The following is a 230686-nucleotide window of genomic DNA, read 5'->3' on the forward strand; positions in this document are numbered from 1 at the left end:
TCCCTTTATACGAAGAAAGGCTGTCTAAAAGATAGTTGATTAACGTTATAGTACGTACGGCGCAAATTCTTGCACCGATGGATGTTAATCGCTTTTAGACAGCCTATTTCTTTGTCATGCATGCTGCTTTCGGATTATCGCTTTAAGTGCAAATCGAAATATTGGGCGATCTTTTCATACATATGTATCCGATCTTTTCCCATGACATTGTGCTCATGTGTTGGGTAAAGAAAATAGTCTACCTGTTTGCCGGCTTTGATACACGCTTCGATGAATTCCATGCTATGTTGCTGCACAACCACAGGGTCTTGGGCACCATGGATAATCAATAGATTTCCTTTTAATTGGCTTGCTTTGTCCAGTAGTGATACGTTTTTGTACCCATCGGGATTTTCCTGCGGAGTGTCCATATAACGTTCGCCATACATCACCTCATAAAACTTCCAATCGATAACTGGTCCACCGGCCACGGCCGTATGGAATATTCCTGGGTGGTGCACCATAAGCGAGGTGGTCATGAAGCCGCCGAAGCTCCAGCCAAATAGGCCAATTCGCGTCTGGTCCACAAAAGGTTGGGATTTAAGAAATTCAATTCCTTTCATTTGGTCCGCCATTTCCGCTTGTCCGAGTTGCCGGTGTGTCACGCGTGTAAAATCGCGTCCGCGTGCATCCGAACCGCGGTTGTCCATGGTGAAAACAACATAGCCCTGTTGCGCCATGTAGAGATCAAAATAGCCAGCACCAAAGAGCCATCTGTTTTGGACGAGCTGTGCGTGGGATCCTCCGTAGAGATAGACCATAACCGGATATTTCTGAGTTGCATCGAAATCTGCCGGGTAAATAATCCGTCCGTTTAGCGGTGTTTTTCCGTCGGCAGACAGCAAAGATAGCTGCTCGATTTTCGGAAGCTTTATTTTACCTTCAAAAGGATTGGCAGCCGCTAAGATTAAGTTTGTCTTATCGTTTCTTGTGTTTCGAATCGTGATGCGGTTTGGTACGGTTTGGCTACTGTATTGATCGAGGATATATGTGCCGTCGGTACTGATGCTAGCTTGGTGCATGCCGGGTTCATGCGTGAGCTGCACCGTTTTTCCATTGCCGAGGTCTACTTGGAAAAGCTGGCGATCAAGACCGTTGTTTGTTATGCCGATGTAGCTTATCTTTTTTCCATCGGCCGTAAAGTCGCCTAACGATTCCACAATGACATCTGCATGCCCTAACGACCGGATCAGTTTTCCCTCGGTGTTGTAAAGGTAGAGTTGGTTGAATCCATCTTTATCTGTTTGATAGAGAAACTGATCGTTCTTGTTTGGCAGGAAGTGCAGCGCATGTAGCGGCTCTACCCAAGAGCTGGATCGTTCTTCCAAGAGTGTTTTAACCAGCTCGCCGCTGGATGCATCATACTTGTTGAGTTTGAGATGGTTCTGCTCCCTGTTGAGCAGCCCTACGTAGACATATTTGCCCGATGGATCCCAAGTGCAGAGCGTAAGGTATTGTTCTTTTGGTTCGCCAGTCTTTAAGGTAGTACGGCTTTTGGTGCTGCAGTCGTAAACCAAAAGTGTTACTTCTTCACTTTTCATGCCTGCCATGGGATAGCGAATGTCTTTTGCATTCGCTACGCGTGCTGACCACTGTATTAATGGGTATTGGCTAACCATGGTCTCATCCTTCCTGTAGTACAGCAGCTTTTCACTATCCGGGCTCCACCACATTCCCTTGTTTATACCAAATTCCTGCCGATGTGTGTAATCGCTGCCGTTAACAATTCCGTCGACGCTATCCTGCGTTACAGCGATCGTGCTGCTGCCGTCATGGATCATGATATTGTTTTCGATCAGGAAGGCTACCCTGCTGCGGTTGGCGCTGAGCTCGGGGTTGGTTGCGGAAAGGGGTGTTTTAGCCTGTAGAGTTGCTTTTCTGCTACTTACATCGTATTGTAAGTAATAGTTCTGCCCTGCGTTGCTGTAGGTAAAGTTGAAGCTGTTTTCGTTTGCCCATTGATAGTCTGTCGGAAAATAGCTGAGTTTGACGGAAGTTGTGTCGTGCAGACTAGTTTTTATAGCTTCTGCAAGCTCGTTGCACGTCAAAAGGTCCTTGGGTTGCCAATTGTTCGCTGCATCCCGTATTTGTAGCTTCTGATAGCTGGCGTCAAGTTGTGTGAAAGCCTGCTCTTTGGGTATCCACTGGGTAAGCGTCAAGTTTTGCGGAGCAAATTGTCTAGCGCCAAATACGGTTTCCTGAATCGTGAAATTCCGCTGTCCGTAGCATAGGGGAGATCCGAGAAGGAACAATAGCAATAATTTTTTCATGTTGTCGTTGCATTTAACGGGAGCTAAATTAGGAAAATGCATGTTAAACTGAAATGTGTTCCTTCTGCGGAAAGATAATGTTACAAAGGTCTGATCCAAATATTGCGGAAGCTGACTAGGTCACCATGATCTTGCAGTATGATAGGGCCAGCACCATGGGCTTCCATCTTCGGCAAGCCAATATACGCTGTGGTGCCTTCTATTTGCGTATTGTTCTGCACCAGTACACCATTGTGCAACACCGTTACTAGGGCCTTACTGATAAGCATGCCATCCTTGTTGAAGCGGGGAGCCTTATAGATCACATCGTATTGATGCCATTGGTCGGCACCAGCACGAACTTCAACAAGTGGGGGACGCTGCTTGTAGATGCTTCCTGCTTGCCCGTTTACATAGGTTGGATTGTTGTTGTTATCCAATACCTGCAATTCGTATCGTCCCTGCAGAAATATGCCGCTGTTGCCACGACCCTGCCCTTCGCCCTTGATTTTTTCGGGGCTTTTCCATTCGATGTGGAGTTGGAAGTCTTCAAATTTCTCTTTTGTTTGTATGTCGCCGGTAGACGGCTTTACGGTTAGCGTGCCCTGCTCGACCGTCCAAGCGGCTGCTTGTCCTGTTGTTTTGTTGCTTTCCCATTGATCTAGGTTTTTGCCATCAAAAAGGATGATGGCGTCATCGGGAACACCTTCCTTTACGGTGACGACCCGTGGTTTGGGCGTGTAAAACTCGGTGTCTTGTGGTTGGAATTTCGTCTGTGCGCCGCAAATAGAAGATAGCGCGACTAATAAAGTGGTATTCAAAAGGTTGATTTTCATTGTTTAATTTTTGTTTAGCTGAGCAATTATACATATTTATCTTTAGAAAAGTACAGGAAACCTTTTTTAAACATCGCGTTTGGCTGCTCATGTGCGGGAGTGCCGGTGTCGATGGCTTTAATTTTTACTATGTTTGCAGTATGGGGTCAATTATGCAAGAAGTGGCATTAAACGAAGTTCGGTTTTTTTCGCCGATAGGATATTATCCTGAAGAACGCCTTTTAGGTAATGAGTTTTTTGTGGACTTTTCGGTGTCCTTTCCATTTAAAAACGACCGTGCGGACGAGTTGAGCAACACACTTAATTATGAAGAGCTGTACAACTTGTTGTGTAGAGTCATGAAAAGGGATAGAAAGCTACTCGAGTCGGCAGCTGTGGAAATATTGGAAGAAGCAAAGGATAGCTATCCGTTTGCCGTGAAAATAGTTGTGGCTATTCGGAAAACCACGCCTCCTTTTGGTGCCGATCATATTCACACGTGCGTGACATTAACCTATCATCGACCATAGCTCGTCGCAGCACGCAATTATGCTAGCATTTGAAAGCTACCTAAATCGCTTTTTTGTGTCAGTATGACATGATTTATTTTTTTCAGAAGACAAAATGTCTTGTTTTTAGCTAAAAAGTGTTTAGGTACGCGCTTTGATGAAGTATTACCAGCATTAAAAACAAAAAATTATAGGAGGATATAAATCATGGCATTAATTAAATTCCCAACAAAAACTGTTAATTCTGATGCGGTAAATCCGTATGTCAACAACATCTTTGACAATTTTTTCAACGATTCCTTCATCACGGATCGTTTGGTAACACGCGTACCAGCGGTGAATATTTTTGAAACCCAAGACGCTTTTCATGTCGAGCTCGCGGCGCCAGGCTTACAGAAATCGGATTTCAAAATCAACGTCGATAAAAATTTGATCACCATATCCGTGGAGAAAAAAGAAGAGCATGTATCCGAGGAGAAGCTGTATAGCAAAAGAGAATTCAGCTATCTATCGTTTACTCGATCATTCTCCTTGCCCGACACGGTAAATTACAATAGCATTGATGCAACCTATACCGATGGCGTATTGAATGTTTCTGTAGGGAAGAAAGAAGAGGCGATTGTGGCGAAGAGACTAATCGAAGTAAAGTAACTGAAGCGTATTCGTGTTTAGGTTTTAAGGTTGGGGAAGGCCTCTGCGAAAGCGGAGGCTTTCCTTTTGTGTATTAATATTTGGAAAGGTTAACACTGTTCACTACTTTTGCTGCTACGGATTTGTAGTATGGGTATCAAAGAACGGAAAAGTAGGCATAAAGAGGATTTGCGCAAGCGCATTTTGGAGGCAGCTAAAAAATTATTTGTCACCGCTGGGTACGAGGCGACGTCTATCCGTAAAATTGCGCAGGAAATCGAGTTTAGTCCGACCACAATTTATTTGTATTACAAGGATAAAAGCGATATTATCTATGCGTTGCACCAAGAGGGATTCCTGATGTTGCGCCAAGATTTTCAGCCCTTAATGCAGGTCGAGTCACCTTTTGAACGACTGAAGGCTATTGGTAAATGTTATCTACGATTCGCACTAGCACACCCCGATTTTTATGAGGTGATGTTCATAATGAAAGATCCCATGAAATATTTGGAAGTGAATTGCGTCGAAGGGGAATGGGAGGAAGGCGAACGCGTGTTTGATTTTTTGTTGCAGACCATCCGCGATTGCCAAAACGCAGGCTATTTTAGCGAAATGGATACTGTAGAGGTCGCTGTACAGGCGTGGTCATCAGTGCACGGTCTATGTTCATTGCACGTATCGGGGCATTTAAAAAGCATGATGGAAGTCGTGTTGAAGGATAATGATCAAGAACGGATGATCGAGCGGGCTTTCAGGGTTTTTGTGAGTTACCTGGAATTAACAAAGTAAAAAAATTTGACGATAAACTTAACACTGTTAATAATGAGAACGCTATTTATTTTTGTAGTGGTAATGAGTCTTAGCTTTGGCAATGTACATGGACAATCAAAGACATTGGATGCTTACCTAAAAGAAGGATTGGCAAACAATCTATTGCTGCAAGAGAAAAATCTCACTCTGCAGCGGGCATTAAACGCCATGGAGGTTGCCAAGTCCATGTATCTGCCCGCAATCGATTTAGACGTCGCCTACTCGCACGCCAAAGGCGGCCGTTCCATTGAACTTCCTGTGGGCGATCTGTTAAATCCTGTATACAATACGCTCAATGCGCTTACCCAATCGCAGGCATTTCCGCAAATCGGCAATGAAACCATCAATTTTCTTCCACAAAACTATTATGATGCTAAAATCCGAACGGTCATGCCATTGCTAAACACGGATCTTGGCTATAACAAACGCATAAAAGCCGCAACAGTAAAGCTTCAGGAGAACGAGGTGGAGGTCTATAAACGTGAATTGATCAAGGAGATCAAGAGCGCTTACTATCAATATCTCACAGCCGTTCAGGTTCAGGAAATCTATCGCTCCTCTTGGGTACTTGCGCAAGAGGGACTGCGTGTTAACCAAAAACTGTTAGATGCAGGTAAGGGACTGCCGGCCTATGTGATCAGGGCACAATCAGAGATAGCAGCGATCGAAGCACAGTTAGCTGGGGCTGAGAAGAACATCAAGAATGCAAAGCTATATTTCAACATGTTGCTGAATCGGGAGGCCGATGCCGAGGTCTTGGACGACGATCTGTTAGGGAAAGATGAGCTTTGGTCATTGGAGGACTGGGGAGAGGTGGATGCCTCCGCTCGTGAGGAGCTAAAATCCTTGGAAACGGGTATTGCCATACAGGAATCGGTGCTGAAGATGAATAAGCAATATGTAGTGCCTAAAATAAGCGGCTTTTTTGATTTGGGTTCGCAGGCCGAAGGACTTAAATTCAATAACGATTCGCGCTACTTTATGGTCGGCCTAAGCATGAAAATGCCTATCTTCCAAGGTAACCGGAATCGATTAAAAGTGCAGGAGGCGAAAGTGGATCTGGCTAACTCCCGCAATAAAAAAGCACAGGTTGAACAACAGTTGGCAATGGCCATCGGCATAGCGCGGAATGAGGTGCTCGCTGCATTCAAGAACCTCGGAAAAGCCAAGACGCAATTAGATGCCGCCAGCACCTACCAGCGATTGATTCAAAAAGGATTTGCCGCTGGCGTAAATACCTATATGGAAACCATCGATGCCCGTAACGAATATACACAAGCGAAATTGTCAGAGACCATCAGTAAACTACAGATCCTCGCCGCTCTAGCGAATTTGGAACGAGAATCTGCCACCTACCAAATACCATAACAATGAAAACATTAAATCTTTTCACACTAGTTGTTGTCACATTAACGGCGAGCGTAAGTTTGCAGGCTTGTCGACATAGCGACCGGACGAATGCCATACCGGCAGCGGATACGATCCCGGTAGCGTTGATGGCACTGCAGCATAGCTCGTCTACGGCTGCATTCGAAGCAACGGGAACGTTCACCACGAACGACGAAACCCTTTTGAGTTTCAAGAGCGGTGGTGTCATCGAGAGGATGTACGTGCGCGAGGGCGACCTGGTGCGTCCGGGGCAGCTACTGGCCCGGGTACACATGGACGAAGTAGATGCCCGGGCATCGCAGGCGCGTTTGGCCGTAGAGAAGGCTCAGCGCGACTACGACCGAGCCCATCAGCTTTATCGCGATAGTGTATCCACTTTGGAGCAGCTGCAAAATGCGCAGACGGCGCTACGGATGGCGCAGCAGGATGTAAAAAGTATACAGTTCAATCGACAATACTCGGAGATACGTTCCACAAGCAGTGGTTACGTTTTGGCCCGTTTGGCGCAAGAGGGGCAGGTAGTGGGGCCAGGGACACCTGTTTTTCAGATTAACGGGGCCAACGAGGGCAATTGGGAATTAAAAGTGGGCATGTCCGATCGCCAATGGGCTGCCACGCAGGTGGGCGACACCGCTTCTGTGCAAGCAGATGCCTTGGGGGACGGAAAACTTAAAGCTGTGGTGCGCCGGAAAGCAGAAGGTTTAGATCCCAGCACGGGAACCTTCAGTGTTTTCTTGGGCCTGCTGGAGAAGCCAAAACATAAGTTGGCTGCGGGGATGTTCGCCACAGCAAAGCTGCAATCACGGGCGCGAAACAATTCTAGCTGGCATATTCCCTATGCAGCGCTGTTAGACGGCGACGGAAAAGAGGGCTACGTCTTCGTCACGAATGATAACCGCATTGCAAAACGTGTGAAAGTAACGCTTGGCCCGATAAACGCTGACCAAGTTACGGTATTGTCCGGTTTGGAAGATGCGAAAGGACTGATTGTTTCGGGAAGTCCCTATTTGGTGGATGGAGCTTCGATCCGTGTGGTAAAACAGAATTAATCGTTGCTATGAGCCTTATCAAATACCCCATCAAAAACTACCAGTTTACCTTAATCATGGTGCTGATGGTTATCGTTGTCGCGCTGAGCACAGTGTTGACTATGCCTCGCGCAGAAGATCCGGAAATGAAACCTGTGAACTTCCCGGTGACGGTCATTTACCCGGGTACGAGTCCGAAAGATATGGAGCAATTGGTGGTTAAACCGCTAGAAAGTCGGTTTTACGCTTTGGATGGAATCAAGCGCATTAAAACAACCATCAGTAATGGCGTTGCATTTCTTTTTGTGGAGTATGTGTATGGGGAAGACTATGATGCGAAATACCAAGAGCTGGTGCGCGAACTCAGTGCCGCACGTCCAGAGCTGCCAGAGAATATATACAGCGCTGAAGTGCGTAAAATTGATCCCACAGGCGTCAGTGTCATTCAATCGGCACTGGTTTCGGAGAATGCCTCGCTGTCGACCATGAAAAGGTTGGCGGAGGATCTAAAATCTCGCTTGGAAAAGGTTCGTTCGCTGAAGGACGTCGAAATTAGCGGTCTTCCCGATCAATTGATACGGGTGGATCTGGATTTGCCCAGAATGGCCAACTTGAAAATCCCGATGGATCGCGTTATACAGGCGATACAGAGTGAGAACCAAAACGTGCCCGGAGGCAGCGTCAACGCTGGAGGACGTACGTTTAGCGTAAAGACCAGTGGGGATTATCGGAGTATGCAGGAGATTGAACATACGGTTGTTGCAAGTGCGCAAGGTCGTAATATCCTGTTGAAAGATATCGCGGCGGTATACCCCACTTTTGGAGAGCAAAACCATATCACACGATTGAACGGATACCACGCCATTTTGGTCAATGCCGCCCAAAAGTCCGGTATGAACATCAGCGAAACGCAGAAGCAATATGGCGTTGTGCTGGAAGAGTTCCGAAAAACGCTACCTGAAAACGTGGATTTCATCGTTAATTTTGATCAGGCAGATCAGGTGAACGCCCGGTTAAGCGGATTGGGGATTGATTTTGTGATCGCCATAACCTTGGTGCTTTTCACCTTACTGCCCTTAGGCACGCGCGCCTCGTTGGTGGTGATGATAGCAATACCTCTTTCCTTGGGTTTGGGTTTGGTTACCCTCAACATCATCGGCTACTCGCTTAACCAGCTTAGTATTGTGGGATTTGTGGTCGCTTTGGGCTTGGTGGTGGATGACAGTATTGTTGTGGTCGAAAATATAGAACGTTGGATGCGCGATGGCTATTCGCGGGTGGAAGCGGCGATCAAAGGAACCAGCCAGATTGCATTGGCGGTCGTCGGTTGTACCGTGACCTTGGTCATCGCCTTTTTACCGCTGATGTTTATGCCGGAGATGGCTGGTGATTTTATCCGAAGTATGCCGACTGCGGTTATTGCATCTGTGGTCGGTTCTATGTTTGTAGCGCTGTTGGTTGTTCCGTTTTTGGCAAGCAAGCTGCTGAAGCCACATGAATCCGGAGAGGGCAATATCATTTTGCGTGGCCTGCAGAAGATTATCCACGGTACTTACGCTGTTTGGTTGGACAAGGCTTTAAAACACCCAAAGCGCACAGCGATGATCGCCTTATTTATTTTTGCTGGTGCAGCGGCATTGATTCCATTTGTTGGATTTTCACTGTTTCCCCCTTCGGAAAAGCCCCAGTTTATGATACAGATAGCCTCGCCTTTGCAAGGAAGCATACATACTACCGATAGCATTGCCCGAAGAATAGAGAATGAGTTGCATGATATTCCTTCCGTCAAATACTTCACGAGCAATGTGGGTAAGGGAAATCCGCGCATATACTACAACATGAACCAAGGAAACGAAAATGTGGCCTATGCTGATATTTTCGTACAGCTGCATCCCGATGTGAAAGCTAAAGAAAAGGAAAAGCTAATCGACGAGCTTCGTGCACGTTGGACATCCTATTTGGGAGCTAAGATCGAGGTCAAGAATTTTGAACAAGGTGTGCCCGTGATATCTCCAGTCGAGGTGCGCTTGTTTGGTGACAACTTGGATACCTTGCAACGGTTAGCTGCAGCTGTAGAGCACGTTTTAAAGGCAACTGAAGGAAACGTTTATGTGAACAATCCCTTGAAAAATAAAAAAACCGATTTGAGGGTTCAAATAAACCGTGAAAAGGCAATGGCTTTGGGAGTTCCGACAGCGCGTATTGACCAAAGTATCCGCGTAGCATTGGCGGGCTATGTCGCCGGTACCTATACCGATCCTGATTTAGATGATAATGATTACCGCATAACGGTCACTGTGCCCCGATCCAATACCCCGGATATGCACGTCTTTGATGCTATCTTCGTCAATAACGTCGAGGGTACGGCTATTCCGTTAAGTCAGTTAGCGACACTAGCTTTCGAATCATCGCCTTCCAATGTCTATCATCAGAACAAGCAACGTATGGTGTCGGTGAACTCTTCTGTAGCAAAAGGCTATACAAATGACGAAATCATCACGGCCGTGATCAAAAAAATGGATGCATTCCCTTTTCCTGCCGGTTATTCCTATGAGATGGGAGGTGAGGTGGAAAGCCGGGAAACGGCCTTCGGCGGTTTTGGGACGATCATTATGGTCACGATCTTCTTATTTATTGCGGTGCTGGTACTCGAGTTTAAGACGTTTAAAAGTACATTAATCGTCCTTTCTGTTATTCCGTTAGGTATAGTGGGGGCCGTCCTGGCCTTGTTGGCAACGGGTAATACCTTGTCATTTGTCGCTACAATTGGTTTGGTTGCATTAGCGGGTATCGAGGTGAAAAATACCATTTTACTTGTAGATTTTACCAACCAACTACGAAGGGAGGGCATGGAGCTAAATGAAGCAATCGAGCAAGCGGGTGAAATTCGTTTTCTCCCTATTATCCTAACGTCGCTAACGGCCATTGGTGGGCTGTTGCCCATTGCTTGGTCTAGCAATCCGTTAATATCACCCTTGGCTATCGTCATGATTGGCGGTTTGATCAGTTCCACCTTGCTGTCGCGTATCGTCACACCGGTGGTGTATAAATTAATTCCGCCTCAGATTGAGAAACAGAAAGATGCACAAGCAATGGCGGATGATTAGGTTTGCCTTATTGCTTAATCGGCGTTGCAGGCAGACTACTGCAATGCATCAAACTGCAGTTTTGTATAGGAGAAAAAGCCAAAAATGGTAGCTTTAGCTGCAAAGAGCTAATCGAACTACTATTGGAAAAAGAAAAAAGACATTTTGTATTCCCAAAATTAATGTACATTTGTATGTTATGAAGATCACATCATTATACAGCGTTTTAACCTTGCGCATCAGAATAGCGTAGGGACGGGGTTCCAAACCTCGTTGTCCGGTGTTTGGATAGGCAGTTCCTTGCTTATTCCTTCTTTGTATTAATTTTATTTTGTCGGCTTTGTAGAAGAAGCCATTACTATTCATGTATATGAAAACGCATTGGAAGAAGAAATTCGTATTGATATGGATAGGACAGTTTATGTCCTTGATCAGCAGTTCTGCTGTAAATTTTGCCATTATAATTTGGTTAAGTATTGAACACGCATCAGCCGAAGTTCTGGCGTATAGCGCTATCGCAGGGATGCTTCCTGCTGCGGTGATTGGTCCTTTTGCAGGGGTGTATATCGATCGTTGGGATCGCAAGAAGACAATGATGTTGGCCGATTCTTTTGTGGCGCTTTGCACCATGGTAATGTCCATTAGTTTTTACATGGGCCATGAAAGCCTGTTTCTTATTTACTTGATGCTAGGGTTGCGCTCGGTCGGCTCTGCTTTTCATATGCCCGCCATGCAGGCTGCCATACCGATGATTGCTCCAGAGTCTGAGTTGCTTCGCATCGCGGGCGTCAATCAAACGATACAGTCAATATCATCCATTGCGGGCCCCGCCTTCGGCGCTTTGGCGATATCGCTGATGCCCATCGGCAATGTATTGTTACTGGACATCGGCGGAGCAGTTATTGCCGTAGGCTCGCTGCTTTTTGTGCACATCCCAAACCCTAAAATCGCCGAAAAGGCCAAAGCTAGTTTTGCACAGGTTTGGAACGATCTACAAGGCGGTTTTCGGGAGATTATGCACAATAAGGGGCTGATGTGGCTGTTTTTGTTTTCCACGGTCGTGACTTTTTGTGTTATGCCTATTGCGGTGCTTTTTCCGTTGCTCACCCTGAACCATTTCCACGGTGGAAAGTGGGAGATGAGCATCATTGAGATGATGTGGGGCGTAGGTATGCTTGTAGGAGGCGGCCTCATCGGTCTATTCAAACCTTCACTCGGTAAAGTGTTGTTGATAAACTGTACCTACATCGTCTTAGGCAGCTCGCTTGCTGTATCCGGCTATTTACCGTCAGGTACGTTTTTGATTTTCGCGGGCTTAACGGTTGTTGGCGGTGTTGCAGCAGCCGTATACAATGCTTGTTTTATGACGGTTTTACAGGAAGAGGTGCGGCCCGAGCTGATGGGAAGGGTATTCTCGCTGTATTTTAGCATCGCGATTATACCGACTGTATTGGGGCTTTTAGGTACCGGATGGGCGGCAGACGCCATTGGTGTAAACTATTTGTTTATCATATTGGGAAGCTTAATTGCATGGATTGGTGTGTTATCATTCTTCAGTAAGCCCTTACGTACGTTGAGCAACGGTCAAAACACAAGAGGTGACGTTACGTCCAAACGAGGTGTAGGTGTCTAGCGCGATAATCTGATAGCTTGATCGGCCCTGCGATGGTCGCCAAAAAAGAGACTGCAACGGCGTAGTCCAAACAGTCTCTTTTTTGATCATGCTGGGTCGCTTATGCTACATCCCGTAAATCCACAGCAACCACACGTGATACGCCTTGTTCCACCATGGTCACGCCGTAAATAACATCTGTACTCGCAATGGTACGTTTGTTATGCGATACGATGATAAACTGTGAATTTGCGGAAAAATCCCGAATGATGTTATTGAATTTGTCGATGTTGGTATCATCCAACGGAGCGTCAACCTCGTCGAATATACAAAACGGAGCAGGTTTGAGCAGATAAAGGGAGAACAACAGTGCTGTCGCCGTCAAGGTCTTTTCGCCACCGGATAGTTGGTTGATCGATAGGGGACGCTTTCCTTTTGGACGTGCGATGATATCAATATCGGACTCCAAAGGATTGGATGGATCCGTTAATACCATATCGCAGGAGTCCTCCTGATTAAATAAGGAACGGAAAACCTCAATAAAGTTAGCCCGTGCTGTATTAAAGGCATGCATAAATTTATCGTTTGCCGTTTGGTCGATTTCACTGATCGTGGCCATCAGCGAGGCCTTTGCTTCCAAAAGATCATCTTTTTCCTTGGTAATAAAAGTATGGCGCTCACTCATTTCATCGTAAGCCTCTTTAGCCATAGGGTTGATTGAGCCAAAGGAATCCAGTTGCTTTTTGAGCTTGTCGCAAGCTTCAGTCAATGCTGTCTGCGAACGCTCGATCTTTGGTGGCTCATTTTCCAGCAATGCCTGTAGTTCAATATTAAACTCTACACTTAGTCGCTCCTTCAAACTGTTGAGCTCCAGTTGCAACGCAGTTTTTTTATCTTTAAGCTCCAATAAAAGAAAGTCGTTTTGGTCTTTATTGCGGCGCGCTTGCGCAATGTGTTCTTCCAAATCAATGAGGACTTTGCGCGCGCTAAAAAAATCGTCTTCGATTTCCTGCAATCCTTTTTCCAACGCTTCTTTCTGAACATACATCGCTGTAAGATCTTCATCATCGTTATCTGTATGGCTATGCGCAAGCTGCATGTCGGCCTTTACCTGTTCATACTCCACGTTGTTCTTTTCCACGCGAGCCTCCAAGGTGTCACGTTGGCTTTCGCGATACTCGACATCTTTTTGCAGGCTAGAAACCTTGTTTTGCTGTTGATGAAAGCGGATATTTTGCTGATTGAAAACCGTAGACTTTTCGTTGAAAATATCCGATATTTCCGTATAGGTGTCCTGCAGTTCTAGCAACTCTTGCTGATGCGCTTGATTTTCTGCCTTGAGCTGCACAAGTTGGGGCTCGGCCTGCTGTAACTGCTCATTAATCAAGCTTACCTTGTTTGCTATATCCTGTTTTCGGTTCTGACTGTTTGTAAGGAACGCTTGGTAGTGTTCTTGTTTTGTTTTTACTGAGATCAACTCGTTGTTCAAACGATTTAAAACGTTGCGCAGCTCATCGATCATGTCTTTTTGCGATGAGATGCGTAACGTAGCCAATCGATCTACACCTTCCATCTCCTTCGCCTGTAAAGCTTCAATCTGTTGGTTGAGTTCCTTGATCTCCCGGTTCAGGTTTTCTAGGTTTTTGGCTCTGCCGATACGCTTTCCTTCGAACAATCCTACCGATCCACCACTTAGTCCGAGCATGGTTTTGGAAAACTTTCCTTCCGGATGCAGCACGACGATGTCATCGCTTGGAAGTTGTTCGCCAAGGCTGTCAGCAGCCGCTGGCTTCAACAGAAATACGTGCTGCAAAAGCTGCTCGCACAAACTCATGTATTTTTTGTCGACCGTGACGACCGATAGCGCAGGGGTTAACTGATCCGATAGATGCGCATCGGGACGACCGCTTCTTGTTTGCATGGCATCCAGCACAAAAAAGTTAGCACGGCCGCGGGAAGCATCACTCAACAACTGAATCGCCTGTACAGCCTCCTGTTGGTTATCCACCACATAGTGATTCATGATCGGCTCTAGGTAGTTTTCAATAGCGACACGATATTCTTCTTGGCAGAAGAGGATATCGGAAAATAAGGGAAATGATTTTTTCCAACCTGCATTTTTGCGCAAAAACTTGATCGACTCTGGAAACCCTTCCAAATTGTCTACAAGCGACTTCGTCAAGTTATATTCATTCTGCTTCGCATCAACGAGACGAGACTGGAGGTTCATTTGGTTGCGAACTTCATCCAATTCTTCTTCCACGGTTTTTATCTCGCGCTGTAAGGTTTCTTCCGTGAAAAGAGCAGCATCATATTGTTCCTGCTGTTGTTCCACACGCTCCTGAAGATCGGTGACAGAAAGATTAAACCCAGAAAGTTCTTCTTCTTTGCTCGTTGCGTCGGTCTCGGTCCTCTGTGACTCTTGCTGTAATGCATCTTTTTGGATATGAAGCACCGCGATCTCTTTTTCCAGCTTGTACATGCTGTTCTGTAGGTCCGAAGATTTTTGATGCAGGGCATCCGACTTGGCACGTGCCGAGGCTTGTTGGGCACGCAAATCATCGACCTCTGTTTTGTTATTTGCCATATCCGTCACATAAAGGTCCAAGCTGGATTGTTCTTGGAACAGCTCTTCATGTATACGCTTCAATGTTTGCACGACATGCTCGAGTTGCGTCTTGTCACTGTTCAATTCCGTGATTAAACGAGTCTCTTTATCTTGGAGGTGACGCAACTGTTCATTCTTGATTTTTTTATCCGATTCGTAAGCACGAATCATGTTGATATATTCGTTTGTACTTTTCTGTTGCGTAGCAAGGTTTTTCTCCTTGGAAAGGATGTCGTCTCGTAAGACCTTTAACTGTTGTTCGCTGCGCTCGATGATCTTGGAATTTTCTTGGATAAGGTTTTGCTGGCCTTCCTCTTGCGTTGTGATACGTTGTAAATCGGTACCGAAAGCTTCTAGTTTGTAATAAGCAAGATCGACGCTTGCCTCGCGGTATTCTTTTTTCAGCTGGAAATATTTGTCTGCTTTTTTCGCTTGCGATTCCAGTTGCTTTAAATTCTTGGTGATTTCGTAAAGTAGATCATCCACACGTGAAAGATCGCCTTCCGTATCCCTTAATTTTGCAAGTGTCTGTTTTTTACGAACTTTATATTTAGATATGCCCGATGCCTCTTCAAATAGATTGCGCCGCGAATTTTCTTTATTATTGATGATCTCGTCGATCATTTTCAATTCAATAATTGCGTAGGAATCTGCCCCCAATCCAGTGTCCAGAAAAAGATCGGTAATATCCTTCAATCGGCATTTCACATCGTTCAGTCTATACTCACTATCTCCATTTCGATATAGCTTTCTGGTAATGGTAACGGTTGAAAACTCTGTAGGCAGCAAGTTTGCATTATTGTCAAAAGTAAGGGAGACCTCGGCTAGGTTGGCTGGTTTTCGGTTGACGGTTCCATTGAAAATAATATTCTCCATTTTTTCCGAACGCAACATACGTGTGCTCTGTTCACCAAGCACCCAGCGAATAGCATCCACGACATTGGATTTGCCGCAACCATTGGGCCCCACAATAGCCGTAACGCCCTCGTTAAAGTTAATAGTGATCTTATCACCAAAACTCTTGAAACCCTTTATTTCTAATTTTGTTAACTGCATAGTGCCTAAAAACGCAAAAAAATTGAAGGACGAAAATACGGATTTTTAAACAGAACTGAAATTATCCGCTGTTATTCTATCGGAAACGCCTGTCCAGAGCAAGATGAAGATTATGCAATAGCGTAGTCAACATATGTGATGGCTAAGCTTTCCTTGAAGAAACAGCTCGTATTGATCAGTAGCTGATTTTAGATTTGGCCTTGTGATACATCTTAGCCATTTCGGGGTCGCTCGGGTAACGTTTTATTCCAACCTCAAATAACTTCGTGGCGGAACGATAATCACGATCCAAGAAATGTTTTAGTCCAAGGTTGAAAATCAAAGCGTGTAGATTGTTCAGCGCTAAAAGATCTTTTTTTTCAGTGCTCTGCGTTATTTCTTCTTCAATGATGTTGTAAAATTGTTCTGCGAGCATATAATTTCTCGCATCGAATGCCGCCATGCCCAAACGCAGCGACTCAATGACTTTGATCTTTCGCAGCTTCTCATCCTTCTTGATAAACGGATATTTATTTGCCCAAGTAATCAGCTGCTTAAAATTAGTGTCGCCACTTTTTTGTATGCTTAACTTCTTTATAAAAATGTCTGCGAGTATATTTTTCGTGATCGAATCGTTTGAATCATGTCGATAATAGGTCTCCAAATAAACGAGGGCTTTGTCGAATTCGCGTGCATGGTATCGATTTATCCCTTCACTGCGTTGCTCTTCTAGCTTTAAGCTGTCATGTGCCGCAGCTTGTGTCAGCTCGCTCAACGAGTCTGTTTGCGCAAAAGTGGTGCATATGCTTTTAAGCACTAGGATGCAGACTGTAATGATTTTTTTAATAGGCATGTTGTTCACATTAGCAAGCTAAAATACCTATTTCCTTGATATAATTTGCTATCACCCTTGTCAATCGAACGGCAAAAAAAAAGCTTCGCCGATATGTGGCGAAGCTTCTTCAGCGGTTATGAGTTTAGTGCGCCACAATACCAAGATAAAGTGGTGTCGCCGTATTATCCTTTGTGCCAATCAAAATAACCGTGTAGTAATACCCTTTCCTAAACGTGTAGTCGGTTCGTGTTGCAATGGTATTACCGTCGGCATCCGTTATTTTTAGCGGCATATTGCCGCTCGCTTTGGCCACAAACGTCTGGTTGCTCACAGCGGTAGCGCCAGTTTCTATTGGTCTATTTGCGAAAGATGCGGTCGTTTCGGAACCCAAGAACAAGTTTACAGTCCCTACGCCGTTTGCCAAGTTCAAAAACCGACAGCCGCTCTGTTCGCCTAGGTTACTTATGCTTTTGTCTTCGACAAAGGCAAATTTCGGACTTTCACGGTTGCCATAGATGACAGAGGAATATGCTGTACTGTCTTTGATCACCAAGTTGGTGTCGATCAATGAGGCATTCCCGTTGTTGGAGAAGATAGAAAGGTTCCTGTCGCCAACCAGCATGGATGCTACAGAAAAGCCTTTGTACGGAATTGGAAGTGTTCCAACGGAAGTACGGAAATAAACATGTCCCGGATCTGAAAATCCATTGATAAAGGTCATGTATCCCTGTGGCGGACGTACATAATCGTCATTGTCTTTTAAGCAACTGCTTAACGTTAAGATGCCCAGTACTAGGCAAATAAATGATGGTATAGATAACTTTTTCATGCGTCGTTAATTTTTAGAAATAATACGCGCAAGAGAAAGCAAGTGCTACAGCAATTAGAAAAAATAATTGGAAATAGCGTAGACAACATGCACAGTTACATGATCTATCGCTTCTTTTTTTCGTGTTTGCTGTTAAAATTAGCGACTTCGAAAATCCTTGGAATACTACTTTTAGGAGCCATTCCTCTAAGTTTTTTTATGCGTTTGGCTCTTTTATACACTTTGAATTTTTTATTGTCCCGATACAGGTTCCAGTTCATGAGCAGCACGCTGACGAGCACCACGACCAACCCTGAGATTTGGAGCGCGCTAACATGATGGCTGGTAAAATAATGTGCTAATATAACCGCAACAATAGGATTGATGTAAGCATAAGTACTTACTTCGGTAGCCGGTCTATGTTGCAACAGCCAAATATAGCTGCCAAATGCCAAAATGGATCCCATGGTAGCCAAGTAGGCCATTGCCCCCCAATCGACCAATAAAACGGCCGAAAAATCGAAACGTGCATATTCGCCGCTAAGCAAAGCAACCACCGTGAAGGCGATGCCTGCCGATACCATTTGCCAAGCCGTTTTGACCATAACTTGCAGATCCTCTGCGTCAGCCTCATCATTAAGATCCCGTTTCTCCTTGCTGTATTTCGAAATCAATGAGCCGACCGTCCAGCCGATCGTGCCGAGCATAAGGACGATCATGGCGATCAATTTCATGTCTTTGTGCTGTTCGGTATTCCCGTCCGCTAACAGTTGCTCGGCGAATAACATGAATACCCCGATAAAGCCAAAAATTAAACCGATGAAAATAGGCGGACTCGAAAAATTTTGCTTCCATTTCGGTCTGTCAAATAGAATAAACCAAATGGCGGCAGCAGCTGATAAAATAGTAACAATGGCACTGGAGATATACTGTTCGGACCAAATAATAGCGGCCATATCCACAAACAAGAGTAGGAAGCCAATGAACATAGCATCTTTGACAGCGGATTTGATATACAACTTATAGCCGCGTGCCCAGCAGTAGCCCATAAGCAGGGTTCCTGCAATAATAAAACGGATCGACCCCAGTACAAAAGGGCTGAAGCTCCGCAAGGCTTTTTCAATAAAGAAAAAGGTTGATCCCCATACAATGTAAACCACCAAGTAAGCGAAGATAATACTTGCTGCTGCTGGGGCGTCCTGCTGCTGTCTGCTCATCTTATTTTTTTGTGGGGACAACCAACTTTTGCTCTTCTTTGACAGTCTCTAAAACAATGGTGGTGCGCGTTGATATGATGCCTTCGATCTTACCTAGCGAATTACGCATTAAATCGACAAGACCTGCCGCATCAGTCGTGCGTACCTTAATCAAGTAGCCGTCATCGCCGGCGATATCGTGCACTTCCTGCACTTCCGGTATTTCTGCAAGCATAAAACCGACCTTCTGTACACCGATAATGTCTTGCGCTTTGATAAAAATAAAGGAAAGCATTTTTTGATCGAGTGCACCTGGGTTTATTTTCGCATTATATTGCAAAATTACCTCCTTCTGTTCCAATTTCTTCACCCGCTCTAAAATTGCGGAGGGCGCCATGCCCAATTCGCGCGCAATATCAGCATTATTTGTACGCGCATTATCCTGCATGATACGCAAGATCTGATAGTCGATTTGATCAAGATTGAATTCTAATTTTGCCATGATGGTGCGAAATTACGAAATAAAGAATATTATTCAAAACATAGTCATTGCTATTGAATAATATTCTTATAAAGGGTTATTTAATTGAACAATGTTTTATGTCAAACAGTCGATCTGTGGATCATTTCTGCTTGTTTGTGCGTTTTTGTTATAGGATTGATACGAAATAACGCATTCAAATTGTATATTGAGAAAGCATTTAAGTAGATTTGCTAGGTTAAAAATACTAAAAACGTGCAAAAAATAGAAAAGCTACGCGAACTTTCTGAACGGATAACAGGGGAGCTATATTATGATCCGAGCATTCCAAAGCACCAAACCATGCGATTGGCTTACGCTACGGATGCTTCGGTTTACCAAGAGCTTCCGATGGCTGTAGCCATTCCAAAAAGTAAGGATGATATCAAATCGCTCATTCTTTTCGCGCGGGATATAGGCAGTACGCTTATCCCTAGAACGGCTGGCACTTCATTGGCGGGGCAGGTTGTCGGTTCCGGGATTGTAGTAGACATTTCGCGTTTTTTTAATAAAATACTGGACCTGAACGTGGAAGAACAATGGGTGCGCGTTGAACCTGGTGTCATTCGCGATGATTTGAACCACTACTTGAAATCGTTTGGTTTGATGTTTGGACCAGAAACCAGTACGGCCAACCGGGCGATGGTGGGGGGGATGATCGGGAATAATTCGTCCGGTTTACATTCTATCGTTTGGGGAGACACACGGCAGAATTTACTGCAGGCAAACGTCTTGCTGGACGATGCTTCTGAGATGCGAGTGGAGCAACTGAGTGAAGTGCAGCTTTTCCAAAAGTTGATGTCCACCTCGAGAGAGGGCCAAATATACCGAGAGCTGAACGATTTGCTAAGCAACGCCGCCCATGTAGCATCGATTAGGGCAGGATATCCGAAAAGAAGTCTAAGTCGGCGAAACACAGGCTATGCGTTGGATTTCCTCATCGACAAAGATACACCTTTCAATCTTTGTCAACTCTTGGCAGGATCAGAAGGAACGTTGGGGATCATTACAGAAGCTAAATTGAAGTTGATGGCTTTGCCACCTCAAGAGATCGGTTTGGTTTGTGTGCATTTCTCCGATATGGTGGAATGCATGCGGGGCAATGTAGTAGCCTTACAACATGGCCCGGAGGCATCTGAACTAGTGGATAAATATATTTTGGACTTCACTATAGGGCATCCCACGTATCAGTACAATCGGTTTTTTCTAGTCGATGATCCGCAGGCTTTGTTGATTGTGGAATTCCGTGCGGCAGACCACACTGCGCTGCAGGCCAAAGCCGCCGCCTTAATCGAAGATCTAAAAAACCAGGACTTGGGCTATGCTTATCCCTTCGTAACAGGGCATGTCGATACAAATCGGGTTTGGGATGTTCGAAAGGCTGGGTTAGGATTGATTCGAAATTTGCCCGGTGATGAACAACCCGTCAACTTGATTGAAGACTGCGCGGTTGCGCCCGAGGATTTACCTGCCTATGTGGCTGACATGCAATTGCTATTAGCCGAAGAGGGCGTCCACGCTTCCTACTATGCGCATGCAGGTGCAGGGGAATTGCATATTGAGCCCTTTGTTAACTTAAAGACAGGAGAAGGGCGGCGTAAGTTCAGGACAATTTTGGAACGCACTACTGATCTTGTGCTTAAATACAACGGATCCCTGAGCGGCGAACATGGAGATGGGCGCTTACGCGGTGAATTCATTGCCAAGGTATTGGGAGAGCCCGTTTATGCGCTCCTGAAAAAGACAAAAGGAATTTTCGATCCAAATGGAGTTTTCAATGCCAATAAGATTGTCGATACGCCGCCTATGGACAACGCATTGCGTTACAACGTAGACCATCAGACGGCAACTATTCCTACTTACTTTGACTTCACGAAAGATGAAGGTATCCTACGGTTGGCCGAGAAATGTTCCGGATCCGGCGACTGTAGGAAAACGGAAGTTACGGGCGGTACCATGTGCCCTTCGTTTATGGCTACACGGGACGAGAAGGATACCACCCGTGCGCGTGCCAATATGCTACGGCAATTTTTAACAAACTCTACGCAAGAGAATCGCTTCGATCATGAAGAGATCAAGGAGGTGATGGATCTCTGCCTGAGCTGCAAAGCGTGCAAGAGTGAATGCCCATCGCGTGTGGATGTCGCTAAAATGAAGGCTGAATTCTTGCAACATTATTATGATCAACATGGCGCCTCGTTTCGTTCGTATGTTATTGCAAACTTTACCCGCAGCCAACGGATAGGATCTTATGTGGCGCCGTTGTATAATTTGATCGTGAATACCCCGCTGCTGTCGGGGATGGTGAAACGTATTGCTGGTTTTGCAGCAGCTAGATCTTTGCCCAAGGTAAATTTCACAACATTGTCGCGTTGGATCGCGAAGCAACAAAATACGTCTTTCAAAAATCGACAAGTTTATTTGTTTTGCGATGAATTTACAGAATATAACGATACAGCGATAGGTATTACGGCCTATAAATTGCTGACGGCATTGGGGTATGACGTTATCGTGCCAAAACATTTGGAAAGTGGTAGAACCTACCTTTCCAAAGGTTTTGTCAAAAAAGCCAAAGAAATAGCCGAAAGAAATGTAGCATTGTTGCAACCATTGGTTTCTGCAGACACGCCGCTGCTGGGCATCGAGCCTTCCGCTATTGTCACCTTTCGCGATGAGTATCTAGACTTGGTGGACGCGGATAAGAAGGTTGCCGCGCATGAGCTAGCGCGCCATGCACTCATGATCGATGAGTTTCTGGTGCGCGAGATGGAAGCAGGGCATATCCGAACAGAACAATTCAGCGACGATATTAGAAAGATCAAGCTGCATGGCCATTGTTATCAAAAAGCTTTCCAGTTGGTTGACTACACCCAAAAAATGCTGTCCTTTCCCATCGGCTACAAGGTTGAGCTGATACCGTCCGGCTGCTGTGGGATGGCGGGATCCTTCGGGTATGAAAAAGAACATTTTGACGTGTCGATGCAGGTGGCCGAATTGGTCTTGTTGCCAGCTATCCGTCAAACGCCGACTGATACCGTTATCGCTGCATCAGGAACATCATGCAGGCACCAAATCAAAGATGGTGCGCAGCGGAAATCATATCATCCCATAGAAATATTGTTTGATGCTTTACTTCGTTAATGAAACAATTTTAGGGCAATGTTGTTATCCTTAAATAAATAGCTAACGTATGAAAACTATATCTGTCTATACATCGTTTTTGGTCTTGCTGTCGATTTTACAGAGCAGCTGTAATAACGCTTCAAATAAAGCTAGCAAAACTGCGGGAGCGGAAAAGACCTTAGGTCAGTTTGTTGGGAATGACAGCGACAACCCCTCCTTGTACCTCTATTTGGCAGATACGCATGAAACGGATTCGTCGGTCATATATTTGGCCAAGTCGCTGCATGAGACGGATACGGTAGGACTTCAGATCGAGGTGTCCAAGAATATTCCCGCCGGAGTCGGTGCGGATGGAAATCCGGATGAAAAAGATGGTTTCAAGAACGGTGTTATCAAGTTTTCAACAATAGGACGGCCGTCTGATGCGTTTGTACAAGCTCTGAGCAAAGCATATAAATCTCCAGTTGAGGGGGGCATGACAACTTCTCCTATCTTACCGTTGGTATTCTCTTCCAATAAACAGCCGGTTGATCTTTCCAAGAATAGCACGTATTCGTTCAAATTGTTCCTCAGCAATCGTGCCGGAGCAGAGGCCGAAGCTTTTGCTATCCTGGACCTTTATCGACGCCTATTTGAATTAAAAGCCAGAGATACAAGCCAGTTTGATCGGTTGGTATCTGCCTTTCAAGAGCCGCAATAGGGTACTGGCATGGCGCAAGTAAAGTTGGCTTACGGGTGGGCAGCTTTACTTGGTGTCACTTCAAAAGTAGCTTTGGGTGTGTCGGTTGCTTTCATACTATACGTCGAAAGGGAAACAGCCAAACCCGCAAGAAAAGAAATAAGAAGTTTTTGCATAATAAAATGGCTTTCTAGGTGATTTCTATAGTCGAAATTAATCTATAAGGTCTTGCACAACGATTTCAATTAGGCCAATCTGTACACTAATTCGGTGAGTGTTGGTTTTTTGTCGGTGAAACTAGGGACAGTTATCTGCGTGCTTTCCAATGGGTCGTTTCTAATACGCTTTTTTTTAACACACGCTACATAAATTCAGGTCGAACAAATCGTTAACTAAGTAGGTATATTTCGTAAATTTTGTTATTTTCACTGGATGGTTAGTCGTTTGCTGAGCAGCATCTTGTTTTTGACGCTAGTTTGTATTGGCGTAGCACAGGATCTTGGTGCCAATAGGGAATCTCTGGGCAAGATAACAGATAGTCGATTGAATGAATTATCTGGATTAGTAAATTCGCGAAAGAATTCTTCTTTATTTTGGACGCACAACGATAGTGGGGATAGCGCCCGCATATTTCTCATTGATAGAAAGGCAAAGCTGAAGTGTATCGTAGCTTTAGAAGGTGTCCATACCGTTGATGCGGAGGATATAGCCTGGTTTGAACGTGATGGCCGTCCATATCTTGTTCTTGCCGATATCGGTGATAACTACGGCCAACGGCCAACAATTCAATTGTATATTTTCGAAGAACCTGTATGGCAAGAGGGACGGTCGCACATGGTTATCCCGCGGTCCGCAATCGTGCAGGTAAGCCTGCGTTACGATGATAAACCGCGCGATGCTGAAGCATTTTTCGTGGATCCACTTGATAAAAAGGGTTACTTGATCTCCAAACGTGACCTCCAGGTAGGCGTATATCCCATTGACTTTCAGCAGGCGGAAGATGGAGAAACCCTCTCGATAAGCCGTGCCCTGAGCCTGCCAATGACCTTTATTACAGCGGCGGACATTGCTGCCGATGGTAGCGAAATTCTGCTAAAAAATATCGGACAGGTTTTCCTGTGGCATAGATTGGGGAGTGCTTCTGTTATCGATGTGTTTCGGCAGCGCCCCAATACCGTGGAATATCAAGCAGAGCCGCAAGGTGAAGCAATATGTTTTGGATATCAAAATCATGTTTTTTATACCGTGAGTGAGCGCCCGCTGGGTTTAGATGCGTATCTTTACAGCTATACACTTGGGAATACGAAGTAATGAACGCCGCGTTTTGATAATTTTATCCATGTACACTACAATGAAACATATATTTTTAGTATTTGTCGGTTTATTCATCATGTTCACGGCTCACGCAGCCAAGGTAGATACGGTCTCTGTGTTCAGTGCGCGCATGCAGAAAGCGGTCAAAACGGTTGTGGTATTGCCCGAACAGCAGCAGATTCAATCTGTCCTGTACCTGTTGCACGGCTACTCAGGCAATTATTCCAATTGGGTCAACAATGTGTCGTCCCTTAAAGATTTAGTAGACCAATACGGTTATGTCGTGGTTTGTCCCGATGGCGGATTTGATAGTTGGTATTGGGACACGACGGATGACAACTACAAATATGAAACGTTCATCACGAAGGAATTAATACCTTTCATCGAAGATCGATACACCGTGGGAAACCAACGGGTGAATCGAGGAATCACCGGGTTGAGTATGGGTGGGCACGGTGCGCTTTATCTCGCTTTTCGTCATCAAGATCTATTTGCTTTTGCAGGTAGTACGTCCGGTGGAGTGGATATTCGTCCCTTTCCGGAGAATTGGAATATGAAACAACGGCTGGGAACCTATCATGAAAACAAAAAGGTTTGGGATGATCATACAGTGATCGAGCTCACACATTTAGTACAAGCCGGAAATTTGCAGCTGTTTATCGATTGCGGTACGGACGACTTTTTCTTTGCCGTCAACAATAAATTGCATGAAAAATTGGATTATTTACGTATCCCCCACGTTTATCTAACGATGCCCGGAAAGCATGACTGGAATTATTGGTCACAATCCATTGCTTATCAAATGGCTTTTTTTGAGCAGTGTTTTCTATCAGCATCCAAAATAAATTAGTATACCATTATGGTTAGATTCTTTTTATTAACCGTTTGTTTTCTGTACGGTATGCAGGGCTTTGCACAGCAAGTGGTTTTAAGCGGTATCTTGCGCGACGCGAGCACAGGAGAAACACTGATCGGGGCGGTTGTATCGACCGACAATAATGTGTATGCAACCAGCACAAATGCATATGGCTTCTTTTCCTTAACACTACCTGCCGGCAGATACAAGATCCAGTTGAGTTATGTAGGCTATGAAACGAAGGTCGAGGATTTGGAATTAAGTAGCAACAGACGCTTAAATTCCGAACTCAAACCGCTGGATAATGTATTGGATGAAGTTGTTGTTTCAGCCAAAAAAAAAGATGGTAATGTGCGTGACGCTCAAATGGGCGCTTTCAATATGACCATGGAAGAGATCAAGAATGTTCCAATATTGTTTGGCGAAAAGGATCTGTTGAAGACCATACAGCTCTTGCCTGGCGTACAGAGTGGGGGTGAAGGGTCAGCAAATTTCTATGTACGTGGTGGAGGTTCAGACCAAAATCTAATTCTGTTGGACGAAGCGACCGTGTATAACGCTTCGCATTTGTTGGGCTTTTTCTCAACCTTCAACTCGGACGCCATCAAGGATGTGCAATTGTATAAGGGTGGTATCCCCGCGCAATTCGGTGGACGGATCTCGTCGGTTCTGGATATCGCGATGCTGGATGGTAACCAAAAACGGTTCGCCGCTGAAGGAGGAATTGGATTGATCGCATCGCGACTAAAAATCGAGGCTCCTATCGTTAAAGACAAAAGTTCTTTCATGCTGAGTGGAAGAAGAACCTATGCCGATATGTTTTTGAAATTATCAAATGATGAGGATATCAACAAAAGCAAGCTTTACTTTTACGATCTAAATGCTAAGCTAAACTTCAAATTGAATGACAGAAACACCTTGTATCTGTCAGGTTACTTTGGAAAGGATGATCTAGGGTACTCAGACTTGTTTAGTTTTGATTGGGGAAACGCGACGGCAACGGTACGTTGGAACCATATTTTTAATGACAAACTATTCAGCAATACATCGCTAATATATAGCGATTTTACCTATAATGTGCAGGTTTCGAGTGATGATACCGACTTTACCATCGCTTCCAAAATTCTGAACTACGACCTAAAACAGGATTTTTCCTATTACGCTAGCAACAACAGTACGATACGTTTCGGCCTGAATGCCTTGCGGCAATCTATCCAGCCAGCAAGTTTAAGTGCTTCGCAAAGTACCAATGTAAATTCCATTTCCGTTGATACGCGTCAAGGCATAGATCTAGCGGCCTATATTTCGCACGAATGGAAACCTTTTGATCGCCTATCCCTGATTTACGGATTGCGTATAAACGATTTTATGGTGATGGGGCCAGGAACGTTCTACGATTTTGATGCCGAAGGCGAGGCGCTGGGCGAGACTTACTATGGCACGCGGGTTGCCAAGCATTATTTTAACCTAGAACCCCGTTTCTCCGCTAGCTATCTGCTGAGCGAAAAAAGTAGTGTAAAAGCCTCTTATAATCGTATCGCGCAAAATCTGCATCAGTTGACCAACACCACCTCGAGTTTACCCACCGACCAATATGTTGTAAGTAGTCTGAACATCAAGCCGCAGATAGCTAACCAAGCTGCTGTGGGCTACTTCCGTAACTTTATGGACGATGGCTACGAATTTTCCATGGAAGCCTATTACAAGTATATGCAAAATCAAATCGATTTTAGGAATGGTGCCGATTTGCAGGCCAACCGCTTTCTGGAAGGTGAACTACTGTTTGGGATAGGACGAGCCTACGGTTTGGAATGGTACGTTAGGAAGAACGTAGGTAAACTGACAGGCTGGATCAGTTATACTCTAGCAAAGAGCGAACGTCAATTTGATGGAATAGACGGGGGGGACTGGTTTCGGGCGCGACAAGATCGTACACACGATTTATCTGTGGTGGGTATGTATGCCCTGTCAAAGAGTTGGACACTGGGCACGACGTTTGTTTTTAATACTGGAAATGCAGTGACTTTTCCAAGTGGAAAGTACGAAGTAGATGGCAAGTCGATGTTCTATTACACGGAGCGTAACGGTTACCGCATGCCAAATTACTACCGTTTAGACCTTTCCGCAACTTACGAACCGCAAAAGCCAAACAAGCGCTTCCACTCCAGTTGGACTTTTGGTGTTTATAATGCCTACAACAGACGAAACGCTTACATCATTGATTTCCGTGACAGCGAAACAACGCCCAATGCAACGGAAGCCTATCAAGTGGCCCTGTTTGGCATCATACCCTCCGTAACGTGGAACTTTAAATTTTAAAGATGATGAAAGCGAGATTTTATTTATATATCCTTTTTTTCTTTGCGTTTTGGACTTCCTGCGAAGAAGTGATTGATATCAACCTCAATGACGCAGATCCGCGTGTGGTAATCGAGGCCCAGCTGTCGGACTTAAGCACGGAACAACGTATTCGCGTGTCGCAGACTGTTGCCTTTACCGAATCAATCAGTGCTTCGCCTATATCCGACGCGCAAGTGTCGGTTACGGATAGTCGCGGTAGGGTATACACCTTCAACCACACGGAAGACGGATATTATATACATAGCGCCTTTAGGCCTGTTGCCGACAGACGCTATGATCTGCTGGTAGAGGTCGCAGGCGAACGTTTTGAATCCAGTTGTACCATGCCGCCTTTTGTCGAAGTGGATTCGGTAGGCATCTTACAAGAAACATTGTTTGGCGATCCATATTATTTTGCAACTTTTAAATTCCAGGATCCGGCCGGTACGCCCAATTATTACAAGTATGATGTTTCCATCAATAGCGCTAGATTTCGGTTTGCCAGTGCGTTGAGCGATAAGTTCAATGACGGTCTATATGTAACGCATCAAATTTCTGACAGAGATACAGAATTGGTCGTTGGAGACAGCATCGTCGTAAGGCGATATTGTGTCGACAGACGTGTGTTCGATTACTGGAACGAGTATCAATCCACTAATCCCGGTACGGCTGCTCCAGGCAACCCTACCTCAAATATATCCAATAATGCCTTGGGGTATTTTTCTGTAGCCTCCGTGAAAGAATTCGGGATGCGTATTCCCGAAGAAATGCCTACAGAAGGAGAGACGAATTAAATGTCCATGGCGGGTCTTAGCACATCAAAAGTAAACCCGCGACTTTGAAAATATTCGATCGCCTTTGGCAGGGTGTAGCGGATTCGTGGAATGGCTTTGATATTGTCATGGAAGACAATGATAGAGCCATTCTTGCTATGTTTAACGACATTTCTGAAACACTCTTCTGGACTTAGCTTCGTGTCGAAATCTCCAGATAGTACATCCCAAAAAACCACTTCAAAACTGGGATAGATGCGCCGGAGCTGTGATTTCTTCGCTCGGCCGTAAGGAGGTCTAAACAATGATGTTTTTGTAAGTTCTTCGCACTCTGCAATGTTTGCAAGATAGGCATCATCCCGCGTGTTCCAGCCTTTCAAATGATTGTACGTGTGGTTCGCTACCTGATGGCCTTCACGTTGTGTACGGTGGAATAAATCGGGATATTTGTTGATGTTATCCCCCACGCAAAAGAACGTACCTTTGATTTGGTAGCTGGCAAGTGTATCGAGTATAAAGGGGGTGATTTCCGGGATGGGCCCATCATCAAAGGTAAGGTATAAAACTTTGTCTTTTCTAGATCTGTTGAACGTCACTTTGGGGTACAGCCAACGTAAAAAAAAAGGTGCATTAACAAAATACATGTTGCTAATCTCGGATTTTTGTCTCAAATTTAGGAATCATTTATTATTAAATCACGAAATGATCCGAAAATTATCATCCTGTCTATTTGTTTGGCTGGTTTTTGTCTGTTGTCGATGTTCCGTAGCCTATGCACAGGTTAGTTTGGAGCAGGCGATACAACAAACGCTAGATCGGAATTTACAGATACGTCAGGCAGAATTTGGCTATCAGATCAGCGAACAAAATTTGTATCAATCCAAATCAGAACTCTATCCGAATCTTTCCTTCGGATTGAGTGGTGGCTACAATTATGGTTTACTATTCGATCAGACGACAGGCCAGTTGATTCGTGGAAGCTCCAATACCAGCGCAGGCGCAAATGTGGGGTCGAGCGTCGCAATTTTCCAGGGTTTTCAGAAGATTAACCAAATAAAAGCCAATAAAATTCAGCTATCGATCGATGCTTCTGAAGTGGATAAAATTAAAAATGATTTGATTCTATCGGTGGTTACAAATTATCTAGAAGCTATCACGAACAGTGAGTTGTATGAAGCGGCGAAGCAGCAGGCAAGGCTCTCGCGCGAGCAGCTGCGGCAAGATAGCATTCAGTTTGCCGTAGGCAATAAGACGATCGCCGATATTGCCCAATCTGAAAACCAAGTGGCCACGGACGAACTCAGTATTATGACATCGGAGAATGCCTATGAACTTTCGCTGCTCAACTTAAGGCAGTTGATGGAGTTGTCTCCCGATACGATGTTTACATTGGAAAAGCCCGATATTGCAGCAATTATGGCCGAATATGCGATACTCTCTTTTGATGAGGTCTTCGAAAAAGCGCTCACCACCCAGCCCATTGTCGAGCAGGCGGGGTACAACATCGCCTTGGCGAAGAAAAATATTGATATCGCGAAAGGAGCTTACTATCCCGCTATCACCTTGTCCACTGGTTACGGTACCAATTATTCATCACAATTTTTAAACTTGCAAACGCTAAATCCATTGCCTTTCTTCACGCAATTTAACCGTAACAAGACTTTTCAGAGTCAAGTAGGCATCAACGTGCCAATATTTAACAACAACCGAACAAAGGTCGCGGTAAATAAGGCGAGGTTGGGTTATCTACAAGCTCAAACGGAAGACGCCATTACGCGCCGCAACCTACAGAAGACCATAGGTCAAGCCATTTTAGATCTCAAGTTTGCTAACAAACAATATTTCACTTCCCAAGTAGCATTCAATTCTTCCCAAGTGGCTTTCGAAGCTATCAAGGAACGGTATGATGTGGGGATGGCAAATTCCATAGAAATGTTTACGGCCCAAACCAATATGAACAGGGCTGAGTTTGAGATGATCCGTAGAAGATATGAAATGGTCTTTCGGGGAAAAGTAATCGATTATTATATTGGCAATCCAATAACTCTAAATTAACATATACATGGCAAAGAAGAAAAGTAAACTTCCTCTTATATTGGTCATATCCGCCGTCGTAATTTTAGTCCTGGTAGTGCTGGGAAACAAGTTCGGCTGGTTTGGTGATGGGGCTGTTCAAAAGGTGTCGGTAGATATGGTGCAGGAGAAGACCATCTCGGAGCTGGTATCAGCGAGCGGAAAGGTGCAGCCGGAGTTTGAAGTGAAGCTTAGCTCCGAGGTATCGGGTGAAATCATTGAACTGAATGTGCGGGAGGGCGATCGCGTACAAAAAGGCCAAGTATTGTGCCGTGTCAAACCCGACTTATTGCAGTCAAGCTATGATCAAGTAGCTGCGATGGTCAGTCAGCAACAAGCTAATCTTGCCGTGTCGCAGCAGATGTTGAAACAGCAGGAAGCAAATTTTGTAAATATTGAAGCAACCTATAACCGCAGTTTGGAATTGTTTAATAAACGGGTGATATCTGCTTCGGAGATGGATAAGGCGCGAGCGGATTATGAAGGTGCGCGCGCTAGTTTGGAGTCGCAACGCCAACAGGTAGTTGCCTCGAGATTTGGCGTTAATCAATCACAGGCACAGCTTCAGGAAGCAGGAAATAGCCTGTCGCGCACAACAATTTACGCTCCCGCAGATGGGATCATATCTTTGCTGTCCATCGAGCTGGGCGAACGTGTCGTGGGAACAGCCCAAATGGCTGGAACTGAAATCATGCGTATTGCCAATATGTCGACCATGGAAGTAAATGTGGAAGTAAATGAGAACGATATCAACCGGGTAAAAGTGGATGACACGGCTACGATCGAAGTAGACGCTTTTCAGGGTAGAAAGTTTAAAGGGGTCGTAACCGAGATTTCCAGTTCTTCCACGTCTACCGGATCGGGTACGACGATGACGACAACAGCTGAACAAGTAACAAATTTTAATGTGAAAGTACGCATAGAACCTACGTCCTATGCCGACCTGATCGCAGATAAAGAGGCTAGTGTCTCACCATTCAAGCCGGGCCTATCCGCTACGGTTCAAATACATACTAAGTCGGACAAAGGACTTATTGTGCCGATACAGGCCGTCACCGTACGTTCCGATCCCAGCAAGGCTGATTCATCCAGTTCGGATATAGATATTAAAGAATATGTTTTTGTGTTGGAAGGAGATGCCGTGCAGCAGGTCGTAGTCACCACCGGTATTCAAGACGATAGTAATATCATCATCAAGTCCGGCTTGAAAAAAGGACAGGAAGTTGTTTCAAGGCCTTTCAATGCCATTTCGAAAACTTTACAGGATGGGACGAAAGTAAAAAAAGTAGCAGCAAATGAATTGAAGTAATTGCCATATCGGCAAGGGAGGGTACGATATGAAGAAATTCGCTTTGTTTTTCAAGTTGACGGCGCATGAACAGCGTGGTTTCCTTGTCGTGCTCTTTGTGATCGTTCTTCTACAAATGGGCCCTCTTTTCCACCGCGCTTTTTTTCAATCAAATGGTAGCGCATTGGAAGACCTGGTATCATTCGACGAAGCCAAACCGCAAGGGTCATCCGATCGATATGCCGAAAATCTTGCCGATTATCATCCTGAGCTTCGTCATCCGAAGTCACATGTGTTAAAGCCTTTTGACCCGAATGGGCTGCCCGAAGAACAATGGCGGTTGATGGGCTTTTCCGATAAGCAAATTCGCGTAATTAAAAATTATGAAAAAAAAGGTGGACGTTTCTACCGTGCTTCAGATGTTAAGAAAATTTATGCAATATCCGAATCTGACTTTCAGCGGATATCGCCTTTTCTACGGTTTGCCGACGAATCTCCTCGGAATGATCCGCGTTCTTCGACTAAACAGTGGGTCGATGCTGCACGCTCTGCATCCGAGACCCCGGTGGATATGAATGAAGCAGATACGATAGCTTGGAAGCGCTTGCCCGGAATCGGTTCCGTACTTTCCAAACGTATCGTAAAGTTTCGTGATCGCTTAGGAGGATTTCATAAGATCGATCAGTTGCGTGAAGTCTATGGGATATCGGAAGAAACGATGGCTCGTATCCGTAGTTTGCTGCTGGTAACGAACGATGGCGTGCAGAAGCTATCTGTAAACCGGTTGTCCGAGGCAGAACTGTCGGCTCATCCGTACATTTCCGCACGTGATGCTCGTCATATCGTTCGGTACCGCGAACAGCACGGCTCTTTTCAAGATATGGCAGATCTCAAAAAAAATTATGCGTTAGATCCTGATTTTTTGCTTAAAATTGAACCATATTTACAATTCAATTGACCATCTATGTTAGAAGACCGTCTGAAAGCTGTGATTCGGGATATTCCTGATTTTCCCCAGCCAGGTATCGTTTTTAAAGATATTACACCGGTGTTGAAAGATCAGCAACTGAGCGCTGCCATCGTAGACGAACTGGCAACACGTTTGCAAGGGATGGTTATAGATGCTATCGCCGGTGTTGAAAGCCGTGGTTTTCTGTTCGGAATGATGCTGGCTAACAAATTGGGAATACCGTTTATTCCCATCCGCAAACAAGGGAAGCTGCCGGCCAAAACAATTTCGGAATCGTATAAGCTCGAGTATGGACAGGCAACGATCGAAGTTCATCAAGATGCGTTCGCCCCAGGTAGCCGTATTCTGATTCATGATGATCTTTTGGCGACAGGAGGAACGGTAGTGGCAGCCTCCAAGCTCATTGAAAAATTGGAAGGCGTGGTGGTTGGCTATGCCTTTATCATCAGTTTAGATTTTTTGCATAGCTCGGGCAGATTAACGAGGTTTAGCGATAATATTATAGCGCTGGCGCGCTATGCGTAGCGGTGCCAAGTCTTCGACTGCAAAAATTGCGATATGTAAAACAGTTGGTGCCTATGGGTAGCGAGGCTATGCAGCCATAAACACCAACTGTTTTGCTATATGCATCTTTTAATGATGGAATGAAGCCCGTATGGTGTAATGTCTGTCGCCCAACAATAAGACAGACTGTTCTTTTTCAAGGCTATATGCACTATCACGTTGGTAATTGAGCGTTTCGGTCGTTTGGTATAGGGAGTTTTTAACAGTACGCCTGATTACAAATCCGTTGGGTACATTATCCTTATCGTAACGTATCTCTACCGATGAAAGTTCTACCTTCGGATCGTTGGCTGTAAAAACAACTTTGCCTGCCGTACTATCTTTTTTTAGGACACCTGCATAGACTGGCTTGTTGAGATCTATGCTGGAAAAACTAGCTAACTCGTTGTTCCAATCGCTGATCTTTAACGCTTTCGTTTCTGAAAGACTATCTTTTTCGACCGTTTTTGTTATTAAAGGATCTTCTTTATCCAGTCTGGCGATCTCTTCTTTGAAAAAATGCGGAATATCAAATTGCTTTTCTTTAGCAGCCCCTGCTGGAGGAGGCGTCGAACTGCAAGAAAAAAGCAGAGCAGCAATGGCGCTGGCCGCTGCTGCTCTACAAATGAGTTTATATGTTCTATACCAAGACATCGCCAGTCATTTCTGCAGGAATGTCTGCACCAAGTAAACGTAAAACAGTTGGTGCTACGTCGCCCAGTTTTCCGTCCTTAATGTGATTAAAATCCTTATCTATTAAAATACAAGGAACCAAATTAGTCGTGTGCGCTGTATTTGGCGATCCATCTTCATTGACCATAAATTCAGAATTTCCATGATCAGCAAGAATGATAAACGAGTAACCGTTTTCCAGCCCCGTTTCTACCACACGTTGTGTGCACATATCAACCGTCTCAACAGCCTTAATTACAGCTTCGAACACACCGGTATGGCCGACCATATCAGGATTTGCAAAATTTAAACAGATAAAATGCGGTTTATTTTCCTGCATGTCTTTACAGATCGATTCGGTGATTCCTAGGGCGCTCATCTCCGGTTGCAGGTCGTAAGTCGCCACTTTTGGGGATGGGATCAACAACCGTCTTTCGCCTGGAAATTCATCTTCACGGCCCCCCGAGAAAAAGAAGGTGACGTGCGGGTATTTTTCCGTTTCCGCGATACGGACTTGTGTTTTATGTTGAGCGCTTAACACCTCGCCCAAGGTGTTGGTTAAGTTGTCTTTCTGGAAAACCACGTGCATACCCTTAAAAGTATCGTCATAGGAAGTCATCGTTACATAATGTAAGGCAAGCGGCTTCATATCGTAGGCAGGAAACGATTCTTGCGTCAGCGCGATGGTTATCTCCCGGCCACGGTCTGTACGGAAATTATAGCAAAACACGACATCACCCTCCTGGATCGTCGTTAATGGCGTACCATCGGCATTGGTGACGACTATTGGTTTAATAAATTCATCGGTTACGCCATTTTTATAGGAATCTTCGATGGCCTGTTGTAGGTCGTTCGTTGGTGTGCCCACACCTTTTGTCAAGAGATCATAGGCTTCTTTCACACGCTCCCATCTATTATCGCGATCCATCGCATAGTAGCGGCCAATTGCACTTGCAATTCGTCCCGTTGATGAAGCAAGATGTTGCTGCAAGTCTTTAACGTATCCCAATCCGCCATTTGGGTCGGTATCACGGCCATCTGTAAATGCATGAATAAAAACCTGATCGGCATGCAGCGCTGCATCTTTCGCTGCGTCACAAAGGGCTTTCAAATGGCTTATGTGCGCATGCACCCCGCCATCTGACAATAGGCCTATAAAATGCACATTCTTGCGGTTGGATTTGGCATAGCTAAACGCTTCTTGGATAACCTTGTTTTCCTTGAATTCGCCGCCTGTTGCGGCCTTGTTTATGCGTCCCAACTCTTGGTATACCACACGTCCTGCGCCTAAGTTCATATGACCGACTTCGGAATTCCCCATTTGGCCTACAGGAAGCCCTACGGATTCGCCGGAGGCTTCAAGACGCGCGTTAGGGTAAGTGGTTAATAAATGATCCAAAAACGGGGTTTTTGCTGCGCGAACAGCATTTGAACTATCGTCTTTGCCATATCCTAAACCATCTAGGATCAATAGCGCTACTCTTTTATTTTCTAAATTACTCACACACAAATATATCTATTTGTAAAAAAATAAACTAAATTTTGGGGTCATATTTACACAAAAATCAGCGGTTGCGTATTCCGCTTGTTGGCATAGTTTTGGTACAGATTAACTACAAGGTAAATTATTCATGCTTTGATGGTTATGCAGGAGCGTTTTTTTATAAGGAGTATTAGTGTTTTATTGGTTTGTTTCACATTTTTTATGTGTATGGCAAAGTATGCACCGATGTGCGCTGCAGATTCCTTCGATGATTTGGTTGAACAGCTATCATCGGCTCTGCGTGCGGGAAATGCGAAGAAGGTAGGCAGCAATTTCGCGAGCAATCTAACCCTCTCTGTCAAGCGCGAAGATGGAAGCTATACAAAATTTCAAGCAGAGCTGTTATTGGATGAGTTTTTTAGATCCAATAAAGTTGAACAATTGAAAGAGCTGCAACGTGTGAACAATTCCTCGAATTCCTATGTTGTTTTTTCATTGAAGTCTAATCAATCCACCTATCGTATATTCGTGAAAGTGGTATCCGCCAATACGAAATTTCAAATTGTTGAAATGCGCATTGAATAGCTGCGCGAGCGATGTAAAAAATAGCTTTATATTTTATAATCATATATATTTTTGTCATCTTCGCTAATAAATTAGATAGGATACATGGGTGTTGAGTTAGATAAACTGAAGAAGTTCGTAGCATTAGCGCTAGAAGAAGATGTGCAGGGAGGGGATCATACGTCATTATCGACCATCGCTCAAGATGCGCAGGGAGAAGCACAGTTGCTTGTAAAAGACAGCGGGATTCTTGCAGGTGTTGCTGTTGCAGAGGCTATTTTTCAGTTGATCGATGCCGAACTTACGGTGGAAGTATATGGGCAGGATGGTGCGAAGGTCCAGCCGGGAGATGTTGCCTTTCGTGTGCAGGGCAGTGTCCATAGCATATTAAAAGCAGAGCGTTTAGTATTGAATGTGATGCAACGGATGTCTGGCATTGCAACACGTACAGCCGAATATACGGCCAAATTATCAGGCACAAAAGCCAAGGTTCTGGATACGAGAAAAACGACACCGCTGCTTCGGTTTTTGGAAAAAGAAGCGGTCGTAATAGGTGGAGGGGCAAACCATCGCTTCGGGCTTTATGATATGATCTTGATAAAGGACAACCATGTCGACTATGCCGGAGGCATCAGCAAAGCAATAGAAAAAGCGCAGGGCTATAGAGCGGAGAAAAAGTTGGATGTCGCTATAGAAGTAGAGGTCCGGAATATGGCTGAGTTAGAAGAGGTACTGGCTAATGAAAAGGTCGATCGCGTGATGTTTGATAACTTTACCCCTGATGAGGTACAAACTGCTGTCGCATTGGTAGCCGGCCGCTTGATTACAGAAGCCTCCGGCGGCATTACCTTAGCAACCATAGCTGACTATGCTGCAGCTGGCGTCGATTACATATCCGTCGGCGCATTGACACATTCGGTAAAAAGTTTGGATTTGAGCTTAAAAGCGAAAGTTATATAATATAGTCAGAAAGTATAAACCATATATGATTTCATTTTATTTAGTAGGGATAGTCATATTAGCTTATCTTTTTGGATCCATTCCCTCGGCAGTGTGGTTTGGAGGGGCATTTTATGGGGTTGATGTGAGGGAGTACGGTAGTGGCAATGCGGGCGCTACCAATACATTTCGCGTCTTAGGTAAAAAGGCAGGGTCGATCGTCATGTTTGTGGACATCTTGAAGGGATGGACGTCAACGAATCTTCCGCATTTGCTCGATTCTACCTTAGTTGGGGTGCCGAACTCGGTACAGTTTGTTAATTTCCAGCTAGCTTTGGGAGTGATTGCTGTATTAGGGCATCTCTTTCCGATCTTTGCTGGATTTAGAGGCGGAAAGGGGGTAGCTACGCTTTTTGGTATGGTGATCGCCATTCATCCACCTGCCGCATTGTGTTGCGTCAGTGTGTTTTTGATCACTTTACTGCTTACACATTACGTATCGTTAGGATCTATTCTTGCCGGTTTTACATTTCCTTTCAGTGTGGCGTTTATTTTTCATACGTCGGTGCCGGCAGTTTTACTTTATGGAATTGCTATCTGTGCCTTGATTCTCGTTACGCATCAAAAAAATATCGAACGGCTGTTGAAAGGGCACGAGTCAAAAATATATTTGTTCAAGAAAAAGAAAGCATAGCTGTTTAGGCATAAGATTTGCATGGCTTTCAACAAAAAGCCCATACAAACATGAAAAAGATATTTAGATACACTTCCTTAGTCTTGTTAGCAGCTGTTTTGGCATCCTGTTCTACCGTTCCGGTATCGGGAAGAAGGCAATTGTCGTTAGTTAGTGATGATCAAATCCAAGAACAGGCTGCAGTAGCTTATAAAGAATTTTTGAGCGACTCTAAGACCAAAGTCGTAACTGGTACGTCTAATGCCGCCTTAGTTAAAAATGTTGGAAATAAAATCGCCGCAGCGGTTAATAGGTATTTGTCGTCGGAAGGCATTGCACAACAGTTTAACTTCAATTGGGAATTTAATTTGATTGAAAGTGGAGACGTCAACGCGTGGTGTATGCCTGGTGGAAAAGTTGCTGTTTATACGGGTATCCTGCCTTTCACGGCTAATGAAGCGGGGCTTGCGACAGTAATGGGACATGAAATTGCACACGCTATAGCGCGTCACTCCATGGAACAAATGTCTAATCAATATGCGGTCCAAGTGGGTGCACAAGTACTAGGCGTAGCAACCTCCGGAAAAAGCAGCTTGCTGCAAGGGTTGGTGAATAATGCTTATGGAATCGGTGGACAGCTTGCGTTATTGCGGTATTCTAGAAGCAATGAATCGGAGGCTGATCAATTGGGTCTGGTTTTTATGGCAATGGCAGGATATAATCCAGAAAGCGCTGTTTCCTTTTGGGAGCGCATGGCTTCTGCAAAAGCAGCGAATTCTACACCCGAATTTTTGAGCACGCACCCCAGTGATGCGCGTCGTATAAATGATATTCAGAAATTGATTCCAAAAGCCATGACATATTATAAAAAATAAGATAAGGCGCAGATGATGGCGGGAAACGCCGTCTATAAAATAGAAAAGTCGGATACCATGAGTTTCCGACTTTTTTGCGATATATATCTAAAAAATAAGTGATTTCTACTTTTGTAAATTGAGGGCAATTAAGGTAATTGCTTCAATTTCAACTTGCGTTTTTGGAAAAATAAGGCAATATTCTCTGCTGAAAATGCATTTAGACAGCATTCGGCTGAAAGTCCTCCTTTTCGAGCAACATGTATGCCATATTGCATGTCCATCAACCCTTCTGTCCGATGCGCATCCGGGTTAATCGACAATAGCACACCTTTTTCCAAAGCGTACTGCTGCCAACGCCAGTCAAGATCCAATCGAAGGGGATTAGCATTGATTTCAATGACCACGCTATTCGCGGCGCAAGCGTCGATCACCCGCTTGAAGTCTACCGGATAACCGGCTCGACTTAGTAAGAGTCTACCAGTGGGGTGTCCGAGGATCGTTGTGTAGGGATTTTCGATGGCGCGGATGAGGCGTTGTGTCGCCTTTTCCTGATCCATCCTTAAATTGCTGTGTATGGAGGCGACAACGAAATCAAATTGCGCTAAAATTTCATCTGGATAGTCCAAAGATCCGTCGGCCAAGATGTCGGATTCAATGCCTTTAAAGATTTTAAAGGGTGCCAACTGTTGGTTCAATGCATCAATTTCTGCCCATTGCTCTTTCAAGCGTTCTGCTGACAATCCATTTGCGTAAACCGCCGTTTTGGAGTGGTCACAAATACCTAGATACTCCAACCGCAATTCATCTTTGCAATAGGCAGCCATTTGCGCTAACGTATGGACACCGTCGCTATAGGTTGTATGGTTGTGCAATGTTCCTTTTAAATCCGTAAACTTGATAAGCACCGGAAGGCGATTTTCCTTTGCCCAGCTGATTTCCTGTAGCCCCTCGCGCAATTCTGGTGCGATGTATGGCAGACCAAGCTTGTGGTATATGGCCTCTTCTGTTTCTGCTCCTGGTATCGGTTGCTGCAACGCCTGAAGTTGCTGTATATGAGCATCGCTTCCGGTATGAACCAATAGATCGTATGCAAAATTAGCGTGATTGCTGCATAGTAGTTGATATTTCAACGAAAAAGAATCCGAAAATTGCAGGGAGGTATCGTATGTTTCCAGCAGGGTGTAATGTTCGTTTGCTTCGATAAATTTTATCAGTGCAGCCTGAGGTGCAGTGGTCAGGATATCGATGGCAGAAATGATTTCACACTTCCGCCGGAATTCGCCCGTGAATGAATGCTTGTCATCTTTGAAATTCTCTTCCAAAGCAACTAAAAGTGGTGCAGCAATTTTTTCTGCTTTGGCGTATAGAAATAATCCTTGCGCAGCATTCGCAAATTCAATTGCTTTTCGTATTTCTTCCTGCGTTTTCAGGCCAAATCCTTTCGCTTCCACCAAGCGGTTCTCATTGCAGGCATACAAAAGCTCACCAACGGTTTCAATTCCAAGATCGTTCCATACAATCTGCACCTTTTTTGGTCCTAGTCCTTTGATGGATAGCATTTCCAAAACACCAATTGGCGTTTTGGCGACCAACTCGTCCAATTCTTTAAAAGAGCCTGTAGATATTAAGGAATGTATTTTCTCAGCTGTACTTTTGCCTATTCCCGGTCGTTCGGCAAGCTGTTCCAGCGAGGCATCGACCGCTGGAAACGGAAGTTTATCGATTTTGAAAGAGGCGGATGCCATAGCCTTCGTGCGGAATGGATTTTGATTGTACAATTCCATTAATTGGCTACATAATTTAAATGCTTTTGCTATGGCTTTATTCTCCATGTCCTATCGGTTTTCGTATGCTAAATCTTCCTTTTTTGTTTCGGGTCTGTCAACACGGTTTATAATAAGTCGTATGCCGCTATTCTTGGTGAAGAATTTGACCGTCCAGTTCACAAAGGTCACCAATTTATTGCGGAAACCAAAAATTGATACCAAATGCACAAACATCCAAGTCATCCAAGCCAAGAAACCTTTCAAGTGGATGTTACCCATGTCCACTACGGCGCGGTTTCGGCCAACTGTAGCCATGGATCCTTTGTCGAAATAGTTAAAGTTTGGCGTACTGCTTCCATTCATGCTGTCCAATATATGTCTAGCGACGTACTTACCCTGTTGTTGCGCTGCAGGAGCCACCCCTGGAAGGCCCCGGGGCGTTTTATCCGTAATCATCGCGGCTACATCACCGATGGCATATACACCATCCATACCTTCTATACGGCATTGTCCATCGGTTTTAATGCGATTCCCCCGTTGAATAATTTCTGGATGTATACCTTTTGGAAATTGGCCCATCACCCCCGCTCCCCAAATCACGGTTCTTGTGGGTATGCTTTCCCCATTCGACAACGTTATGGTGTTTCCGTCATAGCCTGTCACTTGAGTGTTCAAGATGACCTTCACTCCCAGCTCGCGTAGATATCGTTCTGCGTCGCTGGATGATTTTTCCGAAAGCGCGCCCAAAATTTTGCCCATGCCTTCCACGAGGTATACCTTCATCTCATGTTTGGATAGTTCGGGGTAATCTTTCTTCAGCATGTGGAGCTGTATTTCTGCAATCGCTCCGGAAAGTTCTACGCCGGTGGGGCCACCGCCCACAACGACAAAATTCAAATAACGTTCTCGATCGAGCAGGTTTTTGCGAAGGACGGCCTCTTCCAAATTTTGAAGCACGTAGCTTCGGATATTCAATGCCTCGTGTATGCTCTTCATAGGAAGCGCATACTTCTCCACCTGTTTGTTTCCGAAAAAATTAGAAGTTGCTCCAGTTGCAATAATAAGATGGTCGTAGTCGTAATTTCCGACAGATGTTTTAACAATTTTCTCTTGCGAATCGATTTCAAGCACCTCCGCCATTCTAAACCTGAAATTTTCTTGCGATTTGAACATCTTTCGGATCGGGAAGGAGATGGCATCCGCAGCCAACGTACCTGTGGCCACCTGGTACATTAAAGGTTGGAACGTATGGAAGTTGTTTCTATCAATCAATAGCACCTCGACTTCTTTATCTTTAAATTGTTTGGCCGCTTCTACGCCTCCGAAACCACCGCCAATGATGATAACTCTCGGAAAGCTTCTTTCAGAACGATCTAATAACATAATAAACTAATTTTGTTCTATAGTGTGAGATAGGGGAAAAAGTCCTCATCATTTTTATGCATATTGACCCAAGCGCCTAATTGTACAAAGCCTCCGGTTAAGGACAGTACCTTTTCTCTTTGGCAAAAATACGAAAACTTAGTGTGATTTGTACACTAATAATTGGGTCATTGCAGGCCCCCCTTTATTTTTAATCGTAAACCGTCATTTTCATTTGTCAATCGCAGCTGGCAGGCCAGCCTGCTGGCGCCATCCGCGTCAGGTAGGGTATCCAACATGTCCAATTCTTGGTCGGATGCTGCGGGCAGGTCATCAGCACCATGCAAAATTTCCACATGGCAGGTTGCACAGAGCGCCATTCCGCCACAGGTGGCGAGTATGTGATATTCGGAAGCCTTTAGCATTTCCATCAGACTCAGATTGATGTCTGTCGGAACTTCCACCGGCCTAACTTGGCCATCTCGGTCTTCGACTTGTATCGTGATGATGTTTTCCATAGCTAAAAGGAGTTGACGCCGTTGACAGTTGTATATTTGAAACTGAGCTTTTGCTCGGGATACACGTATTTAAACGCGCTTTGGCACATCAGTGCGGCTTCATGGTACCCACAGAGAATCAGTTTCAATTTTCCGGGGTAAGTATTGATATCACCAATGGCGAAAATCCCGGGAACGTTGGTGGCGTAGTCGAAGGTGTTTACTTCAATTGCATTTCTATCAATTTGAAGTCCCCAGTTTGCTATTGGCCCAAGTTTTGGGCTAAGGCCGTACAAGGGAATGAAGTCGTCTGCCGGTAATACATAAGAAACTTTTTCTTTATCGGCGACCTGTACGCCCGTCAGCGTCGTTTTGCCCGCTAAGGCGACAAGCGAATGCGAAAGCAGTAAGTTTATTTTTCCCTGTTCGGCAAGTTGATAAACTTTTTCTGCCGAATCGGGCGCGCCGCGGAAAGAGTCGCTTCGATGTACAAGTGTTACTTTTTTCGCCAGACCAGTAAGATAGATCGTCCAGTCAAGCGCCGAGTCGCCACCACCAGCTATAACGATGTTTTTGTCGCGAAACCTTTCCGGATCTTTGACCATATAATGTACATTCGTTTTCTCAAATCGCTCTAAATGCAACAGCTCTGGCTTACGCGGTTCGAAACAACCCAGTCCTCCTGCAATGACAACTACCTTGCACTGAACCACCGTACCTTCGGACCCTATGACCAAAAACGAACCATCGTCTTGCCGATTTACTTCCTCTACGCGCTCTGCCAAGCTAAATGTGGGTTCAAAGGGTGCAATTTGAGCCATTTGTTTATCGATGAGCTCTTGGGCAAGGATGCTCGGATAGCCGGGGATGTCATAAATGGGTTTGTGCGGGTAAATTTCGGAAAGCTGGCCTCCTACTTGGGGCAGCGCATCCATCAAATGGCAACGCATCTTGAGTAACCCAGCTTCAAAAACTGCGAAAAGGCCTACCGGTCCTGCTCCTATAATACATATGTCTGTGACGACCATGGTTATTGATCTAAATTATTATAAATGGTATTTAATATTCGGGTGAAGTGCCCAAAATCTTCTTCAGAAAGATTTTCCCAAGCCTTCATGCGGATGTTCTTAACTGCGGGTGATAACTGTGCTACTTTTTTTTCACCCGAAGCAGTCAGCCTGATTTGTAGGGAACGGCGATCTTGTGGATGCTCGATCCGTTCGGCAAGTTGTTTTTTGATAATGATATCCACAATACGCGTCAAGGTCGGCTGATCTTTTCCAGACTTTTCAGCGAGTTCTTTATGCGTCATCGGATCGGCATGGAATAAAATCTTTAGAATGCTCCATTGGTCGATAGTGATGTCAAAAGCATTTTGTAGGAAGGAAGTTTGGGCATACTGCTTGACGCGTCTGGCAGTGCGGTCGAGAATAAAAGAATATTGACTGTATTTTTCTTTTAGCATAGCAATTATTAGTGTGACAACTAATTTAAGAAAAGCATTGATGGAAACAAAAAAAAACTTGCGTTTTTACGCAAGCCTTATCCGTGTATCCATTTAAATTTATATTGCATTTCGGGCACTTTGATTCGATCTGCGAGTCTAGTCAAACGATCGGGAAGTTTCATCAGATAGTCTCGTGCCTTTTCGCCTTTTTCATTCAAGCCACCAATTTTGTCGATTTTCCAGTCATCATTCAACGTTTTAAGGATATCGACATAATCGAGGGCGGTATATACTTCTAGTCTTTGCGCGGCATCGGAGAAATGGGCAAAAGCTTCGCCTTGGGGTTCTCCAGCTTCGCGCATAAAGTGGGCGGGCATAACAATTTTTTTCCGCATCATGTCTTCGAAGGCAATCATGACCTCACTCGCATCAACTGCGAACGCATGGGAAATAAAGGACATGTAAGCTTTCGCATGTCTGGCCTCATCAGAAGCGATCACGCCGCACATCTTTGCCAAGAGCTTGTCACCAGATTTTTTTGAAAGCCCCGCTACGCGTCTGTGCGATACGTTGGTCGCGAGCTCCTGAAAAGACGTATATATAAAGTTTCGATAAGGGTCTGCACCTGTGCCGATATCAAAACCATCTTGTATGAGATATTGCGTGGACATCTCAAATTGTCGCATATCGATACGTCCCGATAGATATAGATATTTGTGAAGCAGGTCACCGTGGCGGTTTTCCTCTGCTGTCCATGCGCGCACCCATTTCATCCATCCGCCCTGCTCATTCTTCTCCACATCTTCCACCATGGTTAACCAAGACTCATAGGTCGGAAGAGCTTCTTCCGTTAAGGTGTCTCCAATAAGAACAGCAACCAAGTCGTATGGCAACTCGCGCGCACCTTCTTGCAGCTCGCGTATCTCTTCAAAAAAGGTGTCACGTGAGGAATCGGGTAAAAAATCGGCCGGTTGCCACATGTCCTCTACTGGCTTCAAATAGTCGCTCATTTCGTTCAACATGAACGGCTCTAAATAAGCCATCACCTCTTTTCTTGACCCTTCCGGAATATTTAATGGTAACTCTTGCATATCTCGTACAAAGATAACCAATTACCCATAAATTGTTGTTCAATATTTTGATAAAATATGAAACAAAGACGAAAAGCAGTGCTGGCGCACCCGATGGTCAACCTGAAAAGAATACATCATGCTGACTTGTTTTATGACGTATTATAGTAACTTTGTAAGACATTTTAAGGAGTAAAGAATTTGGGAACTTTTGATATACATAAAGTCAGGGAAGATTTTCCGATCTTAAATAGAACGGTTAATGGTAAACCATTGATCTATTTCGACAATGGTGCTACGACGCATAAGCCAAAGCAGGTAATCGATGCCATCGTAAACTATTATGCCGATATGAATAGCAATGTGCATCGCGGGGTGCACTACCTCAGTCAGATTTCTACCGATGCATTCGAGTTAACCAGACGGAAAGTGCAGGCTTTTATCCATGCAAAAAATGAACACGAGATAATCATCACAAAGGGGACTACCGAGGCGATGAACATTATAGCTACTTGTTACGGGCGACCTTTCATTGGGGCAGACGATGAAATTATTATTTCTGCGATGGAACACCATTCGAATATCGTTCCTTGGCAGATGCTTTGTGACGAAAAGGGCTGTAAATTACGTGTGATTCCGATGGATGAAAAAGGGGAACTCGATATAGAGGCGTACCGTCTGCTTTTTTCCGATCGTACGAAGTTGGTTTCTTTCACTTATGTTTCCAATGCGCTAGGCACCATAAACCCGGTGAGGGAAATGATTCAAATTGCGCACGAAAGACAAGTTCCCGTGGTGCTCGATGCAGCACAAGCCATACAGCACCTCAAAATAGATGTGCAGGAGTTGGATGTTGATTTTCTCGCGTTTTCCGGACATAAGATGTATGGTCCTACCGGTGTTGGTGTGCTGTACGGAAAGGAAGAGTTGCTTAATAAAATGCCGCCCTACCAAGGAGGCGGCGATATGATTAAGGACGTTACTTTTGAGAAGACAACCTACAATGAGCTGCCTTTTAAGTTTGAAGCGGGAACACCCAATATTGAGGCTGGTATTTGTTTGGCGCATGCGATCGATTACATAGATAACCTTGGCATAGAAGCCATAAAAACTTATGAAGATGGGCTTCTAGCCTATGCAACCGACCGATTGTCGCATATAGAAGGGATCCGCTTTATCGGTACCGCTGCGCATAAGTCGTCGGTAATTTCTTTTGTTGTCGACGGCATTCACCCTTATGATATTGGTGTGCTTTTGGATAAATTAGGTATTGCAGTAAGAACGGGGCACCATTGTGCGCAACCTGTTATGAACCAGTTTGGTATTCCAGGAACAGTTCGGCTATCGTTAGCGATGTACAATACGAAGGAAGAAGTGGATATTTTTATAGCAGCTTTGGAACGCGCAGTTCGCATGCTCAAATAAATGCAAGAAAAATGACTATCAACGAGATACAGGACGAGCTAATCGAAGACTTTGCCTTTTACCAAGATTGGATGGAGAAGTACGAATATATCATTCAATTGGGAAAAGAGGTGCCGCTGATAAGCGACGCACACAAAACCGATGAATACATTATCAAGGGATGCCAATCAAAAGTATGGCTTTTTGCGGAATTGGAAGGTGATAAAATTAAGTTTACCGCGGACAGCGATGCGATCATTACCAAAGGATTGGTGAGTTTGATGGTGAAGGTCTTATCGGGACATACCCCAGAGGAAATAACCAATGCAGACCTTTATTTTATCGATCAGATCGGGTTGAAGGAACACCTTTCACCGACCCGCGCAAATGGTTTGCTGTCGATGGTCAAGCAGATGAAGCTGTATGCCATTGCGTTGAAAGCCAAGGGCTAGAACACAGGATTGGTAAAGACGGTGATCGTTACACGCTACGATTACGGTCTTCTACGTTTAAGGATCGTTTGGGGTCAGGACACGCGCATATGTTTCGCGCGAATCTCTTCACCGAAAAATACCTTTGCCTTTTGTTCAAAATCCGTAGGGTCATCTGTCGTGTAAAAGGTTGTCTGCTGATTTTTTGCGCAATATTTTGAAACTTCTTGATGTCGCTGGAGATAGTCCGTTAAGCTTGCGGCAATAAGTTTCCCTTGCGCTAGGATCTGAATATGCGGCGGAACATGTTTCCTGATGACTGGCAATAGTAAGGGATAGTGGGTACAGGCGAGAATTAGGGTATCAATCTGTGGACTTTGGCCCAACAGTTGGGCGATGTCCTTTTGCACAAGATAATCTGTTGCAGGTGTGTCGATCTCGTTATTTTCTACCAAGGGCACCCAAAGCGGACACGCATGTTGATAAACCGCTATGTCAGGATGAAATTTATTGATTTCTATCTTATAGGATTCGGACAGTACGGTGCCGGTTGTGGCCAGTACGCCCACTTCATTACTACGTGTAAAACGGTCAATGGATTCGGTCGTTGGCCGGATCACTCCCAATACCTTTTTGCCAGCTGGAAGGTCGTTTTGCTGTATACTTCGCAAAGCTTTTGCCGATGCAGTATTACAAGCTAAAATCACAAGATTACAGCCCAAATCAAATAGCTTGAAGACACACTCTTTGGTAAATTCATAAACGGTTTCGAAGGAACGTGTGCCATATGGAACCCGGGCATTGTCTCCTAAGTAGATATAATCGTATTTAGGCAAACTGTTTTTAATTTCTCGAAAGATGGTTAATCCACCAAAACCGGAGTCGAAGATACCTATGGGCCCTTTTTGCATCGCATATATGTCATAAAAAAAAGCGTCAGAAGGAACTTCCTTGCTGACGCTTTTGCATTCACCATGGAAACTCTTCTTTAACTTAACAAAGATGGCTTTTCTTTATAAGTCTTCCAAAGCAATTCACCAAATAATGTGTTTGTCCATGCAAACCAGTGGCGTGTAAACTTTTTAGGGTCGTCTTTATGGAATGATTCATGCATGAAGCCTGTGTCGCCGTGTGTTTTGCGCAATGTTTCGATACAGGTCTTGATCTCATTGTCATCTGTCGACGTAAAGGCACGCATAATTATGGCCATCGGCCAAATCATATCCCGACCGATATGTGGTCCTCCAATGCCTTCTGCCGCTGTTCCTTTAAAGAAAAATGGATTTTTTTCAGATAGGATAAACTTCCGTGTGCGCTGGTATACCTCATCATTTACATCCACGGCACCTAGGTAGGGGAGTGCAAGTAACGAGGGTACATTGGCATCATCCATCATTAGGTAGCTGCCATAGCCATCTACCTCAAAAGCGTAAACGCGACCGTGTTCTGGATGATCCACAATACCATAACGGTTGACTGCCGTTTCAACTTCTTCGGCAAGGGCCTCCATTTTCTGCGCGAGATCCGTATTGTTTTTTACTTTGCGTAAAATTTCTGCTGACTGACGCAGGCTTGTTATAGCAAACAGGTTTGAAGGAATCAAAAACATGAAAATCGAGCTGTCATCAGATGGGCGGAATGCCGAACAAATCAACCCGACAGGGTTTACAGGATAACCCAAACCATCTACCTGCAGGGTGTCCGATCCACGGGCTGTCGTTCTTTCGAATTTATAAGGTCCCGTGCTTTCTTTGCGCTGTTGCTCAACAAAAGTTTTGTAAATGTTTTCTTGCGCTTTTACCCACTCCCCGTCAAAAGGACTCTGGTCATTGGTTTCTTTCCAGTAGTGATAGGCTAGCCGGATCGGGTAGCAAAGAGAATCGATCTCCCATTTTCGCTCATGGATGCCCGGTTTCATGTCCGTATGATCGGAAAACCATTCACCTTTTTTTGTAGGGTCATTGTAAAAAGCGTTCGCATAAGGATCAATATTTATGCATTGCGCCTGCTTGTTGATCAGACCAAGGATCAATTCCTGCAATTTGCGGTCTTTCTTCATAAAATGGAGGTAAGGCCATACTTGGGCGCTGCTATCGCGTAGCCACATTGCATCGATATCACCAGTGATAACATAGGTTAATTTTTTAGCAGGCGTGGACTCATCGTAGACCGTGGTGTCCAACGTATTTGGAAAACAGTTGTTAAACAACCAACCTAGCTCTTTGTTTTTTACGTTCTTTTGAAATTCTGATATGGTTGCTTCAATTACTTTGCTGGAGAAATGCCGCTTTGCCACCGGAACGCGCACAGTGGGGAAGGAGTTATCAGGTGCTGCAAACGAAAAGTTGCTAGCCATCACGCCGGCACCTAGAGCGCCCGCAGTTTTCAGAAAAGTTCTACGTTTCATGTTCTACCGATTCTTGTTTTTGGTTATCGTGCCCCAATATAGCAAAATATATTTGAAATCTGGAATAGATAAACGTTTTAGCACGGATACCAGACATGCTACAACAGCCCTTCGGGAAGGCTTTTAAAGGTAGTTTTGCCGGAGGGAAATTTTAGGAATAATAATTGTTGTAATCATTCGCAATTTACGCAAGACTTATATGAATCAAATTTACGTACTAATCCTTTCCATCGGTTTCAGTTTTATTTTTCTTGCACCGCTGAAAGGACAGGTCAAAAACCAGACCTACTCGTATCAACATTACCAAAAATACAACGGGTTGTTATATACGCCCGAGACACGGATGCATACTGCCGCAAAGCCCTTCCTATTTAAAGGTGAACTATTGTCGACATTTGATTCCTTACAGTCTTTACATCCCATCGCGTCGGATAACCCATTTTTACGTAAAATATTTAATGAACATCTGGTGGATGTCTCGAGCGACGAAAGCCAATTTTTTATCGATTTTCTACCCGATTTTACGATAGGTAAAGATTTGATTGCCAATGATAAACGTACTACTTGGTTAAGTAGTGGCGGCCTGCAAGTAGGTTGGCAGCACAAAAATAAGTTGACATTTTTTGCCAATGTGTTTGCAAATCGTGGTGTGTTTCAAAATTACCTGTCGGAATACATGGATATCAACGAAGTAGTGCCTGGGCAGGGAAACGTAAACAACCGAAGCGGCAACCAAAAGGATTGGATGTATGCAACAGCAAATTTGACCTACGATTTCAGTGACTATTTTCAGGCGAATCTTGCCTTTGATAAAAACCATATTGGCGATGGTTACCGCTCCCTGCTCTTGTCTGATTTTTCCTCTAATTATGCCAACCTGCGACTGACAGGGACCATAGGTAATGTGCAATACACATCAATTTGGGCATATATGAATGATCCCAGCAACCCTCGCCGGGATGCGTTGAACGCCGGCAGCCAGTTTGGTGATGGGACCAAATGGGGCGCTTTTCAATATTTGGATTACAATGCGACCAATAGGCTGTCCGTAGGCTTTTTCCAAGCAGTGACTTGGTCCAACAGCAACGAGGCTGGATACCGCGGTTTCGACTTTAACTATATCAATCCCGTCATGTTTATTCGTCCTATTGAATCTAACAACAGCACATCACCCGACAAGATGTTTTTGGGACTGAATGCGAAGTATAAGTTGTTCCGCAATTTAACAGCTTATGGACAGTTTCTACTCGGAGAATTTACGGCTAAGGAGTTCTTTGGCGGTAGGGGATATGCCCACAACAAGTGGGGAACGCAGCTTGGGGTGCGTGGTTTCGACGCCTTTAACGTCAAAAATTTAAATTATTTGCTTGAGTACAATATCGTGCGACCTTACACCTATCAGCATTTTGCATCCATCTCGAATTATTCCAACTATGGAGAGCCTTTGGCACACCCGCGAGGTGCCAATTTTAGAGAGATTGTTGCGATTGCAAATTATACTTGGAGTCGTTTTGACTTTTCCTTGCAGGGCATGTATAGTTTATATGGTACCGATCCGGAAAGTGGGTTGAATATGGGAGGAGACATCTTTCAGTCGTACCGTACAATTCCTAATATGTATGGCAACGCAATTGGTCAAGGAGTTCGCAATGATTTATACTATGTGGATGCAAAAGCTGCATACATATTAAATCCAAAATATAACCTCCGCTTTGAGGTGGGTTACACGCAACGTTATAATTATCGGGAAGATGCGACAACACAAAAATCGGGTGTCGTCAGTATAGGCTTACGCTCTTCCTTCCGGAATTTTTATGGGGATATTTAAGATATTGCTATCTTTAGCACTTTAGTCCTATAACATGAAAAAAATCATCATTATCAATGGTCCCAATCTTAATCTGCTTGGGGTTCGCGAAACAAGTATTTACGGTAATCAGGATTTCCTTTCATACTTCGAAGATCTCAAGACGACTTTCCCGACATGCGAACTGCATTACTACCAAAGCAACCATGAAGGAGATATCGTTGATAAGCTGCATGAAATAGGTTTTTCTTATGACGCGGTCGTGCTTAACGCGGGCGCCTACACGCACACTTCTGTCGCGATCGGCGATGCTATCGCTGGTATCGAGACACCCGTTGTTGAGGTGCATATCTCGAATGTGCATAAACGCGAAACCTTCAGACACCACTCTTACCTCGCAAAAAATTGTGTAGGTGTTATCTGCGGATTCGGACTGAAAAGCTATGCGTTGGCTTTACAAAGTTTTCTTTAAGCGAATTGGAAGCTCTCAATTACTCAATATCCTTCTCCTTTTATCGACCGGCCTGATACAAAATGGATCAGCAAAGACGATATAGCGGTGAAACTCATGACGATTACCATCGGGTAAGGAGTTCCGTCATGTAGCACGCTTACCATCCCGGATGTTATTGCCCCGATCCCCATTTGCACGCAACCCAAGAGGGCCGAAGCACTTCCTGCTAAAGCTTTGAAGGGTGATAATGCCATAGCGGAGGTATTGGGGAATATAAAACCATGTCCCAACAGGTAACAAAATATCAGCGTCAAAAGTATAGGGAAGTGGAGGGTGTCAGTCAATAGGCATACGATCATGGTGATCGCGACAGCGGATTGCCAAATATTGGCTATTCGGCTTATCTGTATACTAGTCCATCGCTTCAATATGGCTCGGTTTATCTGTGTGGCCACAATCATGGCCGATGCTACAAAAGCAAATGCCAGGCCATACTGGGATTGGGTCAGCCCAAAATGCTGTTGCATCACAAAGGAGGAACCGGCCAAGTATGCATAAAGACCGGAAGAAGCGATAGACCCCACCAAGCAATAAACCAGGAAGGTTTTGTTTCGAAACACTTCCCAAAAATTACTAATGATTGCCTTTGGCCGAAGGGAGAAATCTGCTCGCCCAAGGTAAGATTCTGGAAGGAAAAAGTAAGTGGCTGCAAGAATGATAAGACCAATAATCAACAAGGAGACAAAGATGTAGTGCCAATCGAGGTGGTTCAATAGGAAAGCCCCGGCGCTGGGCGCCAGAATCGGTGATATGGCGATGACCAACATCAGCAAGCTAAAAACACGAGCGGCTTCACGGGGCTCGTAGTAATCTTGAATCATAGCACGAGAGGCGACCATCCCCGCACAGCTTCCCAATGCCTGCAGAAACCGGAAGGCAATCAGGTGTTCAACGTCACGCGTTAGGATACAGAGCACCGTGGCTAATACATAGATAAGCAAGCCCACAAGTAAAGGCTTTTTTCGGCCGTATTTATCCAAGAGTGGTCCGTAGATCAATTGGCCCAATGCGATGCCAATAAAGAAGCTGCTGAGCGAGAGCTGTACCTGGTCGACGCTGGTATGGAAGTCCTTTGCTATGGTTTGGAAAGCCGGAAGGTACATGTCAATAGAGAAAGGACCCACTGCGGACAACAAGCCCAAGATCAGAAGAATGACCGTCCTGTTTGATGTAATCTTTTGTTGCATATATATTAAAAAAAGAGCCCATCTGGTGGAGATGGGCCTGAAAGCTGTTATTTCCTGCGGTTCGTCGGTTTTCGGAAAATAAGGTACAGTCCTATTAACATGAAGGGGATACTCAACAGTTGGCCCATGTTAAACTTCATGGTATTTTCAAAGGCTTCTTGATTTTCCTTGAAAAACTCCAAAAAAAAGCGTGCTCCAAAGAGCAAAACAAGGAATATCCCAAAGAAATATCCCGGTTTTGGTTTTGCATTTTTTCGATACATAGACCAAAGTATGAAGAAGATGATCGTGTAAGCAATGGCTTCATATAATTGGCCGGGGTGCCGTGGAACCATATCATGCCGCTCAAATACAACCGCCCACGGAAGTGTGCTAGGGAGCCCTATAATTTCGGAGTTAAAGAAATTACCTAGTCGTACAAACGCTCCTGCCAGCGGTACAACGAGCACCAACCGATCTGCAATCCAAATGAAATCTGTCTTGGTTTTTCTGGAGAATAAAAATAGCCCGGTTAATATTCCGATGGCACCACCATGGCTTGCCAATCCTTGAAAACCCGTTAGCTCGAAATTTCCATTATTTATTCGAAAGGGAAGAATCATTTCTAACGGATGCTGCATGTAATAATCAAATTCGTAGAAAAGACAGTGACCTAGACGAGCACCGATCAATGTGCCTAAAAAGATGTAAATACTGAGTTGGTCGAGTAGCTCCTGTGTCTTCCCTTCTTTCTTAAAAATCTGCAGCATCAATACGTACGATACCACAAAAGCAGCGAGAAAACATAATGCGTAATACCGTAAACCAAACGAGCCTATTTCAAAGATCACTGGATTGATATTCCAGTGGATAGCATTTAATATTGCGTGCATAGTTGTGAATTGTGGCGTAAATATAAGGTTATCCACGAGAAAATCCATAGTGCATCAAATTTCTTACCAAATGGCGAAGGAAATTTCTAAATTTGAAAACAGTAATAGATTTCATATTTTGCTGGTATTAAAAAGGAATTATGACAGAAAAAAAAGAAAAAGAGCAAGGCAAGCATAGAGCGGTGGTGACGAAGGAATCGTTGGATTTCTTCGAGAGGTATATTAATAATCCCTCACCAACAGGATTCGAATGGGAAGGACAGCGTTTGTGGCTCGATTATCTAAAGCCTTTTGTTGATGATGTGTATATTGATAATTATGGAACGGCAATGGGCATCATTAATCCAAAAGCGCCTTATAAAGTCGTCATCGAGGCGCATGCTGATGAGATATCTTGGTTTGTAAATTATATCACCAAGGACGGATTAATCTATGTTATCCGAAACGGGGGGGCGGATCACCAAATAGCACCATCAAAACGGGTTAACATTCATACCGATAACGGCTTGGTAAAAGCGGTCTTCGGATGGCCTGCTATCCATACACGTTCAGGTGAGAAAGAAGAAACACCAAACCTAAAAAACATTTTTTTGGATTGTGGCGCTACGTCAAAAGAAGAAGTTGAAGAGCTTGGCATACACGTGGGTTGTGTCGTGACCTATGAAGATGAGTTTATGGTTCTTAACGACCGTTATTATGTTGGGCGTGCCTTGGATAATAGAGCAGGAGGTTTTATGATTGCCGAAGTTGCCCGTTTGCTGAAAGAGCAGGGCAAAAAGCTGCCTTTCGGTCTTTACATTGTTAACTCTGTTCAAGAGGAAATAGGATTGCGCGGTGCGGAGATGATTGCAGATCATATCAAGCCAAATTTGGCAATCGTGACCGATGTGACTCATGACACGCAAACCCCAATGATTAATAAGATTACCCAAGGCGATTTGGCCTGTGGAAAGGGCCCCGTATTGTCCTACGCCCCTGCCGTCCAAATAAATCTCAATCGCCTACTTATGGCGGTGGCCACAGCAAACGATATTCCTTTTCAACGACAAGCATCCTCGCGCTGGACGGGAACTGATACCGATGCTTTCGCATACTCAAACGGAGGCGTGCCGTCTGCATTGATATCCCTTCCTTTACGTTATATGCACACCACCGTGGAAATGATTCACAAAGAAGATGTCGATAATGTCATCCGATTGATTTATGAAGCAGTGCTCAAGATTCAAGATGGACAAGATTTTCGAAGTTTTACGATCTAGTCGTCGTCAAGACTTTTAATTTTGGTATATTTAGGGAATATAATAACTTATTGCAATGGATGTTAATTTTATGGATTTAAAAAACAATAATAACGAAGAGGCGGAGAACAACGAACTGAGTATAGAACTTAGCGAAGAAATTGCGGAGGGTATATATAGTAATCTGGCCATCATCACGCATTCCAATTCGGAATTCGTACTGGATTTTATTCGCATCATGCCGGGTATCCCAAAAGCAAAAGTGAAATCACGGATTGTACTGACGCCCGAGCATGCCAAGAGACTTTTGGGCGCACTACAGGATAATGTGAACCGTTTTGAAGCCAGTAATGGTGCCATTAAAACCAACGATCCAGCGCTGCCACTAAACTTTGGCGGCCCAAAAGGTGAAGCATAATATGTGCGGCTGATAGCGTATGCTGCCGTCAAAACGTGCAAAGAATTTTATAAAATTCTTTATTAAAAACAATATCCGGAGGAGAACTTAATCGTTCTCCTTTTTCTATGATACCACCTTCAAAATGGGCTTTACATCATACTAACTGACGACTGTCGGGGCAATATATCATTATAGAAGTTTTATTGTATTTCAATATTATCTAAAACCAAATGTTCCGATTCTTTGTTGTAGAGTCAAAGCAGAATTTATGGATATACAAGTGCGAAACCTTACAGAGAAGGACTATAAAGATTTAAAACGGTCAATGACAAAGGCATATGGGGGAGATTCGGGAGAAGTGTGGACCCGGGAAAACATCGAAGATCTTATCGGACTCTTTCCTGAAGGCCAATTGTGTGTGGAGATGAATGGCAGGGTTGTCGCTTGCGCGCTGTCGCTGATCATTGATTCCAAGAAAACCAATATCTATAAGAAATATTACGAAATCATCGACGACGGAAAGTTTTCTACGCATGATTATAAGGGCGATACGCTCTATGGTATCGAAGTGTTCGTTCATCCCGACCATCGTTCTTTGCGGTTGGGAAGAAGGCTTTATGATGCACGAAAGGAACTATGCGAGCAAATGAACCTGAAAAGTATCGTGGCGGGCGGGCGAATTCCTAACTACCATAATTATTCGGACAAGATGACGCCAAGGACATACATCGAGAAGGTCAAACGAAAAGAGATTTATGATCCTACGTTGACTTTCCAACTGTCTAACGATTTTCATGTGAGCAAGATACTTAAAAATTATTTGCCAGAGGATAAAGAATCCCATGAATTTGCTACCCTGTTAATGTGGGACAATATTTATTATGAACCGGATGCCAAATCCAATTCGGCAACGAAACAAACCATTCGGTTGGGATTGGTGCAATGGCAGATGCGGCTGTTCAAGGATATCGAAGAATTTTACGATCAGGTCGAATTTTTTGTCGATACGGTCAGCGATTACGGTACGGACTTTATTATGTTTCCGGAATTCTTTAATACGCCGTTGATGAGCCCATATAACGACCTCCCTGAGCGGGCGGCCATGGAGAAACTTGCCGAATTGACCGAAGAGATTATCGACAAGATGCAGCAACTGGCCGTATCCTATAACGTGAATATCATTGCAGGCTCTATGCCTGTAATGGAATATAAGAAGCTATATAACGCATCGTATCTATGCCACCGTAGCGGAAAATTGGATGTGCATAAAAAGATCCATATTACGCCCAATGAGATGAAATACTACGGTATGGTGGGTGGCAATGATATCCAGGTTTTTGATACCGATAGCGGCAAAGTAGGTTTGCTGATATGTTACGACGTTGAGTTTCCGGAGGTAAGCCGAATTATGGCTGATCAGGGGATGCAGTTATTGTTTGTGCCGTTCATGACTGATACGCAAAATGGCTACATGCGCGTGCGCAGCTGCGCACAAGCACGAGCAATAGAAAATGAATGCTATGTAGCGATTGCAGGTTGTGTGGGCAATCTTCCACGCGTTAACAACATGGATATACAGTATTCTCAGTCAGCGGTATTTACGCCTTCTGATTTTGCGTTCCCCAATAACGGTATAAAGGCCGAAGCGACGCCCAATACAGAAATGGTGCTAATTGCCGATGTCGACCTCTATGCGCTGCGTGATTTGCATGAGTATGGCACCGTCAAGATTCTGAAAGATCGACGCAAGGATCTCTATCAAGTAAATATGTTGAAGTAGAACGTTAGTAATATGCTTGGCATCCTCGATATTGTGTTTCGGTCTTTAGCTGTTTATCTATTTATGATCATCGCTATTCGATTGACAGGAAAAAAAGAGCTTTCCCAGTTAAATACGACCGATGTGGTCTTGATCCTGCTGATCAGCAACGCCGTCCAGAATGCGATGGTGGGCCCAGATACCTCCTTGATTGGCGGTCTCGTTGCTGCGTCCGTCCTTTTTTTGTTCAATGTCTTACTGAAGACTTTTCTATTTAAGAATGCTAAATGGCGTGGTATTTTAAATCAAAAGCCGGAAATATTGATTCACCATGGCAAGTTGGATTTCGATATGCTGAGTCGGCTCAAAATAACGAACGAAGAACTGCAGGAAGCCATGCGCGAACATGGGATAGAGCGCTACAGGGATGTACGTCTAGCTATGCTCGAAATCGATGGAAACATCAGCATCATATCCAATCAAGATGGGATGAAGCAGTCTGTCTACAAGCGAAAACATCCGCACAAGCGCTTGGATATTTCCTGACGCGTGCTGTTGTGAACAGGCTGCTATCGACTAAGCATTGACCTCTTCATAATCTTCCGATCTGGGGATATGTGCAATAATTGGTTCCCATTCTTTCGGTATAGTAGTGAGCTTTCGTTCGACGAGGTTTAGCCAAGCCCCATCTACATGCACGGTAGCAGCCTTCACACCGTCGAATTTATAGATTTCATGTCGAAAGGAGAACCGGTAATTTTTTAGATTCAACCTGTTCATTTCTACTTTGACAAAGATCTGTTCGTCCAGACCAATCTCGCGGTGATAGATGAGCTCTTCCCGGAATAGGATTGGCCCGATATGATTCTTCGCAAACTCCTCTAGTGATAGACCAGCTTTGTTTAACATGTTGCTGCGCGCTTGCGCGCAGAAGTCGGCATAAGCCGAATGCCGAAGGTGTCTGTTCGGATCGAGCTGTGCCCACAACACTTGACCTTCGAAATAAATGTGATCTTGCTCCATAGGTTAAAGATAGGAAAAGTACGGCTCATTAAAAATGGAAAAAAATTGGCATTTGGTTTTTCGGCTTTTGCGAATAAGACAACAATCACAAAACAAAAATGCCGGTTTTAAGGTGATATAGATAAACAAGCAACTTTACCTATGGCAATAATTGGAGAAATAATCAAACGTGCTATCAATGTCAATGGATTCATAGCAAAAGATCCGGTCGCGGCAGATGCACAACGAGCGGTATTGATGATGATGTTGGAGAAGGCCAGCCAAACAGCGTTCGGTCGAGCCTATAATTTTGCGTCTATTTTACAAAGCGCGGATCCGGTGGCATCTTTTCAACAAGCAGTGCCCGCTCACGATTATGACAAGCTCTACACCGAATGGTGGCATTTTTTGGAGGAGGGACATGAAAATGTGACATGGCCGGGTGGTCAGCGTTATTTCGCATTAAGCAGTGGCACCACGAGCAACAGTAAGGCTATCCCTGTTACCGACGACATGTTGGAGGCCATCAGAAAGTCGGGTATACAACAGATCATGAGTTTGAAAAACTTCGACCTTCCTGCAGACTTCTTCGAAAAAGATATTATGATGTTGGGAAGCAGCACAGCGCTCCAGGATCGGAACGGTTTTTTGGCAGGCGAAATCAGTGGCATTTCCGCAGCGAATTTGCCGTTGTGGTTTAGGAAATTCTATAAACCGGGCAAAAAGATTGCTGCGAGTACCGATTGGGATCATCGTGTGTCACGTATAGTTCGTGCCGCAAAAAAATGGGATATCGGCAGTATGTCGGGAATCCCTTCTTGGTCTGAGTTGATGATCCGCGAAATTATCCAGTATAATAAAGTGGATACCATTCATGACATTTGGCCAAATTTACAGGTTTATACAACAGGAGGAGTAGCCTTTGGTCCCTATCGCAAAAGCTTTGAATCCCTGTTCGCGAAGCCTGTAACGATTATCGACACATATTTAGCATCGGAGGGCTACCTTGCTACACAAAAACGCCCCGATGCAAAGGGTATGGCACTCATTGTGGACAACGGTATTTTTTTTGAGTTTGTTCCGTTTACCGATACCAATATGGATGAGAACGGTTGCGTTAAGCCAGAAGCGCAGGCCCTGACGTTGGCGGACGTGGAAGAAGGCGTAGAGTACGTTTTGCTTATCAGTACGGTCGCGGGAGCGTGGCGTTACATGATCGGTGATACCGTAATATTCACCGATAAAGAACGCGCAGAAATCATGATTAGCGGTCGTACAAAACATTTCTTAAATGTGGTGGGTGAGCAACTTTCCGTCCATCAAATGAATGATGCCATTCAAAAGGTTCAAGGGAAATTTGATTTGGACGTGAAGGAGTTCGTCGTTTCTACGGTGCTAGAGGATCAGCGGCGGATCAATAAATGGTATCTGGGAGCAGATGTCGAGGGGCTACAGATAGAAGCCGGCTCTGTTGCTGCATACTTGGATGAGCAGTTACAGGAAACAAACAAGAACTATAAAGTGGCAAGAAACCAAGCATTGGATGGCGTCGATGTGAAAGTGATACCCGTGGATTATTTCCATAAATGGAGTGAAGAGCATAAGAAGTTGGGCGGGCAAACGAAGATTCCAAGAGTGATGAAGGAAGAGGAATTCGAAGCGTTTGAAGATTATCTTTCGAGCTTGTAGAGCCAAAAAGGGAGCGTGCTTAGTTGTCGCTCCCTAGTGTTATTTTGCTTTGTTCACTGACTTCTTCATACATAATTGCTTCGCGTTGAGTTGTTGGCTTTTGCTCCAGCTCTTTGACAAGCTTAACAATGTCGTCGGGCGACAGATAGAGTGCCGCTATTTTATCCTTGTAGCGTGGCGACAGGCCGCTATGGCCTAAAATAAATCGTTTTGTGGCTAAGATGAATCGGCCCATTCCGCGATTTACCGCGAAGGTGTCTGCTACCCGTTCCGCTTTTCGTATATATCTTTTTGATAGCCAGTAAAGCATTCCAAATTTTGCGACGCTCCACGTATTTCTACTTTCGTAATCCAAAATGTGCCCTAATTCATGCCCTATCCAACCCACTAATACATCATCGTCAACCTGGTGGATAGGCTCTATGGAATGCTGCAGCTTAAAGACGGGGCTTATCAGAATTTCGTATATCCTTTTATTGCGAGGACCGAGTAGTGAAGCTACCACTGGCCGCGCCGCCATCACAGAGCCTTTCAGTTTTTGTGTAAATACGAATTTGATACGGGTGTCTTGCAATTCTGGGTAGTGTGATAACGCCATCAGAATCTGCAGCTCTATGATTTTGGGGATTTGCTTGTTTTTAGAAAATTTCGCCATTTGTGCAGCAGCATCTGTTTGTCGATTTGCCGTTTGCTTCATGTTCGTTTCGGTGTTTGTTCTATAAGGAAACGAGTCGCAAGCGAAAAAGTTGGCCGGGATTTAAAATGCTTAGCCAACTAGATCTAGGTCCATATGCATAAGCTTATAAAGAACCATTTCACGACTTAAGCCGTTCTTTACACAATAAATAATGATACACATGATAACAGACGAAAACAAAAAACCGAAAACGGACAGCGAAAAGGGTGTAAAAGAGCACGAGAAAGCAAACTACACGCCACTGACCTCAACGAATGAGAACGATGGGCAAAGCAAAGACCATCCCTCAATAAAAGAAACGGATAACACAGAAAAGAAGGACGATACAGGTGGCGATCTAGCAGGTAACGCTGCGGGGAACACAGAGGAAGACTGAACCCGCCAGAAGTTTTGCAGTTGGTGGCCCTATATAGGCGCCACCAACTGCATCAATAGTGCCGTAAACCATCCGGCATACGTGCCAACGGCATAGCTAAATACAGCAAGTATGACACCAACCGAAATCAAAGAAGGATGAAATGCTGCAGCGGTTACCGTAGCGGATGCTACGCCTCCTACATTGGCCATACTGCCTACCGCCAAATAAAAAAAAGGTGCTTTTATCAACTTTCCCACGATGATTAATACCATAGCATGGAAGCTGATCCAGATGATCCCCACCAGAAATAAACCGGGGTTGTCCAAAATCGCCGTGATGTCCATTTGCATCCCAATCGTAACGATGAGCATGTACAAAAGTGCGGTGCCAATCTTCGATGCGCCGGCATGTTCTAATTTGCGAGCGGGGGTAAACGAAAGACAGATGCCGATAATCGTGGCAAAAAGTATCAGCCAAAAGAATCCGTTGGTGAGCGAAAATTTCTCCAGTTGTGGATAGTTGTTAGCCATGTATACTGCTATAGGTGCCGATAAAAACGATGATAATCCTGTACCACCCAAAGCGAGTGCTAGCATCAGTATATAGTCTTTTGTCTCGGCAGGGCGACTGTGTGCTTTTGATTGGGCATCCATGCGGACCGTCAACGCATCGACGTCGGATGAATCAGCCTTGAAGAAACTGTCCAATAGCTTGACCTTACTTGCGCCATACAGCAGGATCGCCATCCAGATGTAAGCCACAAAAACATCTACCGCGATAATCGACGAAAATAGTTTAGGCGACGGCTGCAGTATCTCGCGCAACGCAACCTGATTGGCGCTTCCTCCGATCCAAGACCCTGCCAGTGCACCCAAGCCTCGCCAAACCTCGTCGGGACCAGTGCCAGCAACAACACCAGGGGCAACAAGCGATACAATCCATACGGCAATTGGTCCCCCCAATATAATGCCGATTAACCCTGCAAAAAACATCAAACCTGCGCGTTTCCGCAGGTTCCACATCTCTTTCAGATCCAAATTCAACGTGAAAAGAATCAAACATGCAGGTAAAAAGTAACGACTGCCAATGCTGGCCAATGGGGAGTTCTCGCCATCGATGATATGAAAGGAATTTAAGAGGCCGGGAATAAAATAACACATCAGTAGGGGTGGAATGACCCCGTAAAACTTCTGCACATAGTTGTTTTTGAGGCTTGAAGTGAAGAAAACCAAACCGAGTACAGACATAAGCAATCCAAAGACCGCGGCTTGATCGGTAATAATTGGTGTAACTTCTCTGATAGCATTTTGCATAATATTTTCGTAATTGTTATTTTGGAGTGAAATTATAGAATAAATTCGGAAAGGCAACCGATTTGTTGCTATTGTTGCATAAAGTTGCATTTTTTAACGATCGTTATCAAAAATTATGTTTAATCGTAGGGATTTTATAATAAATGGAGGGTTAATGGCAGGTGCCTTCGCTTTTTCCCAACAAGTCTCAGCACATACCACAGAAGGGAAAGCAAGTCCTATACGTGTAGGACTCGTGGGATGTGGCGGGCGCGGCACGGGAGCGGTTTTTCAGGCACTGGATGCGGATCCGCATGTACAGGTCACAGCTTTAGCGGATATTTTCGAGGATAATCTCGCAGATACATTGACGGCTTTGAAAGATAAATATGGAGCCCGTGTTACGGTAGATGAGCAGACGTCTTTTTTAGGATTCGATGCTTACGAACGCCTTATTAAATCAAATGTGGACGTGGTTTTGTTGTGCACACCTCCGAATTTTAGGCCGGCACATCTCTTGTTGGCAATCAAAGAAGGCAAGCACGTGTTTTGCGAGAAGCCTGTTGCGGTAGATATTCCGGGCTTGCATCAAGTGGAATCCGCCGTAAAGCTAGCCAAGGAGAAGAAACTGTGTTTGGTTAGCGGATTTTGTTTTCGCTATTCCTTTCCCAATAGGCAAGTTATTGCAAGAGTTCATGGAGGTGCCATAGGTGATATTAAATCTGTTTCTACTTTTCGCCATGGCGGAGAGTTAAGTTATAAAGATCGGAAGCCCGAGTGGAGCGATCTCGCTTACCAATTGCGAAATTGGTATTACTATCAGCGTTACTCCGGGGATATCATTGTCGAGCAGACGATCCATAGCTTAGATTATATGTCTTGGATTTTAAATGATGCACTGCCTCAAAAAGTGACAGCCACCGGCGGGAGGCAAAGTCGACCTTGGAACAAATTCGGAAACGTTTACGATCATTTCACGGCGGAGTACGCATATGACGATGGCTTTCGAGCATTTCACTTCGGACGTCAACAGAACGGAACGACCCCACGGAACACGGTGGAGGCTATGGGAACGCAGGGGCATGTTAACGTCGCGCTGAATAGTAATTATGAAATTTTTGGCGCACAACCGTGGAAAAACAGCGACCGGCCCAACAATATGTACCAGACACAGCACGACGAACTATTTAAGGCGGTTCGCTCGGGTGTCGCCGTCAATGACGGCGACTTCATGGTTAAATCGACGTTGTTAGCAATTTGGAGTAGGCTGTCGGCTTACTCTGGCAAGTCCATAGGGTATGAGGAGGTCATAAACTTGCAAGAACGTTTGGGGCCGCCAACAGAAGATTATCACTGGGATATGGAGATCGATGCATTGGCTATTGCTCGCCCTGGTTCCTACACATTACACTAACAATGGAAAAGATTAAGGTTTTGGTTGTTGGTTGTGGAAATATGGGAGCTTCTCATGCCACGGCCTACCACAATATGGAGCAGTTTCAAATTGTGGGATTGGTATCCAGAGGCGATAGCAAGCATCGTCTTAATGCTTCGCTCCAAGCAAACTATCCCGTTTTCGACGATTATGAGGAGGCATTACGTACCAGTATGCCGGATGCGGTCTGTATATCGACTTATCCCGATACCCATGAAGCATACTGCTTGCAGGCATTTGCCGCGGGGGCGGATGTATTTGTCGAAAAGCCAGTAGCTGATAGTGTTGAAGGGGCTGAACGCGTGGTGGCTGCAGCAAAGCATCACAAACGGAAACTGTTGGTTGGATACATCTTGCGTTACCATCCCTCTTGGATGACGTTTATCGAAAAAGGAAGAGCACTTGGCTCGCCTTTGGTATTTCGGATGAATCTCAATCAGCAAAGCCATGGATACATGTGGGATGTACACCGGAATTTGATGAAAAGCCTAAGCCCTATTGTCGATTGCGGTGTCCATTACATCGATGTCATGTGCCAAATGACCGACGCGCGCCCCGTGCAGGTGTCTGCAATAGGCGCACGCCTAACGGATGATATACCGGCAGACAATTACAACTACGGGCAATTGCAGATCCGCTTCGATGATGGATCGGTAGGTTGGTATGAAGCTGGTTGGGGGCCCATGATTAGCGAAACAGCATTTTTTGTCAAAGATGTCATTGGTCCAAAAGGTTCTGTTTCTATCGTGGCCAAAAATGCTGCTGCAACCGGCCATTCGGATTCGGTAGCAGCGCATACACAGACGGAGTCGCTGCGTGTCCACCATGCGGAAATCGACGCACATAATCGCTTTGTGCAACAGGATGAATGGATCAGCCTGAGCGACGAGCCGGATCATCAAGAATTGTGCAACCGCGAACAACGCTTCTTTTACCGCGCCATTACGGAAGATCTGGATTTGTCAAAATCCATGGAAGATGCTTTGAATAGTCTACGCATTGCATTCGCGTGTGACGAGTCCGTCCGTAGGGGATGCGTTATCGCTCTGTCCCAGCTGCTATAGCTCTTCGCAGGTGGGTTATAATCCAGTAATGCTAAAGGTCGTTCGTCGATTAAGACGTTTGCCCGCTTCGGTGTTATTGCTTGCTATCGGCATGTTGGCGCCGTAGCCCTTTGTCGTTATTCGGTCCGGGGAGATTCCTTTTTCAAGGAGGTAGGTCTTTACAGCCGCTGCTCTTCGTTCGGACAGTAGTTGGTTGCTCTGCGAATCACCGCTGCTATCCGTGTGTCCTGCAATTTCTATCTGAACAGTGGCGTTTCTTCGAAGAAAGTGGAACAGCAACTGTAGATCTGCTGTTGATTCGGAAAGAAGTTCATATCGATTGACTGCAAAATAGATATTGTTCAAGGTGCCGACGGAGCCTTTCTCTATAGCCGAAAGGCGTATCTCAATCTCAAACTTGTCGTTGGTGAATTGTGGATTGTCCAACGCAAACTGCCTGCTCGTAGAGAGATATCCGGCGCGCTGTATCTGGAAGGCATAATTGGCGCCTATGGGTAAGACCGCGAGAAATGTGCCATCCCCAGGATCGCTATGGTCGCGAAATACATGGTTACCCGTAGTGGTATTGATTACCTCAATTGTGGCATCCAACGGACGATCGCTGTTTGCATCGCGTACACTGCCGGCAATGTAGGCTACCGGATCGGGCTGTAATCCAGTCGGCATTCGAAAGCTGTAAATGTCCAGGTTGCCACTGCTGCTTTGTGCCGACACGTGTCCGACTTCGCCGTTCATGCTGACGTGGATCGACGTTTGATCGCGAAAGTCATTTACCCCATTCCCCATATTTATGGGAGTAGACCATTGTTGGATACTATCTAGCTGACTAAAAAATAGGTCTTTCCGACCAAAGCCTGGCCATCCATCCGAAACAAAATAGAGTGTGCGTCCATCAGCATGGATATAGGGCGAAGATTCATCAAATGCGCTATTAATCTTCGGGCCTAAATTTTTGGGAATAGACCAGCTACCATCATCTTGCAACCTACAGCTGTAAATATCATAGCCGCCTAGGCCACCCTCTCGGTTACTGACAAAGTAAAGTGTTCTGCCATCTGCAGAGATCGCAGGTTGTGCTTCCCATCCTTTACTGTTGATTGGCGCACCAAGATTGTGGGGCTGGCTCCACGATCCACTTTCCAGTTTTGAGACGTAGATATCGCAGCTTCCCATGCCGTTTGGCCAATTGCAGCCAGTAAAAAAAAGATATTTCCCATCCGGCGAAATACAGTGTGCACCTTCATTAAACGCCTCTGAGTTGATGTTGCCGGCTAGCTTCTCCGCTTCGCTCCAGCCTGTTTCCGTTAGGTTGCTGGCATAAAAATTTTCCTGATTGTTGGTTTTTCTGGTAAAGATGATGGTGCGATTATCGGCAGTCAGTTTAGGGAAGTATTCGTCGTCCGGCGTGTTGATCGTCCCTTCTAATCGCTGCAATATCCCGCGTTGCGATTCGTTATGCAGCAAAGCATAGCGGCAGTCGGCGAGGTATTTTTCAATCAATTTGAGGCTGCTAGCTGTCGGGGCGGTTCGTTGCAGGTAGCGCTGCAACGCTTGTTGCGCTTCGGCATATTTTCCACTAAAGAGGAGCGATTCGCCCAGTGCGAAATAAGTCAAAGCTGTAAGATCCGGATCGACCTGCAGTACTTTTTGGTAATGTATGGATGCCTCAATAAAACGATCTTGTTTTCGTAAGATATCACCCAGTTGTTGGTGCGCTGTCGCGAAATTAGGATCATAAGAGATAGCGGTAGATAGCTTCTGTGCAGCTTCATCCAGTTTGTTTATACGGAGTAATTTTCCGGCCTCGATGTAAGCTGCTTGCGCCCGCTTATTGGGTGAGGGCTTTTGGCCGTAGGCAAAACCTATCCAGTATATAAAAAAAATGCATAAGCAATGTCTTACATCCGCCATAAGGAGAAGCTTTTGGTGTAGACAAAAATAGTAAAAGATGAGCTTTTAAGGAATGTTCAAGTACTTATGGGTCTGCAGCGATATCTCCCATTGTGGATTTTCCTTCACATACTCGATGATGAGCGGCGTCATTTCAGCTGCTTTTGACCATTCGGGTTGTAGATATAGCTTGCAGCTTTTGCCCACAAATTTGGCATGCTCTTCCGCCCATTGAAAATCACTTTTATTGAAGACGATCACTTTTAACTCTCCAGCGGCATTCAATACGTCAGGACGTGGCCCTTTGAATTTTTTAGGGGACAGGCATATCCAATCCCAAAATCCCGAAAGAGGATAGGCGCCCGACGTTTCTATGAACGTTTGGATGCCTGCGGCTTTCAATTGTCTCGTCAAATAATCCAAATTATAGATTAGGGGTTCACCGCCCGTAATCACCACGGTTTTGGCGGGGTGCTGTTTGGCGTGTTCCACAATGGTGTCTGCCGGTGTCAGCGGGTGAAGGTTCGCGTCCCAGCTCTCTTTCACATCGCACCAATGGCAACCCACATCACAGCCACCCAAACGGATAAAATATGCTGCTTTTCCGGTGTGATACCCTTCGCCTTGTATCGTGTAAAAATCTTCCATCAAAGGAAGCAACGTGCCGTCTTCTGGGACTTGATTTGACATGTGTTATTTTTTGAGAATACAAAGGTACAAAAAATGCATGCACTATTTAAACGGCTTCATCATGACAGTGTTAGGTTTTGTTAGAATGGTGTGTTTATAGCGTTGGTATGCGTAGCCCTTAATGTATTGGTCATTTCGCTTTCTTGAAGATATTGAATACCTTTGTGCGATCAAAGGAAGACAGGCTATGATGCAGCGTAATTGTTAACGCTGTCGGTTTGTTTCACCTATTTATTCAATAATTTAAAATCATATTCGTACATGATTAACATCACATTACCTGACGGATCTGTTCGTCAGTATGAAAAAGGAACAACTGCGATGCAGGTAGCCCTATCGATTTCTGAAGGTTTGGCCAGAAATGTCTTGGCGGCGGAAGTGAATGGCGAAGTATGGGATGCTTCTCGCGCTATCGAAGAGGATGCACATGTCAAGCTGCTAACGTGGAACGACGACAAGGGTAAATCTACCTTTTGGCATTCTTCGGCCCATTTACTTGCCGAAGCACTGGAGGCGCTTTATCCAGGCGTAAAGTTCGGTATTGGTCCATCTATTGAAACGGGCTTTTATTACGATGTCGATTTTGGCGATCGCGAATTTTCCTCCGATGAATTCAAGCAAATTGAAGACAAGATGTTGGAGTTGGCCAAACAAAAAGAAGTTTTTGAGCGCAAAGCGGTCTCGAAAGCTGATGCTTTGGCTTACTTCACCGAAAAAGGAGATGAATATAAATTAGATCTGATCAAGGATTTGGAGGATGGAAAGATCACATTCTACACGCAGGGCAATTTTACCGATTTGTGCCGGGGGCCCCACATTCCAAATACAGGTGTGATCAAGGCGATAAAGCTTACCAACGTTGCCGGTGCTTATTGGCGGGGTGACGAAAGTCGCAAGCAGTTGACACGGATATATGGTGTTACCTTTCCGAAGGCTTCTGAACTTGCGGATTATGTGCGGTTTATAGAGGAAGCAAAAAAGAGAGATCATCGCAAGTTGGGAAAAGAGCTGGAACTATTTGCTTTTTCCGAGAAAGTGGGCGCCGGTTTACCATTATGGTTGCCGAAAGGGGCTGCTCTCCGTCAAAAATTGCAGGACTTTCTACAACGTGCCCAAGTCAAAGCGGGATACGAACCTGTCGTTACACCACATATTGGACATAAGCAACTGTATGTGACGTCGGGTCATTACGAGAAGTATGGCGCTGATGCTTTCCAACCGATACACACCCCTGTAGAAGGGGAGGAGTTCTTCTTAAAACCAATGAACTGTCCGCACCACTGCGAAATCTATAAGACAAAGCCACGTTCCTATAAAGATCTGCCAGTGCGTTTTGCAGAATTTGGAACAGTTTACCGCTACGAGCAATCGGGAGAACTGCATGGGTTGACGCGCGTTCGTGGCTTTACACAAGATGATGCCCATCTTTTCTGTCGTCCGGACCAAGTGAAGGAGGAATTTAAGAAGGTCATTGACTTGGTACTTTATGTATTCGGTGCATTAGGTTTTGACAACTTTACAGCACAAGTTTCGCTTCGCGATCCAGAAAATAAAACCAAGTATATCGGTTCCGACGAAAATTGGGCGCTGGCGGAAGCAGCGATCGTGGAGGCGGCATCGGAAAAAGGTCTACCTACTGTTGTGGAATACGGCGAGGCCGCCTTTTATGGGCCCAAGCTGGATTTTATGGTGAAAGATGCTTTGGGGCGAAAGTGGCAGCTCGGCACTATTCAGGTAGACTATAATTTGCCAGAGCGTTTTGAATTGGAATACACAGGCAGCGATAACCAAAAACATCGCCCGGTAATGATCCATCGCGCGCCCTTTGGTTCGTTGGAGCGTTTCGTGGCTGTTTTGATCGAGCATTGCGCAGGGCAGTTTCCGTTATGGCTTGCACCAGAGCAGTTTATCGTCCTACCCGTGTCGGAAAAATATGAAGATTCTGCAAAAAATCTTTTAGAATCGCTAAATAATTCCGATATTCGCGGTCTGATTGACCTTCGCGATGAGAAGGTGGGTCGGAAAATCCGAGACGCTGAAGTCAAAAAAATCCCATATATGTTGATTGTAGGGGAAAAGGAGATGGAAAGTGGCACAGTTTCTGTTCGTAAACATGGGTCTGTGGATTTAGGTTCAATGGATCCAGAGGCATTCAAGGAATTATTAATTAAAGAAATAACCGTTTAATTTTAAACATTTGGCATTAACTAGAGGTGGTGGTCCTAGACCACCAATGAGAAAGAAAGAACCAGAACACCGCATTAACGAATTTATCAGGGTGCCAGAGGTACGTCTGGTCGGCGATAATGTAGAACAGGGGATTATTCCCACACGTAAAGCATTGGAACTTGCTGACGAACTGGAACTTGATTTAGTAGAAATTTCGCCAAATGCTGTTCCGCCTGTTTGTCGGATAATCGACTATAGCAAGTTTATTTACGAACAGAAGAAGAAACAAAAGGAGATCAAGGCAAACGCTAAGCAAACTGTTATCAAGGAAATTCGTTTTGGTCCTAATACAAGCGATCACGATTTTGATTTCAAGTTGAAGCATGCCATGAAGTTTTTGGAAAGTGGAGAAAAGGTACGAGCATACGTGCATTTTAAGGGTCGTGCTATCGTCTTCAAAGAACAAGGTGAGATCCTTTTGTTGCGCTTTGCACAAGCCTTGGAGGATTACGGTAAAGTGGAGCTGTTTCCAAAATTGGAAGGCAAGCGGATGTTTTTGACATTAGCTCCGAAGGCCGCAAAAAAATAAATATTATAACAGGTTGATACAAAATTTATAAGATTATGCCAAAAGTAAAAACCAATTCCAGCGCGAAAAAACGCTTTAAATTGACTGGAACAGGTAAAATTGCAAGAAAAAGCGCTTACAAAAGCCACATCTTGACAAAGAAAACCACAAAGCAAAAACGTAACTTGACAAAAACGGGTTATGTTCATGAAGCTGACATGGGTAATGTAAAACGTATGCTTGCTATCGGTAAGTAAGGTTTACCTTTTTTAATAAATAATTTTTTGACCGGGTATCAGGTCGTAAGCTTGCTGTAAAACGCAACACCTCATACCAAACTAAATTTAATTCATATGCCACGTTCGGTTAACGCAGTAGCTTCGAGAAGAAGAAGAAAAAGAATCTTGAAATTAGCTAAGGGCTATTTCGGATCAAGAAGCAAAGTTTATACAATTGCTAAAAACACAGTAGAAAAAGGTTTACAGTACGCTTATCGCGACCGTAAAACCAAAAAACGCGAGTTCAGAGCTTTATGGATTCAGCGTATCAACGCAGGTGCCCGTCAACATGGAATTTCTTATTCACAGTTGATCGGTAAATTAAACGCTAAAAATATCGGCTTAAACCGTAAGGTTTTGGCTGACCTAGCTTTAAATAATCCTGATGCTTTCAAAGCAGTAGTTGACGCCGTAAAATAGAGTTTTAAACCGCTATCAACTTGTTAGATATTAGAGAGGAGTCGTTATCGACTCCTTTTTTTATGCCACCAAACTTGATTCATCATCTTTGATTCAAACAGTCTCTTCGTTACCGCGAACCCATTTTTCTTGTTAAATTCTGTTAATTACCCGTTTCACGTTGCTGAAATGCGTCGAATGCCGTATATTTGATACACTAATCACAGGCATAAATGCTACATTATGAGGATTTTCGTAATTTTACTACTTCATTTTATTTCCATTGGACCCACTCTAGTCCACGCATCATCTAAACAGTCAAATGACTTAAATCCGCCTAAAAATGATCTTATCATCATCTACAGCCACGGTAAAATTGTAAAGGTACAGGGTACAAAGATAGAAAAAACTATAGCAACGTTTGGGGATGAAACGCTCCAGATTGCAGGATCAAACAACATCGTCTATGCTAAAGGAGGATTGCGGAATGTGGTTATCAATGGAATGAACAATGAAGTTTACGTGGATAAAATAAATTCCGTAACGATTGATGGAGGGAACAATGTTGTCCAGTATAAGCTGTCGTCCACAAAATCCGGTAAACCCGCTATCCATACAAAAGGCGGAAATAACGACATTCTAAAAACTAACTAGTATTTTTTATATACATCGAATTTCGTAACTTGTAGCATATCATCTTCATGCATACCTATGGCTACGGAATCTATATCTATCGTTTTTCAACCCTGTGAAAAGGGCATTCGCTTTGTGGCTGCCATAAAGGAGCGTGTCAGGCGTTTGTTGAACAAGTGGTATCCGAGCTGCCATTCCACGGCGCATGTTACAATTTGCATCCTGAAGGTCACTCCCGAGCAATTACAACGTGTAATTGACCTTTTGGCTGACAAAATGCGTTTTGAGCATGCACAGCATATCTATTTCGATACGTTTTCCACGTATCCGACTTCTGGCACTTTTTTTATTGATCCTACTGCGCAATCAAGAGCTTTTCTTGTGGAAAAGATGCGGAAGGTTATCGCCGTGGCTGAAAAGGTCACGCGCGTGGATAAAAAAAGTAATGTTCCGCATTTGACGATCAGCCGAGGGCTGGATTTGGATAATCTGCGCGAAGTCAAGGCGCTGGATGAATTCAAAAACTTGGATTTCGATTTTTTTTGCAAGGGAATTGTATTACGCCGATTTGACGAACAAAAAAGGCAATACGTTTCTTTTTTGGAGATACCCTTCGGCAACGAACGAAGACCAGGGTTGGAAGGAGGGCAGCTAAGCTTCGGCTTCTAATCCAAGTTATCTAAGCAACTTTTCAATAGAGCCAAACTTTGCGATAGCTCTTTACTATCAAGATTTCCAAAACCTAGCCTGATACCCGTTACGTCCTTATTTTGATATAACATTGTTTTCGGGAGGAACAGACCCTTTTGTGCACAGGATTTACTAAGCCTTAACAAATTCGTTGGACGCTTGAATTGTAACCAAAATGCCAATCCTCCAGTAGGAGCTTTGGTATATAGATGAGAAGAAAACTCTGCTTGCAGGATACCGCCCATGTGGTCCCTTCTTTCCTTGTAGATCTTCAATGACTTCTTCAAGTGTCTATGGATTACCCCTTCTTCAATCATTTCGCCCAATGCTTGTTCCATCAATACATCGCCTTGCCGGTCTATAATACCCAAATGTTTACGCATCTCGAACATTAAATTTTCCGGAGCAACAATAAATCCTGTTCTGAAACCAGGTACTAGCGACTTGCCGAAGGAGCTGACATAGATAACCATCCCTTTTCTATCAGCAGTCGCAATTGGCAACATTGGTTGCTTGTTGTAGTGAAAGTCGTAGTCTTGATCATCTTCGACAATGGCAAACCCATGCTTTTCTGCCAGTGCCAGCAACGCTATTCGCCTTTTCTCGCTTAGCGTCGCTGTTGTGGGATAATGGTGTTGTGGGCTAACGTAAACCATACGAATGGGTATTTGCTCACAAAGCAATGCCAATGCGTCGGTATCGATGCCTTCCGAGTCGATAGGTATGGTTCGAATTCGCGCCGCGTTCTTTTGGAAAATCATATTCGCCGAGAAATAGCTTAACGCGCCGACCACCACCGTGTCATTCGGCTTAAGCAATATTTCCGAAATAATAAACAAGCTCATCTCCGTGCTACGGGTAATCAATACATTCGTGCCGGAAACATAAAGACCGCGTGACAGATGTAAGTATACCAGCAACTGCTCTTTGAAATATTCGCTCCCTTCTTGGTTGTAATAATCCATTTTACGTCTGTTGCCTCTTCGTTTTATGGTCGAACTGTAGATGCGCGATAGATCATCAATCTGTGTTAATCTGATATCTGGTGTGCCGTCATTCAGTATGTATTGATAATTTCCATGTTCGTAAGGATTGTCGAGCAGAGACGATTGTTGGAAATAAAAACCGGTGTGCGTAGGATAGCTGTGTCGGTCTACCGTATTCCTGCCAGTTGTGGGTAATGAGGCCGAAACAAAGGCTCCTCTGTTAGGCTGTATGACGACCCATCCCTGTGCAGCCAACTCATCATAAGCTGCAACAACCGTGTTACGGTGCGTGCACAAAAGCTGGCCCAATACACGTGTACCCGGTAGCTTGCTGTTAACAAGAAGAATATTCCGTTGTATGGCCTTAATAAATTCATTGGCTATTTGGAGATATATCGGGATGTTTGACGTTCTGTCAATTTTTATAAAGCTACGATATGGAACATCAACCGGACTAGGCATATTCTGAAAACTGGCACCTTTGTACCTTGCTGCAAGATACTACTTTTGTTGGAAAACTTGAAACATCAGCCCGATGACAACTGGCCGTTTCATGGTGATGACTCATGCCTTGTATGTTTAACATAAAAATAGCCCAAACAATGGTTGAAGAAAAGATGAAAATACGTCATGATTGGACGAAGGAAGAATTGCTGAATATTTATAAACGACCATTGCTTGATTTGGTCTATACAGCGGCAACTGTGCATCGTTCGTGGCACAGGGCGGACGAGGTCCAATTATCTACATTGCTTTCCGTAAAAACGGGAGGCTGTCCAGAAGATTGCGCTTATTGCGGACAAGCAGCACGTTACCATACCGATAGCCCCGTCCATGCATTGCTTCCTACAGAAACCGTACTCGCCCATGCGAAGCGAGCACAAGAAAAGGGTTCAACAAGGTTCTGTATGGCAGCCGCTTGGCGAGCGGTCCGCGACAATCGTGATTTTGACCGCGTCGTGGATATGGTTAAAGCCGTAAACGGTCTAGGCATGGAAGTTTGTTGCACGCTGGGCATGTTGAGCGCGCAACAGGCAAAACGGTTACAGGAAGCCGGCCTATATGCCTACAACCATAATCTAGATAGTTCCGCAGATTACTACGGACATATTATATCGACGCGCACCTTTGCTGATCGACTACAGACCATTGGCCACGTGCGACAAGCTGGACTCACGGTTTGTTCCGGTGGCATCATTGGTCTGGGCGAATCTTCAGCAGATCGGGTGGCGATGCTTTGCACACTCGCAACGATGGAGGAGCACCCGGAGTCGGTGCCCATCAATGCGCTATCCAGGGTTGCCGGAACGCCGCTGGCAGATCAACCCAAAGTAGATATCTGGGATATGGTGCGGACGATCGCTACCGCACGCATTGCGATGCCAAAATCCTTGGTTCGGCTAAGTGCAGGACGTATGGAGATGTCTGAACATGAACAAGCGTGGTGCTTTATGGCCGGAGCTAATTCCATCTTCACTGGGGAAGGTGCGAAACTACTGGTAACGCCAAACCCCGATATGGACGACGACCTAACCATGTTGGCCAAACTAGGATTAAAACCCATGCGATCCGATCGGAGTTGAAAAGTAATTATACTTGTTTTCAGGTATAGGACGGTAAGGATACAGGCTTTAATTTTGAATTTCTCGAGGGGCTATGCTTGGTTGCTGAGTCGGTTGAGATGATTTCGTGCCATCCCTAAGCTTTTCCCTGAAGTTTAGGGATTTTTAATTCGCTTTGGGTCGCAAAGCCATATTTTTTCTTACCGTATAGCAAAATAGGCGCTTTTATTTTTGATAGATCGATCTCTTGAACACGATTTTATTTTTGCAGTAGCAAATATAAATTAGCGTTTGGGCAAAACATATATGGAGCCTGCGACGTTCTACTAGTGTGGCGCATAAAATGCAGCTTTTTACCTCTAATAAGTGAAGGTATAATAGAGCAGGTACCAATTGAATCATTTATGAAAATGAATAAACCAGTTAAAATAGTCTTTGCTGACGACTCGGATATCCATCATTTTCTTTTGGAAAATCTGGTGACGAAATTTGTACGCCTTCAACTGCTAATCAAAGCAAAGGATGGGGAGCAGCTATTAGATCAGCTTTCCAATATAAATGTGGTGCCAGACGTCGCTATACTGGATTTGCATATGCCTAGTGTTGATGGTTTAACAGCAGCACAATATTTGTTAAGTCGCTTCCCATTCATTAAAATATATGGATTTACCTCGTCTAGTGATGAACGCGAAAAGTCAGACATGCTTGCTTCGGGATTTTTGAAGATTTTTCCGAAGAATAAGCTCCGGGAGTTGCTGATCGAGCTATCGCAGTTAGCGTAGGGAACGTGGCGCGAGGCGTTTCTTCCTGCGATTATTTTTCTTCCTCGCGTCATTTTTTCTAAGATCGGCTCAAATTTAGTCTTTTCATACCGGATAAATTGCTCAGTTTGCCACTTGGATTTGTATTTTTGAATATGAAAGAAATTCAGGCTGTCAACGACTTTATTGCTGCAGAACGGAATGTATTACTGCAGCATCCGCTTTATAAGAAAATAACAACAGTAAAAGATCTGCAAAGGTTTACGGAGGGACACATCTATGCTGTATGGGATTTTATGTCTTTGCTCAAGGCCTTACAAATAAAAATGACCTGTGTGGAGGTACCTTGGTTCGCAAGCGAGTCACCCGCTGTACGACACTTGATCAACGAGATCGTCCTAGCAGAAGAATCTGATGAATATATCGACGGTCGCAGGCTGAGTCATTTTGAGATGTATCTCGATGCAATGCACGATATGGGGGCAGATACAGCTCCTGTATTACAGTTGTTGGAAGGGATTCGTTCCGGACAATCTTTGGCGGAAGCCGTCGCCAATTTATCGGTAGATCATCGAATCAAAGATTTTCTGCGGTTTACGTTCTTAACCATCGAAGAAGGCGAAACACATAAGATCGCATCGGCATTTACTTTCGGGCGAGAAGATCTAATTCCTGATATGTTCACCTCTATTTTAGCGGGAATTCAAGAAGGAGCGCCCGATACGGATTTAAGTAAATTCATTTACTATTTTCAACGACATATTGAGCTGGATGGCGATGAACATGGTCCGTTGGCCATGCAAATGATACAGGAGCTAGCGGGCGATGATCCTGTTAAATGGCAAGATATAAGGGATGTTGCGAAGGAAGCTTTGGCAAAGCGCATTGCCTTATGGGACGCTATTGAAGAAAGCTTAATGCTCGTGTGATCTATTAAAACTATGGACATGGAAACTTTTGAAGTCAAACTTAATGACAATGGCCGTGGAGAACTGCTATTGCTTTCCGATTCATTGCAGGCAGGCAAAATGGACATCTTTATACGCAATTCCGTTCTGACTGTTTACCACACGGAAGTCGATCCGATATATGCAGGGAAAGGGTTTGCCAAGCTTTTGTTAGATGAACTCGTTAGAAAGGCGAGGGAAGAAGCATTGATGATAAAGCCGTTATGCCCTTACGTCCATGGGCAGTTTAAGAAAAATCCAGACTTATTTGCCGACGTTTGGTGGAAACAGGCAGAAGAAAATTAGTCATGAAAAAAAAGAGATTGCATCGCAATCTCTTTTTTTAATACGTAAGCTGCTATTATCTCGCAGGCGGAACCGCTGGTGCCGCAGGCGTGGCATTTGCTGCAATACCTAATCTCGTTTTCACATCAGCGGAAATGTCTTCGCCTCCTTGAAAGTAAAGTACATTACCATTGGAAGTATCCAAAACGTAAGCGTAACCTTTTTCCTTCGCTACTGCATTGATGGCATTCATTACTTTTGTTTGGATAGGTGTCAACAATTCTTGTTGCTTTTTTCCTAAATCTTCTTGTGCGACGCGCTGAACTTCTTGGATGCGTTGTTCCATACTCTGTAGATCCTGTCCCAAAGTTTGTAACTCTGCGTCTACCGTCGTTTTATTCGCCTCGCTCCGGTTTCTTAGTTTCTCGTTCGCATCGTTCTGCTTCTTTTGAAACTCTTCATACATCCCCTGTAGCTCTTTCGTTTTTGTATCGTTCAACGTCCGCAATTGTTCATTTGCTGTTTTAAATTCAGCTGTCATCTGAAAGATCTCATCAGCATTGACATGACCAATTTTTTGCTGCGCACTTACGTACTGCGAGCCTAAGAAAACCACCGCCACTAAAGCTAAACTTCTAACTAAATTTCTCATTCTTTTCATTTTAATCTGTTGTGCCGTTATTGATATACGACACGGCATTTTTTTTTACAACGTTAATAATTAATTTCAAATTTCACTCAAGTATAAACAAAAAAATATTAATTCACCAAGCTAGGGTCTGCTTTGAAACCTAATTTTGTAATGATGTCATTACTTTTATCAAGCTTTGGGTTTGCATATAGGAAAGTCACTTCGCTTCCTTTATCCAAAATCAGATCAAGCCCCTGTGCGTTAGCCACATCTTGTATTGCTTTAGCCACACGGTCCTGAACGGGTTTAACTAGTCGGAGACGCTCTTTGTATAGGTCTCCCTCAAAACCAAATTTCTGACGTTGAAATTCTTTGACTTGCCTTTCTTTATTCACTATCTCGTCTTCTCGGCGTTTACGCATATCATCATTTAACAAAACTTGGTCGTTTTGGTAAGCTTTATACAGTTTTTCAATCTCGCCATATTGTTTATCCACTTCTTCTTGCCAATTGGTGGAAAGGTCGTCCAATTGTTTCTGTGCGGAAACATACTCCGGAATATGTCTCAAGATATATTCAGAATCTACATAAGCCACGCGTTGCGCGACCGCTGCACTGACGGATAAGGCAACGAAGGCCATGATAAAAACTATTCTTTTCATATACATTTTATTTTTTGTTGAGTTGTTGCTTCCACTGTTTCAAATAAACCATGTTTAAAAGGTTTTGCTGTAAGCAGATACCGTGAATTAAACGATCAATCACTCGGTAGCGCTACGAGCAGGCTGCTAAATCATCAGACAATTATGATTCCAAAAAGTTTAAAAAGCAAAAATAGTTTGCTAACAGATTGAAGCTCTTTCTCTTGACAAAAATAGCAAAAAAGGCGCAAATAACAGCTGTATTTGTAGCTTTAACAAAATTTAACTACTGCATATTTACCCTGCCCGGCGTGGAAGATATTTGTGATGAAGATGAGGATACCAACGCTGACGTTCAGCAAACAGTGATGTATCGCTTGTTGTAAAAAAAGCGTCTCTTGATTGATTTGCAAGAGACGCTTGTATGGATATATCGTGGATAGGTGCTGATTAAAACCCGCCCATGTTTTGCAGGATGCTAAAGGTAAAGTTTTGTCTCCAGCGGTTCGATTGGATACCTGGAATCGGATCGAAAGCATGGCCGTAGTCAATGCCCAGCATACCGAAGATCGGTAAAAAGATACGTGCACCTACACCCGCCGAACGACGCAGTTTAAATGGATTCACCTCGCTAAATTTATTCCAGGTGTTACCGCCTTCCGCAAAGGCGAGTACGAAGACTGTAGCCTGCTCATTTAGCATAACCGGATGCCTCAACTCTAATTGATATTTCGTGTAAATAGGACTTCCAGACTGTATCGCTATATTCTGGTTGAGGTTACCGGTAGATTCAGGAATGATCGTACCATTGGCGTAACCGCGCATCGCGATGATTTCGGAGCCCTGAAGGAAGTCAAATCCTTGCATACCATCACCACCCAATTTGAACCGCTCAAAAGTAGATGTAGGCGTTCTATCTGTATAGTTGCCCAAATAACCAAATTGTGCCTGCATTTTCAATACCAACTTGCCTGCGATCTTTGTATACCATTGGCTGTCGAATTTCCATTTGTGGTATTCTGTCCATTTGTAGCGTTCATTGTCTGGCGCTGTTTCGTAATTGATATTGTTCCAGGCAGAGTAAGGTGGTGTTAGCTGTACCGAAAAACGGAAATGGGATCCCGAGGTAGGGTAAATCGGTGCATCGACCGAATTTCGACTAATCTCTTGCGTAATGTTCATGTTATAGGCAGTACCGTCGGAGAACAAGAAATAATTCCCGTAATTCTGCAATTTATAACGTTGGAAAGAAAGCGACGTATTCACCTGGAAATAGTTGTCTGGCCATTGCAAACGCTTACCCAACGTGGCGGTGACCCCTGTCATCCAGATACGGTTAAGTTCGGAATCGCTAACCATCTGCCGGCCGGTAAGGTAGTTGAAGCCACCGAAAGACGAGCTGGATGTATAGGCGTTCAAACCAAAATATATAGGCTTTTTGCCACCAAGCCAAGGCTCTGAGAAGGAAAAGTTGTACGATTGGTACCGTTTCCCAGAGGTCTGCCCGCGGATGCTGAATTTTTGACCGTCACCACGCGGCAATGGTTTCCACGCATCCTTCTTAAAAAAGTTGCTGGTAGAAAAGTTGTTGAATGTCAAACCTAATGTACCGATAACCTGTCCAGCTCCATATCCACCAGATAGCTCCACCTGATCAGAAGGCTTTTCCGCAACGGTATACTCCAAGTCTGTTGTCCCTTCTTCGTAATTCAAATTTGTTGGAACTGGGTTTATTTTCTGTTCATCGAACATACCGAGTTGGGATATTTCACGGACACTACGCATCAACATCTCTCGGGAGAATTTTTGTCCTGGTTTGGTATAGATGGACCGTAAGACAACTTTGTCATTGGTAACATCGTTCCCTTTCACAATCACGTTATTGATCGTGAACTGCTTGCCTTCACTGAGGACAACCTCTACGTCGACCGTATCGTTGTAAATACGCTTGATGATCGGTTGCACACTGAACGTTAGGTAGCCATCGTTTTGATAAAGAGCACTGACATCATCGCTGTTCCTTGTCGGCCCCATCAACTTTGTCGTTAATTTCTCTTCACTGTATACATCACCTTTTTGAATGCCTAATATGAGGTTCAATACCGAATCTTTGTATTTCGAATTACCAGACCATTCTATATTACCTACGTAGTAACGCGGGCCCTCATGCAGATTTATGTAGATGTCTACTTCGTTTGCATCGTAGCGGACGACGCTGTCGCTTAATATTTGCGCATCGCGGTATCCCTTATCCTGCATCTTAGCAACGAGATTTTCTTTGGCTTCTTTATATTTATCGTCTTTAAATTTGCCGGGGCCAAATATGCGGAACCAGCGGCGTGGTTTCACCCCTTTGAGGTATTTACGCAATTGACCATCCGAGAAGGCTTCGGACCCTTCGAAGTGCACACGGTGAACTTTGATTTTTTTATTCTTTTCCACATCCACGATTACAATTTCGTTATTGGACTGTGCCGTGTCTTTCTCCGCACGTATCTTTATCTCTGGATAGAGGTAAGACTTTTCACGTAAGAATTTCTGTATGGTAGCTCTCGTTGTTTTGATCAGGTTTTCATTGACTATTTTCCCGGAATTGGTATTCAGTCTTTTGCGAACTTCGTCTGTCTCTCCTTTTTTTAGCCCATGAATATCTATCCTTGTTAGCCTTGGACGTTCCCGTACGCGAATTTCTAAGAAAATATTCTCGCCCTCAATACGCTCAGCATATAACTGTACATCGTCAAAAAGGTTTTGCCCCATTAGTGTTTTCACAACGTTGGCCGTGGCTTCGCTCGGCACTTCGATGTATTGACCGACGACAAGCTTGGAAATCGTGACCAGTACGTCGCCATCCAGGTACTGCGTACCCGTTACGCGGACACCGCCAATCACGTAATTTTTGGGATCCAGATAGGTTATCTCGTCGGGATCATTCAGATTAATAGGGTTGTTGCCACGAATCTGAGCGAATAATTGTTGGCCTCCAATAAGTAAGGTGAATGTTATTAAGTATAATATGCGCTTCATTTATTCAATTTTCTCGGTGCTAAAGTACACCAATCTGTTGTTAATTTTTGTTAAAAGAAAATAATTAATAACCAAGCTATTAATTAGGTATTTAATTAACGCTGCAAAGGTAAGCTAATTATTACAATTGTTCGCTCGTTTTCCCAAATCTTCTTTCCCGATGCTGATAATGATAGATTACTGCAAACAGATCTTCTCGCGTAAATTCAGGCCACATTTTTTCGAGAAAAACAAATTCTGTATACGCCATCTGATACAAAAGATAATTACTGATTCGCTGTTCACCACTGGTACGGATCATAAGATCCGGATCGGGCATGTCTGCCGTAAAAAGATGCTCACTGATTGTTTTTTCAGAGATGTCATCGATGTTCAGATTGCCTGCTTGTACAGATTTGACGATAGATTTCGTCGCTTCCACCAGTTCTGCCCGCGCTCCATAGCTCAAAGCAAGCGTGAGTACACAAGCGGTATTGTTTTTTGTGGTCTCTATGGTTTCGGTGAGCCTAGCTTGGCAATTCTTTGGCAAATCCTGTATGCTACCTATTGCGTTTAGTCTGATACCATTATCCATAAAGGTCTTGGTTTCCTTAGCTAGTGTATTTACCAAAAGCTCCATCAACGCTTTAACTTCAAGCTTGGGTCGATTCCAGTTCTCCGACGAAAAAGCATACAACGTCAGGTATTTTATTCCCATCTCGACACATCCTTCCATTGCTTCACGGACAGCGGAGACACCATTCTGATGGCCGAAGATACGAAGCTTACCAATACCTTTTGCCCACCGTCCGTTTCCATCCATGATGATTGCGATATGTGCGGGAAGCTTCTCTTTATTTATTTTATCTTTAAAATTCATTTTCACTTCTTAATAATACCTAGTTCCACCAGTAGCAGCGCTTACTGATAAGTGTGTAGGTGACTGTAAAACCAGCCGTCATGTATCCGTCGGTAGATCGGTTGTTCCCCTTCGCTTTGCCTTGGTAGGCCGCGATATTGCTAGGATCTGGATACGCAACAGACTCCCACCATATGCGGTCCATTTCGGGAAATGATGAAGCATATGCAGCGGGATATTGTCCGGGTGTGGGGTAATTATTGGAAATATTGTCTAAGTCATCATTGAAAACCACGCGATAAGCTAGCTCGGCCCCAAGGGACCAAGGGCCTTTTAGGTTGTACTTCATACCTAACCCGAAGGGAGCAGCTAGGGCAAACTTGCGAATGGTAGCATATTGCTGTAGCTGTAAATCTTCCATCCGGTGTCTTGTGCCATTCGTGCTGTACAGGTAAGGCTCATGCAGCAAGCCACCAATTCCGGCGAATAGATAGGGTGTGTACCGATTAACAGCACGCCCGGCTATAAATCGAAAAAAATTGAAATTGGCGCGTAAAGAAGCTTCATGCACGATATTATTAAACTTTTGCCCACGATTGTAACGGTACGGATCTTTGCTGTCGCGATCCGAAGCCTGTAAATGTAGCATTTGGTACCCGGCCTGAACGCCCCAGGTAGGGTTGATGTTATAAGTCAGTTGCAAGCCCGCGCCGCCGCTTTTAAAATACCAAGGATTTGACGGGTTAATGTCTCCCATGAATCCCGTCGCCGCTATATGGCCACCGATCTCCCATTGTTGGCAAAACAATGGCGACCAAGCGTGTGCGGCTACGACAAAAAGGATATGGGTAATGCGTTTCAAATTAGGTGTTTTCTGCTGTAAAGATAAGCGTTTTAAATAATAAGCTATTCGAAATTATGTTAAAAAGACTGCCTTCAATAGTTTCGAACGTCCAATCCCCAAAGTAATTTTTCGCGAAGTGTGCTGAAAAAGCTGTCTGAGGTCAGCCGAATAAGATGTATGCGAAAAGGCGCTCTTCGGATACATAACTTGGTGGTCGTCTCCAACGTTTCACTTTTGGAATCACAGCTTAGGATATATTTGTCCGTTCGGCTTTCGATCTCTAGTTCAAGCTCGCTATCCGCAGAGATGATAATGGGGCGTACATTGAGGTTGTGCGGCGAAATTGGCGTGATTACAAAATTGCCGCTGCCCGGCATGATGATTGGCCCTCCGCAACTCAACGAATAGGCCGTAGAGCCAGTGGGTGTAGCGATAATAATACCATCAGCCCAGTATGCGTTTAGGAGTTCGCCGTTCAACGTCGCGTGGACGGTGATCATGGACGAGGTATCATGTCGGAAAACCGTGATGTCATTCAGTGCGAAATTTTCGTGCCCAAAGATTTTGCTATCGTTGCCGGTTACTTCTAGCAGATCTCGGGCCTGCAACGTGTAATTGCCGGAAAAGATGTTATCTAACGCGTGGATCATCTCACTCTTGTGAATGGAGGCCAAGAAGCCCAATCTGCCAAAATTTATGCCGGCAATAGGGATTCCCGAATCCCGTACCTGCGATACGGCAGAAAGCATGGTGCCGTCGCCCCCTAAGCTCAGTAAAAAAAGAATGCCACTGGGTAAGTCGTGATGGCTGTAATAGAGCAGGAAGTTATCCGGACATTCAAATTGTTGCTTTAGAAAGTCATAAAAGTCTGAATGGATATAGATGAGGATATCCTTTTCGTTTAGGTAGGAAAAGAGCTGTTCGACATACGGCACGACGGACGAATTGAAAGCCCTTCCATATATCGCGATGGATTTTCTTTGCATGCGCGGTGGTTTTGACAAAACTTATGCAAAGATGCTAAAAAATAGGCTATTCTTATAAATTTAAATAATTCATCAGGATGTCGTAACGCTCTTGGATATCGGAATCTTGGCTACCATCATTGAAGGTTGCCTTCACCGTGTAATCGAATCGCCACAGCGATGCAACAAGACTAGCAATATTCTTTTTGTCAACTTTTATGGTCATCTCAACTTTCGTCGTTTCCGGTATTTCACGGATAGCCGTGTTGAGGATCCGAACATTCTCTGATTCAAAAAGATGGGCTATGTGCGAAAACGAGACATCATGCTTGCCGAATTCCAAAACAATGATGGCTCCTGCAGCTTGATTGCCAAGCGTCTGATTGAGCGCATTTAGCAATTCGGGAAGCGTAAGAACTCCTATAAACGCGTTGTCTTTGTCCAAAACGGGCAAGACCGATAGCTGGTGTGCTGACATGTATTGCAATGCATCGTAACTATGTTGGTAGGCATAGAGGTATACAAAACGGAAAGATACCGATAGACTGCGTATAGGTAGGTCTTCATCATGCGCAGCTAGCAGATCATCCTCGGATAGCAACCCTAAAAAATCCTGATTGTCCACCACGGCAAGTTGAGTACAATGAAATTCGTTCATCTTGTCCAGCGCAAACCCGATGCTATCATTCGGTTTGATATCAACGTGGCTTTCGGATAAAATTTCGCCTATATACATGGTGCATCTATTTATAGTATTAAACCATATAAACGAGAAAACGTTTAATGGCCCATTACGGAATTGGGGCTAATTTATAAATTATCCATCAATAGTTGCGCGCGGCTTTTCCTGTAAACAACTTTTTACAGCATTAAAATATATTTTCCTTAATTTTACGGCATTAATGAACGAGGTCATATATTCAGGTTAATAAGATGGTTGAAGAAGCGGAGAACGTAAAATTTATTCAAGTACGTGAAGTGATCCATAAGAAAAGCCCTACGTTAGCGAAGTGGATTCCAAAGCCTTTAATCAGTTATTTGGAGAACGTCATTCATGAAGACGAAATTAACCACATCATGACAAAATTCAAGAATCAGTTTGGGCTGGATTTTGTGGACGATTTGATTCGCGAGCTCGGCGTCCAAGTAGTGTTGGAAGGAACCGAGCACATACCGGAAAATGATCCGGTTATTTTTGCGTCGAATCATCCGTTGGGAGGCTTGGACGGTATCGCGATAATGCATGCTATCGGGCAGTATCGACGCGATGTTAAGTTTTTGGTGAATGATATCTTGATGAACATTCGGAATTTGGAACCGCTGTTCATTCCGGTCAACAAAGTCGGAAATCAAGCCAAAAGTGGCATTTTGGCGATAGACCAAGCCTATGCTGCGGAAAATGCCTTACTTATTTTCCCCGCCGGTTTGGTTTCTAGAAAGATCGGAGGTAAGATTGCGGATTTGGAATGGAAAAAAAGCTTTATCACCAAAGCAAAAAAATATAAAAGAGACATCGTTCCTGTGTATATCGATGGGAAAAATTCCAATTTTTTCTATAATTTAGCTAGACTAAGAGAAAAAATAGGTGTCAAAGCAAATTTGGAAATGCTGTATTTGCCGGACGAGATGTTTTCACAGAGGAACCAAACGGTGACTATCCGCTTTGGCGAACGTATCTCGTATAATCATTTTGACATATCCAAGAGTGAACGAGAGTGGGCTCGCGAAGTGCGGGAAATAGTCTATAGAATGGGGGATAAAAAATAATATATGCAAGAAATTATCGCGCCAGTAGAGCGAGCATTAATCAAAAGTGAGCTGACGAGAGAAGCCTTTGTACGGTATACCAATAATGGAAACAATGAAGTGTACTTAGTTAATTATCACTCGGCACCAAATATTATGCAAGAAATTGGCCGTTTGCGTGAGCTTACATTTCGAGGAGCAGGAGGTGGAACAGGGCTATCTATAGATATTGATGAGAATGATACCTGCGAACATAATTATGACCAGTTGATTGCCTGGAATCCGGAGGAAGAGGAGATTATTGCCGGCTACAGGGTGATGAAGTGTTCAGACGCGTTGGATAAAGATGGAAATCTACACCTTTCCACTGCACATTACTTCGCATTTTCTGATACGTTTGTCCGGGATTATCTTCCTTATACATTAGAGCTTGGGCGATCATGGGTTCAGCCGCGCTATCAACCGGCTATCGATAATCGAAAAGGACTGTTTTCTTTGGACAATTTGTGGGACGGCTTAGGAGCATTGGTCATGATCAATCCCGAGATCAAATATCTCTTCGGGAAGGTAACGATGTACCCCCAATACCATGCAGTTGCACGGGACTTGTTGATTTATTTTATGGAGCATTATTTCCCCGATAACGAGAAGCTTGTAGTGCCGTTTGCCAAACTGAATCTTTCCTACAAAACGGATATCTCGGCATATCACGGCATTTTCGATGGCCTGGACTATAAGGAAGGCTATAAGGTTCTAAATACAAAAGTTCGCGAATTGGGCGAAAATATTCCGCCGCTGATCAATACGTATATGAATCTTTCCCCCAGCATGCGTACGTTTGGTACGGCGCTAAACGATGAATTCGGGGAAGTGGAAGAAACGGGCATCATGATCACCTTGGAAGATATCTATCCAGCAAAAAAAGAACGTCATATGGTTACGTTCGAACGTGACCGTCATTACGGCGAAAAACCGCAAAAGTAGTTAGCGCGAAAGAAAAATATAATGCCGGTGCACGATCAATCTTTGATAGATGGGCAGATTTATATAAGAACAGCCTTTGTGAAATCAATTCACAAAGGCTGTTGCTTATTTTTTTAACATTTCGATATGAGGTATGTTATCTTCTAGATAGACTTCACTGACTTTTTCAAACCCGAGATCTTCATAGAACTTTTGTAAGTAAAGCTGCCCGCTGATGCGAATTGGTGTCGATGGTTCTACGGATTTCCAGTATGCGATCGCATGGTTCATGAGTTCTTTGCCAATGCGGTATTTTCGGTAATCAGCACGTACAACCACTCGACCGATAGATAGGTCCGAGTAGGAAATTCCAGCTGGTAGCAAACGTGCGTATGCCACAATCTGTTGGTTGTGCGTGCCAAATAGATGTAGGGAAGCGAGATCTTTGTCATCACATTCCCGATAAAGACAATCTTGCTCAAGCATAAAAACGTCAATACGCAACTGCAGAATTTGGTACAGCTGTAACCCACTGAGTTCGGCAAAGGGTTTGACCACCCATTGAATTTCCATCTCAGTTATTCAGATAGTAAGGATTTAACAACCTCCGATATCGTACGACCATCCGCTTGTCCAGCCAGTTGTTGGTTGGCCAGCCCCATTACTTTCCCCATATCCTTCACAGAAGAAGCACCGACGGTTTTAATGATGTCTTTGACGATTGTTGCCACGGCCTCTCGATCCAGTTGTTTCGGAAGATACTCCTCAATAACTTGCTGTTCTTCTAACTCGATGGTATATAAGTCATCGCGGTTTTGTTGCTTATAGATCTCGCCAGACTCCTTACGTTGCTTAACCAGTTTTTGCAGTACTTTGATTTCCGCTTCTGTCGAGAGCTCCTCTGTATGTCCTTTCTCCGTTTTAGCCAATAGAATAGCTGCTTTAACGGCGCGTAATCCCCGAAGACGGGCATTGTCTTTGGCAATCATCGCTGCCTTTATATCTTGATTGATCTTTTGTTCTAGTGTCATGATTTAAAAATTAAAAAGTTTAAACTAAAAAGTTGAGCGGATAAAATGTTCATTCTTGTTCGGTGTATATGCCCTTGAAACGATGCTTAATCGTCACGTTTTATGATCGTAGCTGATGCCTGTGCGGTCGGCATCACCAGCAGATCGTTGATGTTGACGTGGGGAGGACGCGATAGCACAAAAGCAATAATTTCGGCAATGTCGGTGCCCGAAAGGGGTGTTAGGCCTTGGTACACATTCTTAGCTCGTTCCTTATCGCCTTTAAAGCGCACTTCCGAAAACTCCGTTTCAACCATTCCTGGATCGATAGAAGACACCCGAATGCCCTTCGCTAAAAGATCCATACGCATCGCTTTTGTCAGCGCGTCTACAGCGTGCTTTGTAGCGCAATATACATTGCCGTTTGGATAGACCTCCTTGCCCGCAATAGATCCGATGTTGATGATGTGTGGATTTTCGCTGTTTGCCAGTAGTGGGACGGTGTGTTTCGTGACATACAACAAGCCCTTCACATTCGTGTCGATCATCCGATCCCAATCGCCCGTATCACCATGGTCAATCCCATCTAGCCCTTGGCTTAACCCAGCGTTGTTTATCAATACATCGATCTTGCGCCAACTTTCTGGCAGATTAGCCAAGGCAGTCTCCACGGCAGCGCGATCCCGCACATCGAGCTCGAAGCACAATATCTCGCAGGATCGATAAGTGGATTGGATACGTCGTTTCAGTTCTTCCAAACGGTTTAATCTCCGTGCACAAAGCAATAGCCTGTAATTCGATTCTTTGGCAAGTACGGCGGCACATGCTTGGCCAATTCCCGAACTTGCTCCCGTTATAAGTACTGTTCTCATGGTTATTGAAAAATTAAACTGAATTGTATGTTTCGCAGGTACGTTTTGTCTAGCGGAGCCATGAAGGCATTGTTACGAGCAAAAGCATGGCTTCTGTCGAGTACGTCTCCGAAGCTTTGAATAAATTTGACTTCGGGCGATACCCGAAAAAATGGAAAGAAAATCTCCACGCCAACACCAGCTTCCCATGCCAAGTAACCAGATTTTAAGACGATGGGCTGTGGACGATTTTCCAGCGGACTCGCCATCCACTCTTCGTATTCGCCCACTAAATTAATCCACCGGGTGTAACGTATTCCTCCTGTGACATAACCCCGGTAGCGATTGAATTTGTTTTTTAATATTTTCTCGTCGGATCGAAAACGTATATTGAAAGGGAACTCAAACGCATTGAAATTAGAGCCCTCGCGTTGTGCGCTCACATGTCGCATGTTTCGTATCACGGGTTCGCTTTGAGCGATCGTGTCCTGATATTGGATGCCCGAATTATTGATGAATCGGAAGCTTGGGGAAAAAGTAGAGGAGAGGTTATCTGAAAACCTAACCTCAATAGGTAACCCTACAGACATTCCATGGCCAGTCTTACTGGCAATAGCAGAGAAATTACCAATGTACAGATCGTTGTTTTCCGGGACAGTTGTGTTTCCTAACGATGTCCAATTGTCTTTTAGTCCTATTAGGTAGCTGCTGTTAACATAATTGTACTGTAACCCCATCGAAAGCCAAGCTTCCTCATCGTAGAAAGCCGAGAAAGGCAGCGAGAGGCTTTTTTGCGCCTGAGCATTACCTGTTAACGCGAAAAAGCTCCATATTAAGACAGCAAGCCGTCTCATTTGGTGCATTCATAAATGGTGCAAAAACCAAACGTCTGCGGTCTTACTTTTGTTTCGCTAAATCCTACAGCTTGCGTGATAGCGGCAAACCTACTGCCATCAGGAAAATTGGCAACGGATTCGGGGAGGTAAGCGTATGCGTTGGCATCTTTGGATATCATCTTTCCTACAGCGGGTGTGAGCTTGTGGAAATAGAAATGATAAAGCTGCTTAATCGGAAACGCAGTTGGATTGGATAATTCCAATATCACCGCGCGACCTCCAGGTTTCAAGACCCGCCGGATATCGGCTAACCCTTGGGGCAAATTTTCAAAATTGCGCACACCGAAAGCTACGGTCACAGCATCGAACGTATTATCTTCGAATTGTAGTTTTTCCGAATCGCCAAGCTGAACTTCCAGACGATCCGCCAGACCTTTTTTAACTATTTTTTCCTGTGCCACGGCCAACATGCCCGAGGAGATGTCTACACCGATAATTTTTCGTGGATTCAATATGCGAAGGGATTCGATGGCGAAGTCTCCCGTGCCCGTTGCTACATCCAAAATAAGCTGTGGTGCCAAATTTTGCAAGGACCGAATAGCCTTTTTACGCCATATCGTATCAATGCCCATAGTCATCATCCTATTCAGCATATCGTAGGTTTTTGATATGTTGTTGAACATGTCTGCCACCTGTTCTTTCTTTCCTCCGTCCTTCGTCTTGTAAGGCTTTATCGTCGATGTGTCATTTGCCATTCAACAAATATACGATATTGGAAAAGACTAAAAAAGAACGGCTACGTTAATAATTGAGCTAATTGTTTTATAACTCTTTGGCTGTTAACAGATAGCTGTATATATTGGATATTTATGCTTTAATAGGCCGTTTTATTATCGTTATCAACATCGCGGCTAGTTATTAACATATTGTTAAGTTGTTAGTTTTGAGCAGACTTTTATTATTGTTCACACGTTCTTAACATAGGTTGTGGAGAAAGCACCCTTCCCTAAGGGTATTTCTGAACGGCTTATTACGTACTTGTTTAAACAACGGAAAACGAGTGTTTAGAAATAGTTGGAAGGTTCCTCTTTATTTTTTATATTTTTGTTTCCCCGTTACGAGCACGGTCAGAAGACATACATTTTTTACACAGAACAACCTTTTTTGGAATGGCGACAGATAGTGAATTTTCGAATAATGCGGCCGGTAAATCAAATTTTGCTAAAAAGAGAGCGAATCTCAATAATTTGATCGGTGGCTTGGGGAAACTTCCTCCACAAGCGCTAGACCTTGAGGAGGCTGTTCTCGGTGCACTTATGTTGGAAAAAAATGCACTCAGCGAGATTATCGATATCCTGAAGCCGGATTCTTTTTATAAGGAATCGCACCAAAAGATTTATGAGGCAATTTTCAGCCTGTTCCAGCAAACATCGCCCATAGACCTCCTGACGGTGACGACCGAATTGCGTAAAATGGGTGCCTTGGAGATGGTTGGTGGAGCCTATTACATCACGCAATTGACAGATAGGGTCGTATCTGCTGCGAATATTGAATACCACGCGCGAATTATTTCCCAAAAATACATTCAGCGGGAGCTGATCAAAGTGTCAACGGAAATTATCAACAGTTCATACGATGAAACGGCCGATATTTTTGATCTTTTGGATCATGCCGAAAAGTCTTTGTTTGACATCGCGCAGAACAACTTGCGCCGTGACTCGCGGAAAATGGACGACATCATGCGGGAAGCGATTTCCAATTTGGAATTGCTGCGTGACCGTACCGATGGCCTAACGGGGATACCGTCGGGTCTAACCGCTTTAGATCGGATGACTTCTGGCTGGCAACCTTCGGATTTGGTAATCATTGCGGCACGTCCTGCTATGGGTAAGACAGCCTTCGTATTGTCCGTGGCACGCAATGCCGCTGTCGATCATCAACGAGCTGTGGCCGTATTCTCCTTGGAGATGTCTTCCGTACAGCTTGTCAATCGTTTAATTGCTGGAGAAACGGAGATCGAGCAGGAGAAGTTGAAAAAAGGAAATTTGGCCGATCACGAGTGGCAGCAGCTACACTCGCGTATCGGTAGGCTAACAGAAGCTCCCCTTATTATTGATGATACACCGGCTTTGAACGTATTTGAGTTTCGCGCCAAATGCCGCCGTTTAAAGGCGCAGCACGATATCCAGATGGTTATTGTGGATTACCTGCAGTTGATGCACGGTAAATCCGAGGGTAAGGGCGGCGGTAACCGCGAGCAGGAGATCGGTTCGATCTCGCGCGCTTTGAAATCGGTTGCCAAGGAGCTTAATATCCCGGTTCTTGCGCTTTCTCAGCTAAGCCGTGCGGTAGAATCTAGGCCAGGGAATAGCAAACGGCCCATGCTATCCGATTTGCGGGAGTCAGGATCTATTGAGCAGGATGCTGATATGGTACTGTTCCTTTACCGTCCCGAATATTACGGGCTTACGGAAGATGAAGAAGGAAGGCCAACAGCAGGTGTTGGCGAAGTCATTATTGCCAAACACCGTAACGGTGAAACGGGTATCGTACCACTGAAATTTGTGGGTAAGTTTGTCAAATTCGTGGATCTTGAAGAAGATTTTGCCGGTGCCGCTGGAGACTCATTTGCCGCAGGAAAAGATAGCTTTAGCTCGGCCATTAATCCTTCCGACGCTTTCGGAAACTTTGGCGGAGGCTTTGATGGTGGAGGGATAACGATGCCATCCCGTATGAACGATATGCCTGATGACGCGCCTTTCTAATTGCGGGCGGTCGCGGAATAAATAAATACGAAGCAAGCTGTTCGACAAGGCTTGCTTTTTATCTTCCATAGGGTATCGATTATTTTTACTAATTTTACCCATACTTTTTTGTTGAAACTTTCATAAAATTTAGGAGAAAGATTTGGATTATTTAGCAGGACTAAACCAGGCACAGCGCGCTGCCGTGGAACAGACTGAAGGGCCGGTGATGATTGTTGCAGGAGCAGGGTCGGGAAAAACGCGCGTTATTACCTATCGCGTAGCCCATCTGATTAGAAAGGGTGTGGATCCTTTTAATATTCTTGTATTGACGTTCACCAATAAGGCAGCCAAGGAGATGCGGGAACGTATTACGAGTGTGGTTGGAGCGGAAGCAAGAAATATTTGGATGGGAACGTTTCACTCGGTTTTTTCGCGTATTCTCCGGGTGGAGGCCGAATTAATCGGCTATCCCAAAAACTTTACCATATACGATAGCGATGATACGAAAAGCCTGATACGCGCTATTATCAAGGAAATGAACCTAGATGACAAGCTGTACAATGCCAATCATGTTTATGGACGTATATCTTCGGCAAAAAACAATTTGATCTCTCCGCAAGAGTACAATAAGAATGAGGCCATCATGGCAGAAGATATCGCCAATGGGCGGGGACAACTGGGGCAAATTTACATGACCTACGCGCAGCGTTGCTATCGGGCCGGGGCAATGGATTTCGATGACCTATTGTTCAAGACTAACGTCTTGCTGAATAAGCACCCCGATGTGCTGCACAAATACCAGCATCAATTTAAATACTTGATGGTGGATGAATACCAGGATACCAACTTTTCGCAATACCTGATTGTAAAGAGGTTGGCGGCGGTGAATGAGAATATTTGCGTGGTGGGGGACGATGCACAAAGTATCTATGCGTTTCGGGGCGCTAACATCCAAAATATCCTTAATTTTCAGAAAGACTACCCTGATGTGCAGGTGTTTAAGCTGGAACAGAATTATCGTTCGACTAAGATGATTGTCAATGCGGCTAACAGCGTGATCGAAAAAAACCAAAACCAGTTGGAGAAAAATGTGTTCTCTGAAAATGAGGACGGCGACAAGATCAAAGTAACACGCGCATTCTCAGACAACGAGGAAGGGAAGATTGTGGCCGAAGCAATTTCGCAGGAGCGTTCTTTAAAAGGCTTGAAGTATAAAGATTTCGCGATACTTTATCGCACAAATGCGCAATCACGTGCGATGGAGGAAGCCTTGCGTAAATTAAATGTGCCCTACAAACTTTACGGCGGAACTTCATTCTATCAACGGAAGGAAATTAAAGACCTGATCGCTTATTTTCGCCTTACTTTCAATCCCAACGATGAAGAAGCGCTAAAGCGGGTGATCAACTACCCGCGCCGCGGGATCGGTGATACCTCGGTCGAAAAGATAATGGTGGCTGCGGATAAGCAACAGTATCGTTTGTGGGACGTGGTCGTGAATGCCCAAATGTTTCTGGACGGACGTAGTGCTACGGCGGTCGGCAATTTCGGGTTGATGATTCAAAGTTTCCAAGCTACAGCAAAGTCGAATTCAGCGTTTGATACGGCAATGCATATCGCACAGCATTCTGGGATCTTAAAAGACTTGTATGAAGACAAATCTGTGGAAGGCCTTAACCGCTACGAGAATATCCAGGAGCTTTTGAACGGTATCAAAGAATTTTCTGAGCGGGAAGATATTGAAGATAAGGGTCTTGATGTGTTTATGCAAGACATCGCGCTTTTAACGAACGATGACAATGACAAGGATCCTAACGCGGATACGGTATCGTTAATGACGATCCACTCTTCGAAGGGGTTGGAGTTTCCGGTCGTTTTTATTGTAGGGCTGGAAGAAAACCTTTTTCCTTCCCAATTGTCTTTAAACTCGCGTTCCGAACTGGAAGAAGAACGACGTTTGTTTTATGTAGCGGTGACACGTGCGGAGAAGAAGTTACATTTGTCGTACGCGACGTCTAGGTATCGTTGGGGGACATTAAACAACTGCGAACCCAGTCGTTTTTTGGACGAATTGAATCCCGCCTGTTTAGAATTGGATTTTCAACCTCGAAGCGTATCGACGGGAATGGATGCTGGTTTTCAGTCCGAACGAATCGCTTGGAAGCAGAAAGAAGGTGATACGTTTTCCAAACCGAAGCCAAAAGGAGTTAAGACGACGTCCATATTGCCAAAAGCCCACATTCCTACCGAAGGGTTTGCCCCTTCGGATACTTCGGGTCTTCAGGTGGGTATGGAAGTGGAACATGAACGGTTCGGATTTGGTAAAGTGGTAAGCTTAGAGGGAAATAAACCTGATATAAAAGCGACAATTTTCTTCAAAGAGTTGGGACAGAAACAATTGTTGCTTAAATTTGCAAAACTTCGAGTAATTTAGATAAGATAAAATAATAACAGCCGCTGGTTAGATATTGAATTAGCGTGAAACTTAACAATATGGATTTCGATTACAATAGCACCCGGCCAAAGCTCATTTTGGCAGAATATGGAAGGAACGTACAGAATATGGTGGATTATATCTGTTCACTTCCTACAAAAGAAGAAAGAAACCGCTATGCACAGGTGGTGATTGATATGATGGGGGTGCTCAACCCGCATCTGCGCGATGTATCGGATTTCAAACATAAATTATGGGATCATCTTCATATCATCTCTGATTTTAAAATCGATGTCGAGTCGCCTTACCCAGTGCCCGATCGCGATGCGATACATAAAAGACCAGAGCTATTAAACTATCCGCAACATGCAATCCGCTTCAAGCACTACGGCTATACCGTGGAACGTATGATTGAAAAAGCACTAGCCATGCCAACGCCAGAATACCGTGACCGGATGGCTATCTCGGTTGCAAACTTTATGAAGATGGCTTATACGACTTGGAACAAGGACTCGGTGCAAGATGAACATATCATCCAAGATCTATTCGAATTATCGAAAGGGCAACTTCGTTTGCCAGCTGATACGGTATTGACCAAGCTGGACTTCAAAACTCCCCCTCCGGGAAATCGGACAAAAAGTGCTGCAACATCTAATTCCAACAATAATAATAACCATGGCAGCCATCAAAAGAGCGGAGGTTCAGGGCATAGCCATGGCCACCGTGACAATAATAGGAAATTTAGCGGCGGTAGCGGCGGCGGGAAAAAGAATTTTGTTCCAAAAAAAGGCGGTTTTAAAAGATAAGGCTATTTGCTAGCTAAAGCACAGGAGAGCAATTGCGTGGCGAACATCGTTATCCAATTGCTCTTTTTTTAATTACAATTAACGTGTATCCCAACATATGAATGCATTTGAAATAAAAGGAGGAAAGAAATTAAAGGGAGAAATTGTTCCGCAAGGTGCCAAGAATGAAGCGTTGCAGATCTTATCGGCAGTCCTCTTGACGGAAGATAAAATGACCATCAGCAATATCCCAGATATCAAGGATGTGAACAAACTGATCGATCTGCTCGCTGCGTTGGGCGTTTCTGTTCAGCGGCTGAGTAAAGATACCTACGAATTTGAAGCAAAAAATATCCATATCGACTATTTCCAGTCCGAGGAATTTAAGCATAAAGGTGGTGGACTTCGCGGTTCCATTATGATTGTAGGTCCTTTGTTGGCTCGTTTTGGAAAAGCAGCAATCCCGAAGCCAGGAGGAGATAAGATTGGTCGCCGACGTTTAGATACGCATTTTTTGGGCTTTGAAAAACTCGGGGCTAAATTTGTTTACGATGCGGAAAACAACTTTTTCAACGTGGATGCAACAGCCTTACGAGGCACCTACATCCTGTTGGACGAGGCCTCGGTAACCGGTACGGCGAATGTGGTCATGGCAGCCGTGTTGGCCAAAGGGACGACCACGATTTACAATGCCGCTTGTGAGCCTTATCTGCAGCAGCTTTGTAAGATGCTAAACCGGATGGGGGCTCAGATTTCTGGTATTGGTTCCAACTTATTGACTATCGAAGGTGTAGACCGTCTGCACGGAACCGAGCACCGAATGCTGCCGGATATGATCGAAATAGGTTCCTTTATTGGCCTCGCCGCCATGACCGGTTCGGAGATAACAATTAAAGATGTTTGTTTTAAAGAACTCGGGATTATTCCGACAATCTTTTCTAAATTGGGTATTCAGTTCGAATTACGTGGCGACGATATCTACATTCCCTCGCAGGAGTCGTATGCTATCGATACGTTTATCGATGGATCAATTCTTACGGTTTCCGATGCGCCTTGGCCCGGTTTCACGCCAGATTTGCTCAGCATCGTTTTGGTGACTGCAATCCAGGCCAAAGGAAATGTACTCATCCACCAAAAGATGTTCGAGAGTCGGTTGTTCTTTGTTGATAAGCTCATCGATATGGGAGCGCAGATTATCTTGTGTGATCCGCATCGTGCCACTGTTATAGGTTTGAATAAACAAAATAAACTTCGCGGTATCGAAATGACGTCACCTGATATTCGTGCAGGTGTTTCTCTGCTGATTGCAGCCTTATCTGCACAGGGGAAATCCGTTATCTATAACATCGAACAAATTGAACGGGGGTATCAAGACATTGAAGAACGACTAAAAGCTTTAGGAGCCGATATCCGCAGGGTAGAGGCGCAACCATCCCATTAAAGCGGAACGATTGATCGCTAATTTCCGTCGTTCTGTATAACGTTGACCAAGTGAAAGGCCTTGCTCCTTCAAACTTGGTCAACGTCCTGTTTTCCGTCGGTTTTTCGTTTTCGCAGTACGCTCTTCGACCACATGGAGCGGTAATTTATCTCTTATTGTACACGTCTTCGTTGATCACCTGCGGCATTTTTTGTCCATTTTTTACAGCAATCAGGTTCTTTGCGGCAAGGAGTGCCATTTTTGTTCGCGTTTCCAAGGTTGCCGATCCAATATGCGGAAAAATACACGCGTTGGCCATGTTCAAAAGCGGATTGTCGGGAAGCATAGGCTCGGGGTCAGTGACGTCGAGTCCGGCGCCCCAAATTTCCTTTTTTTGCAATGCTTCGATAAGGTCTGGCTCATGGTGTATCCGTCCGCGTGCGGTGTTGATGAAGATGGCGGAGTTTTTCATCCTGCGGAAGCTATCTTTGTTGAAACGATGTGCTGTTTCGGCTGTCAAGTTGGTGTGTACCGAGAGCACGTCGCTGTGGCGAAGCAAATCGTCAAAATTAACGTAAGTGGCCTCCACAGCCTCTTCGGCCTGTGGGTTCCGATGCCTGTTGTGATAGATGATTTTCATGCCGTACGCGGCTTTTGCTTTCCTTGCGAGTGATAGCCCTATCCGGCCCAGCCCAAAAATACCCAAGGTCTTCCCCTGCAGTTCTACGCCCAAATGCTTCGTAAATTCAAAATCGGTCCAAGCACCGTCACGCACCTGCATAGCTCTAAAAAATGCTTTCCTTGATACGGCCAACATCAGCAGAAAGGCAATGTCTGCTGTAGCATCGCTTAAAACATCTGGGGTGTTGCTGATCGGAATGCTAGCTGCAGTAGCAGCGTTCAGGTCTACATGGTCGTAGCCAACACTAGTCAAGGCAATTCCTTTTAGATGCGCGCAGGCTTCAAAAAAGTCGGCGTCTAACTGTCCTTGACCAACATTTAAAAGGTAGTCGGCATGTTTGCAAGCCATAATAAGCTGTTGTGGAGATAGTCTCGATCCCGATTCGTTTATGGAAATATCAAAACCGGATTCCGTTAGGAGATCTATTGCCGGAAGTGGGATATCTTTCGAAATAAATAACTTCATGTCTTTTTTTTAACAATATACGGTTTTGTGTTATCTATCGGATGTTTATATATCATTATGCTTGTTTTTATTTTGGATTCATTGCCTTATTTCTCTTAGTTTTTTTATTTAATACAATGAAAACCCATAAAAAATCCTATTTTTTTAAAAAAAGTATTGTTTTGTTGTGTTTTTTATATATAATTGCAATGTAAAATCAATAAACTTATGTCTACAGCACAGAAAAAATCGTTATTTCCATTTCTTATTATGGTCGCTTTGGTGATTATTGCTTTTTTTAATCCGTCGCTACCTACGAATGCGAGTGAATATGAGTACAACGCCGCAGATGTGGCGTGGATGCTTACGTCTACTGCGTTAGTTTTGATCATGACCCCCGGATTAGCCTATTTTTATGGAGGTATGGTTAAAAAGAAGAATGTCATTTCGACGATGTTGCAAAGCTTTATTTGCATGGCGGTTGTGGCAGTGCTGTGGATAGCATTTGGTTTTAGTTTGGTTTTCGGCGATTCATTAGGCGGTGTTATAGGCAACCCAATGAGTTTCTTTATGTTTAGCGGTGTACTTGATCATGAGCCTTGGGCTGGCGCACCGACCATACCTTTTACGCTGTTTGCCATGTATCAGCTAAAATTTGCAATTATTACGCCTGCGCTTATTACCGGTGCATTTGCAGAGCGCATTCGCTTCACTTCATATATCTTGTTTATCTGCCTTTTCTTTATTTTTATTTATGCGCCATTGGCACACGCAACTTGGCATCCTGATGGGGTTTTGTTTAAAATGGGCGTTTTGGATTTTGCCGGCGGAACGGTTGTGCATATGTCCGCTGGCTTGACGGCTCTTGCTTCGGCCATTTATCTAAAACAAGGAAACGAGTGCAAGGAACATACACCGGCGCGTATTACCTACGTCCTTCTGGGTACCGGACTCCTTTGGTTTGGATGGTTCGGATTCAATGCTGGATCGGCATTTGGCGCTTCAGCATTGGCAGCGACAGCGATGGCGACAACCACAGCGGCTTCGGGTGCGGCAGCTGTTATGTACATTTTGTTCGATGCAGCTCGTGGTACAAAGCCATCTGCAATGGGTACTTGTATTGGTGTGGTGGTTGGTTTGGTTGCCATTACGCCAGCGGCAGGTTTTGTAACCGTTCCTCACTCCATTGTAATTGGCGCGGTCGCTGCTATCATCAGCCGCCTGCTTATTGAATGGCGTACGAAATCTAATATAGACGATACATTGGATGTTTTTCCCAGCCACGGTGTCGGCGGGATGGTTGGGATGCTGCTGACAGGTGTGTTTGCCCATTCTGCTATAAATGCAGCCGTTGAAACAAATGGTTTGTATTATGGTGAAACCGGACTATTTACCGCGCATGTCATTGGGCTGCTGGGTGCAACGGTATTCATTTTGGTATTGGCATTTGTGCTGCTGAAAGTTACCGATATCATTACCCCTCTCCGTGTAAATGAACAAGAAGAACTGGAAGGACTGGATCTATCCCAACATGGCGAAAAACTATAAGAGGTATTACTACTAACTAAATCCAATTGTGAATTGACCGTGCTCCAGTAGGAGCACGGTTTTTATTTGCCAAATTTAAACCGCATTATCTCCCTTAAAAAAATTATATTTGCCATTTAGAATTATTGGATAAAAACCTGTATGAAGCATATACGTAATTTTTGTATTATCGCACATATCGATCATGGTAAAAGTACTTTGGCGGATCGCTTGTTGGAATTTACAAACACCATTTCGCAACGCGAAGCCCAAGCCCAATTATTAGATAATATGGACTTGGAACGCGAGCGTGGTATCACGATTAAATCGCATGCGATCCAAATGGAATATACCCAAGATGGTCAGCAATATATACTTAACTTAATTGATACCCCTGGGCACGTGGATTTTTCCTACGAGGTTTCGCGGTCTATTGCTGCATGTGAGGGGGCGCTGTTGATCGTTGATGCTTCGCAAGGGATTCAAGCGCAAACCATATCAAATTTGTATTTAGCGTTGGAACATGACCTAGAGATTATCCCGATCTTGAACAAGATGGATCTCCCGGGAGCGATGCCAGAGGAAGTGAAGGACCAAATTATTGATTTGATTGGTGGAAAGCGTGAGGAAATTATCCCCGCCTCCGGTAAAACAGGTATGGGTATTGCCGAGATACTTCGGGCTATTGTAGAGCGTGTTCCTGCTCCAGTGGGCGATCCACAAGCACCTTTGCAAGCGTTGATCTTCGACTCTGTTTTTAATTCTTTTCGGGGCATTATGGCCTACTTTAAAGTGGAGAACGGTGAAATAAGAAAAGGAGATAAAGTAAAGTTTGTCGCAACGGGAAAGGAGTACTTTGCGGACGAAATCGGTACGCTAAAATTAAATCAAGTTGCTAAGGATGTCGTCCGGACAGGAGACGTCGGTTACATTATTTCTGGTATTAAGGAAGCTAGAGAGGTGAAGGTCGGCGATACCATAACGCATCGTGAGCGTCCCTGTGCTGCTGCGATACAAGGCTTTGAGGAAGTAAAGCCGATGGTATTTGCAGGTATTTATCCGGTGGATACCGAAGATTATGAGGAATTGCGTGAATCTATGCATCGGCTACAGCTGAATGATGCCTCTTTGGTATTCGAACCGGAGTCATCAGCAGCTTTGGGTTTCGGTTTTCGCTGTGGTTTTCTGGGTATGCTCCACATGGAAATTATTCAGGAGCGTTTGGAGCGTGAGTTTGACATGACTGTCATCACTACAGTGCCCAACGTGTCTTACAAGGCCTTCATGACAAAAGAACAGGAAGAGATCAGCGTGCATAATCCATCTGATCTTCCGGATCCAAGTAAGTTGGATTTTATCGAGGAGCCTTATATCAAAGCCAATATTATCACCAAGTCTGATTTTGTAGGCCCCGTGATGTCTCTTTGTATTCAAAAACGGGGTACCATCATCAACCAGTCCTATCTGACCTCAGATCGTGTGGAACTGGTTTTTGAAATGCCCATGGGCGAGATTGTTTTCGATTTCTATGATAAATTAAAAACCATATCCAAGGGTTATGCATCGTTCGACTATCATCAAATTGGCTATCGTAAATCGGATCTGGTGAAACTGGATATTCGGTTAAATGACGAACCTGTTGATGCATTATCGTCCTTAATACACCGCAGTAACGCATATGACTTTGGGAAGAAAATATGTGAGAAGCTGAAGGAGCTGCTGCCACGTCAGCAATTTGAAATACGAATCCAGGCCTCCATTGGCGCGAAGATTATCGCACGGGAAACCATCTCTGCACTTCGTAAAGATGTGACAGCGAAATGTTACGGAGGCGATATTTCCCGTAAGCGTAAACTATTGGAAAAGCAGAAGAAAGGGAAGAAACGCATGCGCCAGGTCGGAAACGTGGAGATTCCGCAGTCGGCCTTCATGGCTGTGTTAAAGTTGGATTAAAGGTTTATAGTGGACAATTAAGCTATCAGGACTATATTTTATGAATTTATTGGACGGCAAGCTGGTATCAGCAAAGATAAAAGAAGACATCAAAAGGGATGCAGCCGCGTTTACAGCGCAGACAGGTCGCAAGCCCCATTTAGTTGCTATTTTGGTAGGTAACGACGGCGGTAGCGAAACGTATGTAGCTAGTAAGATGCGAAACTGTGAGCTAGTAGGTTTTGAGTCGACAAATATTCGGTATGATGTGGACATAACGCAAGAGCAGCTCATCAAGAAGATCGAAGAAATCAACCATGATCCCACGATTGATGGATTAATCGTACAGCTCCCGTTGCCTAAGCATATTGATCCGGATAGCATCACGGAGGCTATTGACTACCGCAAGGATGTGGATGGTTTTCATCCGGTCAACCTTGGACGTATGCAGCGGAACCTTCCTTGCTTTATTCCAGCCACTCCATATGGTATCCTGCTTATGTTGGATCACTACAGAATTGAAACGGCCGGAAAGAAAGCGGTGGTAGTAGGACGGAGCAATATTGTGGGATCGCCTATGAGTATCTTATTAGCGCGCAACAGTAATCCAGGAAACTGCACCGTAACGATCACGCATAGCCGCACCGAACACATTAAAGAAGAGATCCTCGCGGCGGATATTGTCGTGGCAGCGATCGGCCGCAAAAATTTTATCACCGCTGAAATGGTTAAAGAAGGCGCCGTTGTCATTGATGTCGGGATTAACCGCGAAAACTCCACGGAAACAAAATCTGGTTTTAAACTTTATGGCGACGTAGATTTTGAAGAGGTTTCCAAAAAAGCGTCTTGGATAACGCCCGTTCCCGGTGGCGTGGGTTTGATGACCATCGTTGGCTTACTAAAGAATACATTGGAAGCTGCTAGAGGAACAATTTATTCCAAATAGCGAAAACACTTTGGTATAAAAATTGTTTCCAAAGTTAGTTGACCAACAATAATGTAAACAAAAGTAGGAAACATGAAAAAATTAGCTTTGTTAGCCGTTGTTGCAGGAGCATTGAGCTTTGCATCTTGCAACAATAACCCATCAAAAGACCGGAATGCAGATGGCGAGGTTTCTGCAGGAGAGCAATTAGATCACACCTTAGAAGAGGTTGATGCGCATGCAGACCATGCTCATGCAGAAATGGATAAAGAAATCGCTGAGGCAAAAGCTCGTGTTGCGCAAGCCGAGGCGGACTTGGAAGCGGCGGTAAAAAAAGGAGATAAGGAAGCGGAAAGAGCTGCAAAAGAATCGCTTGATGACGCAAATACAGCTTGGGATAAAGTCAAAGCGGCGGCAAGAAAAGCGGGACACGCCGTGGAAGAAGGAACAGAGAAGGCGGTTGACGCAACGGGACGTGCGGCAAGAGCTACGGGAAATGCGATCGATAGAGCGATTGACAAGACAGCAGACAAAGCCAATCAAGTAGCGGAAGATGCGGAGCGTAAAGCCGAAAATGTAAAAGAATCGCTTAAAAATTAGTAGAGCGATTTTGAAAAAGGACGCCAAAACATATGTTTGGCGTTTTTTTGTTACTAATTTTTAAAAAAAAAGACAATTTGTAGGGACGATTATGCTTGAAGCATCGACAAAGGTGGCGTTATTGGCACTTTGCCAAGAGAAAAACGATATGCGGTTGCAGGAAATTACTCAGGCTATCGCTCAGGCCCAAGAGGCGATTGAGAGTGACACAAAGAGTAGTGCAGGGGATAAATACGAAACATCTCGTGAGATGATGCAACAGGATCTAAATCGGTATCATCAACAGCTCTTGCAAGCCAAAAAAGATGCGTTGATTCTGCAGCGAATAGAGCTACAGCCTAAACCTCGGGTGGCGCTTGGATCGCTGGTCATCACCAACTCGGCAACCTATTTTATCGCTTCCAGCTTGGGTAAGCAAAAAGTAGGGGATACCGAATATATGGTTATATCCGCTTTTTCACCTATTGGTACCTTGTTGATCGATCATGCTCCGGGAGACACCGTCAATTTCAATGGTCGGGAACAACAGATCGTAGCTATCTTCTAGCCCTTATTGTTGCCACACCCGTAAACAAAAATCTTTTCCTGTTGTTCTTTCAATACGGGTTGATTTTTGATATAAAGCAAACAATTATGGCAAATCAAATAAAGAGTCTAGTGCGAAATTTAGTATTTTTTTTCGGGTTATTAGTTGCTTTTGAAAGCTGTAAGCCACATGTCGCCGACGCAGATGTAAAGGCCAAGGTTGAAAGCGTGGTGGCTGCACACCCTAACGTTGTTGTTAGTGTAAAAAGAGGGAAGGTGACACTTTCAGGTATTGTAGAAACAGAAGAAGATCGCCGGAATTTGGCTGTGGCTGCAAAAGATGCTGATCCACAAAATGTTAAAGAAGTAGTCGACGACCTCACCGTCGCTACCCTGCCTGTAGATAGCGTACATACAGATGCCCAACTGAAAGAGGAAGTGCAAGCGCTGACGAAGAAATTTCCAGAAGTGAAAGCGCATGTTTCAGCTGGCGTGATACGTGTATCAGGCGCTGTTGAACCCAATGATGTGGAAAAAGTTAAGTTCGGTTTCGAGCAAATGAATGCAAAAGAGCTGGATATGTCCTCCTTAAAAATAAAAGAGAAAAAACCTTAATATGGCTTTAGTCGACAAATATAAGCTGCTGCTGGATACGGCGAAATCTGCTCATATCGAAGATTTACATTATCAGGAAACTGATGGAGTATTGCACATCAACGGTACGGCTCCCGATGCAGATGTAAAAAATAAACTTTGGAACGTCTATAACCAGATAGATCCGAACTACATTTCAAATGAGGTGGCGATAAATGTGGATCTGGCCGTCTCGACCCATGGGATATTAGCGCGGATAATTACGCAGGATGAAACGCTGAACATCCGAAAAGGGCCAAGTATTGAACAGCCCATCTTGGTTGCCGTGAATAAGAATGACAACCTATTCCTCATTAGTCTTGCAAATGATCAATGGTGGCTTGTTCGTACCGAACAGGGGCAGGAAGGATATTGTTACGCGCAGTACGTCGAGCCGATCGCCTGAAAGGACGGTCGATGTAAGCTCAGCCGGTACAAGCAGCCCAGATAACAGGGTGATTAAATGTCATCCAAGGAGAAGCTGTCCAACAAACGTATGCCTCTATCTGTACGCTGCAGTCTGCAGCAGGCGTGTACCGGATCATGCTCCAAAAATAATATATAGTCGTTATCTACAATTTCTTCCCAATAGGACTTGCGTTCTTCCATGGTGGTTAATGGGCGCACATCATAGCTCATCACGTACGGAAGTGGGATATGGCCCACCGACGGCAACAGGTCAGCCATATATAAAATTGTTTTGCCTTTGTATGTTATCTGTGGAAGCATCATGGCTTCCGTATGGCCATACGCATACCGCATCGTTATGTCTGGCGCATAAATTTCGGTTTCTGTAAAAAACCGTAACTGCCCGCTCTCTTGAATCGGCACCATGTTTTCCTTTAAAAAGGATGCTTTTTCCCGCGGATTAGGATTCATGGCCCAATTCCAGTGTTTTTCGTTACTCCAAAATTGCGCGTTCTTAAATGCAGGACGTAACTGATCTCCTTCGCGAACCACTGCTCCTCCGCAATGGTCAAAGTGCAAGTGCGTAAGAATGACGTCCGTAATGTCGTCGCGATGAAATCCATGTTGTGCTAAAGATTGATCTAATGTGGCATCTCCGTGGCGGAAATAATAGCTGAAGAATTTATCATCCTGTTTATCCCCTAGTGCGGTGTCGATCAAGGTTAATCGCTTTCCGTCTTCAATCAATAGTAACCTCGTGGCCCATGTACACAGGTTGCGCTCGTCCGCCGGATTGGTCTTTTGCCAAATTGACTTAGGGACGACGCCAAACATAGCACCGCCATCCAACTTAAAAAAACCTGTATCAATTGTGTATAGTTTCATAAGTGATCGTTTATCTTTGAAAAATATACAGCTTGCAATATTTCCTTAGCAAGCCGGTCGGCAAACACTTGTGTTCCTCTTGGACTATGCGAGCATCTAACGTAGTCCAATGAACGAGAGAAACGATAGCACCGACAATAGTCTGTGCAACGGACTGAACCGCAGACAAAGGCACTTGCATTTCTCGTGCTACCTTTCAATAAATATAGTATTTTTAATGTATCGTAAACAGTTTTAGAACAATAATTAAATGATAAAATCGACGCTCGAAGAAATCGAATCCCGTTTTGATCAGGATGTGGAACGATTCTCGAATTTGGAAACGGGACAGCAGACCACCTTAGATGCTCTTTTCAATATGGAGCTTATTACTTCTGGAATAGCTGCGCGATACCCTATGCCAAAATCTGTATTGGATATTGGTTGTGGTGCTGGCAATTATCCGGTAAAATTGCTGGAAAAATTGAACGACGTAGATGTCACCTTGGTGGATCTTAGCCAACCCATGCTTGATCGGGCTCGCGAACGTGTCGAGGCTGCAACCTGTGGAAAAGTTTGTACGATAAAGGGCGATTTCCGTACGGTAGCGCTGGAAGACGAAGCATATGATGCCATTGTTGCAACAGCAGTATTGCATCATCTTCGGGATGACCAAGACTGGGAAAGCAGCTTCCGCAAACTATATGGATTGTTGACAAAAGGGGGGAGTTTATGGATATTTGATTTAGTTCGCCAACAAGACCAAAAATTGCAGGAACTTATCTATAATAGATACTATGGGGATTACTTAAAAGGACTGAAAGACGAAGCTTATCGAGATCATGTCTTCGCTTATATTGAAAAAGAAGATACGCCAAAAGACCTGATGTACCAGTTGGATTTGCTTAAACGGGTAGGATTTAAGCAGGTGGATATCTTACACAAGAATCTTTGTTTTGCATCTTTCATGGCGATCAAGTAAGCATTGACGCGATCTTGGGCTCTTCTTGGCTTCGGTAAATAAGTAAAGGGCGTCCAGTTTGACAGGACGCCCTTTATGGTTCTTTCAGCCAACCTCAAATTAATGGGCACTTAAGTTTTTCGCTTTTTCTTCGTCAAAAGATGCTTCCAATTCGGCTAGCTTTTTCTTCCCATATGCCATCTTCGTGATGACATAAAATAGGACGGGTACGATAAATATAGCTAATAGCGTCGCCGCCATCATCCCCCCAAATACGGTCCAACCGATAGTTTGACGGGAGAATGCTCCTGCACCGGTGGATAGCATCAAAGGAATGATGCCAAGGATGAAGGCGAAAGAAGTCATGATAATTGGGCGAAGGCGGAGCTTCACTGCATCCAGTATTGCATCCATCAAAGGCATACCAATATCCACACGTTCTTTCGCAAATTCAACGATCAGAATCGCATTTTTCGCGGCTAGACCGATAATCGTAACGAGACCGATCTGCGCGTATATGTTGTTATCCAATGAAGGGATAAAGGTCAACGTCAGGATCGCGCCGAAAATACCGATAGGGACCGAAAGAAGAATGGAAAATGGCACAGACCAACTTTCGTACAACGAGGCCAAAAGTAAGAATACGAAGATAATACACAACGCAAAAATCATCACAGTCGTGTTTCCTGATTGGCTTTCCTGTAAGGAGAGGCCTGAGAAATCATAACTGTAACCGTTAGGTAGCGTTTCAGCCGCGACTTCTTCCAAGGCGCGAAGGGCATCCCCAGAACTGAAACCGGGAGCGGCCGAACCGCTCACCTCAATGCTGCGGAAAATATTATAGTGATTGATGATGGACGGATTCTGAACCATTTGCCAAGTTACCAAACTACTTAACGGAACCGAGGATCCCTCCATATTATTTACATATAGCTTGTTGATGTCTTCGATGTTCATGCGGTAGCTGTTGTCCGCCTGCGTCACTACCCGAAAATTACGTCCGTAACGCGTAAAATCATTAATATACGCCGAACCAAGATAGGCTGATATCGTACTATATATAGACGATATGGGTACTAACATCTTTTTCGCTTGCTCGCGGTTTACTGAAATTTTAAAGTTGGGCGAGTTCGAATTGAACAGGGTATATGCCATGCCAATTTCAGGACGTTGGTTTGCCGCACCCAAGAATTTGCCAACAACCGCTTCAAATTGCTTGATATCTACCGTTTGCTGATCTTGGATCATCAACGAGAAACCGCCTGACGTTCCTAGACCGGGAATAGCTGGCGGCGTGACCGCCAATACGCGAGCCTTTCCGTAAGTCGCATATTTCCCCATGATAGCGCCAGTGATCTCGGCAGCAGTACGTTTCCGTTCCGCCCACGGTTTCAATGATACGAAAAGGGTCGCCGCGTTGGATTTGAATGACCTGTTCAAAATATTGATCCCTGCAATCAGCGTCACGTGCTGAATTTCCGGGAAATCTTTACGAAATTGTTCGTTCAGCTCTGTCAATACCGCTGATGTCCTGCTGGCAGAAGAACCCTCCGGAAGATTGACGCCTGCAAAAAAGGATCCATTATCTTCTGTGGGGATAAAGCCAGTAGGTTTTGTCTTGAACATGTAACCCGTACCGATAAAGATACAGAGCAGGATGATCAAAGCCAGTGGTGCACGTCGAATACAGACGCGAACACCACGGGCGTATTTATGCGTCACACGTTCAAACCATAGATTAAATTTATAGAAGAATTTATTCAGTCCCTTCGCATGCTTGTTCACCGATGTAGGTTTTAGCAATAAGGCACACAATGCTGGCGTCAGCGACAGGGCAATAAATGCCGATAGCATAACCGACACGGCAATCGTGATGGCAAATTGTTGATACAGTTTGCCTACCATGCCCGGGATGAAGCCTACAGGTACAAAGACCGCTGCCAAAATCAATGCGATGGCAATCACGGGCGCAGTAATATCCTTCATGGCATGTATGGTAGCCTCGCGGGAGCTCATTTTGTAGTGGTCGATATAATGCTGTACTGCCTCCACGACGACGATTGCGTCATCCACGACAATACCAATGGCTAAGACGAAGGCCAATAGCGTCAAGTTATTGATGGAGAATCCGAATAGGGTAAAGAAAATAAAGGTACCCACTACAGAAACGGGGATTGCCAGCACAGGAATCAATGTAGCACGCCACGATTGCAGGAAAAAGAAGACCACGAGTGTCACCAAGATGAGGGCTTCCACCAACGTATGGATCACTGAGTCGATGGATGCGTGTACCACCGAAACGGTTTCATATCCAACGACATAGTCAACGTCGTTCGGGAAAGATTGCTTCATTTGATCCAATGCTGCATAGATTCCTTCGGCAGTCTCCACCGCATTTCCACCAGGGGTTTGGGCGACCATCATCCCTGTCGAGATCATGCCATCTGTGCGTGTCGTTGTCGCGTAGCTAAATTGACCTAATTCCACCCGGGCAACATCTTTCAACAGGACGATGGATCCGTCGCGGTTTGCTTTGATGATGATTTCCTCAAAATCCTCCACAGATGATAGGTCGGAGTCGGTAATTACCGGGTATTCAAAAACCTGCGAGTTTTGTAGGGGAGGAGCACCTACCGATCCTCCTGGAATACGGAGATTTTGCTCGGAAATGGCAGTGGAAACATCGGCAGGTGTTAGCTTCAGTGCGGTCAATTTGTTTGCATCGAGCCACACGCGCATGGAAAATGGCTGTCCGAAAGCCGTTACATCTCCCACACCTTTGACACGAAGAATAGCGTCTTTCACGTATAAGTTGGCATAATTCGCTAAAAACTTATCGTCCCGAGTACCTTTGGGAGAAACCAAAGATACCAACATTAAAATGTCCGTGTTAGCCTTACGGGTTATCACGCCCAAACGGCGCACAGCCTCCGGCAAGGCGGGTTCGGCGATCCCAACACGGTTCTGGACGTCCAGGGTAGCCACGTCGATGTCTGTCCCCACCTCAAAGGTTACAGTGATGGTCGATTGACCGTTTGATGTACTGTTGGAAGACATGTAGATCATTCCGGGGGTACCGTTAATTTGGCTTTCGATAGGCGTAGTTACTGTTTGCTCTACCGTTTGCGCATCCGCCCCAGTATAATTGGCCGTTACGGTAACCGTGGGCGGCGCTATCGACGGATATTGGCTGATAGGCAATGTCATGATCGAAATTGTACCAATGATCATGATCAAGATCGAGATGACGATTGCCGTGACAGGCCGTTTAATAAATACTTCTGAGATCATTTCTACTCTTTTAGTTTAGAACTTCCAATTACTTTTTTGACGCATTATCTGCTGCCTGCGTGTTTTCCACGACTCGAGCCCCAGATTTTACATTCATCAAGCCGTCGACTATAATCTTTTCACCAGCTTCAACACCCGATTCCACGACAACCTGCTCACCTACCTTCAAACCTAATTTTACCGGACGTATTTCAGCTTGACTGCTATCATTTACAACAAAGACGTTATAGACGCCTAATTGGTCCTGCACCGCTTTGAATGGTATAATATTTTGCTCGCTCTTGGAGGTGCTTTTCACATTGACTGTTAGGTTCATCCCCGCGCGCAATGTGTTTTGCGCGTTGCTAAAGGTTGCGCGAACTTTGATCGTTCCTGTCTGTGGATCAACTGCTCTATCAATGGTGCTTATCCTACCCGGATTTGCGTACGTAGTTCCATCCGGTAAGACAGCACTGATTTCCGTAGCCGATTTTCCAGTTTGGTAGGCCGAAAATTCGGCAATTTCGCGTTCGCTAACCTGAAACTCGACCGTAATCGGATCAACAGTGCTAATGGTGTTTATTTCCGTCATGCCGGCAGATACCAGCGCGCCCATCCGAACTAGTGAAATTCCGACCACGCCACTGAATGGTGCGCGAATGACAGCACGCTGCAAATTCGTTTGTGCTGTCGTTAGTGCCGCCTGTGCCGATTGTACCTGAGCCTTTTGATTGCTGACATCCGTTAAAGCATTATCCAATGTTTGTTTTGCGATGGCATCTTTTTCAGCTAATGTTTCATAGCGCGTTAAATCTTTCTCACCACGTTGAAGCGTCGATTTTGCTATCTCCAAAGCGGCCTTGGCTTGATCAACAGCTGCTTGGTAACGGATCTTATCAATTTCATATAACACTTGACCTTTGGACACAGAAGCGCCATCTGCCACATTTATTTTTGTAACGTAGCCACTTACTTCCGCAAAAATTTTCGTTTCCTGCAGGGGTATGACGCTGCCAGGGTAACTTTTCGTGCCAGCAACGATTTGTTTCTCGACAACAGTTGTCGATACGGGCACGGCCGACTGCCCCTGTTGGGCACCAGGTTGTTGCTTAGAAGACTCATCTTGAGATCCGCAAGATTGCCAAAACAATCCTGAACCTATGATCAAAGCGGAAAATAAAAAGTTCTTATTCATGGTTTCGTGTATTTCTTTATTAGATAGGGTTTGTTATTTAGTAATATCAACTGTTCCCAGCGCTTTTTGAATATCTAACTTGCTAGACAGCACTGCATAAAGCGCATTCAGGTAATTCAATTGACTTGTTTTAAGATCCGCCTCGGCCGTCATCAGCTCTAAATAGGTTTTCACACCAGCGTCATATTGCAGCTTGATCGTATTGTATACATCTTCCGAAAGCTCCATGTTGGCTTTCGAATTACGCCACTCGTTCATATTGGAACGGTAGCCAGCCATCGCCGCAGAGTATTCTGTGCTAATTTGGTTTTCTAAGTTTTGAAGATCCCATTCGATGCGCTCCTCCTGCAACTCTGATTTACGGATCTCTTGCAAACGTTTCGTTCCTGTAAATATGGGTACCGTCAGCGACAGGCCGATGGAGGAACTTGGGAAATTTGTTGCATAAAGATCTTGGAATTGGTTGTTGAAAAAGTTTGCATTATACATGCCATACGCACCTAGCTGAGGCAAGAACTGCCACTTTTCGTATTGCGTATTCAACTGTTGTATACTTTTTAAAGTTTCCGTTTGCCTATACTCCACACGGTTTGCAAAATTCAATATTTCCGTCGTGTCCAATAATATATTGCTTTCAAGCGATTGGTTTTCGAAAGACAGCGTAAGCGTTTCTTTTGTATTCATACCCAGAAGCATCTTCAGGTAGTCGTATTTGTAGTCACGCATTTCGTTGGCTGTTTTTAACTCGGCCTTGGCATTGTTCAGCGATATTAACGCTCGTTTGAAGTCCGTCTTGTCTACCAGTCCTGTTTCATAGCGAATGTTGGCTTCTGTATATTGTCGCTGCAGACGACCAATGTTTTCGTTTATGATGTTAATCGATTCTTCGGACGTCAGAATGTCGTAATACGCTTTGCTCACATCCACCACCGTATTTATGCGTGTGCTCTCGATGTTTTGATCGTTTTGTTGACGGATGAACTTTGCCGCTTTCGAGGCTTGAAAAAGAGCAGGACTTAAGAGTGCTTGATCCGCTCGCACACCGAACGAACTGGTGTTCTTTTGCCCCATTTGAATGACTCGGCCATCAATCACGTTTGTAGGTATCTGTATCGCGTGCGCCAAAGATCCAGTAGCATTGATTTGCGGAAACCATCCAGAAAGAGCAGAGGCTATCTCGCGCTCTCCAATTTCCTTATCGATATCGGCTTGTTTAAGTTCGATCTTGTTTCGTAATGCAAAGTTGATTAACTCATCCAACGTTGCGTTGCCGCGGAGCTTGTCATTGTCCGCAGAATATTGTGCAGAAGCGGTTCCTACCATGCATGCTGCTATCAAAAGAGATAAGGCAACTTTTTTGAATCTCATATTATTGATTTTTGACACCATTCCAAATAATTTCTATTAGATCTTCGCGTCCCTGCTTTTGCGCCTTGCAAAAGCCATAGGTCACCATTTTCACATGTGACGTCGCTGCGCCGATATAGAGGGAAATCAAAGTCGGAAAACTTACATCGCGTATAATTCCGGCTTGGATCCCCTCCTCAAAAAACATACGCATCCGATCCGCGCCATAGTAGCTTGGGTTTTTCGTTTGTTGTATGAGTTCGTAATACGGAGAAGAATAAAACTGCTCTATAAACCAAAAGACTTTTTTATTTGCGAGGTAATAGTCAACTAGCCGATTCCAGATGTAAAAAAATTTCTCTTTGTAAGAGAGGCTGGCTTCTACATTGAAGATATGCTCGTTGGTCTTTACCCGACAGTGAGCAAAAAGCTCCGTGATCAATTCGTCTTTTGACGAAAAATAGTGGTAGATCGTACCAGTCGCCACATTGGCGTGCGAAGCAATTTGACTCATCGGAGTCCCATGAAAGCCATTCTCATTGATGAGGGTTAAGGTGCTTTCAAAAATTGCCTCTTTTTTGTTTAGCAATTGAACGTTCATTCGGTTGCAAATGTAGCCAAAAACAAGCTTGATTTGTGTCAAATAATTGTTATAAACAAGCCTTCGGCGTGTATTTGCCTTTAGATGAACACACTGTTAAATATCTGTTAAATCTTTTGTTTGGTATTGCAATATGTTTAACGACACCTTATCTTCGTGTCATCATAATTTAGGTTTATAATTGGTTAGTAGAGGTTTCCATTCTCCCCGTTTGGAAACCTCATTTTTTATTGACAGTTTACTAAACTACTGCGAACTTCTTGTTGCGTATATTGATCAGTGTCTTTTCCAAATCGAGTTGTTACATAAGTTAATATGTAGGCAATCTCAACATCACTGAGCTGTGGGACGCCCGGCATCTGTTCTTCGTATAATTGCCCATGCACTTTCACCGGTTCATGCAATCCGTTCTTGACGATACACGCGAGTTGATCTCTGTTTTTTCGTAAATAGGCCGTGTCCGTAAGAGGAGGGTACAATTTACCAAGCCCTTCTCCCTTCGCTCCATGACAGCTTTGACAATGTGTTACATATAGCTTCTGTCCATTGACTGCATATTGGGCAGTCTGGATGCTTACATTAGGCTGACAGCCTTTAATAAACACCCCAAAAAGGAGTGCCATGCTTGCACTTGCAATCAACCGTGGGCCTTGTGCCATTTATGATTCGTTTAATAATATCTCTAGATCGATGAAAAGCTGGGCGACTTGTTCGTCGTTGGTGCCATCATAAGCGCCACGTATACGTCTTTGTTGATCGAGCAAAACCAGATAGCCTTGGTGATCGTATCCGCCCGGTACAGACGCATCTTCCTTGGTGTAAACTAAATACTTTTCTGCTATCCCATAAATGTCCTTTTTCGTGCCGGTAACAAATTGCCATTGTTCACTATCCACACCTAATTTTGTGGCGTATGATTTTAATACACTTGGTGAATCATATTTAAAATCAATACTATGGGATAAAAACGAGATACGTTCATCACCTTTGTACTTCTGGTAAACCTTTAATAAGTTGCGTTGCATCGTCGGACATATGCTTGGACAATGTGTAAAAAAGAAGTTGGCAACGTAGATTTGATGTTCAAAATTCTTTTCGCTGATCATCGTGCTATCCTGATTCAGGAAGGCAAATGCTGGAATGTGATGGTAGAGGGTATCGATAACTGTTTCGCCATCCACAACCCGTTGTTTTGTTTCCCGTTCGCCAATGATTGGCAGTTTCCTATCCGTTTTACTGGTACAGGAAAAGAGAGCGCCTCCTATTAATAAGGGCACATACAGATAATGACTACACTTCATAACACTATTTGTTAAAGGGCGCCAAAACTTTGTCGGCTGTCTTTTGCACCGTTTCAAACTCTGCTTTCAGATTATTGATACGGTCCACCTCCATTTTCTGATAGCTGGCGTCTGCACTATCGGGCTCGTATTCTTTCATCCAAACCATCATTTTGTCTGTAGCAGTCTCCAGATCTGATTTCAACTGTGTTAGATCGTGGCGCGCGGCGGCAGTATCTAACGTCTTGTGATGGTTTTGTATTGATGCCATGTCATGCAACAGCGAATCGATCAGTATACTGTGTTTATCAAATGATGAGATTTGCGGCATAATTTCATCATGTACTGCTATAGCTTCTTGTGAAATTACTTTGGGATCATTTTTTTCTTCTTTGATGTTTTGGCAGCCGGCCATAGTCAGCAGACTGCTAGCAGCGATACTTAGAATGATAGTTTTCATAGCTTAATTTTATATTTGCAATTTGTTGTCAGAGGTTGGTAATGGCTCCTTTACGGACAAGTCACGGATATAAATTTCATTGGCCGATCGTGCACAAAGCGTATCATTGGCATCATAAATCAAGACCTCAAATGTCTGAACCAATTTACCCGATTCTGTTATTGCTTGTAATGCCCTGTTTAACTCTTCGTCGCTGATACGCACCGAAAAATACAAGCTCTTCCTTCCAGGTTTAAGATATTCTATGCGCGCTGATTTTAACCAAGTTACCGTTCTTTTTATACCCTTTCGACGAAAAATCTGATCGAATAGCAAGGTGTGTATAGGATCTATAGCTGCGAATATCGTTCCCCCGAATATAGTACCGTTACTGTTCCGGTTCAACAAGCTCTTATGGATTTTCATATCCAACTGTCGAAAGTCCGGATATACTCTCTTCACCCATATTCTTTGAAAAAAGAAAGGTGGATAAAAACGCAGAACCCATTTCAATGCTTTTGGAGAGAGTTGCATAGTACAAATATAAAACTCCAATTACTTTTCCGCGAGTTTATACCTATATAATTCTTGTAATAAATGTAAAAGCGTTGTAAATTCATCTCGCAAAATATAAACTTATGGAAGAATCTGCTACGCCTCGGAAAGTATGGCTACTGGTCTTGGTCGCTTCGTTAGGATATTTCGTGGATATTTATGACCTGATTATCTTCTCTATTGTACGGGTAGACTCTTTCCGCGATATTGGTCTGGCGGATGACCGCATGCGATCCGAAGGCGAGTTTGTACTCAATATGCAGATGGCTGGTTTGTTGGTAGGCGGACTTATATGGGGAATAATGGCAGATAAATATGGTCGTTTGCGCGTGCTGTTCGGTTCTATATTGCTTTACTCGGTTGCAAATTTTTATAACGGATTTGTACAAGATGTGTCTACCTATGCTTGGGTAAGGTTTATCGCCGGGATTGGTTTGGCGGGTGAATTGGGCGCAGGCATCACCCTAGTGAGCGAATCCATGTCTAAGGGAAAACGAGGCTACGGAACGATGATTGTCGCAGGCGTCGGTGTACTGGGCGCGATATTGGCCTACTTTATTTCCGAGTGGTTCAGTTGGCGAACGGCCTATATCGTTGGTGGCGGGATGGGCATTTGCCTCTTGTTCTTACGCGTGGGCATTTTTGAATCTAGCGTGTACAGGGAGCAGGAAAATAAGGATATTCCAAAGGGTGATATAAGATTATTATTTGGTAGCAGAGAGCGGCTCCTTCGGTATATTTATTGTCTGTGCATTGGGCTGCCCATCTGGTTCGTGGTAGGGGTGTTGGTTACACAGGCGCCTGAGATTGGAAAGGCGTTATCAGCTGAAACAACCCTTAGCGCTGGCAAGGGCGTGATGTTCACATATTTAGGGATTTCCTTGGGCGATGTGCTGGCGGGGGTGTTGGCACAATGGTTAAAATCTCGAAAAAAGGTGGTTTTCCTTTGCCAGATTCTGATTATTCTTTTTTCGGTGGCATACCTCTCTAGCGCAGGGATTACTGAACAGCAGTTTCTTTTTCTAGCTTTTTTAATGGGGGTAGGTGTCGGCTATTGGGCAACCTTTGTTACGATAGCAGCAGAGCAGTTTGGTACAAATCTGCGGGCAACGGTGGCCACCACTGCCCCTAATTTTGTACGAGGCGCGCTCATTCCATCAACAATGCTATATGGCTGGTTAGTGCCCCATTTTGGGATCTTGCACGCGGCAATGGGCGTTACTCTACTTTTATCGGCCGTCGCTATCTTCGCGTTGACAAGACTAAAAGAAAGCTTTAATAAAGATCTCAATTATCTTGAACAGTAGGCGAGCATGCCTTTGTGAAACGTCGGGCTAGCGATCAGGACATTTCTTACAGCGCTTACCTCGTTTGTATTTCTTGCAACACTTTTTAAACACGCAACAGCCCGCATCTGGATCGCACCTGAATCCCTTTTTCATATCATCAAAAAAAGGATTGTCTATTCCTTCGTTCCCTAATGGGCTTGTTATCAGTTCTATCACCTTGCAAATATAGTTATTTAGATTTTATTTAAATAATGGTGATGTCTGATTTTTTTTCACGAAGATCCATAGAGATTTTGTTGGCTGCGTCGTCGATGATTTTCGGATCGTCGGTGTTATTGATAATTACCAAGTCACAAATGGGTTTATAGGGGGCTAAGAACTCCTTGTAGGATGGTACGACGTGATTGATCCATTTGTACATCACGTCATCGTGATCATACCCTCTTTCTATCAAATCGCGGCGCAATCTCCTTTCTAAAGCTACGGACTCTTCGGCATCTAAAAATATCCGAAAATCCAGCAATTCGTTTACTTCTTCGTAATGAAAGATAAACAGGCCTTCTACAATGAGAATAGGGGCGGGTTTAATCGCCAACATTTTTGGTTTTATTTCGGGATTGTTGAACGTATACTCTTCCCGATAAACCATTTGACCGTTGAACAATTGTTTTATATCCTGATAGAAAGCCTCTCGGTTGATGGATGTGGGCACATCAAAGTTGTAGAGCCTATTTTCCTCTCTAGTTTTGGTATTAGCCGGTATGTAATAATCATCCTGCGATATCAGCGTCACATCTTCTGGTAAGAAATGATGGAGAAAACTCCTTAAAAAAAAAGTCTTTCCAGACCCACTGCTCCCCGCTATCCCGATTACGTAAGGTTTGTTCATCTATGTGCTGTTAATTGAAGTTACTGCAAAGGTACACCATACGCTATTTCAATCAAAAATCTTCTGTCCAATGCACCAATATAGCTTGCTGCAGACTTCGATAAAATAACAATTGCACCCTGCGTATCGGCATTATCGGTGAATTTACCCACGACTTTGGCGTAGGTTACATTCTTCGTCATTGGATTGGTAATTTTAAGGATAGTGCCGATAGGAGCTGTTTTATGTAACGCCAGGTTGCTCTTCCCATCGGTTTCTAGGTTTTCCATCCAAACACCGATACCTTTTTCCTGTTTTTCACGTATACCGTAACGATTGGCTTCAAATCCAAGATCTGTTGTATGTTGCTCGGCCAAGGTCGGTGTATCAATGATCGGTTCCGGAATGATCACCGGTGCTGGCTCGTGGTAATCCGAGTTCGGAATCTTTAACACTTGACCCTCTTTCACGGCATTGGATGTCAAATTATTCATCTTTTTAATTTCATCCACTGTCGTGTTGAATCGACGTGAGATAGCAAATAACGTTTCGCTTTTCCCGACTTTATAGGCCGTCAACACCTCTTCTTCTACAGTTGTCGTAGGAGTACCTTGCGGTTGTTGCTGCGCAATAGGCTGATTAACCGGTGGCGTAGATGCACGCTGATTCGTTGGTATTTTTACTGTATCTCCAGGTTTTAAAGACTTTTTATTATTGGCCGACATAATGCTATTTACTTGGGCACCATAACGGCGGCCAAGTCCATAGTACGTATCTTTTACTTCCACACGATGAATAATATAAATTTGTCCATTTATAATTTCTGTGCCGATAGAATCCGGAACATGGTGATGGACATGCTGGTTGGATGAAGGAGAGGGTATAGCCTTGGCTAACAATAAAAAAGGCGAACATAGCGCACCTAAAAAAACCGCTTTTATGAAAGCGGGGAAAGCTTTTGTTTCTATCATACGGTTGCAATTATACTAAATACGAAACAATTTCCTGTTTATTATATGACATTAAGAATATTTGATGCCCCAATTGGAAATAAGGTTGTGGGATCATTTTTGGCATATGCTGTAACAAAGTTTGTTCGTGTAGGACTTTAGATTGACAGGAGATACAAAGGTTTAATTGATAGCTATCCCCATCTTTGCGGTGATAGCTTATCAACAATTTGTCACCAACACGGCTAATCCATGGCCTATCAACGTAATCAAGATGCGCGAGATGGGGCGGTAAGGTTTGCGTAAAGGGGGCGGGCATTTTCAGGTCCATATTATAGCGGTCGCGAGCGCTATCGTGATCGATGGCCTTCGTTGCACTTTTTATATCGAGGTACTCTTCAAAGCCATTTTGTATACTGCGAGGTCTCATCTTCACAAAATCAATACAGGTGTCGACCCACATGTAATCGTAGGAAAGGTAACGTGTGTTTCCCTGCAGATCAAGCAACTGTATGCCCGCATTGATTGGAGCGGTGTCGCCCAAACGCTTTAAAATAACGTGTCCATGCTGCAGGGCCTCTAATGTCCACTCTTTTTCGTGGATGAGCTTATTGTTCAGTAAGGTTTCTCCTTCAAAATCAAGTACATAAAGCGTTGGTCTCGTTGTTTCATGATCGCGCGTTTCGATTCCTACCTGCTTGGTTTGGCCATCAACCACTATTTTCCATATCGGAGACGGAAATTTTTTTTCAAATGCTTTATATATCGTATATTTAGTCATTGCAGAAAAATGATGACGGTTATTAAAATCAATATATGAACAAAATTACAAAATCCTTTTTGGCTTTCCTCTTTCCAATTTTGGTGTTACTGGATTCTTCCGTTGCGCAAACGGTATATAAAGTGGATATCAAGGATGAGATCGGTCCAAATGCGTGGCGTACCATCGATGTCGCCTATAAAGAAGCCCTCGCAGTTGGGGCATCCACTTTTCTTATCGAGCTCAATACCTTTGGGGGGGCGGTAAATTTTGCAGACTCTATCCGTTCCAAATTGTTGAGCGCTGAAATGAAAAGTATTGTGTATATAAATAATAATGCCGCATCTGCAGGCGCATTGATTTCATTGGCTGCCGATGAAATCTACATGCATCGTGGCGGTAGCCTAGGCGCCGCTAGCGTGGTGAATCAAGATGGTGAAATCATGCCCGAGAAATATCAATCCTACATGCGTGGATTGATGCGCGCTACTGCGGAGGCAAAGGGACGTAACCCAAAGATCGCGGAAGCATTCGTGGATCCTGAAGTGTCCTTAACCGAATTAAAGCCAGATGGTAAGTTGCTCACATTGACCGCTTCCGAGGCGGTGAAAGCGGGTTTGGTAAAGGCGGAAGTCAAAAATATAAATGAACTATATGAACAGGCACATATTAAGCCTGCAGAAGTGGTTCAGCATGAGGTTACATTCGTTGATGCAATGGTAGGTTTTTTGATCAATCCGATGGTTAGTGGATTACTTATTTTAGGCATTATCGGCGGGATTTACTTTGAGTTGCAAACGCCGGGAATCGGCTTTGCTTTAGTCGTAGCGCTCGTTTCCGCATCGCTCTTCTTTGCACCACTTTATATTCAAGGACTAGCCGACAACTGGGAAATCGCTATTTTTATAATAGGTGTTATTCTATTGGCGCTGGAAGTTTTTGTCATTCCCGGATTTGGTGTCGCTGGGATTCTAGGAATAATATGTGTACTTTGTGGCTTGGCCTTTTCGATGGTCGACAACAATTTCCTTGATTTTAAACTTACAAAGCCGGGGCTATTGATGAATTCATTTTTAATTGTAACGGGAGCGATGGTGTTGACCATTGTTCTGATGGTCATTTTCGGTAGGAATATTTTGCGCTCCTCTGCATTTCGCGTGTTGGTTTTGTCTGATGAGCAGCAAGCCGGCCGTGGCTATGTATCATCTCCGCAGAAAACAAATCTTATTCATAAAAATGCTATCGCACGCACAGTTTTACGCCCTGGAGGTAAGATCGAAATCGATGGAGTGTGGTACGATGCGGTAGCACTCGATGGTTTTATCGACGCAGGCGAAGAAGTGTATGTGGAAAAACATGAAAACTACAACCTATTTGTTCGGAAAAGGAATTTAAAACCGGAAGATGGGTTGCAATCCTAGTTTCCCTTTTCTTTTGCGCATGCAATCTGCCCTAGAGAAGTTAAGGGCTCTCGTGCCCTGTCTTTCTAGAAAACTGGTTGCGCACGAACTTTCCGTAAAATGTTAAAAAAAACAGCTATCTAAGTAGATAGCTGTTTTATGAGGTGCAAATATTTGTATCCTATAGCTCTCGCGAGGAAGGCTGTTCCTGCCGTCGCTAAAACTTGGCGCCGAATGTCAATACGCCTGTTGTGCGCTGGTGTTTGATATCGGCGGTGGGATTTGGCGTATTCCAAAACCCTTCGTCAATGGTATAAGGTCTTACTTTATAATCGTTCACGAAATGTACAATCGCAAGATCCATGTAAAGAGTATTTGAAAGTTTTGCTCCTATACCTAAGCTGCCACTATACTGCGTATTATCTGCACCTTGGTAAGGATTCCCAAAATAATTAAAACCCGCGCGTCCACTGATTGCATTGGTAAATAAATACTCGCCACCCAAGCGGAAGTTTACGACAGATTGATACGATTGCTTAACCGCATCATCCCAAGCATTTTCCTGATTGGTGTTGCGGCCTTGGACTGTTCTGCGCTTCGTCGTACTGTAGTCGATATATTCCGCATCAGCGGTTATGAGCCCGCGGCTGAAGAACTTGGAAACGCCCAGTGCAAACCTCCAAGGCGTAATTTGCCGATAGGTGTAAGTAGGGTTCGTATATTCCACGTCGCGTGAATCAAAAGAGCTCGTTGCAGCTTCGTTGTCGAAGTAATCCACACCTATGTAGTTGTCATTGTAGTCGTCAATCGTATACCATGTCGGCGAAGTAATGGTGGCTCCGAGGTTCCAGTCTACAGATGGCTTATAAATGGCGCCAATTTTAAAATCGAAACCTGCTCCCTCCGTCACTTGGTAGTAGTCGTCTAGCAATTCATAGTTGGCGTTCAAATATTGATTGTTCCCACTGGAAGGATCTAGGAAGTCAGAGTCTGGATTGTCCGGAGATATTACCGCGGCGGTTTTCGTCCAACCATATTCTGAAAATTGCGAGGAACTTTCATAGCGGAATCGTGCTACGCCGATAGTACCACCTATATAAAATTTGTTATTGTAGTTGCCACCGAAAGCAATTGCACTGCGCGAGCTAAAGCCACTGGTTAGCACGTCATTTATCTGTGTTTTATCGCCTGTTTCATTTGTTATCGGGAAGTAGCCGGCGGTATTGTCAGAAAAACGTTCTATCAATTTCAGATCACGCAAGTCGTTTGCAAACCCGGTACTTCCGTTTGCCGCAATATCATCCGTGTAGGCACTAACAATCGTGTTGTTCGGGTTAACACCTTCAAATCGGACATTATTATTGAATTGGTTGGTGTTTTCGTAACTGAATCCCACATTGAAATTTTGCCATCCATGGTAACCTTCGTTCTTTGGGAAGTGAAATACTGCACCCGCATGGTCTATATTGAAACGACCTTTGTTGCGGGTTGCGTTTGTTCCGAAATAGCTGCCTTGGTTACGAGCATTGTTATATCCTGCAGTGATCGATATATCAGACTGTCCAAAAAAACCCAAGCCTGCCGGGTTTCCGGTAATAGAGCTCAAATCACCACCTAGCGCAGTTTTAGCATTTCCTAGTCCTTTGAAACGAGCTGTTCCACCGTTATGCTCTTGCGAAAAAATAAGCGCGTCATCCACCGTTTGGGCTTGTATATCCATGCCGAGGCATGATACAAATAAAGAAGTAAAAAGTATATTTTTTAATTTCATATGTTATGAGTGATATAAAGAAAATAGCCAATATAAACGATTTTCATATTGGCTATTCGTAATGCTATTATCTTGTTCTTCCGCCACCAGAACGAGCACCGCCGCCACCGCCACCGGAGCTTCTGGAAGCACCGCCTCCGCTGGACATCGAGCTACCTGAACTGCGTGATGAGCCTCTAGACATCGAACTTCCTGAAGAACTTCTCGAAGGTGTGTATGTGGATCCCGACGAACTACGTGACCGCGAGCTGTTGCCCGAAGTGGTTGGGCGGGTCGTCGATCTAGAGGTGCCCATTGATGTTCCCCGAGAACGTGGCGAAGTTCCCACTGATGATCTCGTTGTAGAGCGAGACGTTCCTGTGCGGCCCACTGCAGACTCACCACGATTGGTTCGTGCTGTACCTACCCGGCTACCGTTTACTGTGCTTCCACCGCGTACAACCGTACCATCCCTGCTTGTGCGCACGCCAGACCTACTGCTAACGCGTGTTCCCGCTCCATCGCGTGCGCTGCCTGTCGCCCTTACCGCTGATCGCCCAGTTAGAATGCGTCCGCTGTTATCACGAACGATCCCCGATGAACCACGAACGCCGGAGCGTGTACCCACACGGCTATTATAACCTGATCTTGAAGCTGTGCGCACGCTAGATCCCATAGGCCTTACACGATAGCGATTGCCGCCGTATATGTTGTTGCCATAGTAGAAATTATTGAACCCATAGAACGGATGGCCCCAGGCGTTATAGCCCCAGCCGCCACCCCAGCCCCAAGGTGAGCCCCAGCCCATACCGTAATAAGGTGAGCCCCAGCCCCAGCCGCCACCCCAACCGAATCCCATCGACCAGCCACCGCCCCAACCCCAGTTGGAGAAGCCTAAGCCCATTCCGCCATATCCGAACCACGGATCAAACCAAGGGTCATAGTAGCCCATGCCTGGACCAGCATAGTAAAACCGATTGATACGATTGGCGTATTCTAAGCCTTCGTCATATTCATACCCCTCAATGTATTCCTCATCTGAGTAATCGTCGGTGTAATGTTCATTCTGTGCATAATCATCTTGAACCTGTTGTCCATCGGTATAATAATAATCCGGACTTTGGTAATCGCGCTGCGATCTAGTTTGATTGTTGTACACGTCGTCTTTGTAAGCAACTTGCCTACTGGTCGAGCACGAGCCGAGCGCCACAACAGAGGCTAGTGCCAAACTTCCGATTAATAATTTATTTTTTTTCATGATATCCGCTACTGTTAAAACTTTCGATAAATACAGTCTTTATTACTATCTTAGACGCGTATTTTTGGGTAGGGTTTAATCCCGTTTTCAAAAATATAAATAAAACTTTAGCGCTCGCAGAGGTTTTGGTGTCAAAACGAAAAAAATAGACAAATTGTTATAGAAATATTTAAATACATAGATGGGAAAAGGAATAACAAGCCGGAGTGAAGACTATTCGCAGTGGTACAATGATTTAGTGATCAAGGCCGATTTGGCCGAAAACTCGGCAGTACGCGGATGCATGGTTATCAAGCCCTATGGCTACGGTATATGGGAACGCATGCAGGCGATCTTGGATAAGCGTTTCAAAGAAACTGGACATACAAACGCCTATTTCCCATTGTTTATTCCAAAGTCATTTTTTTCCAAAGAAGCAGCTCATGTGGAGGGATTCGCTACCGAATGTGCCGTCGTGACGCACTATCGTTTGAAAAATGACGGTGAGGGAAATATTGTTGTAGACGAGGAAGCCAAACTTGAAGAAGAGCTTATCGTTCGCCCAACCTCTGAAACGATCATTTGGAATACCTACAAAGGATGGGTAGAGTCTTACCGAGATCTACCAATACTTGTTAATCAGTGGGCAAATGTGGTTCGTTGGGAGATGCGCACGCGTTTGTTCTTGCGAACGGCGGAGTTTCTGTGGCAGGAAGGCCACACCGCACATGCGACGCGTGATGAGGCGGTGGAAGAAGCGGAGCGCATGTTGGAGGTCTATGCAGAGTTTGCCGAAAAGATTCTTGCGGTGCCCGTCATCCGGGGTCGGAAGACGGAGAATGAGCGGTTTGCAGGGGCATTGGATACCTATTGCATCGAGGCATTGATGCAGGATGGAAAAGCGCTACAAGCCGGTACTTCCCATTTTCTTGGACAGAATTTTGCAAAAGCTTTTGACGTTAAATTTACCTCGAAGGAAGGAAAACAGGAACACGTATGGGCGACATCGTGGGGTGTTTCTACCCGATTGATGGGCGCACTTATCATGGCACATTCCGACGACCAAGGTCTTGTGCTGCCACCGAAATTAGCTCCGATTCAGGTCGTGATTGTTCCTATCTATAAGACAGATGAGGAAAAGTCACGGATCGATAATTTTGTCGATGCCTTGATTGCAGAGTTTAAGCAAATGGATATTTCTTTTAAATATGATGATCGGGACACGCAACGTCCGGGATTTAAGTTCGCCGAATGGGAACTTAAGGGGGTACCTCTGCGGATAGCTGTGGGAGCCCGTGATTTGCAGAATGGAACAGTAGAGTTGGCTCGTCGCGATACCCAAAGCAAAGAGACCGTAGCGCAGGAGGGGTTAGCTGTAACTATCCAAAACACGTTAGCTCTTATCCAAGAAAACATCTATCAAAAAGCGCTGCAATTTCGTGATGCGCATATCACCGCGGTTGATTCTTATGAAGCCTTTAAAGAGGTGCTGGAAAATAAGGGAGGGTTTATCGCTTGCCATTGGGACGGCACCGCTGAAACGGAGAAACGCGTGAAGGAGGAAACCAAAGCAACGATCCGCTGTATTCCATTGGATGCAAAACAGGAAAAAGGTGTTTGTATTTTTACCGGTAAACCTTCTTCGCAAAAAGTGCTCTTTGCGAAAGCTTACTAATATGGGAAAGACTTTTTTCAAGAAACTACTATAACTAAATAGATCTAAGCTTGAGGATTTTAATTTTGGGTTGTGGATGGATTGGAGAAGCCTTTGCAGCCAAGCTATTGCGAGAAGGGCATGAAATCTATGCGACCACAACCGATTCCGAAAAATACCAGCGGTTGCAAGCCGCTGGTATTTTTGCAATAAAGGCCAATTTCGAAGAAGAAATCCATTTGAAAAACTTTCCCCCAGAAGTAGATTTTGTGTTGAATAGCATTCCGGCGGTAAAGCGGCTGGATTGGGCACGATTGGACGCTCGTTTTACTGCCGTTAAACAGTTGTTGATCCAACTAAGATATCGCAAACATATTTATCTCAGTTCTATTGGCGTTTATCCCGATCAGGACGGCATATATTCGGAGGAAAGTAGCATAGCATCTGAAGGGAATAAGTTGCTTTTCGCAGAGGAGCTTATGCTGGAGCTGCACGATACCGTGGTATATCGCTTAGGTGGACTATTTGGAGAACAGCGAATTTTTGCAAAATATTTCCAAAGCAAGGTCTGTACAACAGGGGCACAAATTGCAAATTTTATCCACCAGACAGATGTTGTCAATTTGTTGGACGCTGGTTTTAAACAGCGTTTGTCAGCTCTTCGCTATAATTTGGTCGCACCCGATCACCCCACAAAAAAAGATGTGATCCGAGCATCTGCCGCAAAATACGATTTCGAATTGCCCTCGGCATTTCTTGATGAAAATAGCTTTCAAAAGCTTGTTATAGGAGACAAAATCTCGAACGAATTAGCCTATACCTTCGCATATCCATCACCCTTAGATTTTTGAGAGGAAGGTGTGCAGTCTCAAAGCCGCTTGGTTTGTAAAAGAGACTTTCTTTGGCTAAATTTGGATGTGGAGGAGCGAGCCTGACTACGAAGTTTATTTGGCTTAGCCACTCCTATTCATAAAGTAAAAACATATACACATCAATAGGGCAATATACAAGGTCGGACTTCCGATTGCCCCTTTGGGTGGTAACTTTTAATTTTCAGTATGAAATTTGCAACGAAAGCGATACACGCAGGGCAAGAAGCCGATCCTACAACCGGCGCTGTTATGACCCCAATTTACCAAACGTCCACCTACAAGCAGGCGTCTCCTGGCGAGCATAAAGGTTTTGAATATTCACGTGGTACAAATCCAACGCGCAAAGCATTGGAAGATTGCTTGGCTGCACTGGAGAATGGCAAGTTCGGTATGGCATTTTCAAGTGGAATGGCCGCTACAGATACCGTATTAAGGTTGCTGAAGCCAGGAGATGAAGTAGTGACGGGCGATGATCTTTATGGCGGTTCGTATCGGATTTTTACAAAGGTTTATGCGGAATACGGGATTAAGTTTGTATTTGTAAATACTTCCGATGCTAGTGAGGTTGAAAAAGCATTGACGGAAAAAACGAAACTGATATGGATAGAGACACCTACCAATCCGACACTTAAAATCGCTGATATAGCATCTATCGGTAGGGTGGCGAAGAAATATGATGTGTTGTTCGTGGTCGATAATACGTTTGCCTCACCTTATTTGCAAAACCCTTTGGATTTGGGAGCTGATATCGTGATGCATTCGGCAACAAAATATCTAAATGGGCACTCCGATGTGGTTATGGGCGCTTTGGTGATGCGTAGTGAAGCACTTTATCAAAAATTGTGGTTTTACTACAATGCTGTAGGGGGTACGCCGGGGCCTCAGGACGCCTTTTTAGCACTTCGCGGTCTTAAGACTTTGCATGTACGTATGAAGGCACATTGTGAAAATGCACGTTTGGTAGCAGCATTCTTGAAAGATCATCCCAAGGTAGAAAAGATCTATTGGCCAGGCCTTGTCGACCATCCCGGACACGATCTGGCGAAAAAGCAAATGCGCGATTTTGGGGGGATGATATCCATCGTACTCCGCGATGCTGATCTGCAAGAAACATTCCGTGTAGCCTCGCGTTTTCAAGTGTTTACCTTAGCCGAGTCTCTAGGGGGAGTGGAGTCTTTAGTCAACCATCCAGCCAGTATGACGCATGGATCAATACCCAAAGATGCACGGGAGAAAGTCGGAGTTGTGGACAACCTACTGCGTTTGTCCGTCGGTATTGAAGACCCAGAAGATCTTATTGCTGATCTAGGGAGGGTGCTCCGCTAAAAATTAGGGTTTTTATATTCGAACTTATCTATAAATGAATACTTATTTTATATATTCGAATGTTGATCAACTTCCGCTATTGGATTTATCCTTGAAGGATGGGCAAGTCGGTATTTGCTGTCTAGCTGTGTCTTGAAGTAGGGGAGGAGTTGTCGTATTGCGGGCCTGTAATTTTATATGCTGCCAAACTAAAACAAAATCGATGGGAAAAACAGGGCTGAAACAGTATCATGAAGAGTTCGATGCGTTGCCATTGGAATGGAAGATTTCGCATATTTTGTCAAAATTGAGATTTCCTTTTCTACGGCATAACTACTTATTTTGTTATCGTGCCAATCAAAAAGGACGGGTAGAAGTGGAGATAGAAAAGGCGGTGGTTGCCAGTGGGAAGTCCTACTTATTTGTTTCAGAGAAACTTACGGCGAAGACACTTTTTGAGTTGCTACAGCGCAATAATGATAAAATTCTTTTTCTGAAACATCCGGATTTATGGTGGATGGCTGGCGTGGCAGACGTCCTTTGTGGCGCGCTCAATAGCAGGCCGGACGGCAAGCCATGGGAGGTGGCGTATCCCGGCGAACAATCCTTCGTATTTAACGGCGTGTTGATCCTTCTCAGCAGTGAACAAAAGAAGGTACTGAAAAATACGCAAAGGCTGAAATACATGCTGCGTGATGTCAGTATCTTGGAGCTGTAAGATTGTTCCTACCCGGTAACCTGGTATGTAGCTTCAAGACCGTATAATCTTGCGCGTGAAGGTGTTCGATTATTGGTATTCCCGCATATGTCTATCGTCCTGCGCGGATCACCGCGTCAAGAAAGTTCCGGCTATTATTCGTGTTAATATCCTGTGATGGTTAGCTAAAATAAATGTAGCGGGCGAAGGATTATCTCGCTAGTTTTATTCTTTATTAACGAGTAATCTATTTATGAAGACATTTAAGGATATAGCATACCATGTTGTCACAGTGATTCTTTTAGCAACTAGCGTTCCGTTCGCATATGCGCAGAGCGGAGACCAAATATTAGACGGTATTGGCGAAACGGGAATGATCGCGCGATATGTGTTCGATGGAGACCTTAAAGACTGGTCGCGTAATAATTTACACGGTAAATTTGTCGGTGGAAAGCCCGATTTTATACAAGACGATCAATTCGGTAAAGTACTGTCGCTTGACGCTGCCAATTCGCATTATATCATACTTCCAGCAGAAGCAATGAGCGATTTGGAATCATTGAGTATAACGGGATGGGTTCATATGCGTTCCGCAAAAAAAGGACAATATCTTTTTGATTTTGGTCAATCTGCATCAACGCACTTTTTTGTATCGCCTGTTGGCGCAGATACACAATCGGGATGCCAAGTTGGTCTTTCTGTAAATGAGCGACAGCGCAATAACATCGTTTCGCCCATCTTTGATATGAATAAATGGGTACACCTAGCAGTCGTTATCGATCTTCCTTCAAAATCTATGCAAACGTATGTGAACGGGAAGTCTGTGGGAGAAGTCAAAAATATCTCGCTCGAACTTTCAGACATATTCGGACAAGCTGGTGTAAACCGGCAGCTATTCATTGGCAAGGCTATAGGTGAGGGCGCTGCGACATTGGACGCTTTGCTGCATGATTTCCGTATTTATCGCGTACCGCTAACGCGCACGCAGATTGCTGGCATTTATTATAATTCCCTTAAAGATTTGCATGAAGAGACCGGGCATACGGGAAAGGCCGAGGATGATTTGCCGCAATTTGCCATGACGAAGGCACAGTTGTATAATGCGTATCTACAGCACGTATCTGATGTGTCCGTTCAAACGACCGTGGGCGAACTTCCCCGGCTGCCGAGCTACGTGCAGGGCATCTATCGCGATGGTTTAGTCGGGCCGAAGGTACGGGTCATATGGCCTGCGCCGACCGACAACAGCGAGGTGTCGACCGCCGGTCGCTACACCGTTGTAGGACGTGTTCCCGGTACAGACTTAAAACCGAAAGCTATCATTACAGTCAGGGGTAGCAGCAAATCGGCAACGCCGATGTCCAAGCTGGTGAGCTTTCATCTTGATCAAGTATCATTGAACAATGATAAAAAAAATCAGGATACTAAATTTATGGAGAACCGTGATAAGTTTGTACGAACCTTGGCCGATACCGATCCGAATTCGTTTCTCTATATGTTTCGCCATGCGTTTGGACAAACGCAGCCGAAAGGAGCTGAGCCTTTGGGGGTTTGGGATAGCCAAGATACAAAACTTCGCGGACACGCCACGGGTCATTACCTCACCGCCATTGCACAGGCATATGCCGGAACAGGATATGATAAGGCTTTACAGAACAATTTCGCAGAGAAAATGACCTATATGGTCAATACATTATTTGAGTTGGCGCAAATGTCTGGTAGACCGCAACATCCCGGGGGGGCTTATGTCGCTGATCCTACCGCCGTGCCCATTGGACCGGGGAAGACAGCATATGACTCGGATTTAAGCCAAGATGGGATCCGCAACGATTATTGGAACTGGGGAGAAGGATTTATCAGCGCGTACCCGCCAGATCAATTTATCATGTTAGAGCAAGGCGCGAAGTATGGCGGACAAACCAATCAAGTTTGGGCGCCTTATTATACCCTACATAAAATCTTGGCCGGATTGATCGATATTTATGAAGTGAGCGGAAACCAAAAAGCATTGGACTTGGCGAAAGGAATGAGTAACTGGGTTTATGCGCGTTTGAGCAAAGTGCCCACGGATACCTTGATCCAAATGTGGAATACCTATATTGCTGGAGAATTTGGTGGCATGAACGAATCGCTGGCTCGTCTTTATGCGATTACGAACGACCAACACTATCTGGAGACCGCGAGATTGTTTGATAACATCAAGATGTTTTATGGCGACGCAGAACACTCGCATGGACTAGCCAAAAATGTGGATACCTTCCGCGGATTGCATGCAAACCAGCATATCCCTCAAATCGTAGGCAGCATGGAGATGTACCGGGTGTCCAATAAGCCGGAGTACTATAAAATAGCGGATAACTTTTGGTACAAAACGGTTAACGATTATATGTATAGTATCGGCGGTGTTGCTGGCGCTCGCAATCCAGCCAATGCAGAATGTTTCATCAGCCAGCCTGCAACCCTATACGAACATGGCTTTTCGGCAGGTGGCCAAAATGAAACCTGCGCGACCTACAACATGTTGAAACTGACCAGTAATCTTTTTCTGTTCAATCAACGAGCAGAACTGATGGATTATTATGAGCGTAGTTTGTATAACCATATTTTGGCTTCTGTCGCAGAGGATAGCCCAGCGAATACTTACCACGTGTCCCTTCGTCCCGGTTCGATGAAACAGTTTAGCAATGCGCATATGACGGGATTTACCTGCTGCAATGGCACCGCCATAGAGAGCAGTACCAAGTTGCAAAACGCTATCTACTTTAAAAGCAGGGACAACCACGCTTTGTTTGTGAATCTTTTTATCCCATCTACATTGGATTGGGCCGAGCGCGGTATGAAGATAGAACAAACCACGGATTTTCCTAAGGCAGACGAAACGCGTCTTACGATCAAAGGCGGGGGCAGATTTGATCTTCACGTACGGGTACCAGCTTGGGCGACCAAAGGTTTCTTTGTATCCATTAATGGTAAAGTCGAAAAGTCTTCCGCGGTTCCCGGCACTTATTTAAAAATAAGCCGTAAATGGAAAGATGGAGATGTAATCGATTTAAAGATGCCCTTCCAGTTTCATTTGGATCCCGTCATGGACCAACCGAATATTGCGAGCTTATTTTATGGTCCGATATTACTTGCTGCACAAGAGCCGGGACCACGTAAAGATTGGCGAAAGATAACCTTCGATGCAGAAGATATTGGTAAAGATATAAAGGGCGATCCTACGAAACTAGAGTTTAACGTCGACGATGTTGTATTTAAACCTTTCTACGATACGTACGGACGCCACTCGGTGTATCTGGACGTAACATTGAAGTAGATTGCCCTCATTCCGCGAGCTATAAATTCTTGCTCGTGCTAAGTTACAACACGTGAAAGGCCCGCTTTTTCGGCGGGCTTTTCACGTGCTGCTTATTTTATGTTTTTTTACAGCTTTTCTGCAACACCAGCAGTCCGGAACCTGTTGTGCCGTCAAGGAAGTGCCGCTCGCTGTGACGCAATAGCAAATTCAATAAGATTTGTTCCCGTGTATCATTGTGACATGATATAGAAAAATGGACTATACCGTACATCCCTTTTACTGACCCGTGTAAAAAGGCTTTCCCCAGCCATCAAAAGGTGATTTGATACAATAGCACAATTTATTGAGACGGTATCGTTCAGCTATTTCGAAGACATTTCAGAAATTGCAGGAGCAATTCGATAACCAAATAAACATTTAATACGCGACGTCTATTGAGGACGTTTATTCGATAATCCTATAACCAACAAGTTCATTATGATGAAAAATTCCCTAATTCTATTGCTATTTTTACTGTTCACGCAACTGCTAAATGCGCAGTCTCCTTTACTCAAAAACTGGCCTGATGGTCAACATCCAAAGGATGTCGGCAAAGCGCTGGCCTACCATTTTGTGGATGGTCGACATGAGCTATATGCAGGCCGATGGATACATTATGCTGAGGTATGTACTTGGAACGGCGCGCTCGAATTTGCGCGCAAAACAAATGATGAGCAGCTTGTTAAACTATTGATAGCCAAATTTGAGCCATTCTTTTCACTAGAGAAAGCGCTCCTGCCGCCCAAGAATCATGTCGACTACAACATGTTCGGAAGCCTAGCGTTGAAACTGTATAGCGTAACGAAAGATAAGCGATACTTAGACATGGGCCTATCTTATGCCGATACGCAATGGGAGTTGCCTGCGCAGCATAAGGCGGAGGAAAAAGCTTGGGCCGATAAGGGATATTCTTGGCAAACTCGTCTTTGGATCGACGATATGTACATGATTACGGTCGTGCAAACTGAAGCATTTAAAGTTACGGGAGATCAAAAATATATTGATCGCGCCGCTAAAGAAATGGTTCTTTATTTGGATGAGCTGCAGAAGCCCAATGGTCTGTTTTACCATGCGCCAGATGTTCCCTTTTATTGGGCACGCGGAGATGGTTGGATGGCCGTGGGTATGGCGGATTTATTAACGCACCTGCCGCAAACGCATCCCGACCGGCCACGCATCCTGAAGGGCTACCGTACCATGATGAAAAATCTTAAAGCTCACCAAGCTTCCTCCGGTATGTGGAATCAATTGATCGACGACCCAAACTGCTGGGCCGAAACATCGGGATCTGCCATGTTCACCTACGGATTTATTGTAGGCGTACAGCAGGGGTGGCTTGATGCACAAGAATATGGCGGAGCAGCCCGGAAAGCTTGGTCGGCGCTTGTGCCCTTCATTGATGAACGAAATAACGTAACAGAGGTATGTATCGGTACGGGGAAGAAAAATGACAAGCAATATTATTACGATCGTCCCCGCAATGCAGGCGACCTGCATGGGCAAGCTCCCTACCTTTGGTGTGCAGTTGCCTTGCTATAGCCCTAACATAAGCTGATCATCCAATAGCTGCCATGTTTTACACCAATACATGCGTAAAGCACGACATAAAAAATCCTGAAGCGGGGAGCTTCAGGATTTTTACTAACTAACCAATTATTAACCTAAATTATGAATACTAATCGTGTCGCAAAATCTGTGCCATTTTCTTGGCAAATTCACATGAAGGAAGTATACCATCATCTTATGCGACATCGTGGCGTTTTGCAGATATTGATCCGTAAATACTGGGCGGTGCTCCAAAATGCTTGTGAAAATCTCGTGAAAAATTCGACTGTCCACTATAGCCGACCATATGGGCTACTTGCGTGATATTGTATTGCTGTTGCGCTAGCAGCTCGGCCGCCTTATTCAGTTTAATGATGTGGATCAATTCATTGGGTGTTATAGCGGAACACTTCTTTAGTTTGCGATATAGTGTGGGACGGCTCATGTTCATGCGTTTGGCAAGTTCATCCACCGTAAGGTCGACTTCTGGTATATGACGGTATATAACAAGCTCCAGACGCTTCATAAAATCGTGCTTTCCCATTTGCTTAGGCGAGGTCGCCAACTTTGCTTGTAGTCTATTGGAAATATAGTTTTGTAGCAAACGCCTGTTCTCGAGAATATTCTCAACCTGCGCGATCAGCATGATCGAAGAAGCAGTGTTTTCCATGTAAGCGTCCGCTCCGCTGTGCAGGCTCTGTATTTTATTCGCCATTTCGTGCTGCCCCCCTAAAAGTATTACCGGAATATGCGTAAAAAATGCGTTTGCCTTGATGTGTTTGCAAAGCGCTATGCCATCCATGACAGGCATTGCCATGGCAGAAATAAGGAGTGCTATGTCATGTTTTGCCAATAAAGCCAGCGCCTCATTACCATGTTGGGCATACAACAGGCTATAGCTCGTTTTTAAAGCTCCACGTAAGTGGTTTAGCATCTCGGTTTCATGGCCTACGAGCAGCAGTATGGGCTTATCATTTGTTTCCGTAGTACCTACCGGTTTCACGCGGGAGGTATCGGAATGGTCTACGGCGTCGTAGGAAACGCTTGCTACAGGCACAAGCGGAATAGCGACGTTTATACAAAGGTGTTGGTTATCCGTAGTTCCGTTTACTTGATATCCCTTAAAGCGTCGGGGCAAAGGACTGTCGTAGACTGCTGGATGCGTCCTGCTTTCTCCATCCCTATCTAGGTTATCAACAATATTGGCGAGAAATGTAGGCCATGTCGTGTCGGTATCTGCATGCAATGTGATATGAAAGTTGCAATCATCACTGCGGAATGGCTGTAGTTCGACGCTTACCTGCGTTAGGGCGTGCCGTAATGCTTCCCGTATAAGCCTGGCGAAAAGTTGCTGAAATGTTTCGCTATCTGCCCAGGTTGTAAGACTGATTTTTGGTAAGGTAAGTCGGTAGTCGATTTGTCTGGATTGCGCAAGGCTACCCAATTCGTAAAATGTTTCGGACAACAATATGTTGATATCCGTCTTCACGTGAAATGAATTCATCATATTTTGTTTACAGTGTTTAGTTTATCGTTAGCTGATTTATCGTCGTACAGCTATCATACATTTTGTTTGTAGAAGCTGCAGTTTATGATCGGTATGGCAATATTTTGACTATCAATTTTGTGTGCTGCTTATCGCACATTTCAAAACTTGTTGTATCGTGTACAATAACGTAGCGATTACTGTGCCAAACGTAACTAGATGCACAACACGTAAAACCCTACCGAATTTGTTTTCCAATCGCAGGTTTTCTGAAAGGTATAGGAATAGATGGCTAAACTTTGTTGCTGCATTAAAAATACCTGATGTATCATTTTTGATACGCTGTGATATAAAATTGATACGCTGTGATTGATTTTGATGACAAGATCTTCGCAACTTTAGATACCTCATAGCAACCAGGTATAAACAATGTATTATCAACTAACAAAAGCGCTAAAACGTGTATGGCCGGTTTTTATCATCGACGCGGCAAACAAGCCTTCTTCAGGGATTGGCCTTCATGGGCATCAGCGCTGTATGAGGCATGATCGACTTAAGCAAATCATCAATTTTACACTATATGAAACATAAATTACTTGTACAAAGCGTCATGACGCTAGCCCTGCTGCTGGTATCTTCGTTTATCTTTGCACAACAAAGAACGATAACGGGAACCGTGTTGGACGAGACAGGGAGCCCACTCGCGGGGGCTACCGTAAAAGTTAAGGGAACGACCATTGCGACAACCACCGATGAAAATGGGGTATATAGTCTTGAGGTTCCTGCTACTGCGCAAAACCTAGAAGCAACCTTTATTGGCTATTCTCTAAAGGAGACGGCTATTACGGGTACGCGCGTCGATATCCAATTACAGCCCAACGCCGAGCAAGACTTGGATGAAGTCGTTGTTGTAGGATATGGGACAGCGCGAAAAAAAGATTTGACGGGTGCCATGGTTACCATTGCAGAAAAAAATTTTAACAAAGGAATTATGACCAGTCCCGATCAGCTAATACAGGGAAAGACACCAGGGGTTATGGTAATCAACAATACGGGACAGCCTGGTGGGTCAGTTACGGTAAGTATCCGCGGAAATTCTTCAATTCGGTCGAGCAACAACCCTTTATTTGTGTTGGATGGCGTGCCCATGTCGGGCAACTCTCCACTGCCTGAGGGACGTGGCGGGTTTGCTTCGGATCGTGGTAATCCACTAACCTACTTGAATCCGCTTGACATAACCAGCATGGACATCCTCAAAGATGCTTCCGCAACGGCAATATACGGTTCGCGCGGTGCCAATGGGGTTGTACTCATCACGACAAAAAAAGGTACGATTGGGGAGCCAAAGATATCGATCGGCGCCTCAGCAGGTATATCGGGTATGCGAGAATATCCAAAAGTTCTTAGTGCCGACCGCTTCAGAGAAGCACTAAACTACTATACGCCGACAGAAGTAGAAAATGCCGACTTCGGCGGCAATGAAGATGCGTTTCGGGCCATCACCCGTCAAGCGGTAACGCAAAATTACTATAGCGATGTTACTGGAGGGACCGAAAACGCAAAATATCGGTTATCAGGAGGTTATCTTAATCAAAATGGAATAATTTTAGATTCATATTTGAAGAAGTATACCGGTAATCTGACAGGTAATTTCCGGTTTTTAGAAAATAAAAGATTGGGATTGGATCTGTCTTTATTCCTAACGCAGCTGGACACGCGCTACGCCCCAATCAGTGCAATGGTAGGCTCTGAAGGGAATGTGATTTCGCAAGCGCTGCAATGGAATCCGACTTTAGCAATTCGTGATGCCCAGGGAAATTCGACCTTTGTAAGTTCCACAGTCAGAAATCCGCTGACTTCCATTGACGCTTTTAAAGATTTGGCAACGACCAACACCATGGTCGTAAACGTTTCGCCCTACTACAAAATTACTGACGATCTGGAGTATCGCATGATTTACAGTGCGATGCGGCAAACGGGTAGCCGACAAGGAATGTATCGAGCAGGACTCATCGATCCTGCTTTGGTACGGGACGAGCAGGCTTTTATTTCCAATAATGGAGAGACAAATATTCAGATGACGCATACCTTGTCCTACAACAAAAAAATAAATGAAGAATGGAGTGTCAATGCACTTTTGGGATATGAGTACTTAAGTTATGATTTCAGGACCAACGAATCCTTCGGTAGCGGATTTGATTTTCTAGGCCTTGATTATTACGACTACTTGGACTACTCGCCCGCTGCTCGTCGGGAAATTGGCTCGTACCGGAGCCCAACAAATGAGCTGCAGTCATTTTTTGCACGCGCCGGTATTAATTATTTAGACCGTTATCTGCTTACAGCTACAATCCGTCGCGATGGTTCGACAAAATTTGGAGCAAATAATAAATATGCTTTGTTTCCATCACTGGCCGTTGCTTGGAACGTCGCCGAAGAAGAATTCTTGAAATCAAGTGATATTTTTAGTCAACTAAAACTTCGTTTGGGTTGGGGAAGTACTGGTAATCAAGAATTTCCATCTGGAGCTTCGTTGCCGAGATTTGTTTTTAGTAACCAAGGCGCTAATCAAACAAATTTTGGAAATCGGGATCTACGCTGGGAAACATCGACAACGATCAATGCCGGTATTGATTTCGCCATCTTAAACAACCGTCTTTATGGATCGGTGGATTTCTTCAGTAAAAAAACAACCGACGCCCTTTTTGAGCAGACACTTGCGCAGGATGCACCCAACGGCAGAATTTGGGTGAACCTAGCTGGCGAAATTGTAAACAAGGGGGTGGAAATAGCGTTAACAGGAACACTTGTTCGTCATGAAAATTGGAACTGGGATCTAACTGGAAATGTGACGTTTTTGAAAAACAGAGTAAGTGGTTTACTAGGTGATTACGAAACGGGGGCATTACGTGGACAAGGTTTCTCAGGCGTACTTGGGCAACGCATGACAAACGGACAGCCCTTGAACGTATGGTATTTAGCCCAGTATGAAGGTATCGATCCGCAAACGGGAATGAGCATGTACCGCGGTTTGGACGGCAGTATCAGTACTGCAAACGATCCGGCACAGAATAAGTTTTACGCCAATAGCCCTAATCCAACGACCTTATTGGGTATTTCTACCAACGTGAACTATAAAAAATTCGCTTTGGCCGCCAACATGAATGGAGCAATGGGCCATTATCTATTTAATAATACAGCAGCTACGGTTTTAGGTGTCAGTAATTTGTCGACACGAAATATCGGCTCCAACTTTTTCGATACCTCGGTAAAAGAATCGACTTCAAACTCATCGGCTCCATCGACCCGATACCTAGAAAAGGGCGATTACCTGAAAATGGCTAACCTGACGTTAAGTTACAACATGGGGGATATTGGCAAGACGTTTAAAAATTTCAACGTCTCGCTCACCGGGCAAAACCTCTTTATCATCACCAAGTATACTGGTTTTGATCCCGAGGTGAATACCGATGGGGCGACAAATGGTATCCCGTCCTTAGGGATCGAATATTTGCCTTATCCGCCATCCCGAAATTTTCTGCTGGGGGTAAATTTTTCGTTGTAAACGGACAGATGTACATGAACTAAATGAAAAAAAAACGATAAACAGATGAAATTACGATCATTTATATATACAACTATTGCAGGGGCACTCGTCGTTAACGCCACATCCTGCACAAAACTCACGGAGAATTTTAGGAGTGAGCTGGAGGAAGCAGCAGAAGGTAATGTTGGCGCCGCCTCAGTATTGATTAATGCCTATACGTCGCTCAATGTTCCCTATCAGCAAGAACAGCGTTGGGTGATGCAGGAAGTCTCTACCGATGCAGCCATGGCGCCTACGCGTGGCGGCGATTGGGACGATAACGGCATGCACCGCGCTATACATCTCCACACGTGGAATGCCGACAATGGTTACATGAACAATACGTTTGTGAGTTTGGGTACCGCTACCTACAACGCGGGTAACGTTTTACGCTTTAATCCCAGTCCGCAACAAGCGGCCGAGGCACGATTTATCCGTGCCATGGTAATGTTTGATATGTTGGATTTGTATGGAAAGGTGCCATTCCGTCAAGGCGAGTCATTGGAAGACTTTAAGATTCCTCCCACCACATTGCAACCACAAGAGGCCATCGATTTCTTGATCGCCGAGTTGAATGAAATCATGGATGCGCTACCTGAAAATGGTCCTACGGCAGCCTATGTAGCCAATAAGAATGCAGCACGCACATTGCTGATGAAGATTTATCTGAACAAGGGCGCGTTTTTAAATCGGCAGTCGCCGAGTTTTGCTGCCGAAGATATGAATCAAGTGGTTACGTTAGCAAACCAGATCAGTGCCTCAGGAAGGTACACGATCTCTGCTGCGGGCAAATATTTTGATAATTTCGCGCCTGATAACAATACGAAATCGACGGAGAATATATTTACGTTATTCAATCAAAACGGTGAGCGTGGCGGCGCGGTAGATCGTACATGGAACACCATTGCACATTACAACATGACGCCAGGCGGATGGAACGGTTGGTGTACCTTGTCGGATTATTATGATAAGTTTAGTGCCAACGATGAGCGCCGCGGTATATATTATGAATATGATGCCGACACCACCGGCAATAGATTACGAAATTTCCATCGGCAAAATGTTGGCTTTTTTGTTGGCCAGCAATATAATTGGAGCACGAACAGGCCTTTAATGGCCAGAAACCCATCGAATGCACCGCTCTCTTTCACACGTGAAGTGACCATACGCACTTCGGGGGCTACGTTGGAAGTGGCCGGAATACGGCCGATGAAATATGCGTTTGACTATGCCGTAACGGGACAGCGCAATAACGATTGGGTGGTATTCCGCTACGCTGATGTGCTGCTCATGCAGGCAGAGGCCATGCTGCGGGGAGGGACGGGTACATCCGCGGACGCGCTGGCATTGGTAAATAGCATTCGTACCAACCGCGGTGTTTCCGACTTAACGGCACTGACACTCGATGAGCTCTTGGACGAGCGGGCTAGGGAGCTTTATTGGGAAGGCTGGCGGCGGCAGGATTTGATCCGTTTCGGTAAATTCTTGGACGCTTGGCAGGAGAAGGCTGCTGATCCGGATCCGAAAACATTGGTTTACCCCATCCCAAGCCAGCAGATCGCCGTTAACCCGAACCTCACACAAAATCCAGGTTATTGATGGCAACTTGCCAAACGGTAAGAAACTCTCCAGCACATGACACGCTGGAGAGTTTTTTTACATACAGTCTTCAAGCTTTGAACAGAACTTTGCCCGGTTTGGTCTAATGCTCGGTTTTGCGCTTCGACAGATGTTTTGTAAGTTTGGGGATAGCCAATTGGTTATAAAAAAACAGCTATCGCGCTTCAACTATGATCACCTACAATACCGCCGCTTTGCTTTTTCCTGCAATCAGTTTAATCATGCTGGCTTACACCAACCGTTTTTTGGCTTTGGCCGCGCTGGTTCGCAGTTTGCATGCAAAATATTTGGAACATAACAAGAAGGGGGTTTTGCATGGGCAAATTGGCAATTTGCGCTACCGGCTTAAGCTGCTGCGGCATATGCAGGGGATGGGGGTATTGAGTTTCATTACTTGCATCGTTTGTATGTACGGGATATACTTGGAGAGCGTTATCCTTGCCGAGCTCTGTTTTGCGCTTAGCTTATTGTTTTTCTCGGTGTCCTTATTGATCTCCTTCGTAGAAATTCAATTGAGCAACAAAGCACTGGAATTGGAACTGAGCGATATGGAAGAGCACCGTGATCCATCGTTGGTACAGTACATAAAGAAGACCTTCGACCAGCGGAAGCGACCGGAGATGCCGAACAAAAAATATTAGATAGTGTTGATCGTCACCTTTATTTTGTCAGCGTTTTCACCGGTGAGATAAGCTGATTATTCTCTTGCGTGTTGTAGGAAACAGTGGCAAGGGTTATATAGCCTGCCCTACAGAAGGTATAAGCTAGCGCATATGAACATCATAGAACACGCCTATAGTGGTGATATTTCTTGATTTTACGATTATTTTTTACCATTTTAGCCAAGCCTTCTCCGGCAGGCGATGAACAAATTAGAGCGAATGAACAAATCCCTACTCCCAATTATATCCCTTTGTTTGATAAATCTCTGCGCTTTTGGGCAGGATTTCCAAAAAGTAAAACTTGATAGCTTTTTTCATGCGCTCGAAAAGCATGATAAATTTATGGGGACGATTTGTATTGCGCAAAAGGGGCAGGCGATCTACAGCACATCCTTGGGTTATGCGGACGTGCAGGAAAAAAAGCGGGCTACGGCAACAACCGAATACAGAATAGGGTCAATCAGTAAAACTTTTACTTCCGTATTGGTTTTAAAGGCTGTGGAAGAGGGAAAGCTGACGCTGGATCAGCATATCCAGTCTTTTTTTCCGGAACTGGCCGAAGCTGAGCATATCACGATCCGGCATCTCCTACAACACAAGAGTGGTATCAACAATTTTACCAACCGTCCCGACTACCTGAGTTGGAGCGGCCAATCGAAAAATAGCGATGAGATTCTTCAAATTATTGCTTCGGGCGGTAGTGATTTTATGCCCGGTACTAAAACGGCATATTCGAATTCCAACTTTGTGCTTTTAACCTTTATTTTGGAAACTACCTATGGCGTGCCCTATCGGGAACTATTGAAACGTAACATCACCGGTAAAGTCGGCATGCAACATACTTTTGTCGGAAGTAAGATCGATACGAGCAAAGGGGAGGCTAAATCCTATCGTCGTCAAGCAGGTTGGCAGCTAGAGCAGGAAACTGACATGTCTATTCCTGGCGGCGCTGGGGCGATTGTATCCACTGCACAAGATCTCGTGGAATTTAGTGAAGCCCTTTTTGGCGGAAAATTGCTTACAGCGAAGAGTTTGGAAATTATGAAGACATTGGACAACGTTTTTGGACTCGGGATCATGCGTATCCCATTCTATGAAAAGACGGGATACGGCCATGGCGGAAATATAGACGGTTTCTCATCCATGCTCATACACTTTGATGAGGGCGACGTCACGTATGCTGCCATCAGCAACGGTAGCGCTATTAATATGAATGATGTAACTGTTGCAGCACTCAGTGCGGTCTATGGTAAGCCTGTTCAGGTTCCGCAGTATTCGGATTACAAACCGTCGGAAGAAGAGCTTGGCAAATATGTCGGCAACTACAATTCTAAAGATATACCGCTGGAAATCAGCATTACAATAGCGGATGGTGTGTTGATGGCGCAGGCAACCGGCCAATCTGCTTTTCCACTGGAATCCACTGCGGTGCATCAGTTTAAGTTTGATGCAGCACAGATCCGTATACACTTTGATCCAAGTAAGCTGTCAATGAAGTTGTTGCAAGGGGGGAAAACGTATAATTACAACAAGAAGTAGGTGATGGACACGCTGTTTTTTTGGTTGATCAATAAGGGAAAACTTTTGCCGGCTTTGGTCGTTATTACATGAAGTTAACAGACCATATGGTCATCTATACAACTATAATTTTTGGTATATCGCATGCTCAACATCTCTTTTGCACTTTTCCCTATTCGGATATTACTGGTTTTTCTTAGTCTGATTGGTTCTGTTTGCATTGTTCAGGGCCAAACAGATTCTTCGGCCTATACTTACCGCTCTTTGATGGATGTTGGTTACAAAGGCCTATCTAATGGCGACTCCCTGCGTTTGGACCTGTTTTTGCCCGCAATGGCGAGTGGAAAGAAGATCCCCTTAGTTATCGTGGTGCATGGCGGAGGTTGGGCATTCGGCGACAAAGAGATGGAAAGCATTTATTACATGCGGAAGTTGAAAGAGGAGCTTCTACGTAACGATTTTGCCGTGGCCAGTATAAGTTATCGTTTGGTATCAGACAGCATACATTTTCCAAGCCCCGTGGAGGATTGCAGTGACGCTGTGAAATGGCTGTGCAAACATGCTGACAGGTACCAGTTGGATACCGCCAATTACGGCATTTGGGGAGGAAGTGCGGGTGCGCACTTGGCAATGTTGGTGAGCTATGCCAATCCGGGCGAGATAGGAGGAGATGCTAGCCTTCAGGATGTACCCCTTCGCTTGAATTATGTCATAGACAATTTTGGACCAACGAAACTTAATGACCTGTTTCGGGTGAATCTGAATGGTTTTTCTACCTTTATGTTCAAAGTTTTTGTGCGCAAATTATATGACATTCGCCTAAAATTGACTTATGCCATGACGGGCTATGATTTTAAAACGGATAAAGACAAGGTATTGGAGGTTAACGAACGCTTCTCGCCCTTGAACTATGTCGATAAACCCGTTTTGCCGACCTTAATCGTGCACGGCACTAAAGATCGTATAGTGGCCATTAAGCAATCGGAACAGTTGCAACAGGCACTTGAAAAACATCAAGTCGAGAACAACTTTATTAAGGTGGAGAATGGCGACCACGGACTGGGCAATATCGCCAAAGAAAAGACCGACGAACTGGTGCAGAAAACGATTACTTTTATCAAGGCGCACAAAAAGTAGGCTGTTGCCAGATGGCAACCCATTCTTGCCTAATCATCTTCTTCACAGAGCAGGCTACTTGCTCTCCCTCGGATCCAACCGCGCTCCAACCATGGCTGGAACACCATCTTGTCCGCAAAACATACATTGGAAAACGGGTAACACAGATTACATAAAATGATGATGTCGACGCCCTGCATGGAAGGTTACCATATACCCACTGATAACGACTTCCTTCCCATGTAGCGCCTATAGCGCCATGGGAAAAAATATCCCTCAATTTATGTTCCTTCATGACTTATTCAATGTTCAAAACTACAGTGTAAAAATTACAAATGCAATATTGTTGCTTTTGTAATTTTTACGTTTTACATTTGTGAAACCAAAATGAGATGAAGATGAGGATACCCCAAGATTTTGAAAGCTGGAGAAGATGCATTGAAGTAGACTGCGGCATTGCTTTGACGGATGTTTTCGTAAACAGGCGGATAGCAGTTTACGCCGATGAGCAGCATGCAGAAACGCAACGTTTCATTAAGCGCTACGGAGCGGAGCATCACCGTCAGGTGTTGCGATGGTTTCGAACGGTAGCGGAACAAGACGACTTAAAAAAGGAGGAAAAGAGATGAATAAAAAATTGCCTGTGACTGTGCTAAGTGGTTTTCTTGGTGCAGGAAAAACAACATTGTTAAACCATGTGCTGCACAATAAGGAACAGCTGAAAGTAGCTGTGATCGTGAATGACATGAGCGAAGTAAATATCGATGCACAGCTTGTGGAGCGCGAGCATACCCTGTCAAGAACGGAGGAACGGCTGGTGGAAATGAGCAACGGTTGTATATGTTGCACGTTGCGAGAGGACTTGATGCTGGAGGTGGCGCGGCTGGCGAAAGAGGATCGTTTTGACTACCTGTTGATCGAAAGTACGGGCATTTCTGAACCTATACCGGTTGCTCAGACGTTCAGCTACGTGGATGAACAAAGTGGGATCGATTTATCTGCCTTTAGTTACATTGACAGCATGGTCACGGTGGTAGATTGCTTTAATTTCTTTCGTGATTTTGGAAGCATGGATACCTTACAGGATCGGGCTTTAAACGACGATGTCAACGATGACCGTACCATTGTGAATCTCTTGACCGATCAGGTCGAGTTTGCCAATATCATCGTGTTGAATAAGATCGATTTGGTAGCGGATGAACGGTTGCTGGTGCTGGAGGCCGCTATACGCAAGCTGAACCCTAAAGCCAAAATTATCCGAACACAATTTGGACAAGTACCGCCGACAGAGATTATGGGTACCCATAGTTTCGACTTTGACGAAGCTTCCCTATCCGCAGGTTGGATACAGGAATTGGAAGCCGAGCATACGCCGGAAACCGAAGAGTATGGAATTTCATCCATCGTTTTTCGTAATGAACGACCCTTTCATCCGCAACGCTGGTACCATTATTTAAATGTGCATTACCCTGCAGGTATTATACGTGCGAAAGGATTATTCTGGATAGCATCACGCCCGGACGCAGCCATCAACTTTAGTCAGGCTGGCGGCAGTTTACGCATAGAAAATGCAGGCTACTGGTGGTGTAGCATGCCGGAAGACGAACGTATGCGATATCCTATTTATCAAGAGAACCGCGCACAGATTGACGCACGATGGGATAAACAGTGGGGAGACCGAAAAAATGAGCTGGTTTTTATTGGACAGCAATTGGACAAAGAAAAGCTCGTTGCCGACCTTAATCGCTGCCTGCTAACTGAAGCGGAGAGTGAGGATTGGCGATACACGGCTTGGAAGGACGAATTCCCAAAAAACATCTAAGCGGATGTTTTAACCCGATCTGCGGATTATAAAAACTGAATCCTTATCGCTAAATTAGCTCGCATACAACAGGAATGCGCTATGGAGAATTATGCCATCATCTTAGTTTTAATGGGAGCTATGGCCATATTGAGTACAATGGCAGAGAAAATAAAGATTTCTTCTCCCATTGTTCTTATTGTGGCAGGTATAGCGATTGGTTTCATACCGGGGATGCCGGCCATAGCAATCGAATCGGAAGTGGTGTTCCTGCTTTTTCTGCCGCCCCTGCTTTACGATGCAGCTTTTAAGATCCACTGGAAGGAATTTAAAGCTAATATTTACATCATTTCCCGATTGGCTTTCAGTTTGGTTTTTATAACGACAGTAGGTATTGCCGTTGTCGCATATCTTCTGATCCCAAGTATGTCTTGGCCCCTCGCTTTTGTACTGGGCGCTATCTTGGCACCCACGGATGCCGTGGCTGCCTTGAATATTACCAAAGGAATGAAGCTGAGTTCACTCACCAATACTGTTTTGGAAGGAGAGAGCCTGTTGAACGATGCTTCGGCACTGGTGGCTTTCAAGTTTGCGCTGGCAGCACTTTTCGGTGCTTCTTTTGTGTTCTGGGAAGCTTCGCTTTCTTTTTTAACGTTGTTGGTTGGCGGTTTTTTAATCGGCCTTATATGCGGCATGCTCCTTGGATTCCTGCTCAAGCTTATCCGTGAAGACGGTACGGCTGTCCTTAGCCTAGTATTGCTTTCGCCTTTTGTCGTCTACTTGATTGCGGAGCATTTTCATGCTTCCGGTGTTATTGCAGTGGTCACGCTAGCCTTTGGTCTGTCAAAGCTCAGTGCGGCAAAATTTCCCGAAAGGTTGAAGGTACAATCCGAACACGTATGGGATATGATTAGTTTTTTGCTGAATGGCTTAATCTTTATTCTGATAGGTTTGGAATTACCTATCGTGGTAAAAAAATTGACCAACGAACAGCTGCTTACCTATGGTGGTATTGCAGCCATCATTACCGTGACGGCACTTTTAGTGCGGACATTAAGCGTTTTTTTACATCGAAAAAGACTGCATAGGGCTTTTCAACGCGCGCAGCACAACAAGCGTGCACGCGCTATCTCCGAATCGATTCTATTAAGTGTGCAGGAAAGCATGATCATCAGCTGGTCAGGCATGCGAGGAATCATTTCCTTAGCGTTGGCCATTGGACTGCCACATGTTTTGAAAAACGGGCATGCTTTTCCGATGAAAGATGATATTATGTATATCACCACGGTAGTCGTGCTACTGACTATTGTTGGGCAGGGGCTGCTCTTACCGTTTATTGCGCGACCCAAGCGGTAGTCCGAATCTTCCGCAGCTACGCTATTTGTTGCTTCCAAGCTACTTGACAAATAGCAGACCTTACGTGTTGTTGCCTTCAACGTCGCATTTTTTCATCAAACTGATGAAAAAATGCGACATATTTAAAACCTAATGTACTGCGCCTATCTTTACGCAGCGGCGAGTACAGGCGGTGAGCAGAAAACCGAAGGCATACATAAGCAGCTGTCTATTTCTTGAAGAAACAGCCGACAGCTTCATTTCTACGTTTAAACCGTATGCTGTAAGGGCTTACCTCATGGTATATGACTATACGCTTTCCGTACGTCGGTATTTGGTTAGGGATAGGTGGTCACCACTTTGCTTAATTTCCAACCGTCTTGGGTTTGACTAAGTGTGATGTAATCGACACGTACAAAGTGATCAAAGGTCATGGTGGTTTTGGCAACACAAGTAGACTTCGTTTGATCCAATACTTCATAGCTGGTTTTGCAATCGAACTTGGCGCCGGCGCTTTGTTTTAAGAATTTCATGTATTGCTTTTTATTGAAGCTGTCGTTGTTGGCGCTGTTGCGGTATTCGAAATCTTCTGCGAAGATGTATCTGTTCAACGTTGGGTTCCCCAGTGCGGCAGATTCCAGATAAACACCGATGATGCTCGTAGAATCAAATTTTTTAAGTGGATTGATCTTTTCGGCAGCGAAAGCGCTGAACGAAGTGATCATAATGAATGCACTGAGGATGGAGATTACTGTTTTTTTCATGGCGATGTGTTTTATGTTTTTGTTTTATTTTCTTATTGATACATCAAAGGTAGGCGTACAGCGCTCGACAGCCTATGGCAATTAGACCAACTTGCCTGTTTTCTCGGCGAATACCGGTAATGCATCGGTTAAGATTAATACCGTTTGGAAGCCAGTATGGGAACGCTTGATCAGGAAACGTTTGCTAGTAAGCGAGTTGTCGATTGCTCGCCGTATAAAAATAGATTATCTTTGCGGCGTGAAAGAGGATAATATGTCGGCTAGGAAGTTTAAGCGTAAGAATTTCCTGTTGTTTCCTGTAGGCGTTTTACTGTTGATGTTGGTGGGAGGCTTAATCTTGCAGGTGATTTTTAATCGTTTGACGGAGTTGAACAGGAAAATGCTGCGCGATATCGCCAATGAGAAAGCTTTGGCGGTACAAAAAGAGTTTGATCTGTTGGAGCAACGTTTAAGTTGGTTTCTTGTACAGGCTGAGGGGCAGAATCAACAGACCATTCAGGCTTACCTGCAGAAGGATACCATGCTGCGCACTTTCTTGACCTTGGCTTCCCTGGATTCCAACGTGCAGTTGGAAGATTGGAAGAAGAATTTGCTGTACCGATTGCCCTATGTGATTCATTCGAAATATGGCCGTTTGCAGGCGGCTATCGACCTCAAGAAGTTTAACACCTATTTTTGGGAGCGCGAGAGTGGACACGCCTATTTTGATATTGTTTCACCGGATGGCTTCTTCTTGGTGCATCCCGAGCTGTCACAAGTGGGGAAGCCCAACCCGATACATACAACGGTGGGGCAAGGTGCACAAGACACGATCGTGCTTTCGAACTACCTGCAAATGGATGTGTTAAGGCGTAGTGTTGCGCTACAGGGAATATTTGTGCATGCACAACTGGCAGCGAGTGTACCACTGCTCATCACCGCGGATGAAACCCAAGAGATTTTGAACCTCAGTATGCTGCTTGGTATCGGTTTTTTGGTGATTACTATTACCTTCCTGCAGATAATCTATTGGAACAAAAGGCGAGTACAGCAATTGGAAATTGTGCAATCTGAGCTTTCGCGAGAACAGGCAACAATGCGCTTCGAGCGATTGCGCGAGCAGATGAACCCACATTTTTTATTTAATGCATTGGGCTCCCTGCAACAGTTGATTGCTAAAGATCAGGAGCATGCCAAGCGCTTTGTGGGTAAGATGGCCAAGGTATATCGGAAGATGCTGCAAGACGACCGATCGGGATGGTCGAGCCTAGAAGAGGAATTGGCCTTGGTGCAAGCCTATTTCTTCCTGCAAGAGGTACGCTTTGCGCAAGCATTGATGCCGATAAACTTTGTTATTCCACCTACTGCATTGAAAAGACAAATCCCGCGGATGAGTTTACAAACTTTAGTAGAAAATGCTATAAAGCATACGGTGTTCACGCGGGAGCAGCCCTTGGAGATAGATATTATCGTCGTCGATGACCACGTAGTGGTGAAAAATCGATACCGGCCGCGACCTGTTGCGGAATCACAAACAGGGGGCTATGGTTTGGAATATATCGCATCCATGTACCGACATGTGGAGCTTGAAAGTTTTTCTTACGAGGTGGAGGATGGTTTATTTGTGCTGCATCTGCCGCTTCGATAGCGTTTGTTTTTTCTTCCCTTAAATGTGCGCACTCACTCCCTTAATACACGGGTTCACGGAAATCGCATTGCCTTTCTAAATATTTGTGAGCACTTTTAGCGCTTGAATGACGCATTAACCTTACCGATAACGTAATGAATAATAAACACATAAAGCAGCTGTCGCGCTTCGTAGGGCTTGCCGTATTTTGTACCACGGCATTCCAGTCCTGCGGCGTGGTGCCTGCATTTATATGGAAAAAGAAAGACGCCCAGATTGTGGCTGTGGCCGATAGTAGCAAGGATGAAAAGGGTGTATCCTATCAAAAGTTGATCAAAGATGCACGTGTTGACTCGGGTATGTTCCACGTCATCAGTAAAAAGGGAGAGTACTACTTTGAGATACCCCGCACTGCATTGGACAGGGACTTCCTGATGATACACAAAATATCGTCGGTGCCATTGGCCATAAACGAGGCCGGCGTCAATAAAGGGATGAATTTTGAGAACAAAGTGATCCGCTTCAGCCTAAAAAAGGAAGGGAAGGAAGTTTGGGTAGGCGAGATCGATCCGAAGATCGAAGTGCCAAATAAAGATGCCATTGCCAAATCGGTTTCCGATAACTACCGCTTATCCTATATCGAATCATTCAAAGTAGAAAGCTACAACAGCGATTCTACCAGTGTAGTGATCAAGGTGAACAAGGTATTTGATGGAACCGAAAAGAGCTTTGCGGACGTATTTTCAAATTTAGGATTGGGGACTTCGCCAAAGACATCGCTCTCTGGTATTGAACAGATAAAATCCTTTGCCAACAACGTCGTAGTGCGATCGATGTATAGCACCAAAGTAACGGAAGGGAATGAATCCATACCGATTTCTATTGCCGTGACAACAAATATCTATGCCCTGCCCGAACAGCCTATGGTGCCACGCTTCGCCGATCCGCGCGTAGGCTTTTTCAGTACCGAGCGCTGGTATTTTTCTGATAAACAACAGGAACTTGATAAGCGCAATTTGGTAACGCGCTGGCGTCTAGAACCAAAGGAAGAGGATAAGGAACGTTACAGAAAAGGGGAGTTAGTGGAGCCGAAGAAGCCCATCGTGTTTTATCTCGATCCGGCTACGCCAAAACAATGGAGGAAGGAAATTATTGCTGGTGTGCACGATTGGCAGCAAGCCTTTGAAGCCGCTGGCTTTAAAAACGCCATTATTGCGAAGGAAGTGGCCGATACCACGGCTTTCGATCCCGATGATGCGAATGTATCGTCTATTGTGTATGCAGCATCGGCACAGGCCAATGCGATGGGACCTTCGGTGGTAGATCCGCGCTCGGGCGAGATTTTGGAGGCTGATGTTATTTGGTGGCATAACGTGATGACGATTTTGAACAGCTGGATGCGTATACAAACCGGTGTGGTGGATACAGCAGCACGTGGTAATGCTTTTTCCGAAGAAAAGATGGCGCATGCTATTCGTTTTGTGTCATCCCATGAAATAGGGCATACCTTAGGATTGATGCACAACATGGGGTCTTCGTCGAGCTTTCCCGTGGATTCGCTTCGCTCGCCATCCTTTACGGATCGTATGGGCGGTACAGCGACGTCCATTATGGACTACGCCCGCTTCAACTACGTTGCGCAGCCCGAAGACGGCGTAAAGACAATTACACCTGTCATTGGGCTCTACGATAAGTATGCCATTGCATGGGCTTACCGCTGGTATGACGTGAAGACGCCTTGGGAGGAGCTGCCCACGCTACGTAAAGAAATAGAAAAGCACCAGCACGATCCGAATTACTGGTATGGTGAACAGCAAGATGGTAAGAACATTATCGATCCGCGTTCGCAATCGGAAGATCTTGGCGATAACGCCATGCTAGCAGGAGCCTACGGACTACGTAATTTAAAACGGATCATGCCCCATATCATTGATTGGACAACGAGTTCAGGAGAAGACTACTATCGCGCGGGCAAGCTATATATGGGCGTTATTGGGCAATGGTATACCTATGCTGACCATGTGATCAACAATATAGGCGGCATTTATTTGGAAAATCCCGTGTTGGGCGATCAAAAAGATGCTTATCGTCCGGTAGACCGAGACAAGCAGATCGAGGCGCTAGGCTATGTAAAAGAGCAGGTATATCGTTTGCCGGAATGGCTCTTTGTGCCAGAGTTGATGACCAAAACGTTTCCATTGCGGGATAGCCCTATCGGTAGTTTCGAATATGCACCCTACAATTTGCAACGTGAATTTCAATATAGCTTGCTCTTCAGTTTGGTGAAAGATGAGCGTTTGCTACGGATGATTGAGATGGAGCAACTGTTTGGCCGGAAACGGGCTTGGAGTGCCGAAGAATTTTTGCAGTCGGTGCGCGAGGAAGTATTCGCCTCGACTTTGAAAAAGCAGTCTTTGGATCTTCGCACACGTATGTTGCAACAAAACTATGTGGATGTATTGATGGTGTCGACCAACAAAGCCATGGAGAAAATTAACGACAAGAAGCTTACCGAGGTAGACCTATTCTTGCAACAGGCGCATCCGCATATTTGTGCCCTACATGGCTTAGGCGATGCAGCAAGACAGGCGCGCAATGTACATGTGGGCAGCATGGCAAGAACCTCCGATATGTTGATGTTGAAGCGGACGGAGCTCTTGGAAATCTATAAACTGTTGGATCGGGCACGACAAACTGGCGATAAGGCTACAAAAGCACATTATGAAGATCTCCTGATGCGCATAGCCGTGACATTGCCTATCGCAAAAAAATAAAATTACTTAATACCTAACGTGAATGAATAGATTACTTATGCTGTTTGTGCTTTTTTGCTGCAACGTTGCTAGCGCACAAACAGCGACTCAACTGGAGGGACGCGTGTTGGACGCGACCACAAACAAACCGATTATTGGTGCCACCATTATGGTGGAAAATACGGCAGTAGCTGAAGAGACAGGCGTGGCCGGACAGGTACAGCAGTCGGCACTGGGCGTTATCACGGATGAAAAAGGCGCTTTCAGCTTAAGCATTCCAAACGGTGTGCGCTTTGTGACGGTATCTTTTATGGGCTACGAGAAGCTACGGGTGGCCGTCTATGCCGGTAGTAAAACGCTATTGCTACAACCCAGTGGCGAATCATTGGAAGAAGTGATTGTGACGGGTTATACCGATATCAAGAAAAGAAAAAATACGACAGCCTACAACAAGATTGATATGGATAAAATCCAGCAGGCTGGCGTGTCGAGTGTAGAGCAGATGTTGGAGGGACAGGTTGCCGGTATGCAGTTCTCTAATTTAAGTGGTGGCCCCAACGGCATGTCGCAGATCCGTATTCGTGGTACAGTGTCCATGAACGGCACACAAGATCCGTTATGGGTGTTGGATGGACTGCCAATAGAAGGTACAGCGATGCCCAACCGCTTGGATAAAGACAATATCAACGACCTTCGCAATTTGCCTATCGCGGGATTGAACCCCGATGATATACAGGATATCACCGTTTTGAAAGACGCCGCAGCAACCTCTATTTATGGTGCCCGCGCGGCAAATGGGGTGATCGTGATCACCACGAAACGCGGTAAAAGTGGCCCAGCGCAGGTGAATGTTTCTGCAAATAGCTTTATCGCGGAGCGCCCTGATTTCAACCGCTTGAACCTCATGAATGCCTCGCAGAAAGTGGATTTCGAATTGGCGATGGCCGGTCGCTCTGATTTGGATTACCGTTCGGGAAAAGGTGCCATAGCACGCTTGTTGACCGCCGGCAATGAATGGGATGCTTTTCGCAATGGCGGACTGTCGGCACTTTCATCGGCAACGCAGGAATCTATTCTTGCACTGCGTAACCAAAACCATAGCTGGGGTGAATCCCTGTTTCGCCAATCGGTGAACCAGCAGTATTCCGCGTCAATCTCTGGCGGTACAGAAGGACACCGCTACTATATTTCGGGCGGCTTCTACGACGAGAAGGGCAGCGTATACAATGTGGATATGAAACGCTACACTTTGACCTTTAACAATGATTTTCGGATCAATAGCCGTTTTAAAGGCGGACTTAATCTTTTGGGATCGGCAACGAATCGCCAAAATCCGGTTCAAGATGCAGATGGTTTTAACAATCCAACGTATTACGCCCGTACAGCGAATCCCTATCTACAGATTCGGGACGCTAATGGCGCTTTTATCTATGATCCAGATATCGAAGGTGCGGATGCTGATGCCGTCTATATTCCTTTCAACGCAATCGAAGAACGAGAAAATACGCGCTACACATTGGCCAACAAAAGTTTGAAAGCGATTACCTATCTGCAATATGATATCTTGCACAATTTATCCTTGCGCACTGAATTGGGGATGCAGTTGGAAGAAATTGGCACCGAGCGGTACCGTGATCAGGAATCTTACAGTGCACGAAAATTACGTCAGACCACACGTTACTACGATTCGGCGACGAAAACTTATAAGTATTTTCTTCCAGAGGGCGGCATTATTGAAAATACCCATAACAGCGGTTTTCAATATAACTGGAAATCCTTCTTAACCTATACGAAGGAATGGGCATCGAAGCATGAGCTGGAACTGATGGGCGGAACGGAGCTTCGACATTCAAATAACAGTATGATCGCAACGAAAGGTTTTGGCTACAATCCGGTGACCTTAACAACGCAGACCATTCTTTTTCCGAATAACAACGACCTCAATAACGCAAACTTTAGACCCTACGCAAAAACTATAGGCGAGACCTCGTTTGCATCGTTTTACGCAAATGGTACCTACACCTTCGATAAGAAATATAATGTATATGGTAGCATCCGCTACGATGGATCTAATATGTTTGGTGTAGATCCCAAATACCGATTTTTGCCCATATGGTCTTTATCGGGCTCTTGGATAGCTTCTGAGGAAGAATTTATCAAGGCCATTCCAAGCATTTCTAATTTGCGCCTGCGCGCCTCTTATGGTGTACAAGGAAATATAGACCGGAATACCTATCCTTTTATTGTTGGAAGCTACGGCACTGGCTCGTTGTTGCCCGGCACCAACGAGCAAACCATCGTTGTGAATACTCCTGCTAACGATAAACTACGCTGGGAAAGAACGCATTCTTGGAATGCGGGAATCGATCTTGGGTTATGGAAGGATCGTCTGAATATTACCGTAGACTATTACAAGCGCCAAAGCTCGGATGTGATCGGCAACAGCCAGTTGGCCTTGGAGAACGGGTTTGAAAATGTGAGTCGCAACTGGGCGGGAATCAGCAACGAAGGGATAGAACTGACTATTTCCAGTCGAAATGTGGAGACTACTCGTTTCAGTTGGAGCACCGACTTCAATATTGCGCACAACAGTAACAAGTTGACCAAGGTGTTGGCCAATCCAAAATCCTATGTGTTGGACAATCAAGAAGGATACCCAGTCAACTCGCTTTTTGTGCTACAAACGGCAGGATTGGATGCCAATGGCCTAGTGCAATTCAAAGGCGCTGATGGCAACCCTATCGCCTTTGAACAATATTACGGACTATATGACCCATGGGCAGATTTCCTGCCAGGCTACATGGTGGCAAATAATTTGACGCCGGCAGATTACCGCAGTAAGTTTAAGTATATGGGCAATATGGATCCGCGCTTCATCGGCGGGATGACCAACCGGTTCAAGTTAGATGCCTTTGATCTTGCCGTGTCTGCTGCCTTCAACCTGGAAAAATGGGTGCGTAGAACGCCTTCGTACAATCCTGCACAGGTGGACCGCGGCTCGAACCAGTATACGGAACTTTTTGATGCCCTTGAAGGTTCGCAATTGCCTGCCATTGGCAGCGATAATATCGAGCTTAATGAGCGCTGGATGGCTTACAGCTGGATGAATGGTAATGACCCTGTAAACTCCCTTAGATATTACGATATCTGGGCGAAGAAGATGAGTTATGTGCGCATCAACAGCATTCGCCTTGGCTACACCTTGCCGTCTAAGATCGGCAAACGCATTGGGGCGAGCAATGTGCGTTTTAATGTAGAAGGTCGGAATCTATTGGTCTTCGGTACCGACTACGACGGGTTCTTTGATCCGGAGACGTATGGCGACTTATATGCGCAGCCCATAACAAAGTCGTTTACATTTGGTGTTTCCGCTCGTTTTTAATCTTTAGCATTGCATAACATGAAAAAAAATAGTTTATATATAATTTTACTAGCCGTGGGCGCCTTGTTTTCCGCTTGCGATAAGTATTTGGATATACAACCGGTGGGCACTGTAGTGCCCAGTACCGAAGCCGACTTCCGAGCTTTGTTGACCAGCGGCTACACGAACTTTCCAACACATAAGGCGCTGCTTAACCTACGCACAGATGAATTATTGTTGGACGAGTATTCTACCGATTTTCCTGAGTTAAAGGATATTTATCTGTGGAACGATCAGAACCCGGATCCCGTGACGCGTGCATACCCCTGGGTAGATTTTTACAAAAGTATCTTCTACGCCAATCATATTCTCGAGGAAATGGATGCCAAAATAGGGGTCACTGCGGAGACCAAGCAGATTAAGGCGGAAGCGCTTTTGTTGCGTGCCTATGCTCATTTCGAGTTGCTGAATTGCTATGCTGAACAATTCAGCGAAGCCAATAAAGATAAAAAAGCCATTCCGCTCGCGGATCATATTGACCTGGAACAACGCTTTCGGCCGGCAACGATAGCGGAAACTTATGCGTTGGTCCTTGCTGATATCGCTGATGCACAAGAACTGATGCAGGTAGAAGATCAGCCTGCTATGTATAAATATCGCTTTAGCAAGCGGGCGCTACACGCTTTCAAATCGAGGGTGCATTTATATCGCGAAGAATGGGAGCTTGCACGGCAGGAAGCAGCGGCGGCCTTGGCCATCAATAATAAATTGGTTGATCTTAATCAGAACGAAGCATTGCTTCCGAGCGATTTTCAATCGGTGGAGGCCATCATGTCGCTGGATGCGGTGGGAGTTTCGTTCGTTTCCACAAGTTCTTATATTGCGCCGACGCTATTGTCTAGCTATGACCAAGCCAATGACAAGCGATTCACGCGTTACTTTGCTAAAGCTGGTAGCAATTACGTTTCAAGTAAAGGTGGTAACGATCGCTATAACGTCAGCTTCCGTAATGGCGAACTGTACCTCATCGTAGCAGAAGCGAGTTTACAACTGAACCGTAGGCAGGAAGCTGTGGACGCTTTGGGAACGCTGTTTAGAAATCGCTTAACGGCGGCGGCTTTTTCTGCGCAAGCGTTAATTATGGCCAATATGGATCGCGCAGCATTACTGGAATTAGTGAAGGCAGAGCGCAAACGCGAGCTGGCCCTAGAAGGCTTACGTTGGTATGATTTGAAACGAGGCGATCGTCCACGGATTGTACACCAAATTTTTGGACAAGAGCAAGTTTTGGAACAACAGGATCCTCGCTATATTATTCGCTATCCACAAGAAGCGATCGATAATAACCCTGATCTGTTATAAGAAGACCGGATTGTACATTATACATCCTCTTTTCATTCGTTGAAAAGAGGATTTTTTTTTACTTTCACAGCATGGTATGGCATATGTTGATCGTGGAGGATGAAGATTGGGCTTGGGAAAGCCTGCGGGATATGCTATCGCAACTGTTGCCCCATAATGTTCCTCATCTCACGCACCTTAGCACGGTGCAGGAGGCTGTGCACTGGCTGGAAAAAAATAAAGTCGACCTGATTTTTATGGATGTGCACCTAGCTGATGGACTGAGCCTCGATATTTTCAAACAGGTGCAGGTAAAGGCTCCGGTGATTTTCACGACAGCCTTTGAAAATTATGCGTTTGATGCCTTTCAGCATCAAGGCTATGCCTACCTGTTGAAGCCTTACGATATCGATGATTTAGAAAAAGCCTTGCATAAAGTACGCCCGTTGATGCCAAAGGACTCGCCAACCTATAAAAATCGCTTCTTGGTAAAATACGGCATTCATTTGAAGTCCTTATCCGTAAACGATATCGCCTATTTTATGGCCGAAGATAAAACACTTTACGCGATCGAGAAGGATGGTCATGCCTACATCATTGAAGAATCGTTGATGGGTTTGGTCGGTAAACTTGATCCGGAGATGTTCTTCCAAATAAACCGCAAGTTTGTGATTCAGATTAACGCCATTCGTTCCATGTTAAAGATTAGCCGAGGACGTATCAAGCTGGAACTGCATCCAGCAACAACCGTAGAGGTAATCGTCAGCGAGGACCGCTCGCAGCATTTTCAGCTGTGGTTGGATAACTAGCTGTTTCGCTTGAAAATTTTTTCGGTATGAACAAATAGCTTCTCGTGAAGATCGTCCCAATCGCTAGCCGAAGCAATAGGGGGAAGATCTAAAATGAATGTATCCTGGATGGTCTGTTCGCTGGTCATGACCCCAATCTACAAGGCTTCGCTCTGCCTTATAATTGCTGTTGACAATGAATGTTTTGCTGAGGGAAACTTCGCGAACTCTGTTTGCTAAAGCTGATGATAGGAGTTGCATATCTACAATTGTTTTTTTGACTACTGATTGTTATCGGTGAAACAAGCAAAAAGCGATGTTTGTTACCGATTTCCCGGAAATTAGTATTTAGTACTTGAAATGTGTGATTGTTCTTTGTTATGAGGTTTCATTTTTTTACATTTGTGGATAAAATATTAAGTCGACTATGGCGTGCTGCTGACGTTGAAGTCGGTTATTATTAACCTTTATTTGTTAAAAATCAATATGAAAAAAAATCTGTTAACGGTAGTTTTAGTATTCGGCGCTGTGGCTGCCACGTCGGCGCAGAGTACTTTCGGCGTTCGCACAGGGCTAAATCTTGCAACGGAGTATGTTAGGCAAAATAATCAATCCTCCACAACGAAAATTGCGCCGTCTTTTCATCTGACAGGGTATTACGATGCAAGGGTGTCGCCAGGATTTTCGATCCAACCGGGCTTGTCGCTGCAAGGAAAAGGCGGTAAATCGGATCTAGGAGGCGAAGTGCTCACAGATAAGCTTCTTTATCTAGAGGTTCCTGTTAACTTTTTAGGCAGAGTTCAAGCGGGTAATGGGGAGGTTTTTTTTGGTGGAGGGCCGTATATAGCTTACGGTGTCAGCGCAAGGGTTACTTCCGGACGGAATGCGCGACACTTAGCTTTTGGAAAAGAACCCGATCAATTGAATCCATTTGATGCGGGACTAGGATTTATGACCGGTTATCGATTTGCCCATGGTTTAGTTTTGAGCTTGTCTAGCTCAGCCGGATTTGTGAATATTGGCAATATCGAAGGGACGACCTTCCAAAATCGTGTCACTTCCTTCAGTATCGGCTATGAATTTAGCAAGCGCTAATTAACTGAATAGACAGCTATCAAAGAGAGCACATTATCATAAGGATGATGCGCTCTCTCACAGGTGTGAAGTGTTTTTTAAGCGGAGGAGCAACTGGATTAATCGAATGGATAACGGTAGGGAAATACAACTCGGCACCACGAGGATCTATTGCACGTGCTGCTTATCTTTTTTCCGTACTACAGTTGTGGAAGCATCGACAATATGGACTGTCCATCAACATAGGGTATAGGAGACAGCATGTAAAAATTTAGATAACTAATGATGCTATATTATCCAAGGAACTTCGTCTTTCAAAACTTGGTGTTTTAACTAAAAAGTCTAGCAAAGAAATTGCGCCTTCTGTTCTTTAACACCCATATCAGTTCGTTAGGATGCCGTTGTGCCAATTGGCTAGGTCGAAATTTCCCCCATGCGAAGCCTATGCCATTTTCCCCAGATGATAGATCAGCAATCGTCCAATCTTCCCCTTCGAACGTGGTGAGAAACGTCGTGTGTTTCGGATTTTTTTTGATAAACTCAGCCTTGGGAAGAAACGCATTTTGTCGCTCCCAAATTTGTGACACCGTATTGATCTGGAAATTTGTTATATAATTGTCCGTTGGATGTTGGTGGAAATCGAGTAGGTGCTGTAGGTACTCGTTTAAGTTTTGCGAGTGTACGATAAATACCGCAGGGTCATGACAGGCAAAAAAAACCTTTCCGAGTTTACCTTCGTTATCGATGTCAAGTACCCAGTAATTTCCAAAGCCATCATGCCCCAGCGTGATAGAGTTCGGTGATAGCTCCCAAAAGCCAAACTCGTTAATAGAGTCAAAATAAACCATTTTGAATGCGACACTGTCCCATCCGCGCGTTATCCGTAGGATGGCCGCGAGTTCATCGTCAATATGCCTGTTAGGGAAGGATTTTCGTAACTCTTCGATTTCTTCGTCTGTCAGTTTTTCGTGGAATTCCAATGCATATCGTTCTCCATTTTCATCGATAAAGGAAGATGTTTTCAAGGTGTGTATGATCTCTAAATTTGTCATATCAATTTATTTTTTTCGCACACAAGTGTTACTCCACGAGTTAAATATACGAAACAGCTGCCGTTTCGCGAAAATAGGAGTACATAGGCTTCTGTAAACGTCAGGTTCAACCGCATTTTTAGGATCAGTCTTTCAATTTGATACAATTTCGTAATTAATTGAGACTTTTTGTCAGCCGAAGAAACTAGCGATGGTTTACTTTTGTGGTAGTCATTTGCTATTGACGGTTTGTTGGCCTTCGTGCCAGCCTAAGCATCTTTTAGATGTATCGCTGGGAAGAATACTGATAAGGCTACCATGAATAAATATATAAGCGATTCGGAAAATGAAAACAAGCATATTATTTGGCACAGTGGCCTGTGCGATACTAACAGCATCTTGTCGTAGCCAGCTGGAAAAGCAGGAGCGAAGTTTGCCACTTGCTGACCCTTTCATTTTTCGGCATAACGATCAGTATTTTGCTTATGGTACCAGTTCCGACGAAGGGTTTGAAGTATATTATACGAAGGATCTAAGGATATGGACAAAACATAACCAGCTGTTACTTAAGAAAGATGATTCCTATGGTGAAAAATGGTTCTGGGCGCCCGAAGTCTATTACAACGAAAAAAAAGCGCAATTTTACTTGTTTTATACGGCGGAGGAACATATTTGCGTAGCTACTGCGGATACGCCGCTAGGCCCATTCAAACAAAAGGATCATACGCCCATGCGCATTGAGAAAGGGATCGATTCCTCGCTTTTTATCGATGAAGATGGGAAGGCCTACCTTTATTTTGTACGCTTTACAGATGGAAACGTGATTTGGGTAGCTGAACTAGCAGAGGATTGGCAGTCGATTAAAGAAGAAACATTGACCAAATGTATAGACGCATCGACTCAATATTGGGAAAAGTCCCTTGGAAAGGTGGCCGAAGGTGCGTCTGTCATCAGGCAGGGGCCTACCTATTACTTGCTTTATTCGGGCAACGATTTTCGAAGCCTAGACTACGGTGTGGGGTTTGCCACAGCGAGCTCACCAACGGGGCCTTGGATAAAGAGCCCGAATAATCCTATTTTACAGCGCCCCAGAAAAGGGCTTGTCGGAACGGGGCATGGTGCGTATTTCAGCGACCACAAAGGCAAGTTGAAGTACGTCTTCCACGCGCATAAGAATGCTTCCCATGTCAATCCGAGATATCTTTACATCGTGAATATGGCGATTGAAGGGGGGCAGGTGAAAATGGATACCAGGCATATCATTCGGCCGCGAGTTGTCGAATAGCATGTGCTACATAAGGAAACGGTGCGATAGACTGGGGCAGGGTAAGCGCTATATTTTTGTCCGAGGGCGATTGTTTTCTGAAGGTAATAAAAATGTTTTAGCTTATCTTTTGTTGTGAAATATCTTCCAAATAATACATACCTTTGCAGCATCAATTCAAGCTATGAGTGACGCTATAAAACATGAGTGCGGTATAGCACTCGTTCGATTACTGAAACCCCTATCTTATTATCAAGAAAAATACGGTACGCCCTATTATGGCATCAATAAGTTGTATCTACTGATGGAGAAGCAACATAATCGAGGTCAGGATGGAGCCGGTATTGCTACGATTAAGTTTGACGTAAAACCGGGTAACCGGTACATTTCCCGCTATCGGGCCATGGGCTCCTCGGCTGTTGCTGATATTTTTGAGTATGTGCAGAAAAAGTTTGCTGCGGTAAATAAGGCCTATCCTGTCGAATCGAAGGACACCGACTGGTTGAAGGAGCATGTAAGCTTTACCGGCGAAGTACTTTTGGGACATCTCCGTTACGGCACACATGGTAAAAACAGTATCGAAAGCTGTCACCCATTTCTGCGGCAGAACAATTGGATGACACGTAACCTGGTTGTTGCGGGGAATTTCAATATGACCAATGTTGACGAGTTGCTGCAGCAGTTATACGAGTTGGGACAGCATCCGAAAGAGCAGGCGGATACGGTTACCGTATTAGAGAAGATCGGCCATTTCTTGGATGATGAGAATCAAGAGCTTTTTGACCAATTCAAAAAAGACGGATACTCCAATATCGAGATCAGCGCCCAGATTGCGAAGAATCTTGATGTCGCGAAGATATTGACGCGCTCGGCAAAAACCTGGGACGGAGGATATACCATAGCGGGAATTTTTGGACATGGAGATGCTTTTGTGATGCGTGATCCAGCAGGCATCCGTCCTGCATTTTATTACCAAGATGATGAGGTTTTGGTGGTAGCGTCTGAACGGCCCGTTATCCAGACCGCGTTTAATGTGCCATTGGGTGCGGTACAGGAAATTAAACCCGGCCATGCACTGATTGCTAAAAAAGATGGGACCATTTCCCAAGAGATGTTCCGCCAGCCGGCGACACAAAAATCCTGTTCATTTGAGCGTATATACTTTTCGAGGGGGTCTGACGCGGATATTTATAAAGAACGAAAAGAACTGGGCCGATTGCTGTGTCCGCAGATCCTTCAAGCTGTGGGAAGCGATATTAAAAATACAGTATTTTCGTTTATCCCCAATACAGCGGAAGTATCTTACTATGGCGTAATGGAAGGAATCAATACCTACGTTCGCAACTACCAAAAGGATGTATTATTAAAGCGGGCCGACAAGATTTCGGACTTGGAACTGGAGGAAATGATCAACATTACACCCCGGTTTGAAAAGCTAAACGTCAAGGATGCGAAATTACGTACGTTCATCACACAAGATGCAGATCGCACCGATATGGTTCAGCATGTGTACGATACTACCTACGGGATCGTGAAAGATCATGATGATACGATCGTTGCAATCGATGACTCCATCGTTCGGGGTACGACATTAAAGCAAAGTATTCTAACGATCTTGGATCGCCTCAACCCGAAGAAAATTGTCATCGTATCATCTGCTCCGCAAATTCGTTACCCAGACTGTTATGGTATAGACATGTCTAGAATGGGAGAATTCGTAGCATTTGAGGCTGCAATATCGTTGTTGAAGCAGAATGGTTTAGCCCACGTCGTGGATGAAGTATACCAGCGCTGTCTGGCTTCCATAACGAAGCCCAAAGATGAAGTAGAGAATTATGTCAAAGCTATTTATGAGCCTTTTACCGATGTAGAAATTTCTGCGGAAATTGCACGTATTATCCGTCCGCACAATCTGAAAGCTGAACTGGAAGTCGTATACCAAACGCTTGACAATTTGCATAAGGCATGTCCAAATCATTTGGGAGATTGGTATTTTTCTGGAGACTATCCGACTCCTGGAGGAAATAAGGTAGTGAATAAAGCGTTTATGAATTGGGTAGAAGGAAAGAATGTAAGGGCTTATTTTAGTAACTAACGAAAAGGGTCGTGCGTGCCTGCGCATTAGGGCGTTTAGAAGCGATTTTATTTTTGTTTTTTACTTTTAATTTTTTACATTATTTTATATCTTTGCAGCTCATTAAATATTAACACATATATTATATAACAATGTACGCAATAGTAAATATAGCAGGACAGCAATTTAAGGTTGCAAAAGACCAGTATCTTTTTGTGCACCGGTTACAAGGAGACGAAGGCGCTAGTATTGAATTTGACAATGTATTGTTAGCAGAAGACGGTGGTAAATTCACTGTAGGTACACCGAGTATCTCAGGTGCTAAAGTTTCGGCTACTATTTTGTCTCATTTGAAAGGTGATAAAGTTATCGTCTTCAAGAAAAAACGTCGTAAAGGCTACAAGAAGAAAAACGGTCACCGTCAACAGTTTACGAAGATCCAGATTACTGGCATCAGTTTATAATCGAGTTTTTAATCTGACCTTGCTAAAGGTCATAAATTAGGATAAAGAAATGGCACATAAAAAAGGTGCGGGTAGTTCCAAGAACGGCCGTGAGTCACATAGTAAGAGATTAGGTATTAAGATTTTTGGCGGTCAACAAGCTATCGCGGGTAACATCATCGTACGTCAACGCGGTACATTGCATAACCCTGATGCCAATGTAGGTGTAGGTAAAGACCATACGTTGTATGCATTGGTAGATGGTACCGTTGTTTTCCGTAAGAAAGCAAATAACAAATCTTATGTATCGGTAGTACCAGTTTCTGTTACGGAGCAAAACTAATTAGGTTTATACCTGAAAATTTAAGAGAGGGTGTCCGGAAGGCCACCCTTTTTTATGCACCGGTAGTAAGGATGGCCATTTTTATCTGCTGAAACGCGAAGGAAAATGCACCGTATACCGGTTACTTCCTACCATAAGATTTGTAAAATTTCCTCACAAAAAATTTTCAGCAATGACCGCTATAAAGCTGCGAATAGCTAGTAAAATCCGGGTTTTAAAGGGCTGTCGGGCAACTTTCTTCATGGGGAGGCGGAGGATTGCTTTTTAGGCGCACCGCTCAGCGCGATCCATGGAAAATAGGTGCACACAGGGGGGCGAGGTTTTCACGTGGTGCTTTGCAGTAGCACCTACTTGTACGTGTTTTTGTTTGATTTGCTACATTGATCACACTAAAAGCAAAAAAGAAGGTTGATACACCTTCTTTTTCGTTTTACCCGTGCAACCTAGTTCTTTCCATTAAATGATCAACATTGCGTCGCCATAGGAATAAAATCTATACTTTTCCTTCACGGCTACTTCGTACGCATTCATGGTATTTTCGTAACCAGCAAACGCGGCAATCATAACCAATAGGGTAGACTCTGGCGTATGAAAGTTCGTAATCATCGAATTTGCAATACTGAAATCGTAAGGTGGATAGATGAACTTGCTGGTCCAGTCATTCGCCGCCTTGAGGTGTTTGTCTGCAGATACGGAAGACTCGATGGCGCGCATCGAGGTAGTTCCTACAGCGCATATACGCTTTTTCGCGTCTATCCCGTTGTTCACTACGCGGGCAGCATCATCTGAAATAATAAACTGCTCGGAATCCATTTTATGTTTAGTTAAGTCTTCCACTTCAACCGTGCGAAAGGTACCCAAGCCTACATGCAGCGTCACTTCGGCGAAATCGACTCCTTTAAGCTCCAATCTTTTCATTAATTCGCGAGAAAAGTGCAGACCAGCGGTTGGTGCCGCCACTGCGCCTTCATTTTTTGCGTAAATAGTTTGGTAGCGAAATTTATCTTCCGGCGTAGCTTTCCGCTTGATATATTTCGGAAGTGGCGTTTCACCCAATATTTCAATATTGCGCCTAAATTCCTCGTCTGTTCCATCGAAAAGAAAACGAATAGTCCGTCCTCTGGATGTTGTATTGTCGACCACTTCAGCGACCAACAGATCATCATCTCCGAAATATAGTTTATTGCCGACGCGAATTTTGCGGGCCGGGTCAACCAGTACATCCCACAATCGCAATTCCTTGTTTAGCTCGCGTAGTAAGAATACTTCGATGGTTGCACCTGTTTTCTCTTTATTGCCATACATACGTGCAGGGAAAACCTTGGTGTTATTCAATATCATGACGTCTTTATCGTCGAAATAATCTAAAACGTCTTTGAAAATCTTGTGTTCTATTTTTCCAGAATCGCGATGCAAGACCATCAGACGGGATTCATCCCGTTGTTCTGAAGGCTCTGATGCCAATAAAGACTCTGGTAAATTGAATTTAAACTGTGATAACTTCATCTTATTCTGTGCTATGTTTTGTCCGTTGAAACCTTCAACAATCTTGGAATGGAATGGTTTCAAAAAGCTTACAAAGTTAAGGATTATTAATCTAAATAGTACTATTCTAAGGCTTATTATTCGTTAGAATTCAATAAATCTGTTATATTTATGCACGGATATGTTTTTGGTTCTCACGCTACTTAAGGAAAGTTTTTTATTCGCGTTATCCGCGCTAAAGGATAACCGTACGCGTACCTTATTGTCTCTTTTGGGGGTGACAATAGGTATCATGACGATCATTGGCGTGCTTTCTGCCGTGGATACGTTACGCAACAACTTAGAAGAGTCTGTACGTAAAATCGGTAGCCGCACGTTGTATATCGAGAAATGGCCATGGGATGGGGGACCTGATTTCCCGTGGTGGAAATATGTGAACAGGCCTGAGCCGAAGTATGCGGATTTTGAGGCCGTTCAGGCACGTATGACGACGGCCGAAGAGGTAGCCTATTCGATGACGATCGGCAACGCTACGGCAAAATACAAAAGCAATTCGGCCGCTAACATCAGTGTCGTCGGCGCAACCCACGATATTTTAGATATCCGAAATTTGGACATTATCGATGGCCGTTATTTCTCCGAGCAGGAGTCCCGGGCTGGTGCTAACAGCGTGATTTTGGGTGCGACTATCGCCGAAGGCCTATTTCCTGTCGAGGAGCCCATCGGAAAATATATTGCTCTTATGGGAAGAAAACTACAGGTCATTGGGGTTTTAAAAAGGGAAGGGTCGGGCATGCTAATTGATGTTTCCAACGACGATGTTGCCTATATTCCGTTCAGCTTAGCAAGGAATCTTGTTAATTACGAAAATTATTCACCCAGCATTTCCATAGAAGTCAAGCCGCAAATCACACTGGAAGAAGCGGAGAGTGAGCTTACTGGAATTTTAAGATCCGTGCGACGTATCCCCCCCACCCGCGAGAATGATTTTTCGGTCAATAAAACTACCTTGATTACTGCGCAGCTAGATCAGATGTTTGTTGTCATCAATCTTGCTGGCTTTTGTATTGGGATTTTTTCCATCTTGGTAGGCGGGTTTGGTATTGCAAACATTATGTTTGTGAGCGTCCGCGAGCGGACGAATCTAATTGGTATCCAAAAAGCGTTGGGAGCAAAGCAGTTTTTTATTCTTTCTCAATTTCTGATTGAGAGTGTCGCCTTATGCTTGATCGGTGGAGCTATCGGGTTGGTCTGCGTCTATGGACTCGCTGCGCTTGTGCAGGCTGTGTTAGACTTTAAGGTAGTCGTCAGTGTACAGATGGTGATCTTAACAACGGCACTCTCCACTTTGATCGGTCTTGTAGCTGGTATTGTGCCAGCGATTAATGCCGCACGTATGGATCCCGTAGAAGCTATCCGTAGCAAGTAATTACTTTTTTTACTACACTTTTATTTTTTTATTGTTGGGAGACCCAGCTTTCCTAAAAAATGTCGTATTTTAATTCCGAAAAATTGAAATGTGAACCGTAAATTAAGAGAATATTATGGCAGATTTAGATAAAAAGGAAGGATTCGCGTCGGAGCTACTTAACGAGGAATCTTTAGACAATATACACCACGTAAACAATCCCGTTCTTGACGTCCCTGCAATTGAAAAAAAATACTTGGGTAAGCCTACTTCTTACGTAAAAGAAGGCAATAAATTCATCTTTACAGATGGCAAAGCCCGTGTGGAGGTAAAAGTGTTTTCAGACGAGATCATTCGTGTCCGGCTTGCACCCCAAGGCTCTTTTTTGGAAGATTTTTCCTACGCCATAAAAAAAGACTTGGATTTGCATCCGCTTTCCTTTGCTCTGGAAGAAACGGGGGACGCGTATTTAGTCAAAACCAATGCCGTTGTTTGTCGAATTCAAAAAGAAGATTTTTTAGTAGTTTTTGAAAATATAACCGGCAAAGTGATCAATGCCGATCACAAGCCGATGCATTGGGAGGAGAATGTAGATTTCGGCGGATACTATGTCTATTGTACAAAGAAAGCCATGGCAAAAGAAGCCTTTTTTGGCCTAGGAGATAAGTCAGCCAACCTGAATCTGCGGGGGCGCCGTTTCAGCAATTGGAATTCGGACACCTATGGTTTTGGTTTCAATCAGGATCCCTTATACAAGACTGTACCATTTTATATCGGCGTGACTGATGGTGAAGCGTATGGTATTTTCTTCGATAATACCTTCAAAACCTATTTCGACTTTGCTTCCGAACGCGAGGATCGCACGAGTTATTGGTCTGAAGGTGGGGAAATGCAATATTATTATATCCACGGGCCGCAAATGATCGAAGTTGTGAAGCATTATCATACACTGACGGGAACCCATTTTATGCCGCCGCTGTGGGCGATTGGCTATCACCAATGCCGGTGGAGCTACTATCCTGAAGCGAATGTCCGGGAGGTTACCTCGGAATTCCGAAAACGACAGATTCCATGCGATGCCATATACCTGGATATCGACTACATGGACGGTTACCGCTGTTTTACATGGAACAAAAGATATTTCCCAGATCCAAAAAAAATGATTGCGGATTTGGCAGCAGAAGGCTTTAAGACCGTTGTGATGATCGATCCCGGAATAAAGGTAGATGAGGATTATTGGGTTTTTAAAGAGGGCAAGGAAAACAGATATTTCTGTCGTCGTGGCGACGACTATTTTATGGAAGGTTATGTTTGGCCGGGGCGGTGCCAATTCCCGGATTATACCAACCCCGACGTGCGCGAGTGGTGGGGTACGCTGTATCGCGGATTGGTTGAGGATGGCGTAGCCGGCGTGTGGAACGACATGAACGAGCCAGCGGTATTTGGTCGTGGCACGTTCCCCGGAGACGTTCGTCATTATTACGAAGGATATCGTGGCTCGCATCGTAAAGCGCATAACATCTATGGTATGCAAATGGTACGTTCGACTTATGACGGTTTGAAAAAACTACAACGCAATAAGCGACCGTTCACCATCACACGAGCTGCCTACGCGGGTACACAACGCTATTCTTCCGTCTGGACCGGCGATAATATTGCTACTTGGGAGCATCTTCGCATCGGTGTGCTGCAGTTGCAGCGACTTTCCGTGTCTGGTTTATCTTTTTGTGGTACAGACATAGGCGGATTCACGGGCGAACCCGACGGCGAATTGTATACCCGATGGATGCAGTTCGGTGTTTTTTCGCCATTCATGCGCGTGCATTCTGCGGGCGACACGCGCGACCGTGAGCCATGGAGTTTTGGTCCAGAATGGGAAGCTATCTGCAAAAAGTTTATTGAACTGCGTTATCAACTACTTCCTTACATATACAGTACGTTTTGGAGACAACACAAATACAGAGAGCCTATCTTACGCCCAATAGCGCTGCTGGAACAGCATAAGGCTCAAAATCTATTGCGGGAAGAGGAATTTGCTTTTGGACACCATATTTTGGTATCACCTGTGCTGCATCCCGGACAGCAGTCGAAAATCGTTTATCTGCCCGAAGGTAGCTGGTATGGTTATTTCAGCAACGTGTTATATGCTGGAGGACAGGAACATCAGATAGAGACACCTTTGGATGAGATGCCCATATTCGTTCGTGCAGGTAGCGTAATACCCACGTATCCCGTAATGCAATATACCGGAGAGCGGAATATCGATGCGCTTCGTTTAAATATCTATTATAGTTTAGGACGCCAGGATTCGGATGTCTACATAGACCACGGAGATACGTTTGCTTATGAACAAAGTGTGTACAGCGAGAAGCACTTTATCGTGGAAGGAAAGAAAGATAGCTTGACAATAAGCCAAAATCAAGAAGGGCTCTACAACGAACGGTTCGATACGTATAAAATTTATTTTATCGGACTACCGTTTGCCGTGAACAAAATAGAGGTGGACGGTGTTGTTATACAGGGATCAATGGACGAAGATAAATTGCCTTATTTCGCCGTAGAGAAAGAATTTAGAAAGTTAACGATAGAATAATATAGCAATAATGAGCGAAACGGTAGTAGTTTATTCTTTATTTACAGCATATGATATCAGTCTGTTTCGGTCAGGGAAACATTTTAAGCTATATGAGAAGTTAGGTTCCCATGCTTGTCATGTGGACGGAAAACAGGGCGTGCACTTTGCCGTGTGGGCACCCAATGCGCAATCTGTTTCCATAATCGGAAACTTCAACGGTTGGAATCCACACCGCCATCCGTTGTTTGTACGGTGGGACAGTAGCGGTATTTGGGAAGGTTTTATTGAAGGGTTGGATTTGGGTGAAGTCTATAAGTACCATATTCATTCCCATAGCGGCGAAGTTCTGCAAAAGGCGGATCCATTTGCCTTGGCTAACGAAATCGCTCCCCGGACAGCTTCCGTTGTTTCCACAACGTGGTATCAGTGGGAAGATAGCAAGTGGATGAAGCACCGCAAAGAGGTGAATGCATTGGATAAACCTTATTCGGTCTACGAGATGCATATAGGCTCTTGGGCAAGAGATGCGGAAGATCCTTTGCGCCTATTGAATTATCGGGAGGTTGCAGATAAGTTGGTTCCATACGTAGTGGAAATGGGTTTCACCCATGTGGAATTTATGCCGATCATGGAACACCCATATTATCCATCATGGGGTTACCAAATTACGGGTTATTTTGCGGCCTCTTCGCGCTACGGCAGTGCACAAGATCTCATGTTTCTGATTGAGAGCTTACATAAAAACGGAATTGGTGTATTGCTCGATTGGGTGCCTTCGCATTTTCCAGGTGATGCACATGGCCTTTACCGCTTTGATGGTTCCCATTTGTACGAACATGAGGATCCCCGAAAAGGATACCACCCCGATTGGAAATCCTATATATTTAATTACGGAAGAAATGAGGTGCGCTCTTTCTTGATTTCCAACGCGTTCTTCTGGCTGGATAGGTTTCACATCGATGGCCTTCGTGTGGACGCTGTGGCTTCCATGTTGTATTTGGATTATTCCCGTGAGGAGGGACAATGGGAGCCCAATATTTACGGAGGGCGTGAAAACCTTGAAGCGGTTCATTTTCTGCAAGAACTTAATGAGGCTGTTTACCAACATTTTCCAGATGTGCAGACGATCGCAGAGGAATCCACATCTTGGCCAGGGGTGAGTAAGCCGACATTCGCGGGTGGTTTGGGCTTCGGCATGAAGTGGATGATGGGATGGATGCACGATACGCTTAATTATTTTAAAGAAGACCCTATAAATCGCCGCTACTACCACAACCAAATGTCTTTTGCAACAGTTTACGGATTCAACGAAAACTTTATGCTACCGCTATCGCACGATGAGGTGGTTTATGGAAAGCAATCGCTTATCTATAAAATGCCTGGGGATGAATGGCAAAAATTCGCCAACCTCCGTGTGCTCTACTTGTACATGTACACCTTTGTCGGAACCAAATTGTTGTTTATGGGCGGCGAGTTCGCGCAAACCTCCGAATGGAACGTGAATCAGTCATTAGACTGGCACCTTACACAATTTGCGCCACATCGTGGCATGCAACGCTTTGTGAAGGAACTTAACCACCTTTATCGCGCACAGCCTGCGCTTTATGAGAAGACGTTTAGCCCCGAAGGTTTTGAATGGATAGAGTTAGGAGATGAGCAGAACAGTATTTTCGCTTACTTGCGTCGCGGACATTCGGAGGTCGACGATGTGTTGGTTGTGCTTAACCTTACTCCGGTGATACGTGATTACCGGGTTGGCGTTCCGAGTGCCGGAGATTGGGAAACGATATGCAATTCAGACGATCGGATGTTCTACGGTAGCGGTGTGGCTCAGGGGCAAGTGTCGTCGGAAGCTATTTTTTGGATGAATAAAGAAAACTCTATTGCACTTCAGTTGCCGCCACTAGCTGGGTTGGTATTAAAAAGGATTTAATATGCATGTAATACATTTAAGCGTTGAATGTTTCCCACTGGCCAAGGTGGGTGGATTAGCGGATGTTGTGGGGGCTTTGCCGCGCTATCAGCGTAAATTGGGCGTGAACGCTTGGGTAGTAGCTCCATTTTATGATAAAGTGTTTACGCAAGAGCGGGACTTCGATGTGATCCATGCCGGCACGATTATGCAAGGCGCCGAGCTCTTGCAGTACGAAATCCTGAAGGAAGCTGGCGATCCACTTGGATTCCCCTTGTACCTGATCCGTATCCCAGGGAAGTTGGATAGGGAAGAAGTTTACTGTTATCCTGATGAAGCCGAGCAGTGGATTGCGTTTCAACATGCATTTTTACATTGGATGAAGACGGCAGCGATCATTCCGGATGTTGTCAATTGCCACGATCACCATGTCGGTTTGGTTCCTTTTTTGATGAAACATGCGATTGATTTCAATCACCTTTCTAATGTTAAAACGCTGTTTACCATCCATAATGGTCAATACCAAGGGTGGATGCCGTGGAGTAAGGGCATACTGTTACCTGCTTTCGATACCTGGAGATGGGGATTGTTGGATTGGGATGGTCTAATTAATCCCTTCGCGGCGGCCGTGAAATGCTGCGATGCGTTTTCAACGGTGAGCACAGGCTACCTGCAAGAGCTGTATACACAAGCAAATGGGCTAGAAAGCCTATTTCAAGCGGAATCACAAAAAGGATATGGCATCGTGAATGGAATTGATGGCGAGTATTGGAATCCGGAAATTGATTCGTTGATCGCTAAACCTTACAAGAAGTCTACTGTTAGATCCGGTAAAAAAGCTAATAAGAAAGAGTTTTGTCGCTCGGTAGGCTTACCGGATAATTTACCCTTATTAGCTTTCATCGGCCGGTTTGCGACAGAAAAAGGTGCAGATTTGCTGCCTGATATCATTGAAAAAATTTTTTCGAATACTGAAAATAAAATAAGTATATTTATACTGGGATCGGGAGATGATATCTTACAGGAAAACTTGGAAGAGCTACGGGCACGTTATCCAGATCTATTAGCGGCGTTCTTTGGGTATAATGAGGCTTTGGCGCATCAGGTTTATGCTTCAGCAGATCTACTATTGATGCCTTCGCGTGTCGAGCCATGTGGCTTGAACCAGCTTTATGCTATGAAATATGGGACTATTCCTGTGGTTCGGGGTGTTGGTGGCTTGAAGGATACGGTGATCGATGTGGAAGAGGACGGGGGGTATGGATTTGTTTTCCATGGATTGCATGTAGACACTGCAGCTCAAGCCGTATTACGTGCACTAGATGTTGTGTCAAACCCCACAGTTTTACAAAAGATCCGACAACGGGAGATGTCATTGGATTTTTCATGGGACAAATCAGCAAAAGAATATATACAATTGTATAACCAGTTATAAAGGTTTCGTTATGGCACATAAAGTAGTCTCCATCGTATTGGGCGGCGGGCGTGGAACACGCCTATCTCCCTTGACAGAACAGCGTTCAAAACCCGCTGTACCCATCGCAGGAAAGTATCGCTTAGTCGATATTCCGATTTCTAATTGCCTGAACTCCGGCTACAATAAGATTTTCGTATTGACGCAGTTTAACTCTGCATCGTTAAATAAACACATCAAAAACTCCTATAACTTCAGTATTTTCAGTAAAGGTTTTGTGGATATTCTCGCGGCGGAGCAGACGATAGAGGGGGATCGCTGGTTCGAAGGTACAGCAGATGCGGTAAGACGTACCCAAAAAAATCTATTGAATGTTGAATACGATTATGTGCTTATCTTGTCGGGCGATCAATTGTATCAAATGGATTATTCCGCTTTGATTGACTTTCATGTTGAAAATGGCAGTGACGTTACGATTGCCACGATACCGGTCAACGCCAAAGATGCAACTGGTTTTGGGATCTTAAAAGCCAACGAGGAAAACGAAATTGTCTCATTTACTGAAAAACCCGACAGTGTGGAAGTTCTCAACTGGGCGTCTGATGTATCCGAAGACATGGAGAATCAGGGGCGCAGGTACTTGGCTTCCATGGGTATTTACGTGTTTTCGAAAGGTATTCTTAAAAGTTTATTGACAGATAATCCCGGCATGGACTTCGGGAAAGAGATTATACCGGATACAATCGGTTCTAAAAGAGTGCTGAGCTATCAATTTGACGGATATTGGACAGATATCGGAACAATCAAGTCTTTCTTCGACGCCAATATCGGTCTGACAGATGATGTGCCGGATTTCAATCTTTTTAATGAGACGGTGTTTACGCGTGCGCGGATGTTGCCCCCTTCTAAAATATCGGGAACGACATTGAATAATACTATCGTGTCTGATGGTTGCATTTTAAACGCGGACAAACTGGAACGATCGGTAATCGGTATTCGGTCTCGAATCGGTAGAGGAACCGTTATAAAAGCGACTTACATGATGGGAACGGATTACTATGAGCCGTTAGAGGAGGTGCTGAATCTGGGGAGCACACAACAACCACCGCCTGTGGGGGTTGGCGAACGGTGTTATATTGAAAATGCTATCCTGGACAAGAACTGTAGGATTGGAAATGATGTTCGGATAAAAGGGGGCGCACACCTGTCCGATGGCGACTTCGAAACACATACCATTCAGGATGGCATTGTTGTCGTGAAAAAGAATGCGATAATACCGAACGGGGTGACTATCGGTTGCTAACTGCTCATGCCGGATAGCTAAAAAGGTCTGTTACGCCAGCGTAACAGACCTTTTTGGTATAATAACGTCTTATCAGACGGGTTACGCCAGCTTTCCTAAAGCTTCCCTCATTCTGCGTAATGCTTCTTTCAGGTTTTCGTCTGAAGCGGCATAGGAGAGCCGGATGTAATTGTCGTTTCCAAAAGAGTCTCCACCGACGGTGGCGATATGACCTTCATTTAATAGATACAACGCCAAATCCGAAGAATTTTTGATGACATTGCCTTGGGCATCTTTTTTGCCAAAAAATGAACTGATCTCCGGAAAGAAATAGAAAGCGCCTTCAGGAAGGTTCGTTTTCACGCCGGGAATTGCATTTAATAGATCATATACCAATTGGCGGCGACGTAGAAATGCTTCCTTCATAGTTTGTACGCTGGCTAAGCCTTCATTGTACGCAACGATGCCTGCGCGCTGTGCTATCGAGCATGTCCCCGAAGTTGTTTGCCCTTGCAGTTTGTCATTTGCTGCGGCAATTTCTTTGTTAGCTGCAATATAGCCAAGACGCCAGCCAGTCATCGCGAAAGCCTTAGAAAAACCGTTTACTATAATAACACGGTCTTTGATACTGTCAAACTGCGCTATGGATTCGTGTTTATCGACAAAGTTGATATGTTCGTAAATCTCATCAGAAAGGATGAAAATATTTGGGTGTTTTTCAAATACTTTTGCTAGCCCCTCCAACTCTTCTTTGCTGTATACCGAACCTGTCGGGTTACATGGAGAAGAAAACATGAACAATTTTGTTTTGGGCGTTATAGCAGCTTCCAGTTGGGCAGGAGTAATTTTGAAATCCGATTCGATATCTGTATGGATGAAGACAGAATTTCCTTCTGCCAATACCACCATTTCCGAATAGGAAACCCAATATGGCGTAGGTATTATGACTTCGTCACCTGGATTGATCAATGTCAGAATGACGTTCGAAAGGGACTGTTTGGCACCTGTAGAGACCACGATCTGGGTAGGTTCATAGGTTAGTCCGTTTTCGTTTTTTAACTTGTCAACAATCGCTTGACGCAGATCTGGATAGCCGGGTACCGGTGAGTAGCGCGTGAAATTATCGTCCAGCGCCTTTTTCGCAGCTTCCTTAACATTATCTGGAGTGTTGAAGTCGGGCTCGCCCACACTTAAACTAATTACGTTGATGCCTTTAGCAGCCAATTCGCGACCAAGCTTTGTCATCTTAAGCGTCGCTGATTCGGATAGATTATTAATCCTATCTGATAAATATGATGTCGTACTCATGATATTACAAATATATCATATACGCTGCATTTATCACACGTAAATGTTAATAAAAAGACAGCGATTGTGCGATGCTTATAATTTGCTAAACATGTAGGTCCTATATTGCAAACGTACGCCTGGAAAATGCCTGCGATTACACAACGCTAGTAAGAAAAGTTTTAACATCATACGAAATGCGCTCGCTATTTGGTAGCGCGTAATGCATACACCATTGGAATTCGGTTGTTCAAATGGCTGATCTGGAATTTATCAGGTGCAATTTCTATGGCGTTTCGGAAGCAGTTATAAGGCGAATAGTCGAATTCTTTAAACTGTTGAATACGCAATCCTTGGACTAAAAGACTGCCAAGCACCTCGCTCAAACTATGGTTCCAAGTAACGGATTTCTGTCGAATGTCTGCATCTCGTTTGGCGTACGTTCCGTCTTCTGTCTCAATGATTGGCCCATCCTTGAAATAGTTATATTGTACGGTACGGAAATCGTCATCAAACATCCACACGACTGGATGAAATTCTACGAAAATGAATTCCCCTTGCCGAATAAGAAATTGATCAATAATTTTTGCCCATTTCGTAAGATCCGGTAGCCATCCAATAGTTCCATAGCTAGTAAATACGATGTCAAAACCGCCCGTCAAATGTTCAGGAAGACTGTACAGGTCGCAACAAATAAAACGGACGTCAACGCCAGTTTTTGTAGCGAGATCTTTTGCTTTTTCTATTGCTTTGTCGGATAGATCAACTGCGGTAACTATAGCGCCTAGTCGCGCCAAAGAAATGCTGTCTTGGCCAAAATGACATTGAAGATGTAATATTCTTTTGCCGCGAACATCCCCCAACAAATCTAGCTCGATTGTATTTAGTGATGATCGGCCGGCTAAAAAGGCAGGTACGTCATAAAAAGATGATTCGACATGTGTTTCGAGTCGGTTGTTCCAAGAGGCCCTATTTATTTCTAGGTAATTCAAATCATTCATCGCTCGTATGGTTACGCTAGTCTATCTTAAAAAATATACGAATTATTCATGATGGCCAATCAAAACGTCCACGCAAGGTTTTTCTGTGGGCTTTTTTAGTACATGGTATAGCATTAACGACCATATATTTCATTCAGTTCTTTAGCTAAACGTATACCGGCTTTCAAAAGGCAGTCTTCCATAGCATATTTAAAGCGATAGATGTATTCATAACGCAGATTTGCATTCTTTGCTACATCGTCATAGATAATGTTGGCCAGCTTATGCGATTCATACAGCCATTGTTCAAAGCTACTGGAGGTATACTGCTTGTAATATGCGGCGTCATAAATATCCAACATCTGCGCGTATTCGGTATAGCTATATTTTTCATTGTCTACTAGATCGGAGTCCCAAACACGGTGGATACTGGCTTTCCGACCGAAGAACTCCACGTCGATTTTGTTCCCTCCTAGATCTTCCGCGCGGCTGACATGCATGGGCTGATGGGCATCTGCCAATAAGTGGATGAGAAAATAAAGGTTTTGCCGCTGTGTTTTCAGGTCACCACTTTTTTCCCTCGCTTCGCCTTTGATCCGCAGGTAGGACTTGTAAAGATTTTCCGAAGGTGATGCTGTCAGTGCCTCGGCAAACGCTTCGTAGCTTAAGTTACCTTCCGTATTGATGAAATGTGCATTTCCGGTTGCGTTTAAACTTGGGTCGGGATCCGATTTGATAAAATCGGCCCAATTGGACCAATAGGCTAATTTTTGGTTGCCGATAAGCTTTTGGATGTTTTTTTTGGCCTTCTTGTTGAGATGGTTCTCCGCAATTTCTGCGATAACCCGGTGTCCAGTCATACCCCAGGCTGCCACCCATTGGTGTTGTAGAAAAAGAAAACAAATAAAAGTAAGTCTTAAAAAGATTTTCATGCTCATTGATTTTGAAACGTATGGCAAAGTTAAGGAAAGCAGGTCGATACTAAATATAGTCACTTAAAAATTTCAAAACCATATTGCGCTGTAGACCAAAAGCGATGCAGGGCGATAAGCCTCGGCTTGAAAAAAGCAATCAGTATAGGCCAATCTTTTTGCTCAAAAATAGAGGCTACTTCCTTCATCGGTCGGCCAACCCGTGCAACTTCTTTTCCGTACGGATCTAGATAGCAATCTTCCCAGTCCCATTCCTCGCCGAGTTCAGCCTGTAAAATCGTTCTGTAAGCTAATAATTGCTCGTACAGTAACGATCTTATTCCTGCATCGGGATGACTGATTTCTATCCATATATAAGCCTGTTTGTTTTCAACTTCCATACGGAAATGAAGATGTTTGACGCCGGTTTTGTAATTTATCCAATTTATCTTCGTGCCATCTTCACTCGGTACCAATGCCATGAATTGTCCAAAGCTGGTCCAAAATTTTTCTTTCAATTTTTTGGCTTCGTCTCTACTGTACAAAATATAACTATTTCTACTTAAATTTTTATTCCAACGTCCAAATCTCCTGTTGATTGTGGATGGCCTATCTTTCCAAAACTATCAATTTCCAATCAAACTTTTGCATAAGTTCTGCTGTTTAGTAGGTATGATGGATCGTAAAAAGTCATTGTTGTTGTTGACCGCGGTAGCTGCGGGAACGACGTTATATAACCTATTGAAGCCGATAAAATCATCTGTTCCCGTCGTGCAGGGGTTTAAAAAGGATCGCTACCTAGGCGAATGGTATGAGATTGCCCGCTTGGATTTTTTTTGGGAGAAAAACCTGAAAAATGTAACGGCTACCTATTCCTTGCAAGCAGATGGTCGTATTCGAGTGCTCAATCAAGGTTACGATTATGTGAAACAAAAGCACAAAAAAAGTCGCGGTAAGGCAGTTTTTGTACGTAACGAAGATGAGGGGGCACTTAAGGTATCATTCTTCGGTCCGTTTTACGCTGGGTACAATGTGGTTATGCTCGATGAAGACTATCAATATGCCTTGGTATTCGGACAGAATCTAGATTATATGTGGATACTTTCAAGAGAGAAAAATATACCAGAAGAGGTAAAGCAACAGTACTTGGATTATGCTAGCACTTGTGGCTATTCGATAGATAAATTAGTTTGGACGAAGCACGATTAAAGTAAAAAAAATCCGCGCACAAAAAAAGCTTGGTAAACCTACCAAGCTTCTACTCGTGGAGAATATCGGAGTCGAACCGATGACCTTTTGGCTGCCAGCCAAACGCTCTAGCCAGCTGAGCTAATCCCCCGAAAAATCATCCAAATATAGGATTTAAAACCGAATAATCAATTGATGAATCGGAAATTATTAACTGCGCAATTTCATGCAGATCATCAGGCGTTATTCGGTTGCCCAGCCCGGCATTGAAAGATTGACTGAGTATCAGAGCAATGTCTCTTCGGTCGGCATGGGAAATCAAATCGGACCCTTGGTAAAAATTGATGAGCGAAGTGGAAAAAAAAATAAAATTTTCCAATGTGAAGCCCTCGTTTTGTTTGACGGCATAGCGCATATATTTCTCAAAATCGCCAATTGCCATATCTCGTTGCTGCGGTGTCATACTGCAAAAATAACTTTTCTACACCAAAACCAGTGTTGATCCAAAGATTCCGTTTCTCTTTACTGAACCAGTGGCATACTTGTGGTGTCTCGTGCGTCGCTTGTGGTAGACTGTGCTGTACATCCTTTTCCGAAATAAAGCCACAACCCGACCAGAGCAATTAAGATCAGCAACCACCAGATACCTGCTCCGGATCGACTCTTTTTCACGGATTCCTTGGTGTGGATGTGTGGTTCAGCCATTTCGCTGCTGGAAGACGGTGACGTGTGCGTAGGATCAATGATAGCGTCTGCAGCTGTTACAGGCGGAACGCCAGCATGCATGGCGGGGTCGCGATGGGTGTCCGTAACAAGAGGACCAAACTCAGCTGGGATTTTCGAAACGATATCCGGTTCGTTTGCTTGGAGCATATCTTTTACACGGGTTTCGTCCCAATCTTGCCCAAAGCGTGTAAGGACTGAAAATGCAGCTGGAAGGGACGCTGATAGTAAAACATATACCGTGTCAGCGGGAATGTTCAAATAATTGCTGACCGTTTGTTGTACATCGAGTCGGCGATCGCCAATAACATCTTCAAGGAGTTGCTTCGTGGCTTCTGTTTTGCTGCCTGCAAAAGGAGCGAAATCCGCGTCGGGGCTTAAACCATCGTAAGTTGCCTTGGCTTGCATGAGCAGTTTGTGGAGATCCGACAAATCTTTGCGTTGAAGGGCCAATAACGTTACTGGGATGACGACTGCCAGCCCGCGGTCGATACTTTCCGGGCTCTCCTTGGTGATATGTGTCAAGGATGTCAGGGTTGTCTCCTGAAATATTCCTCTTGCCGCGTTTACTAAAGAGTTTTCTATCATGATGAAGGCTGTTGTTACTTTAGCTGAACAATTCGTAGTATCTTTTGTTTTCGCTTTCGAAGCTAAGCTTAATATGCAGTTTACATAAACATGCTATCTTTACCGACTCAAAACAAATCAAAAATGAAGAAGACCATATCACTGTTATCCCTCTTTCTAATCGTTGCGCAAGGACTTTTTGCGCAACAAAAGCCGAAATACATTTTTTTCCTCATCGGTGACGGTATGGGGCTCAACCAAATCAATCTAACGGAAGTGTTTCTGGCCGCTCAGGAAGATCGAAACACGGTATTCCCGCTGGTATTTTCTACCTTCCCTTACGCCTCCTTTGCCACCTCCTATTCACTCTCGCATGGCGTCACGGATTCCGCTGCCGGTGGAACAGCACTAGCCGTGGGCAAGAAAACAAAAAATGGTGTATTGGCCATGGATAGCACCGGGAAAATAGCTTATAAAAGTATTGCTTATGCGGCAAAAGAAGCGGGTTTAAAAGTCGGGATCACAACTTCCGTCAGTATAGATCATGCTACGCCAGCCTCTTTTTACGCAAAGCAGCCTAATCGTGGACGTTACTATGAAATAGGCCTTGACCTCGCGGCTTCGAACTTCGACTTCTTCGCAGGATCAGGATTTTTAAGTCCAGATAAGAATTCGGAAAATAAATCTGTACCGTCATTGTTTCCGAAATTTAAGGAGGCGGGATACACATTAGCCTATGGCTTATCGGAATATAACACCATTAAGGAGAAGTCAGACCGAATTATCTTGATGAATATTAAAGGATCAGACAAGGAGTCGTTAAAATATGCAATCGATCAAGAGCCTAGCGACCTAACACTAGAGCAGATCACAGCATCCGCCATTGAGTCCTTGACAAAGAATAATGAAGATGGTTTTTTTCTGATGGTTGAAGGAGGGAAGATAGATTGGGCATCGCACGCGAATGATGCAACAACAACTATACGCGAAATGCTGGATTTTAATAAAGCGGTAAAACAAGCTTACAAATTCTACAAGCAGCATCCCAATGAGACATTGATTATCGTAACGGCTGACCACGAGACCGGCGGAATCGCGATCGGCAACGGAAGTAGTCGCTTACAGACAAAAATACTTGCCCATCAGCAGGTATCGCAAGGCGAGTTGTCAAGACGTATTGCGAAGCTTCGAGCGGAACGGAAAACGGCGAGCTGGGAGGAGCTCAAAGCGGTGTTGGACGATAACCTAGGACTGTTCAGCAAAGTAAAGGTACAAGAAGAGGACGAGCAATTGTTGCGTGATATTTATCAAAAGAGTTTTGTAGAACACGAAGAAGAGACTTCAAAAAGCCTCTATGCGATAGACGATAAGATCGCAAGCGAAGCTGTTAAAATTTTAAATCGTGCGGGTTCCATCAGCTGGGCATCAGGTAATCACTCGGCCGCTTATATTCCCGTCTTCGCTATCGGCGTAGGGGCAGAGCGGTTCTCACATAAAATGGACAATACCGACATTCCGAAGAAGCTGGCCGATATTGCCGGATTTAAAATCGAGCAATAGATTTTCACCTCGTGCATAATTAAAGCCCGCCTGTCCAAAAAAGCCGGACAGGCGTAGCTTTCCCACGCTATGAAACCTATTCCTCTCCCCCCGGATCTGATGACTATCTCAGCCTATAACCGTTCATCTTCATCAGAAACAACCATAGCTCCCACCTGCTTTTTACTCGTGATAACCATAAATTGTAGCACACGTATTTCGCAGGATTGCCGCTTTATGCCCTGCGAATCAACATAATCTTGATAAACGAAAGATCCCTGCACCAACAACCGGGTGCCCTTTTTGCAACTATTTGATAGTTTCTCAGCATGCTTGCCCCAAAAAACCAAATTGTGCCAATAGGTTGTCTCTTCCCATTCGCCTTTTGCATTTTTAAAGTACTCATTTGTCGCCAAGCGTACATTGGCAACCTTCGTTCCTTGATTCGTCGTCCTTATTTCAGCGTCGGCTCCCAGTCGGCCTAACAGCTGTGCGAAATTTTCCAGCATACTCATTGTTTTTGTTTTTTAATTTTAAAAACCTGTTTTTTGTTGTTAAATTTAAATTCTATCGCTTCTTATTGGTGTTTTAAAGTAACGAACACGATTTGATAACAGTCGGTAGTTAACCAGTTATATACGTTTATAAACGATTATACGCGTTTAAAAACGTCTTTAGTGCTCATTTTTAAAAAATTGGATTATGGAGGAAAGATTTTGCCTACACTGTCGCGGCCGTGTGAGAGGTCGTTCGGATAAGAAATTCTGTAGCGATAGCTGTCGGAATATGCACAACAACCAACTAAACAGCACAGCAAATGCGATCATAAGGAACGTTAACATCACCTTGCTTAAAAATAGACGTTTGCTGGGAATGTTTTTGGGAGATGAAGCACGTTTGGAGATTTCTCGAGAACGTTTGTTGTTGAAAGGTTTTAATTTCGAATACTTTACCAAACGCTTTGTTGACAATAACGGTTACACCTACTTTTTCGTTTATGAGTATGGTTACTTCGCTCTTTCGGCGGAAGAATTTGTTATTATCAAAGACCGGGCGCTAGACGAAAGGGATCTTGATTAAAAGAGACACCCCTTTTCGTTTTCTTCCGGTAGTCGGTATTGATCGCAATCTTTTAATGTCAGTTCGGTGTCCTTTTGTGCTACCGTAAATGTTTTGTATTGCGAGCTAGGTAGTTTGTCTCGATATTTGTTGTTACAACAGTTGATCTGTTCCTTTATACAAAATAGGAGCGGAGATTTACATAGATACAAAAACAACAAAGTAATGACATTGATTGATCATTTAAATTGGAGGCATGCAACGAAGGCCTACGATCCCAACAAAAAGGTGAGCAAAGAGCATATCGACAAGATTGTCGAGGCTGCACGCTTGGCGCCGACATCTTCCGGACTGCAACCGTTTCGGATAGCAGTGATCTCGGATCAGGCAGTTAAAGATCAACTTGCGGAAGGGGCTTTTAATCCAGAGTGTATGCGAGAATGTTCACACGTGCTGGTATTTGCCGCGTGGGATGAGTACACCCCACAGCGAATTGACAGCATATACAATAAGACGACGGATGAAAGAGACATGCCTCGCGGACGCTTTGATCGCTATACCGATATGATTAAAGGGATGTACGCATCGCAAACAAAGGAAGATCATTTTATCCACGCCTCGAAGCAAGCTTATATTGCCTTTGGATTTGCACTGGCACAGGCTGCTGAACTTCGTGTTGACTCTACGCCTGCTGAGGGCTTTGACAACGCTATGGTGGATCGGATACTTGATTTGCCGGGCAAAGGCCTGCGCAGTGTGCTGGTTTTATATGTAGGCTATAGGGATGCAGCACGCGATTGGTTGGCACCGATGAAAAAAGTAAGAAACGATACGGCAGCGTTTGTCTTGAACTATTAGGGAAAACGACTGATAACAAAGGAGCAACGCTCCTTTGTTATCAGTCGTCAAGTGCCATAATCTCTTCTGCCAACTGCTCCCAATCCAATTGCATTTTTTCGAAACTTGCTTTATACGAATTGTATGCACGGGTTGCCTCTTGCAGTTTAGTTGCATCTGAATAGGTGTCCTCTTTCGCTAAATGAAGTTCCAATGCTTTCAGCTCCCGTTCGCCTTCTGCAATTTTTTGCTCCAGCAGCGCTAATTCTTTGTTTTTTCGGCTAAGCAGCCGGGTATGATCTTCATTCGGCGCGGCTTTTTCTTTTTTCGGCTCTTCCTTGGCGATCTTTTTCTCCGCTTTTGGTGCTGAATTTACCGGACGCTTGGCATTCCACGTTTCGTATTCCTCATAGGTACCCGGATACTCTTTAATCTTTTTGTCTTCTATAAACCAAATTTTGTTGGCCACGTGGTCTAAAAAATAGCGGTCGTGCGACACCACAATCAACGTGCCTTCATATTGCTGTAGCGCTTGTATAAGGATGTTTACCGAAGCCATATCCAAATGGTTGGTAGGTTCATCCAACACCAAGAAGTTGGCATCTGCAGTTAAGGCTTTAGCCAATGCTACCCTGGACTTTTCTCCTCCAGAGAGCACTTTAATCTTTTTGAATACATCGTCTCCTGTAAAAAGAAAGCAACCCAGGATCGAGCGAAGTTCTGTTTCCGTATGTTTGGGAGCAAAGGTGACCAACTCCTGCAAGAGATTATTTTCGAGGTGCAAAGCTTCCAGCTGATGCTGTGCAAAAAACGTTTGCGATACATTGTGGCCTTTGGTGCTGCTGCCGCTGAATTCCTGGTCTGCATCGGCCACGATACGCAAGAGGGTAGACTTTCCCTTGCCATTTGCACCAATCAATGCAATTTTATCGCCCTTCTCGATAATGGCGCCCGTATCTTGGAGGATTTCCAAGTTAGGGTACGATTTCGATACATGCTCCAGCGTAACAACATGCCTGCCAGAAGGCTTGGAAAATTTGAAACTGAAATTTACCGCAGGGTTATCATCGTCGACATCATCGATTTTTTCCATACGGTCCAAAGCTTTGATCCGAGACTGCACCATCTTGGCTTTGCTGGCTTTTGCACGAAACCGCTCAATGAGCTTCTCCTCTTGCTTGATCTTTGCTTGCTGGTTTTTAAACTGGTTGCTTTGGATCTCCTCACGAAGCGATTTTTCCTCCATGTAGAAGGTATAGTTTCCTGCGTAAACCGTTAGCTTTCCTTTACGGGATTCCACCGTCTTATTGATGATACGGTCTAGAAAGTACCTGTCGTGCGATACAATAACAATAGCTCCTTCAAATGCCTGCAGGTAGTTTTCCAGCCATTTGATAGAAGGTAGATCCAAATGGTTTGTGGGCTCGTCGAGCAACAAGATATCAGGTGTTTGCAGGAGAATGCGTGCCAGCATCACGCGCATACGCCATCCCCCTGAGAAGGTTGCCAACGGGCGCTGCTGCTCTTCTTCTGAAAAACCCAAGCCCGCAAGGATTTCATGGGCGCGGAATTCAATGTTATAGCCATCAAGGGCGTCGAATTCCATTTGCTTATCGCTTAACTTATTCAGAATGTCATCAGAATAATCAGTCTCTAGCTTTTGTAAGAGTAGCTCAATTTCCGCGTGCAACTGATTTTGACGTTCAAATGCTTCCATGGCCACGTGAAGGATACTTTTTTCGGAATGGTAAGATAGGAGATCTTGATTTAGATAGCCTATTTTCAAATCTTTGGCCATGGAAATGCTGCCAGCTGTGGGCGAGTAGTCGCCTACTATTAATTTCAACAAGGTTGATTTCCCGGCACCGTTGGCACCGATAAGTCCAGCTTTGTCTCCGGGTTTTATATGCCAATTGGCCTCTTCATATAGAGCGCGAGATCCAATTTCGAAAGTTAAATTGTTAATTGATATCATTTGCTACAAAAGTAATGAATATTTCTGCTTGTTTGGCTACCTTTGTATATATGTATAAACTCGTCAAACCTTTGTTCTTCTCCATGAATCCCGAGCTGGCTCACCATCAAGTGACCGGCGGATTACGCAAGTTCACGAAAGTATGGGGCGCGAAATCGCTGCTAAAATCCATATACACCTTGGAGGACAAGCGTTTGGAAAGAGAGGTGTTTGGCCTGAAATTTAAGAATCCTGTGGGGCTGGCGGCAGGATTTGATAAAAATGCGGAATATATTGAGGAGATGGCCGGATTGGGTTTTGGCTTTATCGAGATCGGTACCGTGACCCCGCGGCCACAACCTGGCAATGATAAGCCGCGTATGTTTCGTTTAGTAGCCGATGAAGCCTTGATCAATCGTATGGGCTTCAACAATCAAGGAGCGGATGTTGCTGCCGGTCGCCTGCAAAAAATAACAGACAGAAAAGGTTTGATCATCGGTGGTAACATTGGTAAAAATAAGCTGACACCGAACGAAGATGCTGTACATGACTATGTCTATTGCTTTCATGCTTTGTTCAGTTATGTGGATTATTTTGTCGTCAATGTGAGTTCCCCCAACACGCCGGGTTTGCGGGATTTGCAGGAGAAAGAACCTCTGAAACACATTTTAAATACGCTGCAGGAGCTCAATATGAAAAAGCCGGCGCCGAAACCGATCCTGCTCAAGATTGCGCCTGATTTAACTAAATCACAATTGGACGATATTGTAGAGATCGTCACGGAAACCAAAATTGCTGGCGTGATAGCAACCAATACGACGATTGCTAGGGAAGGCTTGCAAAGCCCAGCTAACGTAGTGAATGAGATGGGTGGAGTTAGTGGTCGACCGTTGACAAAGCGATCAACGGAAGTGATCCGATATTTAGCGGAAAAATCAAATCATACATTCCCTATTATCGGTGTGGGTGGAATACATTCTGCGGAAGATGCGATCGAAAAATTGGAAGCGGGTGCCAGCCTCGTTCAGTTATATACAGGTTTTGTGTATGAAGGACCTGCATTGGTTCGCAATATCTGTAAAGGACTGCTACGCTAAAGTAGTCGGGTATGGTAGAGATCTTTTGACAGCGCTCAGCGCTGTTTTTTTTAAAAAAAGCGACCAAACTTTCGTTTGATCGCTACTGTTATGGTTTGTTTTAGATAGGTGATTAATCAAACCAAGTGAAGACATCTTCCTTGCTGGGCATGGCGATATCAAGTTTCATTTTTTTGCGCAATCCGCCCAGGTCGTTAAATACCTTGTTTGGATTTGCTTCTTTCAACAATTCGACCGTTGTCAATCCCATTTTTTGCAGTACAGGCACCCATTCAGCTGGTACGCCTTGTGCAGTATAATCTTTCACATCGGCAAGCTGAGCAGCCTTCTCGGGACGCATCTGCGGGAAGAATAACACCTCTTGTATAGATGCGTTGTTTGTCAAAAACATAATCAAGCGATCCATGCCGATACCTAAGCCTGAAGTCGGCGGCATGCCATACTCGAGCGCGCGCAGGAAATCCTGGTCGATGAACATGGCTTCATCATCGCCTTTTTCAGATAAACGCAACTGCTCCTCAAAGCGTTCGCGTTGATCAATAGGGTCGTTTAGCTCGGAGTAGGCATTGGCAATTTCTTTACCGCATACCATGAGTTCGAAGCGTTCAGTCAGTTCCGGATTGTCTCGGTGTTTCTTTGTTAACGGAGACATTTCAATAGGATAATCCGTGATGAATGTTGGCTGGATATAGTTTCCCTCACATTTTTCACCAAAAATTTCGTCGATCAACTTGCCTTTACCCATGGTTTCGTTGACATCGATTCCCATTCCTTTTGCTGCTTCCCGAAGCTCTTCCTCGGTTTTTCCAATGATATCAAAGCCAGTGAAATCCAAAATGGACTGTGCCATTGTGACGCGTTTATAAGGGGCTTTAAAGTCGATATGGTGTTCGCCGAACGTGACTTTGGTAGAACCGTTCACCGCGATAGCACATTTTTCCAGCAACTGTTCCGTGAAATTCATCATCCAGTTGTAGTCTTTATAAGCTACGTAGATTTCCATGGCGGTAAATTCCGGGTTGTGGGTTCTATCCATGCCTTCATTGCGAAAGTTTTTAGAAAACTCATAAACACCTTCGAAGCCGCCTACGATTAACCGTTTCAGGTAGAGTTCATTGGCGATACGCAAATACAAGGGAATGTCCAACGCATTGTGATGCGTCATAAAAGGCCGTGCCGTTGCCCCTCCAGGGATGGATTGCAGGATTGGCGTTTCAACCTCCATATACCCCGCGCTATTGAAAAAATCGCGCATAGCTGTAAATAACTTTGTGCGCTTTATAAAAATATCCCGGTTTTGTGGGTTGACGATCAAATCGACATACCGCATCCGATAGCGTTGCTCCGGATCGGTGAACGCATCAAAGGTTTTGCCCTCGGCTTCTTTCACGATTGGCAAAGGCCGGAGCGACTTGGTCAGGATGGTCAATTTCTCGACATGAATCGATATTTCTCCAGTTTGCGTCGTGAAAACATATCCTTCCACGCCGACAATGTCTCCAATGTCTAAAAGCTTTTTGAATACCGTGTTATAGTATGTTTTATCTTCATCGGGACAAAGATCGTCACGCTTGACATATGCCTGCACTCTGCCTGTTGCATCCTGCAATTCCATGAATGAGGCGCTCCCCATAACCCTGCGGCTCATCATCCGTCCTGCAATGCGGATGCTCTTGTAATTTAATTTGTCGCGTTCGTAATTGGCTAATATGTCGGCGGCCGTTACATTCACTTCGAATTCATCCGCCGGATATGGATTGATACCCAAATCAATAATGGCTTGAAGATTCAGTCTGCGTTGTTGTTCCTGCTCGGATAATACCGTACTCATGTATTAATATTTAAATATGCTAGATAAGAACGCAAAAATAACAAAAAAAGCTAATTGTACAGGTTGGAAAAACTTAAAAAAAGATAGCTTGCCAACTCATTTATACATTTCTGTATTGGGGCGAGCTATCAGGCGATATAAGTATCGAATCGTGTAATCTCATATTGCGAATACACTATTGTTCAAAAAATACGTAATTTGGCCATCCGGCGCGGATGTGTATAAAATGCCCGTTGTGAATAATTATTATTTTGTTTTTTCTGAAAAAATAAATTATCTTTGCACCTCGATTGTTGAATATACGTAATCATAACATAAAATGAAAAAAGATTTGCATCCATCAAACTACAGATTAGTGGTTTTCAAAGATATGTCTAATGACTATGCTTTCATAACTAAATCATGTGTAGACACGAAAGAATCAATTACTTGGGAAGATGGCAATGAATATCCATTGGTAAAATTAGAGATCTCTCATACGTCACACCCATTTTACACAGGTAAGATGAAATTGGTCGATACGGCAGGTCGTATCGATAAGTTCCGTAGCCGCTACAACAAGAAGTAGTTTCGGCACAGGTACCGACAACTTTGTCCCGATAAGTTCGCTTATCGGGATTTTTTTATATAAATTTATCCCCAACTATGTTGGAAGTTGTGTTACATGATTATGCTGCATGGCGAGCGCACTTACTGCCTTTGGTTTATACTCGTCCAGTCAGCGACCTTCGTGTGGGTATGCTCACGATCAGTCAAAAGTGGAAATACGCGCTTTCGGCCTCCATATCGTTTTACACTATACCTTACCTTCAGCAAAAGTTTCCGTCTCCGGCAGCAACATCGATGTATCTCGTCATCAGAGGGAATGTGCTGCCTTCGCCTGCGCTGTCAAAAGCCTTACGTGAATTACCCTTGAGCAGTGTGTTGACCAAGGATGGCCTTTGGATCGCCTACAAAGCAACCGAATGGCGGGAAGAGCCCGACTTCTCAGCATGGCGTGAAATCCCTTATCAATCAGCGGTTCAGCAGGTCGACTTCTTGGAAGATATTTATCGGCTGAACGAGCAGCAGCTTGTGTCGGACTACGATTTACTGACGGCAAATAGGCAGTCTGCTGTCTTGCCCGATTCGAATACGCTGTTTGGAGAGCGTTTATTTATTGGAAGAAACGCGGAGATCAACTGTAGTATATTGAACGCAATGAACGGTCCTATTTATATTGGAGACGGGGCAGTGGTCGAGGAGGGATCGGTTTTACGCGGACCAATAGCGATTTGTGCGGGTGCTCGCGTGAAAATGGGCAGCAGGCTTTATCCCAACGTAACGGTAGGACCTGGCGCGACAATCGCCGGCGAAGTGAACAACAGCGTGCTATGGGGAAATTGCGCCAAGGGACATGAGGGGTATCTGGGTTGTGCTGTGATTGGTGAAGGGTGCAATATCGGCGCAGGAAGCAGCAATTCAAACTTGTTGAATACCTGGGGGACCATAAAGCTATATGATTATGCAACCTCGGAAATGCGCGACACCAACAGGCGGAAGGTGGGGGTCTTCATGGGCGACTATGCCATGTGCGGCATAAATGCTAGCATGACAACCGGGACGGTGATTGGTGTAGGAGCGCAAATCGCAATGTCAAATATTATTCCCAAATTTGTGCCGGACTTTTCTTGGTTTACCGACGCAAAGCAGGAGGTATACCGTGTCGAAAAGTTTTTGGAAATGTTACAGGAACGTGCTGTCGTAAAAAATGAACAATTATCTACGTTAGATACTCAAATTTTAAGACATGTGCACAAGTTGACAGAAGTCCAGCAAAAAAAAAATTAAAAACAGAAAAATAAAAACTATTATGCGTAAAAACATCGTTGCAGGAAACTGGAAAATGAACCTGGATTACGAAAAGGGACTGAGCCTTTTTTCTGAGATTGTAAACATGGTGAAAGACGAAGTTGTTGGCGAGCAGGAAGTGATCGTTTGCAGTCCAGCCATTCATTTATACAGCATCAGCAAATTAGCCGCTCCGGTTGCCCACGTGCATGTAGGCGCCCAAAATATCCATCAGGCTGAATCAGGAGCGTATACAGGTGAGATCTCTGCTCCACAAGTAAAATCTACAGGTGCTTCTTACGTGATTTTGGGACATTCGGAGCGCCGGGCCTATTTTGGAGAGACAGATACCTTATTGGCGGAGAAGGTAGATGCCGCATTAAAACACGGACTATCACCTATTTTCTGCATCGGGGAAACGAAAGAAGAACGCGAGGGTGGTAACTTTTTTGAAGTGATCAAAACGCAGTTGGCAGGTGGCGTTTTCCATTTGTCGGCAGAAGAGTTTACAAAAGTAGTGTTGGCATATGAGCCCGTTTGGGCTATTGGCACGGGCTTAACCGCGTCGCCGGAACAGGCGCAGGAGGTGCATGCCTTCATCCGGTCTGCCGTAGCGGAAAAATATGGTGAAGAGATTGCTGACAATACAACAATTCTTTATGGAGGGAGTGCCAATCCAGGTAATGCTCGTGATCTGTTCTCACAGAAAGATATCGATGGAGGCTTGATTGGTGGGGCTTCATTAAAATCACGCGATTTCCTTGAAATTGTAAAGGTATTCAATAAATAACGATGAAGTATTCATCCGTCATCTTTAGATCGCCTGCTATGGCAGATTGGCAGAAGGATCTGTTGATCGATGCCTTAGGCGGTATTGGTTATGACACGTTCGAAGACTTGGATCACGGATTTGCAGCCTATATACCGGCTGCAAATCTTGACCTTCAAGCATTGGAAACTGTTCTTCTTCATGAAACGGAAGGGTTTGAGGTAGACTACGAGATTCAGGATATTGAAGATCAGAATTGGAACACGTTGTGGGAAAGCAATTTTAAGCCGATCACGGTGGACAACCGCTGTCATATACGGGCGACCTTCCATCAGCCACGACCGGATATGCCCTACGAGATCGTGATTGATCCAAAGATGTCGTTTGGTACTGGACATCACCAAACAACTTCCATGATGCTCTCGTATATTCTTGAAGACGATTTTACCGAGAAGCACGTGCTGGATATGGGCTGTGGGACGGGCATATTAGCAATTTTGGCCAGCAAACGCGGCGCAAATAATGCGCTAGCCGTCGATTACGATGAAATATGTGTGGCGAGTGTTCTTGAAAATACACAGCTGAATGGGGTCGATAACGTAAAGGCTATGCTCGGCTCAAAAGAAGCCCTTCAGGGCAAAACTTTTGATGTCATTTTAGCCAACATCAATAGGAATATTTTGCTGGATCAGCTGCATCAATACAGCGCTAGCATGAAGGACCACGGCGTATTGTACATCAGCGGTTTTTATGCATCGGAAGATTTGCCGATCTTGCGTAAAAAAGCGGAGGAAACCGGGTTTCAATATGTGAGTATGAAAGTGCAGGACAATTGGTGTTCGGCAAAGTTTAATAAAATTAGTTAATGCGTATTCATTTTATAGCCATAGGGGGTGCCGTGATGCATAATTTGGCCATTTCGTTGGCTGAGCAAGGGCATCAGGTGTCGGGCTCCGACGATCAAATTGTCGAACCTTCGAAATCACGTCTGAAAAAGGCGGGCTTGTTGCCCGCTAAGCTCGGCTGGTTTCCGGAGAAGATTACAGATGAGATCGATGCGGTGATCTTGGGGATGCATGCCGAGGTCGATAACGCCGAGCTAATCCGGGCGCAGGAACTCCACATAAAAATCTACTCTTTTCCAGAATTTATATACGAGCAAAGTATCAATAAAACGCGCGTGGTTGTGGCGGGCACTTACGGAAAAACCACGATCATGAGCATGATTATGCATGTGCTCAAGAAACTAGGTAGAGATTTTGATTATTTGGTTGGTGCACAATTGGAGGGTTTTGATTCGCAGGTGAAACTGACAGCACATAACAAAATTATCTTGCTTGAAGGAGATGAATACTATGCTTCGCCGATTGATCATCAATCAAAATTTCATTTGTTTCATCCGAATATTGCTTTGATTAGCGGAGTTGATTGGAACGCGAGCCGGACAGATATCGGCCGCGATGACTACTTTGAGCAATTTGAAAGGTTTATCGATACTATTGTCAAGAAAGGAACACTGATTTATAATAAAGATAATGAATATCTGCGCGAGATCGTGGAGGAGACGTCCGATTGTAAGATCAATAGACATGGCTACAGGCTGCCGGAATATTCGATAAACAAAGGTGTCACCTATCTCCATTTGGGCGATGAGCGCATTCCTTTGCAGGTATTTGGTAAGCTTAATCTGTCGAACATTGCAGGTGCGTATACGGTATGTGAGTGGCTGGGCGTCAAGCGGATGGATTTTTACAACGCCATTCGAGACTTCAAGAGCTCCATTCGCTATTTGGAGTTTGTGGCTAGCGATCATGGACGTGTTGTGTACCAAGACTTTAATTATTCTTCTTACAAGCTGCAGACGAGTATCCATGCTGTTAAAGAGCAATTTCCCGACCAGGGCTTGGTCACGATTATTGAATTGAACCCTTATGAGAGCCTAGACCGTAGTTTCCTCAACCAATACCGGGCATCTATGGACGAGTCTGACTATGCCGTTGTATTCGTTAATAAGGACGCAATCAAGGACAAAAATATATTAATAAGTAATTTGGAAGCCGAAATTACGGAGGTTTTTAATCATAAAAATTTCACTTTTTTAAAAGATGTAATTTCGTTGGAACAATATTTGGAAGGTTTTAAATCACTGGAATTCAACCTTTTATTTATGATTTCTCCAAATCACAATTTCGTGAACGTTGTTGGGTTCGCAGATAAGTTCTTTAAAAATTATTAATTATTTTTTTTCCGCGTTTTTCTTTAGTATTTTTTTTATTACTTTTGGAATAAGAAAAACAATTTACCCATGAACGCATTAGGAAAAAAAATTCGTCTATTGAGACATCAAAAAGGTTGGAGCCAAGAAGACGTTGCAAAACGTTTAGACATTTCTATCCCAGCTTTTTCAAAAATTGAAACAGGTATTACCGATGTTAATCTATCTAGGTTAAATCAAATCTCTAAACTTTTTGGTCTTTCACTAGTTCAGTTGTTGTCAACTACGGATTCTGAAGAAGAAAAGCAGATCCAAGATGAAATCAACGTATTGAACAAAAAGCTTCAATCAAGGGACGGAGAAGTGATAGAACTGCAGAAGAAGGTCATCGACTTATACGAGCAATTGCATAAGAAATAACCTGAATCGATTGGTATCATGTAAAAAGGCAGCGTCTAATAAACGCTGCCTTTTTACATGCTTTTCTGTTTGTCCGGTTGATTTTCAAAATGTTGTGCACTAACTAAAAATCGTCGTCGTCATCATCGAAATCATCAAGATCTCCGATGGAATCGATTTCGTCTAATTCGAAATCATCATCATAGACATCCTCTGCATCATCCTCGGGACCGTTAAAATTGACGAATCCATCAATTAAGACTTCTTGTTCTACCACTTGCATCATAGTCTTTTCGTGTTAAAAATTGATAAATCTTATGTTTGTTACCCAAGGTAAAAATAATCAAGAATATGGTAACTTTAAACTTTTTTTTCTTTTTTATACGTTGTAAAACAATGAGTTAGCATGGTGCTTGCTAGTCGCTTATTTCACCGATACTATTCTCTTCAGACACGATGTCTTTTAGTTGAGGAAGATCCTTGGCACTTTTTACACCGAAATGCTGCATAAACTGATCGCTGGTCGCATATAACAGTGGTTTACCAATACTATCTGACTTTCCGGCGATCTGAACGAGTTTCTTTTCCAATAGGCGTTGTATGGAATAATCGCAGTTCACGCCACGGATTTGTTCGACTTCCAACTTCGTTATGGGTTGCCGGTAAGCGATGATCGCGAGCGTCTCCAATGCAGACTGACTCAGTTTTTTTCTATCTTTATGTGCTTGAAGCTGATTGACGACCTCATGGTAGCGCTCTTTCGTCAGGAATTGATATTGATTGTTGATTTCGCGGAGATGAAAAACCTGTTCTTCGCTTTCGTACTTTTCCGCGATTTTTGCCAGTAGATCGACTACCTCTTGGCGATTGATGTCGATCGCTAGTGCGTCTTCCAAAACCTGCTTGATTTCGCTGGCCCCTATGCCTTCCTCCGCAGCGAAGATTATCGCTTCTATATTTAAAAGGATTTCTTTCATCCTGTCTGGTATCTAATAATTAATAACCTGTTCTTCCATTGGCGGTAGCTCCCGAAAATCATATTTCTGGGTGCGTAATTGCGGTTCGAAGCCGGCTTCGCGTATTGCGTCTTGTATTGATTTCGACGTAAACCGGTGCGGCGCACCAGCTGCTGAAACGACATTTTCTTCAATCATGATCGAGCCAAAATCGTTTGCACCGGCGTGCAAACAGAGTTGAGCAGTACGCTTTCCTACGGTAAGCCATGATGCCTGTATATTCTTTATATTCGGTAACATGATCCGGCTCAATGCAATCATCCGTATATATTCCTCACCGGTGACGTTATTCGTGATGCCGCGCAGACGCTTCAATAATGTCCCGTCATCCTGAAACGGCCACGGTATAAATGCGATAAATCCATGTGCTTCGGATGGTTTTTCTGCTTGTACCTCGCGAATCCACACCAAATGTTCAAAGCGCTCTTCTATCGTTTCAATATGTCCAAACATCATCGTTGCCGAAGTTGGCAAATTAATTTGGTGGGCAGCCCGCATAACGTCTAGCCATTCTTGGCCGCCACATTTTCCCTTCGAGATAAGTCTTCTCACGCGATCGTTCAAGATTTCTGCTCCTGCCCCCGGTAGAGAGTCCAATCCGGATTTTTTCATGGCCCGTAGCACGTCGATGTGACGGAGACCTTCCAACTTAGCAACATGTGCGATTTCTGGCGGGCCGAGTGCGTGCAATTTTAAAGATGGGTAGATATCCTTTAGCTGTTTAAACAAGTTCGTGTAGAAATCCAAACCTAGATCGGGATGGTGGCCACCCTGCAAAAGCAATTGGTCGCCTCCATAACGAAAAGTTTCTTCTATTTTTTTTCTGTACGTGTCTATATCGGTGATGTAACTTTCGTCGTGCCCCGGTCGGCGGAAGAAATTGCAAAACTTACAATTGGCGATGCAGACGTTGGTCGTATTTACATTTCGATCGATCTGCCAAGTTACCTTCCCATGTGGAACTTGCTTCTTTCGAAGCTCATTCGCTACAAAGGTTAAGTCTGCCGTAGCAGCGTGGTGATAGAGGTATATGCCTTCTTCTTTACTTAGAAAGTCAAACTGTAAGGCACGCTCTAATAGTTTATCAACATTCATCGTTAACAAAGATACATAGGATTTTTTTTAGTGTGAAATCTTTACGCCAAACACAACATTTTGCCACCCTGAACAGGATTCTCATTGAGCGGGAAATTTCTATTTTGCCCGATGGCAACGACCGTTTACCTTGCCGGCAAAGCCTATCTTTTTTAGGTTGGTTTTTTCAACAGGCCGTAAACTATTCTCTGGGATATTTGTTATATTTATTGAAAAACAAGAAGGTTATGATAGAGCCTGCGCCAATACTCGTTGAACGAACTTATGCTGTAACTCCTGACCGGGTGTGGGAAGCCCTCACAGATCGGGATAAACTGGCTATTTGGTATGTCGAAATACCGAATTTTGAGCTAAACAAAGGGGCTGAATTCAATTTTTACGAGTCGAAAGGCTCGAATAGGTACCATTATCGGATCAAGATACTGGATGTTAAGCCCAACGAGCTTCTGCGTTACGCCTGGAGTCATCCTGCCGAAAGCGAAGGGCTATCGGTGGTAACATGGCATCTTACACCGCGAGGAAATGCGACAGCGGTGAAAGTCTTGCATGAAGGGATTGAAAATTTTTCCGATGCGGGCGAACTGTTGGATCGAGCGAAATACGAGAAAGGCTGGAATACGATTTTGGGTACATCGCTGGCTAATTTTTTAGAAGAGTAAAAAAAATACCATGGAATTAATACATGTAGAGGATCAAGGCAAATGGTTGGCTTTGAATGACGAAGTCCAGATCGGAGAATTGCTGTATGAGCGTGATGAAAACACGTTGACAATAACCTTTACGGAGGTTGAACCCTATTATAGAGGAAATAAGATCGCGGAAGAACTAGTTCTTGCTGCTATACAACTTGCGCGCGACAACGCATTAAAGGTTATTCCGGCTTGCTCGTTCGCGGTAACAGTGTTTGAGCGTTACCCAGATCAACGGGATGTTTTGGCGCAGTAAGTTACCCGGTTGTTTCATGAACGTAAAAAATTGGCTTATACCACGTTAGAGAAGGTTGGAAATATCCCTAATTGTGTAAGAACTATCCTGATTATCTAAAGGGCAATAAGCAGTATTGCCGAAAAAACCACCAAGATCATGATCAATAAGCGGAATTGTTTTTCTGGTAACAGATGGACGATGCGGATCCCGATCAGACCGCCTAGCAAAATAAATGGTAAGGCCAATAAATTGAGTATGAAACCATTCCAACTCAAGTTGTGCCAGACAAAGGCTTGCAAAGGGATTTTACTTAGATTAAGGATCATGATGAACCAGGCCGAAGTGGCCGCAAATGTTATTTTATCGAGCCGTTTCGATAACATATAGACGGATAGGGCGGGACCTGCTGCATTTCCAATCATCGTTGAAAAGCCTAAGATAAACCCAAATATCGGTGAATACCAGCGATGCTGAATCAGTCGATCTTGCTGCGCTCGCGAGGAGCGCTCTAGGCCCAACATTATGCCTATACCTAAAATTATGCAGCTGCCCATTAATATTTTAAATGTTTTATCAGGCACGTAGTTCCCCAAAAACAGCCCGAATGCAAGGCCTACTAGGGCGGCGGGCAGCAGTTTTTTTACCTCATGCCACAAAAAAGCCTTACGATAATACACCACCGCAATTAGATCTGCAAAGCAAAGTAGCAGCAATACGATACCTGTGGAATATTTAGCTCCAAATAGCATGGCGAATAAAGGTACAGCTAATGTACCGACATTCTGTATACCGGTTTTCGACATGCCGATGAGCGCGGCACACAGGAAATATATCGCCCAGCCGCTTGGAGACGAGATTAGCTGGAATGCCTCAGCCATCCTAATTCTGACGAATAAGTGCTTTCACCTTCGCAGCATCAATTTCGTAATAATCATTAATGTACTCGGCGCAGGGTGGTAACTGGTCTCTCGTATGTGAGCTGAGCACACCTACGACTTTCATACCGGCCTGTAAGCCCGCTGTCACGCCAGAAAAAGAATCTTCAAACACCAAGCAATGAACAGGGTCAATACCGATGTTCTGCGCTGATTTAAGGTATACTTCGGGGTTGGGTTTGTGCAAGGCTACATTTTCGCTGGCCAGTAACGACTCCATTTTGTCCGCAATTTGCAGGACATCGAGTATCAATTCCAAATTGGCGCGGGGTGCAGAGGTCGCTACTGCCGTTTTGAACCCGTTTGCTTTCAGGTCGTCCAAAAAATTTACATAATTCGGTAATGTCGTCACCTCCGATTTGTAAATCTCTCGAAATAGGGCCTCTTTTTCGCTTTCTAATGCAATTAATTCGTCGCCAACGATGCTACGCTTAAAAAAATGCGTCATGATATAGCTGTTGTGCTTGCCATACATATGATCTTCGAACTCTTTATCGGAATAGGCTATTTTGTATTTGTCAAAGAAAATAGCAAAGGCCTTGGCATGATATGGATTCGTGTGGCAAATCACGCCGTCCATATCAAAAATGACAGCATATTGGTTCATGGCGCAAAGATAATCAAAACTATTTTATTGTCCGAGCTGTTCGCTGTAAAAGCAAATATTTACGATGAAAGTGAGCTTCCAATGAATCTATTATCTGTAAACGAATGTGGCCTGTATTGTAAACAGGGCGACTTTTATATCGATCCGTGGAAGCCGGTCAAGACAGCACTCATCACCCACGGCCACAGCGATCATATGCGTGCGGGGATGTCCAGTTATATCTGCCATCACCACACCCTACCTATCCTAAAGTTACGACTAGGCCCCGACAACCTCGTGCAAGGTGTATCTTACGGCGAAGAATTTGAAATTAACGGTGTGAAGATATCCTTTCATCCTGCAGGACATATCATTGGTTCGGCGCAGATACGTATGGTCTATGAAGGTGAAGTGTGGTTATTCACGGGAGACTATAAGCTTTCTGTAGATGGGGTGAGCCAGCCATACGAACTGGTGAAGTGTGATCATTTTATCACAGAAAGTACATTCGGACTGCCTGTATACAATTTCCCTACCAATCAATCGATCTATGAAAGCATCAACGCATGGTGGCAGGAGAATGCGAAGGAGGGCGTAAATACTGTTTTGTTGGGCTATGCTTTAGGCAAGGCACAGAATATATTAGCCCATGCAGATAAAAGCATTGGCGATGTGTTCCTACATGGCGCTGTCGACAATGTCAACCAAGCCTTGACAGAGGTTGGTTACACCTTTGCGGGCACTCGTATAACGGCTGATACACGACGCGATGCGATTCGCGGAGCATTGATCGTGGCGCCGCCATCGGCTATGGATACCCCATGGTTGCGTACGCTCAAACCCTATCGTATTGCGATGTGCAGTGGTTGGATGCAACTTCGTGGTGCACGTAGGCGTAGAGGCGTTGATCGCGGCTTTGTGTTATCCGACCACTGCGATTGGGCGCAGCTCAACCAAGCCGTACGGGATACGGAGGCGAAGCAAGTATATGTCACCCACGGCTATGAACACAACTTTAGTAAATGGGTACAAGACGAATATCACATCGGTGCCTCGATATTTAAGACACTTTATAATGATGCGGAGGAGGAAAATGTATGATTGACTTTGTGCATTTGTTTGAGGCTATCGATGGTAGCACGAAGACCTCGGTCAAGGTAGCGGCTATGCTTGCTTATCTTCAGACGGCGGCAGATTCCGATAAATTATTTGCAATGGCCGTGTTGATGGGGAACAAGCCCAAGCGGCCAATTCGAACTGCTGATTTGCGGATATGGGCTTCGGAGGAATCCCGCGTACCCTTATGGCTGATCGAGGAAAGTTATTACGTCGTGGGGGATCTGGCAGAAACCATTTCACTTATCTTGCCGCCCAAAGCCCGGTCAGTGACCACGGACATATCGCTACGGGATTTATTTGATGCGATCGTTGCCCTGCGCAACATGGCCCCCGAGGAGCAGCGTAAATTAGTCACCGGTTATTGGTCGAAGTTGGAAGGAACGGCACTCTTTCTTTTCAACAAATTACTGACAGGCAATCTTCGTGTGGGCGTCTCCCGTAAACTGGTTGTTAAAGCTGTTGCGCAGTATTTGGGACGCACAGAGCCCGAGGTAGAACATCGATTAATGGGGAAATGGAGCCCGTTCGATGAGGATATGGACTCGTTGTTTCAGGACGACTTGCAAGAGGGTAAACATTTTTTGCCCTATCCCTTTTATTTGGCGTATGCGCTGGACAAAGATCCGGGAGAGCTAGGGGATATGAAAGATTGGATTATAGAACCTAAACTTGATGGTATACGGGGGCAAGTGATTGTACGTAAAGGCGAGCTTTTTGTATGGAGCAGGGGAGAAGATTTAATGACGGATAAATTCGTGGAATTTGAACCGTTACGGTCTGTGTTACCTGATGGTACGGTCATTGACGGGGAGGTGATTCCTTGGAAAGAGGGGAAGCCTATGGATTTTTCGGTTATGCAGACCCGCATAGGCCGTAAGAACATATCAAAGAACGTCCTAGCCGCTGCACCATTGGTTATGGTGTGCTACGATCTGCTGGAATGGGAAGGCCGTGATATTCGCGAATGGCCCTTACACAAGCGAAGATCACAGCTACAGGAGATTTTGGCTATATTTCCGGTAGGCAACATATTAAAATTGTCTTCAGCAATGTCATTCGACAGTTGGGATCTTGCAGAAAATTATCGGCAAGATGCACGAAAACATTATGCAGAGGGTCTTATGATCAAACATCGAGACAGCCCCTACGAGGTCGGACGTAAGCGCGGCAACTGGTGGAAGTGGAAGACGGATCCGATGACTATTGATGGCGTGTTGGTGTATGCACAGTCTGGACATGGAAGGCGCGCCAATTTGTTTACCGACTACACCTTTGCTGTATGGGATCAAGGTGAGCTTGTCCCTTTTACGAAAGCCTACTCGGGGCTTACGGATAAAGAGCTGTTTACCATCGACAACTGGATAAAGAGACATACCATTGCAAAGTTCGGCCCGGTACGTAGCGTGACGCCGGAGCTCGTCTTCGAGCTCGCGTTCGAAGGGATCAACGCAAGCTCGCGCCATAAATCGGGTGTCGCTCTTCGTTTTCCTCGTATTGTACGCTGGCGCCAAGATAAGCCAGCGAGCGAGGCCAATTCGAAAGAAGATTTATTAAATTTGATCGCATCAAAACATGAATCAATTCGCTGACGTATGGTTTCATAATCAAGGCTGGGAGCCACATGTTTTCCAAAGGAATGCCTGGAGGGAGATCGCCAAAGGCCACTCAGGATTACTGAATGCGCCGACGGGATTTGGGAAGACCTTTGCCATTTGGTTCGGTATCCTTGCGCACTACTACGGAGACAAGAAATATCAAGCACAGAAAAAAAAGTTTCGACAAAATAAGTTGCATGCCATTTGGATAACACCCCTGCGCGCGCTGTCCAAAGAAATTTATAAGGCGACAACGCAGGTTAGCGATGATTTAGAACTTGATTATCAAGTGGAGTTGCGCACGGGTGACACAAGCCTTAGCCAACGGCAAAAGCAGCGGAAGAAACCACCGCATGCTTTGATAACGACGCCAGAAAGTGTACATCTTTTATTGGCATCAAAAGATGGTACAGAATATTTCAGTCAACTTGCTTTCATCGTAGTCGATGAGTGGCACGAGCTTTTAGGCAGTAAGCGTGGCGTGTTGGTGGAGCTTGCGCTAAGCCGCATTAAAGCCATCAACCCAAACTTGAAGATATGGGGAATTTCGGCAACCATCGGTAATTTGCCGGAAGCACAAGAAATACTTTTGGGTGCCAACCATAAAGGGGTCATGGTGCGTGCCGCCCTTAAAAAAAGCATGCAGATAGAAACCGTCTTGCCTGATAACTTGGAGAAATTTCCCTGGGCGGGGCATTTGGGAATACGATTGTTGGATAAGGTGATGGCTATTGTCGAACGCTACCAATCGACATTGATCTTTACCAATACCCGCTCGCAAGCAGAAATTTGGTACCAACAAATCATCATGCACTACCCTGCATTTGCAGGTATATTGGCCATTCACCATGGGTCATTGAGCGACGAGGTTAGGCTTTGGGTAGAAGATGCATTGCACGAGGGAAGGCTAAAGGCGGTGGTGTGCACCAGTAGCTTAGATTTAGGTGTCGACTTTCGCCCTGTAGATTGCGTGATACAAATCGGCTCGCCAAAAGGAGTTGCGCGGTTTCTTCAGCGCGCAGGGCGTTCTGGGCACCGTCCCCACGAGACCTCCCACATTTATTATGTACCTACAAATTCGTTGGAAATTATTGAAGGCGATTCCCTGAAATATGCAATTAAAGAGCAAATCATTGAACAGCGACTGCCGTATATACGAAGCTTTGATGTGCTGATTCAATACCTGATGACCTTGGCTGTAGGCGATGGTTTTGTTGCAGAGCAAATTTTTCAAGAAGTGCGCACCACGCATTGTTTTGCCTCTATTACCCGAAAGGAGTTCGACGAATGCCTTTCGATGCTCATCCACGGGGGTAAGACATTGAATGCCTACGATGATTTCCACCGCTTGGTGTTAAAGGACGGCCGATTTACGGTAGAATCCAGAAAGTTGGCGATGCGTCATCGGCTAAGTATCGGTGCGATTGTGTCGGATGCGATGATGAAGGTGAAATTTATGTCGGGAAAGTATTTAGGAACGATCGAAGAATCGTTTATTTCGAAACTCAATACGGGCGATGTATTTTGGTTCTCCGGTCGACAGCTTGAATTGCTGCGTGTGCGCAACATGGAAGTGGTTGTGCGGCCAACGACAAAGTCGAAGGGCGTGGTTCCATCTTGGATGGGCGGACGCTTTTCCATATCGCCTGATTTGGGAATAGCCATACGCCACAGTTTTGAAAGTATCCATAAAAAGAGAAAGGTGAGCCCGGAAGTTTCTTTTTTGCAACCACTTTTCAAAGAACAGGAGAAAAGGTCGGGCTTACCTCGAGAGGACGAGTTGTTGGTGGAATACGTGACCACGAAATATGGGTACCATCTGTTTGTCTATCCGTTTGATGGAAAGCTTGTACACGAGGGAATGGCCCAGGTATTAGCTTATCGTTTGGGTAAAATAAAACCTGCTACATTTAGCATAGCGAGCAACGAATATGGCTTCGAGCTGCTTTCGGCTACAAAATATGAGATCGATCATACCTTTATCCAAAAGTTGCTTTCGCCCGCAGGATTGCACCAGGATATCACTTCGGGGATCAATGTACAGGAAATGGCAAGACGTAGGTTCCGAGATATTGCAGGTATTGCTGGTTTGGTCTTCCAAGGGTATCCCGGTAAGGCGATGAAGGCGAAGCATCTGCAAGCCAATGCCGGTCTGTTCTTTTCTGTTTTTGAAGATTACGATCCAGACAATCTGTTGCTACGGGAAGCCTACGATGAGGTGTTTGATTTTCAATTGGAGGAGGGAAGAATGCAGCTTGCTTTTGAGCGAATAGCCCAACACGCCGTTATTTTGGCATTTCCCAAGCAGTTGACTCCCTTTTCTTTTCCTATCTTTTCGGAATCCTTTCGGGAGAAATACAGTAATGAGGATTGGCAAAGCCGTTTGGAACAATTAAAATTGCAACTGGAAGGAAAGCTTGCGTAATGGCGAAAAAATTAATCTTGAATGGACTTGAATTGTTCTTACTACCACAGAAGGTGGTCTATATTCCTGCGCATGAGATGTTGGTGGTTTCGGACTGGCATATCGGCAAGCTTGGCCATTTTCGGAAAGCAGGAATATTTGTCCCCCCAATGCGTTTGGAAGAAGAGTTTGAACGTTTGGAACTGCTATTGCGCGATTTGTTGGTGAAGAAAGTGGTTTTTTTGGGGGATCTATTCCATTCGGATTGGAATTACGAATGGGATGAATTTCAGCTTTTTTTGCAGCGATTTCCTTCGTTGACCTTTACCCTTACGTTAGGGAATCACGATATTTTGCCCAAGGCCATCCTAGAAAGATCCCTTATCGAACTGAAAGACTATCTCCTTCTGCCGGAAGGCATCGTGCTGTCGCACGAACCCATCAGGCAGTTGGATAAAGGGATTTATAATGTGGTTGGACACCTGCATCCCGGTTGTGAAGTTGCCTTGCGCGGACGGCAATATTACAAATTGCCTTGCTTTTATTTGGAAGATACGACACTTACGCTTCCTGCCTTTGGGCGATGGACAGGCCTTTACATGGTACCAAAGCGCCACGATAATAGACTTTTTGCTGTGGTAGGCAATGACGTATTGGAGCTGACATGAGCGTGTGTCTGCTGCCGTTGGCCGTAAAAACTAATGGTTTAAAAGAACGTGCGTTTAATGGTCTCCAAATCTTCCGGACGATCCACAGAAATCGTGTCAAAAGCCGTTTCCGCAACCTTGATACGGTACCCATTCTCCAACCATCGTAGCTGCTCTAAAGCTTCTGCTTTTTCCAACGTAGATAGAGGGAGTTTGGTAATCGCCTTCAAGACTTCCGTGCGGTAGCCGTACACCCCGATATGTTTGTAAAAGATATGTTTGCTTAACCATTCATGACGAGGCAAGCCTCGAAGGAATGGAATGGTTTGTCTTGAAAAGTAAAGCGCTTGTTGGCCGTTGCCTATGATCACTTTTGGTGTGTTCTCCTGAAAAAGATCCTCTTCGTTATCTATTTGCTTGATAAGCGTTCCAATGTCCGTTGTAGGATCATCAAATAATGAGCAAAGCAATTCGATTTGTAATGGATTGATAAAAGGCTCGTCGCCCTGTATATTGATAGCGACATCAAAGCCATTGATTTTGGAAATTACTTCTGCACATCGATCGGTGCCCGATTCGTGGGCTGTTGAGGTCATCAGTACGTTGCCTGCGAAAGACCGCACGTGTTCTTCAATCCGCTGATCGTCTGTCGCGATAACAACCTCGGCCAGTCTGCTACAACCTTTCACTTGCTCGTAAACCCGCTGTATCATCGATTTTCCTCCGATGTCTACTAAAGGCTTGCCTGGAAAGCGCGATGAGGCGTAGCGAGCCGGAATGATGCCTATAATTTTCATATATCAAATTAACAAGTAAATATTAACATTGCGAAATGTGAGCATGGTTTTGTGGGGATATTCTTGATGCTTTTGAGGCACTTGGTGCGCGAAATCGTTAAGTATCGAGTCTGTTTTGCAAAAAGGTCTACTTTTTGCTATCTTGGTTTAAGCAATGGTAACATCAGAAGACTTCGTTGTATATGTTCTATACTTTGTTAAAATATTTGGTTAGATTGGGTCTTTATTGGTATGCTCCGGATCTACGAACTAAAAATTTGAGGCTTGCATCTTTCGCTGGGCCCAGCATTATCGTCTCCAATCATCCCAATTCGCTTTTCGATGCTTTGGTGATCGCGGCATATTGTCCTGTCGAAATCTGCTTTTTAACCCGTGGCGATATCTTTAAAAAACCTTGGGCCAATTTGCTTTTGCGTTATTTGTTCCAACTGCCGATCTACAAAAAGAAGGATGACGACGAATTTGCGGTGAAGAATGATTTTACGTTCGATGAATGTATGCGTTGTTTAGCGGCCGGTAAGCATGTCCTCCTGTTTCCCGAAGGCAGATCGTTAAACACGTGGGGTCTGCAGCCATTGATGAATGGCGGACTGACCTCGCTATTGGAACGGGGTTATCGCGCCGAGTTGCCTTTGCAGATACAGCCGTTTACGCTAAATTACAATTCCTTTCAGCACCTGCCAAAATCGGTTGAGCTGGTCGCTTTGGCACCTTTGGACAGTACAGATTACATAGCCGGCCATCAAATTGATACAGCAGCAATAATTTCGGCGCTTCGTACACGGCTACAGGATAGCGTGTCTGAGGAAGCGTTGGTGCCGAAGGTACTTTCCGAACGCGATAAAAGCGCTTACCGTATTCCCGCCAAAGTAGGTTACTATACGCAATTTTGGTTTTACAGGATTTGGCGGGACTATATTCGTAGAAAAACAGCGGGAACTATTTTTTTCGATTCGCTGCTGTTTGCCAGCCTACTTTTTTCATACCCTATCTTCGTTTTTTTCTGCAGCGTAATTATAGGAAAGCTATTTGGCTTTTGGATGGGGATAGCACTCTTTGTTTTTCTGCCATTCACCGCATATTGTATGGCTAAATACCAAACGATTACCGTGGAGAAAGATTTAACCAAAACGAAGGTTAACCGCTTGTAACATGCCTAATATGCGAGCCATAGCTTAATACTTATACTACGCACATCTCACCGGAACAGTCAAAAAAAATCTCTCTTTATCTATTGTAAAGAGAGATCTGATGGTAGCCATCGTTATTCGTTTACTTCGCCTGTTTTTCGATCCATTCTCGCGCATTGACGAAGGCTTCGATCCAAGGTGACACCTCATCTTGGCGATCTGTCGGATAATTTGCCCAGTTCCATTGGAATATCGAGCGCTCAATATGCGGCATAGTTACCAAATGCCGGCCTGTCCTGTCACACATCATCGCCGTATTGAAGTCGGAACCATTTGGGTTGTGCGGATAGGCTGCATAGCCGTATTTCGCGACTATAGCATACTGATCTTCGTTCTCTGGTAGATGAAATTTCCCTTCTCCATGGGAGATCCAAACGCCCAGCGTGCTACCTGCTAGCGTAGATAACATCACAGAATTGTTTTCTTGGATAGTTACCGATACGAAGTTTGACTCGTGTTTTTGTGAGGTGTTATGCATCATTTTGCCATGAACCTCGTGTTCTGGGTTGATCAGTTCCAGCTCCATAAACAATTGACATCCGTTACAGATCCCAACGGATAGCGTATCAGGCCGAGCGAAGAAGTTTTCAAGTGCTTCCTTTGCTTTTTTATTGTAAAGGAAAGCGCCTGCCCATCCTTTCGCGGATCCCAGTACATCGGAATTGGAAAAGCCACCGACGGCACCAATAAATTGGATATCTGCTAAAGTTTCTCTACCCGAGATTAGGTCGGTCATATGTACGTCCTTCACGTCGAATCCGGCAAGATACATTGCGTTGGCCATTTCGCGTTCGGAATTGGATCCTTTTTCGCGGATGATCGCAGCTTTTGGACGCGCAGACATCCCCAGCTTCGCGGGCTTCTTCCCTGTGAATTGTGTCGGGAATTTATAGCGCAACGGTTGGTTTTTATAGTTAGCGAACCGTTCCTCGGCTGTTCCGTTTTTAGATTGCTTTTGATCAAGCAAAAAAGAGGTTTTAAACCATGTATCGCGTGTGTCGGCTACGTTGAAGGTAAATACATCGTCGTTATTTTTGATCGTAATTTCGGAGCCCTCCTGTACCTGTCCAATTTTTATTGCTGCAATACCCGCCGTTTGCAGTGCCTCTTCAAATAGCGCATCGTCTTTTGCCTGTAACACAAGCGCGATGTTCTCATTGAAAAATGCTTTCACGGTATCGCTTTCCTTCAATGCTGACAGGTCGTACGTTGCAGCGAGATCTGTATCTGCAAAAGTTAATTCCAACAGTGTCGTTATTAAACCTCCAGAGCCCACATCGTGGCCCGCTGCGATGTGGTCCGCTAAAATAAGGTCCTGAACAGCATTGAACGCTTTTTTGAAGTAGTTTGCATCGGTTACGGTAGGCACCGCTGTTCCGATCCTATTATGGACTTGAGCGAAAGATGAGCCACCAAGCTGAAAGCTATCCTGAGAGAGGTTAAGGTAATAGATTGATCCGCCCTTTTTGTTTAAAACGGGCTCCACGACCTTATCGATATGCGTACAGTTTCCTCCAGCAGAAATGATCAGCGTTCCTGGGGCAATAACATGCTCGCCATTTGGATATTTCTGCTTCATGGACAAGGAGTCTTTACCGGTAGGGATATTGATGCCCAAAGCAATCGCAAAATCCGAACAGCCCTTCACGGCTTGATACAAACGAGCGTCTTCTCCTTCATTATTACACGGCCACATCCAGTTGGCAGACAGCGATACGCCAGCCAAGCCATCTTTTATTGGCGCAAACACCAAGTTAGATAATGCCTCAGCAATGGCATTGCGTGAACCCGCTACGGGATCCACCAACGCAGTCAGCGGTGAATGCCCAACAGTTGTTGCTATACCTTCGGTAGATTTATAATCGAGGGCCATTACGCCCACATTGTTCAGGGGCAATTGCAAGGGGCCTACACATTGCTGTTTGGCTACCCGACCGCCAACACAACGATCCACTTTATTAGTCAACCAATCCTTTGCAGCTACAGCTTCCAATTGCAATACCTGGTTCAGATAAGTCGGAATGTCTTTCACGTTATAGTAAAGATCGGCGTAGGAACGGCTGATCGTTCTATCGCTCATAACCGTCTTCGGAGAGGAACCAAAAAAGTCCGCCAAATCATAATCCATTGGTTTTTCGCCCGTGGAAGAGGACGCGAAGGTAAATCGATGATCACCAGTGACATCGCCCACGGTATACATCGGTGCTCGCTCTCGCTGGGCCACTTTGTGCAGCTGCTCAAGATCTTTTTCGGCAATCACCAAGCCCATCCGTTCTTGTGACTCGTTGCCGATGATCTCTTTCGCGGATAGCGTTGGATCGCCAACCGGTAACTTATCCAGGTCAATAAGACCGCCCGTTGCTTCTACCAGCTCAGAGAGACAGTTTAAGTGGCCACCTGCGCCATGATCGTGAATGGATACAATTGGATTGTGGTCCGATTCGACAAAAGCCCGAATGGCGTTGGCAGCACGCTTTTGCATTTCTGGATTGGACCGTTGGATGGCATTCAGCTCGATACCTGAACCAAAAGCGCCAGTCTCTGCGGAAGAAACGGCAGCACCCCCCATACCAATACGGTAGTTTTCGCCGCCTAGCACCACGATTTTGTCACCTTCTTGCGGTTCATGCTTCTTGGCTTGGTCCAGTTTACCGTAACCGATGCCGCCAGCCTGCATAATGACCTTATCATAACCCAATTTTCTACCAGCTTCTTCATGTTCGAAAGTCAATACCGATCCGGTTATGAGCGGTTGGCCAAACTTGTTTCCAAAATCCGACGCACCATTGGATGCTTTAATGAGAATATCCATGGGCGTTTGGTATAACCAATTGCGCTCTTCAACGGCTTTCTCCCACGGACGGTCGTCCATCAAACGGGAATAAGCGGTCATATAAATTGCTGTTCCGGCCAATGGAAGCGCTCCCTGCCCCCCAGCTAAACGGTCTCGGATTTCGCCGCCAGACCCGGTTGCTGCGCCGGCAAAGGGCTCTACGGTTGTTGGAAAGTTATGGGTTTCTGCTTTCAAAGAGATAACAGAGTCGAAAGTTTTCTCGGCATAAAAATCTGGTTTGTCGCTTGATAGCGGGGCAAACTGCGTAACCTGAGGTCCTTTGATAAAGGCTACATTGTCTTTATATGCCGAAACGATGTCATTGGGATTCGTTTCGGACGTTTTTTTAATCAATTTAAAAAGCGAGGTAGGTTGTTCTTCGCCATCGATAACAAAGGTACCATTGAAAATTTTGTGACGGCAATGCTCCGAATTGGCTTGCGAGAAAGCAAAAATCTCAGAATCTGTCAATTTACGGCCAAGTTTGTCGGCCAAATTATGCAGATAGGTCACTTCTTCTGTACTCAATGCTAAGCCTTCTTGTTTATTGTACGCATCGATGTCATCGATGTCACGAATAGGTTCGGGCTTTATATTGATGTTGTATATATCCTGCGTGAGCGCATCATATTTCTGAGAGATCATGGGGTCGAAAGCGGAAAATTGGGCATCTACCGGATAAAACTCTTCGATGCGAGTGATGCCTTGTACGCCCATATTCTGAGTGATCTCCACGGCATTTGTGCTCCAAGGGGTGACCATGGCCGCCCGCGGTCCTACATAATACGTATCAAGGGTTTCTTCTGTAAGTTTTTTAGCGTTGCCAAAGAGCCAGTTCAGTTTCGAAATATCTGCTTGGGATAGTTCTTGTTGCGTTTGCACACCGTAGATGGTGTTGCTGGGGTTCACAAAGAAAAGAATCATTATAACTGTGTTGTTGAACGTTCGTCAAATCAAAGCACAAAGTTACGGAATATTTTGATGAGTAATAGGGAAATTCTTAATTCGGGTCATGGCTCTTCGCTAAAAAATCTTGTGGTTAAATGGGAGGCAACGTTCTAAAATTCTATCTTTGTGCATTAAACAGAATTGCAAGATGAATATTTCCTATAATTGGCTTAAAAATTATATCAATACAGACAAAACACCGGAGGAGCTTTCCCTGATACTGACGGATATTGGTTTGGAAGTGGAGTTGTTGGAGAAAGTGCAGCAAATCCCGGGTGGTCTTGAGGGGCTAATTGTGGGCGTGGTGAAAAGCTGCGAGCAACATCCAAATGCAGATAAGTTGAAAGTGACGACGGTGGATGTGGAAGCGGAGGATTTGCTGCACATCGTGTGTGGTGCACCGAATGTGCGCGCTGGCTTGAAAGTAATTGTAGCACCGGTTGGCGCCATTTGTCACCCCACATCAGGCGAGCCTTTCAAAATCACAAAGTCCAAGATAAGGGGCGAAGTTTCGGAAGGTATGCTTTGCGGAGAAGATGAGATTGGCTTAGGCAGCTCTCATGCAGGTATTGTCGAGCTGGCCGATAGCGCTGTGGTAGGTTCGTTGGTGCGCGATTATTTCGAGATCAAGGACGATTATAGATTTGAAATTGGGTTAACGCCCAACAGGGCAGATGCAGCATCCCATTTGGGTGTCGCACGCGATCTCTCCGCGTATTTCCGGCAGCCCTACGCCACGAGTGATGTTTCGGCTTTTCGCGAGGGCAATGGTGATGGTGTTCTTGTGGAAGTCGCTGATGCAGATGCCGTACCACGATACGCCGGGGTGACGATTTCCGGGCTGACCGTTTCTGCATCTCCAGACTGGCTTAAAGAGCGTCTGCAAACTATCGGCATTCGTCCCATCAATAATATTGTCGACGTTACAAATTATATATTGCATGATCTGGGGCAGCCTTTGCACGCTTTCGACTTGGAGAAAATCACCGGTAATAAGATTGTCGTGCGCAAAGCAAGTGAGGGGGAACCTTTCGTCACGCTGGATGGTGTCGAGCGTAAACTTTCGGCTGATGATCTAGTTATCGCTGATGCCGAAAAGCCAATGTGTATCGCCGGTGTTTTTGGGGGTGCGCTTTCTGGCGTGTCGGAATCAACGACCGCTATTTTTCTGGAATCTGCTTATTTCAATGCGGTGTCTGTTCGCAAGACTTCCAAAAGACATAACTTGAAAACAGATTCTTCATTCCGTTTTGAGCGGGGTACAGATCCAAATATGCCGTTGTATGCCTTGCAGAAAGCAGCATTGCTCATCCAAGAAGTGGCAGGCGGACAGATCAGTTCAACCGTGACAGATCATTATCCTGATCCGGTGTCACCGTTTCTATTCGAGGTGAGCTACGAACGTGTTCAAAAATTGATTGGAAAGGCTATTCCAAAAGAAGAAATAAAATCGATTTTGTTAGCGCTGGGGATTGGTGTTATGCCCGTAAGTGAAGACATAATCAGTGTTAGCGTCCCCGCTTATAAGGTCGATGTCACGCGTGAGGTCGATATTATCGAGGAGGTGTTGCGTATCTATGGCTACAACAACATCGAGCTGCAATCTCAAATCAAATCATCACTCAATACAACCGAAAAGCCGGATAAAGAGGTCGTGCTGAATCAAATAGCAGATATGCTCATTGGAAATGGCTATCGGGAGATATTGAACAACTCGCTGACAAAACTGGCTTTTGTGGAAAGTGAAGAAACTGCGGTACGTTTAGTAAATCCATTGAGTTCAGACTTGGATACTATGCGCCAAAACCTACTGTTTTCTGCATTGACTACCGTTTCCTACAATCAAAAGCGGCAACGTCCAAATGCCAAGTATTTTGAGTATGGGAAATCCTATTTCAAAAATGAGGATGGCTATGCAGAGAAACAACATTTGGCCTTGACATTGGCCGGCAATCAAGTGAACGAGCATTGGATTATTGGAGACAACAAAAGTAGTTTTTACCATATTAAAGCCGCGGCCGATCAAATCATTCGTCGTTTAAATATTGCTGGACTACAGCAGGTGGAGGCTACGGGAAGCTATTTCGATTACGGTATTACGTATATGAAAGGTCAAAAGCCCTTGGCGACGGTGGGCGCGGTATCCCTTGCCAACCTCAAGAAAGCGGATGTCGATGGTCCCGTGTTCTTCGCAACGTTTGATTGGGATCTGGTCCTGAAAGTCATTCGCAAGAACCAGATTACATACCAAGAGGTGTCTAAATTTCCTGCTGTGCGTCGGGATCTGGCGCTTTTGGTGGATGATGCGGTGACCTTCGAACAGCTCAAGGTAGTAGCAAGCAAAACAGAACGTAAGCTATTGAAAGAAATATCCATTTTTGATGTTTATAAAGGGGATAAGCTACCTGCAGGCAAGAAATCGTATGCACTGAGTTTCATCCTGCAGGACGAGGAAAAAACGTTAAACGACAAACAGATTGACGGAATAATTAAAAAATTAATGCTTAACTTTGAAAAGGAGACAGGAGCGAGCATTCGCTAACTCCTCTTATCAATAATTGCGAAGTAAGAATTTATGGCTACATTATCTACACAAATGAATATGATCGTCGAGAAGACGAAAAATCTTATTCAATTGTGCGACGCGCTGCAGGAGGAAAACGATTTGTTGAAATTGGAGGTACAATCGCTCCAAGTCGCTTTTCAGACAAGCACGGATAAAGCACAGCAATTGGAGGAAAAGCTTAAGGCTATGGCAGTTGCGAAGACGCTGGATGAGTCGGATGTAGATCGTGGAGCAATAAATGAAAAAATACTTGACACAAAGCAAAAAATTAACGATTTTGTGCGAGAAATAGACAGATGTATAGGCCTGTTGAAGTAGTCGCAGGGGGGAAGAAGGCCTTGTACGTTATTTAAGCTCAAAAAAATGGGAGAGATTTCCATAAAAATAAATATCGCTGATCGTGTTTATCCATTACGGGTAGATACAGCAGAGGAAGAGGTGATCAGATACGCAGCGAAATTGATTAATGAAAAGATAAAGGAACTGCAAGACAATTATGCAGTTCGTGATAAACAGGATCTGCTATCCATGTGCGTATTGCAATACGCTACGGGTATGATAAAGGCCGAACGCAATGCGCAGCAGCATGAAGAGGGCTTAGAAGAGAAGATTCACGAATTGGATAATGTATTAACAGATTTCTTTAGGAAATAAATATCGTTCTTTATTTAGAGCTATATAACGACGAATTTGCCGCAATTAAATTCGGGTTGTCACTATTTTAAACTTAACGCTTCAATATCACGAGCGAAATCAAGATGTAGGCCATTTTGCGTAAGCCATCTAGGTCATGATCAATTGCTCAAATCATGTGTAATCGAAGTTTAATAATACATGGGACCTGTACATTTAATTGCGGTTTTTTTTTACCAAAAAATCAATTAATATATAATATACATATAAACAAATGGAGTTATCTACAACAATTTCGATTATAATTTCGCTTATTATAGGTGTGGTTATCGGTCGTTTTTTGTTACAATTAGTATTCAAAAAGCAGGAGCAATCAGCGCAGGAGAAGGCGGATCGGATTATCAAGGAAGCTGAACAGCAAGCCGAGCATCATAAAAAGCAACGTGGACTGGAAGCAAAGGAAAAGTTTCTACAGCTAAAAGCGGAACACGAGAAAGAGGTCAACCAACGTAACAATAGCATCGCGCAGAAAGAGAATACATTACGGCAAAAAGAAACCTCTCTGAATCAAAAACTCGAAAGCATCAATCGGGACAAACAAGAGCTGGACAATAAGAACAAAAAGCTGGATCAGCTGCTTGAAATCAATGAGAAGAAAAAAGAGGAAGTAGATCAGTTGAAAAGTCAGCACATCAAGCAGTTAGAGACGATAGCTGGATTGTCTGCCGACGAAGCGAAGGAACAACTGGTGACATCGCTGCGTGAAGAAGCCCGCTCGCAGGCGATGATACAAATCAAAGATATTGTCGATGAAGCGAAGTTGACAGCGTCCAAAGAAGCGAAGAAGGTCGTTATTCAAACGATCCAGCGCACCGCGACAGAGTCTGCCATTGAAAACACGGTTTCCATTTTTAATATTGAAAATGATGAAATTAAGGGCCGTATCATTGGACGTGAAGGACGTAATATCCGTGCATTGGAGGCAGCTACGGGCGTGGAGATCATTGTCGATGATACGCCGGAGGCGATAATCCTTTCGGGCTTTGATCCCGTACGACGGGAAATCGCTCGCCTATCCTTGCATCGTTTGGTGACCGATGGACGTATTCACCCGGCACGTATTGAAGAGGTGGTCGCGAAAACTCGTAACCAAATTGAGGACGAAATTGTGGAAATTGGCGAACGTACCGCAATAGACCTTGGAATTCATGGTTTACACCCCGAGTTGGTGCGTATGGTCGGCCGTATGCGCTATCGTTCATCTTATGGACAGAACCTTTTGCAGCACTCACGTGAGGTAGCAAATTTTGCGGCAACCATGGCATCGGAGCTGGGGCTCAATGTCAAACATGCAAAGCGCGCAGGACTGCTACATGATATTGGCAAGGTTCCAGATGATAACCCGGAATTGCCACACGCTATTTTGGGTATGCAACTGGCAGAAAAATACAAAGAACACCCCGATGTATGCAACGCTATTGGCGCGCACCACGACGAAATTGAAATGACGTCGCTTATCTCGCCAATTGTACAGGCCTGCGACGCAATCTCCGGGGCACGTCCAGGAGCGCGCCGCGAGGTTGTCGAAAGCTACATCAAACGCTTGAAAGAGTTGGAAGAATTAGCACTTTCTTATCCAGGAGTAGATAAGACATTCGCTATTCAGGCGGGACGAGAGCTGCGTGTAGTCGTCGAATCCGAAAAGGTGACGGATGCCCAGGCAGAGATATTAGCTGCAGACATCTCTAACCGTATTCAAACGGAAATGACCTATCCGGGACAGATCAAAGTGACGGTTATTCGCGAAACGCGATCCGTTTCTTATGCGAAGTAAAACGCTACAGATAGTCTTTTAAAATGCCCGCGAAGCGGGCATTTTTTTTATTTTTGTTTTTTAATTTCTTACTTTACGGTATGCAAATTTTAGTGGTGGAAGACGACAGCCGAATCAGCAATTTCCTAATCAAAGGATTGGAAGAATTTGGTTATTTGGTTACTTTATGTAAAAATGCAGAAGATGTGCTTTCCAACTACCTACATGTGGAGTGGGATCTTATTATTTTAGATATTATGTTGGAGGGGGTAGATGGTGTGCAACTGTTACAAACGCTGCGATATAAAAAGGTCTTCGCGCCGATCCTCATGCTTAGTGCGCTGAACAGTGTGCAGGACAAGGTCTCTGCGCTGGATTACGGTGCCGACGATTATCTCACCAAGCCTTTCCATTTTGATGAGCTTCTTTCGCGGATCAAAGCGCTAACAAGGAGGCAGCATTACCAGTTGCAGGAACTGCCGAAAGCAGAACTGGATTTTGGAGCTTTGCATATTAACCTTGAGCAGTATAAGGTTACCTTGGATGATACACAGGTCGAGCTATCCCCGCGAGAGTATAAACTACTGATATACTTGGTAGAGAATATAGACAAAACCGTCGGACGTGTACAAATATTGAATGCCGTTTGGGGAATTACCTTTGATAACCATACCAATGTCGTGGACGTCTATATTTCTTATCTGCGAAACAAGATAGAACGCAACGGCCATAAATATATCTATACGGTCAAGGGTGTAGGTTATATGTTTAAAGCTTAAATCATGAAGTTAAAGCACCGGCTTTCCCTGTTTGCTGTTGCGATCTTTACCGTAATCATGCTGATTTTTTCGGTGTTGATCTATTTCGCCTATTACAGCCAAATGAGAGACAAGGAGTATCAATCTTTGGAAAGCAAATCCCTCCTTGCTGCGATTTTTTATTTAGAACAAGATGAGTTGTCCCTGCGGGACCATGCCAATGTGAAAAGTCAATTGCAGAAGACGATTTCAAGAACCAACATTGTGGTTTTCGACAGCTTGGACCGCAGGCAGAATGGTGATATGCGAACTACCGAAGATATTTCGCCCGTATTTTTAAAACAAGTGCGTAGCCAGCAAGCGGCATTTTTTCATACCGAAACCTTTTTTTACAACGGCATTTTTTATCACGACAATGAAGGCGATTTTGTCGTCGTGACACGTGAGTCGAAGGCAGATTTCAACGGGCAGATGCGCTCCCTTTCACAAATCATGCTTTTGGTGTTTCTGCTGGGCGTGGTTTTTATCTTGTTGTTTTCGCAATACCTCAGTTACATCGCCTATCAGCCTATTATTCGCATCATCGATCAATTGAAAGAAAAAGATAGCAAGAATTTCAATGAACCACTGGAATTGAAGGAAACTTATGCCGAAGTGGAAGATCTGGTGGAAACCTACAACCATTTCGTTTCCCGTATCGCGGAAACATTCAATGTGCAGAAAAATTTTATCGACTATGTATCGCATGAATTGCGTACACCCATTACGGCACTGTTAGGCACGCTGGAGGTGACGCAAGCAAAGACACGCAGCGCCACGGAATACGAACAGGCGCTTACCGAGCTTCGCCAATATACCAACGATCTGCAGGAAACATTGGACCAAATGATGCTTCTTTCGGGTGCTAAGACAAGCTTTGAGTTCAAAGCGGTGCGTGTGGATGAAGTGATTTGGCACTTGGTAGAAAATATGGTGCTTTATCACAGCGCCCGCATTGAGGTAGATCTTCAAGTGCACAATCAAGCTCTCCTAACCGTTGATGCAAACGATAAATTGCTGGAGCTTGCCATCGGCAATCTGTTGGAAAATGCGATCAAATACTCCGATAACCGCGTGGTGAAAATTTTGTTCACAACAGATCAAAATCGTTTACAGCTGAATATTATCGATCAAGGAATAGGTATTCCAGCCGCCGACCTTAAACATATCCGGCAAAATTTTTTTCGCGGTCATAATACGCGTCAATATCAGGGTAAGGGTGTTGGTCTGTCGATTGCTAGCGTTATTTTTAATCTACATCAGATCAATATGTACATATCCTCCAACGAGCAGGGAACACAGGTCTCGCTCCACTTCTAATCCACTTCTAATCTACCTTAAAAATCCCCTTAATACGTTTGCCTTAGCTTTGCGATAAACGTATTAAGAGTGAGATACATTTATACAATAGCTTTCATCTTATGTACCACATGGGCCTGCCGTGCACAGCATTATAATCTGCTGCATTTGGAAGCTCGCTTTCTGGAAAATAACTATGCGCTGTTGGCGCAAAAGTTTGACATCGGAAGGGCGGAGGCACAGGTGGTTCAAGAGAAATTATGGCCCAATCCCACGCTGGCCATCAGTGAGGTCAATCTTTGGAGCAACAGAACGACCGAAACGCTACCGCGCCTTTTTGGAAATTATGGCCGTGGGCAGCAGATTTCTGTTGAATTAGAACAACTGATCGAAACGGCAGGAAAACGTAGCAAACGTGTCGCCATTAAGGAATTGGAACACCGCACATCGGTTTACACCTTTGAGGAACTCGTCCGCGAACTTAAAAAGGAACTGCGACAAACGTATTACCAACTTTCGAGTTTGTCGCAGGAAAAAACTCAACTGACCGAACTGGTCGATCTGTTTACCCAATTGAACGATCAGTATGGCCGGCAGGCGGTATTGGAAAATGTGTCAAAGGTGGATCGCTACCGTGTACAATCCGAGCTCGTGACCTTGCGCAAGGAGTTGACAGATTTAGAAAGCGAGATTTCGACTTACCTGGAAGTGTTACGTGTACTAACCGGGCTAAATGGTCTTTCGCTTTCACAGTTGGCATTAGTAACGGATGGAAACCAAACAATAAAAGCATTGCCTGCGGACATACTGACGATTGCATTGGATCAAAATATCGGGTTGAAGCGGCAGACGTTGCAAGTAGAACAGGCCGGAAAAGAATTGCAGCTCGAGAAAGCGCAACGCAAACCGGACCTGACTTTGCAATTAGGCTATGACCGCGGGGGCAATATCATGCAGGATTTCATCGGACTTGGTGTTAGCATGGATTTACCTGTTTTCAATAGGAATAAGGGAAACATCAAAGCCGCAGCATATCAATTAGAGAAGGAAGAAACAACCAAACAAGCCTTAAAATGGGAATTGGAAAATGCCGTCGTCCGTCTGCAGGGACAATTGATGCGTTACCAAAGCGCGCTTGCAGCATGGCCTTTGGACGGGGTACGCGAACAGCTAGATATATTAAATCGATATCGAAAGCATTTACAGGCGGGGCAGGTCACCTTGATCGAATTTATCGATTTTACGCAAGCAACGCGAGATGCGCAGAAAGCTTATTTGGATACTTGGGAAAATTACAATATTACGTATGAAGAGTTACAATACTTGGTTGGGAAAGATTTCTAATCGGCGAAAAATAAATACTATCCCGTTGCTATCCCTCGCAGGATTTATGCTATTCGCGACGGGTTGCACGCAGCAAACGAGCGAGGCAGAGCAAAGTACAGCAGACTCGCTCGTGCACAATTCCTTCTGCCTCAACGAACAGTTGAAGCAGTCGACGGAAATAATCACCGTCCTGGAGCAACCAATCAACGAGCAGCTTAGTCTATCTGGGAAGATAGAATATAATGAAAACGATATGGTCGCATTTCGTAGCCTACTGGATGGTGTAGTGGAGCAGGTACAGTTTGAGCTGGGCGATTACGTGCAAAAAGGGCAGGTTCTGGCAACGATCAAATCTTCACAAATCCAAGACCTTTATCAGCAACAGCGTAGCCAAAAAAGCCAGATCGCATTATTGGAAAAGCAGATTCGCTCTAAAACGGAATTGGCCGAAGATGGATTGCTGAGTATGCCGGAAGTGCGCAGCGCTGAACAAGAACTAGAGGGTGCACAGATCGAACTGGAGCGGATACAGCAAGGATTACAGCTTTATCGCGCTGCGGGAAGTGGTAGCTTTCAGATTTTAGCTCCGAAAAACGGGTATATTATTCAGAAGTCCGTGAGCTCTGGCCAAAGTATCACGGCAGAAAGTGATCCTATATTCTCTATTTCCAACTTAAAGCAAGTGTGGGTCATGGTGAATATCTACGCCAATAATCTGCGTTATGTGAACAAAGGAGATCAAGTAAAGGTTCGCACAATAGCCTATCCAGACAAGTTCTATACCGGCAAGATCGATAAAATTTACAATGTTTTCGATGACAATGAGCATGTGCTCAAAGCGCGGGTCGTATTGGAAAACCAAAACTTAAATCTCATGCCGGGGCTGAGCGCAGATATTATCATCAACACAAAGAATAGCTCGGGAAATGCTTTTGCAATCCCCAATGGAGCAAAAATATTCTCGAATAACAAAGAGTATATCGTGGTGTATAAAGATGATTGCCATATGGAAGTGCGTCGTATACGGGCCATAGCAGAAAATGAAGAATACACTTTTGTGAAAGAAGAGTTGGAAGAGGGCGAGAAGATTATTTCGACAAATGCGTTACTTGTTTTTGAGCAGTTGAATCCATAAGCAGAGAGAAGAAGGAAGATGAAGAAATTAGTCCAGAACGTAGTGACGTTTTCACTGCGCAATACCACATTTATTTTATTCGCTGTTTTTGCGCTGCTGTTCAGCGGCATCTACGCGTTGCGGCATACGGCTATTGAAGCATTTCCGGATGTAACCAATACACGCGCGCGCATCATAACACAGTGGCCAGGACGCAGTGCCGAAGAAATGGAGAAGTTGGTGACGCTACCGATATCGAAAGAAGTAAACAGCATTCCGAGAAAAACGAATGTCCGCTCTATTTCCCTATTCGGTCTTTCTGTCGTGACCGTACAGTTTGAAGATGGGGTAGACGATTTCTATGCACAGCAGTACGTTTCCAATAAGTTGGGAGGCGTAGATCTTCCGGAAGGTGCAGACTCCTCGATTGAACCGCCATCGGGGGCTACAGGCGAAATCTTTCGCTATGTGATTAAGGGAGATGTCCCTATCAAAGAAATCACCGCTATACAGGACTGGGTGATTGAGCGCGAATTATTGGGGGTTCCCGGTGTTGCAGATGTCGTTAGCTTTGGTGGCGAGGAAAAGATTTATGAAATAAAGATCAATCCAACAGAACTTAAAAACTATGATCTTTCGCCATTGGATATCTACGAAGCTGTTTCTAAATCAAATATCAATGTCGGCGGAGATGTTATCCAACAGGGCGATCAAGCGTATGTAGTTCGTGGAGTCGGTTTGTTGGATAAGCTGGACGATATTGGAAATATCACCGTCAAGCTGAACGGATCCACACCGGTGCTGATCAAGAATGTTGCGGATGTGGTGGTGTCCAGCAAACCTCGATTGGGGCAAGTAGGATTCAATTCGGATGACGACTTGGTAGAAGGGATCGTCATTATGCTGCGGGGCGAAAATCCGTCGGCGGTGATTGACAATTTGAAAGCTAAAATCGAAGAGCTAAATACCCGAATTTTACCCAAAGGAATCCACATCGAAACGGTCGTAGACCGTACAAAGCTCGTAGATAACACCGTGCATACCGTATCTAAAAACTTGATTGAGGGTATTCTGTTGGTGTCGCTTATCGTATTTGTTTTTCTATATAACTGGAAGTCTACGTTTATCGTGGCTTCCGTTATACCGTTATCGTTCCTTTTTGCGATCATCATGTTGCGGATACAGGGCTTGCCGGCTAACTTAATCTCCATGGGATCGCTGGATTTTGGCTTGCTGTTGGAAGGCACCTTGGTTATCGTGGAAACCGTCTTCGTGGCATTGGCTGGTCTCTCTCACCGTGTAGGGCCCGCACGTTTTGCGAAGATGAGTAAACTGGGCGTTATCAAGAAGAGCGCGGGGAGCGTCGCTTCCTACATCTTTTTCGCACTTTTGATTTTGATCGTTGCACTCCTACCTATCTTTTCGTTCCAAAAGGTCGAAGGTAAGATGTTTACCCCTTTGGCATTTACACTAGGCTACGCGCTGTTGGGATCTTTGATCCTGAGTTTGACGTACGTCCCGGCGATGTGCAAGTTGCTTTTTACCAAAGGGATCGAAGAGAAGGAGAATTGGGTAACCCGTTTTTTTCAACGCAGCATCTATGGGATGTTCAGCAAAGCTTTTTACTACAAGAGAACCACAGTTGCTATTTTCGTCGGCATTCTTGTCGTCTGTTTGTTTAAGTTTTTGCATTATGGATCTGAGTTTTTACCGAAGCTCAATGAGGGTGCGATTTATATCCGCGCTACATTGCCCAATAGCGTCAACTTAAAGGAATCAACCCGCTTAACCAATGAAATGAAAAAGATCATGGTCGACAGTTGCGAAGAGATCGAATTTATCCTGACGCAAACGGGAAGGCCAAACGACGGGACAGATCCCACCGGTTTTTTCAATATCGAATTTAATGTGCAGCTCAAAGACGAAGCAGATTGGAAAAGGAAAGTAGGGAAGGACGACATCATCCAAGAATTGCGCGAGCAACTGCAGCACTACCCAGGTATTAATTTTGGGTTCAGCCAGCCTATACAGGACAATGTGGAGGAGTACGTTGCAGGTGTTAAGAGTTCTTTGGTCATCAAAATATTTGGAGATGATCTATACGATTTGGAACGCTACGCAAACCAGGTCGCTGGTGCGATAGGACAGGTCAATGGTGTGACGGATATCAACGTTTATAAAAATATTGGCTTACCAGAATTGCGCATACAATTGCACGATTCCAAAATGGCAAAATACGGCGTGTTCACCTCGGACGTCCAAGCGGTTATTGCCATGACAATCGGTGGACAGGCTGCTACTAGATTTTATGAAGGTGATCGACAGTTTGACGTAGTGCTTCGCTTTAACGAAGCATATCGCGATACACCCGAGAAGATTAAAAATATCTTGATACCAACCAGTAATGGCCAAAATATCCCCTTGCAGGAAATTGCGACCGTCGCGTATCAGACAGGCCCTGCGTTTATCTACCGCGAAGGAAACAGCCGTTACATAGGCGTGGGCTTCAGTATTGAAGGACGCGATCTGGGAAGCACGATCGAGGAGGCTAAAAAGGTGGTCAGCAAAACCGTATCCCTACCGAAAGAAAACCACATGGAATGGGCTGGCGAGTTTGAAAGCAAAGAACGGGCGGCCAAGCAATTGACCCTAGTCGTTCCGATCTCGTTGGTATTGATTCTATTGCTGCTGTATGTCAATTTCGGAAATGTAAAGGATACCTTGATATCATCGCTGACTCTTGCCTTTGCATTTATCGGTGGTTTTGTATCGCTATGGATGACAGGTACCATTTTTGGTATTTCTGCAGGGATCGGTTTCATCATTTTATTTGGTGTAGCTACCATAGACGGTATCGTGCTCATTGGCGTCATACGTGATAACATCAAACATAAAATGCCGTTGTTGGATGCCATAAAGACGGGTGTCAGAAGTCGTATCAGACCGGTGGTGATGATTGCACTGATGGGGTCTATGGGCTTGCTTCCCGCAGCGCTATCAACCGGGATGGGTTCGGAAATACAAAAGCCGTTAGCTATCATGATCGTGGGCGGTTTACTAATTTGTTTGATACTGAGCTTCACGGTGATCCCGGTGGTATTCTATTGGATGAATAGAAAAGAGGGAGCAGCAGGTAAATAATTATAACGGATAATATTTACCTTTGTGGCATGAAGAAAAAAGACAAAGGGAAGAAACCTACACCGGTCATTGAAAGACCAGTAGATCAATATTTCTACACGCTGGATCAACAATTTGGAAAAGGTAATAAACTGATCTATGCGTTGTCAATAGGTTTGTTCTTTTTTGGAATCATGGGCCTGGTTTGGATCGTGCCTTTCCCCCAATTGGCTTTTCTTCAAAAACATAATATGCAGACATTCTTAAATTGGGGTTCTTTCTATATTGCTATTATCATATATCTGTACTTACGTTTAGCGCCGACTTTATCGTATGCGATGCTTTTTGCAATCGGTATCCTAAGCTTTTTTATTGTGCAGCTAGAGTACGCGGAACGTGCAGGCGGCCCTGCGGTTTGGTTGGTCTCACTACTGTTTGTGCTGCTTGGTATAGGGCTTTCCTATTTCTTAGCGCGTAGAGATCATCCCGCATTGTCGATGCAATCCTTCTGGCGTTTATTGACGTTAGGGCCTATTTGGTTATGGTCGAAGGTTTTTATCCTACTCAAGATCAAATATTGATCTTTTTGGCGACATTTCCGTGAGGCCATGTATAAATCGGTACCCATATGGATAAAAGCAATTTTTTCTTTCCGGCTACATCCTCAATCCCGCCTGTGTGCTCCGAAATACAGCAGGCGACAAACTATTTGAAGTTCAGAAAGAGCCTTCGTTTTTCGGAAGAAAGTTTTTCCGTGCCGAAATTGTCGGTTGGCTTAGTCGACGATGGACGGTTATTGCTGAGTTTGATGCTGATGGTATTGACGGAACGAGCCAAAGGTTGAGGAATGGATCAATTTGTTCTTTAGAATAACCTATTTTAGCCTATCGCATTTTGTTATTTGTATTCAATCGGAAAAATAAGTTTATTGTTTACTACAATCCGTTTAGCACATATGTATGAGAATAACTAACTTTATCCTGTTATTAAAAAGGAAAAGTTATGTTAAAAGGATTTTTTAATGTTCCTGCGCCGGTAAATGAACCTGTAAATTCGTATGCGCCAGGCACAAAAGAAAGAGCATTATTGGAAGCCGCTATCCAAGAAGCGCGCGCTACCGAGGCGGATATCCCGATGTATATAGGCAATAAGGAAGTGCGCACGGACAAAAAGGTTAAACTATGTCCGCCGCATGATCACCAACATACGCTTGGCTACTATCACGAAGGAGGTAAAGAGCAGGTTCGCGAAGCAATAGATGCCGCTTTAGCGGCAAAGGGCGATTGGGAGCATCTACAGTGGGAGCAGCGAGCCGCCATATTTTTGAAAGCAGCAGAACTTGCCTCGACTAAATATCGCTACAAACTGAATGCGGCTACCATGCTTGGCCAGTCCAAAAATGCCTACCAGGCAGAGATCGATGCAGCGTGCGAGTTTACGGACTTCTTACGTTTCAACGTGGCATACATGAGCGAGATCTACAGCCAGCAACCTCCAGCGAATAGCAAAGGAATATGGAATAGGGTCGAGCAACGCCCGCTCGAAGGGTTTGTATTCGCTTTGACGCCATTTAATTTTACGGCTATTGCGGGCAACTTACCGGCTTGTGTTGCGATGATGGGTAATGTGGTGGTTTGGAAACCGTCAAATACCCAGATTTATTCGGCAAATGTATTGATGCAGGTGTTCAAGGATGCGGGGTTGCCAGATGGTGTTATCAATTTAGTATACGTTTCTGGTCCCGACGCCGGAGATGTGATTTTCAAACATCCTGACTTCGCAGGAATACACTTCACCGGGTCTACAGGTGTCTTCCAAAATATTTGGAAAACAATTGGAGAAAACATCCATCAGTATAAAACCTATCCACGGATTGTGGGCGAAACAGGTGGAAAAGACTTTATTGTAGCGCACCCTTCGGCAGATTTGGCGGTTCTGAATATGGCATTGGTTCGCGGTGCGTTTGAATACCAAGGTCAGAAATGCTCAGCAGCATCACGAGCTTACATTCCCGCATCCTTATGGGCTGATCTGAAAGTTCGCATGGAGCAAGATCTGCAATCCTTCAAAATCGGTGGAACAGAAGATTTCAGTAACTTTATCAATGCCGTGATTGATGAGAAAGCATTTGATAAAATTACCTCTTATATCGATCGCGCAAAAGATAGCAGCGATGCGGAAGTTATTATAGGCGGCGATTACGATAAATCGAAAGGATATTTTATCCACCCAACCGTTATTTTAGCTAAAACCCCAGACTACGAAACCTTATCAGAAGAGCTTTTCGGTCCAGTTTTGACAATTTATGTATATGAAGATGTCGATTGGGTAGAAACCTTGAAGTTAGTTGATCGTACGTCGATCTACGCCCTGACAGGAGCGGTAATTGCGCAAGACCGATACGCCATAGAAGAAGCTACGCAAGCTCTTCGCAACGCGGCCGGTAATTTCTACATCAATGATAAGTGCACGGGAGCGGTTGTAGGGCAACAGCCATTTGGCGGCGCACGAGGTTCTGGAACGAATGATAAAGCCGGATCGATGATTAACTTGCTACGTTGGGTATCTCCACGTACGATCAAGGAGACTTTTCATCCAGACACCGACTATCGTTATCCATTTCTTGGATAATCGAGATACAGTTTTGTTTTGTATTTTGGGCATCTAGAGATAGATGCCCATATTTACTTCTTGCTAGTAGCGCGTCGATATGAAACCCCACGAATATAGAAAGCCCATCGAGTTCACAGTCCCTGCACATGGTGATGGGGCCTTCTATGTCATGGAAGATATTGGCGACGATTTTTACGGCTACTACCATCGTCATCGCGAATTTCAGTTAAGCTACATCGTCAAAGGGCGCGGTTCTATTATGTTGGGAAATTTGCTTCGGCCATGTGCAGAAAATGAAATTTTTCTTATTAAGCCCAACGATCCGCATCTATTTTATAAGGAAGAAGATCAGAGCCGGGAAAGCTCTGTACACATCGTCCATCTTTTCTTTTCCTTGGAAAAACTAGCGCCGTTTTTTGAATTATCTGAATTGCGAGCCATACAAAGTTTGTTCTACCAAATCCCTTCCAGCAAAATGTTGTCCGCCGATCGGGCCATCGAAATAAGGGAGGCTTTTCTGTCTTTGGATCACCAAGAGGGCGTACAAAAGCTGACAACAATTCTGTCGATCTTCGATTTCCTACGTCAACAGGAGAACCAGTTCATTTCGTTATATTCTGGTCTTCATAAGGTGGATTTCCACGACTCCGACGGTCTTCGCATTAACTTGGTGGTCAAATATGCAATCGAGCACTACAAACGTAATATCAGCATTGAGGATGTATCTACTCTTGTTCATATGACGCCGACAGCATTCTGCAAATTTTTTAAAAAGCGCACGAAAAAGACCTTTGTGTCTTTTTTGAATGAAATCCGTATAGAAAAAGCATGCCAATTGCTCGTCAATAAACGTGTGGAGAGTATTTCCGAGGCAGCTTATCAGTGCGGTTTTAATACAGCCGTACATTTCAATCGTGTGTTCCGAAATGTGATGCACGTTTCACCTACAGCATTTGTGGCGCAACATGCCGTAGTAAAGTAAAAGAACAGCAGCAGACAAATTGCCGCTGTCTGTACAGGGCTTATTTCGAATCCTCTTTTCCGGTCCTTTTTAAAATCATGACAGCATCATACTGTCGTCCATCGTAATGAGGCGGATCAATTTGCAGCGTGGTCGGGAATGGTTTGTTTTTATCGAAGAAGTAAATCTTCGTCATACTTCCGAAGTCATTTGTTGGAAAAAGATCGGCGCAAGCGTCATACTTTGCGTTGGGGATGTCGCCCACCGTGACGGCGTACACCCGTATGATCCCCCCTTTATTTTGTTCATTTCTTACGAATGCCACTTCCTTGAAATCGCCGGGCAAATCTTCAATGGATGGTTGGTTAAAGGCTTCCCATATGCCATATCCGAGGATGATAATAAGGCCTAATGCAATCCACCACATTCTTTTGTTTTTCTGCATATGTCAATCAGCTTATTGAGGTTGTTCCAGTTTTTCTTTTAATATTCTTTTCGTTTTGCGAACCTTAGCTTCCAGCTGGCTCCGAAGAAGCAGGTTTGTCAAGCCTTTTCCTTCTTCAAAATGTTGATGGAATTCCGGTAAGCTAAACGTTTCCAAGAGGTCTGCGCCGTCAAAAGGCATACGTGCAGTTGCGATGCCCAATACGCTTTGTCCGCCACGCTTACCCGGGCTTGTTGCCATCAAGAACATAGGTTTTCCGTTGTAGATTTTCCGATTTGGGATACGCGATACCCAATCGATCAAGTTCTTGTAAGCAGCCGAATAATTGCCGTTATTTTCAGCGAGCGAAAGCAATATAAAATCGGCTTCGTCAATTTTTTTCGCGAAGGCATATGCTGCTGTAGGGATACCTTGTGCCTTTTCGAGGTCCACCGAGAATAGCGGCATAGCGAAATCATTTAAATCCAGCACCTCAATATGGTCATTCGTTTCTTTATAGTATTTACTTACACTCGTCACGAATTTTTTGTTGATCGATTGGCTGTTGTTACTGCCTGCGAATGCGATTATTTTCATAGTTTAAAAGTAAGCAAAAAACGCAAGGTAAAAAGAGATTGTTTTGTATTCATAAACTATTTCCGGTTTACATGTCAAGGTGATATCCCAAAGAATGCTAAAAATGGAGGCACTGCAAATTTAACGAGACAGCTTCGTTTTGTTTTGGCGGTATCGCAGATTTAAAACTGATCGAAATTGATCGGATTTGATCGAAATTGATCGTTTTTGATCAAAATCGCTACAAAAAGAGGGACATCTGCATGCATCAGGTTCGTTTTGACGGACATCAGGTTTACGTCGGCATGTGAATGCGTTGACCAGGCACAGATCAAGTTGAATCAATCACATGAATGCATGAAACATGCACACTTCAAGGTAAAGGCGTCACCTGAATAAAGCAGACAAGCAGCCCTCAAGTTGATATCGTCACGTGAATAAATGAGCTCAGCATCCTTCAAGTCGAAGTTTTTACATGACTGCGCCGACTAAGCATCCATCAGGTAAGCTTTGTCAAATGAATCGGTGGATCAGGCAAGTATCAAGTCGCCTTTGATGCCTGTCGAAGTGAACCAAACATGCGTCAGATCAATCAAGTACTATGCCGACATGAAGCAAGCATCCCGCAAATTTTCCTTGATGGCGGCCGATGCCTAGCCATACCCGGTCAATGCTGTGCCTTGCAAGACATACGTAAGGATTCCAAAGGCAGGGGAGGTATAATTAATGGAGGTAGGTGATTAGTAAAACGCAAAATAAGACCATTTCATATCGTTAGCCTATGGTTTAAGGAAAGCATACTTTGTAACAAGCATGCCTCGCATGGAAGCTGTTTTGAAATTTTAGCAAACAATCGATTGTCCTCGTCAAAGCGAATATTAAGTCGATCGGGAAAATGAATTTTGTACTTTTCATATTTAAAAGATAACCTCATAGCATACATATGTTTGGCAAGGGGAAAATACCACTAGTCTGTCCCATGGCATACTACACTCCATCAGACATAAAGGTGATAAAAATGGAAAAAATTGTAGACTATCTATATTAACGATGGGTAAAAATATTTGGTTGAAATTTATAGTCGAAAGCGTTATTTTTATAAATTTAAATAAAAAAGGAAGATTCTGATCAATCAGCAAGGGGGTAATCGTTTCGATATAAATCAATAAGCTTAATGAAGTACGAACTCTATATATACTGGCTTAAAAAGGTGTTTTGGATAAATTTCTTTCTTTCCATAATATTTGCAGGGTTTGGTACAGGTCAACCCTTTTTGCCTGAAATGCCCTTTTTTGGGGGGGTTGCATTAAGTTTTACTACTTTTGGTTATTTCATGACTGTTTTCGCATCTCATCATTTTGGAAAAAGAACGAAATACATGTACTTCAACAGGGGAGTGTCCCTAAGTCGCATCTACATTTTTGGTTTCCTATTCAACTTTGTGTTTGTATACGTTGTTTATTTTATAGCGAGATTACTATGAATAATGCAAAAGAACTATATATTGATTCTGTTCAATTTAACTACTATAATGGTCCGCAACTTTTGACAGGAGCATATTTGGAATGTAGAACCGGAGAAATAGTTGGATTATTGGGTCGTAACGGCAGTGGTAAATCTACTTTTTTAAAGATAATATTTGGGTCTTTAAGAGCGCAAAATAGTTATATCCTTATAAATGGGAAAAAAGTAAACAAAGCCTTTTTGACAAATAAAATTGGATATTTGCCACAAGATTCCTACCTACCAACGCATGAAAAAGTGGCGTATTTGATTCAACTTCTGGTGCAAGATCGATATCAAATGCAAATTTTGTTGTTAGATCCATTAATTATCACAATAAAGGACAGAAAAATTTACCAGCTATCTGGCGGTGAGCTGCGTTATTTAGAGATTTGTTTGCTTTTGTATCAGCCTACAGACTTTTTACTTTTAGATGAGCCGTTTACGGGGCTTGAGCCTATTCATATGGAAAGAATAGGAAATCTGATATTGAGTTTCAAAAATAAAAAGGGTTTTGTGATATCTGACCATAATTATCGACACGTGTTAGAGATTACGTCTAGCATTTTCTTGTTGGTAAATGGTGCATGCCGAAGGTTACGCCATAAAAGAGAATTAGAATTTTTCTACGTAAAAGAAGGTACTTTTGATGATGATTAACTGGTCAATCTCATGCTCATTTCGATGCATGCCTGCACCTATAACTGTAAGAGGTTTGATCCTAAGATAAACTTACCAAAACGGGAGGGCTTTGCTACAAGGCAAGAATTTCTCGTTTTTTCTTTTCAAAAATTACAAAGTCATTTTTCGGAATTAAGTTTTCAACCCTTTTCTGTAAATTTTTCAGCGAATCAAAACGGTGAAAGTCGCGATAGAAATCGGCTAAATAGGCATAAAGGTTGATGTCGTTAGGAAATGCTTTGATTAAATTTTTATATTCCATTTCAGCTAGTTGAAGTTCATTAACTTTTACTAGTGCGCTAGCAAGGTTTAGAATAACATCTTTATCTGGATATAATAATTTAGCTTTTTTAAAATTGACAATAGCGCAATCGTAATTATTGTTTTCCAGATGGGAATAACCTAAAGAGTATAGATAATAGCCATTAGTCCGAAGTGTAGGACGCAATTTCTTCAATACTTCAAGTCGTTGAATATTCGAATAAATAACAGATTCTCTCCATTGAATCAAAGCTTTGTACGTGTCTACAGTATGAAACATTATGCTTATTGCTGCGAATAGCGAAGCTTTAGTCAGAAATAACTTATAAATGCTATCACAACGAATATGCTTTGTAGCGATTGTTTTATTTATGACAGATGTATTTAAAGCTAGCGCGAAAAGTACAATAATTATAACATTAAATGGTATAAGTGATAGAGGGTATGAAAAACATCCACTAGAAATTAAATTGGAAAGCATCACTAGTAGCGCTAAAGAGAAGTGCCTTCTTTTAGTGCAATCTCTTTGGTTGATATTTAAAATCAGGATTCGTATAACCTTTGCTAGAATTATTAAAAACAATAAGCATCCGAAAATCCCAAACTCTGCATGAATTTGTAATAAATCATTAAATGCGTAGCGAATCTCACTCGCTGTTGTTCCATATTTCAGGATATTCTCGAACGATGAATCAAAAAAATCAGCTTGATACCTCAAAAAAGTTGATGGAAAGTTTTCCAATCCAACTCCAAAAAAAATATTATCTTTTATTATATTTAAAGATATCTCCCAAATCATAAATCTCCCGTTTGCTGATACCGGTTTTAGGTTGAATAGAAAAATACAGAATGGAATCAAAAGTATTATACTAGTGTAAATCAGCCAGTTGAGTATGTTTTTTTTTGATTTTTGATATTTGAAAACTAAAAGCAATAAAGTTGATAGTATTAATCCAATCCAATTGCCTCTAGAAAAACACTGAATTATTAAAAAAATAGACAAAAGTTGTATAATAAAAATCACTATTCTCCATATTGGATATTCTTTAATATTTATTAGATATAGCATACATACTAATGAAAAAGATAGACAGATTGACAATAATAAACTGAAAGGTGCAGGATTGAAAAAAGCTCCAGTAACCGAAAAATGGAAATGAAAAGATCTCATCACTCCAAGATACTGTAGTGCCCCATATATCACTTGGAGACTTAATAATATCAGTATCGTACCAGCAAATACATTAACCATGAACGACCAATACTGATTTGCCATTCTAATTCCATAATAACAGTAAAGAAGTGAAATGTTTAAATATATGCTTGGAGGAATACCCTCTCCGGGAAATAAAAATAAACTGCTAATCGATCTGTATGAGAAATAGATGATTATTAAAACATCTATAGCATGAATTTGTACTGACCATGTTATCGATAAATATAAGACGATGCATACAGTTAAAATGGTTAAAGAACTTGTTAACATAACAAATAATTCCTTCGACCAAAATAGGCCATCCGGTAAATCTTCCCCAACGACAAAAGATGGCGCAAAGGCAATTAGCAAAACTAAAATATATATCGTTAATACTGTTTTTTTTAACAAAATGAAAGCGTTAAAAATTCGATAAATGAATTGATGATAGATAGATAAAAAATTATCTATTTGGAGCAATGCTACTATTTTATTTCACAATTGGATGTCCTTAACGATGTCCCGATTAGGTCTTAAGTACTTCAATTGATTGATCTTGAACAATTTAGTTAGGACTACTGAAAACTGTGTTTCTAAATTGTAAATCACTTTAGAGATTTAATCTTAATTTCTTTTTTTTTACGACACCCTTCAAATAAAATTCATGAAACTCTTTCCTAGCGTTACTTCTAATAACAACCGCCACATTAATTGGACTACTATCTGGCAAATCATTATTTGCAAAATATGTTAGTTGTAATTTAGCTTGTGCGCCAGGAGCAACTCGATTAGAACTAATTTTAACATCTGTACATTGACATCCGGCGGAGACTTCTTTAATAAATAATGTGTCCCCTCCGATATTTTTCAATACGGTATTGACTTTTTTACCTGTACCAGCTTCGACAGTACCAATTTCTAACTGTTCTGAAGAAAATCTAATATCAGGTTTAGAATCGCATGAAATAATGCAAGCTAAAAAGATAATGAAACCTAAATTGTAAACGTATTTTCTTTTCATTAACAATACAATTGATTTTATTATAAGCATAGAAGGATGAGATTAGATGTTTTTTTTAATCGATATTGCTTTAAATTACTTCATCGCAGAGATTCTGTACTGAATTGAGGGTTGATTCTAGAAGCCAATAGTGTGCTTCTTTTTACATGATTGTACCTCAGAAGTAGAGATCTTTATCCCGCTGGACGAAAAATTTACCTTGTTATAATGTAAAGCAATAACTTCTTTTTTACTGTCATTCCTAGAACAACCTGCCTTAGACTTGATAATGACTCTTATCGTAACGGCCATGTTATTGATAAAATAAATTCGGATGATGCAACAGCGATCTTATTAAGAGATAATTTGAGTATATTAAATCTAGTCACTATTTTCGAGCTAAAAGTGCTAATAAGCTTTCTTTTCTAAAAAGGTATAGTATTCCTATTTGCAAAAAAGAGCTGATTGTAATTTTAATTACCACATAGGCCGTCGCAATGATGTAGAAACAAAAATCCGCATGAATACGTGTCTAGAACACATATCTTTACTTTACAGTTTCCTTTTGAGCAATAATCACTTTTGGTTGAGCAATCACAGTCTTGTGATGCTTCTCCTCCAGCCCTGGCCACATTTTTCAAATTGCGAGCCGACGCTTGATCTTTAAATTCATCAAAACTTTTAAATGAAAACAGATAGTTCAACTGATCTTCTGAAAAAACTGTTAATGCTCTTTCTCTCCAAATAGGCTCAAACTTTTTTGCATCAAGATTAAGTGTGCTACTCTCTACATAAACTTCTGGATCTAAAAAAATTGTTAGATCATTTAAAACATTAACCTGAACCTCTTCTAACTTCAAATCAGTTATGAATGAATTTAATCTCTTCCTTATAAACTCGCATTTTTCATCAATTGTAAATTGCTTTGAAAAAGCAATCCTTCTAGCATCAGGTGATTTTAATAAGCTAGCTGACTTAATGGATTTTAAGGCTAGATTATCTTTTTCGGATAATTTAGTATAGACCTCATCTTTTTGGCAAGAAGAAAATAACATAAAGAGTGAGACTGCAAGAATTGATAGTTTTTTCATTTTACTTAAGTTACTTGTTAATATGTTACAATAATAGAATTTCCCCCAAGTAAAAAATATAATCTCTCGATTATATTTTTTATATGACATTTTGATGACATTTTATATGATTTAATTTTAATCAGCTCTAGTAATATATATGTGTAAAACTGTTCGATTATTACCAATAGTATCGTAATAAAGATTAAAGAAATATGGACAAATGTTATGATTTGCAATATTACATTCGCTATAGCACTTTCTAAAAGTGGACAATAGCGCATCTAATAGTTACATTTAATTGGAGGAAATATGATCAAAAGATCAAAGTTTACGGAATTTCAGATCGTCATTGCAGTTAAGCGAGCAGAAACTGGCACTGGGATTTATTAAAAATACTGTAAAAAAGAGAATAGTAAGGGACCAGTCTTTAATTGGACGAAAATACAGCAAGTTAGAGAAATTTCTACAGCCTAGGTTGAGACAATTACAGGAAGAAAATTCTGAGGTGAAGACGCTGGTTGTCGACTTATCTTTGTACAAGCAACTCCGTCAGGATTTGATAAATCAGATGTCGTGAATCCGTTCAGGATTATAAAATAAATTGTGTCATTGGCTGAAAACCCATATTTTTCCGAAACAGACATTCTCTGTAAACGCACGTGCTCATTTCGATTAACAACAAGGATAGTACATACTGCACGAGAAACAAAACGATGGTCTTCTTTTACCTTGTAGCGTATCGCATCCACACGACCGTGCAAAGTCAATCCATTCCTTGATCTCAGGGGGGATGATTTTATCGCTAATGGAAGAGGAAAGTGTATTGTGACTGATTTCAGTATTGAACATCCACTTGATGTAGTTTGAAATATGACCGCATCTCATAGCAAGTCTATACCCTGTAGATGTCAAGTCGTGACTCATGTAGTCTATCTTTTCATCTCTTTCA

General features: G+C 44.2%; 199 protein-coding genes and 1 tRNA gene. 121 read left to right on the forward strand and 79 right to left on the reverse strand.

Features of this window, described 5'->3' with window-relative positions; all coding sequences use genetic code 11:
• Nucleotides 1-134: 134 nt before the first annotated feature.
• Together IE165_RS00455 and IE165_RS00460 are read right to left on the reverse strand one after the other, a co-directional pair.
• Nucleotides 135-2309 carry a S9 family peptidase gene (locus IE165_RS00455; RefSeq protein ID WP_189624629.1) on the reverse strand — a complete coding sequence of 725 codons (2175 nt, stop codon included), beginning with the start codon at nucleotides 2307-2309 and terminating at the stop codon, nucleotides 135-137.
• A gap of 80 nt (nucleotides 2310-2389) precedes the next feature.
• Nucleotides 2390-3124 carry a 3-keto-disaccharide hydrolase gene (locus tag IE165_RS00460; RefSeq protein ID WP_189624630.1) on the reverse strand — a complete coding sequence of 245 codons (735 nt, stop codon included), beginning with the start codon at nucleotides 3122-3124 and terminating at the stop codon, nucleotides 2390-2392.
• Nucleotides 3125-3264: 140 nt separating this feature from the next.
• Between IE165_RS00460 and IE165_RS00465 the strand changes: the two genes are divergently transcribed.
• From IE165_RS00465 to IE165_RS00495, 7 genes are all read left to right on the forward strand, one after another.
• Complete coding sequence (locus tag IE165_RS00465) at nucleotides 3265-3633, forward strand: dihydroneopterin aldolase (protein ID WP_189624631.1); 369 nt, start codon at nucleotides 3265-3267, stop codon at nucleotides 3631-3633.
• A 186-nt stretch (nucleotides 3634-3819) separates the two neighbouring features.
• Complete coding sequence (locus IE165_RS00470) at nucleotides 3820-4263, forward strand: Hsp20/alpha crystallin family protein (RefSeq protein WP_189624632.1); 444 nt, start codon at nucleotides 3820-3822, stop codon at nucleotides 4261-4263.
• Between the two features lie 129 nt (nucleotides 4264-4392).
• The gene (locus IE165_RS00475) at nucleotides 4393-5031 is read left to right on the forward strand and encodes a TetR/AcrR family transcriptional regulator (RefSeq protein ID WP_189624633.1); all 639 of its coding nucleotides are present in this window, start codon (nucleotides 4393-4395) and stop codon (nucleotides 5029-5031) included.
• Nucleotides 5032-5064: 33 nt separating this feature from the next.
• On the forward strand, nucleotides 5065-6420 hold the full coding sequence (locus IE165_RS00480; RefSeq protein ID WP_189624634.1) for a TolC family protein: 1356 nt from the start codon (nucleotides 5065-5067) through the stop codon (nucleotides 6418-6420).
• Between the two features lie 2 nt (nucleotides 6421-6422).
• Nucleotides 6423-7490 carry an efflux RND transporter periplasmic adaptor subunit gene (locus tag IE165_RS00485; protein ID WP_189624635.1) on the forward strand — a complete coding sequence of 356 codons (1068 nt, stop codon included), beginning with the start codon at nucleotides 6423-6425 and terminating at the stop codon, nucleotides 7488-7490.
• Nucleotides 7491-7498: 8 nt separating this feature from the next.
• Nucleotides 7499-10576 carry an efflux RND transporter permease subunit gene (locus IE165_RS00490; RefSeq protein ID WP_189624636.1) on the forward strand — a complete coding sequence of 1026 codons (3078 nt, stop codon included), beginning with the start codon at nucleotides 7499-7501 and terminating at the stop codon, nucleotides 10574-10576.
• A 349-nt stretch (nucleotides 10577-10925) separates the two neighbouring features.
• Nucleotides 10926-12188, forward strand: a complete 1263-nt coding sequence (locus IE165_RS00495) for an MFS transporter (RefSeq protein ID WP_189624637.1) — start codon at nucleotides 10926-10928, stop codon at nucleotides 12186-12188.
• Nucleotides 12189-12288: 100 nt separating this feature from the next.
• Here the strand turns inward: IE165_RS00495 and smc are convergent, their stop codons facing one another.
• The 5 genes from smc to IE165_RS00520 all read right to left on the reverse strand — a co-directional run bounded on the left by smc (nucleotide 12289) and on the right by IE165_RS00520 (nucleotide 19151).
• Nucleotides 12289-15831 (reverse strand): chromosome segregation protein SMC, encoded by a 3543-nt coding sequence (smc, locus tag IE165_RS00500; RefSeq protein ID WP_189624638.1) that lies wholly within the window; start codon nucleotides 15829-15831, stop codon nucleotides 12289-12291.
• 175 nt (nucleotides 15832-16006) lie between these two features.
• Complete coding sequence (locus tag IE165_RS00505) at nucleotides 16007-16663, reverse strand: hypothetical protein (protein WP_189624639.1); 657 nt, start codon at nucleotides 16661-16663, stop codon at nucleotides 16007-16009.
• Between the two features lie 124 nt (nucleotides 16664-16787).
• Nucleotides 16788-17474 carry a DUF4397 domain-containing protein gene (locus IE165_RS00510; protein ID WP_189624640.1) on the reverse strand — a complete coding sequence of 229 codons (687 nt, stop codon included), beginning with the start codon at nucleotides 17472-17474 and terminating at the stop codon, nucleotides 16788-16790.
• Nucleotides 17475-17578: 104 nt separating this feature from the next.
• Nucleotides 17579-18670, reverse strand: coding sequence for an EamA family transporter (locus IE165_RS00515; RefSeq protein WP_189624641.1), 1092 nt, complete (start codon nucleotides 18668-18670; stop codon nucleotides 17579-17581).
• Nucleotide 18671: 1 nt separating this feature from the next.
• Entirely contained in the window at nucleotides 18672-19151 is a 480-nt protein-coding gene (locus IE165_RS00520) for an Lrp/AsnC family transcriptional regulator (protein WP_189624642.1), read from the reverse strand.
• 234 nt (nucleotides 19152-19385) lie between these two features.
• Between IE165_RS00520 and IE165_RS00525 the strand changes: the two genes are divergently transcribed.
• From IE165_RS00525 to IE165_RS00550, 6 genes are all read left to right on the forward strand, one after another.
• Nucleotides 19386-22310 (forward strand): FAD-binding and (Fe-S)-binding domain-containing protein, encoded by a 2925-nt coding sequence (locus tag IE165_RS00525; RefSeq protein WP_229826223.1) that lies wholly within the window; start codon nucleotides 19386-19388, stop codon nucleotides 22308-22310.
• A gap of 49 nt (nucleotides 22311-22359) precedes the next feature.
• A complete protein-coding gene (locus tag IE165_RS00530; RefSeq protein ID WP_189624643.1) occupies nucleotides 22360-22992 on the forward strand; it encodes a hypothetical protein in 633 nt (210 codons plus the stop codon).
• Between the two features lie 411 nt (nucleotides 22993-23403).
• Nucleotides 23404-24282 carry a hypothetical protein gene (locus tag IE165_RS00535; protein ID WP_189624644.1) on the forward strand — a complete coding sequence of 293 codons (879 nt, stop codon included), beginning with the start codon at nucleotides 23404-23406 and terminating at the stop codon, nucleotides 24280-24282.
• Between the two features lie 40 nt (nucleotides 24283-24322).
• Nucleotides 24323-25135 (forward strand): alpha/beta hydrolase, encoded by an 813-nt coding sequence (locus IE165_RS00540; protein ID WP_229826225.1) that lies wholly within the window; start codon nucleotides 24323-24325, stop codon nucleotides 25133-25135.
• A 9-nt stretch (nucleotides 25136-25144) separates the two neighbouring features.
• A complete protein-coding gene (locus IE165_RS00545; RefSeq protein WP_189624646.1) occupies nucleotides 25145-27460 on the forward strand; it encodes a TonB-dependent receptor in 2316 nt (771 codons plus the stop codon).
• Nucleotides 27461-27462: 2 nt separating this feature from the next.
• On the forward strand, nucleotides 27463-28275 hold the full coding sequence (locus IE165_RS00550; RefSeq protein ID WP_189624647.1) for a DUF4249 domain-containing protein: 813 nt from the start codon (nucleotides 27463-27465) through the stop codon (nucleotides 28273-28275).
• Here IE165_RS00550 and IE165_RS00555 read toward each other — a convergent pair.
• A complete protein-coding gene (locus tag IE165_RS00555) occupies nucleotides 28272-28898 on the reverse strand; it encodes a polysaccharide deacetylase family protein (protein ID WP_189624648.1) in 627 nt (208 codons plus the stop codon). The two genes, IE165_RS00550 and IE165_RS00555, sit on opposite strands and share 4 nt — an antisense overlap.
• A 58-nt stretch (nucleotides 28899-28956) precedes the next feature.
• Between IE165_RS00555 and IE165_RS00560 the strand changes: the two genes are divergently transcribed.
• The 4 genes from IE165_RS00560 to IE165_RS00575 are packed head-to-tail and all read left to right on the forward strand — an operon-like array spanning nucleotide 28957 to nucleotide 33110.
• A complete protein-coding gene (locus IE165_RS00560) occupies nucleotides 28957-30309 on the forward strand; it encodes a TolC family protein (protein WP_189624649.1) in 1353 nt (450 codons plus the stop codon).
• A gap of 7 nt (nucleotides 30310-30316) precedes the next feature.
• Entirely contained in the window at nucleotides 30317-31636 is a 1320-nt protein-coding gene (locus IE165_RS00565; protein WP_189624650.1) for an efflux RND transporter periplasmic adaptor subunit, read from the forward strand.
• Nucleotides 31637-31664: 28 nt separating this feature from the next.
• A complete protein-coding gene (locus IE165_RS00570) occupies nucleotides 31665-32573 on the forward strand; it encodes a helix-hairpin-helix domain-containing protein (protein WP_189624651.1) in 909 nt (302 codons plus the stop codon).
• 6 nt (nucleotides 32574-32579) lie between these two features.
• Nucleotides 32580-33110 (forward strand): adenine phosphoribosyltransferase, encoded by a 531-nt coding sequence (locus tag IE165_RS00575; RefSeq protein ID WP_189624652.1) that lies wholly within the window; start codon nucleotides 32580-32582, stop codon nucleotides 33108-33110.
• Between the two features lie 108 nt (nucleotides 33111-33218).
• Here IE165_RS00575 and IE165_RS00580 read toward each other — a convergent pair whose 3' ends face one another.
• Together IE165_RS00580 and gpmI are read right to left on the reverse strand one after the other, a co-directional pair.
• A complete protein-coding gene (locus IE165_RS00580) occupies nucleotides 33219-33782 on the reverse strand; it encodes a hypothetical protein (protein ID WP_189624653.1) in 564 nt (187 codons plus the stop codon).
• Nucleotides 33769-35304 (reverse strand): 2,3-bisphosphoglycerate-independent phosphoglycerate mutase, encoded by a 1536-nt coding sequence (gene gpmI / locus IE165_RS00585; RefSeq protein WP_229826227.1) that lies wholly within the window; start codon nucleotides 35302-35304, stop codon nucleotides 33769-33771. The genes IE165_RS00580 and gpmI overlap by 14 nt, the downstream gene beginning before the upstream one ends.
• A gap of 207 nt (nucleotides 35305-35511) precedes the next feature.
• On the opposite strand from gpmI, the gene IE165_RS00590 reads away from it, so the two are divergent.
• The 4 genes from IE165_RS00590 to IE165_RS00605 all read left to right on the forward strand — a co-directional run bounded on the left by IE165_RS00590 (nucleotide 35512) and on the right by IE165_RS00605 (nucleotide 38334).
• Nucleotides 35512-35868, forward strand: a complete 357-nt coding sequence (locus IE165_RS00590) for a DUF4783 domain-containing protein (RefSeq protein WP_189624654.1) — start codon at nucleotides 35512-35514, stop codon at nucleotides 35866-35868.
• Nucleotides 35869-35952: 84 nt separating this feature from the next.
• The gene (gene nadC, locus IE165_RS00595; protein WP_189624655.1) at nucleotides 35953-36807 is read left to right on the forward strand and encodes a carboxylating nicotinate-nucleotide diphosphorylase; all 855 of its coding nucleotides are present in this window, start codon (nucleotides 35953-35955) and stop codon (nucleotides 36805-36807) included.
• 25 nt (nucleotides 36808-36832) lie between these two features.
• Nucleotides 36833-37480: a glycerol-3-phosphate 1-O-acyltransferase PlsY gene (gene plsY / locus IE165_RS00600; RefSeq protein WP_189624656.1), complete on the forward strand. Its 648-nt coding sequence runs from the start codon at nucleotides 36833-36835 to the stop codon at nucleotides 37478-37480.
• Nucleotides 37481-37530: 50 nt separating this feature from the next.
• Nucleotides 37531-38334 carry a M48 family metallopeptidase gene (locus IE165_RS00605; RefSeq protein ID WP_189624657.1) on the forward strand — a complete coding sequence of 268 codons (804 nt, stop codon included), beginning with the start codon at nucleotides 37531-37533 and terminating at the stop codon, nucleotides 38332-38334.
• Nucleotides 38335-38462: 128 nt separating this feature from the next.
• Here IE165_RS00605 and IE165_RS00610 read toward each other — a convergent pair whose 3' ends face one another.
• From IE165_RS00610 to IE165_RS00635, 6 genes are all read right to left on the reverse strand, one after another.
• The gene (locus IE165_RS00610) at nucleotides 38463-40148 is read right to left on the reverse strand and encodes a DNA polymerase/3'-5' exonuclease PolX (protein WP_189624658.1); all 1686 of its coding nucleotides are present in this window, start codon (nucleotides 40146-40148) and stop codon (nucleotides 38463-38465) included.
• A 3-nt stretch (nucleotides 40149-40151) separates the two neighbouring features.
• Entirely contained in the window at nucleotides 40152-41465 is a 1314-nt protein-coding gene (locus tag IE165_RS00615) for an NAD(P)/FAD-dependent oxidoreductase (protein WP_189624659.1), read from the reverse strand.
• 167 nt (nucleotides 41466-41632) lie between these two features.
• A complete protein-coding gene (locus tag IE165_RS00620) occupies nucleotides 41633-41962 on the reverse strand; it encodes a 2Fe-2S iron-sulfur cluster-binding protein (RefSeq protein WP_189624660.1) in 330 nt (109 codons plus the stop codon).
• Nucleotides 41963-41964: 2 nt separating this feature from the next.
• Entirely contained in the window at nucleotides 41965-42969 is a 1005-nt protein-coding gene (locus IE165_RS00625; protein WP_189624661.1) for an NAD(P)/FAD-dependent oxidoreductase, read from the reverse strand.
• Nucleotides 42970-42971: 2 nt separating this feature from the next.
• Nucleotides 42972-43406 carry a MarR family winged helix-turn-helix transcriptional regulator gene (locus IE165_RS00630; protein ID WP_189624662.1) on the reverse strand — a complete coding sequence of 145 codons (435 nt, stop codon included), beginning with the start codon at nucleotides 43404-43406 and terminating at the stop codon, nucleotides 42972-42974.
• 77 nt (nucleotides 43407-43483) lie between these two features.
• Entirely contained in the window at nucleotides 43484-44479 is a 996-nt protein-coding gene (locus IE165_RS00635; RefSeq protein ID WP_189624663.1) for an acyl-ACP desaturase, read from the reverse strand.
• Between the two features lie 180 nt (nucleotides 44480-44659).
• On the opposite strand from IE165_RS00635, the gene IE165_RS00640 reads away from it, so the two are divergent.
• Nucleotides 44660-45883 (forward strand): cysteine desulfurase, encoded by a 1224-nt coding sequence (locus tag IE165_RS00640; RefSeq protein WP_189624664.1) that lies wholly within the window; start codon nucleotides 44660-44662, stop codon nucleotides 45881-45883.
• A gap of 11 nt (nucleotides 45884-45894) precedes the next feature.
• Nucleotides 45895-46314, forward strand: coding sequence for a SufE family protein (locus IE165_RS00645; RefSeq protein WP_189624665.1), 420 nt, complete (start codon nucleotides 45895-45897; stop codon nucleotides 46312-46314).
• A gap of 74 nt (nucleotides 46315-46388) precedes the next feature.
• Here IE165_RS00645 and murI read toward each other — a convergent pair whose 3' ends face one another.
• Nucleotides 46389-47204 carry a glutamate racemase gene (gene murI / locus IE165_RS00650; RefSeq protein ID WP_189624666.1) on the reverse strand — a complete coding sequence of 272 codons (816 nt, stop codon included), beginning with the start codon at nucleotides 47202-47204 and terminating at the stop codon, nucleotides 46389-46391.
• A gap of 77 nt (nucleotides 47205-47281) precedes the next feature.
• On the reverse strand, nucleotides 47282-48700 hold the full coding sequence (locus IE165_RS00655; protein WP_189624667.1) for a glycoside hydrolase family 125 protein: 1419 nt from the start codon (nucleotides 48698-48700) through the stop codon (nucleotides 47282-47284).
• Nucleotides 48701-48899: 199 nt separating this feature from the next.
• On the opposite strand from IE165_RS00655, the gene IE165_RS00660 reads away from it, so the two are divergent.
• Nucleotides 48900-50528, forward strand: a complete 1629-nt coding sequence (locus IE165_RS00660) for a gliding motility protein RemB (protein ID WP_189624668.1) — start codon at nucleotides 48900-48902, stop codon at nucleotides 50526-50528.
• Nucleotides 50529-50562: 34 nt separating this feature from the next.
• Nucleotides 50563-50979: a type II 3-dehydroquinate dehydratase gene (gene aroQ, locus IE165_RS00665; protein WP_189624669.1), complete on the forward strand. Its 417-nt coding sequence runs from the start codon at nucleotides 50563-50565 to the stop codon at nucleotides 50977-50979.
• Between the two features lie 23 nt (nucleotides 50980-51002).
• On the opposite strand, the gene IE165_RS00670 is transcribed toward aroQ, so the two are convergent.
• On the reverse strand, nucleotides 51003-52208 hold the full coding sequence (locus IE165_RS00670; protein ID WP_189624670.1) for a multidrug effflux MFS transporter: 1206 nt from the start codon (nucleotides 52206-52208) through the stop codon (nucleotides 51003-51005).
• Between the two features lie 47 nt (nucleotides 52209-52255).
• Nucleotides 52256-53080, reverse strand: coding sequence for a prolipoprotein diacylglyceryl transferase (gene lgt, locus IE165_RS00675; protein ID WP_189624671.1), 825 nt, complete (start codon nucleotides 53078-53080; stop codon nucleotides 52256-52258).
• A gap of 140 nt (nucleotides 53081-53220) precedes the next feature.
• On the opposite strand from lgt, the gene IE165_RS00680 reads away from it, so the two are divergent.
• From IE165_RS00680 to IE165_RS00695, 4 genes are all read left to right on the forward strand, one after another.
• A complete protein-coding gene (locus tag IE165_RS00680; protein WP_189624672.1) occupies nucleotides 53221-54339 on the forward strand; it encodes a M42 family metallopeptidase in 1119 nt (372 codons plus the stop codon).
• Between the two features lie 55 nt (nucleotides 54340-54394).
• Nucleotides 54395-54736 (forward strand): DUF3467 domain-containing protein, encoded by a 342-nt coding sequence (locus IE165_RS00685; RefSeq protein WP_229826229.1) that lies wholly within the window; start codon nucleotides 54395-54397, stop codon nucleotides 54734-54736.
• Between the two features lie 250 nt (nucleotides 54737-54986).
• Nucleotides 54987-56498, forward strand: a complete 1512-nt coding sequence (locus IE165_RS00690) for a bifunctional GNAT family N-acetyltransferase/carbon-nitrogen hydrolase family protein (protein WP_189624673.1) — start codon at nucleotides 54987-54989, stop codon at nucleotides 56496-56498.
• A 12-nt stretch (nucleotides 56499-56510) separates the two neighbouring features.
• A complete protein-coding gene (locus IE165_RS00695; protein ID WP_189624674.1) occupies nucleotides 56511-57023 on the forward strand; it encodes a DUF421 domain-containing protein in 513 nt (170 codons plus the stop codon).
• 30 nt (nucleotides 57024-57053) lie between these two features.
• On the opposite strand, the gene IE165_RS00700 is transcribed toward IE165_RS00695, so the two are convergent.
• Nucleotides 57054-57500, reverse strand: a complete 447-nt coding sequence (locus tag IE165_RS00700; protein WP_229826232.1) for an acyl-CoA thioesterase — start codon at nucleotides 57498-57500, stop codon at nucleotides 57054-57056.
• A 141-nt stretch (nucleotides 57501-57641) separates the two neighbouring features.
• Between IE165_RS00700 and IE165_RS00705 the strand changes: the two genes are divergently transcribed.
• Entirely contained in the window at nucleotides 57642-59168 is a 1527-nt protein-coding gene (locus IE165_RS00705; RefSeq protein WP_189624675.1) for a GH3 family acyl-acid amido synthetase, read from the forward strand.
• Nucleotides 59169-59187: 19 nt separating this feature from the next.
• Here IE165_RS00705 and IE165_RS00710 read toward each other — a convergent pair whose 3' ends face one another.
• Entirely contained in the window at nucleotides 59188-59865 is a 678-nt protein-coding gene (locus IE165_RS00710) for a hypothetical protein (protein WP_189624676.1), read from the reverse strand.
• Nucleotides 59866-60025: 160 nt separating this feature from the next.
• On the opposite strand from IE165_RS00710, the gene IE165_RS00715 reads away from it, so the two are divergent.
• Nucleotides 60026-60241, forward strand: coding sequence for a hypothetical protein (locus IE165_RS00715; protein ID WP_189624677.1), 216 nt, complete (start codon nucleotides 60026-60028; stop codon nucleotides 60239-60241).
• A gap of 29 nt (nucleotides 60242-60270) precedes the next feature.
• Here the strand turns inward: IE165_RS00715 and IE165_RS00720 are convergent, their stop codons facing one another.
• Nucleotides 60271-61536 (reverse strand): DUF819 family protein, encoded by a 1266-nt coding sequence (locus IE165_RS00720; RefSeq protein WP_229826233.1) that lies wholly within the window; start codon nucleotides 61534-61536, stop codon nucleotides 60271-60273.
• A gap of 154 nt (nucleotides 61537-61690) precedes the next feature.
• On the opposite strand from IE165_RS00720, the gene IE165_RS00725 reads away from it, so the two are divergent.
• Both IE165_RS00725 and IE165_RS00730 read left to right on the forward strand, forming a co-directional pair.
• Nucleotides 61691-62929, forward strand: coding sequence for a Gfo/Idh/MocA family protein (locus IE165_RS00725; RefSeq protein ID WP_229826234.1), 1239 nt, complete (start codon nucleotides 61691-61693; stop codon nucleotides 62927-62929).
• Nucleotides 62930-62931: 2 nt separating this feature from the next.
• The gene (locus tag IE165_RS00730) at nucleotides 62932-64014 is read left to right on the forward strand and encodes a Gfo/Idh/MocA family protein (RefSeq protein WP_189624679.1); all 1083 of its coding nucleotides are present in this window, start codon (nucleotides 62932-62934) and stop codon (nucleotides 64012-64014) included.
• A gap of 15 nt (nucleotides 64015-64029) precedes the next feature.
• Here IE165_RS00730 and IE165_RS00735 read toward each other — a convergent pair whose 3' ends face one another.
• Both IE165_RS00735 and IE165_RS00740 read right to left on the reverse strand, forming a co-directional pair.
• A complete protein-coding gene (locus tag IE165_RS00735; RefSeq protein ID WP_189624680.1) occupies nucleotides 64030-65925 on the reverse strand; it encodes an OmpA family protein in 1896 nt (631 codons plus the stop codon).
• Between the two features lie 45 nt (nucleotides 65926-65970).
• Entirely contained in the window at nucleotides 65971-66594 is a 624-nt protein-coding gene (locus IE165_RS00740) for a 7-carboxy-7-deazaguanine synthase QueE (protein WP_189624681.1), read from the reverse strand.
• Nucleotides 66595-66855: 261 nt separating this feature from the next.
• Between IE165_RS00740 and thrS the strand changes: the two genes are divergently transcribed.
• The 6 genes from thrS to IE165_RS00770 all read left to right on the forward strand — a co-directional run bounded on the left by thrS (nucleotide 66856) and on the right by IE165_RS00770 (nucleotide 71310).
• Nucleotides 66856-68781 (forward strand): threonine--tRNA ligase, encoded by a 1926-nt coding sequence (gene thrS, locus IE165_RS00745; RefSeq protein ID WP_189624682.1) that lies wholly within the window; start codon nucleotides 66856-66858, stop codon nucleotides 68779-68781.
• Between the two features lie 46 nt (nucleotides 68782-68827).
• Nucleotides 68828-69352: a translation initiation factor IF-3 gene (gene infC, locus IE165_RS00750; RefSeq protein WP_037494776.1), complete on the forward strand. Its 525-nt coding sequence runs from the start codon at nucleotides 68828-68830 to the stop codon at nucleotides 69350-69352.
• Between the two features lie 35 nt (nucleotides 69353-69387).
• The gene (rpmI, locus tag IE165_RS00755) at nucleotides 69388-69588 is read left to right on the forward strand and encodes a 50S ribosomal protein L35 (RefSeq protein ID WP_189624683.1); all 201 of its coding nucleotides are present in this window, start codon (nucleotides 69388-69390) and stop codon (nucleotides 69586-69588) included.
• 96 nt (nucleotides 69589-69684) lie between these two features.
• Nucleotides 69685-70029 (forward strand): 50S ribosomal protein L20, encoded by a 345-nt coding sequence (gene rplT, locus IE165_RS00760; RefSeq protein WP_086948276.1) that lies wholly within the window; start codon nucleotides 69685-69687, stop codon nucleotides 70027-70029.
• Between the two features lie 222 nt (nucleotides 70030-70251).
• Nucleotides 70252-70662 carry a DUF3060 domain-containing protein gene (locus IE165_RS00765; RefSeq protein ID WP_189624684.1) on the forward strand — a complete coding sequence of 137 codons (411 nt, stop codon included), beginning with the start codon at nucleotides 70252-70254 and terminating at the stop codon, nucleotides 70660-70662.
• Between the two features lie 57 nt (nucleotides 70663-70719).
• Entirely contained in the window at nucleotides 70720-71310 is a 591-nt protein-coding gene (locus IE165_RS00770; RefSeq protein WP_189624685.1) for a 2'-5' RNA ligase family protein, read from the forward strand.
• Here the strand turns inward: IE165_RS00770 and IE165_RS00775 are convergent.
• The gene (locus IE165_RS00775) at nucleotides 71307-72779 is read right to left on the reverse strand and encodes an aminotransferase-like domain-containing protein (RefSeq protein ID WP_189624686.1); all 1473 of its coding nucleotides are present in this window, start codon (nucleotides 72777-72779) and stop codon (nucleotides 71307-71309) included. The genes IE165_RS00770 and IE165_RS00775 overlap by 4 nt on opposite strands.
• Nucleotides 72780-72934: 155 nt before the next feature.
• Here IE165_RS00775 and bioB point away from each other — a divergent pair, with 155 nt between their 5' ends.
• From bioB to IE165_RS00795, 4 genes are all read left to right on the forward strand, one after another.
• A complete protein-coding gene (gene bioB, locus IE165_RS00780; protein ID WP_229826236.1) occupies nucleotides 72935-73900 on the forward strand; it encodes a biotin synthase BioB in 966 nt (321 codons plus the stop codon).
• 389 nt (nucleotides 73901-74289) lie between these two features.
• Nucleotides 74290-74661: a response regulator gene (locus IE165_RS00785; protein ID WP_189624688.1), complete on the forward strand. Its 372-nt coding sequence runs from the start codon at nucleotides 74290-74292 to the stop codon at nucleotides 74659-74661.
• Nucleotides 74662-74795: 134 nt separating this feature from the next.
• On the forward strand, nucleotides 74796-75569 hold the full coding sequence (locus IE165_RS00790) for a DUF3050 domain-containing protein (RefSeq protein WP_189624689.1): 774 nt from the start codon (nucleotides 74796-74798) through the stop codon (nucleotides 75567-75569).
• An 18-nt stretch (nucleotides 75570-75587) separates the two neighbouring features.
• A complete protein-coding gene (locus IE165_RS00795) occupies nucleotides 75588-75893 on the forward strand; it encodes a GNAT family N-acetyltransferase (RefSeq protein ID WP_189624690.1) in 306 nt (101 codons plus the stop codon).
• A 55-nt stretch (nucleotides 75894-75948) separates the two neighbouring features.
• On the opposite strand, the gene IE165_RS00800 is transcribed toward IE165_RS00795, so the two are convergent.
• Together IE165_RS00800 and IE165_RS00805 are read right to left on the reverse strand one after the other, a co-directional pair.
• Nucleotides 75949-76524, reverse strand: a complete 576-nt coding sequence (locus tag IE165_RS00800) for an OmpH/Skp family outer membrane protein (protein WP_189624691.1) — start codon at nucleotides 76522-76524, stop codon at nucleotides 75949-75951.
• Between the two features lie 107 nt (nucleotides 76525-76631).
• Complete coding sequence (locus tag IE165_RS00805; RefSeq protein WP_189624692.1) at nucleotides 76632-77165, reverse strand: OmpH/Skp family outer membrane protein; 534 nt, start codon at nucleotides 77163-77165, stop codon at nucleotides 76632-76634.
• A gap of 203 nt (nucleotides 77166-77368) precedes the next feature.
• On the opposite strand from IE165_RS00805, the gene IE165_RS00810 reads away from it, so the two are divergent.
• Nucleotides 77369-77530 carry a hypothetical protein gene (locus IE165_RS00810; protein ID WP_189624693.1) on the forward strand — a complete coding sequence of 54 codons (162 nt, stop codon included), beginning with the start codon at nucleotides 77369-77371 and terminating at the stop codon, nucleotides 77528-77530.
• Nucleotides 77531-77594: 64 nt separating this feature from the next.
• On the opposite strand, the gene bamA is transcribed toward IE165_RS00810, so the two are convergent.
• From bamA to IE165_RS00835, 5 genes are all read right to left on the reverse strand, one after another.
• The gene (gene bamA, locus IE165_RS00815; protein WP_189624694.1) at nucleotides 77595-80171 is read right to left on the reverse strand and encodes an outer membrane protein assembly factor BamA; all 2577 of its coding nucleotides are present in this window, start codon (nucleotides 80169-80171) and stop codon (nucleotides 77595-77597) included.
• A gap of 121 nt (nucleotides 80172-80292) precedes the next feature.
• Nucleotides 80293-81030 (reverse strand): undecaprenyl pyrophosphate synthase, encoded by a 738-nt coding sequence (gene uppS, locus IE165_RS00820; protein WP_189624695.1) that lies wholly within the window; start codon nucleotides 81028-81030, stop codon nucleotides 80293-80295.
• Nucleotides 81031-81049: 19 nt separating this feature from the next.
• Nucleotides 81050-81871: a type IX secretion system protein PorG gene (gene porG / locus IE165_RS00825; protein WP_189624696.1), complete on the reverse strand. Its 822-nt coding sequence runs from the start codon at nucleotides 81869-81871 to the stop codon at nucleotides 81050-81052.
• 74 nt (nucleotides 81872-81945) lie between these two features.
• Nucleotides 81946-82839, reverse strand: coding sequence for an NAD kinase (locus tag IE165_RS00830; RefSeq protein WP_189624697.1), 894 nt, complete (start codon nucleotides 82837-82839; stop codon nucleotides 81946-81948).
• 52 nt (nucleotides 82840-82891) lie between these two features.
• Nucleotides 82892-83554, reverse strand: a complete 663-nt coding sequence (locus tag IE165_RS00835; protein ID WP_189624698.1) for a CBS domain-containing protein — start codon at nucleotides 83552-83554, stop codon at nucleotides 82892-82894.
• Nucleotides 83555-83751: 197 nt separating this feature from the next.
• On the opposite strand from IE165_RS00835, the gene glsA reads away from it, so the two are divergent.
• On the forward strand, nucleotides 83752-84585 hold the full coding sequence (gene glsA, locus IE165_RS00840; RefSeq protein ID WP_189624699.1) for a lyso-glycine lipid O-acyltransferase GlsA: 834 nt from the start codon (nucleotides 83752-83754) through the stop codon (nucleotides 84583-84585).
• 3 nt (nucleotides 84586-84588) lie between these two features.
• Nucleotides 84589-85548 (forward strand): glycine N(alpha)-acyltransferase GlsB, encoded by a 960-nt coding sequence (gene glsB, locus IE165_RS00845; RefSeq protein WP_189624700.1) that lies wholly within the window; start codon nucleotides 84589-84591, stop codon nucleotides 85546-85548.
• Nucleotides 85549-85653: 105 nt separating this feature from the next.
• Here the strand turns inward: glsB and IE165_RS00850 are convergent, their stop codons facing one another.
• The 5 genes from IE165_RS00850 to ubiE form a co-directional block, all read right to left on the reverse strand.
• Nucleotides 85654-86100 (reverse strand): GNAT family N-acetyltransferase, encoded by a 447-nt coding sequence (locus IE165_RS00850; protein ID WP_229826238.1) that lies wholly within the window; start codon nucleotides 86098-86100, stop codon nucleotides 85654-85656.
• A gap of 5 nt (nucleotides 86101-86105) precedes the next feature.
• On the reverse strand, nucleotides 86106-86558 hold the full coding sequence (locus IE165_RS00855; RefSeq protein ID WP_189624701.1) for a GatB/YqeY domain-containing protein: 453 nt from the start codon (nucleotides 86556-86558) through the stop codon (nucleotides 86106-86108).
• A gap of 86 nt (nucleotides 86559-86644) precedes the next feature.
• Nucleotides 86645-87409, reverse strand: coding sequence for an SDR family NAD(P)-dependent oxidoreductase (locus IE165_RS00860; RefSeq protein WP_189624702.1), 765 nt, complete (start codon nucleotides 87407-87409; stop codon nucleotides 86645-86647).
• 2 nt (nucleotides 87410-87411) lie between these two features.
• Entirely contained in the window at nucleotides 87412-88242 is an 831-nt protein-coding gene (locus tag IE165_RS00865) for a PorT (RefSeq protein ID WP_189624703.1), read from the reverse strand.
• A complete protein-coding gene (gene ubiE, locus IE165_RS00870) occupies nucleotides 88239-88979 on the reverse strand; it encodes a bifunctional demethylmenaquinone methyltransferase/2-methoxy-6-polyprenyl-1,4-benzoquinol methylase UbiE (protein ID WP_189624704.1) in 741 nt (246 codons plus the stop codon). Before ubiE ends, IE165_RS00865 begins: the two co-directional genes overlap by 4 nt.
• A gap of 414 nt (nucleotides 88980-89393) precedes the next feature.
• On the opposite strand from ubiE, the gene dnaB reads away from it, so the two are divergent.
• The 4 genes from dnaB to murA all read left to right on the forward strand — a co-directional run bounded on the left by dnaB (nucleotide 89394) and on the right by murA (nucleotide 95631).
• A complete protein-coding gene (dnaB, locus tag IE165_RS00875; protein ID WP_189624705.1) occupies nucleotides 89394-90989 on the forward strand; it encodes a replicative DNA helicase in 1596 nt (531 codons plus the stop codon).
• 142 nt (nucleotides 90990-91131) lie between these two features.
• The gene (locus IE165_RS00880; protein ID WP_189624706.1) at nucleotides 91132-93405 is read left to right on the forward strand and encodes an ATP-dependent helicase; all 2274 of its coding nucleotides are present in this window, start codon (nucleotides 91132-91134) and stop codon (nucleotides 93403-93405) included.
• Nucleotides 93406-93464: 59 nt separating this feature from the next.
• Nucleotides 93465-94211, forward strand: coding sequence for a DUF4290 domain-containing protein (locus tag IE165_RS00885; RefSeq protein ID WP_189624707.1), 747 nt, complete (start codon nucleotides 93465-93467; stop codon nucleotides 94209-94211).
• 97 nt (nucleotides 94212-94308) lie between these two features.
• Nucleotides 94309-95631, forward strand: a complete 1323-nt coding sequence (gene murA, locus IE165_RS00890) for a UDP-N-acetylglucosamine 1-carboxyvinyltransferase (protein WP_189624708.1) — start codon at nucleotides 94309-94311, stop codon at nucleotides 95629-95631.
• 145 nt (nucleotides 95632-95776) lie between these two features.
• On the opposite strand, the gene IE165_RS00895 is transcribed toward murA, so the two are convergent.
• Nucleotides 95777-96757: a 2-hydroxyacid dehydrogenase gene (locus IE165_RS00895; protein WP_189624709.1), complete on the reverse strand. Its 981-nt coding sequence runs from the start codon at nucleotides 96755-96757 to the stop codon at nucleotides 95777-95779.
• Between the two features lie 207 nt (nucleotides 96758-96964).
• Between IE165_RS00895 and IE165_RS00900 the strand changes: the two genes are divergently transcribed.
• The 7 genes from IE165_RS00900 to IE165_RS00930 all read left to right on the forward strand — a co-directional run bounded on the left by IE165_RS00900 (nucleotide 96965) and on the right by IE165_RS00930 (nucleotide 103284).
• Entirely contained in the window at nucleotides 96965-98284 is a 1320-nt protein-coding gene (locus tag IE165_RS00900) for an ammonium transporter (RefSeq protein WP_189624710.1), read from the forward strand.
• Nucleotides 98285-98425: 141 nt separating this feature from the next.
• A complete protein-coding gene (gene lepA, locus IE165_RS00905) occupies nucleotides 98426-100216 on the forward strand; it encodes a translation elongation factor 4 (protein WP_189624711.1) in 1791 nt (596 codons plus the stop codon).
• A 40-nt stretch (nucleotides 100217-100256) separates the two neighbouring features.
• Nucleotides 100257-101141, forward strand: a complete 885-nt coding sequence (locus IE165_RS00910) for a bifunctional 5,10-methylenetetrahydrofolate dehydrogenase/5,10-methenyltetrahydrofolate cyclohydrolase (protein ID WP_189624712.1) — start codon at nucleotides 100257-100259, stop codon at nucleotides 101139-101141.
• Nucleotides 101142-101213: 72 nt separating this feature from the next.
• Complete coding sequence (locus tag IE165_RS00915) at nucleotides 101214-101720, forward strand: hypothetical protein (protein WP_189624713.1); 507 nt, start codon at nucleotides 101214-101216, stop codon at nucleotides 101718-101720.
• 91 nt (nucleotides 101721-101811) lie between these two features.
• Nucleotides 101812-102267: a hypothetical protein gene (locus tag IE165_RS00920; protein WP_189624714.1), complete on the forward strand. Its 456-nt coding sequence runs from the start codon at nucleotides 101812-101814 to the stop codon at nucleotides 102265-102267.
• Between the two features lie 86 nt (nucleotides 102268-102353).
• Nucleotides 102354-102860: a BON domain-containing protein gene (locus tag IE165_RS00925; protein WP_189624715.1), complete on the forward strand. Its 507-nt coding sequence runs from the start codon at nucleotides 102354-102356 to the stop codon at nucleotides 102858-102860.
• Nucleotide 102861: 1 nt separating this feature from the next.
• Entirely contained in the window at nucleotides 102862-103284 is a 423-nt protein-coding gene (locus IE165_RS00930) for an SH3 domain-containing protein (RefSeq protein ID WP_189624716.1), read from the forward strand.
• A 53-nt stretch (nucleotides 103285-103337) separates the two neighbouring features.
• Here the strand turns inward: IE165_RS00930 and IE165_RS00935 are convergent, their stop codons facing one another.
• Complete coding sequence (locus IE165_RS00935) at nucleotides 103338-104171, reverse strand: MBL fold metallo-hydrolase (RefSeq protein WP_189624717.1); 834 nt, start codon at nucleotides 104169-104171, stop codon at nucleotides 103338-103340.
• Between the two features lie 250 nt (nucleotides 104172-104421).
• Between IE165_RS00935 and IE165_RS00940 the strand changes: the two genes are divergently transcribed.
• A complete protein-coding gene (locus IE165_RS00940; protein WP_189624718.1) occupies nucleotides 104422-105132 on the forward strand; it encodes a class I SAM-dependent methyltransferase in 711 nt (236 codons plus the stop codon).
• Nucleotides 105133-105231: 99 nt separating this feature from the next.
• Here the strand turns inward: IE165_RS00940 and IE165_RS00945 are convergent, their stop codons facing one another.
• From IE165_RS00945 to IE165_RS00980, 8 genes are all read right to left on the reverse strand, one after another.
• Nucleotides 105232-108402, reverse strand: a complete 3171-nt coding sequence (locus IE165_RS00945) for an efflux RND transporter permease subunit (protein WP_189624719.1) — start codon at nucleotides 108400-108402, stop codon at nucleotides 105232-105234.
• Between the two features lie 28 nt (nucleotides 108403-108430).
• Nucleotides 108431-109576: an efflux RND transporter periplasmic adaptor subunit gene (locus tag IE165_RS00950; protein WP_189624720.1), complete on the reverse strand. Its 1146-nt coding sequence runs from the start codon at nucleotides 109574-109576 to the stop codon at nucleotides 108431-108433.
• A gap of 33 nt (nucleotides 109577-109609) precedes the next feature.
• Nucleotides 109610-110944: a TolC family protein gene (locus tag IE165_RS00955; protein WP_229826240.1), complete on the reverse strand. Its 1335-nt coding sequence runs from the start codon at nucleotides 110942-110944 to the stop codon at nucleotides 109610-109612.
• A 1-nt stretch (nucleotide 110945) separates the two neighbouring features.
• The gene (locus tag IE165_RS00960; RefSeq protein WP_189624722.1) at nucleotides 110946-111524 is read right to left on the reverse strand and encodes a TetR/AcrR family transcriptional regulator; all 579 of its coding nucleotides are present in this window, start codon (nucleotides 111522-111524) and stop codon (nucleotides 110946-110948) included.
• A 227-nt stretch (nucleotides 111525-111751) separates the two neighbouring features.
• Complete coding sequence (locus IE165_RS00965; protein ID WP_229826241.1) at nucleotides 111752-112183, reverse strand: c-type cytochrome; 432 nt, start codon at nucleotides 112181-112183, stop codon at nucleotides 111752-111754.
• The gene (locus IE165_RS00970) at nucleotides 112184-112825 is read right to left on the reverse strand and encodes an SCO family protein (RefSeq protein WP_189624723.1); all 642 of its coding nucleotides are present in this window, start codon (nucleotides 112823-112825) and stop codon (nucleotides 112184-112186) included.
• Between the two features lie 4 nt (nucleotides 112826-112829).
• Nucleotides 112830-113264 carry a transposase gene (locus IE165_RS00975; protein ID WP_189624724.1) on the reverse strand — a complete coding sequence of 145 codons (435 nt, stop codon included), beginning with the start codon at nucleotides 113262-113264 and terminating at the stop codon, nucleotides 112830-112832.
• Nucleotides 113265-113273: 9 nt separating this feature from the next.
• Nucleotides 113274-113777, reverse strand: coding sequence for a PaaI family thioesterase (locus IE165_RS00980; RefSeq protein WP_189624725.1), 504 nt, complete (start codon nucleotides 113775-113777; stop codon nucleotides 113274-113276).
• A gap of 104 nt (nucleotides 113778-113881) precedes the next feature.
• Between IE165_RS00980 and IE165_RS00985 the strand changes: the two genes are divergently transcribed.
• Nucleotides 113882-115105: an MFS transporter gene (locus IE165_RS00985; protein WP_189624726.1), complete on the forward strand. Its 1224-nt coding sequence runs from the start codon at nucleotides 113882-113884 to the stop codon at nucleotides 115103-115105.
• A 226-nt stretch (nucleotides 115106-115331) separates the two neighbouring features.
• Here IE165_RS00985 and IE165_RS00990 read toward each other — a convergent pair whose 3' ends face one another.
• From IE165_RS00990 to IE165_RS01000, 3 genes are read right to left on the reverse strand one after another with little or no spacing between them, the layout of a single operon-like run.
• Nucleotides 115332-115976 (reverse strand): uridine kinase family protein, encoded by a 645-nt coding sequence (locus IE165_RS00990; RefSeq protein ID WP_189624727.1) that lies wholly within the window; start codon nucleotides 115974-115976, stop codon nucleotides 115332-115334.
• A gap of 20 nt (nucleotides 115977-115996) precedes the next feature.
• The gene (locus IE165_RS00995; RefSeq protein ID WP_189624728.1) at nucleotides 115997-116926 is read right to left on the reverse strand and encodes a DPBB and LysM peptidoglycan-binding domain-containing protein; all 930 of its coding nucleotides are present in this window, start codon (nucleotides 116924-116926) and stop codon (nucleotides 115997-115999) included.
• A gap of 10 nt (nucleotides 116927-116936) precedes the next feature.
• Entirely contained in the window at nucleotides 116937-117686 is a 750-nt protein-coding gene (locus tag IE165_RS01000; protein WP_189624729.1) for a hypothetical protein, read from the reverse strand.
• 35 nt (nucleotides 117687-117721) lie between these two features.
• Here IE165_RS01000 and IE165_RS01005 point away from each other — a divergent pair, with 35 nt between their 5' ends.
• Nucleotides 117722-119086: an NfeD family protein gene (locus IE165_RS01005; protein ID WP_189624730.1), complete on the forward strand. Its 1365-nt coding sequence runs from the start codon at nucleotides 117722-117724 to the stop codon at nucleotides 119084-119086.
• A 196-nt stretch (nucleotides 119087-119282) separates the two neighbouring features.
• On the opposite strand, the gene IE165_RS01010 is transcribed toward IE165_RS01005, so the two are convergent.
• Both IE165_RS01010 and IE165_RS01015 read right to left on the reverse strand, forming a co-directional pair.
• Nucleotides 119283-120836, reverse strand: a complete 1554-nt coding sequence (locus IE165_RS01010; RefSeq protein WP_189624731.1) for an OmpP1/FadL family transporter — start codon at nucleotides 120834-120836, stop codon at nucleotides 119283-119285.
• A 67-nt stretch (nucleotides 120837-120903) separates the two neighbouring features.
• Nucleotides 120904-122073 (reverse strand): hypothetical protein, encoded by a 1170-nt coding sequence (locus tag IE165_RS01015; protein ID WP_189624732.1) that lies wholly within the window; start codon nucleotides 122071-122073, stop codon nucleotides 120904-120906.
• A 181-nt stretch (nucleotides 122074-122254) separates the two neighbouring features.
• Here IE165_RS01015 and proS point away from each other — a divergent pair, with 181 nt between their 5' ends.
• The 6 genes from proS to IE165_RS01045 all read left to right on the forward strand — a co-directional run bounded on the left by proS (nucleotide 122255) and on the right by IE165_RS01045 (nucleotide 131456).
• On the forward strand, nucleotides 122255-123727 hold the full coding sequence (gene proS, locus IE165_RS01020; protein ID WP_189624733.1) for a proline--tRNA ligase: 1473 nt from the start codon (nucleotides 122255-122257) through the stop codon (nucleotides 123725-123727).
• 50 nt (nucleotides 123728-123777) lie between these two features.
• Nucleotides 123778-124557: an NAD-dependent epimerase/dehydratase family protein gene (locus IE165_RS01025; protein WP_189624734.1), complete on the forward strand. Its 780-nt coding sequence runs from the start codon at nucleotides 123778-123780 to the stop codon at nucleotides 124555-124557.
• Nucleotides 124558-124764: 207 nt separating this feature from the next.
• Nucleotides 124765-125904 carry a cystathionine gamma-synthase gene (locus tag IE165_RS01030; RefSeq protein WP_189624735.1) on the forward strand — a complete coding sequence of 380 codons (1140 nt, stop codon included), beginning with the start codon at nucleotides 124765-124767 and terminating at the stop codon, nucleotides 125902-125904.
• Nucleotides 125905-126106: 202 nt separating this feature from the next.
• A complete protein-coding gene (locus IE165_RS01035) occupies nucleotides 126107-126601 on the forward strand; it encodes a hypothetical protein (RefSeq protein ID WP_189624736.1) in 495 nt (164 codons plus the stop codon).
• A gap of 232 nt (nucleotides 126602-126833) precedes the next feature.
• Nucleotides 126834-129896, forward strand: coding sequence for a beta-L-arabinofuranosidase domain-containing protein (locus tag IE165_RS01040; protein ID WP_189624737.1), 3063 nt, complete (start codon nucleotides 126834-126836; stop codon nucleotides 129894-129896).
• 459 nt (nucleotides 129897-130355) lie between these two features.
• Complete coding sequence (locus IE165_RS01045; RefSeq protein WP_189624738.1) at nucleotides 130356-131456, forward strand: glycoside hydrolase family 88/105 protein; 1101 nt, start codon at nucleotides 130356-130358, stop codon at nucleotides 131454-131456.
• 202 nt (nucleotides 131457-131658) lie between these two features.
• On the opposite strand, the gene IE165_RS01050 is transcribed toward IE165_RS01045, so the two are convergent.
• A complete protein-coding gene (locus IE165_RS01050) occupies nucleotides 131659-132969 on the reverse strand; it encodes a helix-turn-helix domain-containing protein (protein WP_189624739.1) in 1311 nt (436 codons plus the stop codon).
• Between the two features lie 559 nt (nucleotides 132970-133528).
• Here IE165_RS01050 and IE165_RS01055 point away from each other — a divergent pair.
• The 8 genes from IE165_RS01055 to IE165_RS01090 all read left to right on the forward strand — a co-directional run bounded on the left by IE165_RS01055 (nucleotide 133529) and on the right by IE165_RS01090 (nucleotide 144607).
• Complete coding sequence (locus IE165_RS01055) at nucleotides 133529-136513, forward strand: SusC/RagA family TonB-linked outer membrane protein (protein ID WP_189624740.1); 2985 nt, start codon at nucleotides 133529-133531, stop codon at nucleotides 136511-136513.
• A gap of 45 nt (nucleotides 136514-136558) precedes the next feature.
• Nucleotides 136559-138133, forward strand: a complete 1575-nt coding sequence (locus tag IE165_RS01060; protein WP_189624741.1) for a RagB/SusD family nutrient uptake outer membrane protein — start codon at nucleotides 136559-136561, stop codon at nucleotides 138131-138133.
• A 191-nt stretch (nucleotides 138134-138324) separates the two neighbouring features.
• Nucleotides 138325-138795 (forward strand): DUF2721 domain-containing protein, encoded by a 471-nt coding sequence (locus tag IE165_RS01065; protein WP_189624742.1) that lies wholly within the window; start codon nucleotides 138325-138327, stop codon nucleotides 138793-138795.
• A 363-nt stretch (nucleotides 138796-139158) separates the two neighbouring features.
• The gene (locus IE165_RS01070) at nucleotides 139159-140355 is read left to right on the forward strand and encodes a serine hydrolase domain-containing protein (RefSeq protein ID WP_229826243.1); all 1197 of its coding nucleotides are present in this window, start codon (nucleotides 139159-139161) and stop codon (nucleotides 140353-140355) included.
• A 123-nt stretch (nucleotides 140356-140478) separates the two neighbouring features.
• Nucleotides 140479-141471: an alpha/beta hydrolase gene (locus IE165_RS01075; RefSeq protein WP_189624744.1), complete on the forward strand. Its 993-nt coding sequence runs from the start codon at nucleotides 140479-140481 to the stop codon at nucleotides 141469-141471.
• A gap of 377 nt (nucleotides 141472-141848) precedes the next feature.
• Complete coding sequence (locus IE165_RS01080) at nucleotides 141849-142079, forward strand: hypothetical protein (RefSeq protein ID WP_229826245.1); 231 nt, start codon at nucleotides 141849-141851, stop codon at nucleotides 142077-142079.
• The gene (locus IE165_RS01085; protein ID WP_189624746.1) at nucleotides 142076-143272 is read left to right on the forward strand and encodes a GTP-binding protein; all 1197 of its coding nucleotides are present in this window, start codon (nucleotides 142076-142078) and stop codon (nucleotides 143270-143272) included. Before IE165_RS01080 ends, IE165_RS01085 begins: the two co-directional genes overlap by 4 nt.
• A gap of 81 nt (nucleotides 143273-143353) precedes the next feature.
• Nucleotides 143354-144607, forward strand: a complete 1254-nt coding sequence (locus IE165_RS01090) for a Na+/H+ antiporter (protein ID WP_189624747.1) — start codon at nucleotides 143354-143356, stop codon at nucleotides 144605-144607.
• Between the two features lie 317 nt (nucleotides 144608-144924).
• Here the strand turns inward: IE165_RS01090 and IE165_RS01095 are convergent, their stop codons facing one another.
• Complete coding sequence (locus IE165_RS01095; protein WP_189624748.1) at nucleotides 144925-145350, reverse strand: nuclear transport factor 2 family protein; 426 nt, start codon at nucleotides 145348-145350, stop codon at nucleotides 144925-144927.
• 91 nt (nucleotides 145351-145441) lie between these two features.
• Between IE165_RS01095 and IE165_RS01100 the strand changes: the two genes are divergently transcribed.
• The 6 genes from IE165_RS01100 (at nucleotide 145442) to IE165_RS01125 (ending at nucleotide 156294) form a co-directional block, all read left to right on the forward strand.
• A complete protein-coding gene (locus IE165_RS01100; protein WP_189624749.1) occupies nucleotides 145442-146977 on the forward strand; it encodes a sensor histidine kinase in 1536 nt (511 codons plus the stop codon).
• 134 nt (nucleotides 146978-147111) lie between these two features.
• Nucleotides 147112-149730, forward strand: a complete 2619-nt coding sequence (locus tag IE165_RS01105; protein ID WP_189624750.1) for a zinc-dependent metalloprotease — start codon at nucleotides 147112-147114, stop codon at nucleotides 149728-149730.
• A 22-nt stretch (nucleotides 149731-149752) separates the two neighbouring features.
• The gene (locus IE165_RS01110) at nucleotides 149753-153091 is read left to right on the forward strand and encodes a SusC/RagA family TonB-linked outer membrane protein (protein ID WP_189624751.1); all 3339 of its coding nucleotides are present in this window, start codon (nucleotides 149753-149755) and stop codon (nucleotides 153089-153091) included.
• Nucleotides 153092-153109: 18 nt separating this feature from the next.
• Nucleotides 153110-154432, forward strand: a complete 1323-nt coding sequence (locus tag IE165_RS01115; RefSeq protein WP_189624752.1) for a RagB/SusD family nutrient uptake outer membrane protein — start codon at nucleotides 153110-153112, stop codon at nucleotides 154430-154432.
• Between the two features lie 71 nt (nucleotides 154433-154503).
• Nucleotides 154504-155220, forward strand: coding sequence for a LytR/AlgR family response regulator transcription factor (locus IE165_RS01120; protein WP_189624753.1), 717 nt, complete (start codon nucleotides 154504-154506; stop codon nucleotides 155218-155220).
• A gap of 465 nt (nucleotides 155221-155685) precedes the next feature.
• Nucleotides 155686-156294 (forward strand): outer membrane beta-barrel protein, encoded by a 609-nt coding sequence (locus IE165_RS01125; protein WP_189624754.1) that lies wholly within the window; start codon nucleotides 155686-155688, stop codon nucleotides 156292-156294.
• A gap of 308 nt (nucleotides 156295-156602) precedes the next feature.
• On the opposite strand, the gene IE165_RS01130 is transcribed toward IE165_RS01125, so the two are convergent.
• Entirely contained in the window at nucleotides 156603-157325 is a 723-nt protein-coding gene (locus IE165_RS01130; protein ID WP_189624755.1) for an SMI1/KNR4 family protein, read from the reverse strand.
• 325 nt (nucleotides 157326-157650) lie between these two features.
• Here IE165_RS01130 and IE165_RS01135 point away from each other — a divergent pair, with 325 nt between their 5' ends.
• The 4 genes from IE165_RS01135 to rpmA all read left to right on the forward strand — a co-directional run bounded on the left by IE165_RS01135 (nucleotide 157651) and on the right by rpmA (nucleotide 161428).
• Complete coding sequence (locus IE165_RS01135; protein WP_189624756.1) at nucleotides 157651-158589, forward strand: glycoside hydrolase family 43 protein; 939 nt, start codon at nucleotides 157651-157653, stop codon at nucleotides 158587-158589.
• Between the two features lie 163 nt (nucleotides 158590-158752).
• Nucleotides 158753-160663 carry an amidophosphoribosyltransferase gene (locus IE165_RS01140; protein ID WP_189624757.1) on the forward strand — a complete coding sequence of 637 codons (1911 nt, stop codon included), beginning with the start codon at nucleotides 158753-158755 and terminating at the stop codon, nucleotides 160661-160663.
• Nucleotides 160664-160794: 131 nt separating this feature from the next.
• The gene (rplU, locus tag IE165_RS01145) at nucleotides 160795-161106 is read left to right on the forward strand and encodes a 50S ribosomal protein L21 (protein WP_037494579.1); all 312 of its coding nucleotides are present in this window, start codon (nucleotides 160795-160797) and stop codon (nucleotides 161104-161106) included.
• 49 nt (nucleotides 161107-161155) lie between these two features.
• The gene (rpmA, locus tag IE165_RS01150) at nucleotides 161156-161428 is read left to right on the forward strand and encodes a 50S ribosomal protein L27 (protein WP_189624758.1); all 273 of its coding nucleotides are present in this window, start codon (nucleotides 161156-161158) and stop codon (nucleotides 161426-161428) included.
• A 456-nt stretch (nucleotides 161429-161884) separates the two neighbouring features.
• Here rpmA and queA read toward each other — a convergent pair whose 3' ends face one another.
• Nucleotides 161885-162934 carry a tRNA preQ1(34) S-adenosylmethionine ribosyltransferase-isomerase QueA gene (queA, locus tag IE165_RS01155; RefSeq protein ID WP_189624759.1) on the reverse strand — a complete coding sequence of 350 codons (1050 nt, stop codon included), beginning with the start codon at nucleotides 162932-162934 and terminating at the stop codon, nucleotides 161885-161887.
• Nucleotides 162935-163094: 160 nt separating this feature from the next.
• Between queA and IE165_RS01160 the strand changes: the two genes are divergently transcribed.
• The 5 genes from IE165_RS01160 to IE165_RS01180 all read left to right on the forward strand — a co-directional run bounded on the left by IE165_RS01160 (nucleotide 163095) and on the right by IE165_RS01180 (nucleotide 171525).
• A complete protein-coding gene (locus tag IE165_RS01160; RefSeq protein ID WP_189624760.1) occupies nucleotides 163095-164342 on the forward strand; it encodes an ABC transporter permease in 1248 nt (415 codons plus the stop codon).
• Nucleotides 164343-164457: 115 nt separating this feature from the next.
• Complete coding sequence (locus IE165_RS01165; RefSeq protein ID WP_189624761.1) at nucleotides 164458-166914, forward strand: glycoside hydrolase family 31 protein; 2457 nt, start codon at nucleotides 164458-164460, stop codon at nucleotides 166912-166914.
• Nucleotides 166915-166924: 10 nt separating this feature from the next.
• A complete protein-coding gene (gene glgB, locus IE165_RS01170; protein WP_189624762.1) occupies nucleotides 166925-168829 on the forward strand; it encodes a 1,4-alpha-glucan branching protein GlgB in 1905 nt (634 codons plus the stop codon).
• Nucleotide 168830: 1 nt separating this feature from the next.
• Nucleotides 168831-170243 (forward strand): glycogen synthase, encoded by a 1413-nt coding sequence (locus IE165_RS01175; RefSeq protein ID WP_189624763.1) that lies wholly within the window; start codon nucleotides 168831-168833, stop codon nucleotides 170241-170243.
• A 10-nt stretch (nucleotides 170244-170253) separates the two neighbouring features.
• Complete coding sequence (locus tag IE165_RS01180) at nucleotides 170254-171525, forward strand: glucose-1-phosphate adenylyltransferase (RefSeq protein ID WP_189624764.1); 1272 nt, start codon at nucleotides 170254-170256, stop codon at nucleotides 171523-171525.
• An 81-nt stretch (nucleotides 171526-171606) separates the two neighbouring features.
• Here IE165_RS01180 and IE165_RS01185 read toward each other — a convergent pair whose 3' ends face one another.
• The 4 genes from IE165_RS01185 to IE165_RS01200 all read right to left on the reverse strand — a co-directional run bounded on the left by IE165_RS01185 (nucleotide 171607) and on the right by IE165_RS01200 (nucleotide 175200).
• Nucleotides 171607-172812 carry a pyridoxal phosphate-dependent aminotransferase gene (locus tag IE165_RS01185; protein ID WP_229826247.1) on the reverse strand — a complete coding sequence of 402 codons (1206 nt, stop codon included), beginning with the start codon at nucleotides 172810-172812 and terminating at the stop codon, nucleotides 171607-171609.
• 185 nt (nucleotides 172813-172997) lie between these two features.
• On the reverse strand, nucleotides 172998-173792 hold the full coding sequence (locus tag IE165_RS01190) for a class I SAM-dependent methyltransferase (RefSeq protein ID WP_189624765.1): 795 nt from the start codon (nucleotides 173790-173792) through the stop codon (nucleotides 172998-173000).
• Nucleotides 173793-173905: 113 nt separating this feature from the next.
• The gene (locus tag IE165_RS01195; RefSeq protein ID WP_189624766.1) at nucleotides 173906-174703 is read right to left on the reverse strand and encodes a S1/P1 nuclease; all 798 of its coding nucleotides are present in this window, start codon (nucleotides 174701-174703) and stop codon (nucleotides 173906-173908) included.
• 59 nt (nucleotides 174704-174762) lie between these two features.
• Nucleotides 174763-175200, reverse strand: coding sequence for a DUF4268 domain-containing protein (locus tag IE165_RS01200; RefSeq protein ID WP_229826249.1), 438 nt, complete (start codon nucleotides 175198-175200; stop codon nucleotides 174763-174765).
• Nucleotides 175201-175354: 154 nt separating this feature from the next.
• On the opposite strand from IE165_RS01200, the gene IE165_RS01205 reads away from it, so the two are divergent.
• On the forward strand, nucleotides 175355-175891 hold the full coding sequence (locus tag IE165_RS01205; RefSeq protein ID WP_229826250.1) for a lipocalin family protein: 537 nt from the start codon (nucleotides 175355-175357) through the stop codon (nucleotides 175889-175891).
• A 56-nt stretch (nucleotides 175892-175947) separates the two neighbouring features.
• On the opposite strand, the gene IE165_RS01210 is transcribed toward IE165_RS01205, so the two are convergent.
• The 3 genes from IE165_RS01210 to IE165_RS01220 form a co-directional block, all read right to left on the reverse strand.
• Nucleotides 175948-176021, reverse strand: a tRNA-Ala gene (locus IE165_RS01210).
• Nucleotides 176022-176027: 6 nt separating this feature from the next.
• Entirely contained in the window at nucleotides 176028-176333 is a 306-nt protein-coding gene (locus IE165_RS01215) for a hypothetical protein (protein ID WP_189624768.1), read from the reverse strand.
• Between the two features lie 59 nt (nucleotides 176334-176392).
• Entirely contained in the window at nucleotides 176393-177181 is a 789-nt protein-coding gene (locus IE165_RS01220) for a hypothetical protein (RefSeq protein ID WP_189624769.1), read from the reverse strand.
• Between the two features lie 123 nt (nucleotides 177182-177304).
• Between IE165_RS01220 and IE165_RS01225 the strand changes: the two genes are divergently transcribed.
• Entirely contained in the window at nucleotides 177305-178720 is a 1416-nt protein-coding gene (locus tag IE165_RS01225) for an alkaline phosphatase (protein ID WP_189624770.1), read from the forward strand.
• Nucleotides 178721-178833: 113 nt separating this feature from the next.
• On the opposite strand, the gene IE165_RS01230 is transcribed toward IE165_RS01225, so the two are convergent.
• Complete coding sequence (locus IE165_RS01230; protein ID WP_189624771.1) at nucleotides 178834-179214, reverse strand: single-stranded DNA-binding protein; 381 nt, start codon at nucleotides 179212-179214, stop codon at nucleotides 178834-178836.
• Between the two features lie 187 nt (nucleotides 179215-179401).
• On the opposite strand from IE165_RS01230, the gene IE165_RS01235 reads away from it, so the two are divergent.
• Together IE165_RS01235 and IE165_RS01240 are read left to right on the forward strand one after the other, a co-directional pair.
• Nucleotides 179402-179779: a hypothetical protein gene (locus tag IE165_RS01235; protein WP_189624772.1), complete on the forward strand. Its 378-nt coding sequence runs from the start codon at nucleotides 179402-179404 to the stop codon at nucleotides 179777-179779.
• A gap of 204 nt (nucleotides 179780-179983) precedes the next feature.
• Nucleotides 179984-180616 carry an NAD(P)H-dependent oxidoreductase gene (locus IE165_RS01240; protein WP_189624773.1) on the forward strand — a complete coding sequence of 211 codons (633 nt, stop codon included), beginning with the start codon at nucleotides 179984-179986 and terminating at the stop codon, nucleotides 180614-180616.
• Nucleotides 180617-180656: 40 nt separating this feature from the next.
• Here the strand turns inward: IE165_RS01240 and IE165_RS01245 are convergent, their stop codons facing one another.
• Complete coding sequence (locus IE165_RS01245) at nucleotides 180657-182570, reverse strand: ABC-F family ATP-binding cassette domain-containing protein (protein ID WP_189624774.1); 1914 nt, start codon at nucleotides 182568-182570, stop codon at nucleotides 180657-180659.
• A 50-nt stretch (nucleotides 182571-182620) separates the two neighbouring features.
• Here IE165_RS01245 and IE165_RS01250 point away from each other — a divergent pair, with 50 nt between their 5' ends.
• Nucleotides 182621-183646, forward strand: coding sequence for a quinone-dependent dihydroorotate dehydrogenase (locus IE165_RS01250; RefSeq protein ID WP_189624775.1), 1026 nt, complete (start codon nucleotides 182621-182623; stop codon nucleotides 183644-183646).
• Between the two features lie 112 nt (nucleotides 183647-183758).
• Here IE165_RS01250 and lysS read toward each other — a convergent pair whose 3' ends face one another.
• Entirely contained in the window at nucleotides 183759-185477 is a 1719-nt protein-coding gene (gene lysS / locus IE165_RS01255; RefSeq protein WP_189624776.1) for a lysine--tRNA ligase, read from the reverse strand.
• Nucleotides 185478-185796: 319 nt separating this feature from the next.
• Between lysS and IE165_RS01260 the strand changes: the two genes are divergently transcribed.
• The 6 genes from IE165_RS01260 to IE165_RS01285 all read left to right on the forward strand — a co-directional run bounded on the left by IE165_RS01260 (nucleotide 185797) and on the right by IE165_RS01285 (nucleotide 190711).
• Entirely contained in the window at nucleotides 185797-186045 is a 249-nt protein-coding gene (locus tag IE165_RS01260; RefSeq protein ID WP_189624777.1) for a type B 50S ribosomal protein L31, read from the forward strand.
• Between the two features lie 77 nt (nucleotides 186046-186122).
• A complete protein-coding gene (locus tag IE165_RS01265) occupies nucleotides 186123-187307 on the forward strand; it encodes a putative sugar nucleotidyl transferase (protein ID WP_189624778.1) in 1185 nt (394 codons plus the stop codon).
• Between the two features lie 22 nt (nucleotides 187308-187329).
• Nucleotides 187330-188097: a triose-phosphate isomerase gene (gene tpiA, locus IE165_RS01270; protein ID WP_189624779.1), complete on the forward strand. Its 768-nt coding sequence runs from the start codon at nucleotides 187330-187332 to the stop codon at nucleotides 188095-188097.
• Between the two features lie 2 nt (nucleotides 188098-188099).
• Nucleotides 188100-188942 carry a 50S ribosomal protein L11 methyltransferase gene (prmA, locus tag IE165_RS01275; protein ID WP_189624780.1) on the forward strand — a complete coding sequence of 281 codons (843 nt, stop codon included), beginning with the start codon at nucleotides 188100-188102 and terminating at the stop codon, nucleotides 188940-188942.
• Nucleotides 188942-190312 carry a Mur ligase family protein gene (locus IE165_RS01280; protein ID WP_189624781.1) on the forward strand — a complete coding sequence of 457 codons (1371 nt, stop codon included), beginning with the start codon at nucleotides 188942-188944 and terminating at the stop codon, nucleotides 190310-190312. Before prmA ends, IE165_RS01280 begins: the two co-directional genes overlap by 1 nt.
• A 69-nt stretch (nucleotides 190313-190381) precedes the next feature.
• The gene (locus IE165_RS01285) at nucleotides 190382-190711 is read left to right on the forward strand and encodes a helix-turn-helix domain-containing protein (RefSeq protein ID WP_189624782.1); all 330 of its coding nucleotides are present in this window, start codon (nucleotides 190382-190384) and stop codon (nucleotides 190709-190711) included.
• Between the two features lie 103 nt (nucleotides 190712-190814).
• Here the strand turns inward: IE165_RS01285 and IE165_RS01290 are convergent, their stop codons facing one another.
• The 3 genes from IE165_RS01290 to IE165_RS01300 form a co-directional block, all read right to left on the reverse strand.
• Nucleotides 190815-190976 carry a hypothetical protein gene (locus IE165_RS01290; protein ID WP_189624783.1) on the reverse strand — a complete coding sequence of 54 codons (162 nt, stop codon included), beginning with the start codon at nucleotides 190974-190976 and terminating at the stop codon, nucleotides 190815-190817.
• 130 nt (nucleotides 190977-191106) lie between these two features.
• The gene (scpB, locus tag IE165_RS01295; RefSeq protein WP_189624784.1) at nucleotides 191107-191667 is read right to left on the reverse strand and encodes an SMC-Scp complex subunit ScpB; all 561 of its coding nucleotides are present in this window, start codon (nucleotides 191665-191667) and stop codon (nucleotides 191107-191109) included.
• A gap of 12 nt (nucleotides 191668-191679) precedes the next feature.
• Nucleotides 191680-192801, reverse strand: coding sequence for a CofH family radical SAM protein (locus IE165_RS01300; protein ID WP_189624785.1), 1122 nt, complete (start codon nucleotides 192799-192801; stop codon nucleotides 191680-191682).
• Between the two features lie 227 nt (nucleotides 192802-193028).
• Here IE165_RS01300 and IE165_RS01305 point away from each other — a divergent pair, with 227 nt between their 5' ends.
• Together IE165_RS01305 and IE165_RS01310 are read left to right on the forward strand one after the other, a co-directional pair.
• Nucleotides 193029-193460: an SRPBCC family protein gene (locus IE165_RS01305; protein WP_189624786.1), complete on the forward strand. Its 432-nt coding sequence runs from the start codon at nucleotides 193029-193031 to the stop codon at nucleotides 193458-193460.
• 10 nt (nucleotides 193461-193470) lie between these two features.
• Nucleotides 193471-193746 carry a GNAT family N-acetyltransferase gene (locus tag IE165_RS01310; RefSeq protein ID WP_189624787.1) on the forward strand — a complete coding sequence of 92 codons (276 nt, stop codon included), beginning with the start codon at nucleotides 193471-193473 and terminating at the stop codon, nucleotides 193744-193746.
• A 95-nt stretch (nucleotides 193747-193841) separates the two neighbouring features.
• On the opposite strand, the gene IE165_RS01315 is transcribed toward IE165_RS01310, so the two are convergent.
• Both IE165_RS01315 and IE165_RS01320 read right to left on the reverse strand, forming a co-directional pair.
• Nucleotides 193842-194606: a sulfite exporter TauE/SafE family protein gene (locus IE165_RS01315; protein WP_189624788.1), complete on the reverse strand. Its 765-nt coding sequence runs from the start codon at nucleotides 194604-194606 to the stop codon at nucleotides 193842-193844.
• Between the two features lies 1 nt (nucleotide 194607).
• Nucleotides 194608-195270, reverse strand: coding sequence for an HAD family hydrolase (locus tag IE165_RS01320; protein WP_189624789.1), 663 nt, complete (start codon nucleotides 195268-195270; stop codon nucleotides 194608-194610).
• 81 nt (nucleotides 195271-195351) lie between these two features.
• Here IE165_RS01320 and IE165_RS01325 point away from each other — a divergent pair, with 81 nt between their 5' ends.
• The 4 genes from IE165_RS01325 to pdeM are packed head-to-tail and all read left to right on the forward strand — an operon-like array spanning nucleotide 195352 to nucleotide 201035.
• Nucleotides 195352-196350 (forward strand): ligase-associated DNA damage response exonuclease, encoded by a 999-nt coding sequence (locus IE165_RS01325; RefSeq protein ID WP_189624790.1) that lies wholly within the window; start codon nucleotides 195352-195354, stop codon nucleotides 196348-196350.
• Nucleotides 196347-197957, forward strand: a complete 1611-nt coding sequence (locus IE165_RS01330) for an ATP-dependent DNA ligase (RefSeq protein WP_189624791.1) — start codon at nucleotides 196347-196349, stop codon at nucleotides 197955-197957. Before IE165_RS01325 ends, IE165_RS01330 begins: the two co-directional genes overlap by 4 nt.
• A complete protein-coding gene (locus tag IE165_RS01335; protein ID WP_189624792.1) occupies nucleotides 197941-200388 on the forward strand; it encodes a ligase-associated DNA damage response DEXH box helicase in 2448 nt (815 codons plus the stop codon). The genes IE165_RS01330 and IE165_RS01335 overlap by 17 nt, the downstream gene beginning before the upstream one ends.
• Entirely contained in the window at nucleotides 200388-201035 is a 648-nt protein-coding gene (pdeM, locus tag IE165_RS01340; protein WP_189624793.1) for a ligase-associated DNA damage response endonuclease PdeM, read from the forward strand. The genes IE165_RS01335 and pdeM overlap by 1 nt, the downstream gene beginning before the upstream one ends.
• A 38-nt stretch (nucleotides 201036-201073) precedes the next feature.
• Here the strand turns inward: pdeM and kdsB are convergent, their stop codons facing one another.
• A complete protein-coding gene (kdsB, locus tag IE165_RS01345; protein ID WP_189624794.1) occupies nucleotides 201074-201811 on the reverse strand; it encodes a 3-deoxy-manno-octulosonate cytidylyltransferase in 738 nt (245 codons plus the stop codon).
• A gap of 257 nt (nucleotides 201812-202068) precedes the next feature.
• On the opposite strand from kdsB, the gene IE165_RS01350 reads away from it, so the two are divergent.
• Nucleotides 202069-202962 carry a 1-acyl-sn-glycerol-3-phosphate acyltransferase gene (locus tag IE165_RS01350; RefSeq protein ID WP_189624795.1) on the forward strand — a complete coding sequence of 298 codons (894 nt, stop codon included), beginning with the start codon at nucleotides 202069-202071 and terminating at the stop codon, nucleotides 202960-202962.
• A gap of 121 nt (nucleotides 202963-203083) precedes the next feature.
• On the opposite strand, the gene purL is transcribed toward IE165_RS01350, so the two are convergent.
• Complete coding sequence (gene purL / locus IE165_RS01355) at nucleotides 203084-206758, reverse strand: phosphoribosylformylglycinamidine synthase (RefSeq protein ID WP_189624796.1); 3675 nt, start codon at nucleotides 206756-206758, stop codon at nucleotides 203084-203086.
• A 172-nt stretch (nucleotides 206759-206930) separates the two neighbouring features.
• Between purL and pheT the strand changes: the two genes are divergently transcribed.
• The 13 genes from pheT (at nucleotide 206931) to IE165_RS01420 (ending at nucleotide 223045) form a co-directional block, all read left to right on the forward strand.
• On the forward strand, nucleotides 206931-209324 hold the full coding sequence (pheT, locus tag IE165_RS01360) for a phenylalanine--tRNA ligase subunit beta (RefSeq protein ID WP_189624797.1): 2394 nt from the start codon (nucleotides 206931-206933) through the stop codon (nucleotides 209322-209324).
• A gap of 33 nt (nucleotides 209325-209357) precedes the next feature.
• The gene (locus tag IE165_RS01365) at nucleotides 209358-209666 is read left to right on the forward strand and encodes a hypothetical protein (protein ID WP_189624798.1); all 309 of its coding nucleotides are present in this window, start codon (nucleotides 209358-209360) and stop codon (nucleotides 209664-209666) included.
• A gap of 45 nt (nucleotides 209667-209711) precedes the next feature.
• Nucleotides 209712-210002 carry a cell division protein ZapA gene (locus IE165_RS01370; protein ID WP_189624799.1) on the forward strand — a complete coding sequence of 97 codons (291 nt, stop codon included), beginning with the start codon at nucleotides 209712-209714 and terminating at the stop codon, nucleotides 210000-210002.
• A 253-nt stretch (nucleotides 210003-210255) separates the two neighbouring features.
• The gene (gene rny, locus IE165_RS01375; protein WP_189624800.1) at nucleotides 210256-211815 is read left to right on the forward strand and encodes a ribonuclease Y; all 1560 of its coding nucleotides are present in this window, start codon (nucleotides 210256-210258) and stop codon (nucleotides 211813-211815) included.
• Between the two features lie 80 nt (nucleotides 211816-211895).
• The gene (locus tag IE165_RS01380) at nucleotides 211896-212573 is read left to right on the forward strand and encodes a response regulator transcription factor (protein WP_189624801.1); all 678 of its coding nucleotides are present in this window, start codon (nucleotides 211896-211898) and stop codon (nucleotides 212571-212573) included.
• Nucleotides 212574-212576: 3 nt separating this feature from the next.
• Nucleotides 212577-213911: a sensor histidine kinase gene (locus tag IE165_RS01385; RefSeq protein ID WP_229826263.1), complete on the forward strand. Its 1335-nt coding sequence runs from the start codon at nucleotides 212577-212579 to the stop codon at nucleotides 213909-213911.
• Nucleotides 213912-213980: 69 nt separating this feature from the next.
• On the forward strand, nucleotides 213981-215234 hold the full coding sequence (locus IE165_RS01390; RefSeq protein WP_189624802.1) for a TolC family protein: 1254 nt from the start codon (nucleotides 213981-213983) through the stop codon (nucleotides 215232-215234).
• Complete coding sequence (locus IE165_RS01395) at nucleotides 215197-216351, forward strand: efflux RND transporter periplasmic adaptor subunit (protein ID WP_189624803.1); 1155 nt, start codon at nucleotides 215197-215199, stop codon at nucleotides 216349-216351. The genes IE165_RS01390 and IE165_RS01395 overlap by 38 nt, the downstream gene beginning before the upstream one ends.
• An 18-nt stretch (nucleotides 216352-216369) precedes the next feature.
• Nucleotides 216370-219471, forward strand: a complete 3102-nt coding sequence (locus IE165_RS01400; protein ID WP_189624804.1) for an efflux RND transporter permease subunit — start codon at nucleotides 216370-216372, stop codon at nucleotides 219469-219471.
• Nucleotides 219472-219500: 29 nt separating this feature from the next.
• Nucleotides 219501-220031 carry a DUF962 domain-containing protein gene (locus IE165_RS01405; RefSeq protein ID WP_189624805.1) on the forward strand — a complete coding sequence of 177 codons (531 nt, stop codon included), beginning with the start codon at nucleotides 219501-219503 and terminating at the stop codon, nucleotides 220029-220031.
• A 47-nt stretch (nucleotides 220032-220078) separates the two neighbouring features.
• On the forward strand, nucleotides 220079-220294 hold the full coding sequence (locus IE165_RS01410) for a hypothetical protein (RefSeq protein ID WP_189624806.1): 216 nt from the start codon (nucleotides 220079-220081) through the stop codon (nucleotides 220292-220294).
• Nucleotides 220295-220452: 158 nt separating this feature from the next.
• Nucleotides 220453-222081, forward strand: a complete 1629-nt coding sequence (gene pruA, locus IE165_RS01415; RefSeq protein ID WP_189624807.1) for an L-glutamate gamma-semialdehyde dehydrogenase — start codon at nucleotides 220453-220455, stop codon at nucleotides 222079-222081.
• Nucleotides 222082-222160: 79 nt separating this feature from the next.
• Complete coding sequence (locus tag IE165_RS01420) at nucleotides 222161-223045, forward strand: AraC family transcriptional regulator (protein WP_189624808.1); 885 nt, start codon at nucleotides 222161-222163, stop codon at nucleotides 223043-223045.
• 40 nt (nucleotides 223046-223085) lie between these two features.
• Here IE165_RS01420 and IE165_RS01425 read toward each other — a convergent pair whose 3' ends face one another.
• Nucleotides 223086-223469, reverse strand: coding sequence for a hypothetical protein (locus IE165_RS01425; RefSeq protein ID WP_189624809.1), 384 nt, complete (start codon nucleotides 223467-223469; stop codon nucleotides 223086-223088).
• Nucleotides 223470-223481: 12 nt separating this feature from the next.
• Nucleotides 223482-224045: an NADPH-dependent FMN reductase gene (locus IE165_RS01430; protein ID WP_189624810.1), complete on the reverse strand. Its 564-nt coding sequence runs from the start codon at nucleotides 224043-224045 to the stop codon at nucleotides 223482-223484.
• 1458 nt (nucleotides 224046-225503) lie between these two features.
• Here IE165_RS01430 and IE165_RS01435 point away from each other — a divergent pair.
• Nucleotides 225504-226187, forward strand: a complete 684-nt coding sequence (locus IE165_RS01435; RefSeq protein WP_189624811.1) for an ATP-binding cassette domain-containing protein — start codon at nucleotides 225504-225506, stop codon at nucleotides 226185-226187.
• Between the two features lie 94 nt (nucleotides 226188-226281).
• On the opposite strand, the gene IE165_RS01440 is transcribed toward IE165_RS01435, so the two are convergent.
• From IE165_RS01440 to IE165_RS01450, 3 genes are all read right to left on the reverse strand, one after another.
• Nucleotides 226282-228075, reverse strand: a complete 1794-nt coding sequence (locus IE165_RS01440; protein WP_189624812.1) for an O-antigen ligase family protein — start codon at nucleotides 228073-228075, stop codon at nucleotides 226282-226284.
• 199 nt (nucleotides 228076-228274) lie between these two features.
• A complete protein-coding gene (locus tag IE165_RS01445; RefSeq protein ID WP_189624813.1) occupies nucleotides 228275-228685 on the reverse strand; it encodes a DUF1573 domain-containing protein in 411 nt (136 codons plus the stop codon).
• Between the two features lie 452 nt (nucleotides 228686-229137).
• The gene (locus tag IE165_RS01450) at nucleotides 229138-229845 is read right to left on the reverse strand and encodes a bacteriocin fulvocin C-related protein (protein ID WP_189624814.1); all 708 of its coding nucleotides are present in this window, start codon (nucleotides 229843-229845) and stop codon (nucleotides 229138-229140) included.
• Between the last annotated feature and the right edge of the window lie 841 nt (nucleotides 229846-230686).

The organism is Sphingobacterium griseoflavum (assembly GCF_014653155.1).
GTDB lineage: Bacteria > Bacteroidota > Bacteroidia > Sphingobacteriales > Sphingobacteriaceae > Sphingobacterium > Sphingobacterium griseoflavum.

Bases quoted from the DNA above. Each gene is read 5' to 3' on its own strand.
- IE165_RS00775 (WP_189624686.1), bottom strand. From the start codon at position 72,779: ATGCCTAGTCCGGTTGATGTTCCATATCGTAGCTTTATAAAAATTGAC.
- IE165_RS00830 (WP_189624697.1), bottom strand. From the start codon at position 82,839: ATGCAAAGAAAATCCATCGCGATATATGGAAGGGCTTTCAATTCGTCC.
- IE165_RS00795 (WP_189624690.1), top strand. From the start codon at position 75,588: ATGGAAACTTTTGAAGTCAAACTTAATGACAATGGCCGTGGAGAACTG.
- IE165_RS01070 (WP_229826243.1), top strand. From the start codon at position 139,159: ATGGGGACGATTTGTATTGCGCAAAAGGGGCAGGCGATCTACAGCACA.
- bioB (WP_229826236.1), top strand. From the start codon at position 72,935: ATGAAAATACGTCATGATTGGACGAAGGAAGAATTGCTGAATATTTAT.
- IE165_RS00645 (WP_189624665.1), top strand. From the start codon at position 45,895: ATGACTATCAACGAGATACAGGACGAGCTAATCGAAGACTTTGCCTTT.
- IE165_RS01290 (WP_189624783.1), bottom strand. From the start codon at position 190,976: ATGATGCAAGTGGTAGAACAAGAAGTCTTAATTGATGGATTCGTCAAT.
- IE165_RS01335 (WP_189624792.1), top strand. From the start codon at position 197,941: ATGAATCAATTCGCTGACGTATGGTTTCATAATCAAGGCTGGGAGCCA.
- nadC (WP_189624655.1), top strand. From the start codon at position 35,953: ATGGGTGTTGAGTTAGATAAACTGAAGAAGTTCGTAGCATTAGCGCTA.
- IE165_RS00850 (WP_229826238.1), bottom strand. From the start codon at position 86,100: ATGGAAATTCAATGGGTGGTCAAACCCTTTGCCGAACTCAGTGGGTTA.
- IE165_RS00995 (WP_189624728.1), bottom strand. From the start codon at position 116,926: ATGATAGAAACAAAAGCTTTCCCCGCTTTCATAAAAGCGGTTTTTTTA.
- IE165_RS01400 (WP_189624804.1), top strand. From the start codon at position 216,370: ATGAAGAAATTAGTCCAGAACGTAGTGACGTTTTCACTGCGCAATACC.
- pheT (WP_189624797.1), top strand. From the start codon at position 206,931: ATGAATATTTCCTATAATTGGCTTAAAAATTATATCAATACAGACAAA.
- IE165_RS00625 (WP_189624661.1), bottom strand. From the start codon at position 42,969: ATGGTCGTCACAGACATATGTATTATAGGAGCAGGACCGGTAGGCCTT.
- IE165_RS00530 (WP_189624643.1), top strand. From the start codon at position 22,360: ATGAAAACTATATCTGTCTATACATCGTTTTTGGTCTTGCTGTCGATT.
- IE165_RS01445 (WP_189624813.1), bottom strand. From the start codon at position 228,685: ATGAAAAGAAAATACGTTTACAATTTAGGTTTCATTATCTTTTTAGCT.
- IE165_RS01385 (WP_229826263.1), top strand. From the start codon at position 212,577: ATGAAGTTAAAGCACCGGCTTTCCCTGTTTGCTGTTGCGATCTTTACC.
- IE165_RS00475 (WP_189624633.1), top strand. From the start codon at position 4,393: ATGGGTATCAAAGAACGGAAAAGTAGGCATAAAGAGGATTTGCGCAAG.
- IE165_RS00495 (WP_189624637.1), top strand. From the start codon at position 10,926: ATGAAAACGCATTGGAAGAAGAAATTCGTATTGATATGGATAGGACAG.
- IE165_RS00835 (WP_189624698.1), bottom strand. From the start codon at position 83,554: ATGTATATAGGCGAAATTTTATCCGAAAGCCACGTTGATATCAAACCG.
- IE165_RS01425 (WP_189624809.1), bottom strand. From the start codon at position 223,469: ATGCAGAAAAACAAAAGAATGTGGTGGATTGCATTAGGCCTTATTATC.
- IE165_RS01430 (WP_189624810.1), bottom strand. From the start codon at position 224,045: ATGAAAATAATCGCATTCGCAGGCAGTAACAACAGCCAATCGATCAAC.
- IE165_RS00490 (WP_189624636.1), top strand. From the start codon at position 7,499: ATGAGCCTTATCAAATACCCCATCAAAAACTACCAGTTTACCTTAATC.
- IE165_RS00455 (WP_189624629.1), bottom strand. From the start codon at position 2,309: ATGAAAAAATTATTGCTATTGTTCCTTCTCGGATCTCCCCTATGCTAC.
- IE165_RS00460 (WP_189624630.1), bottom strand. From the start codon at position 3,124: ATGAAAATCAACCTTTTGAATACCACTTTATTAGTCGCGCTATCTTCT.
- IE165_RS00930 (WP_189624716.1), top strand. From the start codon at position 102,862: ATGGCTTTAGTCGACAAATATAAGCTGCTGCTGGATACGGCGAAATCT.
- IE165_RS01030 (WP_189624735.1), top strand. From the start codon at position 124,765: ATGAAATTTGCAACGAAAGCGATACACGCAGGGCAAGAAGCCGATCCT.
- dnaB (WP_189624705.1), top strand. From the start codon at position 89,394: ATGGCGACAGATAGTGAATTTTCGAATAATGCGGCCGGTAAATCAAAT.
- lysS (WP_189624776.1), bottom strand. From the start codon at position 185,477: ATGAGTACGGTATTATCCGAGCAGGAACAACAACGCAGACTGAATCTT.
- IE165_RS00680 (WP_189624672.1), top strand. From the start codon at position 53,221: ATGACAGAAAAAAAAGAAAAAGAGCAAGGCAAGCATAGAGCGGTGGTG.
- IE165_RS01085 (WP_189624746.1), top strand. From the start codon at position 142,076: ATGAATAAAAAATTGCCTGTGACTGTGCTAAGTGGTTTTCTTGGTGCA.
- IE165_RS01095 (WP_189624748.1), bottom strand. From the start codon at position 145,350: ATGAAAAAAACAGTAATCTCCATCCTCAGTGCATTCATTATGATCACT.
- rplU (WP_037494579.1), top strand. From the start codon at position 160,795: ATGTACGCAATAGTAAATATAGCAGGACAGCAATTTAAGGTTGCAAAA.
- glsA (WP_189624699.1), top strand. From the start codon at position 83,752: ATGGTTGAAGAAGCGGAGAACGTAAAATTTATTCAAGTACGTGAAGTG.
- IE165_RS01265 (WP_189624778.1), top strand. From the start codon at position 186,123: ATGTTGGAAGTTGTGTTACATGATTATGCTGCATGGCGAGCGCACTTA.
- IE165_RS00720 (WP_229826233.1), bottom strand. From the start codon at position 61,536: ATGCAAAATGCTATCAGAGAAGTTACACCAATTATTACCGATCAAGCC.
- IE165_RS00660 (WP_189624668.1), top strand. From the start codon at position 48,900: ATGAATCAAATTTACGTACTAATCCTTTCCATCGGTTTCAGTTTTATT.
- IE165_RS01125 (WP_189624754.1), top strand. From the start codon at position 155,686: ATGAAAAAAAATCTGTTAACGGTAGTTTTAGTATTCGGCGCTGTGGCT.
- IE165_RS00480 (WP_189624634.1), top strand. From the start codon at position 5,065: ATGAGAACGCTATTTATTTTTGTAGTGGTAATGAGTCTTAGCTTTGGC.
- IE165_RS01305 (WP_189624786.1), top strand. From the start codon at position 193,029: ATGATAGAGCCTGCGCCAATACTCGTTGAACGAACTTATGCTGTAACT.
- ubiE (WP_189624704.1), bottom strand. From the start codon at position 88,979: ATGGCAAATGACACATCGACGATAAAGCCTTACAAGACGAAGGACGGA.
- pdeM (WP_189624793.1), top strand. From the start codon at position 200,388: ATGGCGAAAAAATTAATCTTGAATGGACTTGAATTGTTCTTACTACCA.
- IE165_RS00965 (WP_229826241.1), bottom strand. From the start codon at position 112,183: ATGGCACAAGGCCCACGGTTGATTGCAAGTGCAAGCATGGCACTCCTT.
- IE165_RS01075 (WP_189624744.1), top strand. From the start codon at position 140,479: ATGCTCAACATCTCTTTTGCACTTTTCCCTATTCGGATATTACTGGTT.
- IE165_RS01315 (WP_189624788.1), bottom strand. From the start codon at position 194,606: ATGGCTGAGGCATTCCAGCTAATCTCGTCTCCAAGCGGCTGGGCGATA.
- IE165_RS00570 (WP_189624651.1), top strand. From the start codon at position 31,665: ATGAAGAAATTCGCTTTGTTTTTCAAGTTGACGGCGCATGAACAGCGT.
- IE165_RS01405 (WP_189624805.1), top strand. From the start codon at position 219,501: ATGAAGAAAAAAGACAAAGGGAAGAAACCTACACCGGTCATTGAAAGA.
- thrS (WP_189624682.1), top strand. From the start codon at position 66,856: ATGATTAACATCACATTACCTGACGGATCTGTTCGTCAGTATGAAAAA.
- IE165_RS00950 (WP_189624720.1), bottom strand. From the start codon at position 109,576: ATGAATAAGAACTTTTTATTTTCCGCTTTGATCATAGGTTCAGGATTG.
- IE165_RS01195 (WP_189624766.1), bottom strand. From the start codon at position 174,703: ATGAAAATCTTTTTAAGACTTACTTTTATTTGTTTTCTTTTTCTACAA.
- IE165_RS01225 (WP_189624770.1), top strand. From the start codon at position 177,305: ATGAAGAAGACCATATCACTGTTATCCCTCTTTCTAATCGTTGCGCAA.
- IE165_RS00955 (WP_229826240.1), bottom strand. From the start codon at position 110,944: ATGAGATTCAAAAAAGTTGCCTTATCTCTTTTGATAGCAGCATGCATG.
- IE165_RS00615 (WP_189624659.1), bottom strand. From the start codon at position 41,465: ATGTTATTAGATCGTTCTGAAAGAAGCTTTCCGAGAGTTATCATCATT.
- IE165_RS00705 (WP_189624675.1), top strand. From the start codon at position 57,642: ATGGCAATAATTGGAGAAATAATCAAACGTGCTATCAATGTCAATGGA.
- tpiA (WP_189624779.1), top strand. From the start codon at position 187,330: ATGCGTAAAAACATCGTTGCAGGAAACTGGAAAATGAACCTGGATTAC.
- IE165_RS00710 (WP_189624676.1), bottom strand. From the start codon at position 59,865: ATGAAGCAAACGGCAAATCGACAAACAGATGCTGCTGCACAAATGGCG.
- IE165_RS00655 (WP_189624667.1), bottom strand. From the start codon at position 48,700: ATGAAACGTAGAACTTTTCTGAAAACTGCGGGCGCTCTAGGTGCCGGC.
- IE165_RS00545 (WP_189624646.1), top strand. From the start codon at position 25,145: ATGGTTAGATTCTTTTTATTAACCGTTTGTTTTCTGTACGGTATGCAG.
- IE165_RS01065 (WP_189624742.1), top strand. From the start codon at position 138,325: ATGATCACCTACAATACCGCCGCTTTGCTTTTTCCTGCAATCAGTTTA.
- IE165_RS01190 (WP_189624765.1), bottom strand. From the start codon at position 173,792: ATGAATGATTTGAATTACCTAGAAATAAATAGGGCCTCTTGGAACAAC.
- IE165_RS00555 (WP_189624648.1), bottom strand. From the start codon at position 28,898: ATGTATTTTGTTAATGCACCTTTTTTTTTACGTTGGCTGTACCCCAAA.
- IE165_RS00605 (WP_189624657.1), top strand. From the start codon at position 37,531: ATGAAAAAGATATTTAGATACACTTCCTTAGTCTTGTTAGCAGCTGTT.
- IE165_RS00725 (WP_229826234.1), top strand. From the start codon at position 61,691: ATGGCAGGTGCCTTCGCTTTTTCCCAACAAGTCTCAGCACATACCACA.
- IE165_RS01005 (WP_189624730.1), top strand. From the start codon at position 117,722: ATGAACAAAATTACAAAATCCTTTTTGGCTTTCCTCTTTCCAATTTTG.
- IE165_RS00865 (WP_189624703.1), bottom strand. From the start codon at position 88,242: ATGAGACGGCTTGCTGTCTTAATATGGAGCTTTTTCGCGTTAACAGGT.
- IE165_RS00465 (WP_189624631.1), top strand. From the start codon at position 3,265: ATGGGGTCAATTATGCAAGAAGTGGCATTAAACGAAGTTCGGTTTTTT.
- IE165_RS00940 (WP_189624718.1), top strand. From the start codon at position 104,422: ATGATAAAATCGACGCTCGAAGAAATCGAATCCCGTTTTGATCAGGAT.
- IE165_RS00575 (WP_189624652.1), top strand. From the start codon at position 32,580: ATGTTAGAAGACCGTCTGAAAGCTGTGATTCGGGATATTCCTGATTTT.
- IE165_RS01130 (WP_189624755.1), bottom strand. From the start codon at position 157,325: ATGACAAATTTAGAGATCATACACACCTTGAAAACATCTTCCTTTATC.
- IE165_RS00790 (WP_189624689.1), top strand. From the start codon at position 74,796: ATGAAAGAAATTCAGGCTGTCAACGACTTTATTGCTGCAGAACGGAAT.
- IE165_RS00925 (WP_189624715.1), top strand. From the start codon at position 102,354: ATGGCAAATCAAATAAAGAGTCTAGTGCGAAATTTAGTATTTTTTTTC.
- IE165_RS00540 (WP_229826225.1), top strand. From the start codon at position 24,323: ATGAAACATATATTTTTAGTATTTGTCGGTTTATTCATCATGTTCACG.
- IE165_RS01165 (WP_189624761.1), top strand. From the start codon at position 164,458: ATGGCAGATTTAGATAAAAAGGAAGGATTCGCGTCGGAGCTACTTAAC.
- IE165_RS01370 (WP_189624799.1), top strand. From the start codon at position 209,712: ATGGGAGAGATTTCCATAAAAATAAATATCGCTGATCGTGTTTATCCA.
- IE165_RS01080 (WP_229826245.1), top strand. From the start codon at position 141,849: ATGAGGATACCCCAAGATTTTGAAAGCTGGAGAAGATGCATTGAAGTA.
- glgB (WP_189624762.1), top strand. From the start codon at position 166,925: ATGAGCGAAACGGTAGTAGTTTATTCTTTATTTACAGCATATGATATC.
- IE165_RS00945 (WP_189624719.1), bottom strand. From the start codon at position 108,402: ATGATCTCAGAAGTATTTATTAAACGGCCTGTCACGGCAATCGTCATC.
- pruA (WP_189624807.1), top strand. From the start codon at position 220,453: ATGTTAAAAGGATTTTTTAATGTTCCTGCGCCGGTAAATGAACCTGTA.
- IE165_RS00700 (WP_229826232.1), bottom strand. From the start codon at position 57,500: ATGGAGCAAGATCACATTTATTTCGAAGGTCAAGTGTTGTGGGCACAG.
- IE165_RS00635 (WP_189624663.1), bottom strand. From the start codon at position 44,479: ATGCAAGAGTTACCATTAAATATTCCGGAAGGGTCAAGAAAAGAGGTG.
- IE165_RS00485 (WP_189624635.1), top strand. From the start codon at position 6,423: ATGAAAACATTAAATCTTTTCACACTAGTTGTTGTCACATTAACGGCG.
- lepA (WP_189624711.1), top strand. From the start codon at position 98,426: ATGAAGCATATACGTAATTTTTGTATTATCGCACATATCGATCATGGT.
- scpB (WP_189624784.1), bottom strand. From the start codon at position 191,667: ATGAAAGAAATCCTTTTAAATATAGAAGCGATAATCTTCGCTGCGGAG.
- IE165_RS01015 (WP_189624732.1), bottom strand. From the start codon at position 122,073: ATGAAAAAAAATAAATTATTAATCGGAAGTTTGGCACTAGCCTCTGTT.
- smc (WP_189624638.1), bottom strand. From the start codon at position 15,831: ATGCAGTTAACAAAATTAGAAATAAAGGGTTTCAAGAGTTTTGGTGAT.
- IE165_RS00470 (WP_189624632.1), top strand. From the start codon at position 3,820: ATGGCATTAATTAAATTCCCAACAAAAACTGTTAATTCTGATGCGGTA.
- kdsB (WP_189624794.1), bottom strand. From the start codon at position 201,811: ATGAAAATTATAGGCATCATTCCGGCTCGCTACGCCTCATCGCGCTTT.
- IE165_RS01000 (WP_189624729.1), bottom strand. From the start codon at position 117,686: ATGACTAAATATACGATATATAAAGCATTTGAAAAAAAATTTCCGTCT.
- IE165_RS00935 (WP_189624717.1), bottom strand. From the start codon at position 104,171: ATGAAACTATACACAATTGATACAGGTTTTTTTAAGTTGGATGGCGGT.
- IE165_RS01185 (WP_229826247.1), bottom strand. From the start codon at position 172,812: ATGAGTACGACATCATATTTATCAGATAGGATTAATAATCTATCCGAA.
- purL (WP_189624796.1), bottom strand. From the start codon at position 206,758: ATGATTCTTTTCTTTGTGAACCCCAGCAACACCATCTACGGTGTGCAA.
- IE165_RS01120 (WP_189624753.1), top strand. From the start codon at position 154,504: ATGGTATGGCATATGTTGATCGTGGAGGATGAAGATTGGGCTTGGGAA.
- IE165_RS00565 (WP_189624650.1), top strand. From the start codon at position 30,317: ATGGCAAAGAAGAAAAGTAAACTTCCTCTTATATTGGTCATATCCGCC.
- IE165_RS00740 (WP_189624681.1), bottom strand. From the start codon at position 66,594: ATGTCAAATCAAGTCCCAGAAGACGGCACGTTGCTTCCTTTGATGGAA.
- uppS (WP_189624695.1), bottom strand. From the start codon at position 81,030: ATGAATTTTAAAGATAAAATAAATAAAGAGAAGCTTCCCGCACATATC.
- IE165_RS00670 (WP_189624670.1), bottom strand. From the start codon at position 52,208: ATGCAACAAAAGATTACATCAAACAGGACGGTCATTCTTCTGATCTTG.
- IE165_RS00560 (WP_189624649.1), top strand. From the start codon at position 28,957: ATGATCCGAAAATTATCATCCTGTCTATTTGTTTGGCTGGTTTTTGTC.
- infC (WP_037494776.1), top strand. From the start codon at position 68,828: ATGAGAAAGAAAGAACCAGAACACCGCATTAACGAATTTATCAGGGTG.
- IE165_RS01140 (WP_189624757.1), top strand. From the start codon at position 158,753: ATGAGTGACGCTATAAAACATGAGTGCGGTATAGCACTCGTTCGATTA.
- IE165_RS01245 (WP_189624774.1), bottom strand. From the start codon at position 182,570: ATGATATCAATTAACAATTTAACTTTCGAAATTGGATCTCGCGCTCTA.
- IE165_RS01380 (WP_189624801.1), top strand. From the start codon at position 211,896: ATGCAAATTTTAGTGGTGGAAGACGACAGCCGAATCAGCAATTTCCTA.
- aroQ (WP_189624669.1), top strand. From the start codon at position 50,563: ATGAAAAAAATCATCATTATCAATGGTCCCAATCTTAATCTGCTTGGG.
- IE165_RS01110 (WP_189624751.1), top strand. From the start codon at position 149,753: ATGAATAGATTACTTATGCTGTTTGTGCTTTTTTGCTGCAACGTTGCT.
- IE165_RS01055 (WP_189624740.1), top strand. From the start codon at position 133,529: ATGAAACATAAATTACTTGTACAAAGCGTCATGACGCTAGCCCTGCTG.
- rpmA (WP_189624758.1), top strand. From the start codon at position 161,156: ATGGCACATAAAAAAGGTGCGGGTAGTTCCAAGAACGGCCGTGAGTCA.
- IE165_RS01180 (WP_189624764.1), top strand. From the start codon at position 170,254: ATGGCACATAAAGTAGTCTCCATCGTATTGGGCGGCGGGCGTGGAACA.
- murA (WP_189624708.1), top strand. From the start codon at position 94,309: ATGAATGCATTTGAAATAAAAGGAGGAAAGAAATTAAAGGGAGAAATT.
- queA (WP_189624759.1), bottom strand. From the start codon at position 162,934: ATGAAGTTATCACAGTTTAAATTCAATTTACCAGAGTCTTTATTGGCA.
- IE165_RS00900 (WP_189624710.1), top strand. From the start codon at position 96,965: ATGTCTACAGCACAGAAAAAATCGTTATTTCCATTTCTTATTATGGTC.
- IE165_RS01435 (WP_189624811.1), top strand. From the start codon at position 225,504: ATGAATAATGCAAAAGAACTATATATTGATTCTGTTCAATTTAACTAC.
- IE165_RS00860 (WP_189624702.1), bottom strand. From the start codon at position 87,409: ATGAGAACAGTACTTATAACGGGAGCAAGTTCGGGAATTGGCCAAGCA.
- IE165_RS00550 (WP_189624647.1), top strand. From the start codon at position 27,463: ATGATGAAAGCGAGATTTTATTTATATATCCTTTTTTTCTTTGCGTTT.
- IE165_RS00800 (WP_189624691.1), bottom strand. From the start codon at position 76,524: ATGAGAAATTTAGTTAGAAGTTTAGCTTTAGTGGCGGTGGTTTTCTTA.
- IE165_RS01300 (WP_189624785.1), bottom strand. From the start codon at position 192,801: ATGAATGTTGATAAACTATTAGAGCGTGCCTTACAGTTTGACTTTCTA.
- IE165_RS00980 (WP_189624725.1), bottom strand. From the start codon at position 113,777: ATGCAACTCTCTCCAAAAGCATTGAAATGGGTTCTGCGTTTTTATCCA.
- lgt (WP_189624671.1), bottom strand. From the start codon at position 53,080: ATGCACGCAATATTAAATGCTATCCACTGGAATATCAATCCAGTGATC.
- IE165_RS01310 (WP_189624787.1), top strand. From the start codon at position 193,471: ATGGAATTAATACATGTAGAGGATCAAGGCAAATGGTTGGCTTTGAAT.
- IE165_RS00895 (WP_189624709.1), bottom strand. From the start codon at position 96,757: ATGAAGTTATTTATTTCGAAAGATATCCCACTTCCGGCAATAGATCTC.
- IE165_RS00990 (WP_189624727.1), bottom strand. From the start codon at position 115,976: ATGAACAAACCTTACGTAATCGGGATAGCGGGGAGCAGTGGGTCTGGA.
- IE165_RS01235 (WP_189624772.1), top strand. From the start codon at position 179,402: ATGGAGGAAAGATTTTGCCTACACTGTCGCGGCCGTGTGAGAGGTCGT.
- IE165_RS01325 (WP_189624790.1), top strand. From the start codon at position 195,352: ATGAATCTATTATCTGTAAACGAATGTGGCCTGTATTGTAAACAGGGC.
- IE165_RS00915 (WP_189624713.1), top strand. From the start codon at position 101,214: ATGAAAAAATTAGCTTTGTTAGCCGTTGTTGCAGGAGCATTGAGCTTT.
- IE165_RS00590 (WP_189624654.1), top strand. From the start codon at position 35,512: ATGGCAAAGTATGCACCGATGTGCGCTGCAGATTCCTTCGATGATTTG.
- IE165_RS00695 (WP_189624674.1), top strand. From the start codon at position 56,511: ATGCTTGGCATCCTCGATATTGTGTTTCGGTCTTTAGCTGTTTATCTA.
- IE165_RS00505 (WP_189624639.1), bottom strand. From the start codon at position 16,663: ATGCCTATTAAAAAAATCATTACAGTCTGCATCCTAGTGCTTAAAAGC.
- IE165_RS01010 (WP_189624731.1), bottom strand. From the start codon at position 120,836: ATGAAATTAAAAAATATACTTTTTACTTCTTTATTTGTATCATGCCTC.
- IE165_RS01160 (WP_189624760.1), top strand. From the start codon at position 163,095: ATGTTTTTGGTTCTCACGCTACTTAAGGAAAGTTTTTTATTCGCGTTA.
- IE165_RS01115 (WP_189624752.1), top strand. From the start codon at position 153,110: ATGAAAAAAAATAGTTTATATATAATTTTACTAGCCGTGGGCGCCTTG.
- IE165_RS00510 (WP_189624640.1), bottom strand. From the start codon at position 17,474: ATGAAAAAGTTATCTATACCATCATTTATTTGCCTAGTACTGGGCATC.
- IE165_RS00975 (WP_189624724.1), bottom strand. From the start codon at position 113,264: ATGAAAACTATCATTCTAAGTATCGCTGCTAGCAGTCTGCTGACTATG.
- IE165_RS00855 (WP_189624701.1), bottom strand. From the start codon at position 86,558: ATGACACTAGAACAAAAGATCAATCAAGATATAAAGGCAGCGATGATT.
- IE165_RS00735 (WP_189624680.1), bottom strand. From the start codon at position 65,925: ATGGCGGATGTAAGACATTGCTTATGCATTTTTTTTATATACTGGATA.
- rny (WP_189624800.1), top strand. From the start codon at position 210,256: ATGGAGTTATCTACAACAATTTCGATTATAATTTCGCTTATTATAGGT.
- IE165_RS00690 (WP_189624673.1), top strand. From the start codon at position 54,987: ATGGATATACAAGTGCGAAACCTTACAGAGAAGGACTATAAAGATTTA.
- rplT (WP_086948276.1), top strand. From the start codon at position 69,685: ATGCCACGTTCGGTTAACGCAGTAGCTTCGAGAAGAAGAAGAAAAAGA.
- murI (WP_189624666.1), bottom strand. From the start codon at position 47,204: ATGCAAAAAGGGCCCATAGGTATCTTCGACTCCGGTTTTGGTGGATTA.
- IE165_RS01040 (WP_189624737.1), top strand. From the start codon at position 126,834: ATGAAGACATTTAAGGATATAGCATACCATGTTGTCACAGTGATTCTT.
- glsB (WP_189624700.1), top strand. From the start codon at position 84,589: ATGCAAGAAATTATCGCGCCAGTAGAGCGAGCATTAATCAAAAGTGAG.
- IE165_RS01205 (WP_229826250.1), top strand. From the start codon at position 175,355: ATGATGGATCGTAAAAAGTCATTGTTGTTGTTGACCGCGGTAGCTGCG.
- IE165_RS00960 (WP_189624722.1), bottom strand. From the start codon at position 111,524: ATGAACGTTCAATTGCTAAACAAAAAAGAGGCAATTTTTGAAAGCACC.
- IE165_RS01060 (WP_189624741.1), top strand. From the start codon at position 136,559: ATGAAATTACGATCATTTATATATACAACTATTGCAGGGGCACTCGTC.
- IE165_RS01320 (WP_189624789.1), bottom strand. From the start codon at position 195,270: ATGAACCAATATGCTGTCATTTTTGATATGGACGGCGTGATTTGCCAC.
- IE165_RS00910 (WP_189624712.1), top strand. From the start codon at position 100,257: ATGAATTTATTGGACGGCAAGCTGGTATCAGCAAAGATAAAAGAAGAC.
- IE165_RS00730 (WP_189624679.1), top strand. From the start codon at position 62,932: ATGGAAAAGATTAAGGTTTTGGTTGTTGGTTGTGGAAATATGGGAGCT.
- IE165_RS00520 (WP_189624642.1), bottom strand. From the start codon at position 19,151: ATGGCAAAATTAGAATTCAATCTTGATCAAATCGACTATCAGATCTTG.
- IE165_RS01365 (WP_189624798.1), top strand. From the start codon at position 209,358: ATGGCTACATTATCTACACAAATGAATATGATCGTCGAGAAGACGAAA.
- IE165_RS01230 (WP_189624771.1), bottom strand. From the start codon at position 179,214: ATGAGTATGCTGGAAAATTTCGCACAGCTGTTAGGCCGACTGGGAGCC.
- IE165_RS00715 (WP_189624677.1), top strand. From the start codon at position 60,026: ATGATAACAGACGAAAACAAAAAACCGAAAACGGACAGCGAAAAGGGT.
- IE165_RS00770 (WP_189624685.1), top strand. From the start codon at position 70,720: ATGGCTACGGAATCTATATCTATCGTTTTTCAACCCTGTGAAAAGGGC.
- IE165_RS01090 (WP_189624747.1), top strand. From the start codon at position 143,354: ATGGAGAATTATGCCATCATCTTAGTTTTAATGGGAGCTATGGCCATA.
- plsY (WP_189624656.1), top strand. From the start codon at position 36,833: ATGATTTCATTTTATTTAGTAGGGATAGTCATATTAGCTTATCTTTTT.
- IE165_RS01395 (WP_189624803.1), top strand. From the start codon at position 215,197: ATGAAGAGTTACAATACTTGGTTGGGAAAGATTTCTAATCGGCGAAAA.
- IE165_RS01220 (WP_189624769.1), bottom strand. From the start codon at position 177,181: ATGATAGAAAACTCTTTAGTAAACGCGGCAAGAGGAATATTTCAGGAG.
- IE165_RS00970 (WP_189624723.1), bottom strand. From the start codon at position 112,825: ATGAAGTGTAGTCATTATCTGTATGTGCCCTTATTAATAGGAGGCGCT.
- IE165_RS01215 (WP_189624768.1), bottom strand. From the start codon at position 176,333: ATGACACCGCAGCAACGAGATATGGCAATTGGCGATTTTGAGAAATAT.
- IE165_RS01250 (WP_189624775.1), top strand. From the start codon at position 182,621: ATGTATAAACTCGTCAAACCTTTGTTCTTCTCCATGAATCCCGAGCTG.
- IE165_RS01450 (WP_189624814.1), bottom strand. From the start codon at position 229,845: ATGTCATATAAAAAATATAATCGAGAGATTATATTTTTTACTTGGGGG.
- IE165_RS01420 (WP_189624808.1), top strand. From the start codon at position 222,161: ATGAAACCCCACGAATATAGAAAGCCCATCGAGTTCACAGTCCCTGCA.
- IE165_RS01175 (WP_189624763.1), top strand. From the start codon at position 168,831: ATGCATGTAATACATTTAAGCGTTGAATGTTTCCCACTGGCCAAGGTG.
- IE165_RS00630 (WP_189624662.1), bottom strand. From the start codon at position 43,406: ATGCTAAAAGAAAAATACAGTCAATATTCTTTTATTCTCGACCGCACT.
- IE165_RS01050 (WP_189624739.1), bottom strand. From the start codon at position 132,969: ATGATGAATTCATTTCACGTGAAGACGGATATCAACATATTGTTGTCC.
- IE165_RS01135 (WP_189624756.1), top strand. From the start codon at position 157,651: ATGAAAACAAGCATATTATTTGGCACAGTGGCCTGTGCGATACTAACA.
- IE165_RS00885 (WP_189624707.1), top strand. From the start codon at position 93,465: ATGGATTTCGATTACAATAGCACCCGGCCAAAGCTCATTTTGGCAGAA.
- IE165_RS00610 (WP_189624658.1), bottom strand. From the start codon at position 40,148: ATGGAGAATAAAGCCATAGCAAAAGCATTTAAATTATGTAGCCAATTA.
- IE165_RS00580 (WP_189624653.1), bottom strand. From the start codon at position 33,782: ATGTCTTGGTATAGAACATATAAACTCATTTGTAGAGCAGCAGCGGCC.
- IE165_RS01280 (WP_189624781.1), top strand. From the start codon at position 188,942: ATGCGTATTCATTTTATAGCCATAGGGGGTGCCGTGATGCATAATTTG.
- IE165_RS00515 (WP_189624641.1), bottom strand. From the start codon at position 18,670: ATGAGCAGACAGCAGCAGGACGCCCCAGCAGCAGCAAGTATTATCTTC.
- bamA (WP_189624694.1), bottom strand. From the start codon at position 80,171: ATGAAGCGCATATTATACTTAATAACATTCACCTTACTTATTGGAGGC.
- IE165_RS00535 (WP_189624644.1), top strand. From the start codon at position 23,404: ATGGTTAGTCGTTTGCTGAGCAGCATCTTGTTTTTGACGCTAGTTTGT.
- IE165_RS00620 (WP_189624660.1), bottom strand. From the start codon at position 41,962: ATGGAAAACATCATCACGATACAAGTCGAAGACCGAGATGGCCAAGTT.
- prmA (WP_189624780.1), top strand. From the start codon at position 188,100: ATGAAGTATTCATCCGTCATCTTTAGATCGCCTGCTATGGCAGATTGG.
- IE165_RS00785 (WP_189624688.1), top strand. From the start codon at position 74,290: ATGAATAAACCAGTTAAAATAGTCTTTGCTGACGACTCGGATATCCAT.
- IE165_RS00685 (WP_229826229.1), top strand. From the start codon at position 54,395: ATGGATGTTAATTTTATGGATTTAAAAAACAATAATAACGAAGAGGCG.
- IE165_RS01240 (WP_189624773.1), top strand. From the start codon at position 179,984: ATGACATTGATTGATCATTTAAATTGGAGGCATGCAACGAAGGCCTAC.
- IE165_RS01035 (WP_189624736.1), top strand. From the start codon at position 126,107: ATGGGAAAAACAGGGCTGAAACAGTATCATGAAGAGTTCGATGCGTTG.
- IE165_RS00765 (WP_189624684.1), top strand. From the start codon at position 70,252: ATGAGGATTTTCGTAATTTTACTACTTCATTTTATTTCCATTGGACCC.
- IE165_RS01285 (WP_189624782.1), top strand. From the start codon at position 190,382: ATGAACGCATTAGGAAAAAAAATTCGTCTATTGAGACATCAAAAAGGT.
- proS (WP_189624733.1), top strand. From the start codon at position 122,255: ATGGGAAAAGGAATAACAAGCCGGAGTGAAGACTATTCGCAGTGGTAC.
- IE165_RS00985 (WP_189624726.1), top strand. From the start codon at position 113,882: ATGGAAGAATCTGCTACGCCTCGGAAAGTATGGCTACTGGTCTTGGTC.
- IE165_RS00805 (WP_189624692.1), bottom strand. From the start codon at position 77,165: ATGAAAAGAATAGTTTTTATCATGGCCTTCGTTGCCTTATCCGTCAGT.
- IE165_RS01330 (WP_189624791.1), top strand. From the start codon at position 196,347: ATGATTGACTTTGTGCATTTGTTTGAGGCTATCGATGGTAGCACGAAG.
- rpmI (WP_189624683.1), top strand. From the start codon at position 69,388: ATGCCAAAAGTAAAAACCAATTCCAGCGCGAAAAAACGCTTTAAATTG.
- IE165_RS01410 (WP_189624806.1), top strand. From the start codon at position 220,079: ATGGATAAAAGCAATTTTTTCTTTCCGGCTACATCCTCAATCCCGCCT.
- IE165_RS00920 (WP_189624714.1), top strand. From the start codon at position 101,812: ATGCTTGAAGCATCGACAAAGGTGGCGTTATTGGCACTTTGCCAAGAG.
- IE165_RS01260 (WP_189624777.1), top strand. From the start codon at position 185,797: ATGAAAAAAGATTTGCATCCATCAAACTACAGATTAGTGGTTTTCAAA.
- IE165_RS01045 (WP_189624738.1), top strand. From the start codon at position 130,356: ATGATGAAAAATTCCCTAATTCTATTGCTATTTTTACTGTTCACGCAA.
- IE165_RS01105 (WP_189624750.1), top strand. From the start codon at position 147,112: ATGAATAATAAACACATAAAGCAGCTGTCGCGCTTCGTAGGGCTTGCC.